The 230686-nt window shown below is 71.9% G+C and carries 197 protein-coding genes, 4 tRNA genes and 2 pseudogenes (1 of these 203 cut by a window edge); 91 read left to right on the top strand and 112 right to left on the bottom strand.

Going from position 1 to position 230686, the window contains the following annotated elements:
• Positions 1–715, top strand: the 3' portion of a protein-coding gene (locus tag ABD208_RS09485; RefSeq protein ID WP_344101922.1) for an MFS transporter. Its footprint begins 560 nt before the window's first position; the window shows 715 of its 1275 coding nt (coding positions 561–1275); its start codon lies off the left edge, out of view; its stop codon occupies positions 713–715.
• Here the strand turns inward: ABD208_RS09485 and ABD208_RS09480 are convergent.
• The 4 genes from ABD208_RS09480 to ABD208_RS09465 all read right to left on the bottom strand — a co-directional run bounded on the left by ABD208_RS09480 (position 635) and on the right by ABD208_RS09465 (position 4494).
• Entirely contained in the window at positions 635–1780 is a 1146-nt protein-coding gene (locus ABD208_RS09480; protein WP_344102289.1) for a glycerate kinase, read from the bottom strand. The two genes, ABD208_RS09485 and ABD208_RS09480, sit on opposite strands and share 81 nt — an antisense overlap.
• A 105-nt stretch (positions 1781–1885) precedes the next feature.
• Positions 1886–2986 (bottom strand): alanine dehydrogenase, encoded by a 1101-nt coding sequence (gene ald / locus ABD208_RS09475; protein WP_344101920.1) that lies wholly within the window; start codon positions 2984–2986, stop codon positions 1886–1888.
• 53 nt (positions 2987–3039) lie between these two features.
• The gene (locus ABD208_RS09470; RefSeq protein ID WP_344101918.1) at positions 3040–3525 is read right to left on the bottom strand and encodes a MarR family winged helix-turn-helix transcriptional regulator; all 486 of its coding nucleotides are present in this window, start codon (positions 3523–3525) and stop codon (positions 3040–3042) included.
• A gap of 207 nt (positions 3526–3732) precedes the next feature.
• The gene (locus ABD208_RS09465) at positions 3733–4494 is read right to left on the bottom strand and encodes an isoprenyl transferase (protein WP_344101916.1); all 762 of its coding nucleotides are present in this window, start codon (positions 4492–4494) and stop codon (positions 3733–3735) included.
• A gap of 159 nt (positions 4495–4653) precedes the next feature.
• Here ABD208_RS09465 and trhA point away from each other — a divergent pair, with 159 nt between their 5' ends.
• Both trhA and ilvA read left to right on the top strand, forming a co-directional pair.
• The gene (gene trhA / locus ABD208_RS09460; protein ID WP_344101913.1) at positions 4654–5373 is read left to right on the top strand and encodes a PAQR family membrane homeostasis protein TrhA; all 720 of its coding nucleotides are present in this window, start codon (positions 4654–4656) and stop codon (positions 5371–5373) included.
• A 61-nt stretch (positions 5374–5434) separates the two neighbouring features.
• Complete coding sequence (gene ilvA / locus ABD208_RS09455) at positions 5435–6658, top strand: threonine ammonia-lyase (protein ID WP_344101911.1); 1224 nt, start codon at positions 5435–5437, stop codon at positions 6656–6658.
• Between the two features lie 31 nt (positions 6659–6689).
• Here the strand turns inward: ilvA and greA are convergent, their stop codons facing one another.
• Both greA and ABD208_RS09445 read right to left on the bottom strand, forming a co-directional pair.
• Positions 6690–7172, bottom strand: a complete 483-nt coding sequence (greA, locus tag ABD208_RS09450; RefSeq protein ID WP_344101909.1) for a transcription elongation factor GreA — start codon at positions 7170–7172, stop codon at positions 6690–6692.
• Between the two features lie 230 nt (positions 7173–7402).
• Entirely contained in the window at positions 7403–7828 is a 426-nt protein-coding gene (locus ABD208_RS09445; protein WP_344101907.1) for a DUF4307 domain-containing protein, read from the bottom strand.
• Positions 7829–7912: 84 nt separating this feature from the next.
• Here ABD208_RS09445 and mca point away from each other — a divergent pair, with 84 nt between their 5' ends.
• Genes mca through ABD208_RS09430 form a run of 3 tightly spaced genes read left to right on the top strand, consistent with a single transcriptional unit; the run spans position 7913 to position 10115 of the window.
• Complete coding sequence (mca, locus tag ABD208_RS09440; RefSeq protein ID WP_425561086.1) at positions 7913–8893, top strand: mycothiol conjugate amidase Mca; 981 nt, start codon at positions 7913–7915, stop codon at positions 8891–8893.
• Complete coding sequence (locus tag ABD208_RS09435) at positions 8890–9324, top strand: hypothetical protein (protein ID WP_344101905.1); 435 nt, start codon at positions 8890–8892, stop codon at positions 9322–9324. Before mca ends, ABD208_RS09435 begins: the two co-directional genes overlap by 4 nt.
• Positions 9321–10115, top strand: coding sequence for a carbon-nitrogen hydrolase family protein (locus ABD208_RS09430; protein ID WP_344101903.1), 795 nt, complete (start codon positions 9321–9323; stop codon positions 10113–10115). Before ABD208_RS09435 ends, ABD208_RS09430 begins: the two co-directional genes overlap by 4 nt.
• Before the next feature lies 1 nt (position 10116).
• On the opposite strand, the gene ABD208_RS09425 is transcribed toward ABD208_RS09430, so the two are convergent.
• Positions 10117–11454 carry an AI-2E family transporter gene (locus ABD208_RS09425; RefSeq protein WP_344101901.1) on the bottom strand — a complete coding sequence of 446 codons (1338 nt, stop codon included), beginning with the start codon at positions 11452–11454 and terminating at the stop codon, positions 10117–10119.
• 198 nt (positions 11455–11652) lie between these two features.
• Between ABD208_RS09425 and ABD208_RS09420 the strand changes: the two genes are divergently transcribed.
• Both ABD208_RS09420 and msrA read left to right on the top strand, forming a co-directional pair.
• Positions 11653–12231, top strand: a complete 579-nt coding sequence (locus ABD208_RS09420; RefSeq protein ID WP_344101899.1) for a hypothetical protein — start codon at positions 11653–11655, stop codon at positions 12229–12231.
• A 102-nt stretch (positions 12232–12333) separates the two neighbouring features.
• Positions 12334–13008 (top strand): peptide-methionine (S)-S-oxide reductase MsrA, encoded by a 675-nt coding sequence (msrA, locus tag ABD208_RS09415; protein WP_344101897.1) that lies wholly within the window; start codon positions 12334–12336, stop codon positions 13006–13008.
• A 180-nt stretch (positions 13009–13188) separates the two neighbouring features.
• Here msrA and ABD208_RS09410 read toward each other — a convergent pair whose 3' ends face one another.
• From ABD208_RS09410 to ABD208_RS09400, 3 genes are all read right to left on the bottom strand, one after another.
• Positions 13189–13899 carry a hypothetical protein gene (locus ABD208_RS09410; RefSeq protein ID WP_344101895.1) on the bottom strand — a complete coding sequence of 237 codons (711 nt, stop codon included), beginning with the start codon at positions 13897–13899 and terminating at the stop codon, positions 13189–13191.
• 244 nt (positions 13900–14143) lie between these two features.
• On the bottom strand, positions 14144–14797 hold the full coding sequence (locus tag ABD208_RS09405) for an LPXTG cell wall anchor domain-containing protein (RefSeq protein WP_344101893.1): 654 nt from the start codon (positions 14795–14797) through the stop codon (positions 14144–14146).
• A gap of 100 nt (positions 14798–14897) precedes the next feature.
• Positions 14898–15806 (bottom strand): LysR family transcriptional regulator substrate-binding protein, encoded by a 909-nt coding sequence (locus ABD208_RS09400; protein WP_344101891.1) that lies wholly within the window; start codon positions 15804–15806, stop codon positions 14898–14900.
• A gap of 22 nt (positions 15807–15828) precedes the next feature.
• Here ABD208_RS09400 and ABD208_RS09395 point away from each other — a divergent pair, with 22 nt between their 5' ends.
• From ABD208_RS09395 to ABD208_RS09385, 3 genes are all read left to right on the top strand, one after another.
• Complete coding sequence (locus ABD208_RS09395) at positions 15829–16227, top strand: DUF5997 family protein (protein WP_344101888.1); 399 nt, start codon at positions 15829–15831, stop codon at positions 16225–16227.
• A complete protein-coding gene (locus ABD208_RS09390; protein ID WP_344101886.1) occupies positions 16227–17489 on the top strand; it encodes a class I SAM-dependent methyltransferase in 1263 nt (420 codons plus the stop codon). Before ABD208_RS09395 ends, ABD208_RS09390 begins: the two co-directional genes overlap by 1 nt.
• 159 nt (positions 17490–17648) lie before the next feature.
• The gene (locus tag ABD208_RS09385) at positions 17649–19619 is read left to right on the top strand and encodes an adenylyl cyclase (protein WP_344101884.1); all 1971 of its coding nucleotides are present in this window, start codon (positions 17649–17651) and stop codon (positions 19617–19619) included.
• A 60-nt stretch (positions 19620–19679) separates the two neighbouring features.
• Here ABD208_RS09385 and ABD208_RS09380 read toward each other — a convergent pair whose 3' ends face one another.
• On the bottom strand, positions 19680–20081 hold the full coding sequence (locus tag ABD208_RS09380) for an FKBP-type peptidyl-prolyl cis-trans isomerase (RefSeq protein ID WP_344101882.1): 402 nt from the start codon (positions 20079–20081) through the stop codon (positions 19680–19682).
• Positions 20082–20272: 191 nt separating this feature from the next.
• On the opposite strand from ABD208_RS09380, the gene ABD208_RS09375 reads away from it, so the two are divergent.
• A complete protein-coding gene (locus ABD208_RS09375) occupies positions 20273–22276 on the top strand; it encodes a glycoside hydrolase family 15 protein (protein ID WP_344101880.1) in 2004 nt (667 codons plus the stop codon).
• Between the two features lie 73 nt (positions 22277–22349).
• Here the strand turns inward: ABD208_RS09375 and ABD208_RS09370 are convergent, their stop codons facing one another.
• The 3 genes from ABD208_RS09370 to ABD208_RS09360 all read right to left on the bottom strand — a co-directional run bounded on the left by ABD208_RS09370 (position 22350) and on the right by ABD208_RS09360 (position 25096).
• Positions 22350–23210 carry a Bax inhibitor-1/YccA family protein gene (locus ABD208_RS09370; protein WP_344101878.1) on the bottom strand — a complete coding sequence of 287 codons (861 nt, stop codon included), beginning with the start codon at positions 23208–23210 and terminating at the stop codon, positions 22350–22352.
• Positions 23211–23330: 120 nt separating this feature from the next.
• Positions 23331–23789, bottom strand: a complete 459-nt coding sequence (locus tag ABD208_RS09365; RefSeq protein WP_344101876.1) for a MarR family winged helix-turn-helix transcriptional regulator — start codon at positions 23787–23789, stop codon at positions 23331–23333.
• Between the two features lie 80 nt (positions 23790–23869).
• Positions 23870–25096 (bottom strand): MFS transporter, encoded by a 1227-nt coding sequence (locus ABD208_RS09360; protein WP_344101874.1) that lies wholly within the window; start codon positions 25094–25096, stop codon positions 23870–23872.
• 366 nt (positions 25097–25462) lie between these two features.
• On the opposite strand from ABD208_RS09360, the gene ABD208_RS09355 reads away from it, so the two are divergent.
• The 3 genes from ABD208_RS09355 to ABD208_RS09345 all read left to right on the top strand — a co-directional run bounded on the left by ABD208_RS09355 (position 25463) and on the right by ABD208_RS09345 (position 31018).
• Positions 25463–26488, top strand: coding sequence for an ABC transporter ATP-binding protein (locus tag ABD208_RS09355; protein WP_344101871.1), 1026 nt, complete (start codon positions 25463–25465; stop codon positions 26486–26488).
• Positions 26485–27372 (top strand): ABC transporter permease, encoded by an 888-nt coding sequence (locus ABD208_RS09350; protein ID WP_344101869.1) that lies wholly within the window; start codon positions 26485–26487, stop codon positions 27370–27372. The genes ABD208_RS09355 and ABD208_RS09350 overlap by 4 nt, the downstream gene beginning before the upstream one ends.
• A gap of 217 nt (positions 27373–27589) precedes the next feature.
• Positions 27590–31018, top strand: coding sequence for an efflux RND transporter permease subunit (locus ABD208_RS09345; RefSeq protein ID WP_344101867.1), 3429 nt, complete (start codon positions 27590–27592; stop codon positions 31016–31018).
• A gap of 112 nt (positions 31019–31130) precedes the next feature.
• On the opposite strand, the gene ABD208_RS09340 is transcribed toward ABD208_RS09345, so the two are convergent.
• The 6 genes from ABD208_RS09340 to ABD208_RS09315 form a co-directional block, all read right to left on the bottom strand.
• Positions 31131–31204: transfer RNA gene (locus ABD208_RS09340), tRNA-Leu, on the bottom strand.
• 128 nt (positions 31205–31332) lie between these two features.
• Positions 31333–32790 (bottom strand): NAD(P)/FAD-dependent oxidoreductase, encoded by a 1458-nt coding sequence (locus tag ABD208_RS09335; protein ID WP_344101865.1) that lies wholly within the window; start codon positions 32788–32790, stop codon positions 31333–31335.
• A 125-nt stretch (positions 32791–32915) separates the two neighbouring features.
• The gene (locus ABD208_RS09330) at positions 32916–33899 is read right to left on the bottom strand and encodes a Ppx/GppA phosphatase family protein (protein ID WP_344101863.1); all 984 of its coding nucleotides are present in this window, start codon (positions 33897–33899) and stop codon (positions 32916–32918) included.
• Between the two features lie 167 nt (positions 33900–34066).
• Positions 34067–34606: a DUF501 domain-containing protein gene (locus ABD208_RS09325; protein WP_425561085.1), complete on the bottom strand. Its 540-nt coding sequence runs from the start codon at positions 34604–34606 to the stop codon at positions 34067–34069.
• Between the two features lie 48 nt (positions 34607–34654).
• Positions 34655–35257: a ClpP family protease gene (locus tag ABD208_RS09320; protein WP_344101860.1), complete on the bottom strand. Its 603-nt coding sequence runs from the start codon at positions 35255–35257 to the stop codon at positions 34655–34657.
• A gap of 241 nt (positions 35258–35498) precedes the next feature.
• Positions 35499–35993 carry a lamin tail domain-containing protein gene (locus ABD208_RS09315; protein ID WP_344101857.1) on the bottom strand — a complete coding sequence of 165 codons (495 nt, stop codon included), beginning with the start codon at positions 35991–35993 and terminating at the stop codon, positions 35499–35501.
• 379 nt (positions 35994–36372) lie between these two features.
• Here ABD208_RS09315 and ABD208_RS09310 point away from each other — a divergent pair, with 379 nt between their 5' ends.
• The gene (locus ABD208_RS09310) at positions 36373–36828 is read left to right on the top strand and encodes a helix-turn-helix domain-containing protein (protein ID WP_344101855.1); all 456 of its coding nucleotides are present in this window, start codon (positions 36373–36375) and stop codon (positions 36826–36828) included.
• Positions 36829–36920: 92 nt separating this feature from the next.
• Here ABD208_RS09310 and ABD208_RS09305 read toward each other — a convergent pair whose 3' ends face one another.
• Positions 36921–37457 (bottom strand): FtsB family cell division protein, encoded by a 537-nt coding sequence (locus ABD208_RS09305; protein WP_344101853.1) that lies wholly within the window; start codon positions 37455–37457, stop codon positions 36921–36923.
• Positions 37458–38084: 627 nt separating this feature from the next.
• Positions 38085–39368 (bottom strand): phosphopyruvate hydratase, encoded by a 1284-nt coding sequence (gene eno, locus ABD208_RS09300; RefSeq protein WP_344101851.1) that lies wholly within the window; start codon positions 39366–39368, stop codon positions 38085–38087.
• Between the two features lie 173 nt (positions 39369–39541).
• Between eno and ABD208_RS09295 the strand changes: the two genes are divergently transcribed.
• On the top strand, positions 39542–39940 hold the full coding sequence (locus ABD208_RS09295; RefSeq protein ID WP_344101848.1) for a PPOX class F420-dependent oxidoreductase: 399 nt from the start codon (positions 39542–39544) through the stop codon (positions 39938–39940).
• Between the two features lie 13 nt (positions 39941–39953).
• Here the strand turns inward: ABD208_RS09295 and ABD208_RS09290 are convergent, their stop codons facing one another.
• Positions 39954–40607, bottom strand: a complete 654-nt coding sequence (locus ABD208_RS09290; RefSeq protein ID WP_344101846.1) for a nucleoside triphosphate pyrophosphohydrolase — start codon at positions 40605–40607, stop codon at positions 39954–39956.
• A 309-nt stretch (positions 40608–40916) separates the two neighbouring features.
• Between ABD208_RS09290 and ABD208_RS09285 the strand changes: the two genes are divergently transcribed.
• The 3 genes from ABD208_RS09285 to ABD208_RS09275 all read left to right on the top strand — a co-directional run bounded on the left by ABD208_RS09285 (position 40917) and on the right by ABD208_RS09275 (position 47620).
• The gene (locus ABD208_RS09285; RefSeq protein WP_344101844.1) at positions 40917–42491 is read left to right on the top strand and encodes an ABC transporter permease; all 1575 of its coding nucleotides are present in this window, start codon (positions 40917–40919) and stop codon (positions 42489–42491) included.
• Positions 42492–42582: 91 nt separating this feature from the next.
• Positions 42583–43254 (top strand): ABC transporter ATP-binding protein, encoded by a 672-nt coding sequence (locus ABD208_RS09280; protein ID WP_344101842.1) that lies wholly within the window; start codon positions 42583–42585, stop codon positions 43252–43254.
• A gap of 373 nt (positions 43255–43627) precedes the next feature.
• Positions 43628–47620, top strand: a complete 3993-nt coding sequence (locus ABD208_RS09275; protein WP_344101840.1) for an endo-1,4-beta-xylanase — start codon at positions 43628–43630, stop codon at positions 47618–47620.
• A gap of 203 nt (positions 47621–47823) precedes the next feature.
• On the opposite strand, the gene ABD208_RS09270 is transcribed toward ABD208_RS09275, so the two are convergent.
• The 3 genes from ABD208_RS09270 to mfd all read right to left on the bottom strand — a co-directional run bounded on the left by ABD208_RS09270 (position 47824) and on the right by mfd (position 53358).
• Complete coding sequence (locus ABD208_RS09270) at positions 47824–49092, bottom strand: type II toxin-antitoxin system HipA family toxin (protein WP_344101838.1); 1269 nt, start codon at positions 49090–49092, stop codon at positions 47824–47826.
• A gap of 25 nt (positions 49093–49117) precedes the next feature.
• Positions 49118–49420: a helix-turn-helix domain-containing protein gene (locus ABD208_RS09265; protein ID WP_344101836.1), complete on the bottom strand. Its 303-nt coding sequence runs from the start codon at positions 49418–49420 to the stop codon at positions 49118–49120.
• Between the two features lie 236 nt (positions 49421–49656).
• Positions 49657–53358, bottom strand: coding sequence for a transcription-repair coupling factor (gene mfd, locus ABD208_RS09260; protein WP_344101834.1), 3702 nt, complete (start codon positions 53356–53358; stop codon positions 49657–49659).
• Between the two features lie 234 nt (positions 53359–53592).
• On the opposite strand from mfd, the gene ABD208_RS09255 reads away from it, so the two are divergent.
• Positions 53593–54714 carry an acyltransferase family protein gene (locus tag ABD208_RS09255; RefSeq protein ID WP_344101832.1) on the top strand — a complete coding sequence of 374 codons (1122 nt, stop codon included), beginning with the start codon at positions 53593–53595 and terminating at the stop codon, positions 54712–54714.
• Here the strand turns inward: ABD208_RS09255 and pth are convergent.
• The 6 genes from pth to ABD208_RS09225 all read right to left on the bottom strand — a co-directional run bounded on the left by pth (position 54662) and on the right by ABD208_RS09225 (position 60087).
• Positions 54662–55267 carry an aminoacyl-tRNA hydrolase gene (gene pth / locus ABD208_RS09250; RefSeq protein ID WP_344101830.1) on the bottom strand — a complete coding sequence of 202 codons (606 nt, stop codon included), beginning with the start codon at positions 55265–55267 and terminating at the stop codon, positions 54662–54664. The two genes, ABD208_RS09255 and pth, sit on opposite strands and share 53 nt — an antisense overlap.
• A 221-nt stretch (positions 55268–55488) precedes the next feature.
• A complete protein-coding gene (locus tag ABD208_RS09245; protein WP_344101828.1) occupies positions 55489–56124 on the bottom strand; it encodes a 50S ribosomal protein L25/general stress protein Ctc in 636 nt (211 codons plus the stop codon).
• A 174-nt stretch (positions 56125–56298) separates the two neighbouring features.
• Entirely contained in the window at positions 56299–57462 is a 1164-nt protein-coding gene (locus ABD208_RS09240) for a glycosyltransferase (RefSeq protein WP_344101825.1), read from the bottom strand.
• Positions 57463–57523: 61 nt separating this feature from the next.
• The gene (locus ABD208_RS09235) at positions 57524–58507 is read right to left on the bottom strand and encodes a ribose-phosphate diphosphokinase (RefSeq protein WP_344101823.1); all 984 of its coding nucleotides are present in this window, start codon (positions 58505–58507) and stop codon (positions 57524–57526) included.
• A gap of 1 nt (position 58508) precedes the next feature.
• Positions 58509–60014 (bottom strand): bifunctional UDP-N-acetylglucosamine diphosphorylase/glucosamine-1-phosphate N-acetyltransferase GlmU, encoded by a 1506-nt coding sequence (gene glmU, locus ABD208_RS09230; protein ID WP_344101821.1) that lies wholly within the window; start codon positions 60012–60014, stop codon positions 58509–58511.
• Position 60015: 1 nt separating this feature from the next.
• Positions 60016–60087 (bottom strand) — tRNA-Gln (locus ABD208_RS09225).
• Between the two features lie 169 nt (positions 60088–60256).
• Here ABD208_RS09225 and ABD208_RS09220 point away from each other — a divergent pair.
• The 8 genes from ABD208_RS09220 to ABD208_RS09185 all read left to right on the top strand — a co-directional run bounded on the left by ABD208_RS09220 (position 60257) and on the right by ABD208_RS09185 (position 66328).
• Positions 60257–60856, top strand: a complete 600-nt coding sequence (locus tag ABD208_RS09220) for a TetR/AcrR family transcriptional regulator (protein WP_344102281.1) — start codon at positions 60257–60259, stop codon at positions 60854–60856.
• A 167-nt stretch (positions 60857–61023) separates the two neighbouring features.
• Positions 61024–61656 (top strand): hypothetical protein, encoded by a 633-nt coding sequence (locus ABD208_RS09215; RefSeq protein WP_344101819.1) that lies wholly within the window; start codon positions 61024–61026, stop codon positions 61654–61656.
• Positions 61650–62573 (top strand): hypothetical protein, encoded by a 924-nt coding sequence (locus tag ABD208_RS09210; RefSeq protein WP_344101818.1) that lies wholly within the window; start codon positions 61650–61652, stop codon positions 62571–62573. Before ABD208_RS09215 ends, ABD208_RS09210 begins: the two co-directional genes overlap by 7 nt.
• Complete coding sequence (locus ABD208_RS09205; RefSeq protein WP_344101815.1) at positions 62570–64561, top strand: alpha/beta hydrolase; 1992 nt, start codon at positions 62570–62572, stop codon at positions 64559–64561. Before ABD208_RS09210 ends, ABD208_RS09205 begins: the two co-directional genes overlap by 4 nt.
• An 86-nt stretch (positions 64562–64647) precedes the next feature.
• Positions 64648–65349 (top strand): hypothetical protein, encoded by a 702-nt coding sequence (locus ABD208_RS09200; protein WP_344101813.1) that lies wholly within the window; start codon positions 64648–64650, stop codon positions 65347–65349.
• Positions 65346–65669, top strand: coding sequence for a DUF6507 family protein (locus tag ABD208_RS09195; RefSeq protein WP_344101811.1), 324 nt, complete (start codon positions 65346–65348; stop codon positions 65667–65669). The genes ABD208_RS09200 and ABD208_RS09195 overlap by 4 nt, the downstream gene beginning before the upstream one ends.
• Positions 65666–66022 (top strand): hypothetical protein, encoded by a 357-nt coding sequence (locus ABD208_RS09190; protein WP_344101809.1) that lies wholly within the window; start codon positions 65666–65668, stop codon positions 66020–66022. The genes ABD208_RS09195 and ABD208_RS09190 overlap by 4 nt, the downstream gene beginning before the upstream one ends.
• A gap of 30 nt (positions 66023–66052) precedes the next feature.
• Complete coding sequence (locus tag ABD208_RS09185; protein ID WP_344101807.1) at positions 66053–66328, top strand: hypothetical protein; 276 nt, start codon at positions 66053–66055, stop codon at positions 66326–66328.
• An 11-nt stretch (positions 66329–66339) separates the two neighbouring features.
• On the opposite strand, the gene ABD208_RS09180 is transcribed toward ABD208_RS09185, so the two are convergent.
• A complete protein-coding gene (locus ABD208_RS09180) occupies positions 66340–66768 on the bottom strand; it encodes a hypothetical protein (RefSeq protein ID WP_344101805.1) in 429 nt (142 codons plus the stop codon).
• Positions 66769–66850: 82 nt separating this feature from the next.
• Here ABD208_RS09180 and ABD208_RS09175 point away from each other — a divergent pair, with 82 nt between their 5' ends.
• The gene (locus ABD208_RS09175; protein WP_344101803.1) at positions 66851–68545 is read left to right on the top strand and encodes an ATP-binding protein; all 1695 of its coding nucleotides are present in this window, start codon (positions 66851–66853) and stop codon (positions 68543–68545) included.
• A 260-nt stretch (positions 68546–68805) separates the two neighbouring features.
• Here the strand turns inward: ABD208_RS09175 and ABD208_RS09170 are convergent, their stop codons facing one another.
• Both ABD208_RS09170 and ABD208_RS09165 read right to left on the bottom strand, forming a co-directional pair.
• Positions 68806–69408: a hypothetical protein gene (locus tag ABD208_RS09170; RefSeq protein ID WP_344101801.1), complete on the bottom strand. Its 603-nt coding sequence runs from the start codon at positions 69406–69408 to the stop codon at positions 68806–68808.
• A gap of 302 nt (positions 69409–69710) precedes the next feature.
• A complete protein-coding gene (locus ABD208_RS09165; RefSeq protein ID WP_344101798.1) occupies positions 69711–70301 on the bottom strand; it encodes a DUF6318 family protein in 591 nt (196 codons plus the stop codon).
• 233 nt (positions 70302–70534) lie between these two features.
• On the opposite strand from ABD208_RS09165, the gene ABD208_RS09160 reads away from it, so the two are divergent.
• Both ABD208_RS09160 and ABD208_RS09155 read left to right on the top strand, forming a co-directional pair.
• A complete protein-coding gene (locus ABD208_RS09160) occupies positions 70535–70849 on the top strand; it encodes a helix-turn-helix domain-containing protein (RefSeq protein ID WP_344101797.1) in 315 nt (104 codons plus the stop codon).
• The gene (locus tag ABD208_RS09155; RefSeq protein ID WP_344101796.1) at positions 70846–71733 is read left to right on the top strand and encodes a phosphotransferase enzyme family protein; all 888 of its coding nucleotides are present in this window, start codon (positions 70846–70848) and stop codon (positions 71731–71733) included. The genes ABD208_RS09160 and ABD208_RS09155 overlap by 4 nt, the downstream gene beginning before the upstream one ends.
• A 7-nt stretch (positions 71734–71740) precedes the next feature.
• Here ABD208_RS09155 and ABD208_RS09150 read toward each other — a convergent pair whose 3' ends face one another.
• On the bottom strand, positions 71741–73144 hold the full coding sequence (locus tag ABD208_RS09150; protein ID WP_344101793.1) for a hypothetical protein: 1404 nt from the start codon (positions 73142–73144) through the stop codon (positions 71741–71743).
• Positions 73145–73325: 181 nt separating this feature from the next.
• Here ABD208_RS09150 and ABD208_RS09145 point away from each other — a divergent pair, with 181 nt between their 5' ends.
• Positions 73326–73859 carry a MarR family winged helix-turn-helix transcriptional regulator gene (locus tag ABD208_RS09145; RefSeq protein ID WP_344101791.1) on the top strand — a complete coding sequence of 178 codons (534 nt, stop codon included), beginning with the start codon at positions 73326–73328 and terminating at the stop codon, positions 73857–73859.
• Between the two features lie 21 nt (positions 73860–73880).
• Here the strand turns inward: ABD208_RS09145 and ABD208_RS09140 are convergent, their stop codons facing one another.
• The 7 genes from ABD208_RS09140 to ABD208_RS09110 form a co-directional block, all read right to left on the bottom strand.
• The gene (locus ABD208_RS09140; RefSeq protein ID WP_344101789.1) at positions 73881–75266 is read right to left on the bottom strand and encodes an MFS transporter; all 1386 of its coding nucleotides are present in this window, start codon (positions 75264–75266) and stop codon (positions 73881–73883) included.
• A 92-nt stretch (positions 75267–75358) separates the two neighbouring features.
• Entirely contained in the window at positions 75359–76186 is an 828-nt protein-coding gene (locus tag ABD208_RS09135; protein WP_344101787.1) for an acetylxylan esterase, read from the bottom strand.
• Between the two features lie 99 nt (positions 76187–76285).
• Complete coding sequence (locus ABD208_RS09130; protein WP_344101785.1) at positions 76286–77263, bottom strand: acetylxylan esterase; 978 nt, start codon at positions 77261–77263, stop codon at positions 76286–76288.
• Positions 77264–77362: 99 nt separating this feature from the next.
• A complete protein-coding gene (locus ABD208_RS09125) occupies positions 77363–78055 on the bottom strand; it encodes a hypothetical protein (protein WP_344101783.1) in 693 nt (230 codons plus the stop codon).
• Positions 78056–78134: 79 nt separating this feature from the next.
• Positions 78135–78689: a peptidoglycan-binding domain-containing protein gene (locus ABD208_RS09120; protein ID WP_344101781.1), complete on the bottom strand. Its 555-nt coding sequence runs from the start codon at positions 78687–78689 to the stop codon at positions 78135–78137.
• A gap of 187 nt (positions 78690–78876) precedes the next feature.
• Positions 78877–79329 (bottom strand): Lrp/AsnC family transcriptional regulator, encoded by a 453-nt coding sequence (locus tag ABD208_RS09115; protein WP_344101778.1) that lies wholly within the window; start codon positions 79327–79329, stop codon positions 78877–78879.
• Entirely contained in the window at positions 79326–81167 is a 1842-nt protein-coding gene (locus ABD208_RS09110) for an ABC-F family ATP-binding cassette domain-containing protein (RefSeq protein ID WP_344101776.1), read from the bottom strand. The genes ABD208_RS09115 and ABD208_RS09110 overlap by 4 nt, the downstream gene beginning before the upstream one ends.
• A gap of 143 nt (positions 81168–81310) precedes the next feature.
• Here ABD208_RS09110 and lat point away from each other — a divergent pair, with 143 nt between their 5' ends.
• Positions 81311–82633, top strand: coding sequence for an L-lysine 6-transaminase (lat, locus tag ABD208_RS09105; protein WP_344102279.1), 1323 nt, complete (start codon positions 81311–81313; stop codon positions 82631–82633).
• 25 nt (positions 82634–82658) lie between these two features.
• Here the strand turns inward: lat and ABD208_RS09100 are convergent, their stop codons facing one another.
• From ABD208_RS09100 to ABD208_RS09065, 8 genes are all read right to left on the bottom strand, one after another.
• A complete protein-coding gene (locus ABD208_RS09100) occupies positions 82659–83612 on the bottom strand; it encodes a 4-(cytidine 5'-diphospho)-2-C-methyl-D-erythritol kinase (protein ID WP_344101774.1) in 954 nt (317 codons plus the stop codon).
• On the bottom strand, positions 83609–84487 hold the full coding sequence (gene rsmA / locus ABD208_RS09095) for a 16S rRNA (adenine(1518)-N(6)/adenine(1519)-N(6))-dimethyltransferase RsmA (protein WP_344101772.1): 879 nt from the start codon (positions 84485–84487) through the stop codon (positions 83609–83611). Before rsmA ends, ABD208_RS09100 begins: the two co-directional genes overlap by 4 nt.
• Before the next feature lie 53 nt (positions 84488–84540).
• On the bottom strand, positions 84541–85941 hold the full coding sequence (locus tag ABD208_RS09090; protein WP_344101770.1) for an aggregation-promoting factor C-terminal-like domain-containing protein: 1401 nt from the start codon (positions 85939–85941) through the stop codon (positions 84541–84543).
• 310 nt (positions 85942–86251) lie between these two features.
• Positions 86252–87280 carry a resuscitation-promoting factor gene (locus ABD208_RS09085; protein WP_344101768.1) on the bottom strand — a complete coding sequence of 343 codons (1029 nt, stop codon included), beginning with the start codon at positions 87278–87280 and terminating at the stop codon, positions 86252–86254.
• Positions 87281–87416: 136 nt separating this feature from the next.
• Positions 87417–89033 carry an aggregation-promoting factor C-terminal-like domain-containing protein gene (locus ABD208_RS09080; protein ID WP_344101766.1) on the bottom strand — a complete coding sequence of 539 codons (1617 nt, stop codon included), beginning with the start codon at positions 89031–89033 and terminating at the stop codon, positions 87417–87419.
• A gap of 83 nt (positions 89034–89116) precedes the next feature.
• On the bottom strand, positions 89117–90133 hold the full coding sequence (locus ABD208_RS09075; protein ID WP_344101764.1) for a TatD family hydrolase: 1017 nt from the start codon (positions 90131–90133) through the stop codon (positions 89117–89119).
• Between the two features lie 90 nt (positions 90134–90223).
• The gene (metG, locus tag ABD208_RS09070; RefSeq protein ID WP_344101762.1) at positions 90224–91942 is read right to left on the bottom strand and encodes a methionine--tRNA ligase; all 1719 of its coding nucleotides are present in this window, start codon (positions 91940–91942) and stop codon (positions 90224–90226) included.
• Between the two features lie 91 nt (positions 91943–92033).
• Positions 92034–93857 carry a dolichyl-phosphate-mannose--protein mannosyltransferase gene (locus ABD208_RS09065; protein WP_344101760.1) on the bottom strand — a complete coding sequence of 608 codons (1824 nt, stop codon included), beginning with the start codon at positions 93855–93857 and terminating at the stop codon, positions 92034–92036.
• A 63-nt stretch (positions 93858–93920) separates the two neighbouring features.
• Between ABD208_RS09065 and rsmI the strand changes: the two genes are divergently transcribed.
• The 4 genes from rsmI to ABD208_RS09045 all read left to right on the top strand — a co-directional run bounded on the left by rsmI (position 93921) and on the right by ABD208_RS09045 (position 97781).
• Positions 93921–94760 carry a 16S rRNA (cytidine(1402)-2'-O)-methyltransferase gene (gene rsmI, locus ABD208_RS09060; RefSeq protein WP_344101758.1) on the top strand — a complete coding sequence of 280 codons (840 nt, stop codon included), beginning with the start codon at positions 93921–93923 and terminating at the stop codon, positions 94758–94760.
• Positions 94761–94862: 102 nt separating this feature from the next.
• A complete protein-coding gene (locus ABD208_RS09055) occupies positions 94863–95192 on the top strand; it encodes a hypothetical protein (RefSeq protein ID WP_344101756.1) in 330 nt (109 codons plus the stop codon).
• 123 nt (positions 95193–95315) lie between these two features.
• Positions 95316–95954 carry an isochorismatase family protein gene (locus ABD208_RS09050; protein ID WP_344101754.1) on the top strand — a complete coding sequence of 213 codons (639 nt, stop codon included), beginning with the start codon at positions 95316–95318 and terminating at the stop codon, positions 95952–95954.
• Between the two features lie 78 nt (positions 95955–96032).
• Positions 96033–97781: a family 20 glycosylhydrolase gene (locus tag ABD208_RS09045; protein ID WP_344101752.1), complete on the top strand. Its 1749-nt coding sequence runs from the start codon at positions 96033–96035 to the stop codon at positions 97779–97781.
• 12 nt (positions 97782–97793) lie between these two features.
• On the opposite strand, the gene ABD208_RS09040 is transcribed toward ABD208_RS09045, so the two are convergent.
• The 6 genes from ABD208_RS09040 to ABD208_RS09015 all read right to left on the bottom strand — a co-directional run bounded on the left by ABD208_RS09040 (position 97794) and on the right by ABD208_RS09015 (position 108502).
• Complete coding sequence (locus tag ABD208_RS09040; RefSeq protein ID WP_344101750.1) at positions 97794–99434, bottom strand: hypothetical protein; 1641 nt, start codon at positions 99432–99434, stop codon at positions 97794–97796.
• Positions 99435–99511: 77 nt separating this feature from the next.
• Positions 99512–100513: a hypothetical protein gene (locus ABD208_RS09035; protein WP_344101748.1), complete on the bottom strand. Its 1002-nt coding sequence runs from the start codon at positions 100511–100513 to the stop codon at positions 99512–99514.
• Positions 100514–100541: 28 nt separating this feature from the next.
• The gene (locus ABD208_RS09030) at positions 100542–102173 is read right to left on the bottom strand and encodes a serine/threonine-protein kinase (RefSeq protein WP_344101746.1); all 1632 of its coding nucleotides are present in this window, start codon (positions 102171–102173) and stop codon (positions 100542–100544) included.
• A 192-nt stretch (positions 102174–102365) separates the two neighbouring features.
• Positions 102366–104579, bottom strand: coding sequence for a discoidin domain-containing protein (locus tag ABD208_RS09025; RefSeq protein ID WP_344101744.1), 2214 nt, complete (start codon positions 104577–104579; stop codon positions 102366–102368).
• 160 nt (positions 104580–104739) lie between these two features.
• A complete protein-coding gene (locus ABD208_RS09020; protein WP_344101742.1) occupies positions 104740–107643 on the bottom strand; it encodes a glycosyl hydrolase in 2904 nt (967 codons plus the stop codon).
• 148 nt (positions 107644–107791) lie between these two features.
• Positions 107792–108502: a TetR/AcrR family transcriptional regulator gene (locus ABD208_RS09015; protein ID WP_344101740.1), complete on the bottom strand. Its 711-nt coding sequence runs from the start codon at positions 108500–108502 to the stop codon at positions 107792–107794.
• A 97-nt stretch (positions 108503–108599) separates the two neighbouring features.
• Here ABD208_RS09015 and ABD208_RS09010 point away from each other — a divergent pair, with 97 nt between their 5' ends.
• From ABD208_RS09010 to ABD208_RS09000, 3 genes are all read left to right on the top strand, one after another.
• A complete protein-coding gene (locus ABD208_RS09010; protein WP_344101738.1) occupies positions 108600–109289 on the top strand; it encodes a DUF4386 domain-containing protein in 690 nt (229 codons plus the stop codon).
• A complete protein-coding gene (locus ABD208_RS09005) occupies positions 109286–109801 on the top strand; it encodes a PNPOx family protein (protein ID WP_344101736.1) in 516 nt (171 codons plus the stop codon). Before ABD208_RS09010 ends, ABD208_RS09005 begins: the two co-directional genes overlap by 4 nt.
• 107 nt (positions 109802–109908) lie before the next feature.
• Complete coding sequence (locus tag ABD208_RS09000) at positions 109909–112626, top strand: bifunctional FO biosynthesis protein CofGH (protein WP_344101734.1); 2718 nt, start codon at positions 109909–109911, stop codon at positions 112624–112626.
• A gap of 126 nt (positions 112627–112752) precedes the next feature.
• Here the strand turns inward: ABD208_RS09000 and ABD208_RS08995 are convergent, their stop codons facing one another.
• Positions 112753–114084, bottom strand: coding sequence for a hypothetical protein (locus ABD208_RS08995; protein ID WP_344101732.1), 1332 nt, complete (start codon positions 114082–114084; stop codon positions 112753–112755).
• 83 nt (positions 114085–114167) lie between these two features.
• A complete protein-coding gene (locus ABD208_RS08990) occupies positions 114168–114968 on the bottom strand; it encodes an MBL fold metallo-hydrolase (RefSeq protein WP_344101730.1) in 801 nt (266 codons plus the stop codon).
• Between the two features lie 128 nt (positions 114969–115096).
• Between ABD208_RS08990 and ABD208_RS08985 the strand changes: the two genes are divergently transcribed.
• The 3 genes from ABD208_RS08985 (at position 115097) to ABD208_RS08975 (ending at position 119353) form a co-directional block, all read left to right on the top strand.
• On the top strand, positions 115097–115498 hold the full coding sequence (locus ABD208_RS08985) for a hypothetical protein (protein ID WP_344101728.1): 402 nt from the start codon (positions 115097–115099) through the stop codon (positions 115496–115498).
• Positions 115499–115712: 214 nt separating this feature from the next.
• Positions 115713–119135 carry a glycosyl hydrolase gene (locus tag ABD208_RS08980; protein WP_344101726.1) on the top strand — a complete coding sequence of 1141 codons (3423 nt, stop codon included), beginning with the start codon at positions 115713–115715 and terminating at the stop codon, positions 119133–119135.
• A 145-nt stretch (positions 119136–119280) separates the two neighbouring features.
• Positions 119281–119353: transfer RNA gene (locus tag ABD208_RS08975), tRNA-Ala, on the top strand.
• Between the two features lie 61 nt (positions 119354–119414).
• Here ABD208_RS08975 and ABD208_RS08970 read toward each other — a convergent pair.
• From ABD208_RS08970 to ABD208_RS08940, 7 genes are all read right to left on the bottom strand, one after another.
• A complete protein-coding gene (locus ABD208_RS08970; protein WP_344101723.1) occupies positions 119415–120542 on the bottom strand; it encodes a tyrosine-type recombinase/integrase in 1128 nt (375 codons plus the stop codon).
• A complete protein-coding gene (locus tag ABD208_RS08965; RefSeq protein WP_344101721.1) occupies positions 120542–120751 on the bottom strand; it encodes a helix-turn-helix transcriptional regulator in 210 nt (69 codons plus the stop codon). The genes ABD208_RS08970 and ABD208_RS08965 overlap by 1 nt, the downstream gene beginning before the upstream one ends.
• A gap of 173 nt (positions 120752–120924) precedes the next feature.
• Entirely contained in the window at positions 120925–122403 is a 1479-nt protein-coding gene (locus tag ABD208_RS08960; protein WP_344101719.1) for a hypothetical protein, read from the bottom strand.
• Complete coding sequence (locus tag ABD208_RS08955; protein WP_344101717.1) at positions 122400–122675, bottom strand: hypothetical protein; 276 nt, start codon at positions 122673–122675, stop codon at positions 122400–122402. The genes ABD208_RS08960 and ABD208_RS08955 overlap by 4 nt, the downstream gene beginning before the upstream one ends.
• 59 nt (positions 122676–122734) lie before the next feature.
• Complete coding sequence (locus ABD208_RS08950; protein ID WP_344101715.1) at positions 122735–123154, bottom strand: hypothetical protein; 420 nt, start codon at positions 123152–123154, stop codon at positions 122735–122737.
• Positions 123155–123401: 247 nt separating this feature from the next.
• The gene (locus ABD208_RS08945; RefSeq protein ID WP_344101713.1) at positions 123402–123719 is read right to left on the bottom strand and encodes a hypothetical protein; all 318 of its coding nucleotides are present in this window, start codon (positions 123717–123719) and stop codon (positions 123402–123404) included.
• Between the two features lie 190 nt (positions 123720–123909).
• Positions 123910–124383, bottom strand: a complete 474-nt coding sequence (locus ABD208_RS08940; protein WP_344101711.1) for a hypothetical protein — start codon at positions 124381–124383, stop codon at positions 123910–123912.
• 154 nt (positions 124384–124537) lie between these two features.
• Here ABD208_RS08940 and ABD208_RS08935 point away from each other — a divergent pair, with 154 nt between their 5' ends.
• The 10 genes from ABD208_RS08935 to ABD208_RS08890 all read left to right on the top strand — a co-directional run bounded on the left by ABD208_RS08935 (position 124538) and on the right by ABD208_RS08890 (position 135367).
• Positions 124538–125365, top strand: a complete 828-nt coding sequence (locus ABD208_RS08935; protein WP_344101709.1) for a hypothetical protein — start codon at positions 124538–124540, stop codon at positions 125363–125365.
• The gene (locus ABD208_RS08930) at positions 125362–126159 is read left to right on the top strand and encodes a protein phosphatase 2C domain-containing protein (RefSeq protein ID WP_344101707.1); all 798 of its coding nucleotides are present in this window, start codon (positions 125362–125364) and stop codon (positions 126157–126159) included. Before ABD208_RS08935 ends, ABD208_RS08930 begins: the two co-directional genes overlap by 4 nt.
• Before the next feature lie 537 nt (positions 126160–126696).
• On the top strand, positions 126697–127710 hold the full coding sequence (locus tag ABD208_RS08925; protein ID WP_344101705.1) for a sugar phosphate isomerase/epimerase family protein: 1014 nt from the start codon (positions 126697–126699) through the stop codon (positions 127708–127710).
• A 41-nt stretch (positions 127711–127751) separates the two neighbouring features.
• On the top strand, positions 127752–128579 hold the full coding sequence (locus tag ABD208_RS08920) for an MBL fold metallo-hydrolase (RefSeq protein WP_344101703.1): 828 nt from the start codon (positions 127752–127754) through the stop codon (positions 128577–128579).
• Positions 128580–128611: 32 nt separating this feature from the next.
• Complete coding sequence (locus ABD208_RS08915; RefSeq protein WP_344101701.1) at positions 128612–130267, top strand: alpha-keto acid decarboxylase family protein; 1656 nt, start codon at positions 128612–128614, stop codon at positions 130265–130267.
• Positions 130264–130977 carry a TMEM175 family protein gene (locus ABD208_RS08910; RefSeq protein WP_344101699.1) on the top strand — a complete coding sequence of 238 codons (714 nt, stop codon included), beginning with the start codon at positions 130264–130266 and terminating at the stop codon, positions 130975–130977. The genes ABD208_RS08915 and ABD208_RS08910 overlap by 4 nt, the downstream gene beginning before the upstream one ends.
• On the top strand, positions 130974–131900 hold the full coding sequence (iolE, locus tag ABD208_RS08905; RefSeq protein ID WP_344101697.1) for a myo-inosose-2 dehydratase: 927 nt from the start codon (positions 130974–130976) through the stop codon (positions 131898–131900). Before ABD208_RS08910 ends, iolE begins: the two co-directional genes overlap by 4 nt.
• A 60-nt stretch (positions 131901–131960) precedes the next feature.
• Positions 131961–133817, top strand: a complete 1857-nt coding sequence (locus ABD208_RS08900; RefSeq protein WP_344101695.1) for a GMC family oxidoreductase — start codon at positions 131961–131963, stop codon at positions 133815–133817.
• A gap of 4 nt (positions 133818–133821) precedes the next feature.
• Positions 133822–134892, top strand: a complete 1071-nt coding sequence (locus tag ABD208_RS08895) for a ferritin-like domain-containing protein (RefSeq protein WP_344101693.1) — start codon at positions 133822–133824, stop codon at positions 134890–134892.
• A 1-nt stretch (position 134893) separates the two neighbouring features.
• Positions 134894–135367 carry a hypothetical protein gene (locus ABD208_RS08890; RefSeq protein ID WP_344101690.1) on the top strand — a complete coding sequence of 158 codons (474 nt, stop codon included), beginning with the start codon at positions 134894–134896 and terminating at the stop codon, positions 135365–135367.
• A gap of 27 nt (positions 135368–135394) precedes the next feature.
• Here the strand turns inward: ABD208_RS08890 and ABD208_RS08885 are convergent, their stop codons facing one another.
• A complete protein-coding gene (locus tag ABD208_RS08885; protein WP_344101688.1) occupies positions 135395–137203 on the bottom strand; it encodes a glycoside hydrolase family 15 protein in 1809 nt (602 codons plus the stop codon).
• Between the two features lie 321 nt (positions 137204–137524).
• Here ABD208_RS08885 and ABD208_RS08880 point away from each other — a divergent pair, with 321 nt between their 5' ends.
• From ABD208_RS08880 to ABD208_RS08870, 3 genes are all read left to right on the top strand, one after another.
• A complete protein-coding gene (locus ABD208_RS08880) occupies positions 137525–138220 on the top strand; it encodes an ABC transporter ATP-binding protein (protein WP_344101686.1) in 696 nt (231 codons plus the stop codon).
• The gene (locus ABD208_RS08875; protein ID WP_344101684.1) at positions 138217–139497 is read left to right on the top strand and encodes an ABC transporter permease; all 1281 of its coding nucleotides are present in this window, start codon (positions 138217–138219) and stop codon (positions 139495–139497) included. Before ABD208_RS08880 ends, ABD208_RS08875 begins: the two co-directional genes overlap by 4 nt.
• A gap of 140 nt (positions 139498–139637) precedes the next feature.
• Positions 139638–140345, top strand: coding sequence for an alpha/beta hydrolase (locus ABD208_RS08870; RefSeq protein WP_344101681.1), 708 nt, complete (start codon positions 139638–139640; stop codon positions 140343–140345).
• A 50-nt stretch (positions 140346–140395) separates the two neighbouring features.
• Here the strand turns inward: ABD208_RS08870 and ABD208_RS08865 are convergent, their stop codons facing one another.
• Positions 140396–141331: a cold-shock protein gene (locus ABD208_RS08865; protein WP_344101678.1), complete on the bottom strand. Its 936-nt coding sequence runs from the start codon at positions 141329–141331 to the stop codon at positions 140396–140398.
• A gap of 211 nt (positions 141332–141542) precedes the next feature.
• Here ABD208_RS08865 and sigK point away from each other — a divergent pair, with 211 nt between their 5' ends.
• Together sigK and ABD208_RS08855 are read left to right on the top strand one after the other, a co-directional pair.
• Positions 141543–142142, top strand: a complete 600-nt coding sequence (gene sigK / locus ABD208_RS08860; protein WP_344101676.1) for an ECF RNA polymerase sigma factor SigK — start codon at positions 141543–141545, stop codon at positions 142140–142142.
• Positions 142135–142953 (top strand): anti-sigma factor, encoded by an 819-nt coding sequence (locus tag ABD208_RS08855; RefSeq protein WP_344101674.1) that lies wholly within the window; start codon positions 142135–142137, stop codon positions 142951–142953. The genes sigK and ABD208_RS08855 overlap by 8 nt, the downstream gene beginning before the upstream one ends.
• A 125-nt stretch (positions 142954–143078) precedes the next feature.
• On the opposite strand, the gene ABD208_RS08850 is transcribed toward ABD208_RS08855, so the two are convergent.
• Entirely contained in the window at positions 143079–143762 is a 684-nt protein-coding gene (locus tag ABD208_RS08850) for a fasciclin domain-containing protein (RefSeq protein WP_344101672.1), read from the bottom strand.
• 139 nt (positions 143763–143901) lie between these two features.
• Here ABD208_RS08850 and ABD208_RS08845 point away from each other — a divergent pair, with 139 nt between their 5' ends.
• Positions 143902–145689 carry a cytochrome c biogenesis protein DipZ gene (locus tag ABD208_RS08845; RefSeq protein ID WP_344101670.1) on the top strand — a complete coding sequence of 596 codons (1788 nt, stop codon included), beginning with the start codon at positions 143902–143904 and terminating at the stop codon, positions 145687–145689.
• Positions 145690–145696: 7 nt separating this feature from the next.
• On the opposite strand, the gene ABD208_RS08840 is transcribed toward ABD208_RS08845, so the two are convergent.
• Genes ABD208_RS08840 through ABD208_RS08830 form a run of 3 tightly spaced genes read right to left on the bottom strand, consistent with a single transcriptional unit; the run spans position 145697 to position 150058 of the window.
• The gene (locus tag ABD208_RS08840; protein ID WP_344101668.1) at positions 145697–146992 is read right to left on the bottom strand and encodes a TULIP family P47-like protein; all 1296 of its coding nucleotides are present in this window, start codon (positions 146990–146992) and stop codon (positions 145697–145699) included.
• On the bottom strand, positions 146989–148503 hold the full coding sequence (locus ABD208_RS08835) for a TULIP family P47-like protein (RefSeq protein WP_344101665.1): 1515 nt from the start codon (positions 148501–148503) through the stop codon (positions 146989–146991). Before ABD208_RS08835 ends, ABD208_RS08840 begins: the two co-directional genes overlap by 4 nt.
• Positions 148504–148507: 4 nt before the next feature.
• Positions 148508–150058 carry a TULIP family P47-like protein gene (locus tag ABD208_RS08830; RefSeq protein ID WP_344101663.1) on the bottom strand — a complete coding sequence of 517 codons (1551 nt, stop codon included), beginning with the start codon at positions 150056–150058 and terminating at the stop codon, positions 148508–148510.
• Between the two features lie 261 nt (positions 150059–150319).
• Between ABD208_RS08830 and ABD208_RS08825 the strand changes: the two genes are divergently transcribed.
• Together ABD208_RS08825 and ABD208_RS08820 are read left to right on the top strand one after the other, a co-directional pair.
• Entirely contained in the window at positions 150320–150682 is a 363-nt protein-coding gene (locus ABD208_RS08825; RefSeq protein ID WP_344101661.1) for a DUF488 domain-containing protein, read from the top strand.
• Positions 150679–150852, top strand: coding sequence for a hypothetical protein (locus ABD208_RS08820; protein WP_344101659.1), 174 nt, complete (start codon positions 150679–150681; stop codon positions 150850–150852). The genes ABD208_RS08825 and ABD208_RS08820 overlap by 4 nt, the downstream gene beginning before the upstream one ends.
• 60 nt (positions 150853–150912) lie before the next feature.
• On the opposite strand, the gene ABD208_RS08815 is transcribed toward ABD208_RS08820, so the two are convergent.
• From ABD208_RS08815 to ABD208_RS08795, 5 genes and pseudogenes are all read right to left on the bottom strand, one after another.
• Entirely contained in the window at positions 150913–152565 is a 1653-nt protein-coding gene (locus tag ABD208_RS08815; RefSeq protein WP_344101657.1) for a thiamine pyrophosphate-binding protein, read from the bottom strand.
• Between the two features lie 29 nt (positions 152566–152594).
• A complete protein-coding gene (hpaD, locus tag ABD208_RS08810) occupies positions 152595–153749 on the bottom strand; it encodes a 3,4-dihydroxyphenylacetate 2,3-dioxygenase (RefSeq protein WP_344101655.1) in 1155 nt (384 codons plus the stop codon).
• 37 nt (positions 153750–153786) lie between these two features.
• Positions 153787–155292: a 5-carboxymethyl-2-hydroxymuconate semialdehyde dehydrogenase gene (gene hpaE / locus ABD208_RS08805; protein WP_344101653.1), complete on the bottom strand. Its 1506-nt coding sequence runs from the start codon at positions 155290–155292 to the stop codon at positions 153787–153789.
• 28 nt (positions 155293–155320) lie between these two features.
• A complete protein-coding gene (locus tag ABD208_RS08800; protein ID WP_344101651.1) occupies positions 155321–156034 on the bottom strand; it encodes a GntR family transcriptional regulator in 714 nt (237 codons plus the stop codon).
• Positions 156035–156069: 35 nt separating this feature from the next.
• Positions 156070–156840: pseudogene (locus ABD208_RS08795) on the bottom strand (fumarylacetoacetate hydrolase family protein); the annotation flags it as partial.
• Positions 156841–156944: 104 nt separating this feature from the next.
• Between ABD208_RS08795 and ABD208_RS08790 the strand changes: the two are divergent.
• Complete coding sequence (locus tag ABD208_RS08790; RefSeq protein ID WP_344102277.1) at positions 156945–158861, top strand: FAD-dependent monooxygenase; 1917 nt, start codon at positions 156945–156947, stop codon at positions 158859–158861.
• Positions 158862–159192: 331 nt separating this feature from the next.
• Positions 159193–159759: a DUF4328 domain-containing protein gene (locus ABD208_RS08785; RefSeq protein WP_344101649.1), complete on the top strand. Its 567-nt coding sequence runs from the start codon at positions 159193–159195 to the stop codon at positions 159757–159759.
• Positions 159760–159891: 132 nt separating this feature from the next.
• Here ABD208_RS08785 and ABD208_RS08780 read toward each other — a convergent pair whose 3' ends face one another.
• The 6 genes from ABD208_RS08780 to ABD208_RS08755 all read right to left on the bottom strand — a co-directional run bounded on the left by ABD208_RS08780 (position 159892) and on the right by ABD208_RS08755 (position 166307).
• A complete protein-coding gene (locus tag ABD208_RS08780; protein ID WP_344101647.1) occupies positions 159892–161139 on the bottom strand; it encodes an RICIN domain-containing protein in 1248 nt (415 codons plus the stop codon).
• Between the two features lie 104 nt (positions 161140–161243).
• Entirely contained in the window at positions 161244–162731 is a 1488-nt protein-coding gene (locus ABD208_RS08775; RefSeq protein WP_344101645.1) for an RICIN domain-containing protein, read from the bottom strand.
• 212 nt (positions 162732–162943) lie between these two features.
• Positions 162944–163564 (bottom strand): GNAT family N-acetyltransferase, encoded by a 621-nt coding sequence (locus tag ABD208_RS08770; RefSeq protein ID WP_344101643.1) that lies wholly within the window; start codon positions 163562–163564, stop codon positions 162944–162946.
• Positions 163561–164277, bottom strand: coding sequence for a lasso peptide biosynthesis B2 protein (locus tag ABD208_RS08765; protein ID WP_344101641.1), 717 nt, complete (start codon positions 164275–164277; stop codon positions 163561–163563). Before ABD208_RS08765 ends, ABD208_RS08770 begins: the two co-directional genes overlap by 4 nt.
• Complete coding sequence (locus ABD208_RS08760) at positions 164274–166112, bottom strand: albusnodin/ikarugamycin family macrolactam cyclase (RefSeq protein ID WP_344101639.1); 1839 nt, start codon at positions 166110–166112, stop codon at positions 164274–164276. Before ABD208_RS08760 ends, ABD208_RS08765 begins: the two co-directional genes overlap by 4 nt.
• Positions 166113–166172: 60 nt before the next feature.
• Positions 166173–166307 carry a hypothetical protein gene (locus ABD208_RS08755; RefSeq protein ID WP_344101637.1) on the bottom strand — a complete coding sequence of 45 codons (135 nt, stop codon included), beginning with the start codon at positions 166305–166307 and terminating at the stop codon, positions 166173–166175.
• 140 nt (positions 166308–166447) lie between these two features.
• Here ABD208_RS08755 and ABD208_RS08750 point away from each other — a divergent pair, with 140 nt between their 5' ends.
• Both ABD208_RS08750 and ABD208_RS08745 read left to right on the top strand, forming a co-directional pair.
• Positions 166448–167212, top strand: coding sequence for a helix-turn-helix domain-containing protein (locus ABD208_RS08750; RefSeq protein ID WP_344101635.1), 765 nt, complete (start codon positions 166448–166450; stop codon positions 167210–167212).
• A gap of 5 nt (positions 167213–167217) precedes the next feature.
• Positions 167218–167691 (top strand): NUDIX hydrolase, encoded by a 474-nt coding sequence (locus tag ABD208_RS08745; protein ID WP_344101633.1) that lies wholly within the window; start codon positions 167218–167220, stop codon positions 167689–167691.
• Here the strand turns inward: ABD208_RS08745 and ABD208_RS08740 are convergent.
• A complete protein-coding gene (locus ABD208_RS08740) occupies positions 167684–168265 on the bottom strand; it encodes an HD domain-containing protein (RefSeq protein ID WP_344101631.1) in 582 nt (193 codons plus the stop codon). The genes ABD208_RS08745 and ABD208_RS08740 overlap by 8 nt on opposite strands.
• Positions 168266–168362: 97 nt before the next feature.
• Positions 168363–169769 (bottom strand): TrkH family potassium uptake protein, encoded by a 1407-nt coding sequence (locus tag ABD208_RS08735; RefSeq protein ID WP_344101629.1) that lies wholly within the window; start codon positions 169767–169769, stop codon positions 168363–168365.
• 123 nt (positions 169770–169892) lie between these two features.
• Here ABD208_RS08735 and ABD208_RS08730 point away from each other — a divergent pair, with 123 nt between their 5' ends.
• Entirely contained in the window at positions 169893–170972 is a 1080-nt protein-coding gene (locus ABD208_RS08730; RefSeq protein WP_344101627.1) for a sensor histidine kinase, read from the top strand.
• A gap of 568 nt (positions 170973–171540) precedes the next feature.
• Positions 171541–172053, top strand: a complete 513-nt coding sequence (locus tag ABD208_RS08725; protein WP_344101625.1) for a hypothetical protein — start codon at positions 171541–171543, stop codon at positions 172051–172053.
• Between the two features lie 52 nt (positions 172054–172105).
• Here ABD208_RS08725 and ABD208_RS08720 read toward each other — a convergent pair whose 3' ends face one another.
• Positions 172106–174496 (bottom strand): glycoside hydrolase family 9 protein, encoded by a 2391-nt coding sequence (locus ABD208_RS08720; RefSeq protein ID WP_344101623.1) that lies wholly within the window; start codon positions 174494–174496, stop codon positions 172106–172108.
• 279 nt (positions 174497–174775) lie between these two features.
• Between ABD208_RS08720 and ABD208_RS08715 the strand changes: the two genes are divergently transcribed.
• Entirely contained in the window at positions 174776–175843 is a 1068-nt protein-coding gene (locus ABD208_RS08715) for a lytic polysaccharide monooxygenase (RefSeq protein WP_344101621.1), read from the top strand.
• 99 nt (positions 175844–175942) lie between these two features.
• Here the strand turns inward: ABD208_RS08715 and ABD208_RS08710 are convergent, their stop codons facing one another.
• Together ABD208_RS08710 and ABD208_RS08705 are read right to left on the bottom strand one after the other, a co-directional pair.
• Positions 175943–177127: a hypothetical protein gene (locus ABD208_RS08710; RefSeq protein WP_344101619.1), complete on the bottom strand. Its 1185-nt coding sequence runs from the start codon at positions 177125–177127 to the stop codon at positions 175943–175945.
• A gap of 163 nt (positions 177128–177290) precedes the next feature.
• Entirely contained in the window at positions 177291–177944 is a 654-nt protein-coding gene (locus tag ABD208_RS08705; protein WP_344101617.1) for a GNAT family N-acetyltransferase, read from the bottom strand.
• A gap of 143 nt (positions 177945–178087) precedes the next feature.
• Here ABD208_RS08705 and ABD208_RS08700 point away from each other — a divergent pair, with 143 nt between their 5' ends.
• Positions 178088–178729: a 5-formyltetrahydrofolate cyclo-ligase gene (locus ABD208_RS08700; protein ID WP_344101615.1), complete on the top strand. Its 642-nt coding sequence runs from the start codon at positions 178088–178090 to the stop codon at positions 178727–178729.
• 52 nt (positions 178730–178781) lie between these two features.
• On the opposite strand, the gene ABD208_RS08695 is transcribed toward ABD208_RS08700, so the two are convergent.
• The gene (locus ABD208_RS08695; protein WP_425561092.1) at positions 178782–181457 is read right to left on the bottom strand and encodes a penicillin acylase family protein; all 2676 of its coding nucleotides are present in this window, start codon (positions 181455–181457) and stop codon (positions 178782–178784) included.
• A 217-nt stretch (positions 181458–181674) separates the two neighbouring features.
• Between ABD208_RS08695 and ABD208_RS08690 the strand changes: the two are divergent.
• Positions 181675–181848: pseudogene (locus ABD208_RS08690) on the top strand (FmdB family zinc ribbon protein); the annotation flags it as partial.
• A 14-nt stretch (positions 181849–181862) separates the two neighbouring features.
• On the opposite strand, the gene ABD208_RS08685 reads toward ABD208_RS08690, so the two are convergent.
• The gene (locus tag ABD208_RS08685; RefSeq protein ID WP_344102310.1) at positions 181863–182069 is read right to left on the bottom strand and encodes a hypothetical protein; all 207 of its coding nucleotides are present in this window, start codon (positions 182067–182069) and stop codon (positions 181863–181865) included.
• 271 nt (positions 182070–182340) lie between these two features.
• Here ABD208_RS08685 and ABD208_RS08680 point away from each other — a divergent pair, with 271 nt between their 5' ends.
• On the top strand, positions 182341–183069 hold the full coding sequence (locus tag ABD208_RS08680; RefSeq protein ID WP_344101611.1) for an SAF domain-containing protein: 729 nt from the start codon (positions 182341–182343) through the stop codon (positions 183067–183069).
• A gap of 170 nt (positions 183070–183239) precedes the next feature.
• Positions 183240–183695 carry a large conductance mechanosensitive channel protein MscL gene (gene mscL / locus ABD208_RS08675; RefSeq protein ID WP_344101609.1) on the top strand — a complete coding sequence of 152 codons (456 nt, stop codon included), beginning with the start codon at positions 183240–183242 and terminating at the stop codon, positions 183693–183695.
• Between the two features lie 123 nt (positions 183696–183818).
• Here the strand turns inward: mscL and ABD208_RS08670 are convergent, their stop codons facing one another.
• The gene (locus tag ABD208_RS08670) at positions 183819–184046 is read right to left on the bottom strand and encodes a hypothetical protein (protein WP_344101607.1); all 228 of its coding nucleotides are present in this window, start codon (positions 184044–184046) and stop codon (positions 183819–183821) included.
• 4 nt (positions 184047–184050) lie between these two features.
• The gene (locus ABD208_RS08665; protein WP_344101606.1) at positions 184051–188331 is read right to left on the bottom strand and encodes a hypothetical protein; all 4281 of its coding nucleotides are present in this window, start codon (positions 188329–188331) and stop codon (positions 184051–184053) included.
• A 324-nt stretch (positions 188332–188655) separates the two neighbouring features.
• Here ABD208_RS08665 and ABD208_RS08660 point away from each other — a divergent pair, with 324 nt between their 5' ends.
• Positions 188656–189819 (top strand): extracellular solute-binding protein, encoded by a 1164-nt coding sequence (locus ABD208_RS08660; protein ID WP_344101604.1) that lies wholly within the window; start codon positions 188656–188658, stop codon positions 189817–189819.
• A gap of 349 nt (positions 189820–190168) precedes the next feature.
• Positions 190169–191398, top strand: a complete 1230-nt coding sequence (locus ABD208_RS08655; RefSeq protein WP_344101602.1) for an MFS transporter — start codon at positions 190169–190171, stop codon at positions 191396–191398.
• A gap of 62 nt (positions 191399–191460) precedes the next feature.
• On the opposite strand, the gene ABD208_RS08650 is transcribed toward ABD208_RS08655, so the two are convergent.
• Positions 191461–193086 (bottom strand): helix-turn-helix domain-containing protein, encoded by a 1626-nt coding sequence (locus ABD208_RS08650; protein ID WP_344101600.1) that lies wholly within the window; start codon positions 193084–193086, stop codon positions 191461–191463.
• 119 nt (positions 193087–193205) lie between these two features.
• Between ABD208_RS08650 and ABD208_RS08645 the strand changes: the two genes are divergently transcribed.
• Together ABD208_RS08645 and ABD208_RS08640 are read left to right on the top strand one after the other, a co-directional pair.
• Entirely contained in the window at positions 193206–194138 is a 933-nt protein-coding gene (locus tag ABD208_RS08645; protein ID WP_344101598.1) for a L,D-transpeptidase family protein, read from the top strand.
• Between the two features lie 50 nt (positions 194139–194188).
• Positions 194189–194261, top strand: a tRNA-Arg gene (locus ABD208_RS08640).
• Between the two features lie 21 nt (positions 194262–194282).
• On the opposite strand, the gene ABD208_RS08635 is transcribed toward ABD208_RS08640, so the two are convergent.
• Positions 194283–195560 (bottom strand): ROK family transcriptional regulator, encoded by a 1278-nt coding sequence (locus tag ABD208_RS08635; protein WP_344101596.1) that lies wholly within the window; start codon positions 195558–195560, stop codon positions 194283–194285.
• A gap of 89 nt (positions 195561–195649) precedes the next feature.
• Here ABD208_RS08635 and xylA point away from each other — a divergent pair, with 89 nt between their 5' ends.
• The 4 genes from xylA to ABD208_RS08615 all read left to right on the top strand — a co-directional run bounded on the left by xylA (position 195650) and on the right by ABD208_RS08615 (position 200474).
• Complete coding sequence (xylA, locus tag ABD208_RS08630; protein ID WP_344101594.1) at positions 195650–196807, top strand: xylose isomerase; 1158 nt, start codon at positions 195650–195652, stop codon at positions 196805–196807.
• 90 nt (positions 196808–196897) lie between these two features.
• Positions 196898–198415 carry a xylulokinase gene (locus ABD208_RS08625; RefSeq protein ID WP_344101592.1) on the top strand — a complete coding sequence of 506 codons (1518 nt, stop codon included), beginning with the start codon at positions 196898–196900 and terminating at the stop codon, positions 198413–198415.
• 102 nt (positions 198416–198517) lie between these two features.
• Complete coding sequence (locus ABD208_RS08620) at positions 198518–199891, top strand: serine hydrolase domain-containing protein (RefSeq protein ID WP_344101590.1); 1374 nt, start codon at positions 198518–198520, stop codon at positions 199889–199891.
• 172 nt (positions 199892–200063) lie between these two features.
• The gene (locus ABD208_RS08615) at positions 200064–200474 is read left to right on the top strand and encodes a DUF6463 family protein (RefSeq protein WP_344101588.1); all 411 of its coding nucleotides are present in this window, start codon (positions 200064–200066) and stop codon (positions 200472–200474) included.
• On the opposite strand, the gene ABD208_RS08610 is transcribed toward ABD208_RS08615, so the two are convergent.
• The 3 genes from ABD208_RS08610 to ABD208_RS08600 all read right to left on the bottom strand — a co-directional run bounded on the left by ABD208_RS08610 (position 200463) and on the right by ABD208_RS08600 (position 202290).
• Complete coding sequence (locus ABD208_RS08610) at positions 200463–200870, bottom strand: ribosomal maturation YjgA family protein (RefSeq protein ID WP_344101586.1); 408 nt, start codon at positions 200868–200870, stop codon at positions 200463–200465. The genes ABD208_RS08615 and ABD208_RS08610 overlap by 12 nt on opposite strands.
• Positions 200867–201424 (bottom strand): dihydrofolate reductase, encoded by a 558-nt coding sequence (locus ABD208_RS08605; protein ID WP_344101584.1) that lies wholly within the window; start codon positions 201422–201424, stop codon positions 200867–200869. The genes ABD208_RS08610 and ABD208_RS08605 overlap by 4 nt, the downstream gene beginning before the upstream one ends.
• 62 nt (positions 201425–201486) lie before the next feature.
• The gene (locus ABD208_RS08600; protein ID WP_344101582.1) at positions 201487–202290 is read right to left on the bottom strand and encodes a thymidylate synthase; all 804 of its coding nucleotides are present in this window, start codon (positions 202288–202290) and stop codon (positions 201487–201489) included.
• 155 nt (positions 202291–202445) lie between these two features.
• Here ABD208_RS08600 and ABD208_RS08595 point away from each other — a divergent pair, with 155 nt between their 5' ends.
• Both ABD208_RS08595 and ABD208_RS08590 read left to right on the top strand, forming a co-directional pair.
• Positions 202446–202910, top strand: a complete 465-nt coding sequence (locus tag ABD208_RS08595; protein WP_344101580.1) for an OsmC family protein — start codon at positions 202446–202448, stop codon at positions 202908–202910.
• A gap of 123 nt (positions 202911–203033) precedes the next feature.
• Complete coding sequence (locus tag ABD208_RS08590) at positions 203034–203897, top strand: hypothetical protein (RefSeq protein ID WP_344101578.1); 864 nt, start codon at positions 203034–203036, stop codon at positions 203895–203897.
• Between the two features lie 35 nt (positions 203898–203932).
• On the opposite strand, the gene ABD208_RS08585 is transcribed toward ABD208_RS08590, so the two are convergent.
• The 4 genes from ABD208_RS08585 to serC form a co-directional block, all read right to left on the bottom strand.
• Entirely contained in the window at positions 203933–205219 is a 1287-nt protein-coding gene (locus ABD208_RS08585) for an aspartate aminotransferase type Ic (RefSeq protein WP_344101576.1), read from the bottom strand.
• Between the two features lie 156 nt (positions 205220–205375).
• Positions 205376–206377: a universal stress protein gene (locus ABD208_RS08580; RefSeq protein ID WP_344101574.1), complete on the bottom strand. Its 1002-nt coding sequence runs from the start codon at positions 206375–206377 to the stop codon at positions 205376–205378.
• Positions 206378–206532: 155 nt separating this feature from the next.
• Positions 206533–207324: a C40 family peptidase gene (locus ABD208_RS08575; RefSeq protein ID WP_344101572.1), complete on the bottom strand. Its 792-nt coding sequence runs from the start codon at positions 207322–207324 to the stop codon at positions 206533–206535.
• 191 nt (positions 207325–207515) lie between these two features.
• Positions 207516–208628 (bottom strand): phosphoserine transaminase, encoded by a 1113-nt coding sequence (gene serC / locus ABD208_RS08570; protein WP_344101570.1) that lies wholly within the window; start codon positions 208626–208628, stop codon positions 207516–207518.
• An 84-nt stretch (positions 208629–208712) separates the two neighbouring features.
• Here serC and ABD208_RS08565 point away from each other — a divergent pair, with 84 nt between their 5' ends.
• The 4 genes from ABD208_RS08565 (at position 208713) to ABD208_RS08550 (ending at position 213228) form a co-directional block, all read left to right on the top strand.
• Positions 208713–209423, top strand: a complete 711-nt coding sequence (locus ABD208_RS08565) for an iron-dependent transcriptional repressor DtxR (protein ID WP_344101568.1) — start codon at positions 208713–208715, stop codon at positions 209421–209423.
• A gap of 297 nt (positions 209424–209720) precedes the next feature.
• A complete protein-coding gene (locus ABD208_RS08560; protein ID WP_344101567.1) occupies positions 209721–210677 on the top strand; it encodes an MHYT domain-containing protein in 957 nt (318 codons plus the stop codon).
• Between the two features lie 156 nt (positions 210678–210833).
• Positions 210834–211679, top strand: a complete 846-nt coding sequence (locus ABD208_RS08555) for a CAP domain-containing protein (protein ID WP_344101566.1) — start codon at positions 210834–210836, stop codon at positions 211677–211679.
• A 79-nt stretch (positions 211680–211758) separates the two neighbouring features.
• Positions 211759–213228 (top strand): NCS2 family permease, encoded by a 1470-nt coding sequence (locus ABD208_RS08550; RefSeq protein ID WP_344101565.1) that lies wholly within the window; start codon positions 211759–211761, stop codon positions 213226–213228.
• A 2-nt stretch (positions 213229–213230) separates the two neighbouring features.
• Here ABD208_RS08550 and ABD208_RS08545 read toward each other — a convergent pair whose 3' ends face one another.
• Complete coding sequence (locus tag ABD208_RS08545) at positions 213231–213893, bottom strand: HAD family hydrolase (protein ID WP_344101563.1); 663 nt, start codon at positions 213891–213893, stop codon at positions 213231–213233.
• Positions 213894–214014: 121 nt separating this feature from the next.
• On the opposite strand from ABD208_RS08545, the gene ABD208_RS08540 reads away from it, so the two are divergent.
• Positions 214015–214938, top strand: a complete 924-nt coding sequence (locus tag ABD208_RS08540; RefSeq protein ID WP_344101561.1) for a sulfotransferase family protein — start codon at positions 214015–214017, stop codon at positions 214936–214938.
• Here ABD208_RS08540 and ABD208_RS08535 read toward each other — a convergent pair.
• The gene (locus ABD208_RS08535) at positions 214860–216179 is read right to left on the bottom strand and encodes a hypothetical protein (protein ID WP_344101559.1); all 1320 of its coding nucleotides are present in this window, start codon (positions 216177–216179) and stop codon (positions 214860–214862) included. The genes ABD208_RS08540 and ABD208_RS08535 overlap by 79 nt on opposite strands.
• A gap of 167 nt (positions 216180–216346) precedes the next feature.
• Here ABD208_RS08535 and ABD208_RS08530 point away from each other — a divergent pair, with 167 nt between their 5' ends.
• Complete coding sequence (locus ABD208_RS08530; RefSeq protein WP_344101557.1) at positions 216347–217870, top strand: lipopolysaccharide biosynthesis protein; 1524 nt, start codon at positions 216347–216349, stop codon at positions 217868–217870.
• The gene (locus ABD208_RS08525; RefSeq protein ID WP_344101555.1) at positions 217867–218601 is read left to right on the top strand and encodes a hypothetical protein; all 735 of its coding nucleotides are present in this window, start codon (positions 217867–217869) and stop codon (positions 218599–218601) included. Before ABD208_RS08530 ends, ABD208_RS08525 begins: the two co-directional genes overlap by 4 nt.
• A 33-nt stretch (positions 218602–218634) precedes the next feature.
• Here ABD208_RS08525 and ABD208_RS08520 read toward each other — a convergent pair whose 3' ends face one another.
• Positions 218635–219525: a hypothetical protein gene (locus tag ABD208_RS08520; protein WP_344101553.1), complete on the bottom strand. Its 891-nt coding sequence runs from the start codon at positions 219523–219525 to the stop codon at positions 218635–218637.
• Between the two features lie 171 nt (positions 219526–219696).
• Here ABD208_RS08520 and ABD208_RS08515 point away from each other — a divergent pair, with 171 nt between their 5' ends.
• Positions 219697–220683: a sulfotransferase family protein gene (locus tag ABD208_RS08515; protein WP_344101551.1), complete on the top strand. Its 987-nt coding sequence runs from the start codon at positions 219697–219699 to the stop codon at positions 220681–220683.
• A gap of 102 nt (positions 220684–220785) precedes the next feature.
• Here ABD208_RS08515 and ABD208_RS08510 read toward each other — a convergent pair whose 3' ends face one another.
• The 8 genes from ABD208_RS08510 to ABD208_RS08475 all read right to left on the bottom strand — a co-directional run bounded on the left by ABD208_RS08510 (position 220786) and on the right by ABD208_RS08475 (position 230583).
• Positions 220786–221643, bottom strand: a complete 858-nt coding sequence (locus ABD208_RS08510; RefSeq protein WP_344101549.1) for a glycosyltransferase family 2 protein — start codon at positions 221641–221643, stop codon at positions 220786–220788.
• A complete protein-coding gene (locus ABD208_RS08505; protein ID WP_344101547.1) occupies positions 221640–222611 on the bottom strand; it encodes a sulfotransferase family protein in 972 nt (323 codons plus the stop codon). The genes ABD208_RS08510 and ABD208_RS08505 overlap by 4 nt, the downstream gene beginning before the upstream one ends.
• A gap of 42 nt (positions 222612–222653) precedes the next feature.
• Positions 222654–224123, bottom strand: a complete 1470-nt coding sequence (locus tag ABD208_RS08500) for a tyrosine-protein kinase domain-containing protein (protein ID WP_344101545.1) — start codon at positions 224121–224123, stop codon at positions 222654–222656.
• A 219-nt stretch (positions 224124–224342) separates the two neighbouring features.
• Positions 224343–225401 carry a glycosyltransferase gene (locus ABD208_RS08495; RefSeq protein ID WP_344101543.1) on the bottom strand — a complete coding sequence of 353 codons (1059 nt, stop codon included), beginning with the start codon at positions 225399–225401 and terminating at the stop codon, positions 224343–224345.
• Positions 225398–226207, bottom strand: coding sequence for a glycosyltransferase family 2 protein (locus ABD208_RS08490; RefSeq protein ID WP_344101541.1), 810 nt, complete (start codon positions 226205–226207; stop codon positions 225398–225400). The genes ABD208_RS08495 and ABD208_RS08490 overlap by 4 nt, the downstream gene beginning before the upstream one ends.
• A gap of 69 nt (positions 226208–226276) precedes the next feature.
• Positions 226277–227830 carry a sugar transferase gene (locus ABD208_RS08485; RefSeq protein WP_344101539.1) on the bottom strand — a complete coding sequence of 518 codons (1554 nt, stop codon included), beginning with the start codon at positions 227828–227830 and terminating at the stop codon, positions 226277–226279.
• 168 nt (positions 227831–227998) lie between these two features.
• Positions 227999–228535 carry an LPXTG cell wall anchor domain-containing protein gene (locus ABD208_RS08480; RefSeq protein WP_344101537.1) on the bottom strand — a complete coding sequence of 179 codons (537 nt, stop codon included), beginning with the start codon at positions 228533–228535 and terminating at the stop codon, positions 227999–228001.
• A gap of 98 nt (positions 228536–228633) precedes the next feature.
• Entirely contained in the window at positions 228634–230583 is a 1950-nt protein-coding gene (locus tag ABD208_RS08475) for a DUF4012 domain-containing protein (protein ID WP_344101535.1), read from the bottom strand.
• Between the last annotated feature and the right edge of the window lie 103 nt (positions 230584–230686).

Raw genomic sequence — 230686 nt, 5'->3', positions numbered from 1 at the left:
CCCGCACGCCGGCACTCCGGACGACGACGTCGCAGGCGCACCGGCCACGGAGCCGGATCACGTCACGATCCGCGCGGTGCTGCGGGGCGACCGGGATCTTGCCGCGGGGCTCGTCCTGGCCGGGGTCGGCGGGATCACCTGGTTCGCGTTCCCGCTCGGGCTGGCGCTGCTGGGCGCGGAGCTGGCGAGACCAGGTCAGCTCATCGCCGCCGCGATGTCCGGGTACGGGCTCGCGACCGTCGGGATGTCGTTCGTGGTGCCGCTGGTCGTGACCCGGATTCCCCGGATGGTCGCGATCCGGGTCTCGTGGGCCGTGCTCGGCGTCTCGTTCCTGCTGTTCCCGCTCGCCGCCCCGGATCTCGTGGCGGTGACGGCGGTCGCGGCGCTCGGCGGGGTGACCATCCCGTTCGGGATCGCCGCGCTCAACGCCCTCGTCACCGAACGCGCCACCGGCGCGACCCGCCGCGCCGCGTTCACCGCGGAGACCGTGCTGCACAACGGCGGCGCGTCGGCCGGCCTCCTCGTCGGCGGCGCGATCATCGGCGCGTTCGGCGCCGCTCCGGTGCTGGTCGTGGCGGGCCTGATCCAGATCGCGGCGGTGGCCGTCGCGTCCCTGTGGCCGGGCCGCGGCGCGTCAGCGCGGGGCCGGTACCGCTCGCAGGCTGGTGATCTGGGCCGCGAGGTCCGTCAGGCGGGTCGAGGTACGGCCCAGTAGCTCGTTCAGGTCGATCGGTCCCGGGGCGATCGAGAACGCCGCCGCGATACCGGCCTCGCGGGTCTGGGCCGCGGGGAGCAGCACCTGACCCGCGATCACGACCACCGGCGGCCGCGCCGGGGACGCCGCCGCCAGCCGGGCCACGCCGTCGGCCACCTTGCCGCGCACGGACTGCGAGTCGAAGGACCCCTCGCCGGTGAACACCAGGTCCGCGTCCGCGAGCGCGGCGGGCAGCCCGATCGCCTCGGCGACCAGCAGCGCGCCCTGCTCGGTCTCGGCGCCGAGCAGCGCGACGAGGCCGGACGGCACGCCCCCGGCCGCGCCCGCGCCGGGCAGGTCGTGGGTGCGCACCCCGGTCGCGCGTTCCAGGACGCCGGCCCAGCGCACGAGCGCGGCGTCGAGGTACTCGGCGTCGCCCTCGCCCGCCCCCTTCTGGTGCCCGAAGACGTGGGCGGCGCCGTGCTCCCCCACGAGCGGGTTCGTGACGTCGACGGCGAGCCGCCAGCGGACCTCGCGGGCGCGCGGGTGCAGGCCGGCGAGGTCGAGGCTGCTGACGCGGGCCAGGCCCTCGCCGCCGTCGGGCACCTCGGCGCCGTCGTCGTCGAGCAGCCGAACGCCGAGGCCCGTGAGGATGCCCGCGCCGCCGTCGGTGGACGCGGATCCGCCGAGGCAGACGAGCACCTCGGCGACGCCCGCGTCGAGGACGGCACGGGCGACGGCGCCGGTGCCGCGGGTGCTCGCGTGCAGGGGCTGCGGCGTGACGTCGGCCACGTGCGGCAGGCCGCTCGCCTCGGCGAGCTCGACGACGCCGGTGCGGCCGTCGGGTGAGATCGCCCAGCGGGCCCGGCGGGGGCGGCCGATCGCGTCGACGGTGTCGATCACCTGCGCCTCGGCGCCCCACGCGGCGAGCAGCGCGTCGAGGGTGCCCTCGCCGCCGTCGGCCATGGGCAGGGACGTGACGACGGCGTCCGGGCGGGCTGCCCGGACGCCGTCCGCGATGCATGCCGCGACCTGGGCGGCCGAGAGACTTCCTTTGAACGAGTCGGGGGCGACGACCACGCGCATGGGGTTCACGCTCGGAATCGTATTGCGGGTACCTGACATCCCGCCCGAACAGTTCATGAACACGCCGCGTGACCTACGCCACCGGCGGGCGGACCCGCCGCCGGGTCAGGCCCCCGCCGCCTTCAGCCCCAGCGCATCGGCGACCTCCGCGCTGCGGAGCTCGCCCGCGTGCGTGCTGAGCCCCCTGGCCAGGGCCGGGTCGGCGGCGAGCGCCGCCTCCCATCCCTGGTCGGCGAGCCTGACGACGTACGGGAGCGTGGCGTTGGTCAGCGCGCGGGTGGAGGTCTGCGGGACGGCGCCGGGCATGTTCGCGACGCAGTAGTACAGCGCGTCGTGGACGGCGAAGGTGGGGTCGTCGTGCGTCGTCGGGCGCGAGCCCTCGAAGCATCCGCCCTGGTCGATGGCGATGTCCACGAAGACCACGCCGGGCCTGGCCGCCTTGACCATGTCGTCGGTGACGAGCTTGGGCGCGGCGGCGCCCGGGACGAGGACGGACCCGACCACCAGGTCGGCCCCCTCCACCTGCTCGGCGACCTCGTAGTGGGTGGAGTACCGGGTCTGGATCCGGCCGTCGAACCGGTGGTCGAGGGCGCGCAGGCGCGCCAGGGAGATGTCGAGGACGGTCACGTCGGCGCCCAGGCCGAGCGCGTTGGCGGCGGCGTGCTCGCCGGCGACGCCGCCGCCGATCACGACGACCTTCGCCTTCGGCGTGCCGGCCACGCCGCCCATGAGCACGCCGGCGCCGCCCGCGGAGCGCATCAGGTGGTAGCTGCCGGCCTGGATCGACAGGCGCCCGGCGACCTCGCTCATCGGGGCGAGCAGGGGCAGGGACCGGTCCGGGAGCTGGACGGTCTCGTAGGCGACGGCGGTGGTCCCGGCCGCGAGCAGGGCCTCGGTGCAGGGGCGCGACGCCGCCAGGTGCAGGTACGTGAACAGCACCTGCCCGGACCGGAGCCGGTGGTACTCCTGGGCGACCGGCTCCTTGACCTTGACGACCAGGTCGGAGTCGGCCCAGACCTCGTCGGCGGTGGCGAGGGTCGTGGCGCCCGCCAGGTGGTACGCCTCGTCGGTGAAGCCCGAGCCGGTGCCGGCTCCGGCCTGGACGAGGACCTGGTGGCCGCGGCGGACGAGCTCGTGGGCGCCGGCGGGGGTGATGCCGACGCGATACTCGTTGTTCTTGACCTCGGTGGGTGTTCCGATCTTCATGATCCGACGGTATTCCTGTGCCGGGCCCGCGGTCCAGGTGCTTTTCCGGGTGTTCAGCCGGGAACGCGCGAACGTTCCGGGACCGCCGCCTGCGCCGCGCGCAGCTTGTCCAGCAGGACGCGGAGCTCCGCCAGGTCGTCGGCGGACATCGCCGTGCCGACGTAGTGGGCGATCGAGTGCACGTGCTTGCGCCCGACCTCCTTCTGCGTGCTCACCCCCTCCCGCGTGAGCACCACGCGCACCCCGCGCCCGTCCTCCGGCGCGGACTCCCGCCGCACGAGCCCCTGCCGCTCCAGCCGGTCGACCAGCCGCGAGAGCGAGGACTGGGCCATGAGGATGTTCTCGTTCAGGTCCCGCAGCCGCATGGCCCCGCCTCCGGTGGACAGCGTGAACAGCACGTCGTACTCGCGCATGCTCAGGTCCCCCCAGATGTCGTCGGCCAGGAGCCTGCGCATCAGCGTCACCTGCGTGCGGAACAGCGACTCCCACGCCTCCGCGGCCTCCCTGGGTGTCGGGCCGGGCCGATCTGTGCCTGTCATCGAGTGTCTACTTCCCCTCCTGCCTGGGTTCGCACGCTACCGGACGACGGCTCAGATTTCCGCAGGAAGCGGCAATATGGCGCAAGTTTTCTCGCCGGGCGATGCCTCGCGGAAACGCTCGTCAGAGGGTGAAGTATCGGCGGCGGGGACGACGACGGCCCCGGCGGACCTCGGCGGGCTCCGGCGGCCCGGGAACCCGGGGCGGGATCAGCGGCCGAGCCGCCGCTCCCGCTGGGCGAAGTCGCGCAGCGCCCGCAGGAAGTCGACCCGCCGGAACGCGGGCCAGTACGCCTCGCAGAAGTAGTACTCGGAGTGCATCGACTGCCACATGAGGAACCCGCTCACGCGCTGCTCCCCCGAGGTCCGGATGACGAGCTCCGGATCCGGCTGCCCGCGCGTGTACAGGTGCTCGGTGATGTGCTCGACGTCGATCCGCTCGGCGAGGTCCGCGAGCGTCGCCCCGTTCTTCGCCTCCTCGGTGAGGTAGGACCGTACGGCGTCGGCGATCTCGTGCCGCCCGCCGTAACCGATCGCCACGTTCACCTGCAGCCCCTCGATGCCCGACGTCGCCGCCTGCGCCTTGCGCAGTTCCGCCGAGAGCCGCTCCGGGAGCAGGTCCAGCCGCCCGATCACGCGCAGCCGCCAGCGGCCGGAGTCCGCCAGGTCGCGCACCGCGTCCTCGATGATCTCGAGCAGGTTCTCCAGCTCGTCCGGCGAGCGCCGCAGGTTGTCCGTCGAGAGCATCCACAGGGTGACGACCTCGATCCCCAGGGGCTCGGCCCAGCCGAGCAGCTCCGCGATCTTGTCCGCGCCGCGCCGGTGCCCCGTGGCCGCCGTCTCCCCGAACGACTTGGCCCAGCGCCGGTTGCCGTCGAGCATCACGCCGATGTGCCGGGGCAGCGAGGCGCCGTCCAGACTCCGGGCCAGGCGGCGCTCGTACAGACTGTAGAGAGGGGTGGGCAGGCGCACGGGAAAACGCTACCGCGCCACGCCGCACGCATAGCACGACGGGTGGCGCCAAGCCGCCGCAGGATCTTCACACCCCCGCCGCCCCAGGCATAACTGAACCTACGTCAGGGTAAGTTACGCTTCCGTAGGTTAGGCGAGAGGAGCACGATGATCGACCGGATGAGCGACAAGCTCGACGACGTCCGCGGCAGTGTGTCCGGCGTCGTCCAGACCATCTCCGGCACCGTGTCGGACACGGTGGACCGGAAGATCAAGCCGCGCCTGCGCGGCTGGATCCACGCCGGGACGTTCCCCCTCGCGCTGGCCGCGAGCATCACGCTGGTCGCGCTGACGCCCGGGACCGGCGCCAAGTGGGCGGCGGCGGTGTTCGGGCTCACGGCCGCGCTGCTGTTCGGGACCAGCGCGGTCTACCACCGCGGCACCTGGTCGCCGCGCGCCGAGGCGATCCTGCGCCGCGCCGACCACGCCAACATCTTCCTCATCATCGCCGGCACCTACACGCCGCTCGCGGTCACCCTGCTGGACCGCCCGACCGCGACCGTCCTGCTGTCGATCGTCTGGGCCGGCGCCCTGGCGGGGCTGATCGGGCGGATCGTGTGGCTGAACGCGCCCCGCTGGGTCTACACGCCGATCTACGTCGCGCTCGGCTGGGTCGCCGTCGGCTACGTGAAGCCGTTCTGGGCGGCCGGCGGGCCCGCGGTGGTCTGGCTGGTCCTCGCCGGAGGCCTCGCCTACACGGCGGGCGCCGTCGTCTACGCGACGAAGAGGCCCGACCCGAGCCCGCGCTGGTTCGGCTTCCACGAGATCTTCCACGTCCTGACCGTCGTCGGCTTCGCCTGCCACGTCGTGGCGATCTACCTCGCCGCCCTCCGGGGGTGACGAATTCCGCGCGCGGCCCGCGCGAGTTGTGGAGCCGTCGAGCCGGGCCTACTGTCGCGGCGTGACACCCAGCACCCTCCCTTCCGTGACCGCGGACGACGTCCGCGCTGCCGCCACACTCCTGGACGGCGTCATCACCCGCACCCCCGTCGTCGAGAGCCGCGCGCTGTCCCAGCTCGCCGGCGCCGAGGTGGTCCTCAAGTGCGAGAACCTGCAGCGCGCGGGCTCGTTCAAGGTGCGCGGCGCCTACACGCGCCTGTCCCGCCTGACGCCCCGGGAGCGGGCCCGCGGCGTCGTCGCCGCCAGCGCCGGCAACCACGCGCAGGGCGTGGCCCTCGCCGCGAGCATGCTCGGGATCGACGCCCTCGTCTTCATGCCCGTCGACGCCCCGCTGCCCAAGCTGTCCGCCACCCGCGGCTACGGGGCCGAGGTGCGGCAGGTCGGCACCAGCGTCGACGAGGCGCTGGCCGCGGCCCGCGTCGAGGCCGCCCGCTCCGGCCGCATCCTCATCCACCCCTTCGACCACGCCGACATCGTGGCCGGTCAGGGCACCATCGGCCTGGAGATCCTGGAGCAGGTGCCCGACGTCGCCACGGTCCTCGTACCGCTCGGCGGCGGCGGTCTCGTCGCGGGGATCGCGGCGGTGCTGGCCGACGTCGCGCCGCACGTGCGGGTGATCGGGGTGCAGGCGGCGCAGGCCGCCGCGTACCCGGGATCGCTGCAGACGGGCCGCCCGACGGCGGTCACGCCGGGGCCCACCATGGCCGACGGCATCGCGGTGGGGACGCCGGGCCAGGTGCCGTTCGGGCTGGTCGCGGGGCACGGCGTCGAGGTGCGCACCGTGAGCGAGGAACTGCTGTCGCGGGGCCTGCTCATGGTCCTGGAGCGGAGCAAGCTCATGGTGGAACCCGCTGGAGCGGCCGCGGTGGCCGCGCTGCTGGCGGCGGCCCCGGGCGAGTTCCGCGGACCGGTCGTACCCGTGCTGAGCGGCGGCAACATCGACCCGCTCGTGCTGCTGCGGGTGGTGCGGCACGGCCTCGTGGCGGCGGGCCGCTACCTCCAGCTGCGGATCCGCGTCGCGGACCGGCCGGGCGCCCTCGCCCGCCTCGTCGACGCGGTCGCGGCGGCCGGCGCGAACATCGTCCAGGTGGAGCACTCGCGTACCGACGTCGAGCTCTCGGTCTCCGAGGTCCGCGTGGACATGCAGGTCGAGACGAAGAGCGCGGAGCACCGGACCGCCGTGGTCGAGCGCCTCCGCGCCGAGGGGTTCGACGTCGCGGTGTGACCTGCACGGGTCACACCGCGACGGGCGCCGGTCAGGCGGCGAACGGCTTGGCGTCGGTGATCTCGACGTCGATCGTCCGGCCGTTCGGGGCCTCGTAGCTGGTCTTGTCGCCGACCTTCTTGTCGACGATGGCCGCGCCGAGCGGGGACGTCGGGGAGAAGACGTCCATGTCCGTGTCGCCGGCCATCTCGCGGGAGCCCAGGAGGAAGGTCTCCTTGTCGCCGAACATCTCCACCGTCACGACCATGCCGGGCTGCACCGTGCCGTCGTCGGAGGGCCGGCCCACCTGGACGGTGCGCAGCTTCTCCGTGAGCTCCTTGATGCGGGCCTCGTTCTTGGCCTGCTCCTCACGGGCCGCGTGATAGCCGCCGTTCTCCTTGAGGTCGCCCTCGTCGCGCGCGGCGGCGATACGCTCGGTGATCTCAGCGCGATAGGGGCCGGAGAGACGTTCCAGCTCGGCCTTGAGCCGGTCGTACGCGTCCTGGGTGAGCCAGGTGACGGTCGTGTCGGTCACGGGGGCTCTCCTTTCGTGGTAGCTCGTTCGAGCGGCGGTACGGGAACGGGACAGCGCGCGAGACCCACCGAACGGGTGGACACGCACTGGCGTTGCTCCCGTTCAGCGGGTTTACAGCGTGTGTGAAACGACAATTCTATCAATGAACGGGCAGGCCGACGTCAAGCGGTTTCCGCGTGGTGGGCGGGCACCGAATTCCGCCGGGGCGTTCCGCCGAGAGCGAGCGGGCCCTACGGCGTGTCGGCGGGACGGCAGTTGTCGACGACGCCCGTGGTCGCCTCGCTGGTCGTGCGGACCTCGGCCGTGAGCCGCTGCGAGCCCGTGTCCGACGGCGCGACCCGGACGTCCAGGCTGCCCACCTCGGCGTAGTTCGGGGCGAGCGCCTTCACCGTGCACACCGCGGCGCCGCCCGGTGGCATCATCACGTCGAACGTGACGGTCACCTGCTCGGCGCTCTCGATCGAGAAGCCGATCTCCTGGTACTCGACGGGGTTGCGCTGCGCGTCGGACCAGGCGAACCAGGCGGCGACCAGGACCCCCGCGGCCAGCGCGGCGCCGATCGCCACGCGCGCCCCCGTCGTCAGCGGCCTGCGGCCGGACGGGTCCGCGCCACGTGCCGATCGGCCGTAGCGCTCGGCGAGGGGGTCGGTGCTCATGATGACATCATGGTGCATGTCCGCGGAGGGAATCGCCCCCGTGTGATCAACCAGGCAACCCCGAGAACAGCACAGCACCAGCCGATGCGGCCGGTCCAGGAGGTCCAGGTGTCAACAACCGAGCGCGAGCCGCTCCGCCTCATGGCGGTGCACGCGCATCCCGACGACGAGGCGAGCAAGGGAGCCGCGGCCACCGCGAAGTACGCGGCCGACGGCGTGGAGGTCCTCGTGGTGACCTGCACCGGCGGGGAACGAGGCGACATCCTCAACCCGTCGTTCACCCTCCCCGAGGGCCACGAGTTCGAGACCCTGGAGGGCCGGCTCGCGGTCCGCCGCCTGGAGATGGCCCGGTCCGCCGAGGCGCTCGGCGTGCGGCACGCGTGGCTGGGCTTCGTCGACTCGGGCCTGCCCGAGGGCGACCCGCTGCCGCCGCTGCCCGAGGGCTGCTTCGGGCTGGTGCCGCTCGAGGAGGCGTCCGAGCCGCTCGTGAAGCTGGTCCGGGAGTTCCGCCCGCACGTCATCACCACGTACGACCCGTCGGGCGGCTACCCGCACCCCGACCACATCAAGTGCCACGACGTCTCGGCCGAGGCGTTCGCCGCGGCGGGCGACCCGGAGCGCTACCCGGGCACCGGCGAACCGTGGGAGCCGCTGAAGCTCTACTACAACCACGGTTTCTCCATGGACCGCCTGCGCGCCGCGCACGAGGCGATGACTGCCGCGGGCCTGGAGTCGCCGTTCGGCGACTGGATCGAGTCCCGCGACGCCCGGGAGATCCCGGAGCGCCAGGTGACCACGCTGATCCCGGCCGCCGAGTACTTCGCCCACCGCGACGAGGCGCTGCGGGCGCACGCCTCGCAGATCGACCCGCAGGGCTTCTTCTTCGCGGTGCCCCGCGACCTCGAGGCCGACGTCTGGCCGTGGGAGGAGTACGAGCTCGCCGAGTCGCGCGTCCCGCTGCCGGAACGCGCCCCCGGGGAGCACGAGGACGACCTGTTCACCGGCGTGCGCGAGGCGCTGGCCCACCAGGGCGACGGCCGCGCGCCCGCCGGGGTGCCCGCGTGACCGCACTCGCGGGCGCCGTCGTCGCCGGGCAGGCTGCCGTCCGGGAGGCGCTGGCCGCGCCGGCCGTCCTGGCGGACGCCACCCCGTCGCCCGATCCCACCGGCGGCGTGCTGCGGCCCGGACTCGAGGCGACGGACATCACGCCGGGCCTGATCGGGTTCCTCGTGACGTTCGCCCTGGCCGTGGCGTGCGTGTTCCTGTTCCTGTCCCTGTCGCGCCACCTGCGCACGACGCGGCGCAACGCCGAGGAACAGGGCCTGGAGATCGAGCAGCGCAAGGGCATCGGGATCCGCTCGGCCGCGCCCGAGCCCGGCACCCCGGACGTCCCCCGTGACGCCGGCGCAGCCGGCACCGACGACGTCGGTGAAGCCGGCGACGTCGGTGAAGCCGGCGACGTCGGCACCCCCGGCAGCAAGGACGGTCCGGCATGACCGTCCGGGTCACCGTCGCCCAGCTCGTGGTGTCCGACGACGCCGCGGCGAACCGCGAGGTCGCCGGGGGCGCGTTCCGCGAAGCCGCCGCGAAGAAGTCCGATCTGCTGATCCTGCCGGAGTACTCCTCGGCCTACGACAGCCACGGCGTCGGCCCCGAGCACGCCGAACCGCTCGACGGGCCGTTCGTCACGGCGCTGCGCCGTCGTGCGGCGGACACCGGGATCGCCGTGATCGCGGGCACCACGCTGCCGGCGGGCGACCGCGCCTCGAACGCGCTCGTGGTGGTCGACGGCGCGGGCGACCTGGCCGGCGTCTACCGCAAGGTGCACCTCTACGACGCGTTCGGCACGCGGGAGTCGGACCGGCTGGAGCCGGGCCCGTCCGAGGCGGAGCCGGTCACCCTCCGCGTGGGCGACCTCACGTTCGGTGTGCTGACCTGCTACGACCTCCGGTTCCCGGAGTCGGCGCGCCGCGTGGTCGACGCCGGGGCCGACGTGCTCGTCTACCCGGCGGCCTGGATGGCCGGGCCGCTCAAGGCCGACCACTGGCGCACGCTGCTGCGGGCGCGCGCGATCGAGAACACCGCGATCGTGATCGGCGTCGGGATGGCGGGAGCGAGCGTCACCGGGCGTTCGCTGCTGGCCGGCCCGGACGGCGTCGTCGGCCTCGAACTGGGCGAGGGCCCGGAGATCCGCACGGCCGACCTGGACGCGGCGGGCATCGCGACGGCCCGCGAGACGAACCCGTCCCTCGCGAACCGCCGCTACGCGGTCACGCCCCGCCCCTGAGTCAGGACGAGCCCTCCGCCGGCTCCCTGTCCGCGTCGTCGGCCCTGCCGCCGCGGCGCGGCAGGGAGATCGGCGGGGCGTCCGGTGCGCGCCACCGGATGGGGAGCTTGTCGTCGTCGCCGAGCTCGGGGAACTTGTCGTGCCCGTTGAGGTAGAGCACCACGGTGTTGAGCAGGGCGGCGAGCGGCACCGCGAACAGCGCGCCGGCGATCCCGGCCACGAACGACCCGACCGCCACCGACAGGATCACCGCGACCGGGTGCAGCGACACGGCCTGGCCCATCAGGAACGGCTGCAGCACGTGGGCCTCGATCTGCTGCACGAGGATCACGATGCCCAGCATGATCAGCGCCGCGACCCAGCCCTGCGCCACGAGCACCACGACGGTCGCGACCACGCCGGACACGATCGCGCCGACCATCGGCACGAACGAGCTGATGAAGACGACGACGCCGATCGGGAGCGCGAGGGACGGCACGAAGAACAGCGCGCCCAGCCCGATCCCGACGGCGTCGACCGCGGCCACGAGCACCTGCGTGCGCGCGTAGGCGGACAGCGTGACGACGCCGCGCCGCCCCGCCTGGTGCACCTTGTCGCGCGCGGCCGCAGGCAGCAGGCCGACGACCCAGCCCCAGATGCCGCGCGGGTCGTGCAGGAAGAAGAACGCGCAGAACAGCGCGATCACGCCGCCGACCAGGAGGTTGCCCGCGGTGGACGCCGCGCCGAGCGCCCCGGCGATGATCGCGTCGCGCTGGCTCTCGACCTCGGCGAGCAGATCCTGCTGGTAATCCTGCAGGCGGAGGTTGAACCGCTCGTCCAGGAGCGCGGCCAGCTCGTTGAAACCCTCGACGACCTGCCCGGACAGATCCTGGAACCCGGTCGTGAGCTGCTGCCCGGCGAACGTCATCAGCGCGGCGACCGCGAGGATCAGGCCGACCAGCGAGACCCCGGACGCCACGCCGCGCGGGAAGCGGAGCCGCTCCTCGAGCACCTGCCGCAGCGGCGTCAGGATCACCGCCAGCAGCAACGCCACCGCCAGGGGCACCACGATCGACTGCAGCGTCCCGAGCAGCCAGCCGACCGCGCCGAGCCCGGCGCCGATCAGCAGGATGCGCCAGGACCACGACGCCGCCTCGCGGATGGGGCGCGGCACGCTCGTCGCGTCGTCCTGCCCGGCGGTCGTGACGGACGACGGCGACTGCGACGGTGACGGTGACGGTGACGCGGGCGTGCCGGACGTCACGCCCGGCGTCGTGCCCGGTGTCACCGGCACGCCACGATCCGGTACCGTCTCTCGGGCTGCGGCGGCGGACACGACGGGGGACTCGTTGTCACTCACATCCTCCAAGGTAGGCGATCCACGCCGGCACACCACCCCCGGCACACGCGGAGATCACAGGGAGCCGCCAGTTCCTGCACAGTCAGCGGTGCGCCGGCCGGGCCCGGAGCTGCCCCGGGAGGGTGAACCCGGGCGAGACGTCGGTCGATATCACGCATTTTCCTGTCATGAACCCCGAAGGTTTGCCATCCTGGACGAGTGTCCAATTCGTATGCGCTCCATTGCACCGAGGGTGACCTGACCCGGGTCGCCACGATCCTGCCGGGCCGGCGGTACACCGCCGAGGGCCCGCTGCTTTATCACGCCCGCGCCGCGCTGCGCGGACTCGGCTGGACCGTCCGCGTCGTGGAATGGACGGCGCCGCCGTCCCTCGACACGGCCCGCGAGTCCGCGACCCGCGTCCTGGACGGCCCGGACGCCCCCGATGACGCCACGACCCACCTCGTCGTGGCCAAGTCCCTCGGCACGGTCGCGATGCCGCTGGCCGCCAAGCTCCAGCTGCCCGGGGTCTGGCTCACCCCGCTGCTCACCGTCGCGGACGCGCCGGAGATCCGCGGCGCCGCGACCGGCCTGGCCGAGGACCACCTCATGATCGGGGGCGGCGCCGACCCGACCTGGGACCACGACTTCGTCGCGGGCCTGGGGACGGACTACGTCGAGGTCGCGGACGCGAACCACGCGCTGGAGGTTCCCGACGACTGGCGCCGCAACCTGGAGACCGTCGAGGACCTCACGGCGGAGATCGAGTACTTCGCGGCGAGCTTCGACGCCCGCTGACCCCGGCGGGGAAGCCGCCCGGAACAGCTCCCGAACCCCAGGCGTTGCTCCCGTAGGCTCCGTCGTCACCCGACGGCGCCAGGATCGCCAGGAGGTTCACCCATGTCGTTCTTCGATTCCCTGTTCGGGCAGCACAAGACCACGATGATCGCGCCGGAGGACGCCCTTCCCGGCCGCGAGTCGCCGGTGCTGGCCGCACCGCGCCCGCACGCGGTGCTCGGCGCGTCGGTCACCGGGCCGTACCCGCCCGGCACGCGGGTGCTCTACCTGGCGATGGGCTGCTTCTGGGGCGCCGAGGAGATCTTCTGGCAGCTGCCCGGCGTGGTCTCCACCGCCGTCGGCTACATGGGCGGGACGACGCCGAACCCCACGTACGAGGAGGTCTGCTCCGCGCGGACGGGCCACACCGAGACCGCGATGGTCGCCTACGACCCGGCGCGCGTCACCGAGGACGAGCTGCTCCGGATCTTCTGGGAGCGCCACGACCCCACCCAGGGCTTCCGTCAGGGCAACGACGTCGGCACCCAGTACCGCTCCGCGATCTACTGGACCGCTCCCGAGCAGGCGGACGCCGTCCGCCGCACGGCGGAGCGGTACGCCGAGGTGCTCGACGCCAAGGGCTACGACCCGATCACGACCGAGATGCTTCCGGCCGCCGAGGCCGGGCCGTTCTACCTCGCCGAGGACTACCACCAGCAGTACCTCTCGCCGTCGAAGAACCCCGACGGCTACCGCTGCCACGCCACGACGGGCGTCCCCTACCCCGACGCCGCCTGATCCCGGCGGACGCCGCGGGCCGGCGCGACGGCCAGGGGCCGCGGGCCGCGGCGGCGCCGCGGGCGGAGACGGCACGACGCCGTCGCCGCAGCCGGCGACAGCACGACGCCGGGGTGGCGGGTTCGGATCGAACCCGCCACCCCGGCGTCGTCTGCTACCGGTACCGATCCTCGGTGAGGATCAGGACACGCGGCGCTTGCGCAGGATCAGCAGCGTGGCGCCACCGCCCAGGAGGGCGAGGGCCAGCAGCGTGTAGCCGACCACGGGGCCGGCACCGGTCGCGGCCAGCTCGTCGTCGTCGTCGGCGACATCGCTGGGCTCGCTGCCCGGCTCGGAGGGCTCGGAACCGGGGACGGACGGCTCGGTGCTCGGCTCGGTGCCGGGCACCGAGGGCTCCGGGCTGGGCTCGACCGACGGCTCGGTGCTGGGCTCGGTCGACGGCTCGGTGCTGGGCTCGACCGACGGCTCCACGCTCGGCTCGACCGAGGGCTCCGGGCTGGGCTCGACCGAGGGCTCCTCGGACGGCTCGGGGGACGGGGCCGGCACGGTGATGACGCCGTAGTGGCTGATGCCCTTGCCCGTCGAGTGCGTGATGGTCACCTCGGCGGCGTCCGGGTCGACGTCGACGATCTCGACGCCCGCGCCGGAGTTCTCGGAACCGGCCTTCACGCAGTACTCGCTGATGAGCGTGCCCTCGGGGGCGGTGATCGTCACGGCGACAGCCTCGCCGTCCTCCCAGGTCACCTCACCGTCGGTGTCCTCGATGTCGACCTTCGCGTTCTCGTAACCGGGAACGTCCTTGCAGGTCTGATAGTCGGTGGCGGCGGCGGGGGCGGCGCCCAGGCCGACCGCCAGGAGCGCGACGGCTCCGAGGACGGTGATGCGCTTCATGGGGGTGCTCCTTCGACGGCTGTAGTCACGCCACACGCGCGTGATGGTCCGAAGGCTAGCTGCATTTCTCGGAAAGTCCAAAGTACGACGTTATCGAGATGCCACGGCAAGTCTCTTCTTACTCGGACTTTCCATTATTTCACCCACCCTGGGGGAAGGTAGTTCTGGGAGGCAACGACATAACGACACGTCCGGGGCGGCGACAAAAGCAAGTATATCGCCGCCCCGAATGTGTTCCTGCAGGTCAGGACTGCCGACGTCGGCGCAGCACGAGCAGTGCGGTGCCGATCCCGGCCAGCGCGAGGGCGATCAGGGTGTAGGCCACCTCGGGGCCGGCGCCGGTCATGGGCAGTTCGTCGTCGTCGACCGGCGGCGGAACGGTGCCGTCGTCCGGCTCGTCGCCGGGTTCGTCCGGCGGTTCCGGAGCCGGCGTCCCCGGCGGGGTCGGCTCCGCGCTCGGCGTCGCCGAAGGCGTGGGTGTCGCCGAAAGCGTGGGCGTCGCGCTCGGCGTCTCCGAGGGTGTCGGGGACGGCGTGGGTGACGGGGACGGAGCCGCGGCGAAGAACACCGTGTAATGGCTGATGTCTTTCCCGGACGAGTGCGTGATGGTCACCGACGTGGCCGGCGGGTCGACGGTCACCGTCTCGGCCCCGAGGTCCTGCTGCTCGGATCCCGCCTTGACGCAGTACCCGGTGATGACCTGGCCCTCGGGCGCGGTCACCGTGATCGAGGTCTTACTGCCGTTGACCTCGACCTTTCCCTCCTCCGGACAGTTCTCGGCGGCGTTCGCCGCGACGTTCGAGGAACTGAGGTTCGTACCGACCGACGCGGCGGCCGGGACGACTCCCAGACCCACCACCAAGAGCGCAGAGGCTCCCAGCACGGATATTCGGTTCATGGGGTCACTCCTTCAGGTCTTGTCACACCGAAGCGCGACCCTCTGAAAGTAAACCTCAATTGATATCACCGCGAGAGAAAGCGTGAATGTAGCGCGAGGATTACGTTTTCCTCCGTTTATTTCGGTCATTGCGGCCGGAAACCGGCCGCCCGCGGCGCGCCCCCGCACCGCCGCCCGGCTGCTTGCCCGCGGCGCGCCCGCCGCTCTTCCCCGGCGCGGAGCGCTCTTTCCGCCCGGACCCGGCCCGCCCGCCGTCGTCGTCGTCGTCGGACACCTGCGCGCTCCGGCCGCGGCCGCGCGAGCTGTTGACCGTGCGGCCGCGGACGATCCCGATCATCTCCTCGACGAGGTCGCCGGTGTCGCCGGCGGGCCAGACCAGGCCGACCGGGGCCCGCGGGCCGCCTTCGAGCGGGCGGTGCACGATGTCCTTGCGGTGGTGCAGCCGCGCGAGCGACAGGGGCAGCACGGTGACGCCCGAGCCGGACGCGACGATCGCGAGCGCGTCCGCCGCCGACGCCGGGCGCTCCAGCGGCACGCCGTCCGGGTCGGCGGGCACCGTCCCGGGCAGGCGCGGCGCGGGCGAGGTGCCCGGCGCCGGTTCGCCGGGACCCGCCCCGTCCGCCGGCTCGCGGGGCCCGCCCTGCCGGCCGTCCTGGGCGCCGGGCGCGTCCCGGTAGAGGACGTCGTCCTGCGGGAGCCAGAGCGGCTCGTCCGCGAGGTCCTCCGCGGTGACCGCCTCGCCCTCGTCCAGGGCCGCCAGCAGGTGGTCGCGGTGCAGGCAGACGACCGCCACCTCCTCGTACAGCGGGATGCGGGAGAAGACGTCGGTGTCCACGGGGAGCCGGGCGATCGCGGCGTCGGCGCGACCCTCCGTCAGGGCGGCGCGCACCTCCGCGGGCTCGACCACGACGAGTTCGAGCGCGACCTCGGGAAGCCGTTCGCGCCACACCCCCGCCCATTTCCCGGGGGTGGCACCGGGGACGTACGCCAGGCGAAAGGTCTCGGACACGTGGCCAGCATATTCTTGACCCATGGCAACACCCTTCTCCCAGCAGGTCATCAAACCGACGAACGCGGCCAAGCGACTCGGTGTCCACCTCCCGGCCACGCCGCAGGAGTTCCAGGAGAAGGGCCTGACCAGGGCCGAGCTCGACGAACTCGAGCAGAACCCGCCGGAGTGGCTCTCCGACCTGCGTCGCAACGGCCCGCACCCGCGGCCGGTCGTCGCGGGCCGGCTCGGCGTCTCGATCTCGGGCCTGACGCGCGCCGGGCTCACCGAGCCGCTGACCACCGAGCAGATCGACGAGCTCCGCGCGGACCCGCCGGAATGGCTGGTCCAGGAACGCGCGACGCACGCGCGGGTGCGCGCCGAGGAGGCGGCCGCGGAGCAGAAGGCGGCGAAGCGCCCCGGCGAGAAGCCCGCGAGGTAGTGCCCGCCGGCCCGGCGTCCGAGACCCTGGCGACCCTGGACGCTCTCCGCCCCTACCCCGGCGACAGCACCCGCGCCGACGGCCCCGTGGCCGTGGACGCCACCGATCGCCTGCTGCTCGACGCGGCCCGTGCCGCGATCGAGGCAGCCGGTCCCGGCGAGGTCGTCACGATCGGCGACCGCTTCGGCGCGCTCACGATCGGCGCGATCGGCCTGGGCGCACGCGACGTCCGGGTGCACCAGGATCCGGTCGACGCCGAGGCCGCCCTGCGCGCCAACGCGCTCGTCACGCACCGCTCGTCGTTCGGGCACCAGCCGCTCGGGCCGGAACTCCTGGCCGGAGCGCGCGTCGTCCTGCTCCAGCTCCCGAAGTCGGTCGCCGAGCTCTCGGAGATCGCCGAGCTGGTCGCCCGGCACGCGACCGACGACGCCGTGCTGTTCGCGGGCGGCCGCGTCAAGCACATGACGCACGCCATGAACGAGGTGCTGGCCACGGCCTTCGCCGAGGTCACCCCGTCGCTGGCCCGCCAGAAGTCCCGCCTGCTCGTCGCGCGCGGCCTCCGCCCCGAGGCCCGCGAGCGCCCGCTCACCTACCCGCTCCGCGAGACGATCGGCGGGGTCCCGGGTCTGGACGCCTCGCTGACCGTCGTCGCCCACGGCGGCGTCTTCGGCGGCACGAACCTCGACGGCGGTACGCGGCTCCTGCTGGAGCACTCCGGCCGCTGGCCGTCGCCGGGCGGCGTCGTACCGTTCGGCGCCGCCGGCATCCACGACGCTGGCATCCACGACGACGCCGCCGTGCCCGGCGCGCACCCGGCATCCTCCCCCGTGCCGACCGCGGTGGATCTGGGCTGCGGCAGCGGGATCCTGGCCGTCGCGCTGGCGCGCCGGGGCTTCGAGGTGGTGGCGACGGACCGCAGCGCGGCGGCCGTGGGGTCCGCCGCCGCGACGGCCGCGGCGAACGGCGTCGGGCATCTCGTCCGGGCCGTGCGCGACGACGCCGGGGCGTCGCTCCCGGACGCCTCGGCGGCCCTCGTGCTGCTCAACCCGCCGTTCCACGACCGCGCCGCGCTCGCGACCGACGCCGCGCACCGGATGTTCGAGACCGCCGGACGGATCCTGCGTCCGGGCGGCGAGCTGTGGACGGTGTTCAACTCCGCGCTGCGGTACCGGCCCGCGCTGGAGCGCGCCGTCGGCCCGACCGCCCAGATCGCGCGGGACCCGCGCTTCACGGTGACCCGCTCCGTCCGCACGAACGGCTGAAATCGCTCTCTCCCCTGGGGCGCAACACTCCCCCTACAATCCTGAGAGCGCTTTCAGCGATTCTACTTACTGACAGGTAATCACTGAACCGCTACTCTCAGCGGGATCAGCACCCGGGCAGCAGCCCGGGAAGCTCCAACCCAGAAGGGACTGTCGACGATGACATTCCGGTTCAACCGGGCACGCGGATGGGCGGGCGCAGGCCTCGCCACCGCCATGGTCCTGGGCGGCGGCGCCGCGGTCGCGGCGCTCCCGCGCGACACCGCGCCCGACGCCGCCGCGGCCGATCCTGACTTCGGCCCCAACGTCACCTTCATCGACTCCTCGTGGTCGACGCAGGAGATCAACGAGTTCCTGGAGTCCGTCAACGACGAGCCGGAGTTCAGCCGGAACCGCCACCAGGTGTTCTTCGAGCCCGGCGTCTACGGCAGCGCGGCCGGTCAGGACGACCCGGCCACCGCCGAGGGCATCGTCAACGCCGAGCTCGGCTACTACGAGTCCGTGGACGGCCTGGGCAAGCAGCCCGGCGACGTCCTGATCAACGGCGCGATCCATGTCGAACCGCACGTGGAGTGCCCCGACAGCCCGTGGGCCTGCCAGGGCCCCGGCTCCCTGACCCGGTTCTGGCGCTCGATGGGGAACCTCGGGTTCAACCCGATCCAGCGCCCCACCGCCGACGACGCCACGCGCCCCCACCCGATGGGCGTGGCCGAGCCGCACCAGATGCGGTTCGCCGTGTCGCAGGCCGCCCCGCTGCGGCGCGTCGACATCCAGGGCGACCTGACGGTGTTCGGCCGCTTCGGCGAGTACGCGTCGGGCGGCTTCCTGGCCAACTCCCGCGTGTCGGGCAAGATCTCCACCGGCTCGCAGCAGCAGTGGTACACCCGCAACAGCGAGGTCGGCACGTGGGACGGCGGCGTCTGGAACATGGTGTTCACGGGCGTCGAGGGCGCACCGGCCACCGACTTCGGGCAGCCTGCCGGGGCCGGCGTCGGCGTGCGGACGACGCTCGAGACCACCCCGGTCACGCGGGAGAAGCCGTTCCTGTACCGGGCCGGCGACGGCGCGCTGCGCGTCTTCGCGCCGAACGCCCGCACCGCGACGGCCGGCACTGACTGGGCGACGGATGCGGCCGCGGGCCGCTCGCTGACCCTGGACCAGTTCCACGTCGCCCAGGCGGGCACCGACACGGCGTCGTCCATCAACGACGCGCTCGCCGCGGGGAAGCACCTGCTCCTCACTCCGGGCGTCTACGAGCTCGACGAGCCGATCCAGGTCCGCCGGGCCGACACGGTCGTGCTCGGCCTGGGCTACGCGTCGCTGACGCCGACCGCGGGTAACACCGCCCTGACCACGGCCGACGTTCCCGGCATCCACATCGCCGGGATCACGGTCGACGCCAACGTGCCCGAGTCCGAGACCCTGGTCCAGATCGGCAAGCAGACCTCGGCGCACGGCCACGCTCACCACGGCAAGGGCAAGGACAAGGGCGGCAAGGGCCACGGCAAGGGCAAGAAGGCCAGGTCCGACGCCGCCGACCCGGTCACCCTGACCGACGTCTTCATCCGCGTGGGCGGCCCCTGGGAGGGCAAGGCCGTCACCTCCATCGAGGTGAACAGCGACGACGTCCTCCTGGACCACATCTGGGCGTGGCGCGCCGACCACGGCAACGGCGTCGCCTGGGACAAGAACACGGGCGCGCACGGCGTCGTCGTCAACGGCGACCGCGTCACCGCCACGGGCCTGTTCGTGGAGCACTACCAGGAGAACCAGACCGTCTGGAACGGCGAGGACGGCCGCACGCTCTTCTACCAGAGCGAGATCCCCTACGACCCGCCGAGCCAGGAGGCCTACATGGACGGTGACCGCAAGGGCTACGCCTCCTACCGCGTCGCCGACCATGTCGAGCGGCACGAGGCGATCGGCCTCGGCGTCTACTCGTACTTCTGGAACGGCGTCGACATCCGCGTCGAGTCGGCGATCCAGGCCCCGCGCACCGAGGGCGTCAGGTTCCGCTCGATGACCAGCGTCTTCCTCAACGGCTCGGGCGGCGTCAACCACGTCGTCAACGACACGGGCGCCCCGGCCGTGGGCAGCTTCGCCGCACCCCAGGTGGTGAGCTACCCGTAGGACAGCCGTACCGGTGACGGACGGCCCGCCCTCGCGGGCGGGCCGTCCGTCACCGCAGCATCACTGGACGCCCTGGACCTCGACCACGAAGACCAGCGTCGCCCCGCCCGGGATCCCGGCCTGCGGGACTCCCTGGGCCCCGTACCCGTGCTCCGGCGGGATCGAGAGCAGCACCTTGTCGCCCACGTTGCGGCCGACGAGGCCCTTGTCCCAGCCGCCGATCACCGCGCCCACGCCGATCGGGAAGTCGATCGTGGTGCCGCGGTCGTAGGAGTTGTCGAACACGCCGCCGCCCCAGGTCTGCCCCAGGTAGTGCACGACGATCGTGCGGCCGGCGTCGACGACGGGGCCGGAGCCCTCCTCGAGCACCTCGACCTGCAGACCCGCGGGCGCGGGGCCCTCGGGGAACGTCAGCGCCGGCTTGCCGCCGGCCTGCCACTCGACGGTGGGAAGCGTAGTCACGAGAATTGCCTCTCGGTCGGGTTGGCGCCGCGTCGCGGCGCCCGAACCGGTCCAGCCTACGTCCCTCGCGAAGTGCTCACCGTACGACGACGCCGCCCGCTTTCACAGCATTCTCACCCGCCCCATAAAGAAGGGTGACAACCGCCACCACGGTTTGTCCAAGTGGACAGGCGTGCGGAACGCTGTGATCCATGACGATGGATTCAACCGAGACCGCGGCACCGCAAGCGGTCCGGCGGCGCCCGCAGAAGCGTGCCGAGAAGGCCGGCCAGGGGCCGGTCAAGCTGCACACCTCGAGCGACGGCGCCTCACCACAGGCGTGGGACTGGCGGAGCAAGTTCCCGTCGATCGCCGACTACGGGTTCCTCTCCGACTGCGAGGTGAACGCTCTCATCGCGCCGAGCGGGGCCGTGGAGTGGATGTGCCTGCCCCGGCCGGACTCGCCGAGCATCTTCAGCGCGGTGCTCGACCGCGGGGCGGGCCGCTTCCGTCTGAGCCCGTACGGGGTGCGGGTGCCGGTGGCGCGCCGGTACATCCCCGGCACCCTCATCCTGGAGACCACCTGGCAGACCTCGACGGGGTGGCTGGTGGTCCGGGACGCGATGCTGATGGGTCCCTGGCACGACGTGTCGAAACGATCCAAGACCCACCGCAGGACCCCCACGGACAACGACGCCGAGCACATCCTGCTGCGCACGGTGAAGTGCGTGTCCGGCACCGTCGACCTCGAGGTGATGTGCGAGCCGCGCCCGAACTACGCGCGCAACGAGCCGATCTGGGAGTACGACAACAGCGGCTACTCGACCGTCACCGCACGTCTCGGCCGGTTCAACCCCGACATCAAGCTCACCTCCGACCTGCGGTTCGGCCTGGAGGGCCGGCGTGCCATCGCCCGCACCCGCATGACCGAGGGCACCACGCACTTCGTGGCGATGTCCTGGGGCAGCCAGCCCGCCCCGAAGGACTGGAACGAGGCCGTCGAGGCGATGTGGCGCACCGAGCAGTACTGGCGCGACTGGATCACCCAGGGCAAGTTCCCTGATCATCCCTGGCGCATCTACCTGCAGCGGTCCGCGCTCACGCTGAAGGGACTGACCTACTCCCCCACCGGCGCCCTCATCGCGGCCGCGACGACCTCGCTGCCCGAGACGCCCGGCGGCGAGCGGAACTGGGACTACCGGTACTCGTGGATCCGGGACTCGACGTTCGCGCTGTGGGGTTTGTACACGCTGGGACTGGACCGGGAGGCCAACGACTTCTTCTCGTTCATCCACGACGTCTGCCGCGACAACAAGCAGCTGCAGATCATGTACGGCGTGGGCGGCGAGGAGACGCTGGAGGAGGCCGAGCTCCCGCACCTGTCCGGCTACGAGGGGGCGCGCCCGGTCCGGATCGGCAACGGCGCGTACAACCAGAAGCAGCACGACGTCTGGGGCGCCGTCCTCGACTCCGTCTACCTGCACACCCGCTCGCGCGAGCAGCTGCCGGAATCGCTCTGGCCGATCCTCAAGCGGCAGGTCGAGGAGGCCGCCAAGCACTGGCACAAGCCGGACCGCGGCATCTGGGAGGTGCGCGGGGAACCGCAGCACTTCACGTCGTCGAAGCTGATGTGCTGGGTCGCGATGGACCGCGGGGCCAAGCTCGCGCGGATGTACGACGAGCACGACTACGCCGAGCAGTGGCAGAAGATCGCCGACGAGATCAAGGCCGACATCATGGCCAACGGCGTCGACGACCGCGGCGTGTTCACGCAGCGGTACGGCGACCCGGCGCTCGACGCCTCGCTGCTGCTCGTGCCGCTCCTGCGGTTCCTGCCGCCGGACCACGAGAGCGTCCGGGCGACCGTGCTGGCGATCGCCGACGAGCTCACCGAGGACGGGCTCGTGCTGCGCTACCGCACGGACGAGACCGACGACGGGCTCAAGGGCGAGGAGGGCACCTTCACCATCTGCTCGTTCTGGCTGGTGTCGGCCCTCGTGGAGATCGGTGAGGTGGCGCGCGCGAAGTCGCTGTGCGAGCGGCTCCTGTCGTTCGCGTCGTCGCTGAACCTCTACGCCGAGGAGATCGACCCGTCGTCGGGCCGCCACCTGGGGAACTTCCCGCAGGCGTTCACGCACCTCGCGCTGATCAACGCGGTCATGCACGTCATCCGCGCCGAGCAGGGCGACCAGACGGACCGTTTCGCGGACTCGTAGGTCCGGGGACGACGACGCCGCCGGGGACGGTCCGTGTGACCGTTCCCGCCGCCGTCGTCGTCGGACTACGCGATCAGTCGCCGCTGAACATGCTGACGATCGAGAGCAGGCGCAGGATCTCGGTGTAGAGCCAGACCAGCGTCACGATCAGGCCGAACGCCGCGGTCCACGCCATCTTGGCCGGCGCGCCCTGCTGGACGCCGCGCTTGATGAACTCGAAGTCCACCATGAGCGACATGATGCCGAGCACGATCGCGAACGCGCCGATGCCGACACCCAGCCAGCCGTTCCGCATGCCGAAGCCGCCGAGGGCACCGGTCCAGACGAGCACCAGGTTGACGAGCGAGAACAGCGCGTAACCGATCAGCGCCATCATGAGGAAGCGCGTGAACTTGGGCGTGACCTGGATCCGGCCGCTGCGGTACAGGAACAGCGAGCCGGCGAAGACGCACACGGTACCGAGGATCGCCTGGAAGACGATGCCCTCGTAGCCGTTGAACACGAACGAGATGCCGCCGACGAACATGCCCTCGAACACCGTGTAGGCGATGATCAGGAACGGCGACGGGTTCTTCTTGAACGAGTTGACCAGGCCGAGGATCAGGCCGCCGATCATGCCGACCCACACCAGGCCCGGGGCGAACATGAACGTCGCCGCCGCCACCACGACCAGCAGGGCCAGCAGCCCGCCGGTCTTGACGATCACGTCGTCATACGTCAGGCGCTTCGTGTCGGCGGACGTGGCCGACGGCGCGTCGTACATCGCGCCGAGCTGGTCCGCGCCCATCGGCGGCTGGCCGGCTCCGTACTGGCCGTACTGCTGCCCGTACTGGCCCTGGCCATAGGGGTTGGGAGCGGTCGCGGTGCCGCCGGGCGCACCCGAGCGACGCGGCTCGCCGAAGACGTCGCTGTTGGAAAATACTGGATTCCTCATCTGCTCCTCCTGGTCGTGACACCCATCGTAGTGAACGACGCCGACACGCCGGGAGTTCCCACCCCGGACGGCCTTCATCGGAACGCGATCGCAACGGCGGGCCGACGGGCAGGCCGGGTCTCAGGAGGACGGGGCGGGCCGGGACTCGGCCGCGCGGATGCCGGCCACGATGGGCGCGAGGTCGGAGTTGCGCGAGGCCTCGTCCAGGGCGTCGCTCAGGATCGCGTCGTGGTCCGGCCGCGCCTGCGCGAGCAGGGCGAGGCCGTCGGACGTCACGTTCGTGTAGATCCCCCGGCGGTCCTCGTCGCAGAGCGCGCGAGCCAGGAGCCCACGATCCTCGAGCCGCGTCACCAGGCGCGTGGTGGCGGCCTGGCTCAGGACCATCGCGGTGGCGAGCTGGCCCATGCGCAGGTGGTGCTTCTCCTGGCGCGAGAGCAGTTCGAGCACCCCGTACTCGTTGACGCTCAGCTTGTACCGCTCCTGCAGCATCCGCTCCAGGCGGACCTCGATCTTGGAGTGCAGGACCGCCAGGAGGCGCCATCCATGAACGAGGGCTTCGACCTCGTCGTCCGGCAACACCGCGGATCGACCTCCCGGGTGAACGGCTGGGACCAGGAAACCGACCTTAACACGGGCAGAATCCCGGAAGAGGGCCCAGGTCAGGGCGCTGAGGTACCGACGGCGGACGAGGGCTCCCGCGGGGTACCGGATCCGGCCTCCCCGTCCGCGACCGCGGCCCCGGCGGGCCTGCGGGCCGCCGCGGTACCGACCAGGAGGACGACCAGGCCACCCGCGGCGAGCGAGGCGCCGACCCACAGCGGCGAGACGAACCCGTACCCGGCGGCGATCGTGACGCCGCCGAGCCAGGCCCCGAAGGCGTTGCCGACGTTGAGGGCCGCGACGTTCGCGCTGGACGCCATGGTGGGGGCCTCCGGCGCGAAGTTCATGATCCGCAGTTGCAGGCCGGGTGCGGTACCGAGGCCCACCGCGCCCAGGAGGACCAGGCCGATCACGGTCGCGACCTGGTTCTCCGCGGTCAGGGCGAACGCGGTCAGCACCGCGGCCAGCAGTGCCGTCAACGTGACGAGCGAGGGCGTCAGGGCACGGTCGGCGATCTTTCCGCCGACGAGGTTCCCGGCGAACGCGCCCACGCCGAACACGACGAGCAGCCAGGGAACCGCCGCCGGCGCGAACCCGCTGACCTCGGTCAGGGTGAACGCGATGTAGGTGAACGCGCCGACGACGGCGCCGAACGCCAGGACGCCCACGAGGAGCGAGACCCAGACCTGGAACTTCCGGAAGGCCACCAGCTCCTTCCGCAGGTCGCCGCCCTGCGCGGCCGCGGTCACCGGGACGAGCAGGAGGATCCCGGCGAGCGTGACGACACCGATCACCGTGATGGCCCAGAACGTCGAGCGCCATCCGAGCTGCTGGCCGAGGAAGGTGCCCAGCGGGACGCCGACGACCGTCGCGACGGTCAGGCCACCGAACATCAGCGCGATCGCGCTCGCCTGCTGGTTCTCCTTGACCATCCGGGTCGCCACGACGGCGCCGACACCGAAGAACGCGCCGTGGCACAGCGCGGCGACGACCCGGCCGGCCAGCATCGTCAGGTAGTCCGGGGAGACCGCGGAGATCAGGTTGCCCAGGATGAACAGCACCATGAGCGAGACGAGCACCCGCTTGCGGTCGAACCGGACGACCGCCGCCGTCAGCAGGACCGCCCCGATCGCGACCGTGAGCGCGTAGCCCGAGACCAGGAGTCCCGCGACGGACTCCGTGACACCGAACTCGCCCGCGATCTCGGGAAGCAGACCGACGATCCCGAACTCGGTCAGCCCGATGCCGAACCCTCCCAGCGCCAGGGCGATCAACCCGATGGGCATGCCAGATCCTCTCGTCGTGCCGGGTGGAGCGTGGACCTAGATACTTGCACACGCGGGTTGTCGCCACAAGATGGTTACACCTGCTCGACACAGGATTCCGTGACCCGCTCACCTGGGCGGATCCGGTCGCGCCCCTCGTCCGGCCGTCGCACGCGGAGGTCGTTCGAAAGGATGACGCCCCCGTCCGCCTCAGGGATGATTCCTGTCCGGCCAGGGTTGATTCAGGGTCATTTCCGGTGACGGGTGTCAGCCGGCCGCTCTAGTGTCGGGAGTGCCGGCGTCGTCAGACCCGGCCCGGACCACCGCACTTGCACCGCACACTGAGAGTGAGCGCCGCGCCATGCCTTCAGCACCCAGGAGAGTCTCATGATCGAGGCTCATGGTCTCGCCAAGCGATACGGCTCCAAGACCGCCGTCGACAACATCAGCTTCACCGTCCAGCCCGGCCGCGTGACCGGGTTCCTCGGCCCCAACGGGGCCGGCAAGTCCACCACGATGCGCATGATCATGGGCCTGGACCGGCCCACCGCCGGGACCGTGACCGTGAACGGCCGCCCCTACGCCCGGCACGCGCGCCCCCTCGCGGAGGTCGGCGCGCTGCTGGAGGCGAAGGCGGTCCACTCGGGCCGCAGCGCCTTCAACCACCTGCGTGCCCTGGCCGCCACGCACGGCATCCCCCAGCAGCGCGTGCACGACGTCATCGAGCTGACCGGCCTGGAGTCGGTCGCGCGGAAGCGCGTCGGCGGGTTCTCGCTCGGCATGGGCCAGCGCCTCGGCATCGCCGCGGCCCTGATCGGCGATCCGAAGACGCTCATCCTCGACGAGCCGGTCAACGGCCTCGACCCCGAGGGCGTCATCTGGGTGCGCAACCTCGCCAAGCGCCTCGCGGCCGACGGCCGCACCGTGTTCCTGTCCAGCCACCTGATGAGCGAGGTCGCGCTGACGGCCGATCACGTGCTGGTCATCGGCAGGGGCCGCATCCTCGCGGACACGTCCGTCGAGGACCTCATCGCGGCGTCGGAGCGCAAGCACGTGCGCGTCCGCTCGCCGCAGGCCGGCGACCTGGCGTCGCTCCTGGCGCAGAAGGACGCGGTGGTCACCACGCTGGAGCCGGGCGTCCTGGAGATCACCGGCCCTGACGCCGCGTCCGTGGGTGAGCTCGCCGCCGCGGCACGGATCGTGCTGCACGAGCTCACCCCGATCCGATCCACGCTCGAGGAGGCGTACATGTCCCTCACCGCCGACTCGGTGGAGTACCGCTCGGAGGACTCGCGGCAGGGGACGACGCCGCCCGCGGCCGGCGGTGCGAGCACCGGCGAACCGGTCGCCGTCGGCACGACGCCGTCCGCTGCCGGAGCCCAGGCCACCGCTGTCGAAGGGAGCGACCGATGAGCACCGCGATTGCCGCCGAACCGGCCGCGGCGGCGCCGTCGTCGGCCGTCACCGTGAAGAACGTGACGTTCGGGCGCCTGCTGCGCTCGGAGTGGATCAAGCTGTGGAGCCTGCGCTCGACGTGGTGGACGCTCGCGTCCACCGCCGTCGTGCTGATCGTGGGAGCGGTCGGGTTCAGCGCGCTGATCTACTTCATCACGAAGGAGGCGGGCGCGGAGGAACTCGGGATGATGGGTCTGAGCGGCCCGGGAGCGCTCGTGTGGGGCTACCCCGTCGCCTCGCTCGTCGTCGCGGTCCTGGGCTGCATGGTCATCACCGGCGAGTACGGGACGGGCATGATCCGCTCGACCTTCGCCTCGGCGCCGCGCAGGCTTGATGCGTTCGCCGCCAAGGGGGTCGTCCTGGCGCTGGTCGCGGCCAGCCTGACCACGCTGTCGCTGGCGATCGCCTGGGCGGTGACGCTGCCGCTCCTTCCGGAGGCGGCGGCCGTGGACCTCACCGACGGCGCCGATCTGCGGGTCCTGTACGGGACGGTCATGTACGTGACGCTGCTCGCGCTCATCGCCTACGGCCTGGGCGCTCTGATCCGGCATACCGCCGGCGCGATCTTCACCGTGGCGGCGATCTTCCTGGTGCTGCCCACAGTGTTCAATGTCGCGCTGATCGGTGCGTCCAGATACGAGTGGATCGGCACGATCTACAAGTTCCTGCCAGACGTCGCGGGCTCGCAGATCACGTCCGCCGGCCCCTCCCAGGCGGCGATGCTGGCCGAGTTCGCCGGCGTCGAGATGCTCGACCCGTGGGTCGGCATCGGCGTCCTGGCCCTGTACACCGCCGCCGTCCTGACGGCCGGGGCCGTGCGCCTCAAGCGCTCCGACCCCTGACGGACGCTTCCCGGGGTACCGGTCCGGCGGCATGTCCGCCGGATCGGTACCCCGCTCCCGCGCTCCGGGCGTGGGTCAGATAACAATTTTGCAGCGACTGCAAGCACTTCGCGTAAAGTGGGAACCCCGGTCCCGAAGGCTCGTTGGAACGGGTGCACCACGACGACGGAGTCGTGTGGCCGTCCCCAGAAGTCCCGCCGTTCGTGGAGGAATACCCGTGTTCCGACTAGCCCGCCTGTCCATGGCGAACCGCGCCGTCGTCGCCCTGACGACGCTCGCGGTCGCCGTCATGGGGGTGCTGAGTATGGGCCAGCTCAAGCAAGAGCTGATCCCCTCGCTCCAGCTCCCCATGGGAATCATCGTCGCACCCTACTCCGGGTCCTCCCCCGCGGTCGTGGAGGAGCGCGTCACCCAGCCGATCGAGGCCGCCGCCGAGACGATCAACGGCGTCGAGTCGGTGAACTCGACCGTGTCGACCGGTATGTCCACCACCACCGTCGAGTTCGCCTACGGCACCGACATCGAGCGCGTCACGCAGCGCCTCGAGGCCGCCGTCACGCGCCTGGGCTCGATGCTGCCCGAGGACGTCGAGCCGACGGTCATCGCCGGCTCCTTCGACGACCTGCCCGTGGTGCAGCTCGCGGTCGCCGGTGACGAGTCGCCCGACGCCCTCGCGGACACGGTCGAGACCGCGATCGTCCCCGAGCTGGAGAAGCTCAACGGTGTCCGCAGCGTCACCGTCAGCGGCGTGCGGGAGGACAGGATCCTCGTCACGCCGAAGGACGAGAAACTCGCCGACGCGGGCCTGACGCCCGCCCAGCTCTCCACGCTCCTGCAGGACAACGGCGTCGTCATGCCCGGCGGCACCCTCACCGAGGGCGACCGCACGTGGTCCGTCGAGCTCGGCACGTCGCTCGACGACGTCGACGCCCTGAAGAACCTCCCGCTGATCCCCGCGGCGGACGCCGGTGCGGCTGCGGGCGGCGCGGCGGGCGCGGCCGGTGGTGCCGCCGCAGGTGGTGCAGGCGGCGCCGCCGCAGGTGGTGCCGCGGGAGCCGGTGCGGCAGCAGGAACTGATCCCGCCGCGGCGGCCGCTGCCGCGGCCGGGTCCGCGGGCCAGCAGCCGTCGTCGGGCGCCCTTCCGGTCACGCCGCAGCAGCCGGCGGTCCCGGAACGGCCCGAGCCGGTCACGCTCGGCGAGGTGGCCACGGTCGAACGCGAGCCCGTGCCCGTGACGTCGGCCTCGCGGCTGGACGGCGAGGCGTCCCTGAGCCTCGGCATCACCAAGACCCCGGACGGCAACACGGTCGACGTCTCCCACGCCGTGCACGCCGCCCTCGACGACCTCTCCGGCACGCTGGACTCACGCGACATCGAGACCGGCGTCGTCTTCGACCAGGCTCCCTTCATCGAGGAGTCCATCGAGGGCCTGGCCACCGAGGGCGGGCTCGGCCTGCTGTTCGCGGTGCTGGTCATCCTGCTGTTCCTGGCGTCGATGCGGTCCACGATCGTCTCCGCGATCTCGATCCCGCTGTCGCTCGCGGTGACCTTCATCGTGATGAACTCGACCGGCTACACGCTGAACATCCTCACGCTCGGCGCGCTGACGATCTCCATCGGGCGCGTGGTCGACGACGCGATCGTCGTCATCGAGAACATCAAGCGCCACCTGTCGTACGGCGAGGAGAAGGTGCCCGCCATCCTCAACGCGGTGCGTGAGGTGGGCGGGGCCATCGCGGCGTCGACCATCTGCACCGTGGCCGTGTTCGCGCCGATCGCGCTGGTGGGCGGCATGACCGGTGAGCTGTTCCGGCCGTTCGCGCTGACGGTGGCGATCGCGATGCTGGCGTCGCTGCTGGTGGCGCTGACGATCGTGCCGGTGCTGGCGTACTGGTTCGTCAAGGCGCCGCTGGTCCCGGGCGACACGGAGGAGGAGCGCGAGGCGTTCCGGGCCGCCGAGCGCGAGACCGCCGAGGCCAAGGAGCGCCGCGGGATCTGGCAGCGCATCTACGTACCCTCGCTGGGCGCCGCCCTGCGGCACCCCGCGGTGACGCTGGTCGTCGCCGTCGCGGTGCTCGGCGGGACGCTCGCCATGGTGCCGCGCCTGGAGACCAACTTCATCGGGGACTCCGGCCAGGACACCCTGTCGGTCACACAGACGTTCGAGCCCGGCACGTCGTTCGACGCGCAGGACGAGGCGGCCCGCGAGGTCGAGGACACGCTGTCCGGCGTCGAGGGCGTCGAGACCGTCCAGTCCACCGTCGGGTCGGGGAGCGCCGAGCAGATGGCGTTCATGGGCAGCGGCAGCGACCAGGCGTCGTTCGCGATCACGCTCGACGGTGAGGCCGACGGCGTCGCCGTGGCCGACGACGTACGCGAGGCGATCGAACCCCTCGCGGGCGGCGTCGTCGAGGACGTGTCGGTCGCGTCGGCCCAGACGGGCATGGGCGGCTCGACCGTCGACCTGGTCGTCACCGCACTCGACACCGACACGCTCGCGAAGGCGGCCGCCGAGGTGGAGGACGCCGTCGCGGATCTCGACAACGCCGCGGAGGTGACCAACAACCTGGCCGCCGCACAGCAGGTGGTGCAGGTCGAGGTGGACCGCGAGAAGGCCGCCGAGCACGGCCTGACAGAGTCGGCGGTGTCCGGGATCGTGTCCGGCGAGATGTCGCCCGAGCAGACGCTCGGCACGGTGGACATCGACGAGAGCAGCCTCGACGTCGTCGTCTCCACGGGTGAGGCGCCGGCCACGCAGGGCGAGCTGAAGAAGCTGGAGATCCCGACGGCGACCGGCACGGTCAAGCTCACCGACGTCGCGTCGGTCGAGGTCATGGACGTCCCGACGTCCATCACCCGCACCGACGGCGAGCGCACGGCGACCGTGTCGATCACCCCGGCCGGGGAGAACCTGGGCGCACTGACCGCCGAGGTCACCACGGCGATCGCCGGCATCGACCTGCCGGGCGGCGCCGACGTGGTCATCGGCGGTGCCTCGGCCGAGCAGGAGGACGCGTTCGCGGACCTGGGGCTCGCGCTCCTCGCGGCGATCTTCATCGTCTACGTCGTGATGGTGGCGACGTTCGGTTCGCTGTCGCAGCCGCTCATCCTGCTGATCTCGGTGCCGTTCGCGGCGACCGGCGCGCTGGCCGCGCTGCTCATCTCGGGGACGCCGCTCGGCGTGCCGGCGCTGATCGGCGCGCTGCTCCTGGTGGGCATCGTGGTCTCGAACGCGATCGTCCTGATCGACCTGATCAACCAGTACCGGCACGCGGGCCGCGACCTGGACGAGGCCGTGCGCGAGGGCGCCCGGCAGCGGCTGCGGCCGATCGTCATGACGGCGCTGGCCACGATGTTCGCGCTGACCCCGATGGCCCTCGGGCTCACGGGCGGCGGCGCGTTCATCGCCCAGCCGCTCGCGCTCGTGGTCATCGGCGGCCTGGCGTCGTCGACCCTGCTGACGCTGTTCGTGGTGCCCGTGCTCTACTCGATCTTCGAGCGCGGCAAGATCCGCCGCGGCGAGAAGCGCGAGGCGCGCAGGCGCCGTCAGCTCGCCAAGGCGGAGCTCAAGGCCCACAAGGCCGCGGCGGCGAAGTCGGACGACGCCACGGCGGGCGACAAGGAGCCCGCTCCGGTCGCCGGCTGATCCCCGGCAGACACGGCTCGGCCCCCGGAACACCCGATGTTCCGGGGGCCGAGCCGTCTTCCGCGCGAGGCCCGCGACGATGCGTCGCGACAAGGGATCGCGACGGCCGAGGTGCCCCCAACGGGATTCGAACCCGCACTTGGCCGGGTTTAAGCCGGCTGCCTCTACCAGTTGGGCTATGGGGGCGTCGGTCAGAGCCTAACCAACCAGCGCCGATACCCCCGAACTCTTTCCCGGCCCGTCCCCGGACGAACAACGAGGTGGTGCCTCCCGGGTAACGGGAGGCACCACCTCGGTACGGCCGGCGAGCGAGGTCAGCTCGCCGCGGAGGCCTTCTGCTTCTCCTCGGCCTTCGCGGCGGCCTGCGCGCCGCCGTCGGCCTGGGGCTTCGGCGGCACGGACGCCGCGCGGAACTCCGAGCGCGGGTCGTGCATGGATCCGAGCGACACGAGCTCACGCCCGGCGAAGAACTGCCCGATCCAGCCGCCCAGGATCCGGCTCTTGCGCGTGAACGTCGGCATCGCCATGAGGTGGTAGCCGCGGTGGGCCAGCCACGCGAGCGGACCGCGCAGCTTCAGCCACCCGAACAGTTCGGCGACGCCCTTGTACAGGCCGAGCGACGCGACGACGCCGATGTTCTTGTGCTCGTAGTCCTTGAGGTCGCGGCCCTTGTACTCGGCGACCATGTTGTCGGCCAGACGGTTCGCCTCGCGGATCGCGTGCTGCGCGTTCGGCGGGCAGAACGCCCCGGGGTTCAGCACGTCCGGCACGGCGGCACAGTCGCCGGCGGCCCACGCGCCGTCGACGACGACGCCGTCCTCGCCCACGACCTGCAGCGTCGGCTGCACCGTGACGCGGCCCATCTTGTCGACCGGGAGGTCGGACGCGTCCTTGATGACCGGGTTCGCCTTGACGCCCGCGGTCCACACGATCGTGTCGGAGTCGAACTCGACGCCGGTGGAGGTCACCACGTGCCCGTCCACGCAGGACGACAGGAACGTGCTGAGGTGGAACTCGATGCCGCGCTTCTTCATCTCGTCGAGCGCGTAGAGGCTCATCGGCTCGGTGACCTCGGGCAGGATGCGGCCCGCGCCCTCGATCATGACGAACCGCAGGTCGGAAGGCTCGATCGTGTTGTACTGCCGGGTCGCGTAGCGCGCCATGTCCTCGAGCTCGGCGAGCGCCTCGATGCCCGCGAAGCCACCGCCGACGAACGTGAACGTCAGCATCCGCTTGCGCAGCTCGGGGTCCCAGGTGGAGGACGCCAGGTCGAGCTTGCCGATCACGTGGTTGCGGACCGCGATCGCTTCCTCGACGTTCTTGAAGCCGATACCGTTCTCCGCCAGGCCCGGGATCGGCAGCGTGCGCGACACGGAGCCCAGCCCGACGACGAGCTGGTCGTACGAGACCTCGTACGGGTCGCCCTCCTCGGGCGTGATCTCGACGCTGCGGCGCCCGTGCTCGATCTTCGTGACCTTGCCCTGGAGCACGTCGACGCCCTTGAGGGCGCGGCGGTGCGGTGCGACCACGTCGCGGTCGTCGATGGAGCCGGCGCTCGCCTCGGGCAGGAACGGCGCGTAGGTCATGTAAGGACGGGGGTCGACGACGACGATCGCCGCCTCCCGCTTCTTCAGCTTCCTCCGCAGGCGACGCGCCACGTAGAGGCCCACGGAACCGCCGCCGAGCACGACGATGCGCGGCGTCTTGCGCGCGCGGGACGCGGCCGACGCGTTCCGGGCAGGGCTGACCGAGGTCAGGTCGTTCTGAGGCATGACTCCCAGACTACCGCCATGCCAAGGACTCACCTGTCGGGTATCAGGCCCCTCTCAGCGTGACGCGCACCACGGAGAAGCCGCGGAAACATCACCGCGGGACCGGCCGCCGCCCGATCGGGCGATCACCGGGATCCGGGGGCCGCCGGTGCGACGAGCGCCCGCGCGATCCCGTCCAGGATGTCGTGTTCGCTGGTCACGACCTCGCGGAGCTCCCCGCCCGCCGCCGCGACGTCGCGCGCGACACGCTCCACCACCTCGGCCCAGACGAGCGCCCCTGCGGCGATGACGTCCACCCGCCCGGGATGCAGGAATCCCATGGCCTCGCGCTCGGGCCGGGTCGAACCGAGGAGCGCCGCGCAGGATTCCAGCACCGCGGGCACGCCCAGCGTCGCGCCGTCGACCCGCTCGCGGTCGTAGGCGGCCAGCCCCAGCGCGTGCGCGGTCACGGTCGTGACCGTCCCGGCCAGCCCCACGAGCGTGACGGTCCTGTCCAGGGGAACGACCGTGGCCGCGGCGTCGAGCGCGGCGCGCACGTCGGCGCGCGCGTTCTCGATCTGGTCCGACGACGGCGGGGCGTCGTGATCCCCGGGGACCAGGTGGCGTTCGGTCATGCGGACCGAGCCGATGTCCATCGAGTGGCCCGCCTCGACGTGCCCGGTGCCCAGCACCAGCTCGGTGGACCCGCCCCCCAGATCGACCACGAGGAACGGCCCCGGATGGGTCTGCGCGACGGAACTGGTCGCGCCCAGGAAGGACAGTTCCGCCTCCTCGCCACCGGAGATCACCTCGACGCCGACCCCGAGGATGTCCCGCACGCCGCCGAAGAACTCGTCGCGGTTCCGCGCGTCCCGCGTGGCCGACGTCGCCACGTACCGCACCTCGGTCACGCCGTGGGACCGGATGATCTCCGCGTACTGGCGCGTCGCCGCGAGCGTCCGCTCCAGGGCCTCGGGGTGCAGTTCACCGGTGCGGTCCACGCCCTGGCCGAGCCGGACGATCTCCATCCGCCGGTCGAGTTCCAGCAGCGCGCCGTCGTCGTCGATCTCCGCGACGAGCAGGCGGATGGAGTTGGTACCGCAGTCGATGGCGGCGACGCGGGATGTCATGGGGCGGGCTCCTCGGGATCGCCACGGGCGATCGGTCGTGACGGGGGTTGGTGCGGCGCGATCGGTCGCGGCCGGCGGCGCGGGGCGCGATCGGTCGTTCAATCTACCGATCACGGTGCCGGCACGTCGCGTCGTCAGCCGGGCAGGCCGGCGACGGGTCGCGCGTGTCAGCAGGTGCAGCGATCCGGGCGCCAGTCGTCCTTCGCGAGCTCCAGCGTCTCGTCGCCGATCGGGTTCACGCCCGGGCCCGCGGCCAGCGCGTGCGCCATCAGGGCGTGCAGGCACTTCACGCGGGTGGGCATACCGCCCGCGGAGATCCCCGCGATCTCCTCGACGTGGCCGAGCGCCTCGCGCTGCGCGATGTAGTGCTCGTGCGCGGCACGGTAGGCGGCGGCCAGCTCGTCGTCGTGCGCGAGCCGCTCGTTCATCTCCTTCATCACGCCCACGGCCTCCAGCCGCGACGCGGCCGCGACCGCACCCGGGTGCGAGAGGTAGAACGTGGTGGGGAACGGGGACCCGTCCGGCAGCCGTGGCGCGGTCCGCGCCACGAGCGGCCGCCCGCACACGCACCGCGCCGCGATCCCGACCACACCGCGCGGCACCCGCCCGAGCTGCTCCTCCAGGACGGCAAGATCCTGCGGGTCGACAGGAGCAAGCGCGGGCTCGGGACTCGTGGCCGGGGCGTCGGCAGGGGCGTTCTCACTCACCCGGCCATTCTCCCCTACCCGCACCGAGCAGCCGGATGGCCGCCGTCCTCAGATCCCGGCGCGCCGCCCCTGTCCCGCGGGCCGCACGTCGTTGACGCGGTCCACCACCTTGTCGACGATCCCGTACTCCCGCGCCTGCTCGGCGGTGAACCAGCGGTCCCGGTCGGAGTCGGCCACGATCGTCTCCGGTGACTGCCCGGTGTGGTCCGCGAGGATCTTGGTCACCATCTCCTTGGTGAACCTCATGTTCTCGGCCTGCGTCGCGATGTCGGACACCGTGCCGCCGATCCCGCCGAGCGGCTGGTGCATCATGATCCGCGCGTGCGGCAGCGCGTACCGCTTGCCCGCGGCCCCGGCCGTCAGCAGCACCTGCGCCATCGACCCGGCGAAGCCGAGCGCGACGGTGGCGACGTCGTTCGGCAGCAGCTGCATCGTGTCGTAGACACCCATCCCGGCGGTGATCGACCCGCCCGGGGAGTTCAGGTAGAGCGCGATGTCCGCGCTCTGGTCCTCCGCGGACAGCAGCAGGAGCTGCGCGGTCACGCGGTTCGCGACGGCGTCGTCGATCTCGCTGCCGATGACCACGATCCGCTGGTGCAGCAGGCGCGTGGCGAGGTGGTCGTCAAGGGGAAGGGTCCGGCTTTCGCTCATACCGTCAACGGTGCGGGACGACGACGCCGCGTCGCAGCCTTTTCGGCCCGCAGAAGATCTGCTGCGGGCAGATCGACCGGCTCCCGTGCGGTGCTGCCCCGGTTCGCCCGTGCCGGACCCGCGCTCGCCGGAGCGGAAACGGGAGATGGACCCCGGGCGCTCGGCCGGGGTCCATCTGCGCGGGGCGCCCGTACCGGCGAACCCCGCGGGAACGGGTTCGAGCCCCGTCGGTCGCCGGGTCTCAGCAGTACGCGGTCGTGCCGCTGCTGCTGCCCCAGGTGCACCGGTCGATCAGCGTTCCGCTCGATGCCTTGAGGCGGGCGACGTCACCGGTGTTGTTCCACACCGCGGTGTTCCAGCCCGCGTACAGGACGCCGTAGCGCCGCTCGCCGGAGCCGGACCTGACGACCACGGTGCTCCCCGCGGACAGGTTGTAGTACGGCAGCCGGTAGGCGTGCCCGTCGTCGTCGGACAGGACGACACCCTGGAGGTTCTTCGTCCGGCGCGACACGTTCTTGATGGAGACCTTCTCCCCGTTCGGCGCGTACAGCTCGTTGCCGTCCGGGTTGTAGAGGACCTTGGTGATCTTGACGCCGCTCGTGATGGATGCCGTCGTGGCACCCGTGTTCGTCTCGGCGGAGGCCGGCCGGACCATGAATGCCATCAGCATCAGTGCTGTCAGCAGAACGGCCAGGAGCGCCACGGCGAGGGGACGCCGGGCGTGCTCGATCTTCATGAGGGGAATTCCTTCTGGACAGAGGAGATGGGTATCGCCGCAGGTCAGAGCGGGCGACAGGGCCATCACGTTACAGTGCGCGCCATCGCGCGACGGGCGATTCAGCCCGTTCACCAGCCGATTCACCCACCGTTTCACCCGTTCGGCCGGGGTGGATGCGTTTCCAGCTCACTCCAGCGGGTTTTCGGAGCCGCGCAGGGACATCGCGCCGGTTCCCTGAACCGGCCGGGCCGGCGGGTGTCGCCGCCTCCTGTAGTGGTGAATTGTTCCTGGCTTACGCCGCTGGCGTATGACGACGGGCGTCGGGGGCGGAAGCCTGTTCGAGTGTCAGTGACCCCGGCTACGGTGGTGGCAGTCGATGCAGGAGGGCGGTAGGCACGTGACGACACAGCTGACGCAGCAGACGGACCGGCCGGGCACGCCGGGTGAGTTCGGCACGACGCCTGAGCCGCTCCTGCGAGATCTCGTGGGCAGGATCCTGCGGCGCACGCGCATGGCGCAGCGGCGCACGCTGGCCGATGTCGCGACGGACGCGCGCGTGTCCACCGCGTACCTGTCCGAGGTCGAGCGCGGGCGCAAGGAGGCGTCGTCGGAGGTGCTGGCGGCGGTGTGCGCGGCGCTCGGGATGAAGCTGGCCGACCTCGTGGAGCGGGCCTGGGCGGATCTCGCGCTGGCGAGCGCCAAGGCCGAGGAGGAGCGTCGGGTGCGCGTGCTGTCCTCCCGGAACCGCGCCGGTGTCGTCGCGCCGCAACACGGCAGCGCGGATCTCACGCGCCTGCCGTCGCGGACCGCGACCGGCAGCGGCACCCGGGAGGCCGTCCTGCTCGCGGCGTGATCCCCGGCGCCCGGATCCGCCACCGGACCACTCGCCGGACAACGCCGGGCACTCGGGTCTCCGTCTGCAGCCTGACGCCCGCCGCTCCGCCTCTACTGCTGGTCCGCCAGGCGGAGCGACTCCCACAGCCGCGTGAACCAGGGCACGTCCTCGTCCTCGCCCGGACGGGCCGTCTGGACGGGGCCCGGCTCGGGTTCCGACTCCGGGACGGTGTCGCCGTCGAGGGTTCGCCAGGCGGTGTCGCCCGGCATGATGAACCGCAGCCGCGTCCTGGCCTGCTCGATCACGTAGGACCGGTCGTCCCACCGGGACAGCTCGTTGTCGAGCTGGGCCTTCTCCTGCTGCTGCGCGGCGAGTTCCTGCCGCAGCTCGGCGAGCTCGGCCTGCTGCCCGACGACGGCGCGCACCGTCGGCAGGAGCAGCACCACGGCCAGGAGCACCACCACGGACAGCACCAGGATCCGCACGGTCAGCACCTCGGGCACGAGGATCCCGAACCGCGTCCGCTCCCGCTCGGACCGTGCCGGCCTCGAGGGCTTCCCGCCGGCCGGCACGCTCTGGCTCACGGCCCGCCGCGCCCGCGGCTGCGGCGGCCGCTTCGCCGTACCGGTCCCGCTCTCGGCCCGCATCGCCGCCGACGTGGTCCGCGCCCGCGACGCGTTCGCCGAGCCGGCGGTCGCACCCTTGGTTCCCGGCTTCCTGGGCTGGGCGGGGGTCTTCGCCGTCCCGGCTCGCGCCGCGCCCGCCCTCGAGCCGTCGCGCCCGGCAGCGCCCGTCGTCCGCCCCGAACCCGCGGACCGCGCGGACGAACCTCGGCTCCCCTGGCCCGTCGTCGGCCCTGAGCCTGACGTGCCGCCGGAGGCTCCACGGCCCGTGGTCGGCCCTGAACCCGGCGTGCCGCCCGGCCCTCCCCGGCCCGCCGTCGGCCCGGCACCGCCTTCGCCCGACGACCCACGGCCCTTGGACCCCGCACCCTTCGATCCCGCGCCCTTCGGCGGCTGCGGGCGCGCAGCCGCAGGCCGACGCCCCGGACCGGACGGCGAGGCGGGGCGGCGGGGGGAGTTCACTCGCCGATTGTCGCGCGTCGGCCCGCGCTGATCACGACATTTCCGACCGGCGCGCCGCGGTGCAGCCCCGGCCGGGAGCGCGAGAGCACTGCCGCGCACCCGTGAGCACCTCACCGCCGGCGGGCCGCCCGAAAGGAAACCGGCCGCCTCGCCGAGGTGGCGAGGCGGCCGGTCGCCGTACGACGTGCGTCAGCCCTGGAACCGCGGGAACGCCGAACGGCCGGCGTACTTGCCGGCGTCGTCCAGCGCGTCCTCGATGCGCAGCAGCTGGTTGTACTTGTTGATGCGCTCGCCGCGGGCGGGCGCACCCGTCTTGATCTGGCCGGCGTTCGTGGCGACGGACAGGTCCGCGATGGTGGTGTCCTCGGTCTCGCCGGAGCGGTGCGAGGTCATCGTGGTGAAGCCGTTGCGCTGGGCCAGCGTGACCGCGTCCAGCGTCTCGGTCAGGGTGCCGATCTGGTTGAGCTTGACCAGCAGCGAGTTGGCGGACTTCTCGTCGATGCCGCGCTGCAGGCGCTCGGGGTTGGTGACGAACAGGTCGTCACCCACGATCTGCACCTTGTCGCCCACCTTGTTCATCAGGGCGGTCCAGCCGAGCCACTCGTCCTCGCTCAGCGGGTCCTCGATGGACACCAGCGGGAACTCGGCGATCAGCTCCTCGTAGTAGGTGATCATCTCCGCGGTGGTCTTCTTGCCACCCTCGAAGTCGTAGTTGCCGTCACCCGCGTGGAACTCGGTCGCGGCGACGTCCAGCGCGAGCCCCACGTCGGTGCCCGGCGTGTAGCCGGCCCGCTTGATCGCCTCGACGATCAGCTCCAGCGCGGCACGGTTGCTCGGCAGGTTCGGCGCGAAGCCGCCCTCGTCGCCCAGGCCGGTGGCCAGGCCGTTCTCCTTCAGCACGGACTTCAGCGCGTGGTACACCTCGGCGCCGGTCCGGACGGCTTCCTTGAACGTGGGGGCGCCGATGGGCGCCACCATGAACTCCTGGATGTCCACGTTCGAGTCGGCGTGCGAGCCGCCGTTCAGGATGTTCATCATCGGCACGGGCAGCACGTGCGCGTTCGGACCGCCGATGTAGCGGAACAGGTCCAGGCCCGACGACTTCGCCGCGGCCTTCGAGACCGCGAGCGACACGCCCAGGATCGCGTTCGCGCCCAGCTTGCCCTTGTTCGGGGTGCCGTCCAGCTCGATCATCGTGGCGTCCACGATGCGCTGCTCCTCGGCGTCGAAGCCGATCAGCTCGGGGGCGATGACGTCGTTCACCGCCGCGACGGCCTGCTCCGTGCCCTTGCCCAGGTAGCGGCTCTTGTCGCCGTCCCGCTTCTCGACGGCCTCGAACGCACCGGTCGATGCGCCCGACGGCACACCGGCGCGGGCGTACGTGCCGTCGTCCAGGACGATCTCGACCTCGACGGTCGGGTTGCCACGCGAGTCCAGGATCTCGCGCGCTCCAACGGCTTCGATGCTAGCCACGGATTCTCCTCGATCAGATTTCGTTGCTCGGAGGTTACGAGCCCAGCCTATTGCCAAGCCAACCCTGCCGTGATCCTCCGGACCGATCGGCGGACGCGGTGCGGCCGGCGTGGTTCCCGGCGGCGCTTCCACCAGGACCGATGAGTGCGGTCACCCTGCGTCGTCCACCCGTCATGAGCATCGACGCACTCGCCCGCGAACTCGTCGCGGGACGGAACATCGCGCACCTCGCCACCCTGCTTCCCGACGGCTCCCCGCACACCATTCCGATCTGGGTCGACTGGGAGGGCGACCACCTGCTCTTCCTCACCGGCCCGCACAGCCGCAAGGCCCGCAACCTCGCGGCGGACCCGCGCGTCGCGATCTCCCTGCTCGATGCCGCCACGCCATTGCGCTACGCCTGGCTGCGCGGCCGTCTGCACCGGGTGATCGACGGCGACGAGGGCTGGGCCCTCACCGACCGCATGGCCGCGAAGTACACGGGCGGCCCGTACCCCCGCGCCAACGGCGAGCGGCAGGCCTACCTGGTCGAGATCACGGCCTCGGGCGGGACGGACTTCACGACGGCCTGATCAGCGCAAGGCGTCAGGCGCCCGTTTCCGCCTCGCGGATCCGCCCCTCCAGGGCGCGGCTCGCGGCACGCATCGCCTGCTCGGCGTCGACCCCGTCGGCCTGCGCCCGCCGGACGACGTCGAGCAGCTCCGCGCCGTACCGCTCGGCCGCGCCGGCCGGCGTCGTCCCGGTCCCGCCCGTCGCCTCGCCGGCGGGCGGGATCACGCCCGCCTTGGTCGCACGCGAGACGACCTTCTGGGCGCGGGCGAGCGCGCCCTGCGCGAGCGGGATCCCCTCCAGGACCGAGGTGCGCTGCTTCTCGGTCCGCTTGATGTCCTCCCAGCCCGCGACGACGTCGTCGGCCGTGCGCTCGGTGCCGTCGGGCACGAACACGTGCGGATGCCGCCGGACGAGCTTGTCCGCGAGGTCGCGCGCGACGTCGCCGACCGAGAACGGCTCGTCCTCCTCCTGCGCGACCCGGGAGTGGAACAGCACCTGCAGCAGCACGTCGCCGAGCTCCTCCCGCATGTGCTCCCGGTCCCCGGACTCGATCGCCTCGGCCAGCTCGTGCGCCTCCTCGAGCAGGTACGGCACCAGCGACTCGTGCGTCTGCCTCCGGTCCCACGGGCAACCACCCGGCGAGTAGAGACGGTCCATGACCTCGACAGCGCGACGCAGCTCATCCATGCGGCGATCGTCCCACGACGCCGAACACGTGCGCCGGAGGAATCACCTCCCGGATCACGAAGAACTCGGGCTGCGGCCGATCGTGAGCGCCCGCCACGTGATCGCCCACGGCTGCGACATCGTGAACCACGAATCTCCTCCCGAAGACGGCGAGCGATGTCCGCGCCTTCCTGGATGGCACAACACCTCCGGCGTCGCCGGCCAACGACTGCCGGGCCTCGTAGGTAGCCACGTCGGAGCAGCGCTATCCAAAGCTCTGGCACAGCGGGGCGGCAGGAACGGTACAGCGGAGGTGGCGAGCCTTCGGCCATGTTCTTCACCTACCTGCGCAGGGAACTGCGCAACAGACGCAAGCAGACGGCCGTGGTCGCGATCGGGTTGGCCGTGGCGATCGCACTGGTCATGGTGGTGTCGTCGGTGTCGGCCGGGGTCCGGGACGCGCAGGCGAGCGTGCTCGAGTCGGTCTACGGCGTCGGCACCGACATCACCGTCACGCAGACGGCCGAGCCCGGGGAGGGCGGGTTCGGGCCTGGGCGCTTCACCTTCCAGAAGGACGAGGGCAAGGCGAACGACGACGGCACGCGCGAGCTCAGCGAGGACCGCCTCACGACCACCCGCGGGACGACGTCGTTCGACGCCGCCGCCCTCGACACCGTCGCCGGGCTGGAGCACGTCACCGGCGTGGCGGCCACGCTCGAGCTGACGAGCCTGAGCTTCTCCGGCGAGATGCCGGACCTCCGCACGACGACGGAGGGTGGCGCGGCCGGCGGGGTCGTGCCGGGCGGCGAGGGAGCCGCGGGCGGGACCGACGGCGAGACGGGCTCGGGCGGGAGCGACGAGACGGTCCAGGGCGGCCCGTCGTCGTTCGAGATCGACGAGCGCTCCGTCACGGGCATCGATCCCACAGCGACCGCCGTCGGCCCGCTCACCACGACCGAGGTCGCCGACGGCCGCGCCTTCGAGGCGTCCGACGCCGACGCGAAGGTCGCCGTGCTCGACGCCGTCCACGCCGAGCAGCAGGAGCTGGCAGTCGGCGACACGATCAAGGTCTCGGGGACGAAGCTCGAGGTGGTCGGCATCGTCACGTCCACCACGGGCGAGGGCGTCGCGACGGCGTCGGACATCTACCTCCCGATCACGACGGCGGCCACGCTGGCCGACCTCGCGGACCAGGTCACCACGCTGTACGTGCAGGTGGACTCCTCCGAGAACGTCGAGGCCGTGTCCGCGGCGATCGCCGCGGAGCTTCCCGACACGACCGTCTCCACGCAGGCGGATCTCGCCGAGGGCGTGTCCGGTTCGCTGTCGACGGCGTCGTCGCTGGTCTCGACGCTGGGGACCTGGCTGTCCGCGATCGTGCTGCTGGCCGCGTTCGGGCTGGCGATCCTGTTCACCGTGTCCGGCGTGAACCGCCGCACGCGGGAGCTCGGGACGCTCAAGGCGCTCGGGTGGACGCAGCGGCGCGTGGTGGGGCAGATCGCGGGCGAGTCCGTGGCCCAGGGGCTGCTCGGCGGGGTCGCGGGCGTGCTGCTCGGCGGGCTCGCGGTGCTGTGCGTGAACCTGGCCGGGATCACGTTGAGCGGTTCCACCGGGACGTCGTTCGCCGGGCCCGCCGGCGGCGCGCTGCCGGGCGGCGGGGCGATGCCCGGCGGCGGGCAGGCCGCCGAGGGCGGCGCCGTCGTCGGGCCGCGCCAGTTCGGCGGCGGGACGGGCGGTGGCCTCACCGAGACGGTGTCCGACGTCGTCCTCAGCGCCCCGGTCTCGGTGTGGATCGTGCTCGCGGCGGTGGGCCTCGCGGTGCTCGGCGGGCTCGTCGCGGGCGTGGTCGGCGGGCAGCGGGCGGCGCGCCTGCGGCCGGCGGAGGCGTTCCGCTCGCTCGCGTGAGCTCCGGGCAGCGGGGCCGGAGCTCCAGATCCGGGCAGGCCGGGGGCGTGCTCCCGCGCATCGTCGTCGTACACGAACGAAAGGCAGTGACATGTATCAGATCGAGAAACTGACCAAGACTTACACCCAGGGGAAGCGCACCGTGCACGCGCTGCGTGACGTGTCGCTGCGGATCGAGGACGGCGAGCTCGTGTCGATCCAGGGCCCGACCGGCGGCGGGAAGTCCACGCTGCTGCAGGCGCTCGGCGGGCTGGACCGGCCGACGTCGGGCAGCGTGGTGCTCGACGGCAAGGACCTGACCACGATGAACGACGCCGGGCTCACGCGGGTCCGGGCCGAGACCGTCGGCTTCGTGTTCCAGAACTTCAACCTCATCCCGACGCTGACCGCGCAGGAGAACGTCGAGACGGCGCTCGTGCCGGCGGGTGTGGCGCAGGCGGACCGGGCGCGGCGCGCGGTGGCCGCGCTGCAGTCCGTGGGCCTCGGCGAGCGGGCGGACCACCTGCCGGACGAGCTGTCCGGCGGGCAGCAGCAGCGCGTCGCGATCGCGCGGGCGCTGGTCAAGAACCCGACCGTCCTGCTCGCGGACGAGCCCACGGGCAACCTCGACGAGGAGACCCGCGACGAGCTCATCGACCTGCTCGAGAGCCTGTGGAAGGAGCAGGGCCTCACGCTGATCATGGTCACCCACGACTCGGCGGTGGCCAGCCGCACCCCCCGCCGCCTCCACATAGCCAAGGGCACTCTGAAGGATCGCTCCTGAGGTTCGCCGCGCGACCACGAACTTTCCGTCAGACGCTCTCGGCGGATGCTCGGGAAGTTCGTGCTCGCACGGAAACCTCGTTCCGAGCCGCGAGCGGCGGGGCAGAGGAGGCGGAGGGCGGGGGGTTTGGGACAGGGCGGGGGGTTTGGGTGGGTGCCATCTGCGGGGGTGTTCACGGGGCGTCGGGCGGCCGAGGGTTAATCACCTTCACGCGATTACCGCCCGGGCCCTCGTGTGGCTAGCATCACGCTCAAGCACCCATTTTCTGCGCGAGGGAGCGCTGATGAGCTTTCGAAATCGTTTCACACCCCGGGCCGGCCAACGAGGGCCCGGCAGGCGGACGGTCGCCGTCGGCACTGCCGTGGCGCTGGCCGTGACGGGAACCGTGGCCGGGATCGCCCTGACGGCGCCCGCCTCCGCGGAGCCGATCACCGTGACGTCGGCCGACTTCACCGACGGCACCACCGGCGCCTGGACCCAGTCCGGCAGCGCGACGCTCGGCGTCGTCCCGGACCCGGCCGACGCCGGCAACAACGTCCTGTCCATCACCCGCGCCGCCGACTACGAGGGCATCCAGTCCCCCACCGGCATCTTCCAGCCGGGCGCCACCTACCAGTTCTCCATGCGGGCCCGCATCGCGCCCGCCGCCGAGGGCGCGACCCAGCCCGCCTCGACGTCGATCCGCTTCGTCATGAAGCCCGCCTACTCCTGGGTCGGCAACACCACGATCACCTCGGAGTGGACCACGGTCGCCGGCTCGTTCACCGCCGCGGCCGACGCCGACCCGGCCGCCCTCCAGGCGTACCTCGGCACCGCGGACCAGACCGGCCCGTACACGATCCTGGTCGACGACATCCTCGTCACCAGCGAGGACGCCGGCGGCGGCACCGACCCCGGCACGGCTCCAGGAGGCGCCATCAACCCGGTCCCCACCCCGGCCTACCTCGCCGACGGCACAGGAAACGTCTCGGCCCTGACGTTCGACGACGGCCCCAACCCCGGCACCACGCCGGCCCTCCTCGACTTCCTCGCGGAGAAGCAGATCAAGGCCGTCTTCTGCGTCATCGGCCAGAACATCCAGGCCGACGGCGGCGCCGAGATCCTGCGCCGGATCGTGGCCGACGGCCACACCCTGTGCAACCACTCGACCGGCTACGCCGACATGGGCAGCTGGACCGCCGAGCAGGCGCAGGCCGACATGGTCCGCAACCTGCAGATCATCCGGCAGGCCCTCGGCAACCCGAACGCGAAGGTCCCCTTCTGGCGGGCGCCGAACGGCTCCTGGGGCGTCACGCCCGAGGTCGCCGTGGACCTCGGCATGCAGCCGCTGGCCGTGCGCAACACCATCTCCGACTGGGAGACCCAGGACGTCGACACGCTGACCGCGAACCTGCGCGCCGCGATGGTCCCCGGTGAGCTCGTGCTCGCGCACGACGGCGGCGGCGACCGCTCCGGCACGCTCGCCGCGGTCGAGACGGTGGTGACCGAGCGTCTCGCCGACGGCTGGGAGTTCGTGCTCCCGGCGGGCACTCCCCCGCCCTCGGGCCCGGTGCTGACCAGCGACTTCGAGGACGGCACGCTCCAGGGCTGGGGCCCGCGCAACGGCTCGGACGGCAGCGGCTTCGGCGTCGCGGCGTCGGACGCCTACGCCCACGAGTCCACCTACTCGGCGGCGATCACGAACCGCGAGAACACGGGCGACGGCCTCGGCCGCGACGTGACCGAGGCCCTCACCCCGGGCGTCACCTACGACGTCTCGGCCTGGGTCCGCTTCGCGGCGGGCGCGACCGCCGGCGACGTCTGGCTCAGCCTCGCCCACACGACGGACGGCGCCACGACGTACGACACGCTCGCCCAGTTCAGCGGCATGTCGAGCAGCTCGTGGCAGCAGGTCACGACGTCGTTCACGATGCCGGAGTCCGACGACGCCCTGCTGTACCTCGAGACCGAGTACAACGGCGGCAACCTCGCCGACTTCTACGTCGACGACATCGAGATCTCGGTCCCGGAGCCCCCGGTCATCGAGGACATCACGCCGATCAAGGAGACCACCTCCTTCCCGCTGGGCGTCGCGATCGACGCCCGTGAGACCACCGGCTCGGCGTCGGACCTCACCACGCACCACTTCGACCAGATCACGGCCGAGAACCACATGAAGCCCGAGGCCTGGTACGACGACGCGAGGAACTTCCGCCGTCACTCCGAGGCCACCGCGCTGATGGACTTCGCGGCCACGAACGACCTGCGCGTCTACGGGCACGTGCTGACCTGGCACGGCCAGACGCCGGAGTGGTTCTTCCAGGACGCCGCCGGCAACCCGCTCGCGGCCGACGAGGCCGGCAAGGAGGCCCTGCGCCAGCGCCTGCGGACGCACATCTTCGACATCGCGGAGAACCTGTCGACGGACTACGGCAAGTTCGGTTCGGACACGAACCCGCTGGTCGCCTGGGACGTGGTGAACGAGGTCGTCTCCGACGGCGCCGAGAACCCGGACGGCCTGCGCCGCTCGGAGTGGTTCCGGATCCTGGGCGAGGACTTCATCGACCTCTCGTTCCGGTACGCGGACGAGGCGTTCAACGAGACGTACGCGGCGGCGCCGTCGGACACCGTGCCGGAACGCCCCGTGACGCTCTTCATCAACGACTACAACACCGAGCAGTCCGGCAAGCAGGACCGGTACCGCGCGCTCGTCGACCGGCTGCTCGCCCGCGGGGTGCCCGTGGACGGCGTCGGCCACCAGCTGCACGTGAACCTGGCCATGCCGGTCAGCGCGCTCGACGGGGCCCTCGACCGGTTCGCCGACCTGCCCGTGAAGCAGGCCGTCACCGAGTTCGACGTGCCCACGGGCACGCCGGTCACCCAGGCCAAGCTCATCGAGCAGGGCTACTACTACCGCGACGCGTTCCGCATCTTCCGTGAGCACGCGGAGCACCTGTACAGCGCCACGGTCTGGGGCCTCACCGACGGCCGCTCGTGGCGCGTCGACAACGGCGCGCCGCTCGTGTTCGACGACGCCTACCAGGCCAAGCCCGCCTACCACGGCACGGTCGACGGGGAACTGCCCGCCCAGCTGCGCACCGCGAACGTGTTCGCGGGCGACGTACCGCTGGACGACGCCGCGACGTCGTCCGTGGAGTGGGACAAGCTGCCGCGGCACCGCTTCGCGGCGGCCGGCGGGCACGCGGAGTTCCAGCTGCGCTGGGCGCAGGATCACCTGACGGCGTTCGTGTCGGTCGACGACGCGACCGCCTCGGGAGACTCGGTCGCGTTCACGGTGGGCCAGTCGACCTACACGGTCAACCGTGACGGTTCGGGCGACGCCCAGGCCGTGGCCGGCGAGCGCGAGGGCGGGTACGACGTCGTCGTGCACCTTCCGCTGACGGCCGCCGCCTCGGGCGGCACCGTCGGGTTCGACGTGGCGGTGTCCGACGGCGGCGCTGCCGCCGGGACGTGGAACACGCCCGGCGCGCTCGGCACGCTGACGTTCGTCGAGGAGCTCTCCTACCTGGAGATCCCCGGGACGACGACGGCGCCCGTGATCGACGGCGTGGCCGACGCCGCCTACGACGGGGCGAACCCGGTGACGACCACCAAGTCCGTCGAGGGCACCGCGGGCGCGGAGGCGACCGTCTCGACCACCTGGCACGGCAGCACGCTGTACGTGCTGGCGCAGGTCGCGGACCCGGTGATCGACGTGTCCGGCTCGGACCCGTGGATCCAGGACTCCGTGGAGCTGTACGTCGACGGCGGCAACGCCAAGAACGGCGGCTACCGCGCCGACGACACGCAGATCCGCATCTCCGCGGAGAACGTCGTGTCGTTCGGGACGGGCGACGAGGCGGACCAGAAGGCGCGCCTCGAGTCCGCGGTCAAGCAGGTCGACGGCGGGTACGTGGTCGAGGCCGCGATCGACCTGCTCACCTACGGCGGCGAGGGCACGTTCCACGGCCTGGACTTCCAGGTGAACGACGCCGCGGACGGCGCCCGCACCGCGATCCGCAACTGGGCCGACCCGACCGGGGCCGGCTACCAGTCCACGGCCCACTGGGGCGTGGGGCAGCTCGTGGCCCCGGCGGGGATCGAGAACATCGTCCCGCCGACGATCACCGGCAAGGCCGCCAAGGGCAAGGTGCTCACGGTGAACCCGGGCGAGTGGTCGGTGGAGGGTGTCACGTTCACCTACCAGTGGCTGCGCGACGACAGGCCGATCTCCGACCCGTACTCCCGGTACACCGGCACGGGCCGCTCGTACAAGGTCAAGCCGTCCGACGTCGGCCACCGGCTGACGGTCGAGGTCACGGCCAAGGCGGACGGCTACAACCCGGTCACGGCCACGACCGCCCCGGTAACCCCGAAGAAGAAGTAGCCCCCGAGCAGGGTAGTCAGATGCGGTAGGCCAGATGTCGAGCAGTCGGTTTTCTGTCCTTGGGGTCGGCCCCTCGAGGGACCGACTTCTCGACATCGGACCGACCTCCCGCGACAACCAGCCGACCGCATCGCCCACCCGCACGAACTCTTGGGCGTCAGGGCCTCCGGTCACGGATCACCGTGACCGGAGGCCCTGTCGTGTCAGGCCGCCAGGCCGCTCGCCTCCGTGCGGTTGGGGTTCTCGAACGCCTCCGCCATGAGGGAGATCTCCCCGTCCGGCAGGCCCAGGTCCCGGGCGAGGTCCGCCCAGCCCGCCGTCGCCGCGGACACCTCGGCCACGACCTTGCGGGCGTCGTCGGGCCGCAGGCCGTAGGAGCCGCACGTCTCCAGCAGCACGCGGACCTCGCGGTCGATGCGGTTCCCCATCGGCCGCAGGGGCGTCGACTCCGCGACGGAGAACGGGTCCGGGTTGACGTCGAACAGCGGCGCGAGAGCCCAGCCCTCGGTGCGGCGCAGGAAGCCGTGGTTCTTCATGTGATCGTCCACGTTGCGCACCAGCAGCGTGAACGCGACCCGCCGGAACAGGTCGTGGCCGTCGGCGCTCGGTCGCCCCGAGTGATCCGCCAGGGTCTCCGCGAGCGTCCGGTAGTCGATGGTCTCGAAGAACGCCTTCTGCACCAGCGACTCGGCCGAGAGGTACCCCAGACGCCCGTCACCCAGCCGGTCGAACCGCCGGGTGAGCAGGATGCTGTGGCGCCCCCGGTCGCCGTCGACCCGGTGCAGCCGCGCGACCGGGACCTCGATCCCGGCCCGCGACGCGAGCCGCAGCGTGAGGTACTCCCACGCCTGCACGTCCCACCGGTCCGTGCGCATCGGGAGCTTGGCCATCCACAGCTCGCCGTCCGCGTCGCGCACCGTGACCTTGGGCCGCGCGCCGCCCATCGACGTGCCCGCCGCGACCAGGAGCCGCAGGTCCTGGCCGGAGGTGCGGTGGTCGGCGACGGCCTCGGCCGCCTCGGTCAGCGAGGGCAGCTCGACGAGCTCGGGCACGTCGACCCGCGGGGGCGCCTCGAACGTCTCGCCGGCGTCCAGCGAGAGCCGGAGCGCCCCGAGCCGGGTGTCGTCCTGTACGCCGAGCAGGAAGTCCTTCTCGTTGAGCCGCACCGGCTCGCGCCTGTCGGCCCGCGCGCTGTGCCGCTCCGCATGGAACAGCAGGGTGCGGCCCCACTGGTCCGGCTGGCAGTCGGCGAACGCGCCGAACATCGGCCGGTCGCCCGCGGACGGGATCGGCCCTGGCGTCAGCGGCAGCTCCGGGCAGAGCGCGTAGGCGCCGTGCGTGCGCAGGTAGCCGGCGTCGTACCGGAACATGCTGCCGATCAGGGCCCCGCCCGTGTTGAGCTGCAGGTCGAGGTCGCCGACATGGACACGGCGCCCGCCCGGCAGATGCACCTCGACATGGATCGACGACACGGGCTCACACTCCTTCTGGCCGGTTCTAACCGGCGATCCGAACGCGCTGCGGCAGCGCGCGTTCCGCGTGGAACCTTCCGAGGTCGGTGGTCAGTGGATCGGTGGCGCCGACGACGGCGTCGGCCACACCCAGGACACGGAGCACCGCGAGGGTGTTCTCCAGGCTGACGGTTCCGGTGCCGTTCTCGATGCTGCGCAGGGTGGTGCGGGTGATGCCGGCGCGATCTGCCACGAGTTGTGCCGTGAGGCCGTGGATCTTGCGCCAGGTGCGGACGTGCTCGCCGAACGAGGCGAGATCTCGGACTGTTCGTTGGGACGTACGAGCCATGGTATGGGTACTTCCTGGACGACGGCGCAAGCCACGCCGAAGGGCTAATGGCTACCAGCGTAGCCGTCGTCGTCCATAATGAACAGCCTGTTGACCGTTAGCGCCGGGACCCTCCCGCCGGTGTACATCTCATGTTCCCTACATTAATGCAAAGAAGTATCCAAGGGGAGCCTATTATCGCTTAGACCGGCATCCCGGGCAACATCTGCTTCACGATCTTGCCCGTGGCGCACGTGTCAGCCGCGGGTCCCGACCGTCGCCGCCGCGCTGACCTCGTTCAGGATGACCGCGTCGACCAGCTGCCGCGCCCAGTCCAGGATCTCCGCGCCGCGCAGCGGCTTGCCGCCGACCCGGCCCGTGGTGGGGTACGGGACGAGGATCGCGCGGATGGCCGGCTTCAGGATCGTGCCCGGGTAGAGGCGCTTGAGGCGCAGGGTCTGGGACTCCGCGAGCTCGACCGGGGCGAAGCGGATGTACTTGCCCTGGGCGGTGACGTCCGTGAGGCCCGCCCGGCGGGCGTGGTTGCGGAAGCGGGCGACGTCGAACAGCGCCGAGGAGACGTCCGGCAGCTTGCCGTAGCGGTCGGTGAGCTCGGCGCGGACCTCGTCGAGGGCGGCGTCGTCGTACGCGACCGCGATCTTCTTGTACGCCTCGAGGCGCAGCCGTTCCGTGGCGATGTAGGTCTCGGGGAGATGCGCGTCGACGGGCAGCTCGATCGCGACCTCCGGCACCTCCTCCTCGCGGTCGCCGCGGTACGTCGCGACCGCCTCGCCGACCATCCGCACGTACAGGTCGAAGCCCACGCCCGCGATGTGCCCGGACTGCTCGCCGCCGAGCAGGTTGCCGGCGCCGCGGATCTCCAGGTCCTTCATGGCGATCTGCATGCCCGCGCCGAGGTCGGTGTGGGCGGCCATGGTGGCCAGGCGGTCGTGCGCCTGCTCGGTGAGCGGCTTCTCCGGCGGGTAGAGGAAGTACGCGTACGCCCGCTCGCGCCCGCGGCCCACGCGCCCGCGCAGCTGGTGCAGCTGGGACAGGCCGAGCACGTCGGCCCGCTCCAGGATGAGCGTGTTCGCGTTGGAGATGTCCAGGCCGGTCTCGACGATCGTGGTGCAGACCAGCACGTCGAGCTCCTTCTCCCAGAAGCCGCGGATCACCTGGTCCAGCTGGTGCTCGCCCATCTTGCCGTGCGCGACGCCGATCCTCGCCTCGGGCACCATCTCGTTCAGCCGGGAGGCGACCCGCTGGATCGACTCGACCCGGTTGTGCACGTAGAACACCTGGCCCTCGCGCAGCAGCTCGCGGCGCAGCGCGGCGGCGATCTGCTTCTCCTCGTACGCGCCGACGTAGGTGAGCACCGGGTGCCGCTCCTCGGGCGGCGTCGCGAGCGTCGACATCTCGCGGATCCCCGTCACGGCCATCTCCAGCGTGCGCGGGATCGGCGTCGCGGACATCGCCAGCACGTCCACGTTGGTGCGCAGCTGCTTCAGCGTCTCCTTGTGCTCGACACCGAACCGCTGCTCCTCGTCGACGATCACCAGGCCCAGGTCCTTGAACCGGACCGCCCCCGTGATCAGCCGGTGCGTGCCGATGACGACGTCGACCTTGCCGTCGCGCAACCCGTCGATCACCGCCGCGGACTCCTTGTCCGACTGGAACCGGCTCAGCGCCTTCACCGTCACCGGGAACCCGGCGTACCGGTCGGAGAACGTCTCGAAGTGCTGCTGCACCAGCAGCGTCGTCGGCACCAGGACGGCGACCTGCTTGCCGTCCTGCACCGCCTTGAAGGCCGCCCGCAGCGCGATCTCCGTCTTGCCGTAGCCGACGTCGCCGCAGATCAGGCGGTCCATCGGGACCTCCTTCTCCATGTCGGCCTTGACCTCGTCGATGGTGGCGAGCTGATCCGGCGTCTCGACGTACTCGAACGCGTCCTCCAGCTCGCGCTGCCACGGCGTGTCCGGGCCGAACGCGTGCCCCTTGGTGGCCATGCGCGCCGAGTACAGCCGGATCAGCTCGCCCGCGATCTCCTTGACGTGCTTGCGGGCCTTGGCCTTGGTGTTCTTCCAGTCGGCGCCGCCCATCTTGTTCAGGCTGGGCGCCTCGCCGCCGACGTACTTGGTGACCTGGTCGAGCTGGTCCGTCGGCACGAACAGCCGGTCCCCCGGCTGCCCGCGCTTGGAGGACGCGTACTCGATCACCAGGTACTCGCGCGTGGCGCCGTCGCGCCCGAGGCTGCGCTGCACCATCTCGATGAACTTCCCGACGCCGTGCTGCTCGTGCACCACGAAGTCGCCCGCCTTGAGCTGCAGGGGGTCGACGACGTTGCGCCGCCGGCTCGGCATCTTGCGCATGTCCCGGGTGCCCGTCCCGCCGACGCGGCCGGTCAGGTCCTGGTCCGAGAAGACGGCGAGCTTCAGCCCGGCCGCGACGAAGCCCCGCCCGACGCCGCCCGCGACGACGTGCACGACGGCGGGCTCCGGCTCGCTCGCGAGCCCGGACTCCAGCCGCGCGGCCGTCCCCGCCTCCGCCAGCTGCTCGCTCATCCGCTTGGCCGGCCCGTGCCCCTCCGTGGTCAGCACGAGCGTCCAGCCGGACTTCTGCAGCGCGTCGACCTCCTGCAGCGCCCGCGCGAGATCGCCCCGGTAGGACTCGACCTCCCGCGCGCCGACCGTGAAGATCTCCCCGGACTGATTGATCGTCCGGTCCATCCCGAGGTCCGACGACGCCGGGCGGGCGCCGCCCTGGTCCGGACCCGCCGCCCCCGGCTCCGCCGGAGCGTTCCCGGCAGCGGCGTCGGCCACCTGCCCGAGCTCGACGTCCTGGCCGAACGACGACAGCGTCCACCAGCCGAGCCCGCGCCGGGCGGCGACGTCGCGCGCGTCGGCGAGCGTCGAGAAGGACGCCGCGGAGAGGTCCGCGGCTCCCCCGCCGGACAGCGGCACCGAGCCACCCGCGGCGGCGCCCACCCAGGCGGCGGCGAGGAACTCCTCGGTGGTCGCGACGAGGTCGTGGGCCCGGCGGCGCACGCGCTCGGACTCGTTCAGCACCAGCAGGGCGTCGTCGGGCACGAGCTCGAGCACCGGGACCATGCGCTCCACGAGCAGCGGCGCGAGGGACTCCATGCCCTCGGCGGGCGTGCCGTCGGCGATCTTCTCCAGCATCTCGGCGGCGCCCGGCAGCGACTCGGCGAGCTGCCGCGCCCGCTCGCGGACGGGCGCGGCCAGCAGGATCTCGCGGCACGGCGGCGCCCAGAGGCCGCGCTCGGCGATCTCCAGCGAGCGCTGGTCGGCGACCGCGAACCAGCGGATCTCCGAGACCTCGTCGCCCCAGAACTCGACGCGCAGCGGATGGTCCTCCGTGGGCGGGAAGACGTCGAGGATGCCGCCGCGCACGGCGAACTCGCCGCGCCGCTCGACCATGTCGACGCGGGTGTAGGCGGCGTCGGTGAGGCGCTGCGCGACGTCGGTCAGGTCCGCCGTGGTGCCGTTCGCGAGCGAGACGGGTTCGAGCTCGCCCAGGCCGTCCACCACGGGCTGCAGCAGCGCGCGGACCGGCATGACCAGCACGCGGATCGGGCCCGCCTGGCCGCCTTCCCCCGTGGGATGCGCGAGGCGCCGGAACACGGCGAGGCGGCGGGCGACGGTGTCGGCGCGCGGGCTGAGCCGCTCGTGCGGCAGCGTCTCCCAGGCGGGCAGCACGGCGACGTCGTCGTCCCGGCCGTCGGGCAGGTACGTGCGGACGGCGCCGGCGAGCTCGTCGGCCTCGCGGCCGGTCGCGGTCACGACGACGAGCGGCCGCCGCTCGGAGGCCGCGGCGATCAGCGCGGGCCGCACCCCGGCCGGGCCGACGACGTCGGCCTCCCCGCGCGCGCGGACGTGTTCGACCGCACCGGCGAGTCCGGGATCGGAGAGCAGCAGCGGGAGCAGGCCGGTGAGGTGCATCTGGGTCCTTCGGGGAGTGCGACGGGGTGCGGGGCGACGATCCGCGGGCACACGACAGCTGGCCCAGTTCCACCGGGAACAGGGGGTGGATGGGCTGAGACCAGCGTACTGCGCGACACCGACACGCACGCCGGCGCCTGCCCGACCGGCCGGCACCGGGCCCCGGCCGCGGGTCCTCCCACGGACCACGGACCAGATTTCACCCGGCCCCGGGCTGCCGTAGCATCAGCGGTGATGTTCTCCCTGCGGCCCGCGCACGCCCGTTCCCGGGGGACAACTCCCTTCGCTCCCGCCCCGGTGCTCCCCGGTTCCGGGAACGGCCGCATCGCCTGGGCCGACACCGCCCGCGGCCTCGCGATCCTGCTCGTCGTGCTGTACCACGCGACCAACTGGACCGCCGGCACCGGCTACGGCGTCGACGTCCTGCGCGAGATCAACGAACCGCTGCGCAGCCTGCGCATGCCGCTGTTCTTCACGGTGGCGGGGATGTTCGCGCACCGGTGGGTCGCGGCGCCGTGGCCCACGCTGCTGCGCGGCAAGCTCTTCCACTTCGCGTGGGTGTTCGTGCTGTGGGAGCCCGTCACCCTGACGGTGCGCCTGCTCACGGGGTACTACCAGGTACGCGACGCCGACTGGGGCAGCCTGGCCGACGACCTGACCTGGTCCCTGCTGCTGCCCCGGTCCGAGCTCTGGTTCATCTGGACGCTCGCGGCGCTCTTCGTGGCCGCGCGGCTGCTGCGCCGCCTGCCCGCCTGGCTGCAGCTCGCGGCCGCGACCCTGGTCGGCGCCTGGGCGCTGGCGGGCTGGGAACCCGAGAGCCTCGCCTACCGGGGTCTCGGGCAGTTCTGCCTGTTCTTCCTCGCGGGCCTGCACCTGAGGCCGCTCGTCGAGCGGTACGCGGAGCGGCTGCGCTGGTGGTCGGGGCTGTGCGTGATCGCCGTCTGGTACGGCCTGACCTGGGTGACCGACGTCTTCGACCTCGAGCTGATGCCGGGCGTGTACCTCGTCGCGAACGTCGCCGGAGCCTTCGCGGGGATCGCGGTCAGCCGCGGGCTCGCCGTCGTCGTCCCGCGCCTGGGCTGGATCGGCGCGCGGACCCTGCCGGTCTACGTGCTGCACACCCCGTTGATCCACGCGATCCTGTGGATCGGCTGGTCGAACGCGATCTGGGTGCCCGAGCCGGCGTCGCAGTTCCTGCCCGTGGCCATGACTGCCGTCATCGTGACGACTGCGCTGCTGCTCGACGCCGCCACGCGCCGGATCGGCGCGGGCTGGCTGTGGGGCCCGCCCCGCGCCTGGCTGGTCACGCCTTCGCGACGTGGAACTTCCCCTGCGCCGCCAGCAGGCCCTCGGTGAGCAGCATCTCGACGGCGTCGGCGGCGTCGTCGACCAGGATCGGCAGGTCCTTGCGCTCCGTGCCGGTGAAGTCGCGCAGCACGTAGTCGGCGGTGTCCATGCGGCCCGGCGGGCGGCCCACGCCCACGCGGACGCGGTGGTACTCGCGCGTGCCGAGCGCCTTGGTGATGTCGCGCAGGCCGTTGTGGCCGCCCTCGCCGCCGCCGATCTTCAGCTTGATGGTGTCGAAGGGGATGTCGACCTCGTCGTGGACGACGGCGACCTGCGCGGGATCGATGCCGTAGTACTGCGCGAGCGCGCTGACCGGACCGCCCGAGACGTTCATGTACGTGGACGGCTTCGCGAGGATCACCCGCGGCCCGGGGCGCCCGCCCGGGAGCGTCCCGAGGCGCACCTCGGCGGCCACGGCCTGCGCCCGCCCGTGCCGCGCGAACGTGCCGCCGGCGCGCTCGGCGAGCAGGTCGAGCACCATCTGGCCGACGTTGTGCCGGTTCCCCGCGTACTTCGGCCCGGGATTCCCCAGCCCGACGACGAGCCACGGCTGATCGGTCACTGCTTCCTCCAGAACATCGGCCGACGGCGATCCGCCGGGGACACCACGTCGCGCCACGAAGCCCTACCTCGCGCCGGAGCGCATGACCGCGCGGCTCGGAGCCCTACCTCGCGCACGAGGGTTCTCCCTCGCGATCGAGAGCCCGGTCTCGCGCGAACGGGCCGGGACGGCAGGTGGCAGCGCCAACCTACTATCCCGGCCCGGTTCGGTCGGAGCGGGGCTCAGCCCTCCGCGGACTGCTCGGCCGCGGCCTTGGCCTCGGCGGCGGCAGCGGAAGCGGCCTCCGCGGCCTCGGCGTCGGCGGCCTCGTCGGCGGCCTCGCCGCGCGGCTCGGTGATGAGGACGACGGCGTGCTCCGGGTCGGTCAGCAGCGACGAGCCCTTCGGCAGGACGACGTCCTTGGCCAGCACGTGCGCGCCGGCCTCGAGGCCCTCGATCGAGACGTCGACCGACTCCGGCAGGTGCGTGGCCTCGGCCTCGACCGACAGGGTCTGCGACTCGACCAGGTGGATCGTGCCGGGGGCCGACTCGCCCACGATGTTGACGTTGATGTCGACGGCGATCTTCTCGCCGGCGCGCACGACCAGCAGGTCGACGTGCTCGATGGCGTTCTTCACCGGGTGACGCTGCACGTCCTTGGCGATGGCCAGCTGGCCCTTGCCGTCCAGCTCGATGCTGAGCAGCACGTTGCTCTGGCGCAGCGCGAGCATCGACTCGTGGCCCGGGAGGGTGACGTGCACCGGCTCGGTGCCGTGGCCGTACAGGACGGCGGGAATCTTGTTGTCGCGGCGGATGCGGCGCGCCGCACCCTTCCCGAACTCGGTGCGGGACTCGGCGACGAGCTTGACCTCGGACATGAGAACTACTCCTACAAGGGTGGCTTCGAAAATGGGGCGGCTGCGTCGGCGTGGGGCGGGTGACGGACACGAGGCGCACGAAGTCACCGACTGACCGCCCAGTCGATCACGGACACGGCACGCGCGGAACTTTCCCGTCGCGGCCGTCCAGCGTCCCTCGCCGAGGCAACCTGACTACTGTACCTGCTTGTCGGCGGCGGTCGCACCGAGGGCGTCGTCGGCCGCGCTACCGAGCGCGGGCTGCGTCCGCCGGGGCCGGTACACCACCTGCGAGTGGAAGACGAACCGCAGCACGAAGGCCACCACGATCATGACCGCCTGCGCCACGACCGGCAGCCAGTGCGCGGCCTCCACCACCCAGATCACGGCGATCGAGCGCAGCACCGCCTCGGTGCCGTTGAACGCCACCGAGCGCCCCAGCCGCGACCAGAACCCGAAGCGCCCCTGATCGATCAGGTCGCGGAACACGAAGCGCTCCTGCAGCAGGAAGTTCGTCAGGATCGTCACGGCCGCGGCGATCACCAGCGCGGGCCGGTAGTCCATGCCCAGCATCTCCAGCAGCCACACGATGGCCACGTTCAGCACCGCGCCCATGCCGCCGATGATCGCGAACCGCGACATCCGCCCGAACCGCAGCGACGCGAGCTGCTTCAGGTACAGCGCGCCCTGCGTGAACGTGGCCTTGGAGTCCCCCGCGAACCGCTCGCCGAACACGAACGGCTCCTCGCCGACGTTCAGCGGCTTGGGCCCGCGCGCGAGCACCTCGAGCAGGATCTTGAACCCGCGCGGCCGCAGCAGATCGAGGTTCAGCGCCCCGGGCCGCACCGCGAAGAACCCGGTCATCGGGTCGGTGACGTTGCGCAGCCGCAGCGGGAACATCGACCGCGCCAGCACGGCCGACGACGTCGAGACGACCTTGCGCCACCACCCGTCCAGCCCGCCGGCGTCGCCCCCGCCGATGTACCGCGACGCGACGACGACGTCGAGCCCTTGATCGATGCCCTTGCCGGCCAGCACGGGCACGAGCTCCGGCGGGTGCTGCAGGTCGCCGTCCATGACGACGGCCCACTCGGTCTCGACCGCCCGCAGCCCCTCGACGACGGCGCCGCTCAGCCCGCCGAGCGCCACCTCGCGATGGATCAGCCGCACGGGGATGCCCCCGTGCTCGGCCTGCGCGGCCGCGACGCCCTCGATGATCGACGGCGTGTCGTCGCGCGAGTCGTCCACGAACAGCACACAGGCGCCCGGCATCCCCGTGAGCGCCTCGTCGAGGCGCCGCACGAGTTCGGCGACATTGGGCCCCTCGTTGAACGTGGGGACGATGACGGTGATGGCCACCAATGAACGGTCCACCATTGGCCAGGGTTAAGTCAAACCCTGGGGGCCTAATCGATTATGTTCAGGAGTTTCCGTCGAACAAGCTGGTCACGGAGCCGTCCGTGAACACTTCCTTGATCGCGGTCGCGATGAGCGGCGCGATGGACAGGACGGTGAGCGACTCGAACCGCTTGGACGGCTCGATCGGCAGGGTGTCGGTGACGATGACCTCGGCCGCGCCGCAGTCGGCGAGCCGCTGCGGCGCCGGGCCGGACAGCACGCCGTGCGTCGCCGCCACGGTGACCGACCGCGCGCCCTCGCTCATGATCACGCGGACGGCCTCGGCGATGGTGCCGCCGGTGTCGATGAGGTCGTCGACGAGCACGCAGTCCTTGCCCTTGACGTCGCCGACGACGCGGTTCGCCACGGCCTTGTTGGGCCGGGTCACGTCGCGGGTCTTGTGCACGAACGCCAGCGGCCCGCCGCCGAGCTTGCTCGCCCAGATCTCCGCGACGCGGATCCGCCCGGCGTCGGGCGACACCACGGTCACGTTGTCGAGGTCGACGCGCGTGCGCACGTAGTCCACGAGGATGGGCAGCGCCCACAGGTGGTCGACGGGCCCGTCGAAGAAGCCCTGGATCTGCGCCGTGTGCAGGTCCACCGACATGAGGCGGTCGGCGCCGGCGGTGTGCAGCAGGTCGGTCATGAGGCGCGCGGAGATCGGCTCGCGGCCGCGGCCCTTCTTGTCCTGCCGGGCGTAGCCGAAGAACGGCGCCACGGCGGTGATCGTGTGGGCCGAGGCCCGCTTGGCGGCGTCGACCATGAGCAGGTGCTCCATGATCCACTGGTTGATCGGCGCGGTGTGCGACTGCATGAGGAAGATGTCGGCGCCGCGGATCGACTCGCTGAACCGCACGTAGGTCTCGGTGTTCGCGAAGTCGTACGCGCTGACCGGGAGCAGTTCGATGCCGAGCTCCTTGGCCACGTCCTGCGCCAGCTCGGGGTGCGCACGCCCGGTGGCGAGGACCAAGGGCCGCTCCATGTTGCGGACGGTGGTGCTGGTCATGTCACTGGGCCTTTCGTTCCTGATCAGGGTGTCCGACGACGCCGGACGTGGTGCCCCGGTCCGGCTCGCTGCGTTCCGGGATGGTGGCGGCTTCCGCCGCCCGTGCGGCCGCGCTCGCCGGCCGCTTGCGCAGCACCCATCCCTCGATGTTCCGCTGCTGCGCCCGGCCGACGCCGAGCGCCCCCGCGGGGACATCCTTCACGATGACGGAGCCCGCTGCAGTGTAGGCACCGTCGCCCACGGAGACGGGCGCGACGAACATGTTGTCGGCCCCGGTGCGCGCGTGCGAGCCGATCACGGTGCGGTGCTTGTTCTCGCCGTCGTAGTTGACCGTGACGGACGCCGCACCGATGTTGGTGTGCTCGCCGATCTCGGCGTCGCCCACGTAGCTGAGGTGGGGCACCTTGGAGCCCTCGCCGATCGTCGCGTTCTTCGTCTCGACGAAGCCGCCGATCTTGCCCTTCCTGCCGAGCACGGTGCCGGGGCGCAGGTAGGAGAACGGGCCGACGGTGGCCTGCTCGCCGATCACGGCGAGCTCGGCGTGGGTGCGGAAGACCGTGGCGCCGTCGTGCACCTCCGTGTCACGGAGCGTGGTGTCGGGGCCGATCGTGGCGCCCTCGGCGATCCGCGTGGCGCCGTGCAGCTGCGTGCCGGGCAGGATCGTGACATCGGGGGCGAGCTCGACGTCGGCGTCGATCCACGTCGTGGCCGGGTCGACGATCGTGACGCCCTCGCGCATCCACGCCTCGAGCGTGCGGCGGTTCATCTCGGCGCCGAGCGCGGCGAGCTGGACGCGGTCGTTGACGCCCTCGACGGACATCGAGTCGTCGGTGATCAGCGCGCGGACACCGAGGCCCTCCTTGCGGGCGAACGCGATGACGTCGGTCAGGTACACCTCGCCCTGCGCGTTGGCGCGGTCGAGGCTCGCGAGGCCGTGGCGGAGGGTGACGGCGTCGAACACGTACGTGGACGTGTTGATCTCGCGGACCTCACGCTGCTCCGGGCTGGCGTCCTTGTGCTCGACGATCGCCTCCACCTGGCCGTCCGCGCCGCGGACGATGCGGCCGTAGCCGGTGGCGTCGGGCACCTCGGTGGACAGGATGGTGACGGCGTCACCCTCGGCGACGTGCGAGGCGAGCAGCTGGCCCAGCGTGCCGCCGTCGAGCAGCGGCACGTCGCCCGCGAGGACGACGACGGCGCCGTCGATCTCGCCGAGGGCCTCCATGGCGCACTCGACCGCCCGGCCGGTGCCGGGGATCTCGTCCTGGTCGACGACGCGCGCCGCCGGGTCCAGCTCCGCGATGGTGGCGGCGACCAGGTCGCGCTCGTGCCGGACGACGACGGCGAGCTCCGCCGGGTCCAGGGCTCTGGCCGCGGCGAGCGCGTGCCCGACCATCGGCCGGCCGCCCACCGGGTGCAGGATCTTGGGGAGGCGGGATCTCATTCGCGTCCCCTGCCCTGCGGCGAGGACCACGACTGCTGCCGGCCGGTGTGTCTCCGTGCTCACGCTCCGCCCCCAGGACTCGAACCTGGACCAAGGGCACCAAAAACCCGTGTGCTGCCGATTACACCAAGGCGGATCGATGTTCGGGCCCCAGTCTGCCAGGTCGGGCGGGGTGCGCGCGCACGTATTCGTCGCGGCTTCGTGGCGGCGCTCGTCGTCGTCGGGCCCCGGATCGGGATGACCCGGGACGGCACGGCACAATGTTCTGCATGGCAGCAGACTCACGACGCACCCCGCGACCCCGGATGACCGCGAGCCAGCGTCGTGAGCAGCTGCTTTCCGTGAGCCGGGAGCTGTTCGCGTCCAAGGGGTTCGAGGGGACGAGCGTCGAGGAGATCGCGGCGCGGGCGCAGGTGTCGAAGCCGGTGGTGTACGAGCACTTCGGGGGCAAGGAGGGCGTGTACGCCGTCATCGTGGACCGCGAGGTGCAGCGGCTGACGGCGGCGCTGCTGGGGTCGCTGGACGAGGGCGGGCACCCGAAGGTGATGCTGGAGCGGACCGCCCTGGCCCTGCTGGACTACATCGAGGACAGCGAGGACGGGTTCCGGATCCTCGTGCGGGACTCGCCGGTGGCGCAGGCGACGGGGACGTTCTCTTCCCTGATCGGGGACGTGGCCACGCAGGTGGAGCGGATCCTGGTGGACCAGTTCCGGATCAACAAGCTGGATCCGCGGGTGGCGCCGCTGTACGCGCAGATGCTGGTGGGGATGATCGCGCTGACGGGGCAGTACTGGCTGGACGCGCGGACGCCGAAGAAGGATCAGGTGGCGGCGCATCTGGTGAACCTGGCGTGGAACGGGCTGAGCTCGATGGAGAGAGCGCCTTCGCTGACCCGGGTGAAGTAGGCGCGGGCGCCGGGGCGGCTGATTCCTTAGCACGAATGATCCCTTGACACGCCGAAAATTTGGGCGTTGCCTCCCATGTCGGGCGTTAATACCATGTGCGTAGGTCTGCGGGATAGAGAGGCGGGCCGACGACGCTTCGTCAGTCCTTGGAGAGGGATCCCAGACACATGGTTCGCAAGAAGACCACCGGGGCCGCAGCTTGCGCCTTCGCCACCGCACTCGTGATCGGGCTGGCGGGGTGCACGAGCAGCGAGCCGGACCCCGATCAGGTGCTGCAGGAACTGCAGGAGTCAGCGGCGGCTGAGGCCGGGTCACCGTCGGCGGAGGCGCCGGCTTCGAAGTCTCCGAAGGAAGTGGCGGTGGAGGACGCCAAGGCGGCCGTCCAGGAGTACTACCGGGTCAAGAACCTGGCCACGAGCGACCCCACCAAGTTCGACATCGAGATGTACGAGACCGTGGCGACGGGGACCAATCTCTCCTCGCTCCGTGACGAGTACAACATCTACGTCGCCAACGAGGGGCACAGCGTCGGCGAACTGAAGATCGACTCGATCAAGGTCATCAAGGTCGACCTCACGAACAAGCCCAAGGCGGATCCGCCGGTCGTCCCTTCCATCGAACTGGCGGTCTGCATCGACAGCACCGACTTCGACATCGTCGGCAAGGACGGCAAGTCAGTGGTGAAGGACGGCGCGGTGGAGCGATCCATCGACAAGCTCGGGCTGCGGCACGACGACTACCCGAACGGCAACTGGATCGTCGAGTACGTGGCCAACGGCAATGAGGTCAAGCCGTGCTGAAGCGCCGCCTGATCCTCGTCGCCGCTCTGTTGGTCGCGCAGGCCGTCAGCACTCCCGCCGTCGCGGGCACCATGCAGGCCGACAGCGGTGTGGTGTGCATTGAAAAGGATCTGACATGCACTGACTGGGTCACCACGCCTGGAGCCCCATCCGATCCCGGCTCAACCACAGGCGGAGATGGTCCCGCAGATGGTGACCCTGCACCGGTGAACAACGAACGCCCACGCTGCACCGGCGTCACCGAATCGGGCCAGGAGATCAGTGGCACCCCCACTGGACCGGCGGATCCTCAGCCCGGTCCCGACAGTCCCTTCTGGGCTGGACACGAACCCGGCGACGGGGCAATTTACATGTGCGAGGGCGGCGGTATCGACAACCAGTTCGCCGGGGTTCCGATGACCGGCTACTACTGGGCCGCTGACGCACCGGAGGTCACACCTCCGGACCCGGCGGTTCTTGCCCAGCAGGCGATTGACTCCATGCAGTTCGAGCCGGTCGACATCGGCATCGCACCCTACGACGACGGGGAATCCATCGGTCTGGTCGGGCTCCCGATCTGGCTCTGGGTGGCGAACGGCGGCGACGCAACGGGCCCTCTCACCTCGACCGCGAACGTCGGCGACTGGTCCGTGACCGCGACCGCCCGCCTGGACCGCATCGAGTACGACATGGGCGACGGCGAGGTCGTCACCTGCCACGGCCCCGGCACACCGTACGACGAGAGCTACGGCAACACCCCGAGCCCCGACTGCGGATACGACGCCGGCTACCAGACCGACGGAAAGAAAACCGTCACGGCCACGCAGTTCTTCACCGTCACCTGGCAGGGCATCGGCGACGGCGGAACGATCCCGGTCGAGCTCCCGTCGTCCTCCACCGAGATCACCATCGGTGAGATGCAGGTGCTGTCGCAATGAGCCTGTCGTTGGCGGACGCAACCGGGTTGATCGACCCGGCCTCGTTCCCGCACCAGGCCGAGGACTTGGATGTGGACTGGCTCGACGAGCAGGTCCACTGGTGCCGGAAGATCGGTGGCGTCGTCGAGGAGTTCACCGGCGGAGCGGGTGACGTGTGGGCGGGGATCCGCGACAGCTACGACGCTCCCGAGGCAGGGGCTCTGTACCGGGCGATGGACCCCGTGGTCGACCGCGGCAGGCACGAGTCGAACCTGTGGTTCATCGCCGCCGGGAAGATCGGCACCTACGCCGAGGAGCTCGAACCCCTGCGGGGCAAGCTCAAGGTGCTGACAGGCGAGGTGGAAACGTTCCGCAGCCAGGTCAACTCCGGCGTCTGGGTGACCGCCACCGATGTGGAAGCCGGGCGGGTGACGCTGGAACCTGCCGAACTGGCCGGCTGGTACGACGGCGCCCAGACCGGAGACCGGGTTCCGTGGGCGCAGCACGTCCCGTCGGCCGAGCGGAACGAGTCGCTACTTGCCGAGGCTCGCGCCCTGTTCGACCAGATCGAGAACGCGCGCCTGGAACTCGAACGTCGCCTGCGGGAACTACAGGACGACGGCATCGGCGCCCCGGTGGGAACTGGCACGCCCGGGCGCTACGACACGAGCTCGGCTGCGACAGACGTGTCGTGGTTCGCTCCCGAGGACGACTGGTTCGAGAACGCTTCACACGGCGAGATCCGCGAGTGGTGGGACAGCCTGGATCCCTGGCAACAGCAGCTGATGATCACGGCGGTCCCACTGATCATCGGCAACCTCAACGGCATCCCGCTCGGAGTCCGCGCCAAGGCCAACGAGATCAACGTCCGTAGCGAGATCGCCCGGCTTGAGGCCGAGATCCAGCGCCTCGACGAGCGCATCGCCGCACCGCCCGTCAACGGTCAGTCCTTGGGCGGATGGCTGGCCCACATCCAGGGTCTGCAGGAACGACGTTCCCAGATTCTGGCCGCAATCGATTCCTACAGCTCATACCTGGAACTGCCGAAACCCCGCGCGGTGTATGGGTTCAACGCTGAGGGGGTCTACGACGTCGTAGGGTTTACGACCAAGGGACAGGTTCTCACGTTCGACCCCGCGCATGACGCGATCGCAACCTACAACGGTCCGCTGGACAAGAACGGTGACATCCCTGACTGGATCGAGAACATCGCAATCCATGTGCCCGGCACGACCACGAAAATGGAATCGTTTGACGGCACAGACGAACGGGGATACGAACTCTACGCCGCGTCCAGCGCTCAGGACGGTGCGGGTCCGACGGCAATCATTACCTGGGCCGGTGGCCCTTTACCTCAAGGGCTCGATGCGGCGTGGGACGGCTACTCCCAAAACCTGGGAGGTCAGTTGACGAACTTCACCGCCGGTATAGAGCGCCCTGCCGGCTCGATGCTCACGGCCACCGGTCACTCGTACGGGGCAGCGGTCGTCGGGAAGGCTGAAGCTGCGGGGCTGGAAGCGGATCGTGTCTTGTATGTCTCCGGCGCTGGGCTCGGTAACGACGCCAGGACCATCGCCGACTTCCCGAACACCGGAGACAAGCCGCACTACACGATGATCGCCCGGAACGATCTGATCACCGGCCCGTGGCAGAACGATCAGGCCGGGCATCTCGGCCATGGCCCGTCCTCACAGGACGACCCTGACGCAACGCGGCTCGAGACCGGGCGCGAGGTGGACGACGACCCCACCAGCCCAACGATCGAGGAGTTGAGCCCGCCCGTATTAGGACCGCACTCGGGCGTCTACACCCCTGGGTCGACCGCCTTCAAGAACATCATCGGCGTCATCACGGGAACCGAGGTCGAACTCTTCGCGCCTGACGAGGCTCACGTCTACAAGAAGGTTTCTGCAGGCGAGTACTGGGAGATGGTCGACGGAATCGAGCATCCCGACTACGAACCGGACATGGTTGACATCAGTGACCTGGAAGGACGCTCGAACCAATGAGATCCCGATCGGCGCGCGGGGTAAGCCTGATGGCGTTGCTCGCCGTCGTCCTCACCCTGACGACCGCCTGCGCCCAGAGGAGCAGCGTGACCATCGAAGAGTACAGAGACCAGGCCGAGGAACTCGGCGCGTCCCTCTCCGAGACTGTGGAGGATGCCCCCCGCGACCCCAACGGACCAGATGGTCCGAACGACCTCGTCTCCAGCGGCGTCGGCCTGGTTGACGCCGAAGGTGGATTCCAGAGGGAGAACGCCTGGAAGTACTGGACGTGGGACAGCACCATCACCTTCGCCAAGGGCAGCGGGACCAGCCCGAAGGATGCTGCGGACCGCATGGCCGAGGCCCTGGACTCGAACGGATGGACTGGTACGAAGGATCCAGGTGAGACGGTCGGAACCTACGAATACCGACGACCTGACACCGACAACTCCAACGGCTGGTACGTCCAGCTCAGTTTTCGCCATCGGTCACAGCAACTGCACGTCAAGATCGTGAGCCCTTCCACCGACGCCAGCGATGGCACGAGCGCCGCGGCCCGTCAGTTCGACGACGTCGCATGGCGCCTGGAGACGATGCTCGCCACGGGCGAGCAAGCCCTGGAGGGCGAGCGCCTTTCCTTCATGTTTGGTTCCAAGGGCAGCAAGGCCGAGTTCCTCGACGCCATGACCCGCTGGAAGACCGCCGCCACGGAGATCCGCGAGTTCATCCGCGCCGCGCGCGAGGATCTCGGCCTCCCGTCCTCGAGCATCTCCCTGGTCGAGCAGTCGTTCCACCGGAGCACGTCATGAACGACGCCTGGGACATCCAGCCCGGCCAGGTCCGCAAGATCCTGTCCCGCACCGAGGCCGAACAGGAATCGCTGCGAGGCGTCCTGCGCGACGTCCAGAACCACGAGGCCACAAGCACCACCCCGGGCGCCCCCGCGATCGCAGCCTTCTTCCTCAGCCGCATCCAGCCGCTGCAATGGATTGACACCCGCATCACCGCCGTCGTCGACGGCACTGAACAAGCCGTCAAGGCCTACACCGACAGCGACCTCGAAATGGCCGCCGAACAACAGCATCACGCCTCCGCCATCGGTGGCCCCGTACCCAGCGCCCCTCGGTGATCAACGAGAAGCCTGCCTTGACATCTACCGAGGACGACGCGGATCCGCTCGGGACCTGGCTGCTCATGGCACTCGGGTGGCTCATCGCCGCGGTCTACTTCTTCGTTTCCTGGTGGTCGACCGGCGCGAACCTCTACGCCTTCGGTCCTCCTCCGGATCCATCGGAGGAATGGACCGCCTGGACGAGCTTCGCCGTGGGTTGGCTCGTGGCAATCGGCGGCCTCACTGGAATCACTTTCTGGGCCCGCGACAGGCTCCGCCAGGGACGATCCGCAAGCATGGTGGCGCTGATCCCTGTGTGCGTCGAGGTCCTCGTTGTCGTCTTGTTGGTCGCCGGCGCTGCCGTTTCCTGACCCCGAACCGCCCGTCAGCGATAATTCACCGTGCCTTCAAAGCGTGACAGCGCCGCTGGCCCTGACGTCAGCCACCAGAACTGCGATGCGAAGCCAGTGACCGCGAGCGCCCTCATGATCGCGGTGTGGGCCAATAACCACAGCAACGATGACGGTGACTCGGTCGAGCACGTCCGCCAGTGGCGGCAGTCCGACAACGCGAAACGGGCCGAAAAGCAGGAGCGGATTGCCACCGAGGAGAACCGCAGCACGGAGGAGATCGAGAACAGCCTGCACGCTCAGCTCGGTCTGGCCCCTCAGGGGTGATGTCATCGCCGTCAGCCCATGAACGCATCGCCAGCGATCGGATAGCCAGCCACGTGGCGATCGGATTGCCATGGGTCGTGCGATCGGATAGCCCGGCTGACGCCGGGCGGCGGCCATCCCTTGTGAGGCTGCCACCGCGGAACAAGGATCGCAGTTCTGCTGGCCAAATCTCGTAGTTCTGCAGCAGGATGTTCGTAGTTCTGCATCCACGGATCAGGGCTTCCGGCCCCTGAGGTTCTGACCGTCCGGTCGTGGCCGACGGCGGCCAGGTAGGCGTCGACGAACCACCGGGGCGCCGCCACCAGCAGATCCACAGGTCCAGCATCGACAGCGTGGTAGGCAACGGCGATGCCGTCCTTGTGCATCCCAAGAAGGTTGATCTGTTCACGATCCGCCTGGATGCACCCGTCGAAGCGCAACGAGCGCCGGATCAGTGACATCGTTGACAAGCCCTCCCATGGCATCTGACCTGGAAGATCGCTTCCAGTGGTGCATCAGTGACACTGGTCGTAGCCTGTGTATGTGAACTATGTCAGTCTTGATGTCAACGATGTCGTCGATTTGTTGCGCGCGGAGGGGAGCGATGTCAGCGGCATCGAAGCCAAGGCCGCTCACGAGGGGTATCCCAGGGATCTGGCGCCGACGCTGTCGGCGTTCGGCAACATGCCCGGAGGCGGCCTGATCGTGCTTGGCTTGGACGAGCGCGCCGGTTTCGATGTCGTCGGGGTCTACGACGCGGCCAATGCGCAGATGCGACTCGGGGCGCAGGCGCGAGATGCAGTCACTCCACCACTTCAGGTGTCGTTCGAAACGAGCGAGGTTGACGGGAACTCCGTCGTACTCGCCCGTGTGCGTGATCTTCCGGCCACTGACAAGCCATGTCAGGTCGTTGAGACGGGAGATGCGTATCTACGCTCGTACGACGGCGACTACAGGATCTCGGAGTTCGAACGTCAGGGGTTCGTGGCGAACCGCGGTGTGCCACGCCACGATCAAGCGCCGGTGGAAGGCGCTTCGCGTGAGGACCTTGACGACAAGCTGCTGGGGATCTACCTGGCGAACTGCCGGGGCCGTTCGCGACGTCTTGGGGCGATGACCGACGAAGAGATCCTGCGCCACACGTGGGTTCTGAACCACGAGGGCGCGCCGACCGTTGCCGGTCTCTACGCGCTCGGAGCGTACCCTCAGACGTTCCTGCCGACGCTGTCGATCACGGCAAGCGTCGCGCCTTTCCCAGGCGACCCACCGGGAACCCGGAGCTCCGATATCGCCCGCTTCGACGGACCTCTGCCGGAACAGCTTGACCAGGCGGTCGCCTGGGTGCGGCGCAACACTGCGACGCGGGTCCGGTTCGGTGCGGACGGTCATGGATCGGATGAACCCGCGTATCCGACCGATGCCGTGCGTGAACTGGTCGCGAACGCACTTGTCCACCGCGACCTCGGTCCGCATGCTCTGAATCAACGCGTGACGATGACGCTCAAGCACGACCGGCTCGTCATCTCCAACCCAGGCGGTCTGCTGGGACTCACGGTCGATCAGCTCGGTGCGAGATCCGGGGGCAGCGCTCGCAACCAGCGGCTGTACGACATCTCTCAGGATGTTCAGAGCGAACTCGGGCGGCGCGTGATCGAAGGAATCGGCTCAGGGATCATCACCGTACGAGAGTCACTGGCCAGTGCAGGGATGACTCCGCCGCATTTCATCGACGCGGGCATTCACTTCGTCGCCATCGTGCCCGATCACGCACTCCTGGATCCGGACGACTTGCGCTGGCTCGCCGCGCTTCCCGGGGCACATGGACTGTCCGATACTCAACGGCACGCGCTTGCCGCGATGCGTCACGGAGAATCGTGGACCAATCGTTCGCTGCGTGACAGGTTCCCCATGGACTCAACCGTGGCAAGAACGCTCCTCACAGACCTGGCGGAACGAGGTCTGGCCGTCGCGCTGGGCGACGGCGGCGCCCGCGTGTACAAGCTCGGTCCATCTGCGGGTGGCGCGGTGTCGCCAGCGTATTCGGCGCTCCCCACCCATGGGGAGACCATCCTGAACGTCCTGACCGGCGGGCCGCACGATATCAAGTCGATCGTCAAGGCCACCGAGCTATCGGACAGGCAGGTGCGGTACGCGATCAACCGAATGCTGGACGATGCGCTGGTCGAGAAGCTTGAAGGCCCCGGCCGTCAAGGCTCTCGCTACCGTCGAACGAATTGATCTGCCGGATCGCCCGGTGAGCGCGTTCACGGAACTCGATTGTCGGGACAGTGTCCCGACAATCTCCTCCGCCAGAGAGTCGTCGTCGCCCAATCCAGCGCGCGGCTCGGGATGCATTCGCCTGGGGCAGGCGATAATCGTTGACATCCTTTGACATACTTCGCCAGGCAGGGTCACTGGTGCCGCCGATTTGCTGCAGGCGCAAGGCCGCAACCTGCGCGTCGAACGTACTGATCGGTCGGATGGCCGGGCGAGCGCGTTCAGGATGTGATTTCTTCTACGAGCCGGGTGTGGGCTTCCAGGATGGTGATGGGAGTCGACGTCGACTCGGTGGTGGCGGTGCCGGGGACGTCTTGCCAGGTCGGGGTGCCGGGGAGGCGGAACTGACCGTGCCAGGTGGTGGTGATCCTGATCGTCGCCTTGCCCGGGGTGGTGTAGGCGTGGGTGATGGTGTGGTCCGGGTACGGGGCGCCTGGGTCCGTGGTGGTGGTCGGGTCGGCGCCGTCGCCCCAGTCCCAGGTGTAGGAGTCCGGGACCGCGCGGATGGTGACCGGGACCCCGAACAGGGTGACGTCGGCCTCGCGCGGCGTGTCGTCGGTGAAGGCGATGGTGTCGAGGTTGACGAGGGTGGTGCCGTCCGGCGGCTGGAGGCGGACGGCGCTGGGGCGGATGTTCATGTCGTGGAAGGCGCGGGCGGCCGCGGCAGCCAGGTCGAGCCGGCGGTCGCGCTCCTGGGGTGGGTCGACGCACGACTCGTCCGCGATCATCTCCGGGGTCGTCCAGCCGGTGGAGGTCCGCCGCTGCTCGAACAGGGCGCCGCGGGATTCCTGGCCCTCCGGGCATTCGATCCCGGTGTAGCCCACGCGCTGGGAATCGCCCTCACACCGCTCCCGCAGGGCAACCGCGGTATCGAGATCCCCGAGCCGACAGAGCGCGGGCGTAGCGCGCCAGCGGCGAACGGATGAAAGTACTGACGTGGTCACCTCACCCCGAGAATCCGCACCCGCCGGTGTGACATGTTGCCCATCACTCGCACGTTCAGCCGTGAGTTGGATCGAGTCACGATTGGTGTTGCCGAAGAAACTTGGGGCTGGCCCGGAATCGGGTGAGCCAGCCACAAGCAGAACCAGCAGAGTTGCCTGGATCGCCAAGAATCGGGTCATCGCTATTGCCCGCTGATCTCAGTGATACCCAGCACTACCCATGATCCGTCGCGTAGGCCGATCTCAACTCGAACATCACCATCACGGGCATCGGCTGTGGAAACTTCCGCACCCGTTTCGTCTTCGACTTTCGATGAAGACTGGGTGACTGTTAGGTCAAGAGGCCACGCGCTGGTCGGAGCGTCAGGGTCGTAAATCTGTTTGATCTCCGCCTGAGTGTCGCCTCCGACGAAGCGATTGCCTGCAGCGCTGATAGCACGGGCGTCCTTAAGAACGCCATCGCAAAATCCGCAAGCCTCGTGTGACATCGCCTCGAACTCCGCTGTGTCGGCCGTAGCCATCACGTACGGGTACAGCTCGATGAAGTACTCGGCCGCCGCCGCAGCGCCCCGGGCGTCGTCGCGCTCCATCGCCTGGGGGCGGTCCGGCTTCTGCACCTCTGGTGTCGCCGAGGCGTCACCCGACGGCGTGCTCGTCGCCGGCGTCGTCGTCCCCGAACCCGTCGGCTCCGGCGACGGCGTCGGCTCCCCCGTGCATCCGGCGAGCGCGAGCAGCAGGACCAGACCGCCCGCCATGGCGTGTCGAATGCGCACGACTCCCCCTGTCGCCGTCGTCGGACAGCGGCCTCCCGGACCGCCGCAACGTCCCAGACGCTATCCCCGCAGGTCGGATCCCGCACGGGCACCCTGTGGAAAACTCCGCGCCCGACAAATCCCCCCAACAGACATCTGCGACCAAGAGAGCGAACTAACCTCCGTCAAGCATCCGACAAATGGCCATGCACACATGGCCGACGTCAAGCGCCATCATCAGTGAACGTTGAGGAGTGTCCAAGTCACGCCCACTCACCGAATCCGAGGCGCAGGCGCTTGGCCACCGGATGCAGAAGCTCCGCATGGACGCGGGCCTCACCCAGGAGGCGGTCGCCCAGCAGGCGGGCATCAGCCGGAACCACTACCAGCTGCTGGAGCGCGGGCTGTCGGACCGCGCGAAGAACACGCCGTCGAACCCCGGCCTGACCACCGTCATGGACATCGCGGCGGCGATCGGCGTGACGCTCGCCGAGCTGCTCGCCGACATCGTCGACCCGTGGCCCGGCGAACCTGAGACCGAACACCGCGGCGGCCGACGCGACGCATGACCCCCTTCACCCCGGAGCGCGCCTGCGCCCTGCTCCGAAAGGCCTGCCTGACACTCGAACTTCCCGCCACCGGCGCCCGCCTGCTGCGTCTCAGTGAGAACGCGAGCTTCCGGCTGGGTTCCTCACCGGTGGTCGTCCGCATCGGCCGGTCTCCGGCCAAGACCGCCGTGGCCGCGCGCGAACTGGCCGTCGCGCGCCGGCTCGCAGAAGGCGACGTGCCGGTGGTGCGCCCGCTCGGCGACGCGACGGAGCCGACGTCGGTCGAGGGGCATCCCGTCACCCTGTGGCACTGGGTGGAACCAGGAGACCGCGCACCCGGCGTCGCCGACCTCGCTCGCCTGCTGCGGCTCCTCCACGACCAGCCCGGCCCACCCCCGGCCCTGCTCGGCGCGCCGAAGCCGCTGACGCTCTCCGAGCAACGGCTCGATGCCGCGACCGACCTCCCGCCGGCCGACCGCACCTTCTTCCGGGCCCTGGTCGCGGATCTCACCGCGGCCTACGCGGAACTGGAGTACCGCCTCCCGCAAGGCGTCATCCACGGCGACGCCCACCTGGGCAACCTCCTGGGCGGCGCCGGCGCGGCAGTGCTCGCCGACCTCGAGATGGCCGCGGTCGGCCCGCGCGAATGGGACCTCGTCCCGGTCGCCCTCGCCCGGGAACGGTTCGCGCGCAGCGAGCAGGACCACAGGACGTTCACCGACGCGTACGGCTACGACATCACCGCCTGGTCAGGGTTCACCGTGCTCCGCACCATCCGCGAGCTCTACGTCACGGTCTGGCTCGCCCAGAACCGCGGCCACGACCGCGCCGCGGCCGCCGAGTACGCCCTCCGCCGGGACAGCCTCCGGAAGGGGCACGACGCCGCCCGCTGGAACGCGTTCTGACGGCGCCTCAGCGGCGGATGGGGATCCGGCGCCGGCGGATCAGGTCCTGCGAACCCGCCAGGTTCACCGCCTCCTGCGACCGCTCCGACTCCTGGCGCAGCCGCGAGCGCTGCACCAGGGTCCAGGCGACGGCCGGCCCGGCGCCGACGATCAGGCAGACCGCCACGGTCGCGAGATAGACCGGCAGGTAGGCCGCACTGAACATGCTGGCACTCCCGTCCACCTCCGCGGCGTTCACCCCGAAGAAGGCCAGCAGCACCGTGACCGGGATCGCGAACGTGCTCGTCGACACCACGGCAAGACTCCAGCCGAACCGCCGCACGTCGTCGGCCCGGCGTTCGGCCGAGGCGATGGCCGTCGCCTCGGCACTCATCGCCTGCTCGTTCCGCGCAAGCAGCCGATCCACCACCTCGCACCGCTCCCGCAGCCCCATCGCGTCGAACAGCGACTTGTGGAAGGACAGCACCCGGAGCGACCGCACCACCAGGTCCAGCTCCCGCACGGACTCCACGTCGTGGCTCAGCTGGGTCTTGCGGCGGGCGATCTTCCGGGCGATCGGCTCCAGGGCGAGCCGCTGCTGCCGGGAGCCCGCGGTGGCGACGTCGTCGTGGAACCTGCGGAAGTCCTCGTTCGCGTCCTCCCAGATCTTGCGGGACATCACCTCGGCGCCGACGCACTGGACCGCGGACACGAGCGCCGCGTTCTCGACGTAGTCCTGCTGCCCGGCGAGCACGGAGACGTACGGCCCGACGGCGGCCGGCGCGTACGAGTGCCGGTTCAGCTCGCCGGGGAACTCGATCGACGACGACTCCTCGCTGGACGGCAGGTCGGCCCGGTAGACCAGGCGCTGCATGAGGTCGAAGCGCTCCGGACCCTGCCGGTACCTCTCCTCGAGCACCGGGAGGAAGACGAGCTGGTGCCGCTCGGGGGCCAGCCCCTCGGCCGCGGGGATCCCGCTCTCGCGCGCCAGGCGCGCGGCGAGGTCCGCGACGTCGGTGCCGGCGGCGGTCACGTCGCCGTAGTAGCAGTCCTCCAGCAGGTCGATGGCGTCGAGCGGCGCCCCGGAGAAATCGATCGTGAGGCCGACGACGGCGCGTCCGGACGGCAGCACGAAGAGCCAGACGCCTGCCCGCTCGGCGGTCCCCGCCCAGCGCCGGAAGCCCAGCTCCGCCGCGTCGAGCTCCCTGGTCGCGACCACCGCGGGGAGCTGATCGGCACCCCGCGTGTACGCGTCGGCGAGGCGGCCGAACCTCAGGCGCCCGGTGACCGGCACGATCCCGTCCAGGTCCTCGACGGGCAGCCATTCCGTGCCGTACACGTTGGTCACCCGGATGGTGGACCGGGCCGTCGGCGGGTCGAAGTAGGGATGGTTGCTCGCCGCTGCCACAGGATCCTCGTGCCATGCAGACATGGCCCGAGCGTATCGGGCTGGTCAAGGCACCTGCAGGGGGTTACGCAGGGCATCGCCGTCGTGCACGGTGGCACTCCGTCCGGTCAAGGCACACCGAGACAACCCACCGGCACCAGCTCCCCGAAAACCCCGCCGACCGGTCAAGACTCTTGACATCAAGAGACTCGGCTATTCTCACGTCATGGAGGAGCCCACCGGTGAGGTCCCCGGACAGCCCGAGACCGCCCCGCACGACGAGGTGGACCGCATCGTCGCGGCCTGGCGTCAGGAGCGCCCGGACCTCGACCTCGAACCGCTGACCGTCTTCAGCCGGATCTCGCGCCTGGCCCGCCACCTCGACCTCGCCCGCCGCCGCGCCTTCGCCCGGCGTGAGCTGGAGACCTGGGAGTTCGACGTGCTCTCCGCGCTGCGCCGCGCCGGCGAGCCATACCAGCTCTCCCCGGGCGCGCTCGTCCAGCAGACCCTCGTCACCAGCGGCACCATGACCAACCGCATCGACCGCCTGGCCAACCGCGGCTTCGTGGAACGCCACCGCTCCCCCGACGACCGCCGCGGCGTCCAGGTCGAGCTCACCCCGGAGGGCCTCAAGCGGGTCGACGCCGCCATGGCCGACCTCCTCGCCGTCGAGGCCGCCATCCTCACCACGCTCTCCAAGGAGGACCGGCCCCATCTGGCCGCCCTCCTGCGCACCCTCGCCACCCAGTTCGAGGAGTAGGGCCCCCGGGACCTACTCGGCTCACACCGCGGCACGCCGCGGCGGCCAGGTCGCCACGACCAGCGCGGCCGTCATCGCGAGCAGGACGCCCAGCACCAGCAGCAGCGGGAGGTCCCAGCCGCCGGCGGCGTCGTGCACCGCGAACGTGACCGACGGGCCCGTGAACGCGAGGACGTAACCGCAGAACTGCACCGTCGCCGCCATCTTGCGGACCGCGACCGGGCTGCCGGCGCGCTGCGCGACGATCGTGAAGATCACCGCGAAGTTGCCGCCCTGCGCGAAGCCCGCCAGCGAGCACCACAGCGCCCACCAGTCCGGCGCCATCAGCAGGCCCGCCGGGAGCGCGAGCCAGCAGGCCGACACCAGCGCCGACGCCGCCCAGAGCGGCACGCGCATCCCGCGCGACACCGGCAGCACGAGCGAGCCCAGCACCGCCACCCCCTGGAACAGCGATGCGGCGAGGCCCGCCTCGGTGGGCGCGAACCCGATCTCGTCGCCCAGCAGCTCCGGCAGCACGCCGGTCACCGCGAAGTAGGAGAACGACTGCCCCGCGAACGCCACCGCGAGCAACCAGGTCAGCGGCCGCCGGAACACCGACCCGGCCCGCCCGGCGAGCTGCGCGACGGCCACCGGCACCTCACCGGACGACGCCGCTCGCGACGACGCAACGTCCAACAACGCAACGTCCGACGACGCACCTTCCGACGACGCCGAGCCGGCCCGCCGCCCGCCGCCGCCGGCCTGATCACCGCCACCGGCCCGATCCCCGCCGCGCCCGCCACCCCGCCCGTCGTCGTCGGACATCCCCCGGATGATCCACGCCCACCACGCCAGGGCCACCACCGCCAGCACCGACCACGCGCCGAGCGCCGCCCGCCAGCCCAGCCACGCCGAGAGCGGGAAGGTCAGCGTGGTCGCGAAGACCGACCCGAGGTTCATGGCCGCCGTGTACATCCCGGTGGCGACGGCGGCACGGCTCGGGAAGTCGTGCGCGACGATCGAGGGGGCCGTCACGTTGCCGATGGTGATCGCGGACCCGATGATCGCGGTGCCGGCGACGGCGATCCACGCGCCCGCGTCCCCGCCCGCGGCGGACCGCACCAGCGTCCCGGCCAGCACGCCGATCACGGCGAACCCCATGGCCCGGTACGGCCCGACCCGCCCGATGATCCACGACGCGACCGGCGCGAACAGCGCGAAGCAGAGCACCGGGATCCCGGTCAGCAGGCCGGCGGCGGCGGGCGACAGGCCGAGGCCGTCGGCGACGTCGGGCAGCACGGGCGGCAGCGCGGTGATCGGCGAACGGAAGTTCAGCCCCACGACCATCATCGCGACGAGAAGCACACCCGCGCTCACCGCACGACGCGCGGTTGGAGGGGGAGTCGTGGTGGTACGTGTGGTGCTCACTCCCGTCATTCTGTCCGACGCCGCCTCCGGCTCCCCTCACCCGTCCACACCCAGCACCCCGGCGCCTCGGCGCCGTCGTCAGGCGGCGGGGGTCACGGCACCGCCCGCGGCTCGAAGACCGGGCCGAGCTCCGTGTGGTCGCGCAGCCAGCGCAGGTACGCGTCGTGGCGGCCCGCCGGGCCGGACCTGTCGACGGCGCGTTCGACGACGTCCGGGTCCGGCGCCGTCGTGCCCGACAGTTCCGCGACCACCTGCGCGGAGTGCGCGCCCCAGGCGTCGAGGACGTCCTGGGCTCCCGGCCCCGGGACCAGGAGCAGCGGCGACGCCGCGCGGCGGGCGAACGCCCGGACGGCGGGGGCGCAGGAGCCGGCGAACGGCGGCTCGGCGATCACGCAGGCCACGTCCTGCAGCAGCCCGGCCGCGGCGACCGCGGCCGGTCCCGCCCCGGCGCGGCCCAGCACCCCGACGCGCGACGGGTCCACGCCGGGCAGGGAGCGCATCTCGGAGACCGCCCGGACGGCGTCGGCCGCCACCTCGCGCTGGAACGGGTCGGCGGGGTCGCCGTCGTGCCGCATCTCGACGACCAGGTGGGCGCAGCCGCCCGCCGCGGGCCATGTGTGGTCGCGCAGCTTGCCCCGGCCGCCGGGCGGGACGAGCTGGACCAGCCCCGGCACCGCACCCGGCGGGTCGGCCGGCGTGACGAACCAGCCCGCCAGCTCGTGGTCGCCGAGGCCCGGGAGCGTCACCGAGTCGGCGGCCAGGCCGCGGGGCGCCAGCCGGACGGGTTCGAGCCGGGTGGCCGTCCTGGTGCGGCTCCGCACCAGGAGCCCGGACCAGAACTCGTCGAAGCCCGCGGGCTCGTCGGTGGCCGGCGGCGCCGCCGGGGCGAGCGCGACGGGTGGAATGTCGAACTCGGTCACGGGGGTATCCCTCCGTTGGGGTCGTGGTGCGTTGGGCAGGGTACTGCCCTTGTGTTGCCACGCCCTGCATACGAAGGGAATCACCTCCGACCACGCGTCCTACATCAGGTGCTCGGCCAGGAACTCCAGGTGCCGGGCGAAGCGGTACTCGGCGCCGCCCTCGTGACCGTTGTACGGGTAGACGTCGATCTGCGGCAGCGCCCCGCCCCAGTTGTTCCGCGCCGCGTACACGGTGGACGGCGGGCAGACCGTGTCCATAAGGGCCGTGGAGAACAGCGCGGGCGCCTGCGCGCGGCGCGCGAACGACACGCCGTCGAGGTACGAGAGCGTGCGCCAGGTGCGCGCCTCGGCCTCGGCCGAGCGGTGCACGTGCAGGTACTGCGTGATCTCGCCGTACGGGAACGCGTCGGTGATCCGTACGGCCCGCCGGTAGTGGCAGAGGAAGGGGACGTCCGGCAGGACGGCGCGGAGGCCGTCGGACAGGCCCGCGACGGCGATCGTGATGCCGCCGCCCTGGCTCGTGCCCGCGACCGCGACGCGATCCGGGTCGACGCCGTCGATCGCGCGGACGGCGTCCACCGCGCGCACCCCGTCGGTGAAGACGCGGCGGTAGAAGTGGTCGCGCGGATCCTCGATGCCGCGGGTCATGTAGCCCGGGCTGGACGGGCCGGAGCCGACCGGGTCCGGCGTCGCACCGCCCGCACCCCAGCCCGCGCCCTGGCCGCGCGTGTCCATCATGAGGTGGGCGTAGCCGGCGGCGGCGAGGCCGAGATGCTCGTGCGCCAGGCCGCGGCCGCCGTTGTACCCCTGGAACTGGACGACGGCGGGCAGCGGGCCCTCCGCGTGCGCGGGGCGGGTGAGCCACGCCTTGACGGGGTGGCCGCCGAAGCCGGGGAAGGTGACGTCGTCGACCGTCAGCTGGGTGAGGCCGATGTCGGCTCGCTCCAGCTCGGGTGCGCCCCCGAACGCGCGCGCCTCCGCGAGCGTCCCGGACCAGAACTCGTCGAAGTCGGCGGGCTCGTCGATCTCGGGCGTGTACTGCTCGAGCTCGGTGACCGGCATGTCGAACTGGGCCACTGCTACCTCCTGCTGCGCTGCGGAAGCGTCGATCTGCGATGCTACGGCGGGAGCTTAGCCCCGGCAGCCCGGAAGGTGGACCGCAGCGGTCAAGATCGCTCAGCCCGGGCCCACCAGGCTCCCCGCCATCCTCAGCAGTTCCTCGGCCGACGCGCCCGACCGCCCGTCCGGCGTCCGCCCGCGCACCGTGAGCAGCAGGTACGAGCCCTGCTCGTCGGTCCACTCCACCCGCAGCGGCCCGTACCCGTTGTTCTCGACCTGCGTCACGCGCGCCTCCCCACCGCCCTGCGGGAAGTCCTGCCACTCGATGCGGAGCGTATCGCCGCCCAGTTCCTCGGTCAGCGAGTCCGACCCGGGGTAGGCGACATACGTGATGGTGGTGGCCGGATGGATCGCGCCGGACGCGACCTCGGCGTCGGGCCACAACCCCGGCGCCGCGCCGGGCAGCAACTCCTCGTTCGCGGGGCCGTGCAGGTCGTAGACGACCCACGTGCCGAGCCGGTCCGGCGACGCGCTGTCGCCGAGCTTGCGCGAGATCTGCTCGGGGCAGGCGACGTCGGCCCGCATCACCGTCTCCGGCACCCAGGCGGGCTGCCGCAGCTTCGCGGCGCACGTGCCGGCGGTCAGCCGCCGCGCGTCGGCGTCCGGTTCGGTGGCGGGCGCCTCGCCGCCGCCCGACGTGACGAGGATCGTCACGAACACGACGACGAGCACGACGACGACGCCCACCACGCCGCCGAGGATCCACTCGTTGCGCCGGTTGGCCCGCGTGTAGTCGGTGATCACCGCCACGTCGCGACCTCCCCCGATGCGGGCCACGCCGCTCGTGCTCGCCCAGCCCCTCGCACCCGGGCCGGCCCCCGCACCCGGGTCATCCCTCGCACCCGAGCTCGGCGAGCTCGCCCCCCGAGAACTCGTAGGCGGTCTGCGACCCGACCGGGCTTGCGGCGACCCCGGGCTGCACCCAGGACGCCCAGTCGCAGTCCGCGTCGAGGAACCACGCGTCCCGGCCCCCGCGCGCGGGCCCGCCGCGCAGCAGCTGGTCCGCTCCCAGGCAGTTGTACTCCGGGGCGCAGACCGGCACGACGAGCGCGCGCATCGTCACCCAGGTGTTCGTGTTGACGCAGCCGTTCGCGGGCAGGCCGGTCCACGCCTGGAAGGCCCGCACCGCGTCGGCGGTGTTCGCGTCCCAGGTGCTGGTGGCGGGTTCGAGGGCGTGGGTGGCCGACAGGACGTTCTGCACCGCCAGCACGCCGCCCCCGGCGGTCGCCCCGACGTCGCCGCCGAGCGTGCCGGTGCCGCACTCGCCCACGGGGTCGTTCGCCGTCCACGCGTCCTCCGCGACGCGCCCCTGGAGGAACGCCGCGGTGATCAGCGCCGCCACGACGACGCCCCCTCCGACCTGCAGCCAGGTCCTCGCGCTCACCATTTCCCTGCGCCCACGGTTGGTCCGATTCCTAGCACGAATACCGCTATATCGCGCCAACCCTACCCAGGACCGAATCACCGACGAAACCCTGCCGCCGGGCAGGTGCGCCGGCTGAACATGTCATCTCGGCCGATGGCTGCGCTCCCATCGGCCGAGATGACATGGTCGGCTGCTTCAGGTCAGATTAGGGGGACTCCACCGGGCGGCCCTCGAAGTAGGTCTGGAGCACCACCGTGCTGCGGGTCGAGACCTTCGCCGTGCGGCGGATCTGGCCCAGCAGGTCCTCCAGCGCGCGCGGGCTCGCGACGCGCACCAGCAGCATGTAGTTGGAGTTGCCGGCCACCGAGTAGCACGCCTCGATCCCGGCGAGCCCGCGCAGCCGCTCGGGCGCGTCGTCCTCCTGGGCCTGGTCCAGCGGCCTGATCTCGATGAACGCGGTCAGGGGAAGGCCCACCGCCTCCGGGTCCACCACGGCGCGGTACCCCGAGATCACCCCGCGTGACTCCAGCTTGCGCACCCGCACCTGCACCGCCGAGAGCGACAGCCCGGTCAGCTCGGACAGCGCCGCGAGGGTGGTGCGCCCGTCGGCGCGCAGCGCGCTCACGATGGTGCGATCGGTGTCGTCGTCCAGGGTCATCCGGCTACCTCCGCCGCCTCGAGCCAGGCCATCTCCAGCTCTTCCTTCTCGGTGGCAAGTTCCTTGAGTCGTTCGTCCAGCCTGCCGACGGCACCGAAATCGGTTGCCTGCGCCGCCATCTCGTCGTGGAGCTTCGCTTCCTCCTCGGCGATTCTCCCCAATCGACGCTCGATCCGGGAAATCGTCTTCTTCGCGGCGCGGATGTCGGCCTGGGAGGGCTCGGTTCCCGTCGTCACCGGCTCGCCGCCTTCCGTCGGGCCGGTGCCCGACGACGTCGTCGACGCCGTGGCCGACGACGACGCCCCCGCGGAACCCGCCCCCGCGCGCCGCAGGCGGAGGTACTCCTCGACGCCGCCGGGCAGGTCGCGGATCCTGCCGTCGCCGAGCAGCGCGACCTGCCGGTCCGCGACGCGTTCCAGCAGGTAGCGGTCGTGCGAGACGACGATCAGCGTGCCGGGCCAGCCGTCCAGGAGGTCCTCCAGGGCGGCCAGGGTGTCGGTGTCCAGGTCGTTGGTCGGCTCGTCGAGCAGCAGCACGTTCGGTTCGGCGACGAGCAGGCGCAGCAGCTGGAGGCGCCGTCGTTCACCGCCCGACAGGCTGGAGACGACCGTGTACGCGCGCTCGCGCGTGAAACCCAGGCGCTCGGTGAGCTGGGCGGCGGTGAGTTCCTTGCCGTCGATCTCGATCCGGCCGCGCTCGCGCTCCACCACCTGGACCGCGGTGAGGTGGCCCAGGTCGTCGAGCTCGCGGACCTCCTGGCTGAGCTGGGCGACCTCGATCGTCTTGCCGCGCTTGACCCGCCCGGAGTCCGGGGTGCGGCGGCCGGCCAGCAAGGCCAGCAGCGTCGTCTTGCCGGCGCCGTTGACGCCCACGATCCCGTACCGGTCACCGGGGCCGAGGCGCCAGGTGACGTCGTCGAACAGGACCTTGCCGCCGAGCGACAGCGTCACGTCCTCCAGGTCGAGGACGTCCTTGCCGAGGCGGCGCGTGGCCATCTGCGTGAGCTCGAGCGTGTCGCGGGGCGGCGGCTCGTCGTCGATCAGCGCGGCGGCGGCGTCGAGGCGGAACTTCGGCTTGGACGTGCGGGCCTTGGCGCCCCGGTGCAGCCAGGCGAGTTCCTTGCGCAGCAGGTTGTTGCGCTTCTCGGCGGTCACGGCGGCGAGGCGCGAGCGTTCGGCGCGGGCCAGGATGTAGGCGGCGTACCCGCCGTCGTACCCGTCGACCTCGCCCGTCCCGTCGCCGCGCACCTCCCACATCCGCGTGCAGACCGCGTCGAGGAACCACCTGTCGTGCGTGACGACGACGAGCGCGCCGCGCGCGCCGGCGCGGCCGTACCGCTCGGCGAGGTGGTCGGCGAGCCAGGCCACGCCCTCGACGTCGAGGTGGTTGGTGGGCTCGTCGAGGAGGAGGATGTCCGGGTCCTCGGCGAGCAGGCCCGCGAGCGCGACGCGGCGGCGCTGGCCGCCGGACAGGGTGTTGACCTGGGTGTTCAGGTCGAGATCCGCCAGGAGCCCCTCGTGGACGGACCGGATGCGGGCGTCGGACGCCCACTCGTGGGTGTCGGCGGTCCCGTGGACCAGGTCCAGGATCGTCGTGTCCGCGGGCACCTCGTCGCGCTGGTCGAGCATGCCGAGCGTGGAGCCGCCCACCCGGGTGACGCGCCCGGCGTCGGCCTCGGACCGCCCGGCGAGGATCCGCAGCAGCGTCGACTTCCCGGCGCCGTTCGGCCCGACGACGCCCACCCGGTCGCCGTCGTCCAGCCCGAGGGAGACGCCGGAGAGCAGGGTGCGGGTCGCGATCCGCAGGGAGATGCCGTCGGCACCGAGAAGATGAGCCACGACGCCAAGGTTATGCGGCCGCACGTCCCCCGGCGGACGACGCCCGGCCCGCCGGGCGATCGCGGTCGCGCAACCTGCGCCAGGACAAAAATTCTCCCGTGGAAGCCTGTACGCGCGGAATATTCTCCCGTAGCGTGACGAGTATGACCGAGACGATCCTCTCTCCTTCCGAGGTGCTCCCCACCCTTCGCGAGCACCTGCTGGTCGACGGGTTCGACCTTGTCCTCGACCTCGACAAGTCCCACGGCTCCACGCTCGTCGACGCGCGTGACGGCCGCGAGTGGACGGACCTGTTCACGTTCTTCGCGTCGTCGGCCCTGGGGATGAACCACCCCGCGCTGGCCGAGGACCCGGAGTTCCGTGCCGAGCTGGCGCGCGCCGCGATCAACAAGCCGTCCAACTCCGACGTGTACAGCATCGAGATGGCGCGGTTCGTGGAGACGTTCGCGCGGGTGCTCGGCGACCCGCGGCTGCCGTACCTGTTCTTCGTGGACGGCGGCGCGCTCGCCGTGGAGAACGCGCTCAAGACCGCCTTCGACTGGAAGTCCCGGCACAACGAGGCGCACGGCCGCTCCCCCGAGCTCGGCACGCAGGTCATGCACCTGCGGCACGCCTTCCACGGGCGCTCGGGGTACACGATGTCGCTGACCAACACGGAGCCGGGCAAGGTCGCCCGGTTCCCGAAGTTCCACTGGCCGCGCATCCCCTCGCCCTACATCGCCCAGGGCCGCGACATGGACGCCGCCGAGGCCGTCGCGCTGGAGGCCGCGCGTTCCGCGTTCACGGTGAACCGGCACGACATCGCGGCGTTCGTCATGGAGCCGATCCAGGGCGAGGGCGGCGACCACCACTTCCGGCCCTCGTTCCTGCGCGGCATGCAGGAGCTGTGCCGGGAGTTCGACGCGCTGTTCGTCCTCGACGAGGTGCAGACCGGCGCCGGCATGACCGGCACGGCGTGGGCCTACCAGCAGCTCGGCGTCGAGCCGGACATCGTGGCCTTCGGCAAGAAGACCCAGGTCTGCGGGATCATGGCCGGCGGCCGGCTCGACGAGGTACCCGACCACGTGTTCGCGGTCTCCAGCAGGATCAATTCCACGTGGGGCGGCAACCTGGCGGACATGGTCCGGTCGCGGCGGATCCTCGAGGTGATCGAGCGGGACAAGCTGATCGACCGGGCCGGGCAGGTGGGGCAGGACCTGCTCCTGCGCCTCCGCGAGCTCGGCGCCCGCCACCCGGGCCTGGTCTCCGACGTGCGGGGCCGCGGCCTGATGTGCGCGCTCAGCCTCCCGTCCCGCGAGCTGCGCGACGCGGTGCTCACGCAGGTGTCCGACGCCGGCGTGCTCCTCCTGGGCTGCGGCGACCGCTCGGTCCGGTTCCGCCCGGCCCTCACGGTCGACGACGCCACGCTGACCCGCGGCCTGGAGGTCCTGGACCGCGCGCTCGCCTCCGTGACGCCCGCGGCGTAGCGGGCGGCCCCCTGGCGAGCCCGCGCTAGCGCGCGATGATGCGCGCCCCGGGCGCGGGGCCCGTGGCCGTCCACACCGAGTCGACGACGCCGGCGGCCGTCCACGCCGCCGCGATCGCGAGGGCGTGCCGGCGGCTGCGGGCCAGGGCGGCGACCGTCGGGCCCGAGCCCGAGACCAGGGCGCCCAGGGTTCCGGCGTCGCGGGCGATCTCCAGGACGCGGCCCAGCTCCGGGCGCAGGTCCAGGGCGGCGGCCTGCAGGTCGTTGTGCAGGGCAGCGCCCAGGTCCACCGGGTTGCCGGCGCGCAGGGCGGCCATCAGCTCGGCGTCGTCCCCGGGGCCGGGGACGGTGCCGCCACCCGGCGGCGTCGTCCCCGACAGCTCGTCGAACCGGCCGAAGACCGACGGCGTCGCCAGGCCCTCGGCCTGCACCGCGAACGCCCAGTAGAACTCGCCGCGCGTCAGGACCGGGGTGAGCACGTCGCCGCGGCCCGTGCCGACCGCCGTGTGCCCGAGCAGGGAGAACGGCACGTCCGCGCCGAGCCGGGCGGCGAGCTGCGTGAGCTCCTGGCGGGACAGGCCCGCCTCCCACAGCATGTCGCACGCGACGAGGGCCGCGGCGGCGTCGGCGGAACCGCCCGCCATCCCGCCCGCGACCGGGACGCCCTTGGTGACGTGCAGCGCGACGTCGGCGTCGAGGCCGGTGTGGTCGGCGACGGCGCGCGCCGCACGCCAGGCGAGGTTGGTCTCGTCGGTGGGGACGAGGCCGGCCTGCGGGCCGCTCACGGTCAGGGTGATCCCGGCGCCGGGCTGGGCCCGCGTCGCCGTGACCTCCTCGAAGAGGGACACCGCCTGGAAGATCGTGGACAGGAGGTGGTAGCCGTCCGGCTGGACGGGGCCGGAACGCAGGACCAGGTTGATCTTCCCGGGCGTGCGCACCGTGACCGACGGCTCCGGGGCCGCGTACAGGTGGCCCGTCATGCGGGAGGCTCCGGGGAGGGCGCGGCGCCACCGAGGTGCTCCGCGATGCGGGCGAACTCCTCCACCGTGAGCGTCTCGCCGCGCGCGCCCGGGTCGATGCCGGCGGCGCGCAGCGCCTCCTCGGCGGCCGCGCCCGACCCGGCCAGGCCGCTCAAAGCCGCGCGCAGGGTCTTGCGGCGCTGCGCGAAGGCCGCGTCGACCACCCGGAAGACCTGCTGCCGGGTCGCGCTGGTGGGCGGCGGGTCGCGGCGTTCCAGCGCGACGAGCGCCGAGTCCACGTTGGGGACCGGCCAGAACACGTTGCGGCTGATCGCGAGCGAGCGGCGGGCGGTCGCGTACCAGGCCGCCTTCACCGACGGGATACCGTAGACCTTGGAGCCCGGCTCCGCGGCGATGCGGTCGGCGACCTCGGCCTGGACCATGACGAGGATGCGCTCCAGCGAGTCGAAGCGCTCCAGGAAGTTCAGCAGGATGGGGACCGCCACGTTGTACGGCAGGTTCGCGACGAGCGACGTCGGCGGCTCGCCGGGCAGGTCCGCGACGTCCATGGCGTCGGCGTTGACGACGTCGAGGTGGGCCCGGGGGAAATGCTCCCGGGCCGTGACCGGCAGCTGCGTCGCGAGCGGCGGGTCGATCTCGACCGCCACGACCGAGGCGCCGGCGTCCAGCAGGCCGAGGGTCAGCGACCCGAGACCGGGCCCGATCTCCACGACCCGCTCCCCCGGGCGCAGGCCCGCCGCGCGGACGATCTTGCGCACCGTCCCGCCGTCGTGCACGAAGTTCTGGCCGAGCGTCTTGGTCGGGCGAACGCCAAGACGCCCTGCCAGCTCGCGGATCTCCGCGGGCCCGAGCAGGGCGCCTTGACGTGTGTTCACGTGGGTGAGCTTATCCGGAAGAGGACGATTCCACGTGGCGATCGGAGGCCGGGTCAGTACCAGCCGACCGATTCGCTGTGGCCCCAGGCCCCGCACGGGGTGCCGTAGCGCCCCGCGATGTAGTCCAGGCCCCAGGCGATCTGGGTGGCCGGGTTGGTCTGCCAGTCGGAGCCGTGCGACCCCATCTTGGAGCCCGGCAGGGCCTGCGGGATGCCGTACGCACCCGACGACGGGTTCATCGCCGTGTGGTCCCAGTTGGACTCACGCGTCCACAGCGCCTCGAGGCAGGTCCACTCGGAACCCGTCCAGCCGCGCGCGGCGGCCATCTGCTGGCCGATCTCGCGGTTCGAGCCGACGGGGGCGGGCGCCGCCGTCTCCGTCGTCGTCTCGCTCGACGCGGTGGTGCCCGACGACGTCGCGGCCTCCGCGGTGGTGTCCGGCGACGTGTCCGCGGACTCCGGGGACGAGGTCTCCTCCGGCGCGACCTCCGGCTCCGGGCGCTCCTTGGTGCCCTCGGCCACGACGCGCGTGACCGGCTTGTCCGTCACCTCGTTCGAGACCAGCTCCCGGTCGACGACGACGCCGTCGACGGTGGTCACCTCGTACTTCCGGGTGCGCTCACCGTCCTCGCCGGCCTCGCGGACCACGGGGCCCTCGTCGACGTACAGCGACGCGTCCTGGACGGTCCTGGAGTCGTTCTCGATGGTGGACGTCCTGGTGACGATCCGGGTCCTGACCCGCTCCACCTGGAGGGCGACCTCGGCGTCGGACTTCTTCGCGACCTGCTCGACGTCGGCCTCCTTGACGGCCTCGCCGCCGGCGGCGGCCAGATCGTCCACGGAGACGACGCTCACGCGGTCGTCCTCGTCGAGCTCGATGTCGAAGCGCCGGAGGATCTCCTCGACGCCGTCACCGTCGCTCTGCACCACGCGCGTGCTGCCGTCGGCGACGACCGCCACCGGGCCGTCGTCGTGCAGCCGCAGCGGGAACTCCGCGCGCTCGCCCTGACGCGAGGCGACGAGCCGCACGTCGGAACCGCGCGAGGCGAGGGTCGCCAGGGCGTCCGCCGAGTCGGTGACGTTGAGCCAGACGTCGGATTCCTTGCCGTCCGCCGAGACGGTGACCTCACGCCCGTACCGGACGACGACGTCGGAGCCGTCGCGCAGGGCGGTGTCCAAACCGGGTGCCACGGTGTCGCGGGTGTCGAGCCGCACACCCTCGGCGGCGAGGAGGCCCTCGACGTCGCCCGCGAACGTACTCACGGTGGTGGTCGTGCCGTCGACGTCGATCGTGACCGTCTTGTGGGCCTTGGCGAACGCGACCCCGCCCGAGGCGGCGATCGCGGTGGCCGCGATGCCGGCGACGAGCGGCCAGCGGCGGCGGGTCTTCGTGGTGCTGGAAGTGCTGGGATTACTGGGGAGGTTCGAGCCGGGGCTCAGTTCAAGGTTGTTCACTCGCGTCCAGTCTTCGGACTTCCCGGGCACGACGGCGAGAGCGGGCTGCCGTTTACCGGCACCCTCCACGACGGAATGTAGATTGTCGGGGTCTCGACGGCCGATCCGGCGGTCTCGACGCCACCCGCGCGCCCCTGTCGGAGCACCCTGGGAGGCGCCATCCCGCCTGCCCGGCGAATCGGACTCGTACACTATTCCGAATCACGCCTGCAAGCGAGACACTAGACCGTAACCGATCCGTTATCCCTCTGGCGAATCGGCATCCTGTGTTTCCGGTCACGAGCGAGATGTCTGCGTTCCCTTTGCGGGATCAGCGCAAGCCGAGCGCAGCCGAGCACGCCGGCCACTGCCCCCATCCGGCCTGCTCCTGGAGCACCTGGGCCCGCATCGTCTGCTCGGCCGCGGACGCCTCCGAGGGCAGCCCGGACCCGCCCGTCGCCCGCCAGGTCGCCAACGAGAACTGGTAGAGCCCGTAGTACCCGTTCCCGGTGTCGGTGGCGGGATCCCCGCTGGACTCACAGACACCGAGCGCGGCCCACACGTCCCCCGTGGGGACGGGCGCGCCGCCGGCCCCGCCGGCCGCCGGCCCCCACGCGCCCGGCGACCATGTCATCCCGGTCGATGGTCGCGGTGCCATCGACCCCGATGACATGGTCGCGCGCGGTGCGGCCGGGGCGGCGGGGGCGGGGGCGGGGGCCGCGTATTCGATGGTTTCGGTTGTTGCCGCGCTCGGCGGCGGAGCTTCGTAGGGCTCGTAGGCGTCGTTCTCCGCCTCGGTGTCGTACCGGGTTTCCTGCTCCAGGTCCGGTTCCGGCCTCGCGAGCGTCCCGTACTCGACGATCTCGTCCACCGGCTCGCGGGTCACGTCGTCGGACACCTCCCGGCGGGACTTCTCCTCGCCGTCGACGTACACCACCTCGAAGACCCTGGTCCGTACGCCCTCGACCCCCGCCCGCACCACCCGCTCGGGCAGGTCGGAGTACAGCGCGGGGTTCGCCCGCCGCACGCTCTCGAACGGGATCGCCGTGGTGGTCCGTTCCTCGACGGTCCCCACCCGCTGCCGGAGCGGCACGTTCGTGGCGAAGGTCGTGACCCGCACGAGCCGCCCGTCGACGTCGAGCGTCACGGTCTTGTGCGCGGCCCGGTAGGCGAGAACGCCACCCGCGACCACCGCGAGCAGCAGGACGACGAGCAGCACGGCCAGAACGGTCCGCCAGGTGACCGCCCGCTTCCCGCGGTCACCGGAACCGCTGCCCGCGATCCCGCCACCGGGCGCCGCGGTGCCCTGCCCGTGCGCTTCCGTGACCTCGCCGAAGATCTCGGCGTCGAGTGTTCTCACGAGCCGAACGTAACCCGGCCCTTTTCACCCGCAACCCGGGCACCGGCGTTCTGCAGCGATAACGGCACCCGAGTCCGTTAGTACAGGGCCGACACCCGCGCGGCGGGAAAAGCCACCGGCGAGCTGGGGCGGGAGATCAGTACCAGCCCACGGACTCCGAGTGCGCCCAGGCCCCGCACGGGCTCCCGTACCGCCCCGCGATGTACTCGAAGCCCCAGGAGATCTGCGTGGCGGGGTTGGTCAGCCAGTCGGACCCGTGCGTCGCCATCTTCGAGCCCGGCAGCGCCTGCGGGATCCCGTAGGCGCTCGACGACGGGTTGTCGGCGTTCCAGCGCCAGCCGGACTCGCGCGTCCAGAGCGCGTCCAGGCACTCCCACTCCTCGCCCGTCCAGCCCCGCTCCGCGGCCATGGACTGCCCCAGCGCGCGCGCCGAGTCCGGGTCCGCCTGCGCCGTCGCGATCTGCATCGTGCCGATCGCGACCACCTGGGTGACCGGCTCGCTGAGGATCTTCCGCTCCAGCACCTCGCGTTCGACGACGGCGCCGCCGAGCTCGGTCACGGCGTACCTGATCTGCGCCTCGCCGGCCACGCCGGCGGTCTGCACGACCTCTTCGCCCTCGAGCAGGTTCGGGTCCTCGATCGTCTTCGTCTCGAACGGGATCGTCTCCGTGACCGTGGTCTGCGAGGAGGCGTTCCGGTTGATCATCACGACCATGCCGTCGACGGCGGCCGCGCCGAGCGGCACCGAGGAGACGTCCTTGTCCTTCAGGACGATCCCGGCCTCGGCCAGCATGCCGCCGACCGTGGGCTGGGTGGACTTCACCGGCATCGTCCTGCCGTCCACCGAGACGTGCACCGTCTTCATCGTGGACACGCGGATCGGCTCGCGGCCGAGCGGCTCGGAGCGCGACGCCGAGGCGACCGCCCCCTGGCCCCGCTCACCGATGAGGGCGAGCAGTTCGCCGACGGTGCCCGCCGTCGTCTCCATCTGCGTGCGCTCGCCGTCGATCTCGATGTCGACCGTGCGCATCGAGCGCACCACGATGACGGAGCCGTCCTTGGCGTCCGCGTCGACGGCCGGCGTGACGACGTCGGCCCGGCCGGGCGTGATGTGCTGCGACTTGAGGATCTCGGCGACGGTGGTGCCGTAGGCGTCCACGGTCTTGAGCTCGCCGTTGTAGTCGATGGTGACGGTCTTGGCCTGGGCGGCGTACGTGCCGGTGACGGCCACGAGGCTGCCGAGGACGGCGGCCTGGGCCGTGACCCGGACCGGGGCCTTGGCCAGCCACTCCGGCGGCTTGAAGCTCAGCGGCTCCGGCGGCGCGGTGTGGGCGCCCTTGCGGCGCTTGGCGCCGTCGGGACGGGGCACCTCCGGCTGCGCACCGGAGGCCGGCCGGAGCCCGGTGGCCGGCTGCGGCCCCGACGACGGCTGGAGGCCGACGGCCGGCTGCGGGCCGGAGGACGGCTGGATCGCTCCGGGCCGCTGCGGCGCCGACGGCGGCCGAGGGCTCGGGGGCGCGGGCACTGCGGGCGCGACGCCCTCGGCGCCGAAGGCGCGGGACACACCCGCCGGCGTGCCCGGCGTGCCCGGGGCGTCGATGCCCGGGGCCTGCGGGCCGCCCGGGAGCGAGCCGTTGGTCTGACGCGGCTTTTCTGCCGACCAGGGGCCGCCGGCGCTGCCGGTCGCCTTCCTGGGTGCCGCGGTCCTCGGGTCCGCGAAGCGTGCCGCTCCGAGCTCCCGCCGCGATCTCACGGTCGTATGGTCTGCCACGAGCACAAGACGGTAACGGAACGCGGGCCGTCTGGAAAGCCCGCGGAAGGTGCCAGGTCGCGTGGTCACCAATTGCCGTAGACGGCCTCCGAGTTGGCATTGATCGCCGAACAGAGTTCTCCCAGGTCAGAGCCCAGAAATTCGGCCATGAAGCGGGCCGTGTGCGCGGCGGCGAACGGAGCGTTCGGTTGGCCGCGGAAAGGGTGCGGCGTCAGGTACGGGGCGTCGGTCTCCAGCAGCACGAGGTGCCGGGGGATCTCGGCGAGCGCCGCGCGCAGGTCGTCGTTCGGCTTGAAGGTGATCGGGCCCGCGAACGAGAGGTACCAGCCCTGCTCGGTGCACACCCGGGCCATCTCGGCGTCGCCCGAGAAGCAGTGGAACACCGTGCGCTCGGGGGCGCCGTCGGCGAGGAGGACCTCGATGACCTGGGCGTGCGCGTCCCGGTCGTGGATCTGCAGGGCCAGGCCGAGCTCCTTGGCGAGCGCGATGTGCGCGCGGAACGAGTCCCGCTGCGCCTCCTCGCCCTTCGGCCCGGTGCGGAACAGGTCCATGCCGGTCTCGCCGATGGCCCGGATCCGCTCGGTGCCGCGGGCGAGCGCGGCGATCTCGGCGACGGCGTCGTCGAGCGACACGGCGTGCCGCGCCTCGGGCTCGGGGGGCAGCCCGTCGGGCCCGACCTCGTCCACGCCGCCGTGCAGCGTCGCCTCGTTCGGATGGATGGCGACGGCCCCGAGCACCTGCCGCGGCACGGTTCCCCCGGCGGGCGAGCCGTCGGAGGGCACGGCTCCGGGCGGGCCGCCGGAAGGCGCGGCTCCGGCCCGGACGACGACGCCGCCCGACGCCGCCGGGCCGCCGCCGAGCAGGCGCGCCGTCCAGCGGGCCGAGTCGAGGTCGCAGCCCACCTGCACGACGCGGTCCACGCCCGCGGCCGCCGCCCGGGCGAGGTGCTCGTCCACGGTGGGTGCGGGCACGTCGTCGGGCAGGACCGCGCCGATGTGGTCCAGGTGGGTGTGGTTGTCGACGACGGCGACGGGCAGCGGCTCAGGATCCGCGGGGAATCCGCGGTCACGCTTGCGGGCCATGGGTCTCCTCGGTTGGCACGGCGTCGATCGGCGCCCGCACGGTGCCGCGTGCGGGCCGCCGGAGGTACGGGACGGTGACGACGTGCCGCGTCACTCCGCGGCGGTGCCGCCGAAGCGCTCGACGTACCCGGCGACGTCGTCGTCGGTCAGCTTGGCGTACAGGACGGGCGGAACGGTGACCGGCGTCCCCGCCGGGACCGCGTCGAGCGCCCGCGCCTCGTCGGCGCTCACCCACGTCGCGGCGTCGTCGAGGGTGAAGACACCGCGCAGGGCCGCCGCCGTGGCCGGGATGAACGGCTCGGAGACGATCGCGTACAGGCGGATGAGGTTCATGGCCGTGCGCAGCGACAGGGCCGCCGCCTCCTCGTCGACCTTGACCTGCTTCCAGGGCTCCTTCTCGACCAGGTAGGCGTTGCCCGCGGACCAGAGCGCGCGCAGGGCGGAGGCCGCCTTGCGGTACTCCAGGGAGTCGAGGTGCTCCTCGAGCTCCGCCAGGCGCCCCGCGACCTCGGCGCCGAGACGCTCCTCGGCCTCGCCCGGGGTGCCCCCCGCCGGGACGGTGTCGCCGAACTTCTTGACCGAGAAGGTCAGCACCCGGTTCACGAAGTTGCCGAGCGTGTCGGCGAGGTCCTTGTTGACCGTGGCGGCGAAGTGCTCCCAGGTGAACGAGGAGTCGTCGGACTCGGGCGCGTTCGCGACCAGGAAGTACCGCCAGTAGTCGCTGGGCAGGAGCTCGAGGGCCGCGTCGGTGAAGATGCCGCGCTGCTGCGAGGTGGAGAACTTGCCGCCGTAGTACGTCAGCCAGGAGAAGCCCTTGACGAAGTCGGTCTTCTTCCAGGGCTCGCGGACGCCCAGCTGCGTGGCGGGGAACATCACCGTGTGGAACGGGACGTTGTCCTTGGCCATGAACTGCGTGTAGCGGACGTCGTCGGCCTCGTACCACCAGGACTTCCAGTCCCGGGTCTCGCCGGCCCCGGCGGCGTCGGCCCACTCCTTGGTGGCGCCGATGTACTCGATCGGGGCGTCGAACCAGACGTAGAAGACCTTGCCCTCGGCCGCGAGCTCCGGCCAGGTGTCGGCCGGGACCGGGACGCCCCACTCCAGGTCACGGGTGATCGCGCGGTCCTGCAGGCCCTCGGCGAGCCACTTGCGCGCGATCGACGTCGACAGCAGCGGCCAGTCCTCGCTGTTCTCGTCGAGCCACGCCTCGACCTCGCCCTGCAGGGCCGACTGCAGGAGGAAGAGGTGCTTGGTCTCGCGGATCTCGAGGTCCGTGGAGCCGCTGATCGCCGAGCGCGGCTCGATGAGGTCCGTCGGGTCGAGCACGCGCGTGCAGTTCTCGCACTGGTCGCCGCGCGCCTTGTCGTAGCCGCAGTGCGGGCAGGTGCCCTCGACGTAGCGGTCCGGGAGGAACCGGCCGTCCGCGTTCGAGTACACCTGGCGGATGGCGCGCTCCTCGATGAAGCCGTTCTCGTGCAGGCGACGGGCGAAGTGCTGGGTCAGCTCCGCGTTCTGCCGGGACGAGCTGCGGCCGAAGTAGTCGAACCGCAGGCTGAAGCCCTCGTAGATCGCCTTCTGCGTCTCGTGCGCCTGGGCGCAGAACTCGGCGACGGGCAGGCCCGCCTTGGCGGCGGCCAGCTCGGCCGGGGTGCCGTGCTCGTCCGTGGCGCAGATGTACAGCACGTCGTGGCCGCGCTGGCGCAGGTACCGGGCGTACACATCCGCCGGGAGCATCGAGCCGACCATGTTCCCCAGGTGCTTGACACCGTTGATGTACGGAAGCGCACTGGTCACAAGGTGGCGAGCCATCGGTGGATGCTCCATTTCGTCGGCAGAACAGGATGGGCGAGGCCAGATGCCGGCCCCGCCCAATCCTATTGCCGCCGCCGCGGCGCCGCGGTCAGATCCAGCTCGGCAGCCACATCAGGCCGTGCCAGTAGTCGTACGGCACCGGCATCGCCGTCCAGATCGGGTAGAACAGCACGCCCACGCCCACGATCACGGCGGTGACCACCCCGGCGACCCAGCCGATCGCCCGCTTGGCGGGCGGGTCGTTCTCCGTGTAGTCCAGGAGCGCGGCCACCACGTACACGATCGTCAGCACCAGGAACGGCGCGAACACGATCGAGTAGAACGTGAAGATGGTGCGCGCCACGCCCCCGAGCAGCCCGGCGATCGGCCACGAGTACTGGAACCACGGCAGCCAGCCCGCCGCGACGCCCATCAGCGGCCCGGAACCGCGCCAGTCGCGCTTCACGAGCGCCAGGACCAGCGCGACCAGCAGCGTCGCCGCCCCCAGCCACCACAGCGCCGGGTTGCCGAGCGACGTGACGGCGACCGCGCAGTCCTGCGTCGCGCCCGGCGGGCACGGCCCCTGCCCGGGCGTGAACTTCTCCCAGAAGAACGACGTCGGCCGCCCCTGGACGATCCAGTTGACCGGGTGCGCGTCGTAGCTGTGGTCGGACTCGAGGCTGGTGTGGAAGTCCCACATCTGCTTGTGGTACTCCCCGAGCGAGCGCCCGGCGTTCCAGACGCCGTCGGCCCAGCCCGGGAACCATCCCGGCGCCGTCTGCCCGTTCACCTCGGCCCAGTCGCGCATGTACGACATCCGGTTCACGAACCAGCCGGTCCACGTCGCGATGTACACCACCACGATGGTGGGCAGCATGACCAGCGCGGTCACCAGCACGCCGAGCGCGCCGTCCTCGACCCAGCGCCGGATCCCCGCGTCGCGCCGCGCGCCGAGGTCCCAGAAGACCACCAGCAGCCCGAACCCCAGCACGAAGTACAGCCCCGACCACTTCACGCCGCACGCCAGGCCCAGCGACACCGCCGCCGCGAGCCGCCACCAGCGGAAGCCGATCCGCGGGCCGTACGTCATCACCGCCTCGCTGCCGGAGTCGATCAGGTGCGCGACCCGCTCGGCCAGGCGCCGTCGTCCCCATTCCCGGTCCATGACCAGGCAGGCGAACGCGACCAGCACCCAGAACATGAGGAACTGGTCCAGCAGGCCCGTGCGCGAGTGCACGATCGCCTCGCCGTCGACGGCGAGCAGCAGACCGGCCATCAGGCCCAGCGACGTCCACCCGAACATCCGCCGCGCGATCCGGATGACCAGCAGCACCGCCAGGATGCCGACGACGGCGCTGGCGATCCGCCACTTCCACGGGTCGTCCGCACCTCCGGTCAGCCGCATGCCGAGCGCGATCATCCACTTGCCGACCGGCGGATGGACGACGTACTCGGCCTCGCCGGTCTTGTAGGAGCTGACGTCGCCGGCCTCGAACGCCGGGTTCGGCTCCTCCGGCCAGGCGGCCTCGTAGCCGAGGCTCGCCAGCGACCAGCCCTCCTTGACGTAGTAGGTCTCGTCGAAGACCAGCTTGGCGGGCCGCCCCAGCTCCCACAGGCGCGCGACCGCGGCGATCGTCACCACGGCCAGCGTGCCGATCAGGTCCCACATGCGGTCCCGGGCGGTGGTGCCGAGGCCCAGGCGCCGGGCGCCGAGCAGCTTCTCGAGCAGGCGGTCGCGGGTGCTGCGGTCGTCGGCGGCGGGACGCGGCGGCGCGGGCGCGCCGCCGGGGACCGGCGGCGCATCGGGGTTCTCGGGCGGCAGCGCTGCCGCGGTGTCCGGACGCTCCGTCGCGTCCGGGGTGTCCGCGGCAGCGGCGCCGGAAGAAGTAGTTGTCATGGGCTGGGACTCCATGTCTGCGTCGTGCTCGGGCACCGGCCCAGCATAGGGCGTGGGATCGTGGGAACCGTGACAACTTCGACAGGTTCATCGGGAACGATGCCCGACGACGGCGCCCTCGTGCTCGCCGCCACCCCCATCGGCAACGCCGAGGACGCCTCCCCGCGCCTGCTGCGCCTGCTGGAGAAAGCCGATGTCGTGGCCGCCGAGGACACCCGGCGTCTGCACGCCCTGGCCGCCCGGGTCGGGGTGCGGGTCGGCGGGCGGGTCGTGAGTTTTCACGAGCACAACGAAACGTTTCGTGCCGACGAGCTGCTCGACGTGGTCGAGGGCGGCGGGACCGTCGCGGTCGTGACCGACGCCGGGATGCCGTCGGTGAGCGACCCCGGCTACCGCGTCGTCGCGCGCGCGATCGAGCGCAGGCTGCGCGTCACCGCCGCGCCCGGGCCGTCGGCGGTGCTGACCGCGCTGGCCCTGTCGGGGCTGCCGACCGACCGGTTCACCTTCGAGGGCTTCCCGCCGCGCAAGCCGGGCGAGCGCGCCCGGACCCTGGCGGCACTGGCCGCCGAGCCGCGCACGATGGTGTTCTTCGAGGCCCCGCACCGGATCGACGACACGCTCGCGGCGATGGCCGAGGCGTTCGGCGCCGGGCGCCCGGCGGCGGTGTGCCGGGAGCTGACCAAGACGTACGAGGAGGTGCTGCGCGGCGGGCTCGGAGAGCTGGCCGCGCGGGCGGCGGCCGAGCCGCTGCGCGGGGAGATCTGCGTGGTGGTCGCGGGCGCGCCGCCGGCGGCGGAGGTCCGGGTCGAGGACGTCGTCGGCGAGGTCCGCGACCGGGTCGCGGGCGGGGAGCGGCTGAAGGCCGCCGTCGCGGCGGTCGCGGAGGCGGCCGGGGTCTCCAAGCGGGAACTCTACGAGGCCGCGTTGAAGGCACGCTGACCGGGTGTTGCCCTCGCCAGGTGAAGCCGTATCACAACCGTGCGTGCCGTCTGGCGAAAGTGGTCCTAACGTCAAGTCATGGATGGTCATCCCGGATATTCCATGGCATCAGCAGGATTCACCCACCAGTCCCCCTATGCGCGCCCGGGTTCGCTCGACGAGCTCGAGGGCCCGGTGACCGGCTCGGTCGAGGCCGGATCACACATCACGGGAACCAGATACCGGTCGTTCGACGTCAACGACGAGTCACAGCTCTGGGACCTGTACTCGGTGACGGTCCGCGACGGCACCGTGCGCGATCAGCGCGCGCTCCTGAACAAGGAGGTGCTGATCCGGATGTGGCCGGTGCTGAACCTGCCGCAGGACTGCCGTCAGGAGTGGGAGTCCCACTTCACGGAACTGCGCGCGCGGACGCGGTGGTCGTTCCTGTGACGCGGCGGTTCCGGTGATGCCGTACCGGGCGCCGTCGTCCCCGGCCGATCACCGGAACCACGGCCGGCGAAATCGAATCGCCGGGACTACCGCTTCCCGCCCCGGGAGTGGCAGGCTGGGGGCATGGACGACAATCGGCCCCAGACCAGCCGGTTCGTGACGAGCCGCCCGCGAAGGGCACTGCTCGTGGTGGACGTGCAGCCCACCTTCTGCGAGGGCGGTGAGCTCGGCGTGGACGGCGGGAACGCGGTCGCGCAGCAGGTGGCCGCCTACGCCAAGGAGCACCGCGACCGCTACGACGCCATCCTCACCACCCAGGACTGGCACATCGACCCGGGCGATCACTTCAGCACGGCCCCGGACTTCGTGAACTCGTGGCCCCCGCACGGCGTGGCGGGCACGCCCAACGCGGAGCTGCACCCCGCGATCGCGGGGATCGACGCGGACGCGCACGTCAAGAAGGGTCAGTACGACCACGGCTACTCGGGCTTCGACGGGGCCGACGACGCCGGCCGGTCGCTCGAGGAGATCCTCACGGACGCGGGCATCGGGGCCGTCGACGTCGTGGGCCTGGTCGAGTCGCACTGCGTGAAGCACACGGCGCTCGACGCCCGGCAGGCCGGGCTGGCCACGCGCGTGCTCACCGACCTGACGATCCCCGTCTCCCCCGAGCAGGGCGAGCAGGCGCGGGCCGAGCTGCGGGACGCGGGGGTCGAGCTGGTCGCGTCGACGGAACTGGGAGCGCGCCGGCCCCGCGGCTGACCGGATCGGCCGGCTCACGAGCCGGGCCCAAGGGGTTTGTTAGCGAACTTTCAGTATTCGCCGCTATGCTCGCCGTCCATGACGGCCAACGATGTCACCGCGGCGATCATCCCCGCTCCCGTGCGGGTCGAACGCGGCGCGGGAGCGGCGGACCTGAGGCGTGCGCGCGTGGTCGCGCCCGGCCTGGAGGACCTTCCCGCGCTCGCCGCGGAGCTCCTGCGGCCGGCCGGGGTGGCCTTCCCGGCAGCGGGGAGCGCCGCACCCGGGACCCCGATCGAGCTGCGCGCCGACGCCGCGGCGGGCCCGCCGTCGTCGGCGAACCCCGAGCGGTACACGCTCACGGTGACCGGCGACGGCGTCACGGTGCGCGCGCCCGGGCGCGCCGGGCTGCTGCACGGGCTGCGGACGCTGCGCCAGCTCGCCGGAGCGGCGCAGGCCGCGGGCCGGCCGGGCGAGATCCCGGCCCTCACCGTCACGGACGAGCCGCGGTACGGCTGGCGCGGGCTGTCGCTCGACGTCGCGCGGCACTTCTTCGGCCCGGCCGACCTGCGGGCGGTCGTCGACCTGCTCGGGCACTACAAGTTCAACCGGCTCGGGCTGCACCTGACCGACGACCAGGGCTGGCGGCTGGAGATCCCGTCCCGGCCGGAGCTCGTGGCGCGTTCGTCCGGGACCGCGGTGGGCGGGGATCCCGGCGGGTACCTCTCCGTGACCGACTACGCCGAGCTGCAGGAGTACGCGGCGGCGCGCGGCGTCGTCGTCGTCCCCGAGATCGACCTGCCCGGGCACGTCAACGCCGCGACGCACGCGTACGGGGAGCTGAACCCCGGCGGGCTGCCCACCGAGGCGTACGAGGGGATCGAGGTCGGGTTCTCGCGGCTCCACCTCGGCCTGCCCGCGACGGAGCCGTTCCTGCGGGACGTGCTCGGCGACGTCGCGCGGATGACGCGCGGGCCGTGGGTCCACTTCGGCGGCGACGAGGTGCACACGATGCCGCCCGGTGAGTACCGGGAGTTCGTGCGGCTGTGCCAGGAGATCGTCGGCGCCGCGGGCAAGACGCCGGCGGCGTGGCAGGAGGCGGCGGGCGCCGGGCACGGGGACACGGACGCGGCGGCCACGGCGATGGCGGCGACCGGCGGTCCCGGCGGCCCGGGCACGACCGCCGGGACGACGCCGGGGGCAGCGGCTGCCGGCTCCGGCGGCGCGGCCGGCGCGGCAGCGCATGCCCGCTCGGGCGGCGCGGCAGCGGCGCAGGCAGCGGCCGCCGGCTCCGGCGGCACGGTAACAGCGCAGGCAGCGCCTGGCGGCTCCACCACGACAGCGGCCGCGCCCAGGTCCGCGGGCGTCCTGGAACAGGACCCCGCGGCTTCCCCGGTGCGGGCCGGGACCGTGCTGCACTACTGGGACTCGCGCGCCGGCTCGGCCGCGTTCGTGCGCGCCGCCGAGGCCGGGGGCCGGTTCGTCATGGCGCCCGCCGAGCGCACCTACCTCGACATGAAGTACACCCCGGACCACCCGCTCGGGCTGGTGTGGGCGGGCTGCGTCGAACTGCGCGACTCGTACGAGTGGGACCCGGCCGCCGTCGTCGGCGGGCTGCCGGCCGAGGCGATCGACGGCGTGTCCGCCTGCGTGTGGACGGAGACGCTGCGCACCCGCGACGAGCTGTTCTCCATGCTGCTGCCCCGCCTGGCCGCCGTCGCCGAGTGCGCCTGGACCCCGCAGGAGCACAAGGACTGGGAGTCCTTCCGCGCCCGCGTCGCCACGGAGGCCGTCACCTGGCGGCGCGACGGCTCGGCGTTCCACCCGACGCCCCAGGTCGACTGGTAGGCGCGCCGGCCGTCAGTCCGTGAGGGCGATCAGGGTCGGGGCGAGCGGGGCGGCCGGGGCCGTGGCCGGCTCGCCGGTCCAGCCCGCCGCGGCCTGGGCCGGGAGGTCGGTCGTCACGTCGTGCCAGATGTTGTTCGCCGTCGCGCCGCCGCCGCCGGGGCCCGCCGCGGCGAACACGGTCAGCACCTGCGGACGCGGTTCGAGCGTGGCGCGGTCGGTGACCGACGACGCCGCGGACTGGTGCACCACCACCATCGTCTGCGGCAGCCGGTGCTCGGCGACGATCCCGGCGACGCGGTCGATCGCGGCCTGCAGCTCCGCCGCCGTGACCTGCCCCTCGACCGCGGCCCCGTTGCCCGCCAGGCGGAACTCCGGGTGCAGCGCGACGCCGACGCCGGGCTTGGCGAGCACCGGTTCGAGCGCGTCGAGCTGCGCGGCGAGCGGCCGGTTGCCCGGGACGATGTCGAGCACCACGATCGCGCCCGCCTCGCGGAACGCCTTGACCGCGGCCGAGACGCTCTCGACCGGCAGCTGCCCGGCGTGGTCGCCGTCGGCCCCGGCGTCCGCGGACTGCACGCTCGCGGTGACCGAGACCACCGGCATCGCCCCGGCCGACGACGCCGCCGCCAGGATCCCGGGCGCGGCCGCCGCCGCCAGGGCGGCGATCGACTCGGCCGCGCCGTCCGCGGGAACGGCGAAGGAGCCGGCGACGTAGGTCCCGCCGGCCAGCCGCTGCGTGCCGTGCGGGTAGGCGGGCTGCTGCCGGGCGGCCTCGACCTGCCAGGCGAGCCGGTCCTCGTCGTCGAACCCGGGGCCGATGGCGACGACGCCGAGCGGGTCGGCGGCGGCGATCGTGTCGATCGCCTCCTTGCGCGCGCCGGGGTCGCCGCCCGGGACGACGAACGGGACCGCGCCCGCGGCACGGGCGGTGCCGACGGCGGCCTCCTGCCCCTCGGCCGGGTCGACCAGCAGCATGACCTCCGACAGCTGGTCGGGGTCGGCGACGTCCGGGATCTTGGCCCGCAGGGCGCCGAGCTGGTTCGTGTCGATCATCCCCGCCTCGGGGAGGGCGGCGACCGGGCCGTCGTTGCCCCCGGCACCCGCCCCGCGCGCCACGGCGACGGAGGCTCCGCCCCGCGCGCCCGCCGCCGATTCCACGGCCTCCTCGGCCGCCTCGCTCACCGCGTTCGGGTCGAAGCGGACGACGTCGCGGTCACCCGCGACGGCCTCGGCGTCGGCCACCGCGGTCTCGTCGCCGACGACGACGACGGCCTCCGCGCCCAGCCGGTCGAGCTCGTCGCTGACGGGCCCGTCGCCGATCGCCCCGCCGCGCAGCAGCACCGGGGCGGCGAGCGCCTGGCCGGTCGCGGCGGCCGTCATGCGGTCCGCGGCGTCGTCGACCCCGGCGAGCACCGCGACCGGCGAGTAGCCGAAGAGCGACTGGCTCGCGTAGAGGGCGAGCTCCGCCGGATCGTCAGAGCTGAGCGCGAGGACGCCGTTCTCGGGGCCGCGCACGGCCGCCGGGGATCCCGACGGGCTGGCCGAGCCCTCCGCGGTCGGGACCGCGCAGCCGGCGAGGGTCCCCGCCAGGGTCAGGGCAAGAAGTGTTGCCGGGACGCGTGCTTCGGCGAATCGGGCGCTCCGGAAATCCACGACTCTCATCTTTCCCCACGCCGGACGCAGGTAACGACCGGCGCAAGTGAAATGTGAGTGAAGAGTCCCGGGGCCGGTCAGTAGGTGAACGGCGGGCTCTCGGGGAAGGGAGTCGTGTACCAGTACGTACCCCGGTCCGGCTTGGGGTTGCCGATCGCGACGGTGTACCCGGACGACTTCGACAGCGAGGCATCTACGGTGTACCAGGGCGTCGACCCGCTGGGGGTCGGCGTGTACCCCTCGTAGCGGACCCCGTGGACGAATTCCCCGCCGAGCTCGAGCTTGACGTCGAACGCGTAGCCGACATCGGCGTTGCGCCAGTCGACGGCCATCTGGACGGTGTCGTCGACGACCCGCCACTTCGGGCGGAGCTGGACCTGGGCACCGCCGAAGCCCTGATAGGTGCAGTTCCCGCAGGTCCGCGTGGTGCTCACGGGCTCGGCCGGGTCGCCGGAGCCGGAGCCGGAGTCACCGGGGTCACCGGATTCGCCGCCGGACTGGGTGCCGCCGTCGCCGGCACCCGCGGTCTCGCCGGACTCGCCGCTGTCGCCGGCTGATCCGGTCGGCGCCACGGCGTCCGTGCCGGGGTTCGCCGCATCATCCTGGTCCTGGTCCGCGCCGGAGCTCGTGGCCGTGGCCTCGCCCCCGCCCGCCTCCTCCGTCGGCAGCGCGCCTCCCCCGCCCTCGCCCTTCGCGTCCCTCGGCTTCGTCCCGCCCTCGCCGGGCTTCCCGGACTCCCGTCTCGCATCCGGCGACGCCGACGCGCTCGCCGTCAGCCCCTGCGAGCCGCCGTCGGCGACGACCGCCGGCGTCCGTTCCTGGGTCGATCCTCCGGCGATCGCCCGGATGAACGTGGGGGCGTACGCGACGAGGGCCACGCCGAGCAGGCAGACCAGGACCGCGACGGTCAGCGTCGTCCGGGAGATCGAGCGACCGTCCTTCTCGGAGGCGACGACGTCGGCCAGCGACCCGCCGGCGCCGTCCGGCTCTCCCGCGGGCGCGGCAGCCGCACCCGAGCCCGGCTCCCGGGCGGCCCCGGCGTCGTCGGGCCCGTCGCCGATCTCGTTGCCCTCGGTCATGTCTGCGGCCTCTCCCGTCTCTGGTCTCTCAGCGGCTCACCGGGATGTACCCGAGGCCCGCGAAGCGCTCGAGGGCGTCGCGGAGCTTGCGCACCGTGGCCGTCTGCTGCGGCGTGCGGATCCGGATCCAGGTCAGGACGTAGCCCAGGCGGTGCCGGTACAGGGCGTGCCGCGCCCCCCAGATCTCGACCGGGGCCGCGGACGTCTGCGGGAACCGCACCACCACGGCGCACAGGTCGTCCTCGACCACCACGCGGGCGCGCTCCAGCCGCATCCACGGGACGAAGAACGTCCGGTCCTTGAGCCGGAGCAGGCGCCGGTCCAGCACCCGGATGCCGTCGGCGCTGAGCTCGATCCGGTCGTGCACGCGCGGGCGGGACCTGGTGGTGACGTAGATCAGGCCCAGCAGGAGCGCGGTCGGCAGCAGGTTCACGAGCGTGGTGGCCGGGGCCCCCTCGCCCTGCGGCGGGTAGGCGAACTGCTGGAACAGGAAGGCGCCCGCGACGACGGCCAGCGGCAGCAGCAGGATCCGGCCGAGATAGGTCGCCACGCGCGCGCACCGCATCCCGGCCGTGGTCAGCGCGAACCGCTCGGGCGCCGGGTCCTCCCGGGCCACGGGCGCGCCCCGCCCGGGAGGAAGGACGGGTGGGGCGCTCCCGGCGCCGTCGGGCCGCCCCCCGGCGACGACGGGCGTGGCCCCGCTCCGGGGCCGCGTCCCGCCGCCGGCCCCGGGGCCGGGCGTCGCCCCGGGCCCCGGGCCGGGCGCCCCGCCGGGCCGCACGACCTCGCCGATCGGCACGGTGACCCCGCCGGCCACCACGTCGGTCACGTCCTCCGGGCGCCCCCGCAGCGCGAAGGGCTCGAGCGTGCGGCGCAGGGTGTCCAGGCCGGGCCGGGCCCCGGGCGTCTTGGCGAGGCAGGACTTCAGCAGCACGCCGAGCAGCGGATGCGTGATCTCGCTGAGGTCCGGCTCGTCGTGGGCGACCCGGCGCAGGATCGCGAGCGGCTGCCCGGTGCCCCACAGGTTGTGGCCGGTGGCGGCGTAGAAGAGCACGGCGCCGAACGCGTGGATGTCGCTCGGGTAGCCGACGTCCTTGCTGCCCATCGCCTGCTCGGGCGACATGTAGGCGGCGGTGCCCACGAGCTTGCTCTCGGGCGTGTGGGACGTCTCCTCCATGGCCCGCGCGATGCCGAAGTCGATCACCTTCGGGCCGTTCCCCGTCACCAGGACGTTCTGCGGCTTGAGGTCACGGTGCAGGATCCCCTTGCTGTGCACCGCGGCGAGCCCCTCGGCGATCCCCGCGCCGAGCCGGGCCACCGCGCCGGGCGGGAGCGCGCCGTTGCGCTCCACGTACTCGGCGAGGGTGGGCGCGTCGACGTACTCGGTCGCGACCCAGGGCTGGTCGGCGTCGACGTCCGAGTCGTGGACCGCGGCCGTGTACAGGCCGTCGACCCGCTTCGCGTTGCGCACCTCGTCGGCGAAGCGGCGGCGGAAGCCCGGGTCGTCGGCGATCTCCTGCTTGGCGACCTTGACCGCCACCCAGAACCCGCCGGTGGTCCTGCCGAGGTACACGTTCCCCATCCCGCCCGCGCCGAGGCGCGCCTCGATCGAGTACGGCCCGATCCGGCGCGGGTCGTTGGGTCGCAGTGGTTCGGGCACGTCTTCCAGGTTCCTTCCCGACGGGCGCCCCGGGCCGCGCCGTTGCCACCAGTACCTATACAGCGATTTAACAGCCTTAATCCGACCGGCCCCAGCCTACCCACATCCGCCCCTTGCCCACACACAAGCCGCCGAGGCAGCACCCCTGGTGGGGGTACTGCCTCGGCGGCGTGCGCTGGTCCGGACTGCCCGTCAGGGGAACTCGGTCACCTTCGACGGGATCGTGCTCGTGCCGGACGTCGGCGCGCCCGTGTCGTTGATGACGTGCCGGTACTGGCCCATGCCGCCGAGCGAGACCACCTGGACGTGGTGGAACTTGATGCCCGCCCGCACCGGCGTCTGGAACCCGTGGTGCTGCACGATCGACGGGTCCGACGTGTAGTTGCAGTAGGACCCGAGCGCCCACGCCTCGTGCGTCTGCACGTGGTCGGCGACCTTGTAGGCCGCGTAGCCCACGATGCCGTCGTGCGTGATGGCCGCCGCGTTCGGCGCGTCGTACGCCTTCTCGTTCTGCAGGAAGATCGTGCGGCCGCGCTCGCCGTTCCACAGCACGTCGTACTTGTTGAAGTGCTCCACGAACAGGCCGGTGGTGAGCACGTCGTCGCCGTTCACGACGAACCCGTAGTCGGACCGGTTGGTCTCCCAGCCGACGCCCTCGCCGTGGTCGGCCCGCCAGATCCAGGTGTGGTCCACGAGCACGTCGTCGCTGTTGACGACGACGGCGTTGGTGACCAGGCCCGGCCCGGCACCGCCGACGCGGGCGAACACGTCCTGCACGGTGATCCGGTTGTCGCTGTGATCCGCGGACGCGCCGGGCTCACCGATCCGCAGCAGGTTCTCGGACTTCTGCGCCCCGGCGTCCACGAGGAAGCCGGCCAGGCGCACGCCGTCGACGTCGGCCACGTGCATGGCGTCGACGCCGCCGTCCGGGATGAGCGTCGCCAGCCCCAGGCCGAGCACGATCGTGTCCGGCCGGGTGACCTGGATCGTCCGGTCGAGGTGGTAGACGCCGGGCGTGATGAGCAGGTGCATCCCCGCGGCGAGCGCCGCGTTGATGTCCGACGCCGTGTGGCCGGGCTTGACCACGAAGAACTCGGTGAGCGGGATGGACTCGCCGCCCGCGTTGGCGGGCCAGCTGACGCCGCGCGCGTCGGTGCGCTCGGCCGGGTTCCAGACCGCGTACCGGTCGCCGTCCAGGTAGAGGAACGGCTTCTCGCGGGAGATGGGCGTGGTCTGGAGGGTCGTGTAGGGCCCGCCGTTGCCGAAGTTGGTCGCCGGGGCACCCTCGACGCCGGTGAACGTCATGTTCCAGACGCCGTTGGTCCAGCCGCCCACGGACGACTCGCGGGTGTACCACTGCTGCTGCGAGTACGGGCCGACCGTGCCGTCGATCCTCGAGTCCGCGATGTAGCCGCCGGACGCCCAGCCGTAGCCGGCCGGGGCGAGGTTCAGCCCGCCGGTCACGTGGATGCGGCGGAACGGCGCGGCCTGGGCCACGGCCCAGCGGTTGGTGCCGTTGACCGGGTTGATGGAGAGGTTCTCCGCCGACCGCCAGAAGTTCTGCGTGGCATTCCCGTTGAACCAGCCGGCGTCGACGGTGATGTCACCGTTGAGCCGCACGTCGTCCGGGTTCTTGCCGAGGCCGGAGACGCTGGTGTAGAAGCCGATCTGCGCGTTGAGGTTGTTGTACGTGCCCGGCTTGAACAGGAACTGGTACCGCTCGGAGCCGAACTGGTTGGCCTCCATCTTCGCGAAGGCGGCGTCGAACTGGGCCTGGATGTTCGTCATCGACGGGTCCAGGACGTGCACGTTCGGGCCGAGGTCACCGCCGCCCTGCGGCGGCGTGGTCGTGCCGTCACCGGTGTGCACCGCGACCTCCCACAGCGAGACTCCCCACTGCGTGGCCCGCTGCTCGCCCAGGACGCGCAGGTAACGGCCCGAACCGGACACGGCGTGCGACACGGTGCCGCCCGTGGAGTTGGTGACCCGGTGGAGCGTGCGCCACGCGGCGCCGTCGTCGGACACCTGGATCTCGTAGACGCTGGCGTGGGCGGCCTCCCATCTCAGGTCGACGCCGCAGATCTCCTGCCGCGTCCCGAGATCGACGCGGACCCACTGGTTGTCGGCGAACGACGACGACCAGCGCGTGCCGGTATCGCCGTCGAACGCGGCCGACGCCGGGAAGGCGGCGCTCTCGGTGGACGACGCCGTGGCCGGCTTGCCCTGCGCGGCGTTCGACGTGGAGCACGCGGCGGCGGCGTTCGCCACGGCGGTGGCCTGCCCTGCCTGTGCGGCAGCACTCCCGCCGGCGAGCGGGCCGGCCGCTGCCCCCGGGGCGAGCAGCGCGGGCGCGGAGAGCAGGGCCGCCGCCACGGCGAGCGCGATCCCCTTCGATCTGTACCTCATGGCAACTCCTCATCCCCGCCACACTGCGGGGCAAGTAGCTTACTAACCTGTCAGTTCGTGACTTTAGCCGACTTCACCCACCGTGGGAACCCTTCCGGACACGGCAAAAGCGGGCGCGAGGCCTCGGCCTCGCGCCCGCCCGTACGGGGTCGGTTCCCGGTCAGCTCACGCCCACGTCGTCCACCGTGTGGGTGCCCTCGTTGAGGTAGACGTTGATCGCCTTGACGTCGCCGAGCAGGGCCCGGCAGTCGGCGGACATCGTCGTGAGGTCGACGGTGACCGTGCCCGGCTGCGAGGTCCAGCCCGTGTAGCCCGTCTCGCACCAGGTCCAGTCGCGGCCGAGCTGCAGCGCGACCTTCGCGTCGAACCCGGTGGTCGCCACGGCGTCGAACGTCAGCGCCGTCCGGCCGGTCAGGTCCCAGGCCCCGGTCACGCCGAGCCAGTCACCGCCGGCGCCGAACTCCGCGGTCAGCGCGCCGCCGGACGGCGTCGTCGTCCCGTTGCCGTTGAGCGGGTACCAGCCCTGCGCGCCGTCCGCGAAGTCGAACAGCGTCTCCGGCACGAGCGGCGGCGGCAGCTGGTCGTAGTTGTAGAGGTAGACCGCGACCTCCTGCCGCTTCAGCGGGAACCACGCGCCGAACACCTGGTCGGAGTACGGCTCGATCACCCCGGCCTCGACCGCCCACGCGACCGCGGTCCGCGCCTCGCGCGGCACGTCGGAGTACGTCGCCGGGCCGCCCTCGGGCTCCGGCGAGCCGTACAGCTCCCAGAGCGTCCGCGCGACCGCCCAGCGCGGGTGCCAGTGCTCGATCCCTGGCACGTCCGCGTCCGCGTCGTACGCCCGCAGCACGCGCGCGAACTCCTCGCCGTACACGATCTCGCGCGGTTTGAAGCGCCCGTCCGTACCCCATCCGTCGTACACGGACGAGAACCACTCGATCTCGTCGTAGAACTCGTGGTCCCGCGGCACGTCCGAGTAGCGCGGCGGGGGCGGCGTGCCCTCGACGGCCCGCACGTCGTCGAGCACCACGGCGCCCGATGCCGCGCCGGTCTCGTTCTTGTTGACGTACACGTTGAACTGCGTGACGTCCGCCAGGTCCTCCTGCGACACCCGCCGGTCCGCGTGCGCGGTGTCCCACGGCGCCGGGCGCCAGTCCGCGAACGGGATGGTCGCCAGGTACGGCTCGTCACCCGCCAGCGACGGGTACGCCTCGTAGGAGACGCCGCCCGCCACCATCTGCAGCACCAGCTTGTTCGACGACGCGTCCGGGTCCACCCACGCCTGGAAGGCCCAGTTGCCGCTCCAGTCCGCGCCCACCTGGCGGCCGAAGCCGGTGTAGCCCTGCGTCGCGAAGTCGTAGCTCATCCGCACCGCCTGCTCGCCCTCGCCCACCGGGCCGTCCGCCGCGGTGACGAGGTCCAGCTCGTTCGCGCCGTACCGCACGTACTGCGCCGCCAGGGCGTCGTCGTCCCCGTACCCCTCGAAGTCGTCGACGACGCCGGGGCCGTACGACGGCGCCGGGCCGAACACGACCGGCACCTCCCGCGTGTGCACGACGGCGCCGCCCGACGTGACGGTCAGGGTCACCGTGCGCGTCGAGTTGTCGAGCAGCTCGGCCGGGACGTCCCAGGCACCGGTCCACCACAGGGAGCCGGCGCCCGACGGCGGCGTGAGGGTCACACGGGTGTCACCGACCGTGACGTGGGCGCCGTCCGCGGCGGCGTCGCGGATCGAGGCCCGGAACGTCACCGGGCCCGTGGCGACGCGCGAGCCCGGGGCGGGCGACGCGAGGTGCACGGTGGCGGTCTCGGGCGCCGGGTCGGTCTCGGCCGTGAAGGCGCCCGCGACGTCGTCGGCGAACCAGCTGTACGGGTCGTCGTGGTACGCCCGGAAGTCCGCGAGCATCTCGCCCTCGGTGGGCGTGTACGGCGTCGTCGAACCGCCGAAGTTGGCCCACGTCAGCATGTACGCGTTGCGCGACGCCGCCGGGTCCGCGTGGATCGCGTCCAGGAGGGCCGTGTACCACCGCGGGTTCGCGTTCTCGCCGTCCGGCCGCACGCCGCCGGACAGTCCGAACTCCGTGAACGCGCTGACCTTGCCGCGCTCGTCGGCCAGGTCCGCGATCATCGCGAGGTCCTGCGTGATGCCCGTCAGGCCCGCCTCCGACGCCCCGGTCGAGTCGTACGTGTCGACGCCCAGCAGGTCGATGAAGTCGTCGCCCGGGTAGGTGCGCAGGTACGTCTCCGCGTCGCCGCCGAACCCGCCGCCCGGCGAGAACGCGTACAGGAAGTTGTGCACGCCCTTGACGTCCCGCAGGTACTCGACCGTGAAGCGGTACAGCTCCTGGTACTCGCCCGGCGTGCCGAACGCGGCACCCCACCAGAACCAGGAGCCGCCGTTCTCGTGGAAGGGGCGGAAGACCACCGGGATCGGGGTGCCGTCCGCCGTGACCGCGCCGTCGGCGGCGACCGCGATCGTGTCGAGGTAGTCGACCAGGTCCTGGTGGTGGCTGCCGCCGGGCAGGATGGCCCGCAGGGTGTCGCCGCCGGTGTCGTAGAAGTCGCCGCCCGTGACGAAGTTCTCCATGTGCACCGACAGGGTGCTGATGCCGCCCAGGTCGTGCGCCTCGCGGATCTTGCCGGCCAGGATCAGCGCGTTCTCCTCGCGCGTGTTGCTCGTGCTGCCGGGGCGCTCGCGGCCCTCGATGATCAGCGTGTCGAAGCCGAAGACGGCGGGGTGGTCGCCGGTGGCGGCCAGCACGTCGGAGCGGACGCCGTCGGCCTCCGCCTCGGTGAACGTCTCGCCGTAGTTGGTGGTGTGCTGATGGCCGAACAGCATGCCCTCGCCGCGGATGTCCCGCAGGTAGGCGAAGAGGCTGCGGGTCTCCGGGGTGGCCCGGGCGTCGACGAGGTCGACCGCGGTCGCGGCGGTCGCGGCCGGGTCGGCGTCGGCCGCCCCGTCGCCGGGCGCCGCGAGCGCCTGGGGTGCCGCGAGCGTCGCCACGGTCACCGCGGCGGCGACCGCCCTGGCGACCGCCGACGTGCGGCGGGTGGTGCGGTTCATCCTCGAACCTCCTGGGGTCATGAGACACGCCCGCGCCCGTGCGTGCGTGCCGTGGACTTGAACGATGCCTCAACGTAGCCGCGCGGCGAACGATTGTGAAGCGGTTAAGTTGAGGTAAGTCCGGGACCCCGGAAACCGTGCCGGGCCGTCACCCGCGGCGCCCCTCCAGGCCGTCCAGCATGACGTCGAGGCCGAACTCGAACTCGTCCTGGTCGTCGCACCAGCCCAGGGTGGTGCTCGCCTCGTGGGCAAGGTGCTCGGTGAGCCGCGCGACGAACGGGTACTCGTCCGCGAGCGCCGCCAGCTCGGCGAGCGCCGCCTCCTCGTCGTCGCCCATCTCCTCGACGGCGGGGGCGCCCGGCTGGAAGAGCTCCGGGGAGAAGCCGAGTGCGCGCGGGCCGAAGGCGTGCAGCGCGTGGTGGATGGTGTCCAGGGTGAACCCGCCGTCGGCCAGGATGGCGCCGAACTCGTCGATGTAGCGCAGGAACGCCGGGCCCATGGTGCCGTGGCTGCCGATCAGGGCGGGCGCCCAGGGGTGCTTGAGGAGGGTGGCGCGGGCGGTGAGGATGCGCGCCCGGAGGCGGGCGCGCCAGGCCGCGGGGTCGGGCGGGGCCGGCAGGGCGGCGCAGGCGTCGTTGATCTCGCCGATCACCACCTCGGCGAGCGAGTCGAGCAGGTCGTTCTTCCCGGAGACGTGCCGGTACAGGGCCATGGCCTCGACCCCGAGCAGCGCGCCGACCGAACGCATGGTGACGGCCTTCAGGCCGTCGCGGTCGGCGACCTCGACGGCGGCGGCCTGTACCCGCTCGCGGTTCAGGGGACGACGACGGGGCTGCGCTTCGCTCGGCTTCTCGTGCACGTGACCCATTGTGTCTTCACCCCTCCGAACCCTTGCGGCGGCCGTGTTTACACTGTAATCATGTTTACAACGTAAACCCCAGCGGAAGGCTGCTGCCATGACCGGCACCGCACCACCTGTCGTCCCCCTGTCCGCGCCCCCGCGCGACGTCGCCCTGACCGCGGGCGTCTCGACCCTCGCCATGGCGGTCGCCGGCGGATTCGCCGCCGTGTCCGTCACGAACCTCGCCGGCGACGGCGCCGCCGGAACCGTGGACCGCATCACGGGCGCGGGCCCGCTGCTCGGGCTGGCGATCACCGCGTTCCTGGTCGTGGCGGTGCTCGACGTGGTTCTCGCCTGGGCCCTGTGGCGCTGGTTCGGGAGCTCCCGGGGCGAGCTGGCCGCCCTCGCGGGCTGGTTGCGCGTCACCTACACCGCCACGCTGGTGGCCGCCGTCGGGCACCTCGTCACCGCGCTCGCCGTCGCCCGCGACGGCGGTACCGACGACGCCGCGCAGGCGGCGCTCGGGCAGTTCACCTCCACCTGGCAGCTCGGCCTGGTCGTCTTCGCCGCGCACCTCGTGGTGCTGGGGACGCTCGTCGTGCGCGACGCCGGCACGCCGGCCTGGCTCGGCGCGATCATCCTCGTGGCCGGGTTCGCGTACGCGGCCGACGGCGTCGCGCGGCTGTTCGTGGCCGACGGCGCCGCGCTGCTCACCGTCCTGACCGGACTGGTCTCGGTCACGTCCGTCGTGGGCGAGGTCGGGCTCGGGGTCTGGTTCCTGATCCGTGGAGGGAAGAACCGATGACTACTTTCCTGACCGTTCTGGCCTGGCTCGCCGGGGCTCTCGTACTGGCCGTGCTACTCGGGATCGGCTTCATCCTCACCGCGATGCGCACGAAGAATCCGCGGATGCTGCGAGCCGTGCGGCACTTCAACCGCAGCGCGACGAACAAGCTCCAGCTCCGCACCGCCGGAAAGGCCGGCTCCACGAACCGGGGCCTGCTCCACCACCGAGGCCGCACCAGCGGCCGCGAGTACGTGACCCCGCTCGGCCCGAGCCGCTGCGAGGGCGGCTTCGAGATCGCCCTCCCGTACGGCACCGACGTCGACTGGCTCCGCAACCTCCGCGCCGCCGGGTCGGCCGTCCTGGAGACGGGGGGCAGGCGCTACCGCGTCGACCGGCCGGAGATCGTCCCGCTCGCGACCACCGGGATGCCGGACGCCACCGACCCGGCGATGAAGTTCCTCCGCGTGGACCAGGCGCTCCGGGTGCGCGCCGTGGAACTGCCGCCGCCGCCCCGCCCCGGTCGTGGGTGATGCCGGACCACGGGCGCGTATTCCCCGGGCGGCTGTGATGTTTTCACGTGTCGCGGCGGCACCGGGGCGGGGACATCGGCAGCTCGGAGCGCATAGTGTGACCGACCATGGATGACGTGCAGACGGTGAGATCCACGACCGTTCCGCTGGGCGTGCCCGAGGCACCGCCGACGGCGCGGCAGGTCACCCGGGCCCTGGTCCGGGCCGAGCGCGGGGCGGCGCTGGACGTGGCCGAGGCGGCCGCGCTGCTCGCGGCCCGCGGCGAGGAACTGGACCGGCTGTGCGCGGTGGCCGCCCGGGTACGCGACGCGGGGCTGGTCGCCGCGGGCCGCCCGGCGACGACGACGTACTCGCCGAAGGTGTTCGTTCCCGTCACCCGGCTGTGCCGGGACCGGTGCCACTACTGCACGTTCGTGGAGACCCCGGCGCAGGGCGCCCGGGAGGGCCGCGAGCCCTACCTCTCCCCCGACGAGATCCTGCAGATCGCCCGCGACGGCGCCGAGCTCGGGTGCCTCGAGGCCCTGTTCACCCTGGGTGACCGGCCCGAGGACCGCTGGCCGGAGGCGCGCGAGTGGCTGGAGTCGCGCGGCTACGACTCCACGCTCGCCTACGTGCGCGCCATGGCGATCCGGGTGCTGGAGGAGACGGGCCTGCTCCCCCACCTCAACCCCGGCGTCATGAGCTGGGAGGAGCTGAACCGGCTCAAGCCCGTCTCGCCGTCGATGGGCATGATGCTGGAGACGACGTCGCGCCGCCTGTACGAGACCAAGGGCCTCGCGCACCACGGTTCCCCCGACAAGGACCCCGAGGTCCGCCTCCGCGTCCTGGAGGACGCCGGCCGCCTGAACATCCCGTTCACCTCCGGCCTGCTGGTCGGCATCGGCGAGACCCTGACCGAGCGCGCCGAGACGATCTTCGCCCTGCGCGCGAACCTGCGCAGCTACGGCGCGCTGCAGGAGATCATCGTCCAGAACTTCCGCGCCAAGCCCGGCACGGCCATGCGCCACACCGACGACCTCCCCCTCGACGAGTACCGCGCCGCCATCGCCGTCACCCGCGTCGTGCTCGGCCCGAAGGCCCGCATCCAGGCCCCGCCGAACCTCGTGGACCTCGCCGAGTGCACCATGCTGCTCGACGCCGGCATCGACGACTGGGGCGGCATCTCCCCGCTCACCCCGGACCACGTCAACCCCGAGCGCCCCTGGCCCGAGATCGACCGCCTCCGCGACCTCGTCGAGGCCCGCGGGTTCGCGCTCCGCCCGCGCCTCACGGTCCACCCGCAGTACGTGCTGCAGGGCGAGCCGTGGCTCGACCCGCGCATCAGCGCGCACGTCGCCGCACTGTCCGACGACGACGGCCTGGCGCGCCCGGGCGTCCGGCCCACCGGCCTGGCCTGGCAGGAACCGGACGGCGGCTTCACCGCGGCGGGCCGCACGGACCTGCACGAGACGGTCGACACGGAGGGCCGCACGAACGACCGCCGCGAGGACTTCGACCACGTCTACGGCGACTGGAACGAGATCCGCGAGGAGATGGCCCGCCGAGGCGAGGCATCGCCGTCCGGCGACCATGTCATCCCGGTCGATGGAACCGTGACCATCGACCGAGATGACATGCTCGGCGGCACTGCTGCCGGGTCGACGGCGTCGGGCAGCGGCCGGCGGGGCGGCGTTCCGGGCGCGGCGGCGGCGTCGGGCATCAGCGTCGAGGGGAAGGCGGCGCTGGCCGCCGCCGAGCGGGACCCGGGTGGGTTGAGCGACGAGCACGCGTACACGCTGATGACCGCCGACGGGGAGCTGCTCGAGCGGGTCGCGGAGCTGGCGGACCAGCTGCGGCGCGACGCCGTCGGCGACGACGTCACCTACGTCGTGAACCGGAACATCAACTTCACGAACGTCTGCTACGTCGGGTGCCGGTTCTGTGCGTTCGCGCAGCGGCGCACCGACGCCGACGCCTACTCGCTGTCGCTCGACCAGGTCGCCGACCGGGCCCAGGAGGCCTGGGACCTGGGCGCCTCCGAGGTCTGCATGCAGGGCGGGATCGACCCGCAGCTGCCCGCCACCGGGTACTTCGACCTGACCCGCGCCATCAAGGAGCGCGTGCCGGGGATGCACGTGCACGCGTTCAGCCCCATGGAGATCGTCAACGGCGCGTCGCGCACCGGGCTGAACTTCGAGGACTTCCTCACCCGGGCCCGCGAGTCGGGGCTCGACACGATCCCCGGGACCGCCGCCGAGATCCTGGACGACGACGTGCGCTGGATCCTCACCAAGGGGAAGCTGCCGACGAAGACCTGGATCGAGGTCGTGAGCACCGCGCACAAGGTGGGCCTGCGGTCCAGCTCCACCATGATGTACGGGCACGTCGACAACCCGCGGCACTGGGTGAACCACCTGCGCGTGCTGTCCCGGATCCAGGACGAGACCGGCGGGTTCACCGAGTTCGTGCCCCTGCCGTTCGTGCACCACAGCTCGCCGATCTACCTCGCGGGGGTGGCCCGGCCGGGCCCGACCATGCGCGACAACCTCGCCGTGCACGCCCTGGCCCGGATCATGCTGCACGGCCGGATCGACAACATCCAGACCAGCTGGGTGAAGCTCGGCGTGGAGGGCACGCGCCGCATGCTGCGGGCGGGCGTCAACGACCTGGGCGGCACGCTCATGGAGGAGACGATCTCCCGCATGGCCGGCTCGGAGCACGGCTCGGCCAAGACGGTCGCCGAGCTCCGGGAGATCGCCGCGGGCATCGACCGCCCCGCGGCCGAGCGCACGACGACGTACGGCCGTCCCGCCCCGCGCGAGGTGGTGCGCTCCGCCGCCGGGTAGGGCCCGCCGGCAACGAGGTCCGGCGGGGGGTGGCCCCGGCGGGGGTGGCCCCGGCGCCCACGAGGAAGCCGGGCGTAGGACCCACGGCTACGAGGGCGGGCCGGCGGCCCAGGCGCCGCCGGCCGGTCAGAGGGCGGCCGCGACCGACTTGGCCGCCGTGACGGCGTCGTCGCAGTCGTCCGTGCCGCGCAGGTGGACGCGCGCCAGGTCGTGGACCTGGCCGTCGCCGTCCGGGCTCGCGTAGGAGCGCGCGACGACGTCGACCAGGCAGCCCTCGCCCCAGGCGTCACCGCGGACGTAGGCGGTGCGGCCGGAATAGGTCTGCCTGTCGCCGTCCGAGCCCGCGTCGTCGCGCTGGAAGATGACGCGGAGGAAGCGGTCGTCGTCGCCGTCCCACTCGCAGTCCCACTCCGCGAACCGGCGGCTCGGGCCGGGGATGTCGTCGACGGTGAGGGCCGTACGCAGCGCGCTCGAGCTCGGCAGGTCGCAGGCGCTCCTGGTGTACAGCGATCCCGGGGCCCGCCGCGTCGGGATCGTGCCGTCGCCGACGACGGACGCCGCCTTCCTCGCCACCGTGTCGACCGCGGAGCAGGCCTCGGAGTTCTCCGCCTCGACGTCGAACCGGTAGTCGCCGCCCGCCGGGACGATCTGGTTCTCGCAGTCGCCGTCGTAGAGCGTGGCCGAGCCGACGCTGCTCGGGGTTCCCGAGGGGTCCTCGCCGAAGTCCCGCCAGAGGGTGACCTCGACCGTGTCCGAACCCACCTCGACGTCGCACCGGGCGAGCTCGCCGTGCGGGTCCGCGTTCAGCCGGGCGTCGCCGAGGCTGCTCAGGGCGGGCCGGATCAGGCCGCACGGGTCCCAGACGCGCTCCTGGCCGCCGGAGATCGGGACGCTGGCCGGAACCGAGTTGGTGGCGGGGTCCGGGTCGCCGGAGTCCTCCGAGCCGCCGCTGCCGCCACCGCCGTCGCCGGAGTCGCCGCCGCCCGAACCAGCTCCGTCGCCGGACGAGTCGCCATCCCGGTCACCTCCGGCGGAACCGCCGGCGCCCCCGTCCCGCTCGCCGTCGCCGGAGCCCTCGCCGGACGAGCGCCCCGGCTCGTCCGCGATCCGCCCGCTCGCCCCGGCGCCGCTCGGGGCCGCGCCCGGTTCCGAGGGATCCGAGGCGTCGCCGGACGACGTCGCCGCGGGCACGGACGCCAGGGCCGGCGGCGATTCCTGGGCCCCGGCCTGCGGGTCACCGCCGCCGAGGCGGCCGATCAGCGTCGGGGCGGCCGCGACCAGCGCGAAGCCCAGGGCGATCACGACGAACATCACCATCAGGGTCGACCGGCGCGTCCACCACGACCGGCCCGCGTCCTCGACGACGTCGCGCAGGGATTCCCTGCCGCCCGCCTCGCCCGCCTCGCCGGGCTCGTCCGGCTCGATCCGCTTGTCGTCACCGGTCGTGTCGTCGGACACCGCAGTCCCCTCGTGTGCGCCAGCATGTCCCGATTTGCGACAGTGAGACTAGCATCACAGGATGAATCGGCATCGGTCCGAGATCACCGGTGTGGTCCCCTCCGCGCGCCGGCAGGGGCCAGCAGCAGCGCCGGGTCATGGGCGCAGACCACCTCGACGGTGTCGCCGTGCGTCGCGAACAGACGGGCGAGGCGCGCGTGCTGCGTGCGGGCCAGCGCGCCGTCGTCGGTGACGAACGTCTGGTGGCACCAGAACAGGAAGGGGACCCGGGCGCCCGTCAGGTAGGCGTGATGGTTGAAGGCGTCGCCCGCGTGCAGGATCCAGCGCTCGGGGGCGGCGGCGTCGTCGGACACCCGGACGGCCACGCCCGCGTGACCGCGCGTGTGGCCGGGGAGGGGAACGAGCAGGATGCCGGGGAGGATCTCGGTGACGCCGGTGAAGCCATACCACTCGAGGGGGCCGGGCGGATGCGCGACGACGTCGGGGCCGTGCGACCACTGGGAGGCGCGGTAGCGGCGGCGCTCGAACCAGCGGGGGCGCAGGACGGCGTCGGCCTCGGCGGCGGTGAGGTGGACGCGGGCGTGCGGGAAGTCGGCGATGCCTCCGGCGTGGTCGAGGTCGGCGTGGCTCAGGACGACGTGACGGACGTCGGCGGGGTCGAGGCCGAGGGCCTGGATCTGGCGGACCGCGGTCTCGGCCTCGTCGAACGAGGGGCGCATGACGTGACGGACCGGGCCGAGGAGGCTCCGGTCGCGGGTTTCCGCCAGCCCGAAGCCGGAGTCCACGAGGACGAGGCCGTCCCCGGACTCGGCGAGCAGCACGTGGGAGACGATCGGCGCGCCCGGGATGCGCATGGTCCCGGCGTTGAGGTGGTGGACTCGCACAGGGTCACGATAGTCCGTTATGAGACCACAAACCTGGCTTTTCGTCCAGCGTCTGTTGTAATGGACTACGCCCCTGACCAGGTCAAAGATATCGCGAGTGCCGCTCGCCCCCCGAAGGAGCACCCCCCATGCGCTTCAGTCGACGCGCCGCGCGCCAGATCGGCGATCTCAACGAACAGATCCGTCTCGGACTCGGCGGTCTGCCCCTGAGCGAGACCTTACCGAGGATCCGGGTGCACCAGGGACCAGGATCGAGGCCGGACACCTGCGAGCTGTGGGGCATGGCCGGCCGGACACCGACGCTGCGGCGGCTCTGCGCGCTGCCGGCGGGCGTCGGGCTGCGGATCGAGCACATCGAGAAGGCCGCGGAGAACGCCGGCTTCTCTCTCCCCGTGTCCGACGACGACGCCGGCGGCCCGTGGGTGCGGATCGGGCCCCCGGACGTCCCCACCGACTGGTTCGAGCTGGCGCTCATGGTGGCGCTGCCCGGGATACGGGTCCCCGCGCAGGACGCGGGCATGAACCGCTGAGCGGGCGGGGCCGGGCGCGGAGACGCGCCGGCCCCGCCCGCTTTCTCATGTGATGACGTCTTCTCACCCGAACGGTCGGCGGCTACCCTGAGAGCGCGCTCAATGAACTGACAGGTCAGTAACCTGTCGAGCGCGACGCCGCCGGGCACCGGAGCCCGGCGGTGTGCTCGGACAACTCCGCGGGCAGCGTTGCCCGCCGATCGGAGACGTGATCATGATCCGACCGCACCTCGGGGTACGCCGCCGTCACGGCGCCTCCGCCCCGGAGCACTCCCGACGGACCGGCCGCCCGCCGGCGGTGACGGCCGCCGCCGTCGTCGCCCTCGTCGCCGCCGGCCTGACCGCGGCACCGACCGCCGGGGCCGAACCCGTGCCCGACCCCGCCGTCGTCCCGGTGGGCGCGGGCTCGTACGCGTCGGCGCCGCCCGCCGCCCTCGACACGACGAACCACGACGTCAGCGGGTTCGTGGACCGTGACCTGTATCTCGACGACTCGCTCGCCGGGAAGCCGGTCAAGACCAATGCCTGGTGGACGGACCTGCTGGTCAGCAAGTTCTCCGGCGACCTGTGGGCGAACCCGCTCGTCGTGTCGAACTCGGCCGAGGGGACGAGGGTCACGCTCCCGACCCGCTGGAACGCGGACGGGACCGCGCGGGTGCTGGAGTCGCCGATCGTCGTCGGCGCCACGGCCTCGCCCCGGCCCGGCCCGAGCGACGTCGTCATGGCCGACTTCGAGAGCGGCCATCCGGCCGGCTGGACCGCCACCGGAACCGCGTTCTCGGGCGGGCCGTCCGGCGGAACCGCCACGGGGCAGAGCGCCGTGTCCGGCTTCCTCGGGAAGCGGCTGGTCAACTCGTTCACCTCGGCGCAGGGCGACGGCGCGACAGGCACGCTGACGTCGTCGTCGTTCACGATCGACCGGAACCACCTCGCGTTCCTGATCGGCGGCGGCAACCACCCCGGCACCGAGGAGGTGCGCCTGGTGGTCGACGGGCAGGCCGTGCGCCAGGCCACCGGCAAGAACTCCGAGCAGCTCGAATGGGTGACGTGGGACGTCGCGGCCCTGCGCGGACGGACCGCGCGCCTCGAGGTGGTCGACACGCTGACCGCCGGCTGGGCGCACGTGCTGCTCGACCAGGTGGTCCGCACCGACGACCCCGCAGGCCTCCCCGGCCGCTTCGCCACGACCTTCGCCGCGCAGGACGCCACGGTGACCGGCTGGGGCGAGTGGGACGTCTCGTGGCGGCTGCGCGGCCCGGCCGACACTGCCGCGAGCCCGCAGGGCATCGACGTGACCGCCGCACGCGGCGTGCCGTACGTGTGGTTCGAGCTCGACGGCGTGCAGCCCCGGCTCACGATCGCCGACGACGCCGAGGTGCTCGCACGCGACGGCGCGCCGCTCGCGCTGCCCGCCGACGTGTCGATGCTGCGGATCCGGCAGAACGGGCGGTCGTACGGGGTGCACCTGCCGGACGGGTCGCGCGTCGAGCGGTCCGGGAACGCGCTGCTGGTGACCGCGCGCGCCCCGTACCTGGTCGTGTCGGCGATCCCGCAGGGCAGCACGGACCCGGGCGCGGACCTGGCGGAGCTGCACCAGCGGGCGTTCGCCGTCGTCCGTGACACGCGGATGGACCACGCGTACGACGTCGCGGCCGGCGAGGTACGGCAGACGTGGGACCTGACCACCGAGGCGCTGCAGGGCACCAACCTGGACACGGTGCAGGGATGGCTGCCGCACCACTACCGGGAGGGCCGCCAGACGTGGGCGTTCACGGGTGACACGTGGGACACCCCACGGGGCGTGCTGCGGGCCACGGCCGGGCACGGCGGGTGGACGCTGCGGTACCCGTTCGAGGGGATCGTGCCGTTCCTGCCGGATCCCGAGGGCACGCCCGGGTACGACCGGGCGCGGATGGTGCGGTACGTCGAGGAGTACGCCGAGAAGACGGGGTACGGGGCCGACACCTACTGGGGCGGCAAGGACGTGCTCCAGCTGGCGCAGTACATGGCGGTGGCGAAGGAGATCGGCGCGGACGCCGCCCACACCGCGCTGAAGGCGTCGCTGCGGACCGCGCTGAACGACTGGTTCACGTACACGCCGGGCGAGACGCAGCACTTCTTCGCGCGGTACCCGACGTGGAAGGCGCTGGTGGGGTTCTCGGACTCGTACGGGTCCTTCGAGTTCACGGACAACCACTTCCACTACGGGTACTTCACGCTCGCGGCGGCGTACCTGGCGCTGGAGGACCCGGAGTGGGGCCGGCAGTACGGCGGGCTGACGACGCTGGTGGCGAAGCAGTACGCGAACTGGGACCGCACGGACGGCGAGTTCCCCTACCTGCGGACGTTCGACACCTGGCAGGGGCACTCGTACGCGGGCGGGACGAGCTCTCCGGGCGGCAACAACCAGGAGTCGAGCTCGGAGGCGCTGCAGTCGTGGGCCGGGCTGTTCCTGCTCGGGTCCGCGCTGGGGAACGACGCGATGCGGGACGCCGGGGCCATGGGGTACGTGACGGAGCGGGCCGCGGTGAAGGAGTACTGGTTCGACTACCACGGGCGGGCCGGGGCGCCTGCCGCGGAGGGGCCGGGGAACTTCCCGTCGTCGTACCGCCACGGCAGCACCGGGATCCTGTTCGACTCAGGCCAGGCGTACGCGACGTACTTCTCCGGGGACCCGGCGTGGATCTACGGCATCCAGTGGTTGCCCACCGGGCCGTGGCTGTCGTGGTTCGGCGAGGACCAGGCGTTCGGCAAGGAGCTGCTCGCGCGGATGTTCGACGAGCGCACGGTCGACGGCGCATACGACGTGCGCGGGTTCGATCCCGCGGATCCGGCCGACGTGCGGGCCGCGGCGGACGTGTACTCGAAGATGGGGGACGCTCTCGGGAACGTGGTGCTGGGGTATCTGGCACAGGTGGATCCCCGGGCGTACACCGTGATCTCGGCGGAGCTCGAGGCGCGCGGGGACCCCGTGGCACGCGGCGTGTCCATGGCCGGGATGGTGCACTACACCGGGCTGGCGAACCGCGGGCTGGGGCAGCACACCACGGCGCGGCGGGTGGGTGCGCCCACGAGCCAGGTGTACCGGGACGGGAACGTGTACACGTACGTGGTGTACAACCCGACGGACACGGCCCGGACCTATCCGGTGTACGAGGGCGCCCGGGAGGTCGGGACGGTCTCGGTGCCCGCGCGGCAGCTCGTGAAGGTGCGGTCCGACGGGAGCGGGGAGCCGGGGACCGGCGAGGCCGAGCTCGCGCGGGGGAAGACCGCGACGGCGTCCAGCGTGCGGGACGCCCAGCTCCCCGGGCTGGCGGTGGACGGGAACCCGGGCTCACGCTGGGAGAGCCAGCTCGCCGACGGGCAGTGGCTCCAGGTGGACCTCGGGGCGCGGTCCACGCTGACGCGCGTCGAGATCGACTGGGAGACGGCGGCGGCGGCGACGTTCTCGGTCCAGGTGGCGGACTCCCCGACCGGGCCGTGGACCACGCTGCGGACGGTCACGAAGACGACGGCGGCGCCCGATGTGGTCACCGTCTCCGGGACCGGGCGGTACCTGCGGATCGACGCACCGAAGCGGCTGACGCCGTGGGGCGTGTCGATCTGGGAGCTCCGGGCGTACGGCCGGGCTGCCTGACGGCGGGGTCGCGATGACGCGGGCCGGCGTCCTGGTGTCCGCACCGGGGCGCCGGCCCGCGCGGCGTCCGGCCCGATGTGGCAAGCGCCACCGCCTTCGATTTGCGACCCTGGCCAGGTCGAGTGCTAGTCTGTTCCAGCACCGAGGGGCTATGGCGCAGTTGGTAGCGCGTCTCGTTCGCAATGAGAAGGTCAGGGGTTCGAATCCCCTTAGCTCCACACCCGAGAAACCCCGTCTGACCAGCGCAAACACGCTGGATCAGACGGGGTTTCCGCGTACTCAGGAACCGGTGCTGGCGTCGCGGGTTCCCCCGGGGTTCCCCCGCCCGTCGTTCAGCCTCTCCAGGCCCGCCATGTCCGCCCCGGTGCCGAGGAAGTGCAGGTACCGGTTCGTCGTCGCGGCTGACTCGTGGCCGCACCACGCCTGAACCGTCGCGAGGTCCACGCGGCGGGCGAGCCACAAGCACGCGGCGGTGTGCCGCAGGTCGTGTAGCCGGCGTCCGCGCCCGGTCGTCTCCCAGGCGAGGGCTCGCAGTACGGCCGACCTGTGGAGCGTCGCTCCGCGCATCGTCGTGAGCAACAGCTCATCCGGTGCCTTACCCTGCGCCAGGTCGCGCACGATGGGAAGGACACGGTTCGCCAGCGGAACACGACGGGACCGGCCACCCTTCGGGCGCTTCCGCTCGATCCCCTCGGGCTGGTTCCGCCGGACCATCAGGCCCGGCGTGGGGACCTCCACGAAGTCGGCCACCTGGAGAGCTCGAGCTTCGCCCCAGCGGAGTCCCGTCCAGCCCATCACGAGCAGGATGTCTGCGAGCCGGGCGTCTCGCTTGGTCCAGTCGGCGTAGGCGCGCTCGAGTTCGGTCTCGGTGAAGGGGTTCATCTCTACGGCTTCCTCTGACGACTTCGGGACACGGGTGTTCGTGACAGGGTTGACAGCGATCAGCTTCTCTCGCACGCACCAGCCGAAGAATGCGGACAGGCTGGCGCGGTACCGGACGACTGCCGACGAGGTGAGCCGTTCCGGCGCGCGCCCGCCCTGGTGCTTCTTGGAGCGGGCGGGAGCGCCAGCGAGCAGCAGCTCGAACGAGCGCGCAACCTCGCGATCCGAGACAGCACTCAGGTGCATGTTCAGCAGGCTTGTCGGCATGAGTCGCTGGAGGTCCGCGTCGGCCTTGTAGGTCTTCGCTGCCACGGTGTTCCTCCGGACCTTGAGCCAGCGCTCCAGGACCACGCGGACCTTCTCCCGGCCGGCGCGCGGGTCGATGCCGCCTGCGAGAGCTGCACGCTCGCGGCGAAGCCAGGCCACGGCTTCACCCCGCGTGTCGAACGTCTTACCGCCGAGGTACTCTCGCCCGCTCTTCAGGCGAGCCTTGAACCGCCCGTTCGCGGTCTTCTGGATGCTCATCACGCCGCCTTCTGGTCCAGCCAGACGATCACGTCGTCACGGCGGTACCGAGGGAGTGACGGCGACAGCCACACGACGCGCGGTCCCTTGCCTGCGAGGCGCCAGCGGCACACGGTCGACGTGGCGACCTTGAGCCATGCCGCCACCTCTTCGGTGGTGAGGAAGTCGTCATCGGGCGCGACACGCTGAACATCGATGGTGGTACTCATAGTGATTCTTCCTTTCGGCTGTTTCTTCGTGATGCTTTACGGGGCGGTGCGGGGGGTTAGGGGTGACGGGTGTCACCCCTAAGAATCACGGCTGGATCTGGTCTTTGACCTGGGGTTTTAGCCGTGATGGTTAGGGGTGACGTCACGTCACCCCTAACCCGTTCACGGCGGGGTTACTCGGGGCGTCGGAGCAGGGTCCGGGGCTGGCCTCGGTACTCGTCGTCGTGTCGCTCGACCAGGCCGCGTCGGATCAGGTCATCGATGGCGGGTTCGACGGTTCCTCGTAGTGAGGGTCCGAACCAGCGCAGGACCGTGCTTGCCGAGACCGGCTCGGTGCCGAGCTTGGCGAGCAGCTTGGTCGCGGTGCGGGCGACGGCGGCGGTGTCGTAGTGCTCGTCGTGAGCGGCGCGGGCGTTGGCGCGGGCCTGGATGGCGCGGGCGGCGTCGGTCGCGACGGCGTCGCGCATCCACTGGCGGGTCTGGTCCGAGACAGACATGACGTAGTCCGCGAGCTGCCAGTCGGACTCGGTGACCTCCAGGCGGCAGGCCAGGAGCGCGAGCAGCGCGGCGACCTTGAACCGCACTGCGGACTGCTGTCCGTCGCCGTCGGTGACCTGGCCCCGCAGGCGGGCGCGCTGTCCTGCTTCGAGCTCGGCCATGATGGCGGGGTGGACGTCCATGACGACGCGTTCGGTCTGGGTCGCCAGGACCGGGCTGGACCAGCGCAGCGGTGCCGGGGCGGGCGGGGCGACGTCGGGAGCAGTGCGGTCCATGACCGGCATCCACAGGAACCGTTGCGGCGTCCCTCCGCCGTCGTCTGCGAGCAGCGGCCCGGCCTTGCGCGGCTGGACGCCGGCCACGAGCGCGGCCCGGTAGGTGTGGGCGTCTACGACCTTGCGGCGTGCCGGGTCTGCGTTCTGGAATCCGAGAGTTTCGCCGGAGAACACCTTGCGGACCTCGGCCGCGGTGGTGGACCCGGACCGGCCGGTCAGCGCGGTCAGGGTGTCGATCTCGGCGACGTCGAACCAGACCGAGTAGGCGGCCGGGATGGTGTTGCCGTTGTCGTCGGTGGTGTGGAACGCGTGGGAGATGCCTTCGCCGGAGCCGAGCGGGAGTGCGGTGATGGTCCGGCCCGCTCCGGGCTGGACGTCCAGGACGCCGCGTGCGGTCGCGGTGGTCAGGCCCTTGCCGGAGCCGGATGGGCCGACCAGCCCGATGAAGACGTTGAGCGAGGCCACGCCCATGGTGCCGTTGCCCATGGCGGGCAGGACCAGCGCGGGCGGCGTGGACAGCGAGACGCGGGCCAGCACGCACCCGAGCACGGCCCACGGGGCCACGATGGACGCCTGGGCGTACTGGTGGATGGTGGCGAGTTCCGGGCGGGCCTGCCAGAACCCGGCCACGGTGTCCACGTCGAACGGCGCGGACACAGTGGCCGTGTCCGTGTCCGTGTCCGTGGACCGGTCCGGCGCGGTGTCCGTGGACCGGTCCGCCGTGGTGTCCGCCGTGGTGTCCGTGGACTTGGCCGGGCGGTCAGTGTTTGGTGTGGTGGCGCGGCTGCCGGGGCGGACAACCGGCGGCCAGCCGTTGACCTCGCCGGTGTGGTTGTCCGGGGCGTCGGGGCTGGTGTGTACTGGCTTGGGACTGGTCATCGTGCACCTTCTTGGAGGTTGGAGCGCGAGCGGTTCTGTCCGGACGAACGGCCATTGGCGTGGCCGGTCGTCGTGGTGGCCGGGGCGGACAGCGCGAACTGTCCGTCTCGGTCGTGACCGGGCCTGGTGTCCGGCCGGGCGTGGCCGGGCGTGGTGTCCGGCCAGTCGTTGTCGTGGCGGCGGGTGAGGCCGTACCGGTGGGCGAGGTAGTCAGGGTCGAAACCGGCGCGGGCAAGCTCGTTGGCGAGCTGGCGGCGTTCGGTCTCGGTCATCCGCGCTGTGGGGTCGCGGGGCGGGTCGTACGGATCCATCAGAGTGCTGCCCATGGCGGTCAGAGCCAGTAGGCGACGCCCGAGGCGTCCGCGTCCTCGGGCAGCCGTTCGGCGTCGCCCGCGTCGAGGTCGGCCAGGGCGAGCACGTGGACGCGCAGACCGGTTTCGGTGACGTTGGAGCCGATCCGGTACAGGTCGCCGGTGCCGGGCTCGAACCACAGGCCCTGGGACCAGGTCCGGTTCGGGTTGATGACCTGGCCGAAGGACCAGGCGTTGAGCTCGTCGCCGTGGCAGAAGATGCGGACTTCGCGGCCGGTCGGGTCCACCTCGATGTCGGTGATGACGTCCCGCCCGATCCGGGCGGTCAGCTCGACCACCTCGGCGAGCAGGTTCCAGGCGGTGTCGATGTCGGCCGGGCGGGCGTTCTCGTGGGTCGTGAGGCTCAGGACGCTGTACGTGCCGAGAGGGCTGGTGCTCATGGTTGCTGTCTCCTTGGGGGTGGTAGCGGTAGCGGGTCGCGGGGGTCCCCCAGAGGCGGGGAAACCGGGGTTTCGGGGTAGCGGCGGGGTAGTGCCGAAATGCTGCTACCGGCGCTACCAGGGCGTGTTATCCCTGGTCTGGTGCGGTTTTTCGCGGTAGCAGGGGCGGTAGCAGCGCTGCTACCGGTAGCGGGGGTTTCTGCTACCGGGCAGCGGCCTGCGCGGGCCGCTGGGGGTGGGCTCAGAGCTACTGCGGGATCGCGTCGCCGTCGAGTTCGATCTGCCCGGCGGGCAGGTCGCCGATGGCGTACCAGCGGTACTCGCCGTCCAGGTCGTTCCACTCGCAGTAGCGGCGCCCGTCCAGGCCGAGGGTGTCAGCGGCGCGGCAGGTGGAGACGCCGCGCGCGAGCGTGATCTTCACGTACCCGGCCGCCACCGTGATGTCCGAGACGTTCTCGCGGCCGAGCTGCCGGACCAGGGCCGCGGTGTCGCACAGCGTGTCGAACGCGTCGGGCTCGTACGGGGCCGGGCCGGTCAGGGTGAGGGTCGGGGTCTGGATGCTCATCGCAGTTCCTCTCTCGTCGTCGTGCTCGTGCTGGTGGCTGCTAGTGCTAGCCCGGCTCGCGGCGTCGTAGGACGTCCTGGCGGGCGGTTCCGGGATCGTGGGCCGGGGTCCTAGCGGGCCTAGACCGGCGTGATCCTGCGGTTCCTGGCGCTAGGCGAAGGTCTAGCGCTAGCCCGTGCCGGGCTAGCGGTCAGTCGGTCTCCCAGCCGGGGACCAGGCCCGTGCAGCCGAGGTGCTGTTCACCGGGACGGCCGGTGTGAGCGATGCCGTGGGCGCGGTCGCGGCGCTCCATCTCGCTCGCGTACCAGAGCGGACTGCGCTCGTCGTAGCCGTAGGCGGCCAGGTCGCCGTGGTACATGCCGCCACGGACCTCCAGGATCGGGATCGCACCCGTCTGGTCCGAGCGGCCGAACGCGGCCCGCTCACCATCGGCACGGCCGATCCGCACGGTCTTGAAGTCCAGGCCGAGCGCGTCACCCACCTTGAACGCGTCCACCCCACCCACCAGCGTCAGGACCACCACACCCCGGCCCATGTCCACCGCCGCGACCTTGCCCTCACCGATCCGGCCCACCACAGCCGCCACATCCACCAGCAACTCCACCAGCGACAGCGGCGCACCCGCCGCGCCGGCCATCGCCGTCTCCGTCGTCGTGATGCTCATCGCGTACCTCCAAGTCAGGGCGAGGGCTACACCCACGCAATCTGTTGACCCCCCTAAACGCCAGGAGCACTCCATGCACTCCATGCATTGAGGGGGCTAAACACAGACCGTAGAGGCTCTTGCGGGATGTGTCAAGGGGTCTAAACTCGGGGCTATGGATGTCGCAGAGTTTGAAGACGTCAGGGCGGATCCTGACCCCATCCGCCAGGCGCGGAACGCAACGGCGCTGTTGCAGACGTACTCCCAGCGCTCTCATGAACTCGCCCGCCTTCGGCGCGCGGCGATTGACCGCGCGCACGACGAGCTGGGTATGACCTACACCGAGGTCGCGTCCCAGGTCGGCATCAGTAAGGGTCGAGTGACGCAGCTCCGAAAGAGCGCCCCGCCGTTGGAGCGCGCCTTCTTCGGCGTCGGCCCGGTCACGATCGCTTTTCCCGTGCGAGCAGTCAAAGACAGGCCGCTCGGCGTGGTCGCCGTCGAGGATGAGACGGCGTCCAAGGCGATGGCCGGCATCCTCGAATCGCTCAGTCTCGCCGTCGAGACGTTCCCGATCCCGGCAGGCGGCGAGTGGGAACCGCCTGCTGACGCCGTAGCGATCTGCGGGCCGAAGTCCTCGCGCATTACGGCAGAAGCGATCGCCAACGACCCGCATCTCTCGTTCGAGCCCGACGAACATGGCCGGTGGGTCATCACGGACCGGAGCAACGGCAACGTGTTCGTCTCGCCGTCCGACGAGGGGGATCCGTCCCGTGAGACCGCCTATATCGCCAGGGTCCAGCGCAACGGCCGCATGGTTCTCATCGTGGCCGGCGTCCACGCGCTCGGATCGGTTGGGGCGGTCGAGTACATCCGACGCAACCTCACCGAGCTGTTCGAGGCGGTGGGAGAGCAGCCGTTCTCGCTCATTGTCACCAGCAGTTTCGAGGGAATGGCGGTTACCGAGACCGCGGCAGCATGGGGCCCGAGGAAGCACACGTCATGATCAATGCCGCGACGCTCGCCGGGGGCACAGCGAACCAGGACCGCTACGTAATTGGTCACGGATTCGCCGTCGTCCTGGACGGCGCGACGTCGGTCGCGGGCGATCGGTCGCACGATCCGGGGTGGTATGCAGAGCGGCTAGGCGAAGCGATCGAACGAGCAATGGACGCCACGACGCCGCTTGCCGAGATCGTTGAGCAGGCGATCCGGGCGGTTCGAGACGCCTTCCACCTTGAGGTCGCTTCGACACCGACAAGCACCGTAGCGATCGCTCGGTGGTCGCACAGCCATATTGACATCTACGTGCTCGGCGACAGCGTGGTAACGCTCCTGGATGGGCAGGGGTCCGCCCAGGTCTTCACGGATGACCGTATCGAACTGGTCGGCGTGCAGGAGCGAGCGGCCTACCGGGCGCACCTGGCGGCAGGCGGAGGGTTCGACGAGAAGCACCGGGTGCAGCTCCTGAGTCTTCAACGTGAGCAGGCACGGCATCGGAACCGCCCTGGAGGATTCTGGATCGCTGGTGCTGAACCAGAAGCGGCACGGCACGGGTTCAGCATCGACCGTGCGCGTACCGGAATGGTCGCCCTGGTCCTCGCGTCTGACGGCGTCGAAGTCGAACGGCATCCCCGCGCCGTCACCTGGGCGGACCTCTACGACGAGGTCCGCGCTCACGGTGTCGAGCCGGTTCTCGCGAGCATCCAGCACGAGGAAGCCCTCGACCAACGCGGGCGACGTTGGCCGCGTGCGAAGCTCCACGACGACAAGACATTGGTCCTGGCTCAGCTCGCATGACGTCGCCAGCAGGTTCCCCCGAGGTTCCCCCAGAATGCAACGCCTGGATTGCAGCGCTCTTCATGCACTGGAAATCTGGCGATGCAGCGCGGGTCGGATGATCGAACGCACGTTCGCAATGAGAAGGTCAGGGGTTCGAATCCCCTTAGCTCCACACCTCGCAGAACCCCGTCTGAACTGGGTACACACCCACGGCAGGCGGGGTTTTCGCATGCCTCGTGACGGGCCCGCGGTCGGCAGTTTCTCGTGCGTCCCCGCTGCCTCGGCGCAGCCGAGGGAGCCTTGCGGTTGCGGGCCGGGAGCCCATCGGTAATTGTGTGGAGCGTGTGGTTGTAGATCCGCACAGAGATGATTTCTTCGACTTTGTCCAAAACATGCGGACATTGATCGGCGTGATGACGGAGGTCTGCCGGTCGTCGAGGCCGAACGGGCACGTCCAGGTGAACCGCCGGCTCGTGCAGGTCAGGGCAGCCCACGCCCGCCTGTGCGAGCGTGCCGGCTCCTGGCCGTGCCGTTCGAGAGAGCAAGGGAGCGAGCATGACCACGACGTCCTCCCGGGACATCTACTTCAGCTTCTTCATGTTCACCGCCGACCTCCGCCCGGACGACGAGGCGTACAGCCGGACCCTGATCGACCACTGCCGGGTGCTCAAGGACATGGGCTACACCGGCTTCGACGTGCACATCGCGGCACCGCCAGGCGGGGGCGATCACGCGCGGGAGGTCGCGAGCTACGTCGAGCTGAAGAAGAGGTTCGATCGCGCCGGCGTCGGCGACGTTCCCTTCACCACCAACGTCGGGACGACCCAGCGGTACGACATCACCTCGCCGTACGAGGAGCAACGCGCGCAGGCGCTCGCCTACCTCAAGTCCCGGGTCGACATCACCGCCGTCCTCGGCGGCGACGCCGCCATGATGTCCGGGCCGTTCCTCTACCCGTACGGCGTCTTCCCGGTCACCGACGACGGCGAGCCGATCTGGAGCGACGCGCTGCAGGACGTGATGGCGCAGCGGTATGTGACCGCGCGGTCCAGTTTCGCGGAGCTGGTCGAGCATGCCGTCGCGAAGAACGTCACGCTCGCGATCGAGCCGGTCAAGAACTGGGAGACCCCCGGGCCGAACATGGTCTCCGAGGTGCTGGACTTCCTCGAGAGCTTCGAGAGCAGTCCGGCCGGCGTGGCCGTGGACACCGCGCAGGTGGTCATGGAGAGCCGGGGCCCGCGGAGCTTCCGGCGCGACGTCGCCCGCGCGGTCGCGCAGCACCGGCTGCACTACGTACACGTCTCGGCGCCCGACCGGGGCGCGGTGGAGGACGCCTGGATCCCGTGGGACGTGCTGCTGCGGGAGCTCGAACCGGTCTTCGAGGGCCCCTACCTCGTCGAGGTCTTCAACGCGATCCCGCCCTTCGACGCGTCCATGCGGATGTCGCGCCGCCGGTTCTGGCGGCCGGGCGAGGACGAGCCGACGCCGTACGGCAGCGCCTACGACGTCGCCGCGGCCGCGTTGGCCACGTTGCGGGAACGGCTCGCAGCGGTCGCCGCGCAACCCTGACCGTCCATCCCTTCCGCTGACGCAGGCTCGGAGGTCCACCCATGTCGCACTCCCTGTCCGCTCCCATCGTCGTGGTGGCGAGGCGCTCCCCCGATGTCCGCGTGCACACCTTCGTGTCCTCGTTCCTGGACAACAACATCGCCAACGCCACGCACATCATCGAGGGCCCGACCAAGCTGGTCCTGGTCGACAGCCAGTTCCTCGCGCCGTACGCCCGGCGCTTCCGCGAGTACGCCGACACCCTGGGCAAGCCGATCGAGAGGCTGTACCTCTCGCATCGCCACCCGGACCACTGGTTCGGGCTGGGCACGGCCTTTCGCGACGTGCCCGTCCACGCGCTCGCCGAGACCGTCGACTTCCTCCGCGAGCACGGCGCGGACTCGCTGGCCGACCACTGGAAGATGGGCGACTTCCTGCCGGACGGCGTCGTCGTGCCCGACGGGATCGTGCGGCCCGGTGAGGAGACCATCGACGGGATCCGCTACGTCTTCGACGTGGTGACCGACACCGAGATCGACTATCACCTGACGATCAAGCTCCCCGAACTGGGCGTGTGCGTCGCCCAGGACCTCGTGTACAGCGGAACTCACCTTTATCTGAGTTCTGACCTGCACCGATGGATCCGCGTCCTGGGCCAGTTGCTGGCGGAGGACCATGACATGTTCCTCGCCGGCCACGGTCTCCCGGCGGACAGGAACGAGGTCGCACGGAACATCGAGTATCTGTCCGCGGCCGCCGCGGCCGCCGCGGACGGACTGACCGGCACCGACTTCAAGAACTTCATGCTCGCGCGATATCCCGAACGCCGGTGCCCGGGAATCTTCGACATCTACCTGCCGCGCCTGTTCGGCGGCGCGGCCAGCTACTGATCCCTGGCCACAATCGACGGAGGTTCCGAGCCATGAGTGATCCCTACACGGTCGGGCAGTACCTGGTCGACCGGCTCCGGCAGGTCGGGCTGGGCCATCTCTTCTCGATCGCCGGCGACTACACCATCCGGTGGGTGAACGGGTACGTCGGCCCGAGCCCGATCGCCGTCATCGAAGAGGTCAACGAGCTCAACGCCGGTTATGCCGCCGACGGTTACGCCCGCCTCAACGGAATAGGCGCGCTGTGCGTCACCTACTCCCCGGGCGCGTTGAGCGCCGTGAACGCCATCGCCGGGGCCTACGCCGAGAGAGTGCCCGTGGTGCTGATCAACGGCACGCCGGACATCAAGAAGACCCTGACGTTCGAACAGACCGGTTTCATCGCGCACCACTTCATCAGCGGGCGCGAGACCGACGCGCAGGCCTTCGAGCACCTGACCGCCGCCACGGTGCGCATCGACAACCCCGACCTGGCCGGCATGCTGATCGACTACGCCCTGACGCAGTGCCTCACGGAACGGCGCCCGGTCTACATCGAGCTCCTGCAGGACATCGTCGACCTGGAGTGCGAGCCGCCGCGCGGCGAGCTCAGGCCGGCCCGCACGATGTCCGACGCCGCCGGGCTCAAGGAGTCCGTCGCGACGATCGCGGCGATGCTCGAGAAGGCGAGCAACCCGCTGATCTGGGTGGGGATCGAGGTCGACCGCCTCGGCCTGCACGAACAGGCCGAGACACTCGTGCGGCAGCTGAACATCCCCTATGTCACCGAGTTCCTGAGCAAGTCGGTCCTGGCGGAGGACGACACCCTGTTCGCCGGCGTCTTCGACGGGCAGGCGTCTTCCGCGGAGGTCCAGAGCCTGGTGGAGGAGGCCGACTTCGTCCTGGCGCTGGGCGTCTGGCTGACCGATCTCAACTCGCTGGGCTGGGATCCCCGGTTCGAGAAGACGGCCTTCGTGTCGTTCGACACCGTCAAGTACGGCACCTACTTCTGGCCCCAGGTCGCGCTGGCCCACGCCATCGACGCCCTGACCACGAGCGGCGTCGCACGCGAGACGACGCCGCTGCGGGCCGTGACACCACCGGCCCCCGCCCCGCCGGATCCCGCCGCCCCGATCACGTACACCGGGTTCTACGAGGTCATCCCGCGCTACGTCGACGAGAACACGATCGTCGGCAGCGACGCGAGCCTGAACTACTTCGGCAGCCTGCTGCTGCGGGTCCCCACCGCCAGAGCGTTCTTCGCCCAGCCGTCGTACTCGTCGATCGGCTACATCTCGCCGGCGGCGACGGGCGTCTGCCTGGCCAAGCGCAGCGAGCAACGGGTGATGGTCTTCGCCGGCGACGGCGGCTTCCAGATGAGCGCCCAATGCCTCTCGACGCAGACGCGCTTCGGCCTCGACCCGATCATCTTCGTCGTCGACAACGGGGTGTACGGCGTCGAGCAGTGGCTCGCCGACCCGTCCGTCTTCCGCACCGACCAGCCCTTCTACGACTCCTGTTACCTGCATCGCTGGGAGTACAGCAAGCTGGCCGCGGTCTTCGGCTGCCAGGGCTGGAAGGTCACGACCTACGGCGAGCTCGACGACGCGGTCCGGGGGGCACTGGCCAACACGAGCGGCCCGTCCATCATCCAGGTCGTCGTCGACGACAAGTCCCTTCCGGTCAACGCGGAGTGGAAGAAGACATGACGGAGCCCGAGGCCGGCTTCCCGGGGCGCGACGGCCCGCGGCGGGAGGAAGGCGTCCGCGTCGAGGGGCAGTTCACGCCGGAGCGGATGAACGCTCTGACCGACGGCGTCTACGCGATCGTGCTGACCCTTCTCGTGCTGGAGCTGAGGCTGCCGGAGACGGACGAGTCAATCCTCATGCTCATGCAGGACAACGCACGGGTCTTCACCGCATGGCTGATCAGTTTCCTGTTGATCGCTCGCTTCTGGCTCGTGCACCACGCGGTGACGGCGCGGCTCCGGAAGTGTCTCCTCGTGACTCTGGTCCTGAACTTCGCTGTCCTCGGGCTGGTGTCTCTCGTGCCCTTCTCGACCGACGTGATCGGGACCGAGCGGATCGTCGAGCCCTGGTCGACCATCGTGTTCGCGGTCAACGTCGGGTTGATGTCGCTCAGCCTCGGTCTCCTGGCCGCGCACGCCCTGCGCGAACCGCAGCTGCGTCACCCCGACGAGCCCACGGCGGCGCTGAACCGTCACCGGTCGCACCACCTCTACGTGCTGCCGGCGGTCGCGACGGCCACGATCCTGTTCGCCTTCGTGCGTCCGTTCCTCGCGATCGGCGTCCTCCTGGCGGAGTTCGTGGTGGTCGTGGTCTGGGGCCTCTGGCGCTTCCGGACTCGCACGCGTCTCGACGGCACCCGCACGCACGCCTCCGCGGAGGGTCAGTCATGAACCATCGAAAGGGACACATGTTCGCCTCCGGAACCGTTCGCCTCGCCGCCGTGCCCAACGCCTGGGTGAACGACGACCTCCCGGCGCTGGGCGCCGGCACGTCCTTCGACCAGATCGTCAGCGAGATGGCCCTCGCGGGCTACGAGGGCACCGAGCTGGGCAGCACCTATCCCCAGGACGCCGCGACCCTCAAGGCCGCCCTCGACGTGCGGGGGCTGGCCGTCTCGGGGGGCTGGGTCTCCACCTGGTTCGCCTCGAAGGGGGGCGCCTACGAGCAGACCCTGCGGACCTTCCGCGACCAGATCCCGTTCTTCACCGCGATCGGCCTGCAGGACGTCTACGTCGCCGAGGTGACCGGGGCGGTCCACCAGCGGCCCGTCCCGGCCCTGGCGAACCGGCCGGTGTTCGACGACGCGCAGTGGGACGCCATGATCCGCGGGCTGGGCGAGATGGGCCGGATCGCCGCCGATCACGGCCTGCGCGTCAACTACCACCACCACACCGGCACGGGAGTGCAGTCGTCCGAGGACATCGACCGGCTGATGGCCGGCACCGTGGCCGGCGAGACCTGGCTGCTCCTCGACACGGCCCACCTGCTGATCGGGGGTGGTGACCCCCTGGACGTCCTGACCCGGCACGAGGGACGCATCGGTCACGTCCACCTCAAGAACCTCCGCCGGCCGGTGCTGGACCGGATGCACGACGAGGCGCTGAGCTTCTGGGACGCCCTGCGCCAGGGCATCTTCACCGTCCCGGGCGACCCGGCAGGCTGCATCGACTTCGCCCCGCTCCTGCGGAAGCTGGCCGACGACGGCTGGACGGGCTGGCTGGTGGTAGAGGCCGAACAAGACCCGGCCGTCGCCCACCCGCTGGAGGCGTTCCGTCTCGCCCGCCGTCACCTCAAGGACCTGACCGGGCTCTGACCCGGCCACGGTGCGCCCGATCCCCTGATCCCGCTCGACCTCCCAAGAAAGGTCCCTCTCGTGCCAGTTCCGATCGACCACGCCACCGCAGCGCGCACCGAGTACGACGTTCTCGTCGTCGGTTCGGGTGTCAGCGGGGCCATCATCGCCCGATCGCTCGCGGAGCGCGGGCTCCAGGTGCTCGTCGTCGAGGCCGGCCCCGGGAAGGAGCTGTCGGTCGCGGAGTACGACACGCACCTCACGCGGTTCTACGGTGCGGCCGCCAAGGACAACAACTCCGCCTACGAGGTCAACCCGAACGCGCCCATGCCGCGTTCCCCGGACGTGCGGGGCCTCGCCGAGGGACACCCCGACTCGCTGAGCTATCTCGTCCAGAACGGTCCCTACGAGATGGACAGCACCTACACCCGGGTGCTGGGCGGCACGACGATGCACTGGGAGGGCAAGGCCCTGCGCATGCTCCCGGAGGACTTCCGGATGCGCACCCGCTTCGCCACGGGGCGCGACTGGCCCCTCACGTACGACGACCTCGAGCCGCACTACCGGCAGGCGGAGCGCGAGCTCGGCGTGTCCGCCGACGTGGCCGACCAGACGTTCTACGGCATCACCTTCCCGCCGGGCTACGAGTTCCCGATGCACGGCCTCCCGCCGTCCTACCTCGACACCACGCTCGCCCGGGACCTCGACGGCACGGTCGTGCGGCTCGAGGCGACCGAGTGCACGATCCAGGTGCGCCCGACGGCGCAGGCCCGCAACGGCATCCCTAACGCCGCCTACGACGGCGGCAAGGGATACGTGCCCGTCGGCGCGGTGAGCACGCACCAGATCGACCAGGGCGAGCGCTGCCAGGGCAACATCAACTGCGTGCCGCTGTGCCCGGTCCAGGCCAAGTACAGCGCCCGCAAGACGCTCTCCTTCGGCGTGCGGACGGGCCGGGTCCACATCCTCACCCAGACGGTCGCGTCCCAGGTGCACGTCGGTGCGGACGGCCGGATCAGCCACGTGGACTACCAGGCCTACGGCTCGACGACGTCGCCGGAGCACGTCACCGGGTCCCTGCGCGCCACCACCTACGTGCTCGCCGCCAATCCCGTCGAGAACGCCCGGCTGCTGCTGGCCTCCGGCCTGCCGAGCAGCAGCGGGCTCGTCGGCCGCAACCTGATGGACCACGCCTACCTGCTGACCTGGGGCCTGCTGCCCGAGATCGCGGGGACGATGCGGGGCTCGCAGTGCACCTCGGGGATCGAGGACCTGCGTTCGGGGGATTTCCGCGGCCGCCATGCGGGGATACGCGTCAGCATCCACAACGACGGCTGGTCCTGGGCCACGGGGGCGCCCTACACCGATCTCATCGAGCTCGTCGACGACGCGAACGCCTACGGCACGGCCCTGCGGCGGCGCGTGGTGGACCGGATCTCCCGCCAGCTGATGCTGTCGTTCATGATCGAGGTGCCACCGGAGCCGAGCAACCGGATCACGGTCGACGGTCGTTACGTCGACGCGCTGGGCAACCTGCGCCCGGTGCTCTCGTACTCCCTGCCCGACTACACGATGGACGCCGTCGCGGCCAGCCGCCGGGTCTCGCGTCAGCTGTTCCGTCGGCTCGGCGTGGAGGACAGGACGTTCTACGACCCGCGGGACCCGGCTTTCGTGTCCCACCAGGGCGAGGGCTACGTGCTCCGCGGCGGCAACCACTGGGCCGGTACCCACGTCATGGGCACGGCGAGCCACGACTCCGTCGTCGACAGCCACCAGAGGTCCTGGGACCACCAGAACCTCTACCTCGCCGGGTCGGGGAGCATGCCGAGCATCGGCACGTCCAACACGACGCTCACCCTCGCGGCGCTGTCGTTCCGCACCGCGGACCACATCGTCTCCGAGCTGACCACCCGCCCGTCCGTCATGTTGAAGGGATGACCTGATGAGCCTGCGCCGCATCGCCACCGTCGAGGACCTGCACCAGTACCTCCATGTCGCCATGCAGCTGGAGCACGCGACGATCCCGCCGTACCTCACCGCCCTCTACTCGATGCACTCCACGGCGAACCAGGACGCCCACCGGGTGATCCGGGTCGTCGCGGTCGAGGAGATGCTCCACCTGACCCTGGCCGCGAACCTCCTCAACGCCGTGGGAGGGACCCCCGACCTGTCCAGGAACGACTTCGTGCCGGTCTACCCCACGCGCCTGCCCGACGGCGAGACCGACTTCGAGGTCGGCACGCGCGCCTTCTCGCCCGACACGATCAAGACCTTCCTGAAGATCGAGCGGCCCGCCGTGGCGGACCAGGGCGGCTCGCGCTTCGTGTCGCGTGACCGGTCCGCCCGCACGCTGATGCCCACGGTGAACGCCCACGAGGACGATCTCCACTTCTTCAGCATCGGGGAGTTCTACGCCGAGATCGGCGAAGGGCTCGAGCGCCTCCACCACGAGCTGGGCGACGACCTGTTCCGCGGCGACCCGGCCCGCCAGGTCGGGCCCGCCTACTACTACTCCGGTGGCGCGTCCGTCGTGGAGGTCACCGACGCGGCGTCGGCGGCCGCTGCGTTGCGGATCATCAGCGAGCAAGGCGAAGGCCTGGGCGGCGGGATCTTCGACGAGGAAGGAGAGCTCGCCCACTTCTACCGGTTCGATCAGCTGCTCCGGGGCCACTACTACCAGCCCGGTGACGAGGCCGGCAGACCGACCGGTCCGGCCCTGCACGTGGACTGGGACGCCGTCTACCCGCTGATGCCCGACTCGGCCCTCGACCACTACCCGGAGCCCGGCGAGCTGCAGGACGCCGTGACGGCCTTCAGCCGGGCGTACGGCGACTTCCTCGCCCGGCTCACCGAGGCCTTCAACGGCCGGCCGGAGCTGCTGGTGCCGGCTGTCGTCGACATGTTCCACATCAGGGACCTCGCCTCGCGGATCATCCGCAACCCGATGCCCGGCCGGCCGGGTGTCAACGCGGCCCCGGTCTTCCGCGGCCTCGCCCCGGTGGGGGTGGCCTGAGATGGACGACGAGTTCCACGAGGCGTTCCTCGACCTCTCCTCGACCCTGACCGGCTACAGCCGCTTCCGCCTGCTCGGCACCGGCCAGGCCGATCCCTACCTGTCCACGACGCGTGAGGCGGTGGGGGACGAGGTGCTGGCGCAGTTGCTCACCACGTTCGCGGACGTGCGCCGCGCCGCCGGCGACGACGAGAAGGCGCTGGACGCCGCACTCCGCGCCCGGGTCCTCAGCGACCCCCTGCTCGGCCCGGTCGCGCGCAACGTGATCAAGATGTGGTTCGTCGGCACGTGGTACCAGCTGCCGTCCGAGTGGCGTGACGTGCACGCGGGCGGCCGCCACGACAGCACCCACGTCGTCTCCCCGGCGTCCTACACCGAGGGCCTGCTGTGGCCCACCATCGGCGCCAACCCGCCCGGAGCCAAGGCGCAGGGCTTCGGCAGCTGGACGGCACCGCCGGCCATCGACGCCCCGTGACCGGAGCCCCGCGACCGGCGGCTCGCCTCAGGCTTGGCGCCGGTCGAGGGCCTCGTCGAGGTACAGGGCGCTGTTGACGAGGGCGAGGTGCGTGAAGGCCTGCGGGTAGTTGCCCAGGAACCGCCCCGACGGGTCGAGCTCCTCGGCGTACAGGCCCAGATGGTTCGCGTAGCCGTGCAGCTTCTCGAAGAAGAGCCGCGCCTTGTCGACCTGACCGGACCGGGCGAGGCACTCCACGAACCAGAAGGAGCAGATGCCGAAGGTGCCCTCGGCGCCCTCCAGGCCGTCCGACGCGGCGGCGTCCGGGTGGTAGCGGTAGACCAGCGCGTCGTCCACCAGCTCCTTCTCGATGGCGTCGAGGGTGGACAGCCAGCGCGGGTCACGGGGGGCGATGAAGTCGGCGAGCGGCATCAGCAGCGCCGACGCGTCCAGCGTGTCGGAACCCTTTGACTGGACGAACGCCTGCTTCTGCTCGCTCCAGAAACCGGCGTAGATCTCGTCGTGGATGTCGTCGCGGACCTGGATCCAGCGGGTCAGCGGAGCGGGGAACGACCGCCGTTGCGCGATCCGGATCGCCCGGTCCAGCGCCACCCAGTCGGTGAGCCGCGAGTACAGGAACTCGCGCTGACCACCGCGGACCTCCCAGATGCCCTCGTCGGTGTCCCGCCAGTGGTCGCAGACCCAGCCGATGGCCGCCGACAGGTCCTTCCAGAGCCCGAAGGAGATCGGCTCCACCAGCTCGTCGTAGATGTTGATCGCGTAGAGCAGCTCCCCGTAGATGTCCAGCTGGGTCTGGTTGTACGCCCCGTTCCCGATGCGCACCGGAGCGGAGTCCCGGTAGCCGCTCAGATTGTCCAGCGTTTCCTCGGTGAGGTCGTGCCGGCCGTCGATGCCGTACATGATCTGCAGCTTCCCCGGGGTGTCGGACTCGTCGAACCGCTGCTCGATCCAGTCCATGAAGCCGCGGGCCTCCTCGGTGAAGCCGAGGCGCATGAGGCTGGCCGCGGTGAACGACGCGTCCCGGACCCAGGTGAACCGGTAGTCCCAGTTGCGCTCGCCGCCGATCTCCTCGGGGATGCCGAAGGTGCCGGCCGCGGCGATGGAGCCGTACTTCTGCGAGGTGAGCAGCTTCAACGTCAGCGCCGAGCGGCCGATCATCTCCCGCCACCGTCCGTGATAGGACATCGTCGCGTTCCAGCCGCGCCAGTACTCCATGCTGTGCTGGAGTGCCTTGTCGGCGTAGTCCGAGGCCTCGGCCGGGCTCCGCTCCTCGCTCTCGACGGCCTCCAGGATGAAGTCGGCGCTCTGGCCGGACTGCAGGGTGAAGCCGACGACGGCGTCACCGTCCACGACGTCGACAGGAATTGTGGAGAGCAGCCGCAAGGTCGGGATCGTGTCGTCCTCCGGGATGAACCACACCACGTTGCCCTTGGCCTCCGCGCGGTGCTCGACCCGGGCGTAGTCGAAGCGCGGCGCGCACTCGAGACGCAGGTCGACTGGGCCCCGGACCGCGTGCACCCGCCGGACGAGGATGTGCGTGTGCCGCATCTCCCCGATCGGCATGAAATCGGTGATCTCGATGACCCCGTCGGCGCCGAGGAAACGGGTCAGGAGCACGTTCGTGTCCGGCAGGTACAGCTGCTTGCACCGGAATTCCTCGGCGGCAGGAGCGATCTTGAACCGTCCGCCCCGGTCGTCGTCGAGCAGGGCGCCGAAAACCGTCGGGGAGTCGAAGTGCGGGAAACACAGGTAGTCGATCGACCCGTCCACGCCGGACAACGCCACCGTGTGCAGGTCGCCGATAATTCCGTAGTTCTCGAGCGGTTGATAAGCCACGATTCTCTCTCCTCAAGCACGGGTGACGTATTCGCCGGGCCTGCACCGGAAATGGCAGTTCTCACGGCTCAGAAGCTTGGGGAGTGCCGTTTGACAATAGCACCTGATTGGCATTCGGTCTTATGGTGAACGGTGCCCGGCGCCGTGCTCGCGGGCGTTCTCCGGCGGCTCCCGGACGACTCGCGGCGGCGACATCGACGTCGGCCCAGTGGTACGAGCGCGGTACACAGGAGTCATCGCCAGGATGACTCGCGCGGGCCGCCCGAGGACGAGAGTTGATCGCGTCCACATCTCCGGCACCACGGAAGAGAGGCGGCCGACGTGGCATCCCCACTGCTCTCCGTCAGCAACCTGCGCAAGACCTACGGGTCCGGCCCGAGCGCGTTCGAGGCGCTCAAGGGCCTGGACCTGGACATCGCCGCGGGCGAGTCCATCGCGATCATCGGCAAGAGCGGCTCGGGCAAGTCGACCCTGATGCACCTGCTCGCCCTGCTCGACCGGCCCACCTCGGGGACCATCACCCTGGACGGGACGGATACGTCCCGGCTCTCGGCCAAGCAGCTCAACGAGACCCGCAACAGCACCTTCGGGTTCGTGTTCCAGCAGTTCTTCCTGAACGCCCGGGCCAGCGTGCTGGACAACGTGACGCTCCCGCTCAGGATCGCCGGCGTCCCGCGCCGCGAGCGCACCGCCCGCGGGCTCGCCGCCCTGTCCCAGCTCGAGCTCGACGACAAGTTCGCGAACAAGGCCAACGACCTGTCCGGCGGGCAGAAGCAGCGCGTGGTCATCGCCCGGGCCCTGATCAACCAGCCGCGCGTGATCTTCGCCGACGAGCCGACAGGCAACCTGGACACCGCCACCGGCGCCGTCGTGGAGGACATCTTGTTCGACCTGAACCGGCGTCGGGGCATCAACCTGGTGCTCGTCACCCACGACGAGGACCTCGCGTCCCGCTGCGACCGCAGCATCTACATCCGCGACGGGCTGCTCGCCGCCCACGCGGCGGTGGCGGCATGAAGGCCGTCGACATCGTCGGAACCGCGTTCCGCAACGCCTTCCGGTCGCGGCTGCGGACCAGCCTGACCGTCCTGGCCGTCTTCATCGGCGCCTTCACGCTGTCCCTGACCAACGGCCTGGGTACCGGCGTCAACCGGTACCTCGACGACACGGTGGCCTCCGTCGGGGTCGACGACGTCATGACGGTCACCAAGGTGAGCGAGTCCAGGCCCGCGGAGGGCCCCGCCGAGTACGACCCCGACCAGATCGCCGTCGATGGTCCGCCCGGAACGACGGCGACCGCCCTGACCGACGACGACATCGACACCATCGCCGGGATCGACGGCGTGCGGGGCGTCGAGCCGGTCAAGGACATCACCACCGACTACGTCCGGTACGACGACGGGGGCAGGTACCAGATCTCCCTCTCCTCGTTCGTGCCCGGGATGAAGGTCGAGCTCGCGTCCGGCGCGCAGGTGGACCTCGATGCCACCGACCGCCAGCTCGTACTGCCCGAGAGCTATCTCGAGCCGCTGGAACTGGGCACCGCCGCGGACGCGGTCGGGCAGACCGTCGTGCTGGCTCTCACCGACGGCACCGGGACGCAGGTGACGACCGAGGCGACCGTCGTCGGCGTCGCAGAGCCCGGCGTGATCAGCATGGCGGGCGCCGTCCCGAACGACGCCCTCACCCAGACGCTCTACGACCTGCAGACCACAGGGGCACCCGAGCAGGAGGCCACCCGCTACGCGCGGGCCTCGGTGTCGTTCGACGCCGCGGCGGGCGACGAGGCGACCCAGGCCCTGCAGGACCGCCTGGACGAGGCCGGCTATACCGGCAGCACGCTGGAGGACCAGCTCGGCACGATCACGGCGGTGATCGACGCCGTCGTGCTCGTGCTGAACGGGTTCGCGGTGATCGCGCTGATCGCGGCGGGCATCGGGATCGTCAACACGCTCTTCATGGCGGTCCAGGAGCGCACCCGTGAGGTCGGGCTCATGAAGGCCATGGGGCTCTCCAGCGGGCGCGTCTTCTCCCTGTTCAGCATCGAGGCGGTGGTGATCGGCCTGGTCGGCAGCGCCCTGGGCGTACTCGCCGCGATCGGCGTCGGCCAGATCGTCGGCGGTGTGGCCGGGGACTTCCTGGCGGACCTGCCGGGGCTGACGCTCATCGCGTTCGACCCGGTCAGCATCGCCGCGGTCGTCCTGGGCGTGATGGGCATCGCGCTCCTCGCCGGCACCCTGCCTGCCCTGCGAGCCGCCCGGCAGGACCCGATCTCCTCGCTGCGCCACGAGTGACGCCCTGAGCCGAGCGGCGGGCGGGCTCACCCGGGACCTGCCGCCGCTCGCCTCGGTGCGGCCTTGCTGCTGTGAGCAGATCCGCCTGCTTCACCGCTGGCGGAGCGGATACGCTCCAGGTTCTGGAAAGGAACTCTGTGGTGGAACTCCTCTTCGTCCACGGTGCCCTGGTGCGGGACGGGCAGTGGTGGTGGCAGCGCACCGCGGACCTGCTGCTGGAACGCACCGGCATCCGCAGCCGGGCGGTCGCGTTGCCCTCGTGCGGCGAGACCACGCCGGAGCAGGTTGCCGGTGGCCTCGTCGCCGACGCGGCGGCGCTCCGGGCCGAGCTCGACGAGGTGGACTCCGCGATCGTCGTCGGTCACTCCTACGGCGGCACGGTCATCGCCGAGGCCGGCCGGCACCCCTCCGTCGCCCACCTGGTCTACGTGTCGTCCTACCTGCCCGACCTCGGGCAGTCGCAGGCGTCGATCATGAGCGGCGAGAGCGACCCGGTCTCGATCGGCGACAACGGGGACGGCACGCTGAGCGTCTCCGGCTACGACGCGACCTCGTTCGGGGAGCGATTCCTGCACGACGCCGCCGAGGCGACCCGGCACCAGGCGTGGGAGCGGGTGACGGCGCAGTCGGCCGCGGCGTTCATGACGCCGACCAGCGCGGCCGGCTGGCAGGGGATCGACTCGACGTACCTCGTGTGCGCGCGGGACCGCAGCACATCGGTCGAGCTGCAGCGCCTCCACGCGGGCCGCGCGACGCGTTCGGTCGAGCTACCGACCGGGCACCACCCGTTCGTCACCCGTCCCGACCTGGTCGTCGACCAGATCCAGGCGCTGCCGCGCCGCACGTGAGCCCGGCCCGCGGCCGGCCCGGCACCGTCCTGGAGCCGACCGCGCCGGCCTCACACCAGTTCGACGCCGTCGGCCTGCGGTCCCCGGTCGCTCTGGCGCACCTTGAAGCGGACCCGATCGCCCTCCTCCAAGACCTCGGTGCCCCGCACGACCGACACGTGCACGAACAGGTCCGCGCCCCCGGCATCGGGGGTGATGAAGCCGAAACCGCGGTCCGCGTCGTAGCGCGCGACGGTGCCCTCACCTCCGCGCACCGGCCCGCCGGATGCCGCGGTGCGGCCCGGCCGGCCGCGGTCCGAGGCCGCGCGCGTGTTCCCGGAGCCGCGCACGAGCCGCACGTTGCGGGCATTCGGCCCCTTGTCGCCGTCGACGACGTCATACGTCACGCGTGCGCCCTCGGAGAGCTCGGACAACCCCGAGCCGAGTGCATTGACGTGGACGAAGACGTCCTCGCCACCCGAGTCGGGAGCGATGAACCCGAAGCCCTTGGTGTCGTCGTACCAGGCCACCGTGCCGTCCGCCCCGTCCGAGGGCGCAGCATGCCGGCCGGCCTGGGCCCCGAGCGGCAGCAGGTGGTCCGCCTGCGGCCCCTTCTCCCCGTCGACGACGAGGAACGCCGCCCGCTGCCCCTCCGAGATCACACCGCCCCCGACGATCGCCGAGCTGTGCACGAAGATCTCGACGCCGCCGTCGTCGGGCGTGACGAAGCCGTAGCCCTTGGCCGGCTCGTACCAGCTGACGGTGCCGAGCACGCCCAGGGGTGCGTCGGCGGCCCGGTCGCCGGTGACACGGACGCGCCGTGCCTGCGGGCCACGGTCGCCCTCGCCCACCTCGAACTCGACGGCCTGCCCCTCGCGGAGCAGCTTCGGTCCGTCGTCGCCGACGATCTCGGACGCGTGCACGAACAGGTCCTCGGCCTCGTTCCCGAGGTCGATGAAACCGAACCCGCGATCGGCGTCGAACCATCGGACAGTTCCCTGGGACACCTAGCACTCCTAATTTTTCGATGAACGTTCCCCCTAGTGTCCCCCGACTCCGCCGGACGCCGACCATGCCCTTTTGGTCGGTGGGATCGTGACCATCGGCCCGGATGACATGGTCGTGACCGGCGCATCGGGTTGGGGCGGTGACGCGGGCCACTCCATCCGGAAGCGGGTCGGCGACGAACCCTCGGTATGGAGGCGACAGGAGGTGTCCGTGCGGCAGACTGAGCAGGTGGCCTCACCACCAGTCGGGACCTCGTCGCGCGATGTCGTCGATGCACTGCTCACGGCGTGCGCCGGCGGTGACCCGGCGTCGTTCACCCCGGTGTACGACGTGCTGGGGCCGGTGGCGTACGGCGCGTCGCTCGGGGTCCTGCGGGATCCGGACCACGCGGCAGAAGTGACCCAGGAGGTAATGGTGGAGGTGTGGCAGACGGCGGCACGGTTCGACGCGACCCGCGGCTCCGCCCGTACCTGGGTCGCGACGCTCGCCCGGCGGCGCGCGGTGGACCGCGTCCGGTCGGAGCAGGCCCGCCGTGACCGCGATCAGCGCGACACCGACCTGAGCACGGGCTTGTCCGCGCGTGACGTCGTGGTCGAGGACGTCGAGCGGCGGCTCGAGGGCTCCGCCGTGCGCCGCTGCATCGAGGGGCTCACCCCGACCCAGCGCGAGGCGGTGGTGGTCGCGTACTACGGCGGCCTGACCTATCGCGAGGTCGCCGAGCAGCTCGGCGCCGCCCTGCCCACGGTGAAGAGCAGGATCCGCGACGGGCTCAACCGGCTCCGGGACTGCCTGGGGGTGCGCCATGGCTGACGAGACGAACGGCGGCGTGCGCTCCGACCTCTGGGACCTGCTCCCCGGATACGCCCTGGACGCCCTCGACGACCAGGACCGCCGGGCGGTGGACCGGCTCCTCGAGTCGGACGCCGCCGCGCGCCGCGCACTGGACGAGTACCGGGAGGTCGTCGCGTCGTTCGCCGTCGAGACCGCGCCCCCGGCCGAGCTGCGCGCGAACGTCCTGGAGCGGGTGCTGAGCACGCCGCAGGTCTCCGGGCAGGGCGCCGCCGACGTGTCGGGTGCCCCGGCACAGCAGGACGACCGACGGGCCGGCCCGGCCGCGTCGTCGGACCGTGGCCCGACGACGGGCGACGCCGGGAATGTCGTGGAGCTCGCCGGCCGCAGGCGGCCACGCCGCTGGGGCCTGGCGGTCGCCGCGGTGGCGGCGATCGTCGTCCCGACCACGATCGCGGTCCAGGCGACGGCGGAACGTGACCGGCTCCGGGAACAGGGCGAGATCGTGTCCGAGATGCTGGCCGACCCCGAGGCGTCCATCCTGCACGGGGACGTGGCGGGCGGTGGCGAGGCCTCGGTGCTGGTCGCCGACGGCGACATGCTCTTCCGTGCGGAGGGCCTGCCGGAGCCGGACCAGGGCCGGGCCTACCAGCTCTGGGTCGTCGCGGAGGACGGCAGCGTCTCCTCGGCGGGCCTGCTCGGCCTGCGTGACGGTGGTACGACGACGTCCCTCGTCCGGGGAGCCGACGGCGTGGGTCTGGCGGTGTCGGTCGAGCCCGAGGCGGGCTCGGAGCAGCCGACGACCGATCCAGTGGTCGTCCTGAGCACGTGACCCGCCGAGCACGTGACCCGCTCAGCACGTGACCCGCGAGGCGCGGCGGCGCCGGAACACGCAGAACCGCGGCGAGACGGAACCGGAGTTCCGTCTCGCCGCGGTTCTGTCGCGGGAGGGGCGGGTCACATGGGAGGCATGAGCACCGCGTCGACGAGGTAGACGGTCGCGTTCTGCGTCATGACGCCACCGCAGATCACCTTCGCGTCGTTCACCTTCAGCGCGTCGCCGCTGCCGCTGACCTCGAGCGTGTCGCCCTGGACGGTCGTCTGCTCGCCGATCACCTGGTCGGGCGTGAGCTGTCCGGGAACCACGTGGTACGTGAGGATCTCGGTCAGCATGTCGCCGTCCTTCGAGAGGGTCTCCATCGTCTCGGCGTCGATCTCCTTGAAGGCGTCGTCCACCGGGGCGAACACGGTGAACTCGTCACCGTTCAGCGTGTCGACGAGGTTCACGTCGGGGTTGACCTCACCGCTCACCGCCGCGACGAGGGTCTTCAGCAGCGGGTTGTTGGACGCCGCGACCGCGACCGGGTCGGTCGACATGCCGGTGACCGAACCGGGCCCGTCCGGCACCTGCTCGGCGTAGGCCGCACAGCCCGGGCCCACGAGGTCAGCCGCCGGGTCGGCCACCGCGTCGTCGGTCATCTCCTCCGTCGGCTCCTCGGCGGGAGCTTCGGCCTCCGCGCCGGCCGTGGTGTCGCTCTTACCGCTCGCGTCGCCCTCGCCGCCGGAGCAGGCCGTGAGGCCCAGGACGGTCAGGGCGACGATGCCGGCCGCCGCGTAGGACTTGCGGGTTCGAACGTTCATCGGTCTCTCCTCGGTGTCGTCGCCCCGCATCTGACGAGGCGTCTTGCCCCTGGTTCGGAGCCGGGCGCCGCCCGGATGGGGGTGGATGCGAAATCCCTGCCGGACCCATCCGGATCCGCCCGCGCACCGAACCCGTGGCATGGGAACGCTCATCGCCATCGGCCTCCTGGGAGGCCTCATCACCGGGATCTCGCCGTGCATCCTGCCGATGCTGCCCGTGATCTTCTTCGCGGGCGGCGTCCAGGGCGCACGGACGCCGGCCGCCGCGGACGCAGGGGGCGCGGGTGGTGTCGGCACGGCGACCGCGGCGCGCACCCGGCGCTCGGCGCGGCCCTACCTCGTCATCGCCGGTCTGGTCCTCAGCTTCAGCGTCTTCACGCTGTTCGGGTCCCTGCTCCTGTCGGTGCTGGGCCTGCCCCAGGACCTGCTGCGCTGGGCCGGGATCACCCTGCTCGTGCTGCTCGGCATCGGGATGATCGTGCCCCGCTTCGAGATGGTCCTCGAGCGGCCGTTCCAGCGCATCGCGGCCTTCGGCGCCGCGCGCGGCGCCGCCCGGCAGGACCGCGGCGCGTTCGTGCTCGGCCTGGGCCTCGGCGTGCTCTACGTACCGTGCGCGGGCCCGGTGCTCGCCGCGATCACGGTCGCCGGCGCGACGGGCGACATCGGCGTCGGAACGGTGGCGCTGACCGTGTCGTTCGCCGCCGGGGCGGCGCTCCCGCTGCTGATCTTCGCGCTGGCCGGACGTCGGATCGCGGAGCGTGTGCGGGCCTTCCAGCGGCACACCAGGGCGATCCGGACCGGTGGCGGCGGCGTCGTCGTCCTGCTGGCGATCGCCCTCGCGTTCGACGTTCCCGCCGCGATCCAGCGGATGCTCCCGGACTACACCGGCGCGTTGCAGCAGCGCATCGACTCCTCGGAGACCGTGCGCGAGGCGCTCGACCTCGGGGGCCTCGTCACGGACGAGAACCGCGAGCTGTCGAACTGCTCCAACGGCGCCCCGGTGCTGGAGGACTGCGGGCCCGCGCCCGAGATCCGTGGCATCGACACATGGCTCAACACGCCCGAGGGGGAAGCGCTGCGGCTGGAGGCGCTGCGCGGCCAGGTGGTCCTGGTGGACTTCTGGACCTACTCCTGCATCAACTGCCAGCGCGCCATCCCGCACGTCAACGCCTGGTACGAGCGGTACCGGGACGTCGGGAAGGGCTTCGAGGTGATCGGCGTGCACACGCCCGAGTTCGCGTTCGAGCGGGAGACCCGCAACGTCGTCGCCGGTGCCGAGGATCTCGGCGTGACCTACCCGATCGCCCAGGACAACTCGTACGCGACGTGGACGGCGTACCGGAACCGTTACTGGCCGGCGCAGTACCTGATCGACGCGGACGGCACGGTGCGGCACATCCGGCTGGGCGAGGGCGGCTACGAGCAGACCGAGCAGCTCGTCCGCGAGCTCCTCGTGGACGCCGACCCCGGCGTGCGCCTGCCGGAGGCGACCGGCGTGCGGGACGCGACGCCGGGCGAGGGGATCACGCCCGAGACCTACTTCTCCGTCAAGCGGGTCGTCAACTACGCCGGCGAGCCCCGGTACGCGGCGGGACGCCAGGAGTTCACGCTCGCGGAGGCGCAGCAGCAGGACACGTTCTCGCTCGGCGGGGACTGGGAGGTCGACTTCCAGGGCGCGCGGGCGATGTCCGACGACGCGCGGGTGCGGCTCGCGTACCGGTCGTCCGACGTGTTCGTGGTGCTCGGCGGGGAGGGAACCGTGGTGTCGACGGTGACCGGCGGCGGCCGTTCGGCGGCCACCACGGAGATCGATGTCTCCGGGAATCCGCGGCTCTACCCCGTCCTGGAGGGGGACGAACCGAGCGAAGGGCTCGTCCACCTCGAGGTTCCGGAGGGCGTGCGGGTCTACACGATGACGTTCGGCTGAGCCGGCGTCAGATCGTCCCCGAGAAATCGCCCGTCATCACGAAGGCGTCCTCCACCCGGGCCGCCGCGATCCGCAGGTTCTCCGTGCCTTGCCAGCGGATCGACGTCGGCGGGTTGCGGGCCGGGGAGAGCATCGACCCCACCGAGGACGTGAGCGAGGACGCGATCCCGCTCGCGATCGCCGGCACGACGATCGCGATGATCCCGCGCACCAACAGCCCGGCCAGCCACCAGTACCAGGGGATGTCCGCCTCGTAGTCGCTCCTGGGGTTGCCGTCGGCGAGAAAGGCGAGCGAGCCGGTCGCGCCGTCGTACACGATCGGGTACCGCGCCTCGATCCAGAACTCCATCGAGATGCCCGCCTTGAGGTCGCACCAGCCCTCGTACCGTGCGCGCAGGGCGGACCCCTCGACACCGAGCCGCAGCGTGCGGATCTCGGGGTAGTAGTCGATGGCCCCCTTGCGTACCGCGTTCATGGCGAGCGGGTGGAGGTTGACGATCTGCCCGCCCTGCGCGTCGTAGGCGAAGCTCGCCCCCGTCGCCCCGTTGCCGAACGCCCCGGGCAACGACGGCATGATCACGTGCTCCAGCAGCAGCGCCCGGGAGAAGGCGAAGGCCGCCTGGTGACCACCGGCGAGCAGCGCCGGGTCGACCAGGCGCGGGAGCCCGTCGATCGGGCGGCCGTCGGTCACGCCGAGGATCACGAGGGCTCCGCCGAACCCGTCGCTGCGGTCCGCGTAGGCGAACGCCGACCGGACCGGCGTCAGCCAGCTGTCGCTCTGCGGGGGCACCAGGTTCACCGTGGCGAAGACGAACGAGATGCGATCGGCGTTCCGGGCGACGAACTCGGCGAGGGACGCCAGCAGCAGCGCCTCCTGGAGGTCGTCGAGCCGGGACGCGGGGTCGTCCAGCCGGATCGGCGTGATCGCTCCCGGTACCGGCGGCTGCCCCACCTTGCCCGGGGCGGTGACGTCGAACCGGAGGTCCTGGACCCCCGGGAGCTCCGACGGAATCAGGTCGAGCGCGACGGAGGCGACGAACGCCGTCCCGGCGAGGTCGACCCGGCCGCCCTGCGAGGCCAGTTCCAGCCAGCCGGCGACGACGGGCAGGCGCAGCGTGACGAACTGCCCCGACCCGCCCGCCACGATCTGCCAGCCGCCGAACGATCCCTCGGCCCGGATCCGCAGCCCGTCGGGATCGTCGACGGCGAAGTCGACCAGCAGGGCGTTCTCGTCACGGGCGAGCGCCGCGTTCGCCAGCGCGACGTCGAGCGCGAAGGCCGTGTCCCAGCCGTGGAGATTCATGGCCGTGCCCCTTCCGCGGGCCTGAGGATGCCGCCGAGCTGCAACGACCCGTTGAGCTCGGCCGACAGCAGATCGAGGCCCGAGGAGTCCGGCCAGTGGATGTCGGCCGTGCACTGGGTCAGCAGGTCGCCGATCGAGGGCAGGGCGTCGGCCGCCGCGCCGCCCGCCACCGCCGCGATGAGGCTCGGCGTGGCGGCCGCGAGCCCGGCGACCAGCCCGATGACGAGGACCGCGACGATCGCCGCACCCGCGCCCGGGATCACGACGCCCGCGACGATCATGGCCACCGCCGCGATCACCTGGATGATCGCCTCCGTGATCTCGACCCAGAGCTCCTTCTCCGTGTAGTCCCGCCGCTGCGTCTCCCGGGACCGCTCGAAGCTCAGCGTCCGGCCACCGCCGGGCTGGTCGACGAGGGCGATCCGGAACCAGTCGCAGGCCTCCACGAGGGCCGTGATCCCCGGCGACACCTGCGTCCGCACGAGCGTCCTGAGCTGCAGCTCGTCGCCGATCACCTGGAGCTGCAGCTCGTCCAGGACGGGGTCGTAGGTGGTCCCGCCGGAGGCGACCGGCGCCAGGCCGATCGGCCGTGTGGAGCGCACAGTCCCGGCGTCGAGGACGAAGTCGGTGGTCACGGTGCCCGGCAGCGCACGGGCCAGTCCCGGGATCATCAGGTGCCTCAGGAAGGATTCCTGGGAGATCAGGGTGCCGGCGGTGCATCCCGGCGGTACCGCGGCCAGCGTGAGCTGGTTGATCCGTCCGCCGGGATCGTTCCCGTCCGTCATCGTGAGCACGCCGAAGCAGCTGGTCTCGTCGGTCGGGCCGTTCGCGTAGGCGTAGCCGGTCCAGGTCGGCCGGAGCCACTGGAAGTCGCCCTCCGCCGACCGCGCGTTGAGGTCCAGCGCGCAGAACACGTGGGTGAGCAGGTCGAGATGCGTGCAGAACCAGCGCCCGATCGCGGCACGGAAGGTCGCCTTCTGCAGTTCCGTCGGTGCGCCGGTCCCGTAGTCGACGGCCTGGACGACGGCGGGCGGGTCGTCGGGGTCGGCCGACGACGTCCTGGTGACGAGGTACTCACGATCGCCGTCGCCGGCCGGCGACACGCCACGGGCCGCGGCGGAGTGCGGCTGCGGCAGGTACGCGAGCTTGACCGAGACCGTCACCCACCCGTCGGTGAACGCGAGGTCGGGCGCGTCAGGAAAGGTCATGCCCGCCGTGGCGAGCGGCGCGCGCACGAACAGGATCGCGTTCGAGCCGCCCCGGACCAGCTGCCACGTGCGGAAGGTGCCGGAGATCCGCCAGCCCGGCTGGATCTCCTGGTCGAAGCCCGCGGGCCAGCGCCCGCCGGCCGCGAGAGTCGCGTTCGCCTCGGGCAGCCGCAGGGCGTGGACCACGTCCCAGCCCAGCGTCCCGGCCTCCGCGGCGAGCAGGGCCGGGGGGATCGCTGCCCGGGGGACGAAGATCTCGGGCAGCGCCTCCCCGTGCCGCGGCGGGGTCAGTGTCGGTGTCACCTCGTCAGACCTTGGCTCGCGCCGTGACGGGTGTCAGGTCGCCGCCGAGCTGGAACGAGCCGTTGAGCTGGGCCGATCTCAGGGTGAACCCGGTGGATCCCGGCCACGCGACGTCGTTGGACGCCTCCACGGACAGCTCGGCGATCGAGGGCAGGGCCTCGGCCGCCTTGCCCTCCATGACCGCGGAGATGATCGCGGGGATCGCGGCCAGCACACCGGCGACGACGGCGATGATGACCACCGCGATGACCCGCTTCACCACGGGCTCGATGGCGCTGCGGGCGACCCCGGCCGCGACCGCGCCGACGAGCGCGATGATCGCCTCGGTGATGGTGACCCAGACGGCCGTCTCCATCCAGTGGGTCCGCTTCGGGTCACGGGACCGGGCGAAGTCGAGGGTCTGGCCGCCGTCGGGCTTGTTGACCAGGACGACCTTGTAGAACTCCGTGTCGTTGATGTACGCGTCGATCCCCGGGGAGACGTTGATCTTGGTCAGGGTGTCGATCTGGATCTCGTCACCGACGATCTGCAGCCTGAACGTCCGCATCTCGGGCGTGTAGTTGATCCCGGCGATCCTGATGTCGTCCAGCGTGACCGGGTTCTGGCTCTCGATCACCGTACCCAGGCTGTTGATCCGGAAGTCGCTCTCCGTCGCCCGCGTGAAGGACTTCGTCAGGCCGGGCATCACCATCTCGCGCAGGAAGAGACCGTTCGAGACGAGGATCGACGCCTGGCACCCGGACGGGATGGCCGACGGCGGGAGCTGGTTGGTGAGGCCCTCCGCGGAGTCGCCCTCGGTGAGGTTGAGGACGCCGAAGTAGCTCTCCTCGTCGGACCGGCCGTTGAAGTAGGCGTAGCTCGTGTAGGTCGGCTTGAGCCACTGGAAGCTCTCCTTCGCGGCCCGCGCGTTGATGTTGACCACGGAGAAGACGTACGTGAACGTGGCGAGGTTCTTGTTGAACCAGTCGACGAGAGCCGCCTGGAACACCGCCTTCTGCAGGTCCGTGGGGCTCGCGGACCCGTAGTCGATGCTCTGGACGACGACCGCCGGGTCGTCCTCGCTCCGGGCCTCGGTCTCCCGCGCCAGGTACTCCTTCGTCCCGTCGTCGTCCCCGGTGGCCCGCGCGGGCTGCTCGTCCGGCGGCTGAGGGAGGTACTGCAGCTTGATCGCGACCGTCGCCCGGCCGTCGGTGAAGCTCAGGTCGTCGATGTTGGGGAAGGTCATGTGGGCGGCCGTGATCGGGACCCGCAGGAAGACGATCGCGCCCGAGCCGCCGCGGGTCAGCTGCCACGGCCCGAAGGTGCCGTCGATCGACCAGCCGTTCTGGATCGTGGCCCGGAAGGTCGCGGGTGACGCGCCCGAGTCCAGCATGGCCTTGTTGACCTCGGGAAGCCGGATCGCGTTCACGGCGTCCCACCCGAGGGTGTTCGCCTCCGCGGCGAGGAGGGCCGGCGGGATCTCGTGCCGGGGCACGAAGATCTCGGGCCGCGCGTCCTCGTAGCGCGGGATCTCGGCCGAGGTGAAAGCCGATGCCTTTTCAGTGGTAATTGTCATGACTGCCCCCTGGATATTGATGAACCCCTTTTCGAGGCCGGTCTCAGAGTCACACGGGGCCTCACCCCGAGCGCGCCAGAAACCTGTTTTCACCCCATGAAACGTTGTCAGTGAATATGTAAGGTAATGAATCAAGAAATCCCGGCAGCCGGATTACCGTCGCCTGATACCGAATTCGATCGGCATTCACGGCCGGAAATCATCGGGTACGCCCCCGAACGGGCGCCGCCCGCCGGCGGCTTCCTGTGGTTCTATGGGAGGGTGACGGCCGGTCCGGTGGTACGCATCAAACGCGTCTACGACGACGCCGCGGACGACGACGGCGTCCGGGTGCTCGTCGACCGGCTCTGGCCACGAGGAGTGCGCCGCGAGGACGCGCACCTGGACGCGTGGCTCAAGGAGATCGCGCCGACGCCGGAGCTCCGCACCTGGTGGAACCACGACCCGGACCGTCTGGACGACTTCGCGGCACGTTACCGGCGGGAACTGGCCGCCAACCCGGCCCTGGACGAACTGCGGGAGCTGACCGGCCGGCACCCCGTCGTCACCCTGCTCTACGCGGCCAAGGACCCGGAGATCAACCACGCGGCGGTGCTGCGCGACACGCTGGAGGAGAGCCGATGACCGACGACGCCCCGCGCGCACCGGAACCGGAGGACCTCACCGCGTTCGGCGGCGAGACCGCCTGCTCGCTGCACCCCGTCTGCCCCGAGTGCGGCGCCCTCGAGGACGCCCCGCGCACGACCTGCGGCCGCTGCGGCCACGCCTTCGCCGGCCAGGACGAGACCCGGTAGCACCCCGGGTCGCGTCCCGCCGGCCGTCTCACGCCCTGACGACACCGCGGGCGGCTCCGCTCAGGTGTTCACGCGGATGATCTCCTGCTGGTACGGCGCGATGACCTCCGCCGAGACGCGGCAGTCCAGCACCAGGAACGGACGGTCCGACGGCGGTTCGGCGGCCCAGGCGGCCAGGCGGTCCAGGTCGGGCAGGGCGCGGACGACGACGCCCTCCGCGCCGACGCCGGCGGCCAGGCGGGCGAAGTCGACCTCGGGGATGAGCATCGGGGCGCGGGCGAGGCCCTTGCGGCCGTAGAGCTGGATCTCCGCGCCGTAGGCGGCGTCGTTCCAGACGACCGCCATGCCGCGGCCGCCCGCGACCCGCACGGCCGACTCAAGGTCCGCGAGCGCCATGAGGCCGCCGCCGTCGCCGGTGGTCAGCACGATCGTGGCGTCGGGTTTGGCGAGCGCCGCGCCCGGCACGGAGGGCCAGCCCAGGCCGATGGACTGGAAGGCCGTCCCGACCATCATCATCCGGTCGGGCGCCGCGACCGGCCAGTACATGTTGGCCCAGCCGATGAAGTGGCCGCCGTCGGACACCACGACGCGGTCGGCGGGCAGGAGCTCGCCGATGCGGGCGGCCACGGAGCGCGGGTCGAGCCGCCCGTCGGGGGCGACGACGTCGCCGGGCTCCTGGTGGCGCAGGGAGGCGATGTCGACGGACTCGCGCCAGCCGCTCGGCGCGGCCCCGAGCCGCATCAGTTCCTCGACGACGCCGTGCGCGACGACGTCGACGTCTCCGCGCACGTAACCGCCCACGTGGGGATGGGTCGCGGTGGGCGCGACGTCGACCTGGAACACGCGTGTCCCCGGCGCGAAGAGGTCGCCGAACCGCATGGTGAACTGGTTGAGCGAGGCGCCGAGCACGACGGCGACGTCGGCGTCGCGCACGAGCTTCATGGCGCCCTCGGCCCCGAACCCCCCGGTGACGCCCAGGTCGAACTCCGGGCGCGGGAACAGACCTCGCCCGAGCGTCGTCGTCGCCGTGACGGCGCCGACCCTGTCGGCGATCTCCCCGAGCGCGGCCCCGGCCCCGGAGATCCAGGCCCCGCGCCCCGCCAGCAGGAACGGGCGCGCGGCGCCCGCGAGCGCCGCGGCGAGATCCCGCACGGCCCCGGTCCCGAACTCCCCGGCGGGCGCCAGCGGCGCGGGCAGCCTGGGCTCCGGCACCTCGCGCAGCGGCCCGGCGTCGATCGTGGCGACGTCGTAGGGCAGGGCGAGCACCGTGGGGACGCGATAGGTGAGGGCGTGCTCGATGGCGATCACGACGGTCGCGGCCGTGTCGGTCCGCCCGACGGTGTACGTCCGCGCGCCCACCGCGGAGGCGAGCGCGATCTGGTCGACGTCCCAGGGCCGCGGCCCCGAGGTCGGCTCGTCGCCGACGATGAGCACGAGCGGCACGCCCGCCTGCACGGCCTCGGCCAGCGCGGTCAGGGTGTTGGTGAAGCCGGCGCCGTAGGTCGCGGTCGCCGCGGCGAGGCGGCCGGACGCGCGGTGGTAGGCGTCGGCGGCGACGACGCCGCCCGCCTCGTGCCGGACGGCGGTGTAGTGGACGGACGTCGAGCGTTCGAGCGCGTCGAGGAACCAGGCGTTGCCGTTGCCCATGACCCCGAACACATGATCGATGTGGGGGGCGAGGGCGTGGGCGACGTGGGCGGAGACGGACGGCATGACGGGGCCTTTCCTCGGGTGCCGGCGGGTCAGAGCTGATGGCCGAGCTTGAACTCGCCGGCGTCGTCGGACCGCCCGACGGCGTCGTCGGGCCGCGTGTACGAGAACCCGTCCGCGCCGATCGTCACGGCCATCTCGGACTCGTCGGTGCGCTCGACGACGGGCTGCGGGTTCCCGTCCAGGTCCAGCACCAGGGACGCCTCGGTGTACCAGCTGGGCACGACGGGGTTGCCCCACCAGTCGCGGCGCTGGTTGTCGTGGACGTCCCACGTGATCACGGGGTTGTCCGGGTCACCCGTCCAGTAGTCCTGGGTGTAGATCTCGACGCGGTGCCCGTCGGGGTCGCGCAGGTACAGGTAGAAGGCGTTCGACACGCCGTGCCGCCCCGGGCCCCGCTCGATGCAGTCGGAGCGGCGCAGCGCGCCGAGCTTGTCGCAGATCGCCAGGATGTTGTGCTTCTCGTGGGTGGCGAACGCGACGTGGTGCAGGCGCGGTCCGTCGCCGCCGGTCATGGCGGTGTCGTGGACAGTGGGCTTGCGGCGCATCCAGGCGGCGTAGACGACGCCGTCGTCGTCCTGGATGTCCTCGGTGACGCGGAAGCCGAGCGACTGCATGAAGTTCACGGCGCGGGGCACGTCCGGGGTGACCTGGTTGAAGTGGTCCAGGCGGACGATCGCGCCCGGGGTGTGCAGGTCGTAGCGCCAGGCGAGACGCTCGACGTGCTCGGCCTCGTGGAAGAACTCGTACGGGAAGCCCAGCGGGTCGGTGACCCGCACCGAGTCGCCGATCCCCCGCGTGAAGCCCTCCGCGCGGCGCTCCACCCGGCAGCCCAGCTCCGTGTAGAAGGCGACGGCCTTGTCCAGGTCCTCGGGGGTGCGGACGCGGTAGCTGAACGCGGCCGCGGCCGCCACGGGTCCCTGGCGCAGCACCAGGTTGTGGTGGATGAACTCCTCCAGGGACCGCAGGTGGACGGTGTTCTCGTCCTCCTCGGTGACCACCAGGCCGAGGACGTCCACGTAGAACTGCCGGGCGGCCGCCAGGTCCGTGACCACCAGCTCCAGGTACGCGCAGCGCACGATGTCCGGCGGCGGGGCCTGCGGTGCCGGCACGGGGTTGTCGCTGTGGATGGGAGCCTCGGCGGAGACGAGGAATCCGGACGACGTGCGGGTCTTGTCGGTGCTCATGTGCGTCCTCGCTCGGAAGGGGTGGTCGCGGGACCGTTCAGCGGGCGGCGTCGTGCGCCTTGCCGAACGTGGGGTTGTGGACCGCGCCGAGCGTGATGTGCACGGCCTGCTGGTCGGTGTAGAAGTCGATGGAGCGGTACCCGCCCTCGTGGCCGAGGCCGGAGGCCTTGACCCCGCCGAACGGCGTGCGCAGGTCGCGCACGTTGTTGGAGTTGAGCCAGACCATCCCGGCCTCGATCGCGTGCGAGAAGTTGTGGGCGCGTCTGAGGTCGCTGGTCCACACGTAGGCGGCGAGGCCGTAGCGGACGCCGTTGGCCAGCGCGAGCGCCTCGGCGTCGTCGTCGAACGGGGTGATCGCGACGACCGGGCCGAAGATCTCCTCCTGGAAGATCCGCGCGTCCGGCGGCACGTCGGCGAAGACGGTCGGGGCCACGAAGTTACCCGTCCCGAAGCCGTCCGGGCGGCCTCCGCCCGCGACGAGCCGGCCCTCGGACCGCCCGATCTCGATGTAGCGCATGACCTTCTCGAAGTGCTCGGGGTGCACCAGCGCACCCACCTCGGTGGCCGGGTCGTGCGGGTAGCCGACCCGGACCCGCGCCGCCTGCGCGGCGTAGCGCTCCACGAACTCGTCGTAGACCGCCCGCTCCACCAGGATGCGTGACCCGGCCGTGCAGCGCTCGCCGTTGAGGGAGAAGACGCCGAAGATCGTCGCGTCGATCGCGGCGTCCAGGTCGGCGTCGGCGAAGACGACGGCGGGCGACTTGCCGCCCAGCTCCATCGACAGGCCCTTGAGGTGCGGCGCGGCGTTCGCGAAGATGACCTGCCCGGTGCCGCTCTCGCCGGTGAACGAGATCAGCGGCACGTCCGGGTGCTTCACCAGGGCGTCGCCGGCCTCCTCCCCCAGCCCGTTGACCAGGTTGAACACGCCCTGCGGCAGCCCCGCCTCCGCGAAGATCCCCGCCCACAGCGACGCCGACAGCGGCGTGAACTCCGCGGGCTTGAGCACCACGGTGTTGCCCGTCGCGAGCGCCGGCGCGAGCTTCCACGACTCCAGCATGAACGGCGTGTTCCACGGCGTGATGAGGCCCGCGACGCCGATCGGCTTGCGGTTGACGTAGTTGAGCTGCCGCCCGGGCACCTTGAAGGCGTCGTCGGCCTGCGCGACGACGAGGTCCGCGAAGAACCGGAAGTTCTCCGCGGCGCGGCGCGCCTGGCCGAGCGCCTGGGTGATCGGCAGGCCGGAGTCGAAGGACTCCAGCTCGGCGAGCCGCGCGTCGCGCGACTCGACGATGTCCGCGATCCGGTGCAGCACGCGCGAGCGCTCGCGGGGCAGCATGCGGGGCCAGGGCCCGTCGATGAACGCGTGCCGGGCCGCAGCGACGGCGGCGTCGACGTCGGCCTGCTTGCCGGCCGCCGCCCGGAGGTACGTCTCGTTGGTCACGGGGTCGAGCACGTCGAACGTCCCGCCGTCGGCCGAGTCGGCGGGCGCCCCGTCGATGTGGTGCCGGATGCGGTCCGGGAGGTCCGCGGGAACGTGAGGCATGGGTTCTCCAAGGTGTGGAGGGGGTGGCTCAGGGTTCGGACAGGCCGAGGGTCTCGTCCGGGTGCTCGTGGATCAGGTAGGCGTCGAGCGTCGCCGACCGGTGGTGCCGGGACGCCTTCTCGATCTCGCCGAGCGGCGCGCCGCGCTCGACGAGCCGCAGCAGGTGCTCGTGCTCCCGCACGGACTCCTGCGCGCGCCCGGGCACGAAGCTGAACGTCGACTCGCGCAGGTGGGCGAGCCGCGCCCACTCCGACTCGACGAGCTCCAGCAGGCGGGTGTTGGGACAGCGGCGGTACAGGGCGGCGTGGAACTCGTGGTTGAGCCGGGTGAAGGCGCTCGGGTCGAAGTCCGAGAGGGAGGCGATCATCCGCTCGTTGATCTCCCGGGCGTGGCGCAGGTCGGCGTCCGTGAGGCGCCGCGCCGCGAGCGCCGTCGCCGCGCTCTCCAGGATCGACAGGGCCTGCATGCTCGCGCGGTACCCGGTGTCGTCGACCATGGACACCTGCGCGCCCACGTTGCGCTCGAACGTCACCAGCCCCTCGGCCTCGAGCTGCCGGATCGCCTCGCGCACGGGCACGACGCTCATGCCCAGCTCGGCCGCGATCGTGCGCAGCACGAGCCGGTACCCCGGCGAGAACTGCTGCCCGGCGATCCGCTCCTTGATCCAGCGGTACGCGCGCTGCGACTTGCTCAGGTCCGACGGCGGGGCCGGCGACTCGACGGCCTGTTCCTCGTGCGCCATCCGCCCTACCTCGCTTCCCGATCGGACGCCGCGGCGAGCCCGGCCGCCTCGCGCGAGCCCCAGGCCTCGGCCCGCTGGGCGTCGTCGGACGTCGGGAGGGCGCCGAGGCGCCCGTCGACACCACGCTCGCTCTGCGTGATCGTCGTGACCAGGCGGCCCGACGACGGCCGGCCGGGCGCGGCCGGGGCGTCGACCTCGACCTCGACGACGTCGCCGGGCGCGGCGACCGAGGAGCCGGCGGGCGTGCCGGTGAGGATGACGTCGCCCGGCTCGAGGGTGACGTGCTGGGCGAGGTCCGCGACGAGCTGCGGCAGGGGGAAGATCAGGCCGGCGGTGGTGTCGTCCTGGACGAGGCCGCCGTTGAGCCAGGTGCGGACGCGGAGCGCGCCCGGGTCGAGCGCGGCCGCCTCGATCAGAGCGGGTCCGAGCGGGGTGTAGCCGTCGCGGCCCTTGGCGCGGAGGTTGGAGCCGCGGTCGGCCGCGCGCAGGTCGTAGAGGCCGAGGTCGTTCGCGGCGGTGACCCAGCCGACGTGGGACCAGGCGTCGTCGATCGGCACGTCGCGCGCGGCGGTGCCGATGACCAGGGCGATCTCGCCCTCGAAGGCCAGCAGTTCCGCGCCCGCCGGGCGTTCCGCGGTGCCGCCGGTCCCCGCGACCGAGCTCGACGGCTTGAGGAAGTACGACGGGTGCTCCGGGCGCCGTCCGCGCTGGTCCGCACGCGAGGCGTAGCTCAGGTGGACCGCGATGATCTTGCCCGGGCGCCCGGGTAGCGCGGCGAATCGCGGGTCGATCGACTCGGCTGTCATGAGCTCCCTCGCTCTGGCGACGATATCTCATATCGTATATCATCGGAATGCGCCTGCGGCAAGCCGACCGAGCCGACGACGACGACGTCACGAGGAGCACACCGATGCAGTTCCATCACCACGGGTACGTGTCCGGGGATCCGCGGGTCCAGGACGCCGCGGGCACGGGCCTCGGACGCCCCCGCGAGCTGCCGGACGAAACCGACGTGCTGATCGTCGGTTCCGGGCCCGCGGGCATGCTGCTCGCCGCGCAGCTCTCGCAGTTCCCGCAGGTCGGCACGCGGATCATCGAGCGCCGCGAGGGGCGCCTCGCCCGCGGGCAGGCCGACGGGATCCAGCCGCGCAGCGTCGAGACGTTCCAGGCGTTCGGGTTCGCCGAACGGATCATCGCCGAGGCGTACAACATCGCGTACATGAACTTCTGGGGCCCGGACCCCGCGAACCCGGGCGACATCATCCGCACCACGCGCACCGAGGACTACGCGCTCAAGATCAGCGAGTTCCCGCATCTGATCGTCAACCAGGCGCGCGTCCTCGACTACTTCGCCGAGGCCGCGGCGCACGGCCCGGGCCGTGTCGTCCCGGACTACGGCGTCGAGTTCGTCGGCCTGACCGTGCACGACGACGGCGAGTACCCGGTCGAGGTCCGCGTGCACCACACCACCGGCGAGCGGGCGGGGACGGAGCGCACCGTCCGGGCGAGGTACGTCGCGGGCTGCGACGGCGCCCGCAGCCTCGTGCGCGAGGCGATCGGCCGGCAGCACGTGGGGCAGGTCGCCGCCCACGCGTGGGGCGTGATGGACGTGCTGGTCAACACCGATTTCCCGGACTGGCGCACCAAGTGCGCGATCAACTCCGCGGCGGGCAACATCCTGCTCATCCCGCGGGAGGGCGGGTACCTCAGCCGCGTGTACGTCGACCTCGGTGAGGTACCCGAGGGCGACCACCACGAGATCCGCAGGACCTCGCTGGACCAGGTCATCGCCCGGGCGAACCAGATCCTGCACCCGTACTCGCTCGACGTGCGCGAGGTGGCGTGGCACAGCATCTACGAGGTGGGCCACCGGGTCACGGACAAGTTCGACGACGCGCCCGCCGCCGCACCGGACGAGCCCGGCGCCCGCCCGCCGCGCGTCTTCCTCGCAGGCGACGCCTGCCACACCCACAGCGCCAAGGCCGGCCAGGGCATGAACGTGTCGATGCAGGACGGCTTCAACCTCGGCTGGAAGCTCGGGCACGTGCTGACGGGCCTCAGCCCGGCGTCCCTGCTCGCGACCTACTCGGCCGAACGCCACCCCGTGGCCCAGCAGCTCATCGACTTCGACCGCGAGTGGTCCTCCCTGATGGCCCGCAAACCCGGGGAGATCACCGACCCGCAGGAGCTCGCCCGCTACTACCTGGGCACGGCGGAGTTCCCGTCGGGCTTCATGACGCAGTACGGCCCCTCGATGATCGTCGCGGACTCGCCGCACGCCGCGCTCGCCGAGGGCTTCCCGGCCGGCAAGCGGTTCAAGTCCTCCGAGGTCGTCCGCGTCTGCGATGGCAACGTGACCCACCTCGGCCACCACGCCCGGGCCGACGGCCGCTGGCGGATCTACGCGTTCGCCGACGCCGCCGCCCCGGGCGAACCGTCGGCCCTGACGGCCTGGGCCCGGTGGCTCGCGTCGCCCGATTCGCCGGTCATGAGGTACACGCCAGCCGGGGCCGACGTCGACGCCGTCTTCGACGTCAAGGTCGTCTACCAGCAGTCCTACGAAGAGATCGACCTCAACCACGTCCCCGCGATCTTCCGCCCGCGCACCGGCCCGCTGGCCCTCACCGACTGGGAGAAGGTCTACGCCGCGGGCCCCACGACCTGGTCCCCCACCGACATCTTCACGGAGCGCGCCATCGCCCGCACGGGCGCCGTCGTCGTCGTCCGCCCCGACCAGTACGTGGCCACGATCCTCCCCCTGGCGGCCACAGCCGACCTGGCCAACTTCTTCACCGCCATCATGCGGACACCGGCACAGCGGCCCTGACCCCGCTCAGGGCGCGAGCATGGCCAAGGGGACGACATCGACCCCGTCGGCACGACGCAGGGCCGCCGCCGTTGGTCGAGGGCCTGAAACTACAACTTGTCAGCCGCTCAACCTACAACTTGTCCGGCATCGGCCGTCTTCGATGCGGGCATCGGGACCTGTCTCGGCCGCCGGCAAGTTGACTTGGACCAGGTCTCGGCCCGTCGCCGAGTCGAGAGGAGCGCCACCCATGTCGCAGAGCAGGCCTCGATCAAGCACCCCGCTGCAACCGCCGCGCGCCCCCCGTGCCAGGTGGGTACTGGCGCTTTCCGCGCTCGTCGCGGTTCTTCAGGTGATCTCGCTCATCGTCCTTCTTCCCGCGAACCCGGTCTTCTCGCGGTCCGGGTTCGAGCCGGTCGACCCGGCTGATCTTGACCTGGCGAGAGGCGCCTTGCAGCTGTGGGGATACGTCCAGCTGGCAGATCAGGCGGCGCTCGTCGCCGCCTGGATCGCCACGGGCATCTGGCTCGTGTCAGCGCGGTCCTTCGCCCTCGCCACCGCCAGGGACGCCCGCATCTCGCTGGGCGCGCCGTGGGCCGTGCTCGGCTGGGTCGTCCCGGTCGTCGCCTTCTGGTTCCCGTACCGCATGGTGAACGACGTGTGGAAGGCGTCGGTCACCGACAGGACCGCCAGGCCGAGGTACCCGGTCGGGCCCTGGTGGGGAGCGTGGCTCCTCACAGCCGTCCTGTGGGGTCTGCAGGTGTACCTGCTCCCCGGAACGCTCGAGTCCGGTGGCGGATCGCTCGTGCCCCTGGAGGTCGTCATCAGCTTCTTCATGCTCCTGGCGCTGTGGCGCTGGTGGCAGGTCGTGGACGGCATCCAGGAGGCACAGCGCGAGGCCGCTCGCTGGATCAGATGACGGCCGGGCCGTCGAGGTGGTGACCACAGCGCCGGCGTTCATCGTTCGGACGTGCCGTCCGACGTCAGCCTCCGTGTCCGACGTCGGCCGCACGCGCGGCAGGCCGCCGGGGGCCTGCCGCGCGTGCCCCTGTTACCGCACGTGGGCGGCGATCGGGAGGGCGAGGGCCCGGGCGCCCTCCGAGACGAGACGGGCCATCTGGCCGGCGCCGTACTCCTGGAAGTGGGTGTTGTCCGCGACGCCGTCCGGGAACGCCGGGTACCGGCCCGCGGCCAGGTGGAGGAAGACGCCCTTGGCGGCCTCCGGGCCGATCGAGTTCAGGTAGGCCCGCGAGCGCGCCGACAGGTCGATCATCGCGACACCGGTCTCGTCGACCAGCTCGTAGACCTTGGCGACGTAGTCCGGGAACGAGACGCGGAACTGGTTGTTGGCGTCGTAGTCGCGCCGCGAGACCGGGGTGAGCAGCACCGGCGTCGCGCCGCGGGCGGTCGCCCCGGCCATGTAGTGGTCCCGCAGGTACATCTTGTAGTCGGCCGGGGAGGTGTACCGCTCGGGGACCGACGACGACGCGTCGTTGTGGCCGAACTGCACGAACAGGTAGTCGCCCGGCTGGATGGCGTTCAGGATCGTCGTCAGGCGCCCCTGCTCGACGAACGACCGCGACGAGCGCCCGCCGATGGCGTGGTTCGCGATCGTGGTGCTCGTGTCGAAGTACCCCGCGAGCTTCTGCCCCCAGCCCATCTGCGGGTAGAAGGAGGAGTTGTACGTCTGCGCCGTCGAGTCCGACGCGATGTAGATCGTCGGCGTCCCGTCGGACGGCACCGTCGCCACGGGGATCGGCCGCCACTGCTGGTTGGTCCCGCCCGTGGAGTCGTACTGCGAGATCCGCGAGCCGACGGCGGTCGCCCACTCCCACACGTCCAGCGCCTTGCCGGAGTTCCGGTTGACGAACCGGAGGTAGGTGCCGTCGTCGAGGATCTGCCAGTGCTGGTTGGTGGTCCCGACGTCGCTCCACTGGACGATGTCGGCGCCGTTGGCGGTGCTCTTGGCGTAGACGTCGAGCAGCAGGCCCGAGTGGCGGACCTGGATCTTGTAGGAGCCGCTGCCCACGCCGACGAAGCGGAACTGCTGGGCGGCCGCGTCGGTGCGGGTCGACTGCACCAGCTTCGCGCCGGCCGTCGTCGAACCGCCCTCGATCTGCAGGGCCAGGCCGGACTGGCGCGACTGCAGCACGTACCAGGTGTTCGTCTGGAAGGCCGCATGGGCGGCCGGTGCGGCGAGGATGCCGCCGGTCACGGCGGCCGCCCCGGCGGCCAGGCCGAACAGGGACCGCCGCGTGAGCCTGGCGTCGAGCGGTCCGGAGGTCTCGGGAGTGCGCATGCTGTGCTCCAAGGTGTGAAGGGCGCCGACGACGCCGTCGGGCCGGGAAACACGCTCTGACGACCGGGGCCCGCGCGGACGGCGGGCCCCGGCGCACGCCAGAACTACAGGTAACGGTCGAGGATCGGGGTCAGCAGGCCGGCGATCTTCTGGTGCCCCGCGTCCGTCGGGTGGACGTTGTCGGACGTGTCGGTCGCCGGGTCGACCCAGCCGGTCGTGTCGACGAAGCGCACCCTCGAGTCGCCGGCGGCCACGCGCGCCTGCACGGCGTTCCGCGTCTCGGTCACGTACCGGCCCCGGAAGACGCCCATCGCGAAGATCTCGGCGTTCGGGTAGGCCCGCCGCACCCGCTCCAGCATCACCACGTAGTTCTGCTGGAAGGTCGTGGTCGAGACGCCGTGGCCGACGTCGTTCGTGCCGAGGTTGATGACGACGGCGGTCGCCTGGTTCGCCGCGAAGTTCCAGTCGTCGCTCGTCGCCCGGTTCGACGAGCGCCGGAACCAGTCCATCATTCCCCAACACCCGTCCGACGTGCTGACCAGGCACGCGCCGCCCTGGGCCACCTGGCTGTGACCGGCGCCGAGGTTCTCGCCCACCAGGTACGCGTAGGCGCTGAAGGGCCGGTTCGCGTTCGGCTGGCCGACGGTGATCGAGTCGCCGATGAACTCGATGAACTCTCCCGGCCGCGCGATCGACGTCGTCGTACCGCCCGACGCGAGGCGGAAACCGCCGAAGGCGGGATCGCCCGTGTACGAGCCCGCGCGCTCGCGGAAGCCGACGCGGATCGTGTGCGTGCCGGCCGCGAGGCCCGACGCCACGGTGATGTCGCCCGAGACGCCGCGCAGCCACCTCGCGGCGCCGCCGTCGACGGAGTAGTACAGGTCGATCGCGCCGCGCAGGCGGACGCCGATCGAGGAGCCGGTGAAGGCGGTCTCGACGTAACCGCCGGCCCAGCCCATGTACCGGTAGGCGCCGTCGGCGGACCAGCGGCCGTAGTACTGCAGGTTCGGGTCCGTCACCGAGCCGTCGCCCGCCTGGCTGCTCCCGCCGGCGGGGACCAGGCGCCACCGCTGCGTGGCGAGGCCGTTGCGGTCGTACTGGGAGACCTTGCTGCCGGGCGTCGTCGACCACTCCCAGTTGTCGAGGGCCTTGCCGGAGTTGCGGTTGACGATCTCGTACGTGCCGTCGGACTGCTCGTTGAGCTGCCACTGCTGGTTGGTGCCGCCGTTGTTCGTGTACTGGACGACGTCGGCGCCGTTGGCGGTGCTCTTCGCCTTCACGTCGAGCACCTGCCCGCTGTGCCGGGCCTCGATGCGGTGGTAGCCGCTGCCCGCGTCGACGAAGCGGAACTGCTGGCTGGTCGCGTCGGTACGGGTTGCCAGGAGGGCCGCGGCGCCGGCCGTCGTCGAGGCGTTCTGGATGCCGACGGCCAGGCCCGAGTGCTGGTTGACGATCGCGTACCAGGTGCTCGGGCTGACGGCCGCGGTGGCCGTCGGGACGGACAGGGGCAGGGCGGTCGCGACGAGGGCCGCGCCGAGGGCGGCGGCGATCCATCGCAGGCGGTGGCCCCGCCGTGGTGCGGGCGTACGCATGGGTGCTCCTTTGCATCCGGATTGAATCGTTACATTAGCCGTTTCACCCGAATGCGTACACCGTTGAAGAAGGATTGCTCGCGCCCTGAATCAGTTAAGTTCCCGACCGGACCGACCCTGCCCCGGACAAACGAGTGGCCGTGATGTGCCACAGCCGGTGGACCTCAGCTACGGCACATCACGACCGCTGGACGGTTGGGATCAGAAGCAGGTCACCGTGCGTTCTCCTGCTCTCTGGTGCCCGTGCGGGTACCCAGGACGGTGGCTTCGACGAGGCGGGGGCCTGGGTAATCCTGGGGGATGGCGTCCATGAAGATCTCATCGGCGGGCTGTCCCAGCCACCAGTTCGACTGGCGTCGGGTTCCGATGGTGCGGAACCCGGCTTTCTCGTAGGCACGGATGGCGGTGGTGTTGTTCGCGATGACGGACAGGTAGACCGAACGGAGCTGGGTGACGTGGAAGGCCCAGTCGAGGACCATGGTGGTCGCGGTGGTGCCGACGCCGTGTCCGCGCCCCTGCTCAGCGAGGTAGATGAAGAACTCGGCGGACCGGAAGCGGTGGTCGATGACCAGCGACGTCATGCCGACTGGTTGCCAGGTTCCGTCTGCCTCGCGATAGATCGTGAAGCGGGTCTGGCCGTCGGTGTACCGCATCTGGGATTCGAGCCCAGCAGTGCGGCCTGCGAGGGACTCGGGTGTCTGACGTCCGTATCCGGCCATGACGGGGATGCTGTTCTCCCACTCCCAGTACAGGTGGGTGAGGTCTTCTCGGAGTGGACCGAGCCCGACGCCGTCGTGGTTGAGCCAGAGGTCCGGCATGGTGTCGTGAGTCATTCGTCTCCTCGATCGGTTGCGGGGATGGTCCGCAGGATCGTGTACCGGCTGGTGGATGCCGGTTCAGCGACGGCTCGGCCGTCGCACTCGATCCAAGCATGGAGGGTGTGCGGGTCGGTGGCAACGCCGTGGCACCAGGTCGGGGTCCGTCCTGCGAATGCGAGGTAGACCATGGCCGCGACCGACTCTTCGAGGCATGCGACGCGGGTAGGCATCCAGAACGCGACGGCGCGTACGCACTGCACGGCTGCTCGCGCTGACTCGGGACCAGCGGGACGTCGTGAAACATTGTTGGCGACTTCCATCAAGGCCAGGAGCCTGGACATCGCGTGCGCCTTGCTCCCGACGTCTCGAACGATGACGGTCAGCACCAGAGCAGCCGTGGCGCGCACCCTCGCCGCCAGGGAGAAAGGCTCCGCGGCGACTGCTGGGTTCCCGGCGTCGAACTCCTCACTGCCGAAGGAGAGCTTCCACGGCTTACCGGCGATGGGCTTGCTGGTGCGGTTTCCTTCGGTGAGTAGTCCCCGGCTGGCCAGTTCGCGTTGGATCGGGTCCGGTCGATCTGTTCCGGATGCCGCCTGAACCCATTGGCGCGCCGTCTGCCCGGCGAGCGCGATCACTTTGCCGTTCCGGTAGTCGACCACGAGCGTGACGTCGCCGAACACCGCGGCTCGCAGATATTCGGGTGCGCCAAGCACCTGGTTGCCGGTCACAGGGATACCTCGAGGCGTTCGAGCGGGCGGGAAGACCACACGGTTCGTCGCGGCGAGACACTTCGCAGCCATGCCTCGAGCGCAATCGTCGTGTCCAGGGCGTTCAGCACCGAGGGTGTGCCGACCGCCGCGCTCCGCACTACCGCACGCAGGCGTTGCGGGTCCACGAGTCCGAGGCCGGCCAGGTGCCCGTCGGTGATGTCCAGCAGCGTCGGCAAGTGGGCTCGGATGCCCTGGTAGTAATCGGAGGTGAAGGAGCCCTTCGTAGTACGCCCGGCGAGCACGGGCGGAAACAAGTCCTTCATGGCCGCGCGCAGCAGCGGCTTGTACTCACTGGGCCCTGGCAGAAGGTTCGTGGGGATCGACAAGATCATGTCGATCACCCGCGAATCGACGAACGGGTTGTGGAGCACGACGCCATGGTGGGCTGCGAGTTGAGCGTCTGCGAACGCGGTGCGTCCTACATCTACGACGGCGTTCTCGGTCACGACAGTGCTGGCCGCTGTCATGGCTGTCCGGTCTGCGGTCACCGCTGCGGACTCGATGGCCAGTTCGGCGGCCAGTTCACGGGAAGCCGCGGTCAGCCATGAAGACGGTGTTCCACTTCCGAGCCATTCCTGGGCGGCTCGCCGTCCGCTGCGGGAGACCGGCTCGCCGAGCCATTCCCGGGACCTGGTCCGCAGAGCGCCTGACGGCGTGGACCATGCGTAAGCAGTGGCCCGGGACAGGATTTCCCGTGGCGAGGTCTTGCGTACTCGTGCGAGTCGGACGGCCTCTCGCAGCGCGAGCTGCGGACGACGCTGATGCATCAGGTCTCCGATCCAGGCGAGCGGCGTCATGAGCACGGAGTCCCCACCGTCACCAGTCATGTGCGAGTCGGAGCTCGCGACATCTCGCATGACGTCGAGCTGATAGGCGAACCGGGAATATGCCCTGGTGGACGGTGCGGGTTCGTCAGTCGCCGGGAGTCGGTCAAGGCAGCCGAACGGCAGGTGCTCGGGCCCGAGAGGCAGGAGATGATGAACGATTCCGGGCCGGTCTGCAGCGGAGAGCGCGTAGCCAAAGTCACCTGATTGCCCGGCCGCGGGCGCGTAGACGGTAAAGGCTGCGACCGACCGCTCCGGCGCCAGATCGTCGGCGGCGAGGAGCGCGAGCGCTGTTGAGTCCAAGCCTCCCGAGAGATCCGCGCTCGGTGACACGGCTCCCGCCACTCTTGTGCGAACAGCTCCGGCGATTTCGGCGTGGAGGCGTTTGGCCAGACCCGTGGTAGTCACGGCCGGGAACCAGGTCCGTCGTAGGGCACGACGTCCGGTCCGTTCCTCAACCGTCAGTCGATGCCCGGCCTGCAGGGGACGGATCTCGTCGAAGTATGAGCGATGCCTGGTCACGAAGGGATTCGATGGAGCCAGCAGCTCCCCGGCGACACGGTGCGGATCGAGGGACGCGCCTGGCAACGCCGCGAGCTGCCGCGCCGAGGTCGCCCAATACAGACCGTGATCGCCCGCGTAGGTGTACACCGGGACGGCGGACGAGAGATCCGTCCAGATCGAGGTCCGGTCTGCCGTTCGTTCGACGACGATGTACGCGCCCGGCCATCGCGTCACGACGTCATCGGGGACGCCTGCCCGGGCAAGGTACTCAATTTCGTGGTCTGCCGTACCACATGCTCCGATCACAATGACATCGCGGCCCGGTGTGGTCGCCATCCGTACCGCAGTGACCGGTGGGCTACCGACACACCACGCCGCAGACCCGCCCGCGTTCCACAGCGGCTTGCCCTCGGTCGGGCGGGCCGGCTCAAGGGATTGTCCGCAGTACCCGGCGATCCAGAACATTGTTTGCCTTCCGTCCGTGGGCTCGGGGCCCGCGTCACCGCGGGCCCCGAACGCCGCCTGTCACTTGTACGCGTAGCGCTTGTCCTCCGTGCCGGCCTCGGGCGCACCTCCGAGCGTCAGCTCCGCGACGTCGCCGACCTCGAAGATCTCCTCGGCCTGCGACTCGAACTCGATACCTGCCTGGATCTCCTGCATATGCGTCTCCTTTCGATTCACGGAACGCCACCTGGGCGTCGCCCTGCCTCTGGATCGGGGCGGGGTGGTTCTCATTTCAGCGGACAGCTCGGGACGTGCCATCGGCACTTCTCGGGACGTTCCTGATAGAAAAGTCCCTGATGGAGGAGTCGACACGGAACGATCGCCTGGCTACTGCGATGCGGCAGGCCGGGATCAGCCAGACCCGGCTCGCCGCCGTCGTCGGCGTCGACCCCAAGACGGTCGAACGCTGGATCAACGGAGGGCGGACACCGCACCGCCGACACCGTGATGCCGTCGCCGCTGCCCTGGTCCGCGCGCCCTCGACCCTGTGGGATGTCGACGATCGAGGTCCCGACGGAACTCCGAACGAGGTGGTCACGATCCACCCCAGCCGTAGGCATCTGTCACATGCCGCCTGGCAGGCTCTGATGGCAGGCGTGACACAGCGTTTCGAACTTCACGCGTTCGCCGCGACGTTCCTGCCCGACCAGGCGATGGACCTCGCCGCCGAACTCATCGGCCTCGCCGATCGCGACGTCAAGGTCAGGATGCTCCTCGGCGACCCACAGGGCGCAGCAGTTGCCAAACGCGACGCGGAAGAGGGCGGGATGGGGCTCGCGGGACGCGTCATGCTCGTTCTCGGGTACCTCAGCCGGGCCATCGCAGACCCCCGGATCGACGTCCGACTCCACGATGAGACGCTCTACGCCTCGACATTCCGGTTCGACGACGACCTTCTGGTGAACCTTCATGTCTGGGGATCACCGGCCGGGTCGAACCCGCTCCTGCACCTGCGCGGCCCGGACAATGCACCACTCATCAGGCCCTACCAACAAGGCTTCGAGCGCGTCTGGGATACCGCGAGGCCGTTGACAACCTGGCCACGACCGGAGGAAAACTGATCCGCATGGCGCGCATCGACTACTTCGACGACCCGGACGCCCCCGAGATCAACTCGGTCGTCCCCTCGGTCACCGTCGCCGTGCGGGACGACGACGGTCGGCTCCTGCTGATCCACCGCACCGACAACGACCTGTGGTCCATCCCCGGGGGTGCCGTCGATCCCGGCGAAACGGTCCGGCAGGCCGGCGTCCGGGAAGCACGGGAAGAGACCGGCTACGACATCGAGATCACGGGCCTGGTCGGCATCTATACCGACACACGGCACCGAATCGCCTACAGCGACGGCGAGGTCCGCGCCCAGTTCTCCATCTGCATGACCGGCCGCGTCACCGGTGGCACTGCCCGGACGTCATCCGAGTCCTCCGAAGTCGTCTGGCAGCCCGTCGAGCAACTCGACGACCTCAACATCCACCAGTCCATCCGGCTCCGCATCGACCACGCGCTCGATCCTGACCGCACCGAACCCTGGCTCACCTGAACCGCGCCGCAAGCCGTTCATCGACGTCGGACACGATCGCCCTGACAAGCGGCTCGGCCTGACGCATGCTGCGGGCGACCACGTGTCCCTGCTCGTACCGCGAGTAGATCCCCGCGAACCGCTGATCGACGGTGACCGGGTCACCGCTGCTGGACGCCGTCATGTCGCAATACGTGACCAGTTCGAGTACGGTCGCCAGCCTGCCCGTAGGGGCCGGGAACTCACGGTCCAGCGTGTCGGCGTATCCCTTGTTCCGTGCTTCGATCTCCGCGAAGGAATGATGCGCGACAAGACGACTCAGTTCGTCGTCGTACCCCAGACCACGCGCGTACCGCGCACCGTCGAGTTGATGCAATCCCGTCCCGACCGCACCATCGGCGTAGCCGATGTCGTGGAGATACCCAGCCGCGACCAGCAGGTCCCGATCCTCGGCAGGCAACAGCTGCGCAACCGACTCCGCCCTGCGCCCCACCCCGAGTGAATGCGACAACCGGTCCACGCCTGCCGGGAAGAGGCCGTGCAGCAGTGCGATCGCGGCGTCACCAACAGGGAGTTCACGATGAAGTCGTCGCATCGACTCAACGGTACGCTGCCACGCCGGCCGTCGTGCAGGACACCGGGCAGGGCCGTCGCGACGAGAGCCGCGCCGACGGTGGCGGCGCCGAGTGGGATCAGCCGATGATCATCGCCGATTCGGGCCGGCGGTACAGCCGCTGCCGCTCGCGCAGCGCGAGCGAGGTGCCGAGCGTGATCGGGCCGAGCCGGCCGAGGAACATCAGGCACACCAGGACCACCTGGTGCCACCCGGGCAGCGTGGCCGTGATTCCCGTGGACAGGCCGGTGGTCGTGAACGCGGAGATCACCTCGTAGAGGATCGCGTCGAGCGAGAACTCCGTGGTCGTGACGGTCATGACGAACGTCGGGACGACGACGGCGGCCACGCCCAGCAGCGCGACCGCCACCGCCTGGCGCTGCGTGGTCCGGCTGAGCCGCCGGTCGAGGACGGTCACGTCCGGATCGCCCCGCAGCTCCGACCAGATCACGAACGCCAGGACGGCGAACGTACCGACCTTGATGCCGCCTCCCGTACCGGCCGAGCCGGCGCCGATGAACATCAGCATGTCGGTGAAGAACCAGGTCCCGTTGTTCAGGGCCGAGATGTCGATCGAGTTGAACCCGGCCGTACGCGGCATGACCGCCTGCGTGAAGGCGGCCAGGACCTTCCCGGGCGTGTCGAGCGCGCCCAGCGTCCTCTCGTTGTTCCACTCCGCGAGCAGGAACACCAGCGTCCCCACGACCAGGAGCACCACCGTCGTCCCGATCGTCAGGCGGGAGTGGATGCTCCAGCGGCTCGACTGCCACAGCCGGCGGGACCGCTTCAGCCGCCACAGCTCCAGCAGCACCGGGAAGCCGAGACCGCCGGTGATGATCGCGGCGCAGATCGGCAGGCAGACCCAGGGATCCGCGACGAAGCGCATCAGGTTGTCCGAGTAGATCGAGAAGCCCGCGTTGTTGAACGCCGAGACCGAGTGGAACACGCCGGACCAGAGGGCGTGACCGGGCGTGGCGTCGTAGGCGACCATGAGGCGGATCGCGAGCAGCACGGCGACCACGGCCTCGGCCGCCAGCGTGAACCGCAGCACGCCGAGCAGCACCCTTTTCACGTCGCCCAGCGCCGTGCTGTGCGTCGACTCCGCCGCGACCAGGCGCGACTGCAGGCCGATGCGCCGCGACAGCAGCAGGCCGAGCAGTGACGCGACGGTCATCACCCCGAACCCGCCCACCTGGATCAGCGCCAGGATCACCACCTGCCCGAACGGGGTCCAGAACGTCTCGGTGTCCACCACGGCGAGCCCGGTGACGCACACGGCCGACGTCGTCGTGAACAGGGCCTCGAGCAGCGTCGCCCGGCGCCCCGTGGTCGCGATCGGCAGCGAGAGCAGCAGCGTCCCCACCGCGATGGCGCCGAGGAATCCGAGCGTGATCAGCCGCGCGGGCCGGCGGCGCAGGCTCGCCGGTGACGCTCCGGCGGTCCGGACGACGGGCGGCCTGAGAAAGGTCGGGACAGGGAGACGCACGACGAACCAGTCTGGACGATGCGGCGAGGCCCGAGGACGGATCACCCGTCAAGGTTCTGTCAGAATTCAGGTGGTGGCCATCAGGGTCCCGTCAACGGGGTGGTTCGGGTGAGACTGGAGCTCATGGGCATGCCAGGCCGCAGGACGCTCCTGCCGCAGGCCCGGCGCGTCACCGGCTGGTCGCTCGCCGTGGCGCTCCCCGCGCTGCTCACCATCGGATTCCTCGCGCTCGACCGGAGCTGGGACACGCTGACCGAGCCGGTGATGCTGTACCTCGCGGTGGTGGTCGGCGTCGCCCTGGTCGGCGGCCTCTGGCCCGGCGTGGCGACGGCGCTCGTCTCGAACCTGTGCCTGAACTGGTTCTTCACGTCGCCGGTGGGCAGGCTGCACGTCGACGAGCCGGGGAACGTGCTGTCGCTCGGCGTGTTCGTCGTCGTCGCCGTCGCGGTCGCGTCGGTGGTCGACGCCGCCGCGCGGCGCACCGCCCAGGCCGCCCAGGCCCGCGCGCAGGCCACGGCGCTGGAGCACGCGGAGCGTACCCGGACCGCCCTGCTCGCCGCGGTCTCGCACGACCTGCGCACCCCGCTGGCCGCGATCCGCGCGGCCGTGGACGGGCTGGGCGCCACCGACGTGGATCTGGCCGCCGAGGACCGGGACGCGCTGGTGACGACGGTCGCCGAGTCGACCGGCCGGCTGGAACGCCTCATCGACAACCTGCTGGACCTGTCGCGGCTGCAGACGGGCGCGGTCCGTCCGGTGCTGCGGGACACGAGCCTGGAGGAGATCGTGCCGCTTGCCGTCGAACCGTGGCTCGAGGCCGTCGAGCTGGACCTCCCCGAGGACCTGCCCCTCGTGCACACCGACGGCGGCCTGCTGGAACGCGTGGTGGCGAACCTCGTGTCGAACGCCGTCCGGCACGCTCCGCCGGACCGGCCGGTGCGGGTGGCGGCCACGGTCACCGCGGACGAGGTGGAGGTGCGAGTGACCGACGCCGGACCCGGCGTGCCGGACCACCGCAAGGCGTCCATGTTCGAGCCGTTCCAGCGTCTCGACGACTCCGGCGGCGGCCTCGGGCTCGGCCTCGCCGTCGCCTCGGGGCTGGCCCGGGCTGTGGGTGCGGCGCTGCGCGCGCGGGACACGCCGGGAGGTGGCCTGACCATGATCGTCTCGGTGCCGCGGGCCCGTGACGGGATCGGCTCGTGACGGGCCAGGATCCGGCCACTTCGAAGTGGCGTGCTTTTACCAGAAGGTTTGGATATCCGCCACGCGAGACGTGATATGCGCGAAGAAGGATTCTCGGCTCTGAACACGCGCCGAAGAATTCAGGTGCGCGGGCAGGGATTGCCGTTGGCCGCGCAATCCCCTCGGCCCGCCCGCCCGGTGATCGGAGGCGCCAGGAACGGCTGAATCCCAGCGATTTCGGCGCCGCCCTCGAAATGAAAAATAATGCCCGGCAAGGGTGAGTCAAAGAAACTACTGGATATGGCCTCGCGCGGCAGCCAGCCGGTTATAGGCTTCTGCCACACCCAGCAATTGGGGCCCGCAGACTTTTTCTGGGCGAGCCAGGTGGTTGCACACCTGGCCCGCCCTCGGCGTCTGCCGGGAAACCGACGGAGTCGGGCCGGGAGATACCGATGAGGGTTGTGACACGCCTCGGCGGTTATCTTCGCACACGCGCGCGTTCATGTAACGCGGCGTCGTGATGGCCCGGCTCCTCGGGCGGGAGCCGGAGGGTCCGGTTCCTCGCGGAGAGGCGAAAGGAAAACCGTCGATGTTCGACGAACTCGCGGCCGAGGCCGAGGCACAGTGGCGGGAGACGATGGCGCAGATCCGGCGCCGGAGCGGGCAGATCAAGGAACCGCAGAGCTCTGCGGCCCGGCCGGGAGCCGGCACCGGTACGGCGCGGCCGATCGTGAAGGTGACCAACTACATCTGGGTGTTCGGCGACGACGCCCGGGTCACGGCGGGCCAGGAGGTCGAGCAGGAGGTCCTGGACAAGGCGGAGGTCGCGGCTCTCCAGCAGTCCCTGGCCTGGGCCCTCCGGTACCTCGGCGTCGTCGACCTCACCGCCGACGACGCCACCGAGATCCGCACCGAGATCGGGCAGGCCCTGGACGAGCTCGCCCGCAGCACGCCCAGCTGGGACGAGGTCACGCCGAAGCTCCAGGTGATCAAGAAGGTGCTCACCCCGGTCGTGACCGGGGTGTCCCAGGCCGTGACCGCCCAGGCCGCCGAGGCGGCGTCCGACATCCTGGAGCGCCTGGCGCCCTGGCTGGCCGGCTAGGCCCGCCGGCAGGCGGCACCCGGCGAGGAGCCGGGTCCCGCCTGCCCCGGGTTCAGGAGCAGGTCACCGGGACCGTCGCCGGCGCCGGGCCGTTGGCCGTGAAGCCGTAGGCCGTGGTCTGGCCGGCCCGGAGGGTGCCGTTCCAGCCGACGTCGGACGCCGTGACCGTCGAGCCGCTCACCGAGGAGGACGCGTTCCAGAGGCTGCCGATCGTCGTCCCGCTCGGCAGCGTGAACTTCGTGGTCCAGCTCGTGGTACCGGCGGAGCCACCCGTCACGACGACCTCACCCTGGAATCCGCCGCCCCAGGAGTTCACGACGCGGAACACCGCCGAGCAGTTGCCCGCGGGCAGCGACGTCGTCGGGGAAGGGGAGACGGACGGCGAGGGCGACACCGAGGGCGTCGGTGACACCGACGGCGACGGCGAGACGGACGGCGTCGGCGACACCGAGGGCGACGGCGAGACCGACACCGACGGGGTGGGCGAGGGCTCGACCCCGCCCGGCTCGCTCCCCCACAGGCGCTCGGCGCCCTCGTGCAACGTGATCCGGCCGTTCTTCGCCGCCGTCGTGCCGACGCCGGTGTACGACCAGTCGTTGCTCGCGTCCCACACGTTCGCGGTCACGCGGAACTGGATCTCCCGCCGGTGCTGCGACTGCCCGCCCGGGTAGACGGGCGAACCCGAGCAGTCGATCTCCGCGTAGTACTGGCTGCCGCCGGCGTGCACCACCTTGGGTGCGTTCTTCGGGCACTCGGTGTAGTTCACCGAGGCCTGGATCGTGGCCGGGTCGGCACCGGCGTCGAGCGTGAACCAGTAGCGCACCTTCGTGCTGTTCAGCACGCGCGCGGGGAACGCGGAGCGGTTCCGCACGACCGCCTTGATCTCGGTGAACGTGGTGCCCGGCTGGTTGAGGCTCGCCTCGACGAAGAACTCGTCCTGGTCCGGCGCCTCCGGCTGCGGGAAGTTCGCCACGGGAGTGCCGCCGTACTCGTCCACGAGGTAGGCCAGGGCCGAGGTGAAGCCGGCGTTGTAGTCCGTGGCGACCTCGTTGGCGACGTAGTCCTTGCGGTCGTCGACGTAGGCGTCGTTCGCCGATCCGGGCCCGCCCACGAGCGCCCCGTACAGCACGTGCCGCGTGTCGGCCGGGTCGCTCATCGAGTCGAGCCACGACCCGTGGGCCGTGCGGTGGTGCGGGTCCTGCGGCGGGTTCTGCCCGTAGCCGATGACGTACGACGAGTTGCGCGGGTTGTCGCCCAGCGCGTAGTCGATCTGCCGCACCCCGAAGTCGTGGTACGTGCGTGCCCGCGTCGTGTCACCCTGCTGCGCCAGCCAGTCGCTGTAGGTCAGCGCGGCGAACGCGGTGTTCGCCGCGTACCGCAGCGAGCCCCAGGTGTCGAGGTGCGCCTGGCCGCCGGGCGAGTAGCGGACCGTCTGGCCGTTGTACCCGGTGGTCCAGTAGTCCAGCCAGCGGTTCGCGTCGTCGACGTACTCCTGCTTGCCGGTCGCCCGCGCCAGCAGCACGTAGCTGCCGAACGCCTTGTTGTCCCACGCCACGGTCCACTTGTAGGAGCGGGTGGTGGTCTGCGGCTCCGTGCCCAGCTTCTGGTACTCGGACTCGGCCTTGGCGAGGTAGCTCGCGTCGCCCGTGGCCTCGTACAGCCAGTAGGCGCCCCAGACCAGCTCGTCCTGGTAGCCGGACCAGGAGTTGTAGTAGCTCTGCACGGGGATGCAGTCGGAGTACTTGCCCCGGTACGTGTCCGCGAAGTTGTACAGCTGCTTGGCGTGCGTGATCAGCTCGGCCGCGTAGGCGGGGTCGGAGCCCTCGAACACGACGGCCGACGACGCCATCGCCGCGGCGGTCTCGGCCGCCACCTCGCTGCCCGGGCAGGAGGCGTCGACCTTGTACGCGGGGCGCGCCATCTGCATGGCCTCGGCCGGGCCCCACCACTTGTGGTCGGCCTCGCCGTCGCCCACCTGCGCGTAGAGCACGTTCGGCGAGGGGTGCGCGTTGATGAAGTAGTCGTTGACCCAGCGCAGCGAGTCGAGCAGTTCGTCCTGCTGCCCGGACTTCGCGTAGCCGCCGGGGTTGTCGATGGCGCCCCACGCGAGCATCGTCGTCGTGAAGGCCATGGGCAGGCCGAACTTCACGTGGTCGCCGGCGTCGTACCAGCCGCCGGACAGGTCGAGCCCGACGTCGGCGCCGTCCTTCATCGCGGAGTCCCCGCGCCAGTTGATGCGGAAGTCCTCGGGGAGGTCGCCCGCCCGCTGGGCGTCGTAGAAGAACATCGACTTCTGCAGGACCTCGGCGTAGTTGTGGTCGCCGGCCGCGGACGCAGCCGGAGCGAGGCCGACGACGGTGCCGCCGGCGACCAGCGCGCAGGACGCGGTCACCGCGAGGGCCGTGGCCGCCGCCCGTCGTCGTGCGGAGGTTCGTGGATGCATGGCTGCCTCTCAAGTTCTGCCCGCGTCCACGTCGACACGGGTCAGCGAAACTTTCGCCAGGCGGGCCGCGCACAGCAAGGGCCCCCAAACGTTTCAAGCGCCGGGGGGCACGGGCCTGGTCGGGTCGAGCCGGGCCGAGCCGGGCCGAGCCGCCCCGCCGGCGCCCGCGGGGCCTGCGACGCCGTTGCCGCCCCTGCCCACGCGAAAGGTTTCGACTGCTGGATTCCCTGGCTGCCCGGTCCCCACGCTGGTGTCCCACCTGTTCGAGGAGGAACACACATGCACGTCCTGAATTCCGTCCGCGTGAGGGCAGCCGTGGTGCTGGCCGCTCTCGCGATGATCCTGTCGATGGGGGTGGTCGCGATCCAGACGGCCGCCGCTCCCCCGGCAGCCGCCCACGGCGCGGTCACCGACCCGCCGTCGCGTGCCTGGGGCTGCTTCGACCGCTGGGCCGACGACTGGCAGAGCCCGGCCATGGCCACGGCCGACCCGATGTGCGACTACAGCTGGAAGCAGAACCCGAACGCCATGTGGAACTGGAACGGCCAGCTCCGCGACGGGCTCGGCGGCGACTACCAGGGTGCCGTGCCCGACGGGCAGCTCTGCTCCGCCGGCAACAGCATGTTCAACGCCATGAACACCCCGGGCAACTGGGTCGCCAAGGGCGTGTCGAGCAACTTCAAGCTCACGCTCACCGACGGCTCCGACCACGGCGCCGACTTCCTGCGGATCTACGTGAGCAAGCCCGGGTTCGACCCGACCACCCAGCGCCTCGGCTGGGGGAACCTCGACCTGGTCACGCAGACGGGTTACTACCCGGCGTCCGACCCGTACATCGCCGACGTCAACCTCTCGGGCCGCTCGGGCCGGGCGGTGCTGTTCACCATCTGGCAGGCGTCGCACAACGACCAGACGTACATGTTCTGCTCCGACATCAACATCGGCGGCGGCGACATCGGCCCGTGGCCGGGCGGCGGCACGCCGACCAACACGTCCACCCCGCCGGCGAGCACCCCGCCCGCCAGCACCTTGCCCGCCAGCACGCCCCCGGCCAGCACCCCGCCGGCCACGGGTGACTGCTCCGCCGCGGTCCGCGTCGTGAACTCGTGGTCCGGTGGCTACCAGGGTGAGGTGACGGTCACCGCCGGCGCCTCGGCGATCCGCGGCTGGAAGGTGACCGTGGGTGGCGCGACGATCACCCAGGCGTGGAACTCGACGCTGTCGGGCAGCAACACGCTGACCAACACCAGCTGGAACGGCAGCCTTGCGGCCGGCGGGAAGGCCACGGCGGGCTTCATCGCCAACGGCAGCTCCACGGGCGTGACGGCCACCTGCGCGGCGGCCTGAGTCGACCCGGTGAGCTGACCGCTCCATGAGGTCGGGCGGCCATGACGTGCGGCAGCGGCAGGGCTCCTGCCGCGGCATGTCATGGCCGCCCGGCCTGTCTCAGCCCGCCGCGCGGCGGCGGGCCAGGATCTGCTCCAGCGGCTGGGCGAGGGTCTCGTCGCGGACGCGCGGGGCCGGGCGCACGAGCTCGTCCTCCTCCGGAGGCCGCACGGTGCCCGACGACGACGCCGCGGCGGCGTCCTGCTCGGGCGTGTGCTCCCGCTCCGGGCGGACCGCCGGGGTCTCACCCGTCGGGATGCCCGCGGAGGCCCGGACCGCGGCGGCCAGGCGGACCGCCTTCTCGTCCGCGGGCTGAGCGGCGGCGGACCGGCCGACGTCCGCAGGGCCGGCACCGGCGCGACCGTCGCCTGCCGGGGCCGTCGCCGCGGGCCGGGCCGGGAGCCGGCGAGCCGGTGGCTTGGTCACGTACGTGGGCAGCGGCACGGGCACGGGCTCCCAGGCGCCTCCGCCCACGCCCGGGGCGTCCGCGGCCTCCTGGGCGGCGGAGTCCTCGGCCGCGGGGGCACCCGTCTCGTCGACCACCTTCGCACCGGCGGGTTCGGGCACCGACAGCAGCTCGTCCAGGACCCCGCCGCTCTTGCGCGCGGCCGGGATGACCTCCGCCCCGCCGGCCGCCTCGCCCGGCGCCCCCGTGACCCGCAGCCGGTTCCGCGGGGCGTACGGCCCGCCGTTCGCCAGGGCGCGGGCCTGCGTCGCCCGCTGCCGGGCCTCCCGCCGGGCCGTCTCGACCGCCTGCTCCGCGCGCCGGGCGACGACCGCGGCGCGCCTGCCCATGGCCAGCACGGCCACCAGCAGCGCGCCGGGCACCACGGTCACGCCCCAGTGCAGCGGCACCACCACGACCGCGACGCCCGCGGCGACCGTGGCGAGCAGGAGCACCAGGGTCAGCGCGAGCCGTCGTCGGGCACGAACCGCCCTCCGGGCCCGCTGCCCGGCGAGGGCGCGGAGCTGCTCAGGGGTCTCGACGTCCTCCGGGGCGTGCGGGGCGGGAGCCGGGCGCGCGCCGGTGAGGCGTGATCCGCCGTGTCCGGTCGTCATGGCTCCTCCTCGCCTCGGACTCCTGCGTTCCTCGCCGCTCACCGCGACGACCCGCATCCTTCCGGAGAACCGGTCGCCGGCCCGCGCCTGGGCGAGGACCGCACGCTGCCGGATCATCTGGGGCACCAGGTACCCCAGCCACAGGACGAAGAGCGCCATGACGCTCAGCCCTGCGGCGGATTCCACGACTCGACGTTAGGTGGTTGTCAAGCCCCAGTCGTGAAGGACACGCCAGGCTAACGGTAGTGCCCGATTTGCCGTCAGGAATTTTTACCGGGGTGACCGGGTCGACGCGCCGCGGCCGAGGCGCCCGCGGGCGGTCGTGTTCAGTCGTGGCCGGTCGTGGTCGTCAGCGCCGCACCTGCTGCCAGCGCGCGAGCAGGCCGCCGGGAACCTCCTCCTGGGTCAGGGCGAACGTGCGGTGATCGCGCCACTGGCCCTGGATGTGCAGGAAGCGCTCGCGCACGCCCTCGTCCCGGAAGCCCAGCTTCTCCACGACCCGCAGGCTCGGCGTGTTCTCCGGGCGGATGTTGATCTCGATGCGGTGCAGGCCCAGCACGAACCAGCAGTAGTCCGTTGCCATGGCCACGCCTGTCGGGGTCACCCCGCGGCCCGCCACGTGCTCCGACACCCAGTACCCGATGCTCGCCGAGCACAGCGATCCGTAGGTGATCGACGACACCGTCAGCTGCCCCACCAGTTCGCCGTCGAGCTCCATCCCGAACGGCAGCAGCGTCCCGGCGCGCGCCTGGTTCGACAGGGTCCGCACGTACTCGCCGAACGACGCCACCCCCGGCCGGTTGTCGCCCGTGCCGGGCGACGTCGCCTCCCAGCGGCCGAGCCAGAGGGCGTTGTCGGCGCGCAGCTGCGTCCACGCCTTCGAGTCGCGCCGCCGCATCGGGCGCAGCACTACGACACCCCCGGGGGTGTCCTCCCGCAGTGTCACGGGCCATGGCTTGGACACGGTCCATCCCTTCACGACGAGTCCCGTCGTCTCCGTCATTCGTTGACTGCACCCCCAAGTTGCGCCCGGCGACCGGGCGTCGTCGTACGAGTTCTGCGATGGGTCTACCACGACCTGCGGCTCCCAACCTGCTGAAGCACCTGCCGCCGGGCCACCCGGGGAATCCTGGAACAATAGCGCCCATGAAGGGCGCCCGGATTCCGACATCACAGCCGTACCCGGTCCAGGCCGGGATGAACACCGAGGATGCCAAGGAGGAACTCCGGCGTGCCATCCGCGCCGCGCGGAACAACCGGCCCGCGAAGCAGCGGGCGACCGCGGCGTCGGCGATCGCCGACGTCGTGTCCGCGATCCCGGAGGTCGCCGAGGCCGGTGTGGTGGGGCTGTACACGTCGCGGGACACCGAGCCCGGCACCGGCGAGCTGATGAGGCAGCTCGCCGGGCGCGGGGCGCGCGTGCTGCTGCCGGTGCTCGGCGCGGGGCTGGCCCGGGACTGGGCGGATTACACCGGGACGGACGATCTGCTGGTGCGCGCACCGGGCCGGCCGCCCGAACCGGGCGGCCCGACGCTCGGGCAGGACGCGCTCAAGCTGGCCGACGTCGTCATCGCCCCCGCGCTCGCCGTCGACTCCGCGGGGGTCCGGCTCGGGCAGGGCGGCGGCTGGTACGACCGCGTGCTCACGCACGTGCGGCCGGGGACGATGGTCGTCGCCGTCGTGTTCCCCGAGGAGGTGTACGACGCCGCGGAGCGCCCGCTGCCCTCGGCGCGCCACGACATCCGGGTCGGCGCCGTGGCGACGCCCGCCGACTTCCGCAGGCTCTGACCGGGAGGCCACGGCAGCCCGGACGCGCGTGCCGGGTGGCTGCCGCGGCGCCTCAGGGGGTGAGGGTGAGTTCGTCCTGGGCGGCGGACTCCACGGCCTCCCGGGTGAACGGCCACGGGAAGGTCTCGCCGTCGGCCCAGGCGGGGAGCTGGTCGTCGTAGTGGTCCGAGGCGGGGTGGCCCGAGACGCCGGTGACCGTGACCCAGGTGGAGGCGTCGCGGTCGGCCAGGTCGACGACCATGCGCATCGAGGGGCCGGAGGTCACCGAGTAGCTGTCGGCCGCCGCGTCCCAGGAGATCGCGTTGACGATCGAGGTGCCGCCGGCCACGCCCACCGGTGCCGGGTTCATGTAGCCGCGGATGATGCTCGGCACCCCGTAGCGGCCCAGGGGCTCGTGCTCCAGCTCGAGCTGGTGCAGGCTGCCCCAGGACCAGTCGTCCGGGTCCTTGCTGATCTCGACCGTCATGTCCTGGCGCGCGCTGGTCAGGGCGCGGGTCAGGATCTCGTCCCGGCTCTCGCGCACGGAGACGGTGGTCTTGTCGTCCCAGAAGGCGTGGTTCGGCTCGTCGAGCATGCCCTGCAGGACGGCGAGCCAGCGGTCGCCGCCGTCGGGCCACATGCTCTCCGGGAGCTCGTCCTGGAACGTCGCGCCCAGCAGGTTGTTCCATACGGCGGCGAAGTACGCGGCGGCCGCGGAGTCCTCGGTCATCGTGTAGTCCCAGTCGCGCAGCAGCTCCTGGCCCGCGGCGTCGTAGTCGTCCTCCAGCTCGATCGCGAGCAGGACGTCGACGAGCAGGTCGGCGAAGGCGCTCCAGTCGTCGTTCTGGATCGCCGACATGTCGGCGGCGTCGAACTGGCGGCCCGAGTCGATCTGCTCCGTGAGCAGCGTGCGGATGCGCTGCGAACGGTAGCCGTAGTCCCAGTCCCGGGTGAGGTACGGGCCGACGCCGGACGGCAGCACCGCCTGGTTGGCGGCCACGACGAAGCCCTCGGCCGGGTCGAGCGCGCGCGGCATCCTGGCCGGGTCGACGTAGCCGTTCCAGTCGTAGCGCTCGTCCCAGCCGGGCCGCGGCCACGAGCCGTCCGACGGCACCGGGCCGTCGACCTGGTTGCGGACCGGGATCCGGCCCGGCGCCTGGTAGCCGATGTGGCCGTCGGTGGTGGCGAAGACGATGTTCTGGGCGGGGACGTCGAAGAGCGCCGCGGCCGCCTTGATGTCCTCGGCGTTCCGCGCGGTGTCGAACGCGAAGACGGCGTCCGCCGTGCGGCCCGGCTCCAGGGCCGTCCACTGGATCGAGATCGCGTAGTCGCCCAGGTCGGTGCCCTCGGCGGTGGGCGAGTGGACCATCGCGTCGACGCCGGCCTCGCCCGCCTTGTCGTCGTCGAGCACGTCCGAGACGAGCGGGCCGTGGACCGTGCCGCGCACCGTGAGGTCGACGGGCGTGCCGCCGGTCACCCGGATGGTCTCCTCACGCGTGGTGAGGTCGACCCACTTCTCGCCGCGCTTGTAGGTGTCGCCGCGGACCCGCTCGATGAAGAAGTCGGTGACGTCGGCGTTCATGTTCGTCAGGCCCCAGGCCAGCTGGGCGTTCTGGCCGATGACGACGCCGGGGAAGCCGGAGAACCCGAACCCGGCCACATCGAACGGGCAGGCGTCGGAGACCTCGGTGCAGTGCAGGCCCACCTGGTGCCAGATGCCGGGGGCCTTGAGGCTGAGGTGCGGGTCGTTGGCCAGCAGCGGCTTGCCGGACTCGGTGAGGTCGCCGGAGACGGCCCAGGAGTTCGAGCCGGTGGCCTCGCCGCGGCCGATCTGCTCCGGGACGGCGTCGAGCGCCGCCTGCGCCGCCGTGACGGCGGAGCGGAGGCTCTTGTCGAAGAGGGCGGGGTCGATCGCGGCATCCGGGGAGGGGCCCGAGGACACCTCGGCGGTCTGGGTCGCGTCGGCGTTGGTGGCCGTGCCGTCGGCGGACTCACCGTCGCCGGACGTGGCACCCTCCGTGCCGGCTGCCGTGGCCTCCGGCAGGTCGGCCTCGGTGAGGATCGTCCGGTTGCCCGAGGCCGCGTGGTCCGGGAAGAGCTGCGCGACCAGCTTCGGGTCCGCCAGCGTGCTGTGGGCGAGCGCGCGGTCCAGCTCGTCGTCGTAGTTGGACCGCAGGTCCCACGCCATGGCCTTGAGCCAGGCCAGCGAGTCCACCGGGTCCCAGGGCTCGGGGCTCTCCTGGGTGACCGTGGTGCCGAGCACCATGTACTCCACGCCGAGCTCCGACGGCTCGCGCTCCGCGAGGTAGGCGTTGACGCCGTCGGCGTACGCGCGCAGGTACTCCTGCGTCTCGGGTGCCAGCAGCTCCAGCTCCTGCTCCGCCACCTGGCGCCAGCCGAACGTACGGATCAGCTTGTCCGCCGTGATCGCCGACTCCTGGTCGCCGATGAGCTCCGCGAGCCTGCCCGCGGTGACGTGCCGGCGGAAGTCCATCTCGAAGAAGCGGTCCTGGGCGTGCACGTAGCCCTGCGCCAGGAACAGATCGGCCGGCTCGGAGGCGTAGACGTGGGGCACGCCCCGCTCGTCGCGCAGCACCCGCACGTCGGCCGTGAGCCCTTCGAGCCGGACCTCGCCGGAGGCCTCGGGCAGGGCGCGGCGGCCGATCGCCCAGCCGAACGTGGCGACCGCGGCCAGCACGAGCACGAGCACGATCGCGGTACCGATCGCCAGCTTGCGGAGGCGGGACATGGCGCGACGGGTGGGCTCCTCGGCCTCGGCCACGTCGCTCGTCATTGTCTCGTCGGATGTGGGCGCTGACACGCAGGTGAGACTACCGGTAGTGACCGACACTCCCGAACTGCTGGGAGCGGTGTGGCCCGCACTCCCTCACGCGCGTGCCCGCGCGCCGGCGCCCGGGAAGGTACCCGGGCGGGGCGGCGTTATGATTGGCACTCGCCAACCCTGAGTGCCAAACCTGAGTGTCAGAAGAGGAGTCCCAGTGCCCACGTATGCGTACCGGTGCACCGAGTGCGGCCACGCCTTCGACATCCACCAGGAGTTCACGGACGACGCGCTGACGGCGTGCCCCGAGTGCTCCGGCCGTCTCCGCAAGGTGTTCGGCTCGATCGGAGTCACCTTCAAGGGCTCAGGCTTCTACCGCAACGACTCGCGGAACTCGAAGTCGACGTCCACGGCCGCGTCGAAGCCCAGCACGCCGAGCACCTCGTCCTCCGGCGGTTCCTCGTCGGACGGATCCGCGGGCAGCGGCTCGACGTCGGGCTCGTCAGGATCGTCGGGCTCGTCGTCCTCGAACGGCTCGTCGAGCAGCACGTCCGGCGCATCGCCGAGCAAGTCGGCCACGTCCGCGACCGCCTCCTGACACGGCTTCCCCGTCGGCGCGCCGACGGGGATCCAGCGCACCCCGGAGCCCGGGGCCGACGAGCAGGCTCCTGTCCGGGTATCGCAGGGGATCGCGCTCTCTTCCTACCCGGACCACGGGACCGCGCCCGGCACCTGCCGACGGGATCGCAGCGGTTCGACGCCGACCACAAGGGCCCGTTCCGGCATCTCGTGCACAGGCACACGCCGGGAGCCGCGCACGTTCCGGGGGTCCGCTCCTAGCGTCGAGGGCATGAACCTCCTCGGCAGGCCCTTCCAGCGCGGCGCGTCCGGCCGGCCGGACGCCGCCCGGCTGCTGCGCCGCACCCGCCGCCTCGTCTGGCGTCATCGCGTGCTGCTCGCCGCGATCTGCTGCGGGCTCGCGGTGACGAGCGCCCTGCAGGTCCTGCGGCCCCCGCCCCCGCCGTCGTCCACGGTGCTGGTCACCACCCGCGCCGTCCCTGTCGGTACGGAGCTGACCGGCGACGACGTCGCGGAGCGCGTGATCGCCGATGCCCTCGCCCCGGGCAGCACCCTGCGCCGGACGGCCGAGGCCGTCGGCCGCACGGCCGTCGTCGGTCTCCCCGCCGGGGTGCCGCTGCACGGCGGCCTCCTGTCCGACGGCGGCGTGCTGTCCTCCGCGCCGCGGGGCACCGTCGTCGTCCCGGTCGCGCTCGCCGACGACGGCGTCGCCGCGCTCCTGCGGCCCGGCGACAGAGTGGATCTGCTCACACCCGCCGCGGCCGGTTCCCAGGTCACCGGCGACGACGGCGGGTCACCGCCCGCCGCCTACCTCGCGCGACGCGCGCTCGTGCTCCCGCTGCCCGAGCAACGCGACCCCGGCGACGCCGCGGCGGGCGGGCTCCTGGGTTCCGGGGCCGGCCCGCCCTCTGTCACACTCGTCGCGGTGCGGCCGGGGGAAGCCCCAGACTTGTCCGCCATTGCCGGGACGGGTGCCGTGTCAGCGATTCTCGTACGTTAGTTGACCTGGACGAACAGCCCTCAAAGACCGTTTCGAGATGCGGACTTGACGATTCACCCCCAGAATGTCCCCCGGGACTTCGCCCCTACGGCCGGAGTCCAGCGGCCACCGGCGGCGAGCCGGAGGTCGCACGCACCCCCATCCGTAGAACGAACCGAAGGAATCTCCGCATGCGCGACCTGCTCAACGGTTTCAAGGAATTCATCACGCGCGGCAACGTGCTCGACCTGGCCGTGGCCGTCGTCATCGGCGCCGCGTTCTCAGGCGTCATCACGGGCCTGGTCAACGGCTTCATCATGCCGCTGGTCGGCTGGCTGGTCGGAGCCCCCGACTTCTCGGGCATCAAGTTCTCCGTACCCAACTGGCGCGGCGAGTCGACGGAGTTCCCGGTCGGCCAGTTCATCCAGGGCCTGATCATGTTCCTGCTGATCTCGGCCGCGATCTACTTCCTCGTCGTCGTCCCGGTGAAGAAGCTCATGGAGCTGCGCAAGACCACCGAGGAGGAGATCGAGGAGACGCTCGAGAAGGACGTCGAGCTCCTCACGGAGATCCGCGACCTCCTGCGCGCCCAGGCGAACGGCACCACGCACACCACGCAGGCCGCCCCCGCCGACCCGACGCGATAAGTCGCCGGCCCGAGCAGTCCCGGGCCACCGACCTGGAGCCTCGCACGCAGTCCACGGTGCGAGGCTCCACCGCTTTCTCGCGGGTACGCGGCCGGCGTCGTCAGCCGAGCGCGCACCCGCGCGCTACCAGTGCGGGGGCACGTCCCGCAGGAGCCGGGCGTCGTTGCTGTCGTCGCCGCCCGCGGTCGAACCGTCGCCCCAGCCCGCCGCACGCTCGTCGGCGCTCACGCCGGGAACGGCCTCGCGCTCCGTCCCCCGCCGGACCGCGCGCCGGCGCCCGCGGCGCCGCACGTTCTCGTGGTCCGGCTCCGGGGTCTCGTCGTCCCGCTCCGGGGTCCCGCTCTCGCTCACGGGACTATTCTCGCGCCTCCGGCGCCTCTCCCGCGTCCGGCCCTGGGCTCGCCGGCCCGTCCGCCGTGACGTCCTCCTCCGCGGCTTCCGCGCTCTCCACGGTCTCAGCCCACTCCACGGTCTCCACGGTCTCGGCGCCCTCCACGGTCTCCGCCGTCTCAGCGACCTCCGCGGTCTCCGCGACCTCCGCGCTCGCCACGGTCTCCGCGGTCTCAGCGGTCTCCACGGCGTCCGCCGTCTCCACCACCTCCACCGGCACCGGCACCCGCACCGGCACGACCTCCCCCGGCCCGAGCCGCGCGTCACGCACCGCCAGCACCACCTGGCGCACCCGCTCGGCCTCCGTGTCCGGATCCAGGAACGCCGCCGCGGACCACACCTGCGCCACGACCCAGCCGAGCCGTTCCAGCCGCCCGGCCCGCTGCCGGTCCCGCACGCGGATCGACGGTTCGGCCACGTAGGCGGCGTCGTCCGTCAGCACCGCCACCAGCAGTTCCCCGGGCAGGTCCGGGTGCCCCACGGCGAGCGGGATGCGTTCGCCGTCGCCGATGCCGTAGTCCGTCTCCACCACGAGCCCGGCCTTCCACAGCCGCTCCCCCAGGTCCCCCACCAGCCGGTCCGGCTCGCGGGCGACGTCCACCCCGTTCCCGAGCTCGACGTCGTCCACCTGCCCGTCCCGCGCGGACGCGAACTCCAGCACCTCGCGCAGCAGCCGGGGGCCGGGGCCGCGCAGCCGCTCCGGGTCGACGTCGCCGGCCCCGAAACAGCTGACCACGTGCAGCCGCCGGCGCGTCGCGCCGAGCGCGCCGAGCAGCATGCCCTCGCCACCCGCCTCGCCGAGCGCGCCGAAGCGGTGCAGCACCCGCCCGTGCGGCGTCCGGCCGAAACCCAGCGTCAGCACGATCGCGTCGCGCTGCAGCCCGGCGACGCCGGTCACGTCCGCCACCACCACCGGCTCCGGGCGCTTCCCGGAGAAGAACGGCGCGATCCCGGGCCGCACGCGCAGCTCGGCCAGCAGCGCCTCGCGGATCCGGTCGGCGTGCACCGCGGTGCCCGCCACGATCCCGAACGTCTCGTCGGGGCGCGTCATCGCGTGCTCCACCGCCAGCTCCACCACCCGGTCCACCTCGCCGTGGGTCGACTCGACCGTGCCGGTGCCCGGATCCGGCATCCCGGTGCCCGCCACGATCAAGTGGTGCACCAGCGGCTCGGTGCGCGGCACGGGGGCGGGCCGCAGCACGCCGTCGTACCCGTGCGCCACGAGCAGGCGCGTGAGCTCCGGGTCACGCCGGCTCGGCTCGGGCGCGAGGGACACGACCGGCAGCAGGTCGGCCAGCTCCCGTACGGCCGTGCCCGACGCCGACCGCGGGTCCCCCACGACCATCACCTGGCGCCCGCGCGCGATCGCCGGGACGAGGATCTCGAGCGGAACGTGCTGGACCATGTCGAGCACCACGAGGTCGACGCCACGCTCGGCCGGCAGCAGATGCGGCACGAGCGTCGGCGTCGAGATCATCGTCGGCCGCAGGCGCCGGGCGACGGAACCGTGCCCGGCGAGCGTCTCGCGCACCGAGCTCAGCCTGCCCTCCACCAGCTCCGTGTAGAGCGCCTCGGCGTCGTCCCGCTCCTCGCGCATCGCGGCACCCAGGTGCGCCCGCACGGCGGAGCGCACCGGACCGGCCAGCGACTCGACGTGCCGCACGTCCAGCTCCCGGAACCTCCCCGCGAGTGCGTCGAGCCCGGCCCCGTCCTGCTCCGCGAGCGCCGGCTCGCCCCGCAGGATCTCCTCGAACACGGAGGTCCACCAGGCGAGCTCCAGCTCGTCGGCGACCTGCTTGGCCTCGACCCGCCGGGCGGTCAGGTCCTCGACGAGCTCCCCGAGCCCGGCGCCGCGCGCCCGCAGCAGGATCGCGGTGCGTTCGGGCAGCGTGTCGAGCGCGCCCGAGTCGGCGGACAGGGTCTCGAGCCGTTGCACGAGCGCGTCGAGGTCGAGCGCGCCGAGCCCGCCGCCCACCTGCGCGGGGCCGAGCACGGGCTCGAGCGCCTCGACGTCGATCCGCACGGCCTCGTGGGTCTCCTCGATGGCGGCGAGCCCTTCGGGCAAGGTGGGCCAGCCGCCGCGCGGGCACTGCTCCTGCCAGACCTCGCGCTGCTCGGCCACCTTGCCGAGCGCCTCGTGCATGTCGAGCACGCGGACGCCGGGCCGCACCATCGACCTCGCGCGCTTGCGCAGCCGGCGCCGCTCGAACGGCCCCATCTCGATCCCGCTCTCGGCCCGCCGGCGGCGGGTCGCCGTCGCGTGGACGAGGTCGTCCACGGTGCGCTCGAACACCATGGGCTGGAAGACGTCGAGCGTGCCGCGCATCCCGCCGAGCATGGTGAGCTGTTCGGCCCACTGCGTCAGGCTGGCCGCCGGCACCAGGCCCGTCACCCCGACGACGTACTCGATCTGCTCGCGGAGCCGCGGCAGGGTCTGGGTGCGCAGGCGCCGCACCCGGGTGAGCGCGTCGCGCGCGGCGCGGTCGGTGGTGATCTGGGCGCCGAACCACGGGGAGGCGGTGGTGCGCGGCGTGAACGCGCCGAGCTCCGCCGCGCGGGTGAGGTCCTGGGCGAGGTCGGCGCGCTTGTCCTCGGACAGGTGGAGCAGGGTGTCGGAGGGCAGGCGCAGCGTCGTCGACGGCGCGGGCTTGCGCGAGGTCAGCCGCGCGAGCGCCTGCAGCGCGTCGTAGGCGCTGGTCCCCCACGGCTCGCGGACCTCGTGCAGCGCGTCGATGTACCCGGCGAGCTGGGATCGCGCCCCGATGAGCGCGTCGCGGACCCGCGAGACGCCGTCGGGATCGGCGGCGTCGGGATCGGCGGTCATCGCGGAGAGCAGCCGCCGCGAGACGTCGCGCCGCCACGACGGCGTCGGCGCGATGTCGAGCAGCAGCCCGCCGAGCCCGAGCGCGTCGAGGCGCGCGACCAGCGCGTCCGCGGCGCGCCGGTGACCGGGCACGTGCAGCACGGTCCGGCCGGAGGCGTTCGCCTCGGCGACGACGGCGGCCACCGTCCCCGCGACGTCCGAGCCGACCGGCGCGTCCACGAACAGGTGGTTCCCCGTGGCCAGCACGTCCACGACGTGCCGTTGCGCGGGGTCGAGGTCTCCCACGCCGCGTTCGCGCGCGGGGTTCGCGTCGCCGGCGCGGGGCGCGGGCAGCTCGAGGCGGTCCAGGCGCTCGATCGCCTCGGGCACGCCCGCCGCCGCCGCGACGACCTCGTGGCGTTCCAGCGTGGGCGCGAGCTCGTCGAGGTCGTCGACGAGCACCCTGCCGGGGTGGACGAACGTCCCGACCAGCATCCGCCGGTCCAGCTGGAAGTCGGCCAGCACCGCCCCGCCCAGCGACGCGATCCGGTCCAGCACGTCCGTCGGGTCGAACCCGGCGACGGTGAACGCGGCCTTCGCCAGCGCGGCCGGGTCGATGAGCGCGCCGTGCGCGCGCAGGGTGCGCGCGACCACCGGGTTGATCTCGGTGGCGGCCTCGAGCGTGATGTCGTAGTCGGCCTCGGCGTCGCCGCGCGGCGTGAGCGTCACGGGCCGCAGCAGCACGGGGGCGCGCACGACGCGCGGTTCACCGTCGTGGCCGTCCGGCGGGGCCGACGACGCCCGCGGCCCGGTCCCGCCGGATCGGGTGCCGGGCACGGGGCTCGGGAACGCGACGGTCGCGACGCTGATCGCGCGGGAGCCCGCGCCGTCCGGCGGTGCGGCGGGGGCCGGCGGCGCGGCGGGGGCTCGCGCGGGGCCGGTGACGCGGGCGAGGGCCTCCATGTCGTCGCCGTCCGGGCGGGGCGCGGGGCGTTCCGTCCAGGTCGCGACACCGATGGCGAGGTAGGTCGGCGCGACGCCGTAGCGCTGGGCGTGCTCCGCGGATCGCGCGGCCACCGCCCGGGCCCGCCGTCGTGCCGCGGGCAGCGTGCCCGGCTCCCGCACCAGGTTGGACAGCCGCGTGGGCCGGCCGGCGAAGAGCTGCGCGACGCCGGACGGGTGCGCGGCGGACAGGTCGATGACCGCCTCGCCCAGGAGGCCGACGTCGGCCAGGGACGAGACGCCGGCGAGCTCGACGAGGCCGGCGCGCCAGCGGGCGACGGTCTCGGTCAGGCGGTGGTCCGGGGTGGGGTCAGCGGGCACGTGGTCCGGGGAGACCACGTGTGCCGGGAAGGGGGCGCCACCGCCCTCGGTGCGGGAGATCTCGGCCGCTGCGAGCTCATCGGCCGAGGCCGCGGCGTCCTCGGAGAGTGCGGCCGACATCTGGCCGGACAGACCTGACGGATCAGTGTCTGCCCCGGGATCGCGGGCGGCTGCGGTCTGGCGTCGTGCAGCGTTCACCCCCGCAAACTAACGCCCGCGGCGGCCTCGGAGGGTGGGCGACACACCGTCCGCTCTGATGACACTGCGGGCGTGTCCGCTTTCTCCCCCACCGGGTGTTGTGGCGTATCGAATGCGGCGACGGCGTCCCGGACGGACACTGGCGAGAAGTGCGGATACTTCCGTACCGCAGAAAAGGGGACCGTGATCATGGATCGGAAGATCCTTCGCCTTCGCATTTCTGTAGCCGCCACCGTGGGTGCGCTGGTGCTTTCCGCTGCCGCCTGCACCAAGGGACTCGACGCCGACGACGGCGGCCGGGAGCTCCGCGTCCTGATCGGGCCGAGCCGGACGGACGAGACCGCCTCGCTGCGCGCCGCCGTCCGCGAGTGGTCCGCGGCGCACGGCCGGGACGTCACCGTCGACCTCGCCGCGGATATCCCGCGGCAACTCACCCGGGGATTCGCCGCGGGAAACGCCCCGGACGTGTTCGCCCTCGGCACGGATCATTTCGCGGAATACGCCGCGGCGGGATTCCTCGAACCGTACGGCGACGCACTCGGGAACACCGGTGATTTCCATCCGGCACTGGTCACGACATTCACCGTCGACGGCGAGCTCGTGTGCGCACCGCGGGAATTCTCCACCCTCGCCCTCGTCATCGACGCCACGGCGTGGAAACGCGCCGGGCTGACCCCCGGCGACTACCCGGCCACCTGGGACGACCTGCACCGGGCGGCGAAGCGCCTGACCACCGGGGAGCGCGCAGGGCTCACCTTCCCGCCCGAGTGGGAGCGCATCGGCGCCTTCATGGCCGCGGCGGGCGGCGGGCTCGTCGACGAACGGCTACGGCCCGCCGCCGACACCCCCGAGAACCTCCGCGCCCTGAGCTACGCCAAGGACCTGCTCGTGTCGGGCGCCGCGCGATTCCCGTCCGAGGTCGGCGCGGGCTGGGGCGGCGAGGCCCTCGGCACCGGCGCGGCCGCGATGACGATCGAGGGGAACTGGGTGATCCCCGCCCTGCGGGAGGACTACCCGGACGTGGAGTACGCCGTCGTGCCGCTCCCCCACGGGCCCGCCGGGCCGGCCACCCTCGGGTTCACCGAGTGCTGGGGGATCGCGGCGGACGGCCGCGACCACGGGGCGGCGGTCAGCCTGGTACGGCACCTGACCAGCGCCCGGCAGCAGACGGAGTTCGCCCGGGACTACGGGGCGATGCCGTCGGTGCGCTCGGCGGCCGAGGCCTGGGCCGCGGCGAACCCGGGGATGGATGCCTTTCTGGACGGCGCCGCCGGCGCCCAGGGGGTCCCGCCGATGGTGGGCCTCGCGGACGCGCTGCCCGAGGTGAACGCCCGGCTCGCGCAACTGCCGGAGGACGACCCGAAGGCGGTCCTGACCGAGGTGCAGTCGGCGCTGGAGGCCGCGAACTGAGAGCGCTTGCCCGGACCGGGCGGAGCCACCGGACGCGGAGATGCGAACGCCCCTCCGGCAGGGGGTCCGAAGGGGCGCCGCGATCGGGCCGGAGCCCGATGGGGTATGACGATGCGCACCGCGCAGGGGGCGGGCGATGCGCACCGTCTGCAGTGAAGTGTGCACCGTTCAGCGGCGTGCGTCAACACAGCGTTGGACAGTCGTCCAGGTTCACGGCTCTCGCAGCTGACGCACTCCTTGCAGAGCGATGTAACTCACCACTCGTGCGCCCCGGAAGTCCGCGGCAAAGAGTTGCACGGCCGGAAATTCTCTCGCGTCCTCAGGTGCCGTTCCATACAATCCCTGCCTCATGAGCAAGTTCGTCGAGGCCATCTTCCCGGAACGTCTGGGACGGTCGTTCAGGTGGCTCGTCACTTCTTCGTGGGTGAGCAACATCGGCGACGGCATCGCGATGGCCGCGGGGCCCCTGCTCGTCGCCTCCCAGACGTCGTCGCCCTTCCTCGTCGCGCTGGCCGCCCTGCTCAACAAGCTGCCGTGGCTGGTCCTCGGGCTCTGGGCGGGCGCCATCGCCGACCGGGTCGACCGCCGCCGGCTCGTCATGGTGGTAAATCTCCTACGCGTCGGCGTCGTCGCGGCGCTCTGCGCGATCATCGTCACCGATGTCGTGAACATCACACTGGTGCTCGCGGTGATGCTCGCGCTCGGGGTGGCCGAGGTCTTCGCCGACACCGCCGGCCAGACCCTCATGCCGATGCTCGTCGACAAGAAGGACCTCGCGATCGGGCAGGCCCGCCTGCAGGCCGGGTTCCTCACGGCCAACCAGCTCGTCGGCCCGCCGCTCGGCGCGGTCCTGTTCGCGGCGGGCACGGTGTGGCCGTTCGTGGTGGAGGGCGTCGCGACCGTCCTCGCCGTCCTCCTCGTCGCCCGCGTGGTGACCCCGCCCGGCCCGGTGCGCGACGGCGCCGGCACGCACGTCCTCAAGGACATCGCCGAGGGCCTGCACTGGGTGTGGCACGCCCCCGCGGTCCGCACGCTGATGCTGACCATCCTCACGTTCAACATCACCTACGCGGCGCCGATGGGCGTCCTGGTGCTCTACGCGACCGAGCACCTGGGGATGAGCAAGACCGGTTTCGGCCTGCTGACGACGACGATGGCCGTGGGCGGCCTGCTCAGCACCACGGCGTTCGACAAGCTCCAGCGCCGCTACCGGTTCGCCACCCTGATGCGGGTGGCCCTGAGCTGCGAGGTGGCGTGGCACCTCGCGCTGGCGCTCAACACGACCCAGTGGGGCGCGTTCGTGGCCATGTTCGGGTTCGGCGTCTACTCGTTCGTGTGGGGGGCGATCTCCCGCGCCGTCCAGCAGCGGGCGACGCCGATCGAGCTGCAGGGCCGCGTGGCCTCCCTCAACATGGTCTCGATCTTCGCCGGGATCATGGTCGGCAACGCGCTCGGCGGCGTGATCGCCGAGCACTGGGGCCTCGCGGCCCCGTTCTGGTTCGGCTTCGTCGGCGCGGGCATCACGCTGGCCGTCATCTGGCGCGCGCTCGGGCACATCGCGCACGACGACGCCGGCTGAGCCGACGCCGTCGTACCGCCGGACCGGCCGCGGGGACGTCCCTCCCCGCGGCCGGGAGACCGTCAGGCCCGGCCCACGACCGGGATGCTCCCGGTGGCCTCGAAGTCCTTCAGTCGCTTGCGGACCGTGGACTCGCTGACGCGCATCTGCTCCGCGATCGACTTCACCGTCGCACCCTGCGCGAACAGGTCGATGATGCGGTTCACCGCCGCCTCGTCGAGGGGCGTGCCGGGCTGCCGCTCGGGCACCACGTTCCGCGGCGGCCGGGGCCGCCGCGCCGCGGTGTCGTCGCCGGTGTCGGGGGCTGCGGACCGCACCTCGGTCCGTCGTTCCTCCCGGGCCGCGGGCCGACGCCGCTCGGCGGACTCGCCGTACAGCTCGGACCCTGCCGACGCGGCCTGGACCGTCGCGATCGGGATCGCACCCGTCGGCGGGCGCACGGGCGGCGGGGCGTCCGGGGCGGGCGCGCCGATCGGCCGCACCCCGGCGGCGTGCGGCGCCGCGCCGGTCAGCGCGGCCACCGCCGCCGCGGCACCCTCGCCGGGCCGGCGCCGCGGGCGGTCGTCCGCCGGGTCCGGGACGGGGACCGGGAACCGCCGCGCGGCGGGTTCGTCGTCGAGGGCGGGGACGATGTCCCGGGGGTCGTACCCCCGCGCCGCGGGCTCGTGCTCGCGATCCGGACGGCCGCGCTCCGGTTCGTCCTCGCGTTCCGGCCGGCCGCCCTCGGGCTCGTCCTGCGGGTAGGTCGGCTCACGGAACTGCGGGGCGCGGAACTCCGCCTCCGTCGGCCGGTGCCGGGTCACCGGCGAGTTCTGCCGCGTGGTCGTGCCGGCCTCCCGCGGCGCCGGGCGCGAGCCCTCGATGACCCGCCCCTCACCGCTGCGGGCGGCCGCGATGCGGGCTCGCGTCTCGGCGGCCTCGATCTCCGCCGAGACGATCTCGGCCGCACGCCGATCGTCGCCCGGCACGCGCGGGGCGCCGTCGTCGACCAGCAGGGCGGTGAGGCGGCGCCGGTCGTCGACGTGCAGGCGGGCGACGTCGGCCGTGCCGTCGCCGACCGCCGCCATCGCCTCGGACCACGCGGCGACCTGCGAGCGCATCTCCTCGGGCGGGACCGTCCGCAGGGCGACGGCGCGAGCGCGGCGTCGTACCGCCTCCGCCTTCAGCAGGCGACGGCGCGAGCCACGCGAGCCGTCGTGGAAGCTCTGCGCGCGGAACAGGTCCTCCGTGCTCAGGAACAGGGCGTGCATGCGGCGCGCCTGGCGCGCTCCCGACCAGGACATGCCCGTCGCCAGGTGCCGGTCGCCGATCAGCGCCAGGTGCCACATGAGCGCCGCGAGCAGCGGCACGAGGAAGCGGAAGATGGCCGCGCCGACCGGATGCCCGACGAACAGCTCGTGCCACGCCGCGAACGCCCCGGAGGCGGACGACAGCATCCAGGTGAGCGTCAGCAGCACGCCCCCGGGCCGGTTGTCCTTCGCGGCCTCGCGGGCGAGCAGGGCCACGGTCACCAGGGAGAGCTCGAAGACGCCCGCCGTGGCATAGGCGGTACCAGGATTCATCTCGAGCACGTCGATGCCGAACGCGACCATCGCCAGGTAGGCGGAGCCGGTCGAGACCAGGGCGACGGAGATGGCTGCGGTCAGCACCAGGCCGCGTGAGCGGAGCTGCTGCGGGTTGGGGGGCACTGGGCGCTCCTCGGCGTTCGGACGGGTGTGCGCATGCACGATATCGGACCTGCGTGACAATCCGTTTTCACGTGGGCCGCGAACGCGATCCTCCGGCAGAATGTGACGGGGGTGACGAGATGAACGCATCGGTGGAGCAGGCGGGGACACGGGGCGACAGCCCCGGCAGCGGCCTGCGGCCCGGCTGGATCGCGGCGCTCGTCGCGGGGGTCGCGATGCTGGTCGTCATCGCCGTGACCGCGGCGTTCACCGTGTTCCGCGACCAGCCCGCCTCCGACTCCGGGGAGGCCGTGGCCTCCGTGCCGAGTCTCTCCCCGGGGCAGCCGGCGAGCCGGGAGCCCCGCGTCGAGCCGGCGGACTTCGATCTGCGCGACCTGTCGGTCCCGACCATCGAGTCGGTGTTCCCCGCGATGCCGCGTACCCGGGTGTCGTCGCTCGGCGACCTGCCCGGCAAGGTCGCGGTCCCGGCACGCGACCTCACCCCGGTCTGGGCCGCGGCGGACGTGTCGAAGCGGCCGAGGCTCGCGCTGGCCGCGACGCAGTACGACTACGCGGCGCGCTGGCTGGTGCTCGACACGAAGAACGACATGGTCAAGGTGCTGCTGCCGTACGGCCGCGGCGCGCTCCCGTCGGCCGACCCGGAGGCGGTGAACGGCGTCTCGGGCTGGCTGCGCACGAAGGACGTGACGATCGAGCGCGAGGATCGTTCGATCGTCATCGACCTCTCCGACCGCGTGGTGGAGGTCGACACGGGCGACGGGCCCACGACGACGCTCCCGGCCGGGATCGGCACCCCCGCCACACCCACGCCGCAGGGCCTCACACAGGTCATGACGGTGACAACGGCGTCGAACACGGGCCTGAGCCTGTTCCTGTCGGCGCAGTCGGAGTCGCTGGACACCTTCGCGGGCGTGAACTACGCGGCGACGGCCCTGCACGTCGGCGTGGGCCAGGGCCAGGAGATCAGCAACGGCTGCATCCGCCTGACCCCCGAGGGCCTCGACGCGGTCAAGGACCTCCCGGCGGGCGTCCCGGTCCTCGTCCGCGCGTGACGCAAACCTGACGACGCCTCCGGCCGCGACACGCTACGCTGTGTGCGCAAGCGCCTGTAGCTCAGGGGATAGAGCACGGCTCTCCTAAAGCCGGTGTCGTTGGTTCGAATCCAATCAGGCGCACTCTGGGTTCGCAGGGTGCAGTCATTGCACCCACGCCGCTGGGTCCGCGATGACGCCGCGCAGTACCTCGCGGGCGCCTCCGGTGAGCGCTGCCTGGGCTCCGGCGCGGGCCGGGCGGATCTGCAGGTCCACGAACGGGGCCGCGAGGACGCGTTCCGCGAGCACCGCCTCGATCTCCGTGCCGAGCCACGGCAGCAGGTCCGTGTAGATCCCGCCGAGCACGACCGTGTGCACGTCGACCAGGTTGACGAAGTCCGCGAGCGCCGAGCCGAGGGCCGAGCTCGCCCGCCGGAGGGCGGCGTGGGCGGGGGCGGACGGCGTCGTCGGCGATGAGTCAGTGGCGCCCTGCGGCGCCTCCGCGGCGAGGAGGGACAGCAGGTCGGCGAGCGGCGCGTCGGCCGGCAGGCCGGCCGCGCGGGACAGCGCCTCCTTGCCCGCGAACTGCTCGAGGCAGCCGAAGGCCCCGCAGGAGCAGCGCGGGCCGGAGGGGTCGACGACGACGTGGCCGACCTCGCCGTTCCAGCCGCGTTCCCCGAGGAACAGCTCGCGGCCGACGACGATCGCCGCGCCGATGCCGACGTCGCCGGAGACGTACAGGAAGGAGTCGGGGACGTCGGTCCGGCCCGGGGTCCCGGACGGCGGCGTCTCCGCGTCCGCCGCGCCGGCCGCGGTGTCCCCGATGCCGCCGATCTCCGCGAGGGCGGCGAGCTTGGCCTCGTTCGCGACGTCGACCCGCAGGTCCGGGAGGCCGAGCAGGGGCGCGGGCCGGACGGACGACCAGCCGAGGTTCGGCGCGACGTCGAGCATCCCGGCGTGCGCGTCGACCAGGCCGGGCAGGGCGAGGCGGGCGCCGGCGAGCCGCATGCCGTCGTCGGACACCTGGGCGGCGACGTCGCGCGCGAGGCCGCCGAGCGCGCCGAGCACCTCGGCGGGGTCGCTGTCGTGGAACGCGCCGGGCGCCACGTGATCGGCGATGACCGCGCCGGTCAGGTCGACGACCCGGGCGCCGAGGTAGTCGACGTTGACCTCGAGGCCCATGCCCACCACGGAGCGGCGGGCGGGGACGAGCGGGACCGCGGGGCGGCCGGCGCGCCCGTCGGCGACGGCGGGGAGCTCGGCGATCAGCCCGGCGCCGATGAGCTGGTCGGCCAGGGTGGAGACCGTCGCGCGCGTGAGGCCGGTCGCGGCGGCGACGCCGGCGCGCGAGAGTGGTTCGGGGGCGCCGAAAACCGCGTGTGCGACCAGCCGGAGGTTGCGCTCGCGCAGGGTGTGCTGGCGGGAGGCCGTCGTCGTGGTCACGCCTTGACTCTAGCCGAAACCCGAGGAATAGTTCAGCCGTACAACAAATGCTCGGCCCCGTGCCGGGCGACTCGACGAGGAGAACTTCCGTGAGCGACATCAAGTACTCGTTCGGCCTCTGGACCGTCGGCTGGGCCGGGCGCGACCCGTTCGGCCACGCGACCCGCCCCGACCTCGACCCGGCAGATTCCATCCGGAAGCTCGCCGAGCTCGGCGCGTGGGGCTTCACCTTCCACGACAACGACGTCATCCCGTTCGACGCCGACGCCGCGACCCGCGACGCCGCGATCGCCTCGGTGAAGAAGGCCGCCGAGGAGACCGGGCTGGTCTGCGAGATGGTCACCACCGACACCTTCATGCACCCGATCTTCAAGGCGGGCGCGTTCACCTCGAACAGCCGCGAGATCCGCCGCTTCGGCCTGCGCAAGGTGCTCACGAACGTGGACCTCGCCGCGGAGATGGGCGCCACCACCTTCGTCATGTGGGGCGGCCGCGAGGGCACGGAGTACGACAACTCCAAGGACCTCATCACCGCGCACGCCCGCTACGCCGAGGGCATCGACACCGTCGCCGCCTACATCAAGTCCCAGGGCTACGACCTGAAGATCGGCCTGGAGCCGAAGCCGAACGAGCCGCGCGGCGACATCTTCCTGCCGACCATCGGTCACGCCATCGCGCTGATCGACACGCTCGACAACGGCGACATCGTGGGCCTGAACCCCGAGGTCGGGCACGAGCAGATGGCCGGCCTGAACTACACGCACGGCATCGCGCTGGCGCTGTACGCCGGGAAGCTGTTCCACATCGACCTGAACGGCCAGCACGGCCCGCGGTACGACCAGGACCTGGTGTTCGGCCACGGCGACCTGCTCTCGGCCTTCTTCACGGTGGACCTGCTGGAGAACGGCGCCCCCAACGGCGGCCCGCGCTACGAGGGCCCGCGGCACTTCGACTACAAGACGTCGCGCACCGAGGGTGTCGCCGGCGTCTGGGAGTCGGCCAAGGCCAACATGGAGACGTACGACCTGCTCGCGGTCAAGGCCAAGGCGTACCGCGAGGACCCGGAGGTGCAGGCCGCGTTCGAGACGGCGGGCATCTTCGAGTCGGCGCAGTCCACGCTCGCCGAGGGCGAGACGATCGAGGCGTTCCTCGCGAGCGAGGAGACGTACGACGTCGCCGCCCTCTCCGACCGCCACGAGGGCCTGGTGAACCTCCACCAGCTCGCCCTCAAGCACCTCATCGGCTGAGAGCCGACCTCACCGGGGCGGCACCTCAGCCATGGTGCCGCCCCGGTACCCAGCCTTCCCACTGCCTCCCCTAGAACGCCAGGAGCACCGATGCCCCTCGTCGCCGGCGTGGACACGTCCACGCAGTCCTGCAAGATCGTCGTCCGCGACGCCGACACCGGGGAGCTGGTCCGGTCCGGCTCCGCCAAGCACCCCGACGGCACCGAGGTCCACCCGGACCACTGGTGGTCCGCCTTCCTGGAGGCCGCGGCCGCCGCGGGCGGCCTCGTCGACGTCGCCGCGATCGCCGTCGGCGGTCAGCAGCACGGCCTGGTCGCGCTCGACGCCGCCGGGAACGTCGTGCGCGACGCGCTGCTGTGGAACGACACCCGGTCCGCCGCGGCCGCCGAGGCCCTGATCTCCGAGCTCGGCGAGGGCGACCGCGCCGCCGGGGCCCAGCGGTGGGCCGACGTCGTCGGCTCCGTCCTCGTCGCCTCCCTCACCGTCACGAAGCTGCGCTGGCTGCGCGACGCCGAGCCGGGCAACGCCGCGCGCGTCGCGGCCGTCGCGCTGCCCCACGACTGGCTGTCGTGGCGCATCGCCGGGTACGGGCCCCAGGGCGATCCGTCGGCGCCGCTCGGGCCGGACCTCGACGCCCTGTTCACGGACCGGTCGGACGCGTCCGGCACCGGGTACTACGACGCGCAGGGGGCCGACGGCGCCGGCGAGTACCGGCCCGACCTGCTGCGCCTGGCGCTGGGCCACGACGACGTCGTCCTGCCGCGGGTCCTCGCACCGGCGGAGGCGGGCGCCGTCGCGCATCCGACCATCGCGGGTTCCGCCGTCGACGGCGGCGCCCTCATCGGCCCCGGCGCGGGCGACAACGCGGGGGCCTCGCTCGGCGTCGGGATGGTCCCGGGCGACGTCGCGATCTCGATCGGCACGTCCGGCGTCGTCTCGGCCGTCGCGCCGCGGCGCACCGCCGACGGCTCGGGCGCGATCAACGGCTTCGCCGACGCCACCGGCAACGCCCTCATGCTCGCCGTCACGCTCAACGCGGCCCGCGTGCTCGACGCCGCCCGCACGCTGCTCGACGTCGACTTCGACGGGCTCGCCGCGCTCGCGCTGCAGGCTCCGGCCGGCTCCGACGGCCTCGTGCTCGTCCCCTACCTGGAGGGCGAGCGCACCCCCAACCGCCCGGACGCCACCGGCACGCTGCACGGCATCCGCCTGGCGACGTCCACCCGCCCGCACCTCGCGCGCGCCTACCTCGAGGGCATGCTGTGCGGCCTCGCGGACGGCCTGGACGCGCTGCGCGCACAGGGCGTCCCGATCGAACGCGTCATGCTGATCGGCGGCGCGGCCCAGTCGCCGGCCGTGCAGCAGATCGCGCCGCAGGTCTTCGGCCTGCCGATCGCGATCCCGGCGCCCGGCGAATACGTGGCCGACGGCGCCGCCCGCCAGGCGGCCTGGGTCCTCGCGGCGGCCCGGGGCGGGACGGCGGCGCCGGGCGGCGCCCCGGCCGACGTCGCCCCTCCGGCCTGGTCGACGACGATCGCCACCACCCTCCCGGCGGACCCGCACCCGATCATCCGCGACCAGTACGCGGCGGTCCGCGACCTCGTCTGACCGACCCGCCGTGCAGGCAGAGATCGCGAATCAGGCAGATATCGCTTGAAAGAGCGCTCACATCCGCGATTTCTGCCTGCACCCAGCCTCTACCATGGGCGCGTGGTGGACGTCGGCGCCGGTGAAGTCGCAGCAGCAGGAATCGGCGAGCTGGCACGCCGTGCCGCCCGGCTGGACATCGCGTTGCACACGGTGCGGGTGAGCCTGGCCGGTGAGCTGATCGCGAGTGCGGGGTGCCCGCCGTTCGGGCCGGACCTGCCGCAGCGGATGTACTCGGTGGCCAAGACGCTGACCGGGATCGCCGTCGGAATGCTCGCCGCCGAGGGCAAGGTCGGGCTCGACGACGCCGTCGTCGGCCACTTCCCCGAGCTGGCGCCGTTCCATCCGTACCTGGAGGCGACGACGGTCCGGCACCTGCTCGCCATGCGCGGGCCGCACCAGGCCACGACCTACGAGCGCACCGCGGGCCGCTGGCTGGAGTCCTGGTTCCGCGCGGCGCCAGCCCACCCGCCGGGCACGCTGTTCACCTACGACACGAGCGGTTCCTACGTGCTGTCGGCCCTGGTGGAGCGGGTGAGCGGTGGCTCGATCACGGGCTACCTGCGCCCGCGCCTGCTCGACCCGCTCGGCGTGAGCCCGGAGCTCCGCGTCCTGCCCGGGCCGGAGGGCATCGAGCACGGCGGCTCCGGCCTGATCTGCACCCCGCGTGACCTGCTGCGGATCGCGGAGGGCCTGATGTCCGACGACGTCGCCGGGGTCCCCGCGGACTACTGGCGCGCCGCCACCAGCGCACAGGCCGATACGACCCAGCTGACCTGGGGCGGAACCCTCCGTCAGGGGTACGGCTACCAGCTCTGGCTGCCGGGACGCGGCGGCTGGCTGATGTTCGGCATGGGCGGCCAGATCGTCTACGGCGACCCGGCCCGCCGGCTCGCCGTCGTCGTCACGGCGGACTCCCAGGCCTGCACGGGCGGCGACCAGCGCCTGCTCGACGACGTCATGGACCTCCTGATCGAACCGCTCGGGGACGCCGTCCCGCCCGTCCCGGCGGCCGCCGGCACCGGTCTCGCGTCCGCCCTCCCGGCGCCCGTCGTCGCCGGCCAGGGACCTGCCCCGGCGCCCCCCGTCGTGGACCTCGCCTGGCCCGCCCCGGCGCACGACCCGGCCGCGCCCACGCACCTCACGGAGCAGCTCGCGGCGGCCGCGGCCGCCGTCCTCACTCCCCTCGGCTGGCGCCCGGACCTGAGGTTCGACGGCCCGTCCGAAGCGGTCGTCGCGGGCCGCCCCGCGGTCGTCACCGCCGGACGCCCCGACCCGGACACCCTCGACCTCCGCTGTGACCTGCACGGCGACGAACTCACGCCGTGGCGCGTCCGCCTGTCCCGCACCGCGCACGGCGCGATCGCCGTCCAGTCCCAGGCCTACGGCGAGGGCGCCGACCCGGCCTGGACCTTCCGCACCACGCACCACCCGTAGCCCTCGCCGACCGACCGCCCGTTCACCCCCGGCCATGACGCCGCTTGCCCGCGCGATCTCGGCGGGAACTCCCTCCCGGAGTCGGTCGCAGCTCGCACGCTCCCCCGGAAGGGCCGTCGATCCCCCCGATCGGGGGAGGATCGAACCTGGTCACGGGCGCGACCGTGGCGGTATGGAAACCACGGGGAACACCGTCGAGGTCAAGGCGCCCGGCAGCGGGCTGACGCGGGCGGCGGGAATCGCGCTGCTCGTCATCGCCGTCCTGCACGTCGTCTTCACGATGAGCCCGTACTGGCCCGGCTGGATCGCCGGGGAGCTGCGGAACGGCGGGGCGACCATCGAGTCCGTCGCCGCGTTCTGGTCGCAGCCCGGCGGCTTCTGGGCGTTGCTGGTCATCCTGGGACTGCTCACGATCCGCGCGGCGAACCAGGGCGACCTGCTCCCCGCGTACGTCGGCTGGATCCTGCTCGGCTGGATCGTGCTGTGCATGATCATCGTCGGCCCGGCCAGCGGCTTCACCACGGGGCTCGTCCCCGCCGCCCTGCTGATCGCCGCGGCCCTGCGCGACCGCTCAGGGCGCTGAGGGCACCCGGCCGCGAGCGGCGCCGCGCCTCGTAGCGCTCCGGCACAGGATGCCGCCGAGGGCGGCGCCGGCCGCGTAGCACACGAGGTCCGGCGCCCAGAAGGTGGTGCCGAGGACGTACCGGGCCGGCGGGAACCCGGCCACGACGACAGCGGAAACCGGGGTGAGCTGGAACAGCTCGATCGCGAGGCAGATCGCGAACCCGGCCAGGGCCGCCGCGGCCGGGGACGTGCGCGGCCGGACGAACACGATCAGCAGCACGACGAGCGTCGCGTACAGCGCGTCACCGAGCGGGCCGCCCACCGCGCCGGGCAGGACGGCCCGGGCGCCGAGCCCGGCGGCGACCACCCCGCCGAGGAGCAGGGCGGTGACCGCGCGCGGCACGCCGGACGTCATGCCGCGGGTTCCGCACGCAGGTAGGTGAGGTACCGGAAGACGACGCCGGACGACGACGTCGTCCACTCCCCTGCCGACGCCTGCCGCCACGCGGCCGGATCGATGTCCGGGGCGAAGGTGTCGCCCTCGACCCGGAGGTCGACCTCGGTGACCTCCAGCCGGTCCGCGATCCCGATCGCCTCGGCGTAGACCCGCGAGCCGCCCATCACCCAGACCTCGTCGCCCCCCGGGGCCTCGGCCGCGAGCGCCAGCCCTTCCTGGAGCGACCCCGCCACCTCGACGGTCGTCGGGGTGGCGGTGGGATCGTCGTGCGGCGTCCCGTCCGCCATGCCGATGACCGCGCCGAGCCCCGAGACGACGACGTTGGTGCGCCGCGGCAGGGGCCGCTTCGGCAGCGACTCCCAGGTCAGCCGCCCCATCACCACGGGATGCCCCGACGTCGTGGCCTTGAAGTGCCCGAAGTCCTCGGGAATGCGCCACGGGATGGATCCGGCCGCGCCGATGACCGGACGGCCCGCCGCGTCGCGGGCCTGGGCCCAGATGAGGCCGATCATGCTGTGTCCTCCTTGCGGGTCGAGCTGCCGGCCGGCCGGCTTCGCCGGCTCGCGGAGCTCCGTCAGACGGCGATCGGGGCCTTGATGGCCGGGTGGGAGACGTAGCCGAGGACCTGGACGTCGTCGTACTCGTAGTCCGAGATCGAGTCGCGGGCCGCGAGCCGGAGGGTGGGGTACGGGTACGGGGCCCGGGTGAGCTGCTCGGTGACCTGGCCGACGTGGTTGTCGTAGATGTGGCAGTCGCCGCCGGTCCAGACGAAGTCGCCGACGGCGAGGCCGGTCTGGGCGGCGACCATGTGGGTGAGCAGGGCGTACGAGGCGATGTTGAAGGGCACGCCCAGGAACAGGTCCGCCGAGCGCTGGTAGAGCTGGCAGCTGAGCTTTCCGTCCGCGACGTGGAACTGGAACATCGCGTGGCACGGCGGCAGGGCCATGTCGTCGACCTCGGCCGGGTTCCAGGCCGTGACGACGTGGCGCCGGGAGTCGGGGTTGGTGCGGATCTGGTCGATCACCTTCGCGATCTGGTCGATCCGCTCGCCCGACGGCGTCGGCCACGAGCGCCACTGGACGCCGTAGACCGGGCCGAGCTCGCCGTCGGCGCCGGCCCACTCGTCCCAGATGGTGACGCCGCGCTCCTGCAGCCAGCGCACGTTCGACTCGCCGCGCAGGAACCAGAGCAGCTCGTACACGACGGACTTGAGGTGCACCTTCTTGGTGGTGATCAGCGGGAAGCCCCGCGACAGGTCGTAGCGGAGCTGGCGCCCGAAGACGCTCCGGGTCCCGGTCCCCGTGCGGTCGCTCTTGGGCGTGCCGTGCTCCAGCACGTCGCGCAGCAGGTCCTCGTAGGGGGTCGGAATCGCCGTCATGCGGCCCACCCTACGACGGGTGGCCGACACGCCGCCGGAACGTCGCTGCGGCCCTCGGCGTTGAACCGTCCGCGTGTCTGCTTCCGGCGGATTCCCGGACGCCAGGTCAGCGAGATGTCAGTCAGATGTCAGTCAGTGATGGAAGGATCATCCCCATGAGCGAGACCACCGATCAGATCACCGACGCCGCCGTGACGCCCTCCCCCACCGATCCGCTGTGGGTCGAGCGCAACGGCGTGCGGACGTACACCGGGTTCTCCGCGCGCGGCGCGCGGGTGGAGATCGGCCCGGCGAGCGCCGGCGCCGTGTTCACGCCGGGCGAGCTGCTGAAGATCGCGCTCGCGGCGTGCGCGGGGATGAGCAGCGACCGTGCGTTCGCCCGCCGGCTCGGTGACGACTACGCGACCACGATCCGCGTGGAGGACCCGAAGGACATGACCGAGGATCTGTACCCCACGCTCACCGAGAAGTTCGAGATCGACCTGAGCATGCTCGACGACGCCGAGCGCGCCAAGCTCCTCACGATCGCGCAGCGCGCGATCGACAAGGCCTGCACGGTGGGCCGCACGCTGAAGGCCGGCCCGGACATCCCGCCCGCGGAGTTCTCCCAGCCGGAGTAGGTTCCGGTCCGACGGCGCCGGCCGCCGTCGGACCGGCCGGGCAGCACGCCCGCCGGACGCCACGCACCCCACGCCCACGCCCGACCCGCATGTCCCGGACACCTGCGAGAGGACCACGACCACATGGCCAAGGACGAGCAGCAGACGGACCCCCGCGACCAGAACCCCCACGAGGCCGGCAGCACCTCCGGGAAAGAGGTGCTCAAGCCCGACCACTCGGTCGAGGTCACGCCCGCGGACTGGGCGAACTACAAGCCGAGCAGCCCGCTCGACGCCCTGATCGACAAGGCCGTCACGATGCCGTCGGCGGCGATCCGGCGCCACGTGGACAAGCTCCGGGCCCGCAACCCGAACGCCTCCCCCGCGGAGATCATCAAGCTGCTGGAGAAGGAGTACCTGCGGGTCATCGAGACCACGGGCAGCGCCGTGGGCGCCGCCGCCGCGATCCCCGCGGTGGGGACGGCGACCAGCGTCGCCCTGTCGACGAGCGACATCGCGACCTTCTTCGCGTCGTCCGCGGTGTTCTCGCTCGCGGTCGCGGACGTGCACGGCATCGACACGGAGAACATCCCGCGCCGCCGCGCCCTGCTGCTCGCGACCGTCCTGGGCGACAAGGGCGCCCAGGACGTCGAGAACGCCATCGGCGGCTCGGGCGTGGCCTGGGGCAAGGTGCTGCTCACGAGCATGCCGCACACCACCCTGCAGCGCGTGAACAAGACCCTCACCCACCAGTTCGTCCAGCGCCAGCTCGCCAAGCAGGGCGGCATGATGCTCGGCCGCATCCTGCCGTTCGGCGTCGGCGCGGTGGTGGGCTGGTTCGGCGCCCGCGCGCTCGGTCACACGGTCATCTCGCAGTCCCGGGTCGCCTTCGGCGCCCCGCCGGAGCGTTTCCCCCGCGTCATCGAGAACCACCCGGCCAAGTCCCTGCCCGCCCCGGGCAGAAGGCTCCTGGGCCGCAAGAAGCCGCCGCCCGCCGCCCAGGACTGACAACGGCCGCCCGGCCCCAGGAACCGGGCGGGCAGCTACCCGCCGAGAGCTTCGGCGGCGGCCAGCAGGACGCATGTCGCCACGCCGTCCATCGCCGCCGTGACCTCCTCCAGCGGCGGCATGGTCGGTGCCAGGCGGATGTTCTGGTCCTGCGGGTCCTTCCCGTACGGGAACGTCGCGCCCGCCGGCGTCAGCGCGATCCCCGCGTCCTTGGCGAGCGCCACGACCCGGGAGGCCGTGCCGGGCACCACGTCGAGCGACACGAAGTACCCGCCCTTCGGGTCCGTCCACGTGCCCACGCCGTACTCGCCCAGCCGCTCGGCCAGGATCGAGGTCACGGCCTCGAACTTGGGCGCGAGGATCTCGCGGTGCCTGCGCATGTGCTCGCGCACGCCGCCGGCGGAACCGAAGAACAGCGCGTGCCGCAGGTGGTTCACCTTGTCCGGGCCGATCGACGCCTTGCCCAGGTGCTTCTTGTACCAGGCGAGGTTCGCGGGCGACGCCGCCAGGAACGCGACGCCCGCGCCCGCCCAGGTGATCTTGGACGTCGAGGCGTACATCAGCACGCGGTCCGGGTTGCCGGCCTCGGCGGCCAGCCGCAGTGCGGGGGCCGACGCCGTCTCGGTGTCCGTGAGGTGGTGCAGCGCGTAGGCGTTGTCCCACAGGATGCGGAAGTCGGGGGCGGCCGCGGGCATGCTCACCAGCGCGCGGGCGACGTCGTCGGACACGATCGAACCGTCCGGGTTGGAGTACGTGGGCACCACCCACAGACCCTTGATCGTGGGGTCGCCGGCGACGAGCTCGGCGATGGCCGCGACGTCGGGGCCGCCGTCCTTCATCGGGACGGCGATCATCTCGATGCCGAGCTCCTCGCAGACGGCGAAGTGCCGGTCGTACCCCGGCACGGAGCAGATCCAGCGCACCTTCTCCTCGCGCGACCACGGCGCGGGCGACTCGGGGAACCCGAACAGCATGGCCCAGGCGACCGTGTCGTACATGAGGGTGAGGGAGGCGTTGCCGCCGGCCAGCAGCTGCCCGGCCGGGACGTCCAGCAGCTCGGCGAAGATGGCGCGCAGCTCGGGCAGGCCGTCGAGGCCGCCGTAGTTGCGCACGTCGGTCCCGTTCGCCCGGGCGGCCTGCGTGGGGGCCGTTCCGGGCAGGGCGAGCATGCCGTTCGACAGGTCGAGCTGCTCGGCGGACGGCTTGCCGCGCGTGAGGTCGAGCTTCAGGCCCTTGGCCTGCAGCGCCGCGTAGGCCTCACGCAGCTCGGGAAGTGCCGCGGCGAGCGCGGCGGCGTTCGGGGACGACGTCGTAGTGGTCACCCCGGAAACCCTACGCGCGTGCCCGCGGCCGTGGCACCACGAAAACCACGGATCACCCGGTCGCGCCCGCGATCCGGCGCACCTCGCGCGCTGGAACCGCGGCGGACGGCGGGCACGGCCGGCGGTACGAGGAGCGGCTTCCGGCGCCGGGCCGGGTCAGCCCTCTTCCGTGGAGTGCTTGTTGACCACCAGCACCGGGCAGGCGCTGTGGTGCAGCACCGCCTGGCTGGTCGAGCCGAGCAGCAGGCCGCGGAAACCGCCGCGCCCGCGCGAGCCGACCACGATCAGGTCCGCCGCGGTCGAGAACTCGGTGAGCAGCTCGGCGCCGGTGCCGTCGAGCACGATCCGGCGGATCCGCATGCCCGGGTGCAGCGCCTCGTGCTTGTCGACGATCGCGTCGAGACCGGCCGCGATGTCCGCGAGCACCTGCTCGTGGTCGATGTTCGACGGCAGCCACGCCAGCAGCCCCGACCCGGCCCCGACGGGCACGCCCGCCACCGCCGAGAGCTCCGCCCCCCAGGCCTGGGCCTGCTGGATCGCGTGCGTGAGCGCGGCCTCCGCCTGCGGCGAGCCGTCCACGCCGACCACGATCCGCCGCACGGCGGGCCAGCCGCCCGGAGCGCCGTCGGCGGTGCCCGCCGGCCCGCCGGCCGTCGTCGGCTCCTGTCCGGCGCCCTCGCCGGGCTGTCCCGCGCCGCCCTGCGACCACATGGCCTGTTTCTGCGAGGCCAGCGGCACCACGACCACCGGGCAGTGCGCGTGCGCGGGCAGCGCCGAGGAGACCGTGCCGAGCAGCCGCTCGGTGAATCCCCCGCGCCCGCGCGTGCCGACCACCGCGAGGCCGTGGTCGGCGGAGAGCTCGACGAGCACGCCGGCCGCGTCGCCGGTGGCGACCGACGTCGTGACCCGCGCCCCGGCCGCCACGGCGCGTTCCTCGGCCTCGGCGAGCACCGCCTGGGCGCCCTCGGCCATGGACGTGTCGTCGAACGCGGCGTACCCGCCGTCGAGCGACGCGGCCGTGAAACTCGGGAGCGTGTAGCTGCTGACGAGGTGCAGGGACCAGCCGACCTTCCCTGCCCAGGCCACGGCCCAGTCGAGCGCGTGCATGCTGGCGGCGGACCCGTCGACCCCCACGAGCACGACTTCCGGTCGGCTCATCTGCAACCTCCTCGTCGGGCATGCCTCATCGCGATCCCACGCTATCGCAAGGGGCACGAAAAATCCGGCCCTGACAGGCCGCACCCTCAGGTGAGCCGGTCAGGGCCGGATCTCAGCGGCCCGGTGATCCCGCCGGGACCACCGCACCGTCGCTCTCAGTACCGGATGAAGGTCGGGTTGCTCATCCAGATGGTGCGGAACTGGACCGTGTCGCCCGGCTTCGGGGCGTCGATCATCGTGTTGCCGCCCGCGTAGATCGCGATGTGGCCCGGGGTGTAGATCAGGTCGCCCGGCTGCGCCTCCGCGGCGGAGATGATCGTGCCGCCCGCGGCCTGTGCCGACGAGGAGTGCGGCAGCGAGATGCCCACCTGGGCGTAGACGTAGGCGGTGAAGCCGGAGCAGTCGAAGCCGCTCGGCGTCGTCCCGCCGGACACGTAGGGCGTGCCCACGTAGCGGCCCGCGATCGAGATGATGTCGGAGCCGCTGGCCGACGCCGGCGCGACCGTGTTCGCGACGGCGGTGGCCGCGGCGGCCTCGTCCTCGGCAGCGGCGGCTGCCGCCTCCTCCGCGGCAGCGGCTTCCTCGGCGGCCTCCTGCTCGGCGAGCTGCGCCTGGTACTCCTCGTTCTCGGCGGCGGGCGTCACGGCGACGACGGCGGGCTGGGCGGCCAGCCTCGCGTCGCGGGCGACGGTGACCACCGGAGCGGCGTCGACCACCTTGTGGGCCTCGTCGGCGAGGGCGCCGAGGTCCAGCGTGTTGCTCAGCTTCTCGGTCCTCACGTCCGCGGCCTGCGCGGCCCCGGCGCCGAACGTCGAGACGAGGATCCCGCCCGCGGCGGCCACGACGGCCGACCGGCGGCGCAGGCCGGAGTTCTGCACCAGTTCGGTGAGCGGAGTCACGGGGCGGCGCGCGGCGCGATGGCGTCCTGCGGCTGTACGTGCGGTCACAAGCATCTCCTGGTGTGGGTACAGGGGCTCAGCGGTCTGACCCGGCGAGCGCACCGAACGTACCGCAGCCGCGATGTCCGTGTCACGCCCTGTCAACCAAAATAGCCCTTGACACCCGCCATGATGACAGAACCCTCACAACTCGTCCCTTCCGGTCTTCCGGCCGCCGCTCGGTCGGCCTGGCGAGCGGCTCAGAGGGCGCCGACGACGTGGTCGATGCACGCAGTCAGGGCCGCGACGTCGTCCGGCTCGACGGCCGGGTACATCCCCACCCGGAGCTGGTTGCGGCCGAGCTTGCGGTAGGCGAAGACGTCCTGGATCCCGTTCTCGCGCAGCACCGCGATGACCTGGCCCGCGTCGATCGCGTCGTCGAGGTCGATCGTGCCCACGACCGTCGAGCGCTCCTGCGGCCGGGCGACGAACGGCGTCGCCCAGTCCCGCGACTCCGCCCAGCCGTACAGGTGCTGGGCCGACGTCGCGCAGCGCTTCGCGCTCCAGTCGAGGCCGCCGTTGCCGAGCATCCAGTCGAGCTGGTCCGCCGTCATCGCGAGGGTCGCCACGGCGGGCGTGTTGAGGGTCTGGTCCTTGCGGGAGTTCTCGATCGCCGTCGTCAGCGACAGGAACTCCGGGATCCAGCGCCCGCTCGCCTCGACGCGCGCCGCCCGCTCGACGGCCGCGGGCGACAGCACCGCCAGCCACAGCCCGCCGTCGGACCCGAACACCTTCTGCGGCGCGAAGTAGTACGCGTCCGTCTGCGCGAGATCCACCGGCAGCGCGCCCGCGCCGGAGGTGGCGTCGGTGAGCAGCAGCGCGCCGTCGTCGGCCCCCGCCACGCGCTCGACCGGCGCCATGGCGCCGGTCGACGTCTCGTTGTGCGGCGTCGCGTAGGCGTCGACGCCGGGCGCGGCCGCAAGGTGCGCGACGGCGCCGGGCGCGGCCTCGATCAGCTGCGAGTCCTCCAGGAACGGCGCGCGCGACGTCGCCGCGGCGAACTTGGCGCCGAACTCGCCGAAGGCGGCGTGCTGGGCCCGGCGCTCCACGAGGCAGAGCGTGGCGACGTCCCAGAACGCCGAGGCCCCGCCGTTGCCGAGCACGACCTCGTACCCGTCGGGCGCGCCGAGCAGTTCGGCGATGCCCCGCCGGATCCGGCCCACCAGGTTCTTCACCGGAGGCTGCCGGTGGGACGTGCCCATGGCGGCCGACAGGTCGAGGAGATGGCGCAGCTGCGCCTCGCGCACCTTGGAGGGTCCGGAGCCGAACCGGCCGTCGGCGGGAAGCAGCTCGGCGGGGATCTTGAGGGCCATGGCTGAACTGTAGTTGGGGCACGTTCACCGGGCGTTCCACGTTCACAAGTAGGCTGGGGCCGACCCATCAGACATGGAGTTGACGTGACGGACCTGATCGACACCACCGAGATGTACCTCAAGACGATCTACGAGCTGGAGGAGGAGGGCATCACTCCGCTGCGCGCGCGGATCGCCGAACGGCTCGGGCACTCGGGGCCGACGGTGTCGCAGACAGTGGCGCGCATGGAACGCGACGGGCTCGTGGTCGTCACGGGCGACCGTCACCTCGAGCTCACCGAGGCCGGGCACGACAAGGCGATGCGCGTCATGCGCAAGCACCGCCTGGCCGAGCGCCTGCTCACGGACGTCATCAAGCTCGACTGGGAGCACGTGCACGTCGAGGCCTGCCGCTGGGAGCACGTGATGAGCGAGCTCGTCGAGGAGCGCCTCATCGGCCTGCTCGACCATCCGCACGTGGACCCGTACGGCAACCCGATCCCGGGCCTCGCCGAACTGGGCGAGAACTTCACCGAGCCGCGCTACCTCGAGGGTGTGGCAGCCCTGCCGACGCTGTTCGAGAGCGCGGCGAAGAAGGGCACCGCGGGCCCGTCGTCGGCGACCCTCGCGCGGATCGCCGAGCCGCTGCAGACCGACGTCGAACTGCTCGCGCGCCTGTCCGACGCCGGTGTCCTGCCGGGCGCGCGCATCACCCTGGCGCTGGCCGACGGCGTCTACACGGTCGGCGCGGAGGGCTCGGAGACGGTGCTCGACCTGCCCGAGGATCTCGCGAGGCATCTGTTCGCGGCCGTCTGACGCCCCCTTTCGTCAAATCACCACGCCACGGCGGAGGTGCGGTATGTTCCGCACCTCCGCCGTCGGCGTCCGCCGAGGAACGCCGGCGCGCGCCTGGAGCCCGTCGCCCAGGCCGACCGTTTACATGATTTGTGACGAAAACTTTTGAAAACAAGGGTCCTGCTACCTATTGTCCCCTCGGAGCACCTTCGGTAACGTCGCGGTAACGACCCGCACCCCCACACCGCAGGTCGAGCAGCGTCTGTCCTCCCCAGACGGACGGCCGCCCAGAAAAATCTGAGAGGCCACACAACACACATGTCAATCACCGATCACCTGGCGTACGGACCGATCACACCGATCCTCGCCTACATCCTGTCGTGCACGGGCTGCGCCGTCGGCCTGTCCTGCACCTCCCGCTCCCGGGCCGCCGGCGGCACGGCACGCGCCGTCTGGCTCGTTCTCGGCGCGATCGCCATCGGCGGCACAGGCATCTGGGTGATGCACTTCGTCGCGATGCTGGGTTTCGTGCCCCAGGGCGTCTCGCTGCGCTACGACGTCCCGCTGACGCTCATGTCCGCCGGGATCGCCATCGTCGTCGTCGGCCTCGGCCTGTTCATCAACATGATCGGCGGGCAGCGCCTGCCGGGCATGCTGATCGGCGGTTTCCTCGCCGGGTCGGGCGTCGCCACCATGCATTACATGGGTATGGCGGCGATGCGCATGAACGCGAGGATGACCTTCGACGGCGGCTTCGTCATCGCGTCGGTCATCATCGCCATCGTCGCCGCCACCGCGGCCCTCTGGTGCACCACCCACATCCGCGGTGCCGTCGCCACGCTCGTCGCCACGCTCGTCATGGGTGTCGCCGTCACCGGCATGCACTACACGGGCATGATGGGCGTGCGGGTCACGACCATCACCGAGATCATCCCCGAGGGCGTGTCCACCGGGGAGCTGCTGGTGCCGCTCGTCATGGCGGTCTCCGTGGTCACGCTCCTGCTCGTGCTCGTCGTCGGCCTGTGGCCGACGGAGAGCGAGCTGCGCGCCCAGCGCGAGTTCGAGGACCGCCTCCGGGAGAGCCAGGAGCGCGACAGGGCGGCGGCAGCCAAGCCCGCCCCGACGACGGCCGCGACGGCCCAGGCCCTCCGCGCCAGCCACAGCAGCATCACCGGCGCGCTGCCCCGCACGGCGCGCGAGAACACCACGGGTTCGCACCGTCCGGTGGACCAGGCCGACTCCGCGAAGCTGCGGCCCCGCTCCTCCCAGTTCTGACCGCGGTTCGAAACGTTCCGTGGACGGCGGTCCCGGTCGGTGACGTACGGCTCCCCCAGCCCGATCGATCTCGCGACCGGGACCGCCGGATGCGCACCGTGTGCCAGACTGCCCGGGACGACCCGCCCGAACCGACCCCAGAAGGTTCCCGAGACGATGGCACGACGCCCACGGACCCCGGCACCCGGCCGCGCGATCCGGCAGCAGCAGGCCGCGCGGTCCGCTCCCCGCCTCACCCCGGCGAGGGCGCTGGGGCTGGCCCTGAGCCTGACGGCCGCGCTGACGTCGGCCGCGTGCTCGATCACGATCAACCCCGGTCCCGGCGAGGAGACCGCGGGGGGCGTCGCACGGGCGCAGGCGGGCGGCGTCGCGGAGGCCCAGCTCGGCGAGGCCGCGGAGCCGATCGTGGTCGCCGAGGGCGCGAGGGCGCGGGGCGCGGGCACCGGCCCGGGCACGATCGCCGTCAAGCCCGCGCCCCGGCCGTCGCCGGGCACGGACGACGACGCCGGAACGCCGCCGGAATCCGCGGCCGGCGACTCCGGCGACGTCCCCGTGGACACCGACCCCGCGGGCGGCGCCGGCGGCGCGGGAGAAGACGACGCCGGGGCGGGCCAGGCGACGGACCTCTCCGACCCGGTCCAGTACGCCGGCGCCCTCGAGGCCGAGGTCAACCTGCGCCGCGAGCAGCACGGCCTGCCGGCGCTCACCCACGACGAGTGCGCCTACGAGGTCGCCCTCGAACGCGCGGAGGCCCTGCGGGGCCAGGAACTGGCCCACGCCCCGCTGGAGCCGATCTTCGACCGCTGCCCGACCTCCACGGTGGGCGAGAACCTCGCCCGCGGCGGCTGGACCCCCGCCGAGGCGGCCGGCGGCTGGATGAACTCCGAGGGACACCGCGCGAACATCCTCAACGCGAGCTTCACCCGCGGCGCCGTCGCCTGCATCAGCGAGGAGACCGGGTACGGGCCGCAGATGACGTGCGCCCACGTCTTCCTGGGCTGATGCCCCGCGAAACATTCATGGCGTAACTTCCTCCCGGTGCGTCGCGCTACCCGGCGGCGCGGAGAGGAAGATCAAGGCCATGGCGACCACAGCAGCACCGGCACGCGGTGCCGTCGACAGGTATTTCCGGATCAGCGAGCGCGGCTCGACGATCGTCACCGAGATCCGCGGCGGTGTCGTCACGTTCTTCACGATGGCGTACATCGTCGTGCTGAACCCGCTGATCATCGGCACGGTCCCGGACGGGACGGGCAGCCTGCTCGGCGGGGGCGAGGGCAACCTGCCCGCGATCGCCGCGGCCACCGCGCTCGTCGCCGGCGTCCTGAGCATCCTGATGGGCACGATCGCGAACTATCCGATGGCGCTGGCGGCCGGCCTCGGCCTGAACGCCGTCGTCGCCTTCTCGATCGCGGCGCTGCCGGAGATGACCTGGGCCGACGCGATGGGCCTGGTGGTGCTGGAGGGCCTGATCATCCTGGTCCTCGTGCTCACCGGGCTGCGCCAGGCGGTGTTCAACGCCGTGCCGCACGACCTCAAGCTCGCGATCAGCGTCGGCATCGGCCTGTTCATCGCGTTCATCGGGCTGGTCGACGCCGGGTTCGTGCGCATCCCCGCCTCGATGGCGACGCCGGTCGAGCTCGGGATCGGCGGGTCGCTGTCGTCGTGGCCGCTGCTGGTGTTCGTGATCGGGCTGCTGCTGACCGTCGTGCTCATGGTGCGCAAGGTGAAGGGCGCCATCCTCATCGGCATCCTGGCGAGCACGGTGCTCGCCGTCGTCCTCGAGGCGATCGTGGGCGCGGGCGGCGCGTTCGACGAGGACGGCAACCCCGTGGCCTCGGGCTGGCGCCTGAACGTGCCCGCCCTGCCGGAGAACTGGTTCGGGCTGCCGGACCTCTCCCTGCTCGGCCAGTTCTCGCTGTTCGGCTCGTTCGAGAAGATCGGCCCGATCGCCGCGCTGCTGCTCGTGTTCACCCTGCTCATCGCCGACTTCTTCGACACGATGGGCACCATGGTCGCGATCGGCGGCGAGGCGAAGCTGCTCGACGCCCAGGGCAACCCGCCGAGAACCAAGCAGATCCTCGTCGTGGACTCGATCGCGGCGGCCGCCGGCGGCGCGGCCTCGGTCTCCTCGAACACGAGCTACATCGAGTCGGCGTCCGGCGTGGGCGAGGGCGCGCGCACGGGCCTCGCGTCCGTCGTGACGGGCCTGTGCTTCCTCGTCTCGATGTTCTTCGTCGACGTCGTCAAGGTGATCCCGTACGAGGCGGCGACCCCGGCGCTCGTCGTCGTCGGCCTGCTCATGGTCGCGCAGATCACCGGCATCGACTGGAAGAACCTGGAGATCGCCGTCCCGGCGTTCCTCGGGATCATCCTCATGCCGTTCTCGTACTCGATCACCGCGGGGATCGGCGCGGCGGTCGTCACCTACGTGGTCATCAAGCTCGCCGTCGGCAAGGCGCGGCAGGTGCACCCGCTGCTGTGGGTGACCGCGGCCCTCTTCCTCGTCTACTTCCTGAAGGACACCATCGGCGCGGCCGTCGGCGTCTGACGTCAGGCGAACTCGTTCATGTCCTCCACGACGCCCTCAGCGCCCGCCCCGAGGAGGCTCTTGACCCTGGCGGCCGTGCGGGCGAAACCCACGGCGGGCACCTTCGCCGCCACGGCCGCCTCGATGTCCGACGGCGAGTCGCCGACCATGACCGCCTCGGCGGCCGGGACCCCGAGCCGGGTGAGCGCGCCGCGCACCATGAACGGGTTCGGCTTCATCAGGTCGGGGCGGCGGGGCGGGCGTCCGATCACGAGGGTCACGTATCCGGCCAGGTCGGTGCGGTTCAGGAACGCGTCGATCGACTCCGGCGAGTTGTTGCCGATGATCACGACCTCCTGACCGCGCCGGGCGGCGGCCTTCAGCATCTCCCGGGCCCCGTCGGTGGGATCCGCCTTCGCGGCGGCGGCCACCTCGGCCTTGATGCAGGCGTCGTCCGTCATGCGGATGGCGACGCGATCGAGGGTTCCGGCGTGGCGCAGGACCTCGAGGTGGTCCCTGGACTTCTCGAGCGACGCGGGGATCGGGGCCGCGGCGTTGAAGAGACCTCGCCGGGCGGCCTCCGCCGCCTCGGCGGCGGCCTTGGGCGACATCAGCCTGGTGACCGGCCCGTCGAAGTCGAGCAGGATCGCCGACGCGGCCTTCACGATCTTCGCTGCTTCAGGCATGTCACGCAGTGTGCCAGATCAGTCCTGTTCATGCAGGTTGGGGCAGCAGTATCCGGCCGGGCCGGGGCAGGCACCGGGCGCCCGGGTGCGGGCCGCCGGATTCGCGGTCAGAGTGGGCAGCATGTCGAGTCAGGCCCGGGCGCGGGACGCCCAGCAGCTCGTGTTCGTCGGGGGCATGCATCGCAGCGGAACCACGCTGGTCGCGGACATCCTCGCGAGCGTTCCCGGTGGTTCCGGCCTGCGGGGCACCGGCGTCCCGATGGACGAGGGACAGCACCTCCAGCAGGTCTACGCCGGGGCCCGCGGCCGGATGGACCGCTGGGCGCACCGGCCGGAGGCCCACCTCACCGAGGCGCACGCCGGGCCCGGCGACGCCGAGGCGCTCTGGCGGGCCTGGGCACCGTACTGGGACCCGGGCGCGTGGCTCCTGGTCGAGAAGTCGCCGCCCAACCTCACCAAGACGCGCTACCTCCAGGCGTTGTTCCCCCAGGCGCGCTTCATCGTCGTGACCAGGCACCCCGTGGTGCAGGCCCTGGCGATCCGCAAGTGGGCGGGCCGCACGACGGGACGCTACGGCCCCGGGCTGCCCCGCCTGATCGAGCACTGGGTGCACGCGCACGAGACGTTCGAGGCGGACGCGCGGCACGTGCGGCGGCTGCTCGTGCTGCGGTACGAGCACCTCGTCCGGGATCCCGTGGCGGAGCTGCGGCGCGTCGCGGAGTTCCTCGGCACCGGGGCGATTCCCGACGACGCCGTCAGCTCGCGCCGCAGCGGCTCGTACGAGCGTGCCTGGCACGCGACGTCGTCGGGCATGCTGAACCGGGCCGTGACGCACCTGCGTCACGCCGGGCGGCGGCCCTGGCAGGCCCGGCAGGCCGTGGCGCGCGAACTCCTCGACCCCGTGCTGCTGCCGCGCTACCGCAGGCACATCGCGGAGCACCACGGATCACGGATCGCGGCGCTCGGCTACGACCTCGGCGAGCTCGACACCGCCCGGCCCTGGACGGGTGCGTCCTCCGGCGCGAACCCGGTGTCCCGGCCGTAGGCGAGCGACAGGCTCGTGGCCAGGGCCACGACGAAGAGCACCTCGTTGTGGGTCGAGTAGAACGACGTCGCCGCGGTGAATCCGACCAGGAAGAGACAGAAACCCCGCTCCCGGCGGCGCAGCAGCGCGACGAACGACGCGACCAGCACGACGACGTACAGCGCCGCGACCCAGAGCGGGAACTCCACCACGATCGAGCCGATGGACGAGTGCATCGGCGCGGTCCCCGCGACGATGTCGTTGATCGGCAGCCGGTAGCCCGACAGATCGACGTCGCTCGCGGCCAGGGTGCCCGCGAACCCGCCCGGGGTCACCCCGAGCACCACGTTCCAGAGGCTCTCGACCTTCAGGTCGAGGCCCGCCCGCAGAAGGTCCAGGTGGCTCTGCGTGGACGCCTGGGTGATGTCCTCGGGATCGACCACCCGGTCGAACCCCGAGCGGAACAGCGCGCTGCTGCGGGCGATCACCAGCGCCGGGACGGTGACGACGACGAGCAGCAGCACGTGCGTCAGGTACACCTGCCAGGGCTCCCGTGCCTGCCGCCGCACGGCCCGGTACTCCACGAGAAGCGCCACAGCGAAGAACGGCACCAGCAGGTACGGCAGCCGGGACGGGGTCACGAGAGCGAGCCCCACGAACGCGAGCGCCAGCAGGAACCGGCCCCGCCCCCGCAGGAACCGCAGGCTCGCGAAGGCCAGGAACACCGCGGCGAGCGATCCGTGGGACTTGTCGTCGAACCCGAGTGCGGGATAACGGGCGCCCTGCACGATCTCGATGGTATAGGCGCCCAGAAGAACGACCAGGCACACCGGGAGCGCCCGCCGGATCCCTTCCTGGAAAGCGGGGGTGGCGGCGTGATCCCGGCACGCGCGGTATATCGCCGTCACATAGATCGCGGCGACGAAGAAGTACGCGGAGTGAAACACCAGCACCGTGTGCCCGTACCGCATCGAGACCGAGACCGCGGCAAGGGCGACGGAGACCACGCCGAGCGCGAGCAGCGCCACGTCCTTGACGCGCAGCAGCCGCGGGAACGCGCCCAGCAGCATGGCCGTACCCAGGAGCTGGGCGACGTTCGAGGCGGCGAACCGCCCGGTGATCTTCATCCCGAGGAGCATGCCGACCACCATGACCACGGTCGACGCGACGACCAGGAAACGGGCCCGCGGCGGCAACCCCTCCGGACCGGGAATTCCGGTGGCGTCCCGGATTCCGGCCCGCTCCGGTGAAAGCAGCGTCATGGTGAGGTCTTTCCCCCGGAATTCAGGACGTGGACAGCACGACGATATCCATCCGGAGCACGATCCGCAGCCTCACCGGGCATTCGTCAATTCCGCGGGTTACAGTCGACCGGCCAGACAGGTGAACCGGTGTCGTACCTGCTCGCACGTTTCGGACTGGGGGAACCGTGGCGCACAGCACCACCATCGCACCGACCCGCGGTCTCGGTCGTCGTGCCGCGCGCGGCGGGGTCGTGACGATCGCCGGTCAGATGGTGCGGATCGCGGTGCAGGTCGCGTCCCTCGCGATCCTCGTCCGGTTGCTGAGCCCCGCCGCGTTCGGCTACGTCGCGATGGTGACCGCGATCGTCGGCATCGCCGAGCTGATCCGTGAGTTCGGGCTCTCCAAGGCCGCCGTCCAGGCTCCCGTCCTGACCCGCGCCCAGCGCGACAACCTCTTCTGGCTGAACGCCGGCCTCGGCCTGGCGCTGTCCGTGCTCGTCCTCGCCGTGGCGCCGCTGGTGGCCGCCCTGTACGGCGAACCCCTCCTGGAGCCCGTGACCCGGTGCCTCGCCGTGGTGTTCCTGCTCAACGGGTTCGGCGCGCAGTTCCGCGCGAGCCTGCAGCGGGACCTGCGGTTCACGGCCCTGGCGGTGCTCGAGACGCTCGGGCCCGCGGCCGGCCTGGCCGCCGCCGTCGCCGTGGCGCTGCAGGGCGGCAGCTACTGGGCGCTCGTCGCGCAGCAGGTCGTCACGACCGCGGTGGTCGCCGTCGGCCCCGCGTGCGTCGCCGGGTGGTGGCCCGGACGGCCCCGGAGGTCGGCGTCGATCAGGCCGATGCTCGGCTACGGCGGCAGCCTGTTCGGCACCCAGGCCCTGACCTACGTGGGCAACAACGTCGACACCGTCGTGATCGGCCTGACCGCCGGGCCTGCCGCCGCGGGTCTCTACAACCGGGTCTACCAGCTCGTGAAGCTCCCGGTCAGCCAGCTCAACGCCCCGATCACCCGCGTGGCGCTCCCCGTGCTCGCCCGGATCCAGGACGACCCCCCGCGCTACGCCCGCTACCTGCGGCAGGGGCAGCTCGTGCTGCTCAACGTGCTCGTACCCGCGCTCGCCCTGGGCTGGGCGGTCGCCGGGCCCCTCGTCCACCTGGTGCTGGGCGACGCCTGGGGCCAGGCCGTCCCGATCTTCTCCCTGCTCGTGGTCGGCGGCGTCTTCCAGGCGATCGGGTTCGTGCAGAACTGGGTGTTCCTCTCGTCGGGGAAGACCGGGCAGCAGTTCCGCCTCAACCTGCTGACCCGGCCGGCGTTCGTGGTGGCGGTCCTCGTCGGGAGCCTGTGGGGGGTGACCGGCGTCGCCGCGGGGTACGCGCTGACGGCGGTACTGCAGTGGCCCGTCGCGCTCTGGTGGGCGGGCCGCGCCGTTCCGGAGGCGCAGGCCGGCCGGCTGGCCGTCACCGCGCTGCGCGCCGTCGCGACGTACTCCGCGGCCGCGGTCGTGGCACATCTCGCGGTCCGGGCGGCCGGGCTGGACGACGCCTGGCTGTCGGCCGGGCTCGGCGCGGGCGTGATGCTCGCGGTCCTGGCGGCCGGGGCGGCCGTGCTGCCGGCCTACCGGCGCGATCTCGCAGGGTGCGTGACCGCGGTCCGCGTCCTGCGCGGCGCAGGCGCACGATCCGGTCGGGGCGACCGGGCGAACGAGAGGAAGTGACCGTGCAGGCGTACGAGACCTTCGCGTACCTGGACGTGGAGAAGACCGGGTCCTCCTTCATCACCGGGTTCCTCGGCGAGCACGTCGCCGAGCGGCCCACGCGCGAGCGCATGCACGGCATGCTCGAGTGGTCCCCGCCGAAGGACCGCGTCCATGTGATCTCCGTGCGCGACCCGGTCGGCGCGTACGCCTCGCTCTACGCGTTCGGCTGCATGGGCAAGGGCGCGATGGCCGGCTCGATCCGGCGCTCCGGGAACGGCGGGCTGTACACCGGCCGGCCGGAGGGCCTGAGCGGCTGGCTCGAGTTCGTGCTGGACCCCCGCAACGCGCGTCACCTCGACCCGCGCGGCTACCGCTGGTCGGGCGCGCACCGCTGCGCCGGGATCATGTCGTTCCGGATCGCGCGCCTCGCCGTGCCGAACCCGCTGCTCAGGTTCCGGCGTGCCCGGACACCCGAGGAGTTCCTCGCCGTCTACGACCGGTACGGCGTGATCGACGAGACGATCCGCATGGAGACCCTGCGCGAGGACCTGGAGGCGTTCGTGCGCAGGTACGAGGGCCGGATCCGGTGGCGGCGCCCCGCCGACGAGGTGATCGCGGCGCTGTGGCGGGAACATCCACGCAACATGAGCACGGGTCTGGACCGCGACGAACTGCGGCGGATCGCCGGGCGCCACCGGGCGGACATCCTCGACCGCGAGCCACTGCTCACCCGCCGGTTCGGCTACTGACACCCGCGCGCGACGCCGTCGTCGCGCCGTCCGTCACTCGTAGACCGTGAAATCCGGGCTGAAGAGCGTCGCCCGCTCGGGGAGCCACCGGCGTCGGACCTCCTCGTTCGTGGCCGCGTAGCAGGCGTAGAAGCTCTCCGCGGCCCGGCGGGTGACCGCCGGGCCGCCGCCCGGGAACAGCCGCTCGACCACCTGCGCCACCGGCGCGCGCGCCGGGTTCTTGCGGCCCAGGACGAACCGCGGCAGCACCAGGTTCACCGCCCCCAGCACCCGCAGCCCCCGCGGGCTCAGGGACGGGTTCGCCCGGCGCGCGCCAGGCTCCAGCGGGACCGGGAGGCCGGCGGTCCGGCCGAAGTCCGTGACCACGTTCCCGCCCGCGAGCTCGTGCCTCTCGTAGGTGCGCACCCGCAGGCTCCCGGCCCCGAACACCTCGGCCCAGCGCGCCGTGAGGGCCCCGTAGTCGAGGAATCCCGGCTGCAGGGGCTCGGACAGCGGCTCCCGCGCGGGCAGTCCCGCCTTGATCCGGGTGCTGTACAGACTCAGCGCCGCCTCGTGCTGCGGCCGCAGGTACACCACGACCTCGACCTCGTCGCAGCACTCCTCCAGCAGCTTGCGCAGCACGGTCACCTCGGCGACGCTCCGCAGGCGGCTGTGGCAGTGCTCGCTGCTGAGCAGCAGCGTGTCGATGCCCGACGACGTCGCGGCGGCCCGCGCCGTCAGCTCCGCCCGGAACCCGCGTTCCACCAGCACCCGGTGCGCGGCCACGCGCTCGGGGCTCGTCACCCGTTCCCAGCGGCGCAGGTCGTCCACCCGCTCCGGATCGGCCGCGTACGTCACCAGCCGGGTATGACTGACGCCGCCGCCGGACCGCAGGGACGCCGGATACAGCACCCCGTTCCGCAGCAGTTCCTCCGCGTGATTCACCAGCGCGGCCTGAATTGCGGTGGTCCCCGTTTTCTCCGCCCCGATGTGCAGCACGCACCGGCGAATTCTTCCCATGCCCGACGACGCTACCCAGCCCCCGCGGGAAATGCATGCGTTCGGGCCGCGGAATCCAGGATGCAGACACCCGCACGCCGCGTCAGGATGGGACCGATGAATAGTCGCAAGCGTCGCCGCGAGGCAGTTTTCGTCGTCGGCTCCGGGCGCAGCGGGACGAGCACGATCACGGGAATTCTCCGTCGCCTCGGCCTGCACGTCCCGGCGCCGGAGGTCCCGGCCGACCCGTCGAATCCCCGCGGCTTCAACGAGCCGCAATGGATGGTCGACACCCATGACGCCGTCCTGCGGCGCGCCGGCGTCGCCGTCGCCGATCCCAGGCCAGGAGCGGCGTCCGACGTCGCCCGGGTGGCCTCCGAGATCAGCACGGCCGCCACCGCGGCGGTCTGGCTCGACGAGCAGTTCCGCCGCGCGGACCACCTCGTGCTCAAGGACCCGCGCCTCATCTGGTTCATCGGCCCGTGGCGCCAGGCGGCCGGCGCGGCGGGCGCGCACGCGTCGTTCGTGACGATGCTCCGCTCCCCCGCCGAGGTCACGGGCAGCAAGTCCGCCTACTACGGCCCGCAGCAGGCCGCCGACGGCATCGCCATGTGGGTCAACGGCATGCTCCGCACGGAGCACGCGACGCGCGGCGTCCCCCGCGCCTTCGTCCGCTACGACGAGCTCCTGGCCGGCTGGCGCGGCCCGATCACCCGCACGGCCACCACGCTCGGCATCGAGCACGCCGTCCGGGACGACGACGCCGCGCACCGCGCCGTCGACGAGTTCGTGGACCCGCGGCTGCATCGCGTGTCGGCCGGCTGGGAGGACCTGGAGATCCCGGACTACCTGCGCGACGTCGCGGAACGGACCTGGGCCCACCTCACCTCGCTCACCGGCGCCGGGGACGACACCATCGCGGGTTACGCCACCGCGGACGAGCTCCGCGAGCAGTTCGCGGACGCGCACGCCCGCCTGGAGGAGGCCTCGGCGTACCGCCGCACCCGCAAGCTGGTCCCCCGCCGCGCGCTGGCCATGATCCCGCCCCGGCTCCGCAGCCGCCTGGGCCGCGCGGCCCGCCAGATCATCGAGGACCGCGTCTGACCACGGCGCCATGCGCCCGGTACCGAGGCGACGGCCTGCGCGGCCACGCCCCGATGCGCGGGCGCGGGGCGCTCAGGACGCGGCAGCGGTCCCGGAGCGAGCTCAGACGCAGTACGTCCGCTCCCGCCAGCTGCCGACCAGGCGGCCCGCGCGGTTCGCGAGCAGGCCGACGCCGCGGCGGCGCTGCCGGCCGTTGCGGCCGCCCAGCAGGATGAAGACGAGCGCGCCGGCCACCACGAGCGGCAGGCGCCAGGGCGCCGGGCGCGGCATGCCGTGCTCCTGGAACTTGCGGTACAGCTTGGCCCGGCCCTTGCCGTAGTTGAAGTACTGGCGCGCGATCGCCCGGAAGCCGTCGCGCTCCGCGTACCGGATCGCGGCGCCCCGCACGGCCGTCGTGGGATACCCGGCAAGATGCGCCCGGTAGAAGAAGTCGGACTCGTCGCCGCCGCCCTTGAACGACTCGTCGAAACCGCCGAGCCGCTCCCAGACCTCCCGCCGGAACCCGCAGTTCGCCCCGAAGGGCCGCGGCACGTCCGGCCAGGTGACGCGTTCTACGCCGCTCTCGCGCGCGACGAGGCTGCCGTCCGGCAGCTCGCGGATCAGGTCCCCGCCGACGCAGGCGTGCCCGGCCGCCCGCGCGCGGTCCATCGCGGCGAGCCAGCCCGGCTGCACCTCGTCGTCGCAGTCGCACAGCAGCACGAACTCGCCGCGCGCGTGCCGGACGCCGGCGTTCCGCGCGTGGTTGATGCCGCGCACCCCGCTCGCGTCGACGCCCCGCACCCGCGCGTCCCGCGCGCCGTACGCGGCGACGACGTCGCGGCTCCCGTCGCCCGACCCGTTGTCGGCGACCACGACCTCGAACGCGGCGTCGACCTCCTGCGCGAGCAGCGCGTCGAGCTGCCGCGGCAGGTCGCGGGCGCCGTTCAGGCAGGGGATGACGACGGAGATCAGCGCCGTCATACCCCGATCGCCTCCCGGGTGCGTGCGACGACGTCGCGCAGCACGCCGAAGTCGGCGCGCTCGTCGCGCAGGCCCGACGACGTCGAACGCCGCGTCAGGCGCATCACCCGCGGGTCCCGGTCCAGCTCACAGGTCCGCAGCACGCCGTCGATCACCTCGGCGGGCCGCAGGGCCAGGTCCTCGTACCGCACGATCTCGTCGACGTCGTCCGCCGCCGCCAGGATCGATCGCATGCCGAGCGCCCACTCGGCCGCGGCCTTCTCGGCGGGTTCCGCCGGACGGTCCCCGGCGCCCGCCAGCGCCTCGCCGACCGCGGCGTCCCGCGGCACGAGCTCGGCGCGCATCTGGTGCCACTTCGAGTCCCGCACGCCCCACCAGTCCTGGCCGTCGTGGGCGTTGCGGCGGTTCCAGGCGAGCACCGAGTGCACGAAGTCGTCGGGGCGCCGCACGATGGCCACGATCCGGCTGTCCGGGAACAGCGCGCGCAAGAACGGGATCCGATAGGTCATCTCCGGGTACTTGTCGACCAGCCGGTGCGCGCGGACCGCCGCCAGGTAGTAGCCGAACAGGTGCTCCGCTCGGGCGCGGACGTCCGGCGTCGCGTCCTGCGCCCCGAGCCGGAACCGCCCGCGCGGGGCGTAGAAGCCGCTGACGTCCTCGCCCGGATGGATCATGTTCCAGATCAGCTTCGGCTCGTTCAGCCAGCCGACCTCGCGGTGCGCGCTGAGCAGCCGGCTCAGGTGGGTGGTCCCGGACCGCCCGATCCCGACGACGAAGACCGGCCGGTCCACCCCGCGCCGGATCCCGGACCGCATGCCCAGGCTCAGGTTCGCCCGCACCACGGGGTTGAACCACTGCCCGCGCACCACGGCGGGCCGTCCCTCGAAGAACGTGTAGGCGGCGAGGCGCCGCGCGGTGCGCGCGAGGCCCGCCGTGGTCACGTACTCCTGATCGATCTGCGCAATCACTCGTCGTCCCCGTCGTGGTCGGAAGGTCGGCGCCGGGAGGGGTCAGCGGCCGGAGAAGACCGGCGGCCACCTGCGTTCGCCGCCCGGCCGGTTCCCGGGGCGGTGCGTCCGCTTGCCGGCGTCGCGCGCGCCGTGCTGCGCGCCGGCCGGCGACACGTCCTCGTCGCTCGAGTAGTAGCGGTACCGGTAGGTGGACCGCTCGGAGACCTCGCTGCGGTTCAGGACCGTGCCGACCAGGTCGGCGTCGACCGTGCGGAGCGCCCCGGCGGCCTCCGTCACGTGGGCCTTGTGCGCGACGCCGGCACCGACCACGAGGATCGCGCCGCCGGTCATCTTCGCCAGGATCGCGCCGTCCGTCACGGGCAGCAGCGGCGCGGAGTCGATGAGGACGACGTCGTACGCCTGGGTGAGCTGCTCGATCGTGCGGACCATCTGCGCCGATCCGAGCAGCTCGCTCGGGTTGGGCGGGATCTGGCCCGACGGCAGCACGTGCAGGTTCTCGGTGCCCCACGGCTGCACCGCGTCCTCGAGGGCGACCTTGCCGATCAGCACGGTCGTGAGGCCGACCGAACCCTCCAGGCCGAGGTACCGCGAGACGCTCGGGCGCCGCAGGTCGCCGTCGACGACGGCGACGCGCTGCCCGGCGTCGGCCAGGGTGATGGCCAGGTTGATCGACGTGGTCGACTTGCCCTCCCCGGGCAGCGCCGAGACGACGACGAAGCACCGGGAGCTGCTGCCCACCTCCAGGAACTGGAGGTTCGTGCGCAGCCGGCGGAACGCCTCGGCGCGCGGGCTCTGCGGGCTCTCGCTGACGATCAGCGGCTGGGAGCGGGTGTGCTCCTCGAACGGGATCGAGCCGATGACGGACGAGCCGGTGATCGCCTCGACGTCCGCGGCGGTCCGGATGCGCGTGTCGAGCAGATCGCGCACCACCGCGATCCCGACGCCCAGCACGAGGCCGGCCAGCAGGCCGAGCACGACGTTCAGCGCAGGCTGCGGCGAGACCGGGGCACCGGGGATCGCCGCCTCGCGGATGGTGCTGATCTCCACCGGGGACCGGTCGCTGCCCACCTCGGTCTCGAGGTCCGGTACCACCTTGGCGAGGCTCGCCGCGATCCCGTTCGCCACGGCCGCCGCGACCGACGGCGAGGCGTCCGACGCGACGATGTTGATGAGCACCGTGTTCTTGGGCCGCTCCGCCCGGACCCGGGACGCGAGCGACATCGGCGTGTCGGCGAGCCCGAGATCCTCGATCACCGGTTCCAGCACGCGCGGGCTCGTGACGATCTCGGTGTACGACGTGACCTGCTCGGCGGAGAAGTTCCGCCCGGCGACCATCGCGTTGACGGAATCCTCGCCGCCGCGGACGGAGACGAAGACCTGCGACGACGCCTGGTAGCGCGGGGTGGCCAGCACGGTCGCCAGCACGGCCAGCACGACGGCCAGCACCGTCGTCGCCGTGATGGTCATCCAGTACTTGCGGAGTACGCCGAGATATTCAGCCAGTCCCATGAGGCCTCCGTGCCAGACCGATCGACAAAGGTTCGCGGAAATGTCCGCCAGGACCACCCGGAGACAATTCACCGCCCGCGCGAAAGAGCGTATCCCGGGGTATGCGGGATCGCGCGCCGGGAATGCGATGAAGCGCCGGAACGACAACGATGCGGGCCACCGGAATTCTCGTGCGCATGATGTTCCGCGGATGGTTCACGATTTCCGTCGTCGTCGCCGTCACGAGATCCGCACCGCCGTTTCCGGCATTCGCCCGGCGCCGCCTCGCGCGTCCGGGTTCCGCCCCGCGGAGATGGCACGACGACGCCACGCGAGGCCCGCCGGGTAGCCGGCCATCTTGGCGACGTCGCCCACCACGACCACGGCCGGGACGGCCGCCAGGAACCGGAGCGTCGCGAACGCGCCCGCGGGCCGGCGGCGCCACGCGCGGCGCAGGAACCTGGCGGCGTAGCCGAGGAAGCCGAGCACCAGCAGCGGCCGGACGATCCCCGGGGAGGGCGCGAGCAAGCCCGCCAGCCCCAGCGCGTACGCGCCGTAGCGCAGGGCGTGCCGCCGGGGCCACAAGCCCGATTTCCCGTCGCCGCGGGCGTAGCGGTAGTACTGCGTCGCGTAGCCGCGCCACGTGTCGCGCGCCGACCACCGCGCGATCGCCTCCGGCTGGAACGCGAACCGCAGCCCGGCCTTCCGCAGCGCCAGGTCGAGGACCAGGTCCTCGCAGTAGTCGAGCCATTCCGGATAGCCCCCGGCCGCCCGCCAGGCCGATCGCCGCAGCAGCAGCGACCGGCTGGACGGCAGGAACGTGGCCGGGTCGATCTCGTCGGCCAGCGGCATCAGGACGCAGGCGAACAGGCGCTCGTGCCACGAGTCCCACATCGGCCCGAAGAACCCCGACACCACGTCGACGTCGTCCCGCAGCGCCGCGACCAGCGCGGCGAGCCAGCCCGGTGCCAGGCGCGTGCCCGCGTCGGTGACGGCGATCAGGTCGTGCTGGGCGCCGGAGATCGCGAGGTTCCGCCCTCGCGAGATGTTGGCGCCGGGCGCCACGATCACCGTCACCTTCACCGGCGCCGTCCGGCTCCACTCCTCGAGCAGCGCGACGGTCCCGTCGGCCGACCCGCCGTCGACGACGACGAGCTCGTCCGGCAGGACCGTCTGCCCCGCCAGGGACCCGAGGAACGCGGGCAGGCTCCCCGACTCGTTCAGCACGGTCATGACCAGCGACACGAGCGGCCCGCCCGGCGGCCGTCGTCGTACCGTCCTCGGCGCGCGCCCGGTCATGCGCGCGCCCCGAGCATCGAGCCGGCGGCGTCGATCCGGTGCAGCTGCTCCGCCCGCCTGCCGACCGGCACGAGGCAGTACGGGTGCTTCCGGTAGAACCGCGACGCGGAGGCGACCTCGAGCTGCCACGCCCGCGCCGAGAACCCGCGCCCGGTCTCCCGCCGCCAGCCGTGCTGCCACCGCACGTCGCCGTCGACCCGCACGCTCATGCCGCTCTGCCAGGCCCGCAGCCCCAGGTCGGCGTCCTCGTAGTAGACGAAGAAGCCGTCGTCCCAGCCGCCGAGCGCCTCGAACGACGCACGCGAGATCGCGAGCGCCGCGCCCATCGCCCAGACCACGTCGACCAGCTCGCCGGGCCGGGCGAACCGCCGGTAGCGGCCGTCGGGCAGGCGCAGCAGGTGGCTGAGCTTGCGCGTGAGGAACGGCGTGCCGCGGCCGTTCTCCTGCAGCGAGCCGTCGACGTTGACCAGCTGGGGCGCGACGATGCCGCCGTACCGGCGCGCGCCGTCCGCGAGCGCCGCGATGCCGTCCTGCGTGACCGTGACGTCGGGGTTGCAGAAGATGAGCACGTCGGCGTCGACGGCGGCCGCGCCGATGTTGTTGGCCGCGGAGAAGCCGCGGTTGACCGGCAGGTCGAGCACGCGGGCGCCCAGGTCCTGCGCCACGCGCGCGGAGCCGTCGCGGGAGGCGTTGTCGACGACGACCCACGGGTGGGCGCCGAACGGGCGGTCCCGCCAGAACTCGGCCAGCGGTCGCGCGCTGTTGTAGGTCACGGTGATCAGGGCGACGTCGCCGTGCAGGCTCACTGAGGTTCTCCTTGGTTCCGGATGTGACGGTCGTCGTGCGGGTCCCGGCGGGACGGCGGCCGGGTGGGGTCAGTACGCCCCGCTGGGCATGACGACCTCGCGCGCGGTGCGCAGCAGGATCCCCACGTCCCCGAGCAGGGACCAGTTCTCGACGTAGTACAGGTCCAGCCGGACGCTCTGGTCGACGGGGAGGTCGTTGCGCCCGCTGACCTGCCACAGCCCGGTCATCCCGGGCTTGACGAACAGGCGCCGCTTCCACATGTCGTCGTAGTGCCGTACCTCGTCGGCGATCTGCGGGCGCGGCCCGACGAGGCTCATGTCCCCCTTGAGGACGTTGAGGAGCTGCGGGAACTCGTCGATCGAGTACTTGCGCAGCACCCGCCCGACCGCCGTCACGCGCGGGTCGTCGCGCGGCTTGTAGAAGGCGCCGACCTCGCCGCCCAGCGCGGCGACGAGCTCCGCCTCGGCGCCCTGCCGCATCGAGCGGAACTTGTACAGGGTGAACAGCTCGCCGTTCAGGCCGACGCGCTGCTGGGTGAAGAACACGGGCCCGCGCGAGGTCGCCTTCACCAGCACGGCGCAGATCACCAGGGGCAGCAGGGCCACCGTCAGGATCGTGAGGGAGCCGACGACGTCGAAGGCGCGCTTGGCGACGTGCTGCAACCCGGTGTACCCGGGGTGGGACACCTGGAGCACGGGCACGCCGTCGAGCGGCGTGACGACGAGGCGTGGCGCGGCGACGTCGGCCAGCCCGGGGACGACGACGAGCTTCGCGCCGGTGGGCTCCAGGTCCCAGGCGAGCTGCTTGAGGGAGGCGGGCGTCGCCTCCTCGTGGGCGGTCACGGCGACGACGTCGGCGTCCACGCTCGCCGCGACGTCGGCGGCCTGGCCGACCTCGCCGAGCACCGGTACACCGTCGACCGGCGAGGGCGTTCCGGGCCCGCCGCGCACGCAGACGCCGATGACCTCGAAACCGGCGTGGTGCGCGCGCTCGATGCGGCGGCCCAGGTCCCGGACCGCCTCGTGGGATCCGGCCAGCACGGTGCGGCGGCGGCACTCGCCGCGGCGCCGCATCTCGTGCAGGCGGCGCTGCAGCAGCCAGCGGCCCAGCAGCACCAGCACGAGGCCGACGGGCAGGGTGACGGCCACGTAGGAGCGGGCGAGGTCGAACTTGGCGAGGAAGCAGATCACGGCCACCAGGCCGAAGAGCGCGAGCGACGCGCGCGCCGCGCGCACGTACTCCTCGCGTCCCGACCCGAGCACCTCGGGCCGGCGCGAGCCCGCGAGCCCGAGGGCCAGCACCCAGGCCTCGACCAGCACGACGCTCAGGAGCACGTAGAGGCCGCCGCGCGGTTCCAGCAGGTCGACCTCGACCGCCCGGTCGAACCGGAGGAAGTAGCCGAGCCCGACGCCGAGGCCGACGGCGACGAGGTCGTGCACGAGCGCGCGGGTGTTCAGGCCGTCCTGCCAGCGGGCCGCGGCCCCGCGGCGCGGACGCGGGATGTCGACGTGGAAGCGGTCCGTCTCCCTCGTGCGCGGCGGCGGCCCGGAGAACTGCTCTTCCAGGACCTCGGCGTCGCGATCCAGATCGGAGACCTCGGCCACGTCTCTGTCGATCGTCACGGTCTTTCCCCGGAACCTTCCTGCGAGTTCGAAGTCGTCGACGTCACGTCCACCGGGCCATGCCCGGTCGGTGGTCCTGGCAGGATGACCACCGACCGCGCACGGCCCGGTGAGTTACTCGTCGGATCAGCCGGGCGGTCCCAGGGACCACCGCGGCCTTCGGTCGGTTCAGGCCTGGCTGCGTGCCCGGCGGGTCACGACGAGAGCAGCGATGCCGGCGAGCAGGAGCGCACCGGCGGTGGCCAGGTACGGCAGGCTCGTCGGACCGGTGGCCGCGAGGTCACCGTCGTCGTCCGGGACGACCGGGTCGTCGTCGCCGTCGTCGCCCGGCACCGCGGCGGGCAGGACCGTCAGCGACGCGGACTCGGCGAGTTCTTCGCCGTCGGCGTCGCAGAACGAGATGGTGTAGTCACCCGGAGGCAGGTCCGTGATGGTGAACATGACGGTCTCCCCGGCACCGACCGTCACCTCCTCGCTGTCCACGACGTCGCCGTCCTCGTCGGTGACCACGATGGTGCCGGTGCTGGCGATGGCGCACCACACCTCCACGTGCACGGTCTCACCTTCGGTGACGACCCCGTCCTGGAGCTCGATGGTGCACGGGAACTCGTCCGGTCCGTATTGGTCTGCGACAGCGCTGGTCGCGCCGACGGGCATGATCAGGGCCGCGAGCGCGAAGGCAGCGGCGATAATGCGTCGAAGCATTGTGATTTCCCCTGTAATTGCGTTCTGCTGCGTGAAGGTGCGCTCGGCACCTGACTTCGGACCCCGGCGCCTCAGTCCCTGCCGGAGCCCGAATGACCTCATTCAGCATTGGCCGGATCCGCGTCGGAGATCGTGATATCAGCGGGCCTTGGGCCTGGAGTTACACGAAGAATGACATCTCCGGACTGATGCTTCCCGGTGATCATTACATAGGTCACAGAGGCTGTCGCGCCGGGTGAAAGTTTGATGTCACGCGATGCGACCGAGAGTTCGCCCTGCTTCTTCGGGGTTAGTCCAGTTTCTTTCCCGTCCATTTCCGCGCCGGTTATCCAACCGCCCGCCGGCGCGTACACCAATGACCGCAGCCGTATCTGCCCGGGATTCTCCTCGCCGTACCCGAGAAGGCGTTCCGGCATCGTCGCGACCTGGTCCTCGGGCACCTTCGACGTGTACCCGACGGTCACCGCCAGTTCCCGCGATCCGTCGGGGCGTTCCCCGATCACCCGCACGTCCACCGCCGTGTCGAGGTAATAGGCGATCTTGGCCATGTTGATCCCCTGCGTGAACACGCCCACCACGGGGGAGTCCCCGCGCACGCCGCTCAGGGAGCCGTCGAGCGCCGTGCCCTCGAGCCGGCGGTTGACCGCCTCGTCGCCGGACCACACCAGCAGGCGCCCCTGTCGCGCGGCCACGACGAGCGCCTCGATCATGTTCCGCTCGCCGCCGCGCCCGGCCGACAGCCGGGCGAAGGCCTGCTCCGCCACGCCCGCGAAGATCGCGTCCTGCGTGGCAGGGTCCTCGTGCTCCAGGTAGACCCCGTTGAGCAGGTACTCCGAGAGATCCCCCGGCTCCACCCGCCCCTCGTCCACGTACACCGGGCCGCCGCCGCGCAGCAGCGCCTCCAGGGTGACGGGGTCGGCGGTGAGCACGCCGTCGACCTCCTTGCCGGTCTCCAGCCGCCACATCTCCCGGGCCAGCTCGGCGGCGCGCGGGAAATCAGGGGTGAGGGTGACGTTCTGCATCCACCGCGCGAGCTCGTCCTGCCGCCCGAACATGACGCGCTCGTCCTGGGTCAGCGGCAGCACCGGCTCCTTGTAGTTGCCCATCATGCCGCCGGACATCTGGCCGGTCAGGGTCACCTTGCCCTCGTCGGCGCGCAGCTGGAGCACGGTGCCCGGGATCCCGCCGAGCGCGCGGGGTTCGGCGGGGTTCTGCACCAGCACCAGGTAGTCGCGCGGGCCCTCGGAACCGAGCATCACCGGCAGCACGTCCGCGGCCCGCGCGGCGGTCGCCGTCGTCGCCCGGAGGCTCTGGAGCTGCGCGCCGAGCCGGCCGACGGCGTCCCGGACCTGCGGCAGCATCTGCCCGTCGAGCCGGGCGACGCGCTGGGCCGCCAGGCCCACGGACTCGTCCGCGCGCACGACGTCGGGGGCAACCTTCTCCAGCGGGGCGAGGTCGACCCGCCCGTCGACCGGCGCGAACGCCGCCGGATCCGTGAGCTCCACGCTCCGCGCCAGCTCCGGCAGCGGCCCGCGCGCGAGCTCGTCGACCACCTCGGTCAGGGTCGAGATCGCCACCACGCTCGGCCCGGCCACGGGCAGCTCCCGGGCCAGCGACCAGTGCGGCCCGTGGGTCGCGTCGTGCGCGGCCCGGGCGTCCTCGCGCAGGCGCGCGACCCGCTCGTCGAGATTCGCGACCCGCCCCTCCAGGGCGTCCGCCTGCAACGCGGCGACCCCGCGGGCGGCGTCGGCCAGCGCGGCCCGCGCCCGCACGGCGTCGTACACCACCCACGCGACGACGAGCCCGAGGAGCAGCGCGAGCGCCGCGATCGCCCAGAGGGCGGCGCGCAGCGCCGTGCGGCGCCGCTGCGTCCAGAACGGCACGCGTTCCCGCGGCGGCCGCACCCAGTTCCGGTCCGACGGCGGACGCCGGTAACCGTCGGGCCCCGGATCCAGCGGTTCCGGCCCGGCCGTTTCTCCCGGCTCCGGCTCCTCCACGGTGAGCGCGGGCGTCTCCGCCCATTTCTCGCCCCATCCCGGATGTGTCACTGGTCCCCCTGACCGAAATTCAGACATCCAGATCCAGGCATTCAGGCGGATATCTCCAGTAGAATGCCGCAATACGCGGTAGGTTACCTCTGGGTCCGCCCGC

The organism is Myceligenerans crystallogenes, from assembly GCF_039529775.1.
GTDB classification, from domain to species: domain Bacteria; phylum Actinomycetota; class Actinomycetes; order Actinomycetales; family Cellulomonadaceae; genus Myceligenerans; species Myceligenerans crystallogenes.
This window is presented reverse-complemented; position numbering and strand designations above follow the sequence as displayed.

Excerpts from the sequence above, each read along its gene's own strand:
- ABD208_RS09480 (WP_344102289.1), bottom strand. The coding sequence starts at position 1,780 with ATGCGCGTGGTCGTCGCCCCCGACTCGTTCAAAGGAAGTCTCTCGGCC.
- ald (WP_344101920.1), bottom strand. The coding sequence starts at position 2,986 with ATGAAGATCGGAACACCCACCGAGGTCAAGAACAACGAGTATCGCGTC.
- ABD208_RS09470 (WP_344101918.1), bottom strand. The coding sequence starts at position 3,525 with ATGACAGGCACAGATCGGCCCGGCCCGACACCCAGGGAGGCCGCGGAG.
- trhA (WP_344101913.1), top strand. The coding sequence starts at position 4,654 with ATGAGCGACAAGCTCGACGACGTCCGCGGCAGTGTGTCCGGCGTCGTC.
- ABD208_RS09445 (WP_344101907.1), bottom strand. The coding sequence starts at position 7,828 with ATGAGCACCGACCCCCTCGCCGAGCGCTACGGCCGATCGGCACGTGGC.
- mca (WP_425561086.1), top strand. The coding sequence starts at position 7,913 with ATGCGGCCGGTCCAGGAGGTCCAGGTGTCAACAACCGAGCGCGAGCCG.
- ABD208_RS09430 (WP_344101903.1), top strand. The coding sequence starts at position 9,321 with ATGACCGTCCGGGTCACCGTCGCCCAGCTCGTGGTGTCCGACGACGCC.
- msrA (WP_344101897.1), top strand. The coding sequence starts at position 12,334 with ATGTCGTTCTTCGATTCCCTGTTCGGGCAGCACAAGACCACGATGATC.
- ABD208_RS09410 (WP_344101895.1), bottom strand. The coding sequence starts at position 13,899 with ATGAAGCGCATCACCGTCCTCGGAGCCGTCGCGCTCCTGGCGGTCGGC.
- ABD208_RS09405 (WP_344101893.1), bottom strand. The coding sequence starts at position 14,797 with ATGAACCGAATATCCGTGCTGGGAGCCTCTGCGCTCTTGGTGGTGGGT.
- ABD208_RS09395 (WP_344101888.1), top strand. The coding sequence starts at position 15,829 with ATGGCAACACCCTTCTCCCAGCAGGTCATCAAACCGACGAACGCGGCC.
- ABD208_RS09385 (WP_344101884.1), top strand. The coding sequence starts at position 17,649 with ATGACATTCCGGTTCAACCGGGCACGCGGATGGGCGGGCGCAGGCCTC.
- ABD208_RS09375 (WP_344101880.1), top strand. The coding sequence starts at position 20,273 with ATGACGATGGATTCAACCGAGACCGCGGCACCGCAAGCGGTCCGGCGG.
- ABD208_RS09370 (WP_344101878.1), bottom strand. The coding sequence starts at position 23,210 with ATGAGGAATCCAGTATTTTCCAACAGCGACGTCTTCGGCGAGCCGCGT.
- ABD208_RS09360 (WP_344101874.1), bottom strand. The coding sequence starts at position 25,096 with ATGCCCATCGGGTTGATCGCCCTGGCGCTGGGAGGGTTCGGCATCGGG.
- ABD208_RS09355 (WP_344101871.1), top strand. The coding sequence starts at position 25,463 with ATGATCGAGGCTCATGGTCTCGCCAAGCGATACGGCTCCAAGACCGCC.
- ABD208_RS09350 (WP_344101869.1), top strand. The coding sequence starts at position 26,485 with ATGAGCACCGCGATTGCCGCCGAACCGGCCGCGGCGGCGCCGTCGTCG.
- ABD208_RS09335 (WP_344101865.1), bottom strand. The coding sequence starts at position 32,790 with ATGCCTCAGAACGACCTGACCTCGGTCAGCCCTGCCCGGAACGCGTCG.
- ABD208_RS09330 (WP_344101863.1), bottom strand. The coding sequence starts at position 33,899 with ATGACATCCCGCGTCGCCGCCATCGACTGCGGTACCAACTCCATCCGC.
- ABD208_RS09320 (WP_344101860.1), bottom strand. The coding sequence starts at position 35,257 with ATGAGCGAAAGCCGGACCCTTCCCCTTGACGACCACCTCGCCACGCGC.
- ABD208_RS09315 (WP_344101857.1), bottom strand. The coding sequence starts at position 35,993 with ATGAAGATCGAGCACGCCCGGCGTCCCCTCGCCGTGGCGCTCCTGGCC.
- ABD208_RS09305 (WP_344101853.1), bottom strand. The coding sequence starts at position 37,457 with ATGCGGGCCGAGAGCGGGACCGGTACGGCGAAGCGGCCGCCGCAGCCG.
- ABD208_RS09295 (WP_344101848.1), top strand. The coding sequence starts at position 39,542 with ATGAGCATCGACGCACTCGCCCGCGAACTCGTCGCGGGACGGAACATC.
- ABD208_RS09290 (WP_344101846.1), bottom strand. The coding sequence starts at position 40,607 with ATGGATGAGCTGCGTCGCGCTGTCGAGGTCATGGACCGTCTCTACTCG.
- ABD208_RS09285 (WP_344101844.1), top strand. The coding sequence starts at position 40,917 with ATGTTCTTCACCTACCTGCGCAGGGAACTGCGCAACAGACGCAAGCAG.
- ABD208_RS09280 (WP_344101842.1), top strand. The coding sequence starts at position 42,583 with ATGTATCAGATCGAGAAACTGACCAAGACTTACACCCAGGGGAAGCGC.
- ABD208_RS09265 (WP_344101836.1), bottom strand. The coding sequence starts at position 49,420 with ATGGCTCGTACGTCCCAACGAACAGTCCGAGATCTCGCCTCGTTCGGC.
- mfd (WP_344101834.1), bottom strand. The coding sequence starts at position 53,358 with ATGCACCTCACCGGCCTGCTCCCGCTGCTGCTCTCCGATCCCGGACTC.
- ABD208_RS09255 (WP_344101832.1), top strand. The coding sequence starts at position 53,593 with ATGTTCTCCCTGCGGCCCGCGCACGCCCGTTCCCGGGGGACAACTCCC.
- ABD208_RS09245 (WP_344101828.1), bottom strand. The coding sequence starts at position 56,124 with ATGTCCGAGGTCAAGCTCGTCGCCGAGTCCCGCACCGAGTTCGGGAAG.
- ABD208_RS09235 (WP_344101823.1), bottom strand. The coding sequence starts at position 58,507 with ATGACCAGCACCACCGTCCGCAACATGGAGCGGCCCTTGGTCCTCGCC.
- ABD208_RS09220 (WP_344102281.1), top strand. The coding sequence starts at position 60,257 with ATGACCGCGAGCCAGCGTCGTGAGCAGCTGCTTTCCGTGAGCCGGGAG.
- ABD208_RS09215 (WP_344101819.1), top strand. The coding sequence starts at position 61,024 with ATGGTTCGCAAGAAGACCACCGGGGCCGCAGCTTGCGCCTTCGCCACC.
- ABD208_RS09205 (WP_344101815.1), top strand. The coding sequence starts at position 62,570 with ATGAGCCTGTCGTTGGCGGACGCAACCGGGTTGATCGACCCGGCCTCG.
- ABD208_RS09195 (WP_344101811.1), top strand. The coding sequence starts at position 65,346 with ATGAACGACGCCTGGGACATCCAGCCCGGCCAGGTCCGCAAGATCCTG.
- ABD208_RS09180 (WP_344101805.1), bottom strand. The coding sequence starts at position 66,768 with ATGTCACTGATCCGGCGCTCGTTGCGCTTCGACGGGTGCATCCAGGCG.
- ABD208_RS09155 (WP_344101796.1), top strand. The coding sequence starts at position 70,846 with ATGACCCCCTTCACCCCGGAGCGCGCCTGCGCCCTGCTCCGAAAGGCC.
- ABD208_RS09150 (WP_344101793.1), bottom strand. The coding sequence starts at position 73,144 with ATGTCTGCATGGCACGAGGATCCTGTGGCAGCGGCGAGCAACCATCCC.
- ABD208_RS09145 (WP_344101791.1), top strand. The coding sequence starts at position 73,326 with ATGGAGGAGCCCACCGGTGAGGTCCCCGGACAGCCCGAGACCGCCCCG.
- ABD208_RS09115 (WP_344101778.1), bottom strand. The coding sequence starts at position 79,329 with ATGACCCTGGACGACGACACCGATCGCACCATCGTGAGCGCGCTGCGC.
- lat (WP_344102279.1), top strand. The coding sequence starts at position 81,311 with ATGACCGAGACGATCCTCTCTCCTTCCGAGGTGCTCCCCACCCTTCGC.
- ABD208_RS09100 (WP_344101774.1), bottom strand. The coding sequence starts at position 83,612 with ATGACGGGCCACCTGTACGCGGCCCCGGAGCCGTCGGTCACGGTGCGC.
- ABD208_RS09075 (WP_344101764.1), bottom strand. The coding sequence starts at position 90,133 with ATGGCCCGCAAGCGTGACCGCGGATTCCCCGCGGATCCTGAGCCGCTG.
- metG (WP_344101762.1), bottom strand. The coding sequence starts at position 91,942 with ATGGCTCGCCACCTTGTGACCAGTGCGCTTCCGTACATCAACGGTGTC.
- rsmI (WP_344101758.1), top strand. The coding sequence starts at position 93,921 with ATGCCCGACGACGGCGCCCTCGTGCTCGCCGCCACCCCCATCGGCAAC.
- ABD208_RS09055 (WP_344101756.1), top strand. The coding sequence starts at position 94,863 with ATGGCATCAGCAGGATTCACCCACCAGTCCCCCTATGCGCGCCCGGGT.
- ABD208_RS09050 (WP_344101754.1), top strand. The coding sequence starts at position 95,316 with ATGGACGACAATCGGCCCCAGACCAGCCGGTTCGTGACGAGCCGCCCG.
- ABD208_RS09045 (WP_344101752.1), top strand. The coding sequence starts at position 96,033 with ATGACGGCCAACGATGTCACCGCGGCGATCATCCCCGCTCCCGTGCGG.
- ABD208_RS09035 (WP_344101748.1), bottom strand. The coding sequence starts at position 100,513 with ATGACCGAGGGCAACGAGATCGGCGACGGGCCCGACGACGCCGGGGCC.
- ABD208_RS09025 (WP_344101744.1), bottom strand. The coding sequence starts at position 104,579 with ATGAGGTACAGATCGAAGGGGATCGCGCTCGCCGTGGCGGCGGCCCTG.
- ABD208_RS09020 (WP_344101742.1), bottom strand. The coding sequence starts at position 107,643 with ATGAACCGCACCACCCGCCGCACGTCGGCGGTCGCCAGGGCGGTCGCC.
- ABD208_RS09010 (WP_344101738.1), top strand. The coding sequence starts at position 108,600 with ATGACCGGCACCGCACCACCTGTCGTCCCCCTGTCCGCGCCCCCGCGC.
- ABD208_RS09005 (WP_344101736.1), top strand. The coding sequence starts at position 109,286 with ATGACTACTTTCCTGACCGTTCTGGCCTGGCTCGCCGGGGCTCTCGTA.
- ABD208_RS09000 (WP_344101734.1), top strand. The coding sequence starts at position 109,909 with ATGGATGACGTGCAGACGGTGAGATCCACGACCGTTCCGCTGGGCGTG.
- ABD208_RS08985 (WP_344101728.1), top strand. The coding sequence starts at position 115,097 with ATGCGCTTCAGTCGACGCGCCGCGCGCCAGATCGGCGATCTCAACGAA.
- ABD208_RS08980 (WP_344101726.1), top strand. The coding sequence starts at position 115,713 with ATGATCCGACCGCACCTCGGGGTACGCCGCCGTCACGGCGCCTCCGCC.
- ABD208_RS08970 (WP_344101723.1), bottom strand. The coding sequence starts at position 120,542 with ATGAGCATCCAGAAGACCGCGAACGGGCGGTTCAAGGCTCGCCTGAAG.
- ABD208_RS08965 (WP_344101721.1), bottom strand. The coding sequence starts at position 120,751 with ATGAGTACCACCATCGATGTTCAGCGTGTCGCGCCCGATGACGACTTC.
- ABD208_RS08960 (WP_344101719.1), bottom strand. The coding sequence starts at position 122,403 with ATGACCAGTCCCAAGCCAGTACACACCAGCCCCGACGCCCCGGACAAC.
- ABD208_RS08955 (WP_344101717.1), bottom strand. The coding sequence starts at position 122,675 with ATGACCGAGACCGAACGCCGCCAGCTCGCCAACGAGCTTGCCCGCGCC.
- ABD208_RS08950 (WP_344101715.1), bottom strand. The coding sequence starts at position 123,154 with ATGAGCACCAGCCCTCTCGGCACGTACAGCGTCCTGAGCCTCACGACC.
- ABD208_RS08945 (WP_344101713.1), bottom strand. The coding sequence starts at position 123,719 with ATGAGCATCCAGACCCCGACCCTCACCCTGACCGGCCCGGCCCCGTAC.
- ABD208_RS08940 (WP_344101711.1), bottom strand. The coding sequence starts at position 124,383 with ATGAGCATCACGACGACGGAGACGGCGATGGCCGGCGCGGCGGGTGCG.
- ABD208_RS08935 (WP_344101709.1), top strand. The coding sequence starts at position 124,538 with ATGGATGTCGCAGAGTTTGAAGACGTCAGGGCGGATCCTGACCCCATC.
- ABD208_RS08930 (WP_344101707.1), top strand. The coding sequence starts at position 125,362 with ATGATCAATGCCGCGACGCTCGCCGGGGGCACAGCGAACCAGGACCGC.
- ABD208_RS08925 (WP_344101705.1), top strand. The coding sequence starts at position 126,697 with ATGACCACGACGTCCTCCCGGGACATCTACTTCAGCTTCTTCATGTTC.
- ABD208_RS08920 (WP_344101703.1), top strand. The coding sequence starts at position 127,752 with ATGTCGCACTCCCTGTCCGCTCCCATCGTCGTGGTGGCGAGGCGCTCC.
- ABD208_RS08915 (WP_344101701.1), top strand. The coding sequence starts at position 128,612 with ATGAGTGATCCCTACACGGTCGGGCAGTACCTGGTCGACCGGCTCCGG.
- ABD208_RS08910 (WP_344101699.1), top strand. The coding sequence starts at position 130,264 with ATGACGGAGCCCGAGGCCGGCTTCCCGGGGCGCGACGGCCCGCGGCGG.
- iolE (WP_344101697.1), top strand. The coding sequence starts at position 130,974 with ATGAACCATCGAAAGGGACACATGTTCGCCTCCGGAACCGTTCGCCTC.
- ABD208_RS08895 (WP_344101693.1), top strand. The coding sequence starts at position 133,822 with ATGAGCCTGCGCCGCATCGCCACCGTCGAGGACCTGCACCAGTACCTC.
- ABD208_RS08890 (WP_344101690.1), top strand. The coding sequence starts at position 134,894 with ATGGACGACGAGTTCCACGAGGCGTTCCTCGACCTCTCCTCGACCCTG.
- ABD208_RS08875 (WP_344101684.1), top strand. The coding sequence starts at position 138,217 with ATGAAGGCCGTCGACATCGTCGGAACCGCGTTCCGCAACGCCTTCCGG.
- ABD208_RS08855 (WP_344101674.1), top strand. The coding sequence starts at position 142,135 with ATGGCTGACGAGACGAACGGCGGCGTGCGCTCCGACCTCTGGGACCTG.
- ABD208_RS08850 (WP_344101672.1), bottom strand. The coding sequence starts at position 143,762 with ATGAACGTTCGAACCCGCAAGTCCTACGCGGCGGCCGGCATCGTCGCC.
- ABD208_RS08845 (WP_344101670.1), top strand. The coding sequence starts at position 143,902 with ATGGGAACGCTCATCGCCATCGGCCTCCTGGGAGGCCTCATCACCGGG.
- ABD208_RS08840 (WP_344101668.1), bottom strand. The coding sequence starts at position 146,992 with ATGAATCTCCACGGCTGGGACACGGCCTTCGCGCTCGACGTCGCGCTG.
- ABD208_RS08830 (WP_344101663.1), bottom strand. The coding sequence starts at position 150,058 with ATGACAATTACCACTGAAAAGGCATCGGCTTTCACCTCGGCCGAGATC.
- ABD208_RS08820 (WP_344101659.1), top strand. The coding sequence starts at position 150,679 with ATGACCGACGACGCCCCGCGCGCACCGGAACCGGAGGACCTCACCGCG.
- ABD208_RS08815 (WP_344101657.1), bottom strand. The coding sequence starts at position 152,565 with ATGCCGTCCGTCTCCGCCCACGTCGCCCACGCCCTCGCCCCCCACATC.
- hpaD (WP_344101655.1), bottom strand. The coding sequence starts at position 153,749 with ATGAGCACCGACAAGACCCGCACGTCGTCCGGATTCCTCGTCTCCGCC.
- hpaE (WP_344101653.1), bottom strand. The coding sequence starts at position 155,292 with ATGCCTCACGTTCCCGCGGACCTCCCGGACCGCATCCGGCACCACATC.
- ABD208_RS08800 (WP_344101651.1), bottom strand. The coding sequence starts at position 156,034 with ATGGCGCACGAGGAACAGGCCGTCGAGTCGCCGGCCCCGCCGTCGGAC.
- ABD208_RS08790 (WP_344102277.1), top strand. The coding sequence starts at position 156,945 with ATGCAGTTCCATCACCACGGGTACGTGTCCGGGGATCCGCGGGTCCAG.
- ABD208_RS08780 (WP_344101647.1), bottom strand. The coding sequence starts at position 161,139 with ATGCGCACTCCCGAGACCTCCGGACCGCTCGACGCCAGGCTCACGCGG.
- ABD208_RS08775 (WP_344101645.1), bottom strand. The coding sequence starts at position 162,731 with ATGCGTACGCCCGCACCACGGCGGGGCCACCGCCTGCGATGGATCGCC.
- ABD208_RS08770 (WP_344101643.1), bottom strand. The coding sequence starts at position 163,564 with ATGACTCACGACACCATGCCGGACCTCTGGCTCAACCACGACGGCGTC.
- ABD208_RS08760 (WP_344101639.1), bottom strand. The coding sequence starts at position 166,112 with ATGTTCTGGATCGCCGGGTACTGCGGACAATCCCTTGAGCCGGCCCGC.
- ABD208_RS08755 (WP_344101637.1), bottom strand. The coding sequence starts at position 166,307 with ATGCAGGAGATCCAGGCAGGTATCGAGTTCGAGTCGCAGGCCGAGGAG.
- ABD208_RS08750 (WP_344101635.1), top strand. The coding sequence starts at position 166,448 with ATGGAGGAGTCGACACGGAACGATCGCCTGGCTACTGCGATGCGGCAG.
- ABD208_RS08745 (WP_344101633.1), top strand. The coding sequence starts at position 167,218 with ATGGCGCGCATCGACTACTTCGACGACCCGGACGCCCCCGAGATCAAC.
- ABD208_RS08740 (WP_344101631.1), bottom strand. The coding sequence starts at position 168,265 with ATGCGACGACTTCATCGTGAACTCCCTGTTGGTGACGCCGCGATCGCA.
- ABD208_RS08730 (WP_344101627.1), top strand. The coding sequence starts at position 169,893 with ATGGGCATGCCAGGCCGCAGGACGCTCCTGCCGCAGGCCCGGCGCGTC.
- ABD208_RS08725 (WP_344101625.1), top strand. The coding sequence starts at position 171,541 with ATGTTCGACGAACTCGCGGCCGAGGCCGAGGCACAGTGGCGGGAGACG.
- ABD208_RS08720 (WP_344101623.1), bottom strand. The coding sequence starts at position 174,496 with ATGCATCCACGAACCTCCGCACGACGACGGGCGGCGGCCACGGCCCTC.
- ABD208_RS08715 (WP_344101621.1), top strand. The coding sequence starts at position 174,776 with ATGCACGTCCTGAATTCCGTCCGCGTGAGGGCAGCCGTGGTGCTGGCC.
- ABD208_RS08705 (WP_344101617.1), bottom strand. The coding sequence starts at position 177,944 with ATGACGGAGACGACGGGACTCGTCGTGAAGGGATGGACCGTGTCCAAG.
- ABD208_RS08700 (WP_344101615.1), top strand. The coding sequence starts at position 178,088 with ATGAAGGGCGCCCGGATTCCGACATCACAGCCGTACCCGGTCCAGGCC.
- ABD208_RS08695 (WP_425561092.1), bottom strand. The coding sequence starts at position 181,457 with ATGTCCCGCCTCCGCAAGCTGGCGATCGGTACCGCGATCGTGCTCGTG.
- ABD208_RS08680 (WP_344101611.1), top strand. The coding sequence starts at position 182,341 with ATGAACCTCCTCGGCAGGCCCTTCCAGCGCGGCGCGTCCGGCCGGCCG.
- mscL (WP_344101609.1), top strand. The coding sequence starts at position 183,240 with ATGCGCGACCTGCTCAACGGTTTCAAGGAATTCATCACGCGCGGCAAC.
- ABD208_RS08665 (WP_344101606.1), bottom strand. The coding sequence starts at position 188,331 with ATGTCGGCCGCACTCTCCGAGGACGCCGCGGCCTCGGCCGATGAGCTC.
- ABD208_RS08655 (WP_344101602.1), top strand. The coding sequence starts at position 190,169 with ATGAGCAAGTTCGTCGAGGCCATCTTCCCGGAACGTCTGGGACGGTCG.
- ABD208_RS08645 (WP_344101598.1), top strand. The coding sequence starts at position 193,206 with ATGAACGCATCGGTGGAGCAGGCGGGGACACGGGGCGACAGCCCCGGC.
- ABD208_RS08625 (WP_344101592.1), top strand. The coding sequence starts at position 196,898 with ATGCCCCTCGTCGCCGGCGTGGACACGTCCACGCAGTCCTGCAAGATC.
- ABD208_RS08615 (WP_344101588.1), top strand. The coding sequence starts at position 200,064 with ATGGAAACCACGGGGAACACCGTCGAGGTCAAGGCGCCCGGCAGCGGG.
- ABD208_RS08610 (WP_344101586.1), bottom strand. The coding sequence starts at position 200,870 with ATGACGTCCGGCGTGCCGCGCGCGGTCACCGCCCTGCTCCTCGGCGGG.
- ABD208_RS08605 (WP_344101584.1), bottom strand. The coding sequence starts at position 201,424 with ATGATCGGCCTCATCTGGGCCCAGGCCCGCGACGCGGCGGGCCGTCCG.
- ABD208_RS08600 (WP_344101582.1), bottom strand. The coding sequence starts at position 202,290 with ATGACGGCGATTCCGACCCCCTACGAGGACCTGCTGCGCGACGTGCTG.
- ABD208_RS08595 (WP_344101580.1), top strand. The coding sequence starts at position 202,446 with ATGAGCGAGACCACCGATCAGATCACCGACGCCGCCGTGACGCCCTCC.
- ABD208_RS08590 (WP_344101578.1), top strand. The coding sequence starts at position 203,034 with ATGGCCAAGGACGAGCAGCAGACGGACCCCCGCGACCAGAACCCCCAC.
- ABD208_RS08580 (WP_344101574.1), bottom strand. The coding sequence starts at position 206,377 with ATGAGCCGACCGGAAGTCGTGCTCGTGGGGGTCGACGGGTCCGCCGCC.
- serC (WP_344101570.1), bottom strand. The coding sequence starts at position 208,628 with ATGGCCCTCAAGATCCCCGCCGAGCTGCTTCCCGCCGACGGCCGGTTC.
- ABD208_RS08560 (WP_344101567.1), top strand. The coding sequence starts at position 209,721 with ATGTCAATCACCGATCACCTGGCGTACGGACCGATCACACCGATCCTC.
- ABD208_RS08555 (WP_344101566.1), top strand. The coding sequence starts at position 210,834 with ATGGCACGACGCCCACGGACCCCGGCACCCGGCCGCGCGATCCGGCAG.
- ABD208_RS08550 (WP_344101565.1), top strand. The coding sequence starts at position 211,759 with ATGGCGACCACAGCAGCACCGGCACGCGGTGCCGTCGACAGGTATTTC.
- ABD208_RS08545 (WP_344101563.1), bottom strand. The coding sequence starts at position 213,893 with ATGCCTGAAGCAGCGAAGATCGTGAAGGCCGCGTCGGCGATCCTGCTC.
- ABD208_RS08540 (WP_344101561.1), top strand. The coding sequence starts at position 214,015 with ATGTCGAGTCAGGCCCGGGCGCGGGACGCCCAGCAGCTCGTGTTCGTC.
- ABD208_RS08535 (WP_344101559.1), bottom strand. The coding sequence starts at position 216,179 with ATGACGCTGCTTTCACCGGAGCGGGCCGGAATCCGGGACGCCACCGGA.
- ABD208_RS08515 (WP_344101551.1), top strand. The coding sequence starts at position 219,697 with ATGAATAGTCGCAAGCGTCGCCGCGAGGCAGTTTTCGTCGTCGGCTCC.
- ABD208_RS08510 (WP_344101549.1), bottom strand. The coding sequence starts at position 221,643 with ATGACGGCGCTGATCTCCGTCGTCATCCCCTGCCTGAACGGCGCCCGC.
- ABD208_RS08500 (WP_344101545.1), bottom strand. The coding sequence starts at position 224,123 with ATGGGACTGGCTGAATATCTCGGCGTACTCCGCAAGTACTGGATGACC.
- ABD208_RS08495 (WP_344101543.1), bottom strand. The coding sequence starts at position 225,401 with ATGACCGGGCGCGCGCCGAGGACGGTACGACGACGGCCGCCGGGCGGG.
- ABD208_RS08480 (WP_344101537.1), bottom strand. The coding sequence starts at position 228,535 with ATGCTTCGACGCATTATCGCCGCTGCCTTCGCGCTCGCGGCCCTGATC.